This is a genomic window from Dyadobacter psychrotolerans, assembly GCF_004349265.1.
Classification (GTDB): Bacteria; Bacteroidota; Bacteroidia; order Cytophagales; family Spirosomataceae; genus Dyadobacter; species Dyadobacter psychrotolerans.
In genome coordinates this window covers 115,344-346,029 of record NZ_SMFL01000002.1, presented here as the reverse complement: position 1 = coordinate 346,029, position 230,686 = coordinate 115,344, and the positions used below count along the sequence as shown (strand labels likewise).

The 230,686-nt window shown below is 43.1% G+C and carries 177 protein-coding genes, 1 pseudogene and 1 riboswitch (2 of these 179 only partly in view); of the genes and pseudogenes, 82 read left to right on the top strand and 96 right to left on the bottom strand.

Translation table 11 applies throughout. The features are described from left to right. From E0F88_RS05305 to E0F88_RS05285, 5 genes are all read left to right on the top strand, one after another. A protein-coding gene (locus E0F88_RS05305; RefSeq protein WP_131957118.1) for a phosphoketolase family protein crosses the window boundary here: on the top strand, positions 1–2,035 show its 3' portion. Its footprint begins 371 nt before the window's first position; 2,035 of the gene's 2,406 nt are visible here — the last part of the coding sequence; the start codon falls outside the window, past its left edge; it ends in the stop codon at positions 2,033–2,035. Between the two features lie 9 nt (positions 2,036–2,044). After that, the gene (locus E0F88_RS05300; protein ID WP_131957116.1) at positions 2,045–2,878 is read left to right on the top strand and encodes a universal stress protein; all 834 of its coding nucleotides are present in this window, start codon (positions 2,045–2,047) and stop codon (positions 2,876–2,878) included. A 153-nt stretch (positions 2,879–3,031) separates the two neighbouring features. Continuing rightward, complete coding sequence (locus tag E0F88_RS05295; RefSeq protein WP_220466235.1) at positions 3,032–3,361, top strand: hypothetical protein; 330 nt, start codon at positions 3,032–3,034, stop codon at positions 3,359–3,361. 694 nt (positions 3,362–4,055) lie between these two features. Further along, positions 4,056–4,280 (top strand): hypothetical protein, encoded by a 225-nt coding sequence (locus E0F88_RS34220; protein ID WP_229213683.1) that lies wholly within the window; start codon positions 4,056–4,058, stop codon positions 4,278–4,280. A gap of 394 nt (positions 4,281–4,674) precedes the next feature. Beyond that, a complete protein-coding gene (locus E0F88_RS05285; protein ID WP_131957114.1) occupies positions 4,675–5,040 on the top strand; it encodes a cupin domain-containing protein in 366 nt (121 codons plus the stop codon). A gap of 334 nt (positions 5,041–5,374) precedes the next feature. Here E0F88_RS05285 and E0F88_RS05280 read toward each other — a convergent pair whose 3' ends face one another. After that, entirely contained in the window at positions 5,375–5,827 is a 453-nt protein-coding gene (locus E0F88_RS05280; RefSeq protein ID WP_131957112.1) for a hypothetical protein, read from the bottom strand. A 515-nt stretch (positions 5,828–6,342) separates the two neighbouring features. Between E0F88_RS05280 and E0F88_RS05275 the strand changes: the two genes are divergently transcribed. From E0F88_RS05275 to E0F88_RS05255, 5 genes are all read left to right on the top strand, one after another. Continuing rightward, a complete protein-coding gene (locus tag E0F88_RS05275) occupies positions 6,343–6,648 on the top strand; it encodes a type 1 glutamine amidotransferase family protein (RefSeq protein WP_131957110.1) in 306 nt (101 codons plus the stop codon). Positions 6,649–6,710: 62 nt separating this feature from the next. Then, a complete protein-coding gene (locus E0F88_RS05270; RefSeq protein ID WP_131957108.1) occupies positions 6,711–7,109 on the top strand; it encodes a cupin domain-containing protein in 399 nt (132 codons plus the stop codon). 113 nt (positions 7,110–7,222) lie between these two features. Continuing rightward, positions 7,223–7,900, top strand: coding sequence for an ATP-binding protein (locus E0F88_RS05265; protein ID WP_131957107.1), 678 nt, complete (start codon positions 7,223–7,225; stop codon positions 7,898–7,900). Positions 7,901–7,975: 75 nt separating this feature from the next. Then, entirely contained in the window at positions 7,976–9,358 is a 1,383-nt protein-coding gene (locus E0F88_RS05260) for an NAD-dependent succinate-semialdehyde dehydrogenase (protein ID WP_131957105.1), read from the top strand. 125 nt (positions 9,359–9,483) lie between these two features. Next, positions 9,484–10,227 (top strand): YoaK family protein, encoded by a 744-nt coding sequence (locus E0F88_RS05255; protein WP_131957103.1) that lies wholly within the window; start codon positions 9,484–9,486, stop codon positions 10,225–10,227. Positions 10,228–10,335: 108 nt separating this feature from the next. Here the strand turns inward: E0F88_RS05255 and E0F88_RS05250 are convergent, their stop codons facing one another. Next, positions 10,336–10,914: a porin family protein gene (locus tag E0F88_RS05250; protein ID WP_131957101.1), complete on the bottom strand. Its 579-nt coding sequence runs from the start codon at positions 10,912–10,914 to the stop codon at positions 10,336–10,338. Positions 10,915–11,162: 248 nt separating this feature from the next. On the opposite strand from E0F88_RS05250, the gene E0F88_RS05245 reads away from it, so the two are divergent. The 5 genes from E0F88_RS05245 to E0F88_RS05225 all read left to right on the top strand — a co-directional run bounded on the left by E0F88_RS05245 (position 11,163) and on the right by E0F88_RS05225 (position 13,812). After that, the gene (locus E0F88_RS05245; RefSeq protein ID WP_131957099.1) at positions 11,163–11,723 is read left to right on the top strand and encodes a helix-turn-helix domain-containing protein; all 561 of its coding nucleotides are present in this window, start codon (positions 11,163–11,165) and stop codon (positions 11,721–11,723) included. 107 nt (positions 11,724–11,830) lie between these two features. Further along, positions 11,831–12,112, top strand: a complete 282-nt coding sequence (locus E0F88_RS05240) for a hypothetical protein (protein ID WP_131957098.1) — start codon at positions 11,831–11,833, stop codon at positions 12,110–12,112. Positions 12,113–12,223: 111 nt separating this feature from the next. Beyond that, entirely contained in the window at positions 12,224–12,514 is a 291-nt protein-coding gene (locus E0F88_RS05235) for a BON domain-containing protein (protein ID WP_131957096.1), read from the top strand. A gap of 287 nt (positions 12,515–12,801) precedes the next feature. Next, the gene (locus tag E0F88_RS05230; protein ID WP_131957094.1) at positions 12,802–13,362 is read left to right on the top strand and encodes a helix-turn-helix domain-containing protein; all 561 of its coding nucleotides are present in this window, start codon (positions 12,802–12,804) and stop codon (positions 13,360–13,362) included. Positions 13,363–13,533: 171 nt separating this feature from the next. Beyond that, the gene (locus tag E0F88_RS05225; protein WP_131957092.1) at positions 13,534–13,812 is read left to right on the top strand and encodes a YtxH domain-containing protein; all 279 of its coding nucleotides are present in this window, start codon (positions 13,534–13,536) and stop codon (positions 13,810–13,812) included. Positions 13,813–14,348: 536 nt separating this feature from the next. On the opposite strand, the pseudogene E0F88_RS34215 reads toward E0F88_RS05225, so the two are convergent. From E0F88_RS34215 to E0F88_RS05210, 3 genes and pseudogenes are all read right to left on the bottom strand, one after another. Beyond that, a pseudogene (locus E0F88_RS34215) lies at positions 14,349–14,471 on the bottom strand (amidohydrolase family protein); the annotation flags it as partial. Between the two features lie 25 nt (positions 14,472–14,496). Continuing rightward, positions 14,497–14,964: a DUF6265 family protein gene (locus E0F88_RS05215; protein ID WP_131957090.1), complete on the bottom strand. Its 468-nt coding sequence runs from the start codon at positions 14,962–14,964 to the stop codon at positions 14,497–14,499. Between the two features lie 65 nt (positions 14,965–15,029). Continuing rightward, positions 15,030–15,845, bottom strand: a complete 816-nt coding sequence (locus E0F88_RS05210; protein WP_131957088.1) for a helix-turn-helix domain-containing protein — start codon at positions 15,843–15,845, stop codon at positions 15,030–15,032. Between the two features lie 131 nt (positions 15,846–15,976). On the opposite strand from E0F88_RS05210, the gene E0F88_RS05205 reads away from it, so the two are divergent. The 4 genes from E0F88_RS05205 (at position 15,977) to E0F88_RS05190 (ending at position 19,376) form a co-directional block, all read left to right on the top strand. Then, a complete protein-coding gene (locus E0F88_RS05205) occupies positions 15,977–17,206 on the top strand; it encodes an exo-beta-N-acetylmuramidase NamZ family protein (RefSeq protein ID WP_131957087.1) in 1,230 nt (409 codons plus the stop codon). A 59-nt stretch (positions 17,207–17,265) separates the two neighbouring features. Continuing rightward, positions 17,266–17,544: a hypothetical protein gene (locus tag E0F88_RS05200; RefSeq protein ID WP_131957085.1), complete on the top strand. Its 279-nt coding sequence runs from the start codon at positions 17,266–17,268 to the stop codon at positions 17,542–17,544. 76 nt (positions 17,545–17,620) lie between these two features. After that, positions 17,621–18,475, top strand: coding sequence for an AraC family transcriptional regulator (locus E0F88_RS05195; RefSeq protein ID WP_131957083.1), 855 nt, complete (start codon positions 17,621–17,623; stop codon positions 18,473–18,475). A 70-nt stretch (positions 18,476–18,545) separates the two neighbouring features. After that, the gene (locus E0F88_RS05190; protein ID WP_131957081.1) at positions 18,546–19,376 is read left to right on the top strand and encodes an NAD-dependent epimerase/dehydratase family protein; all 831 of its coding nucleotides are present in this window, start codon (positions 18,546–18,548) and stop codon (positions 19,374–19,376) included. A gap of 64 nt (positions 19,377–19,440) precedes the next feature. On the opposite strand, the gene E0F88_RS05185 is transcribed toward E0F88_RS05190, so the two are convergent. The 5 genes from E0F88_RS05185 to E0F88_RS05165 all read right to left on the bottom strand — a co-directional run bounded on the left by E0F88_RS05185 (position 19,441) and on the right by E0F88_RS05165 (position 25,636). Next, entirely contained in the window at positions 19,441–20,340 is a 900-nt protein-coding gene (locus E0F88_RS05185; protein WP_229213682.1) for a helix-turn-helix domain-containing protein, read from the bottom strand. Positions 20,341–20,385: 45 nt separating this feature from the next. After that, positions 20,386–21,126 (bottom strand): SDR family oxidoreductase, encoded by a 741-nt coding sequence (locus E0F88_RS05180; protein ID WP_131957080.1) that lies wholly within the window; start codon positions 21,124–21,126, stop codon positions 20,386–20,388. Positions 21,127–21,590: 464 nt separating this feature from the next. Continuing rightward, entirely contained in the window at positions 21,591–22,727 is a 1,137-nt protein-coding gene (locus tag E0F88_RS05175; protein ID WP_131957079.1) for a PepSY-associated TM helix domain-containing protein, read from the bottom strand. Between the two features lie 28 nt (positions 22,728–22,755). Further along, on the bottom strand, positions 22,756–25,119 hold the full coding sequence (locus E0F88_RS05170; protein ID WP_131957649.1) for a TonB-dependent receptor: 2,364 nt from the start codon (positions 25,117–25,119) through the stop codon (positions 22,756–22,758). A gap of 130 nt (positions 25,120–25,249) precedes the next feature. Continuing rightward, the gene (locus E0F88_RS05165) at positions 25,250–25,636 is read right to left on the bottom strand and encodes a hypothetical protein (protein ID WP_131957077.1); all 387 of its coding nucleotides are present in this window, start codon (positions 25,634–25,636) and stop codon (positions 25,250–25,252) included. A gap of 251 nt (positions 25,637–25,887) precedes the next feature. On the opposite strand from E0F88_RS05165, the gene E0F88_RS05160 reads away from it, so the two are divergent. Further along, positions 25,888–26,691 (top strand): DUF4198 domain-containing protein, encoded by an 804-nt coding sequence (locus E0F88_RS05160; protein ID WP_131957075.1) that lies wholly within the window; start codon positions 25,888–25,890, stop codon positions 26,689–26,691. A gap of 272 nt (positions 26,692–26,963) precedes the next feature. Here the strand turns inward: E0F88_RS05160 and E0F88_RS05155 are convergent, their stop codons facing one another. Next, positions 26,964–27,473, bottom strand: coding sequence for a DUF892 family protein (locus tag E0F88_RS05155; RefSeq protein WP_131957073.1), 510 nt, complete (start codon positions 27,471–27,473; stop codon positions 26,964–26,966). A gap of 11 nt (positions 27,474–27,484) precedes the next feature. After that, the gene (locus tag E0F88_RS05150) at positions 27,485–27,847 is read right to left on the bottom strand and encodes a response regulator (RefSeq protein ID WP_131957071.1); all 363 of its coding nucleotides are present in this window, start codon (positions 27,845–27,847) and stop codon (positions 27,485–27,487) included. Positions 27,848–28,610: 763 nt separating this feature from the next. Here E0F88_RS05150 and E0F88_RS05145 point away from each other — a divergent pair. Next, a complete protein-coding gene (locus E0F88_RS05145) occupies positions 28,611–30,998 on the top strand; it encodes a TonB-dependent receptor (protein WP_131957069.1) in 2,388 nt (795 codons plus the stop codon). Between the two features lies 1 nt (position 30,999). Beyond that, positions 31,000–32,271 carry a PepSY-associated TM helix domain-containing protein gene (locus E0F88_RS05140; RefSeq protein WP_131957067.1) on the top strand — a complete coding sequence of 424 codons (1,272 nt, stop codon included), beginning with the start codon at positions 31,000–31,002 and terminating at the stop codon, positions 32,269–32,271. Between the two features lie 157 nt (positions 32,272–32,428). On the opposite strand, the gene E0F88_RS05135 is transcribed toward E0F88_RS05140, so the two are convergent. Together E0F88_RS05135 and E0F88_RS05130 are read right to left on the bottom strand one after the other, a co-directional pair. Then, positions 32,429–33,484 (bottom strand): serine hydrolase domain-containing protein, encoded by a 1,056-nt coding sequence (locus E0F88_RS05135; RefSeq protein WP_131957065.1) that lies wholly within the window; start codon positions 33,482–33,484, stop codon positions 32,429–32,431. A 93-nt stretch (positions 33,485–33,577) separates the two neighbouring features. After that, positions 33,578–33,973: a DUF4890 domain-containing protein gene (locus tag E0F88_RS05130; protein ID WP_131957063.1), complete on the bottom strand. Its 396-nt coding sequence runs from the start codon at positions 33,971–33,973 to the stop codon at positions 33,578–33,580. 194 nt (positions 33,974–34,167) lie between these two features. Here E0F88_RS05130 and E0F88_RS05125 point away from each other — a divergent pair, with 194 nt between their 5' ends. After that, positions 34,168–35,274, top strand: a complete 1,107-nt coding sequence (locus tag E0F88_RS05125; protein WP_131957061.1) for a sensor histidine kinase — start codon at positions 34,168–34,170, stop codon at positions 35,272–35,274. Beyond that, entirely contained in the window at positions 35,264–36,010 is a 747-nt protein-coding gene (locus E0F88_RS05120; RefSeq protein WP_131957059.1) for a LytR/AlgR family response regulator transcription factor, read from the top strand. The genes E0F88_RS05125 and E0F88_RS05120 overlap by 11 nt, the downstream gene beginning before the upstream one ends. Positions 36,011–36,065: 55 nt before the next feature. Here the strand turns inward: E0F88_RS05120 and E0F88_RS05115 are convergent, their stop codons facing one another. The 6 genes from E0F88_RS05115 to E0F88_RS05090 form a co-directional block, all read right to left on the bottom strand. Beyond that, the gene (locus E0F88_RS05115) at positions 36,066–37,538 is read right to left on the bottom strand and encodes a BNR-4 repeat-containing protein (protein WP_131957057.1); all 1,473 of its coding nucleotides are present in this window, start codon (positions 37,536–37,538) and stop codon (positions 36,066–36,068) included. A 108-nt stretch (positions 37,539–37,646) separates the two neighbouring features. Then, the gene (locus tag E0F88_RS05110; RefSeq protein ID WP_131957055.1) at positions 37,647–39,104 is read right to left on the bottom strand and encodes a RagB/SusD family nutrient uptake outer membrane protein; all 1,458 of its coding nucleotides are present in this window, start codon (positions 39,102–39,104) and stop codon (positions 37,647–37,649) included. A gap of 11 nt (positions 39,105–39,115) precedes the next feature. Continuing rightward, entirely contained in the window at positions 39,116–42,583 is a 3,468-nt protein-coding gene (locus tag E0F88_RS05105; RefSeq protein ID WP_131957052.1) for a TonB-dependent receptor, read from the bottom strand. 41 nt (positions 42,584–42,624) lie between these two features. Further along, positions 42,625–43,800, bottom strand: a complete 1,176-nt coding sequence (locus tag E0F88_RS05100; RefSeq protein WP_131957050.1) for a FecR family protein — start codon at positions 43,798–43,800, stop codon at positions 42,625–42,627. 74 nt (positions 43,801–43,874) lie between these two features. Further along, positions 43,875–44,453: an RNA polymerase sigma factor gene (locus E0F88_RS05095; RefSeq protein WP_220466234.1), complete on the bottom strand. Its 579-nt coding sequence runs from the start codon at positions 44,451–44,453 to the stop codon at positions 43,875–43,877. 306 nt (positions 44,454–44,759) lie between these two features. Beyond that, positions 44,760–45,089, bottom strand: coding sequence for an alanine:cation symporter family protein (locus tag E0F88_RS05090; protein ID WP_310589681.1), 330 nt, complete (start codon positions 45,087–45,089; stop codon positions 44,760–44,762). Positions 45,090–45,297: 208 nt separating this feature from the next. On the opposite strand from E0F88_RS05090, the gene E0F88_RS05085 reads away from it, so the two are divergent. Together E0F88_RS05085 and E0F88_RS05080 are read left to right on the top strand one after the other, a co-directional pair. Beyond that, positions 45,298–46,986, top strand: a complete 1,689-nt coding sequence (locus E0F88_RS05085) for a sigma factor-like helix-turn-helix DNA-binding protein (protein ID WP_165939998.1) — start codon at positions 45,298–45,300, stop codon at positions 46,984–46,986. A gap of 153 nt (positions 46,987–47,139) precedes the next feature. Continuing rightward, the gene (locus tag E0F88_RS05080; RefSeq protein WP_165939997.1) at positions 47,140–52,125 is read left to right on the top strand and encodes a choice-of-anchor Q domain-containing protein; all 4,986 of its coding nucleotides are present in this window, start codon (positions 47,140–47,142) and stop codon (positions 52,123–52,125) included. A 665-nt stretch (positions 52,126–52,790) separates the two neighbouring features. Here the strand turns inward: E0F88_RS05080 and E0F88_RS05075 are convergent. The 10 genes from E0F88_RS05075 to E0F88_RS05030 all read right to left on the bottom strand — a co-directional run bounded on the left by E0F88_RS05075 (position 52,791) and on the right by E0F88_RS05030 (position 62,152). Continuing rightward, positions 52,791–53,486: a MarR family winged helix-turn-helix transcriptional regulator gene (locus E0F88_RS05075; RefSeq protein ID WP_131957044.1), complete on the bottom strand. Its 696-nt coding sequence runs from the start codon at positions 53,484–53,486 to the stop codon at positions 52,791–52,793. A 37-nt stretch (positions 53,487–53,523) separates the two neighbouring features. Continuing rightward, positions 53,524–54,591: an oxygenase MpaB family protein gene (locus E0F88_RS05070; protein ID WP_131957042.1), complete on the bottom strand. Its 1,068-nt coding sequence runs from the start codon at positions 54,589–54,591 to the stop codon at positions 53,524–53,526. A 3-nt stretch (positions 54,592–54,594) separates the two neighbouring features. Then, entirely contained in the window at positions 54,595–55,845 is a 1,251-nt protein-coding gene (locus E0F88_RS05065; protein ID WP_131957040.1) for an NAD(P)/FAD-dependent oxidoreductase, read from the bottom strand. 55 nt (positions 55,846–55,900) lie between these two features. Further along, a complete protein-coding gene (locus E0F88_RS05060) occupies positions 55,901–56,617 on the bottom strand; it encodes an SDR family NAD(P)-dependent oxidoreductase (RefSeq protein WP_131957038.1) in 717 nt (238 codons plus the stop codon). Then, positions 56,617–57,297, bottom strand: coding sequence for a GTP cyclohydrolase I FolE (gene folE / locus E0F88_RS05055; RefSeq protein WP_131957036.1), 681 nt, complete (start codon positions 57,295–57,297; stop codon positions 56,617–56,619). Before folE ends, E0F88_RS05060 begins: the two co-directional genes overlap by 1 nt. Positions 57,298–57,387: 90 nt before the next feature. Continuing rightward, complete coding sequence (locus tag E0F88_RS05050) at positions 57,388–58,224, bottom strand: phytoene/squalene synthase family protein (RefSeq protein WP_131957035.1); 837 nt, start codon at positions 58,222–58,224, stop codon at positions 57,388–57,390. 345 nt (positions 58,225–58,569) lie between these two features. Beyond that, positions 58,570–59,283 (bottom strand): hypothetical protein, encoded by a 714-nt coding sequence (locus E0F88_RS05045; protein WP_131957034.1) that lies wholly within the window; start codon positions 59,281–59,283, stop codon positions 58,570–58,572. Between the two features lie 28 nt (positions 59,284–59,311). Further along, positions 59,312–60,076, bottom strand: coding sequence for a LytR/AlgR family response regulator transcription factor (locus E0F88_RS05040; RefSeq protein ID WP_131957032.1), 765 nt, complete (start codon positions 60,074–60,076; stop codon positions 59,312–59,314). 28 nt (positions 60,077–60,104) lie between these two features. Then, a complete protein-coding gene (locus E0F88_RS05035) occupies positions 60,105–61,151 on the bottom strand; it encodes a sensor histidine kinase (protein WP_131957030.1) in 1,047 nt (348 codons plus the stop codon). Between the two features lie 80 nt (positions 61,152–61,231). Next, positions 61,232–62,152 carry a fasciclin domain-containing protein gene (locus tag E0F88_RS05030; protein ID WP_229213681.1) on the bottom strand — a complete coding sequence of 307 codons (921 nt, stop codon included), beginning with the start codon at positions 62,150–62,152 and terminating at the stop codon, positions 61,232–61,234. A gap of 469 nt (positions 62,153–62,621) precedes the next feature. On the opposite strand from E0F88_RS05030, the gene E0F88_RS05025 reads away from it, so the two are divergent. Further along, positions 62,622–63,368 (top strand): DUF3291 domain-containing protein, encoded by a 747-nt coding sequence (locus tag E0F88_RS05025; RefSeq protein ID WP_131957026.1) that lies wholly within the window; start codon positions 62,622–62,624, stop codon positions 63,366–63,368. Here the strand turns inward: E0F88_RS05025 and E0F88_RS05020 are convergent, their stop codons facing one another. Together E0F88_RS05020 and crtD are read right to left on the bottom strand one after the other, a co-directional pair. Further along, positions 63,369–64,022, bottom strand: a complete 654-nt coding sequence (locus E0F88_RS05020; protein ID WP_131957024.1) for a carotenoid biosynthesis protein — start codon at positions 64,020–64,022, stop codon at positions 63,369–63,371. Further along, positions 64,019–65,488 (bottom strand): 1-hydroxycarotenoid 3,4-desaturase CrtD, encoded by a 1,470-nt coding sequence (crtD, locus tag E0F88_RS05015; protein WP_131957022.1) that lies wholly within the window; start codon positions 65,486–65,488, stop codon positions 64,019–64,021. Before crtD ends, E0F88_RS05020 begins: the two co-directional genes overlap by 4 nt. Before the next feature lie 502 nt (positions 65,489–65,990). Between crtD and E0F88_RS05010 the strand changes: the two genes are divergently transcribed. Both E0F88_RS05010 and E0F88_RS05005 read left to right on the top strand, forming a co-directional pair. Continuing rightward, positions 65,991–67,136, top strand: coding sequence for a helix-turn-helix domain-containing protein (locus tag E0F88_RS05010; protein ID WP_220466233.1), 1,146 nt, complete (start codon positions 65,991–65,993; stop codon positions 67,134–67,136). 75 nt (positions 67,137–67,211) lie between these two features. Next, positions 67,212–68,864: a serine hydrolase domain-containing protein gene (locus E0F88_RS05005; protein ID WP_131957019.1), complete on the top strand. Its 1,653-nt coding sequence runs from the start codon at positions 67,212–67,214 to the stop codon at positions 68,862–68,864. A 363-nt stretch (positions 68,865–69,227) separates the two neighbouring features. Here E0F88_RS05005 and mnmE read toward each other — a convergent pair whose 3' ends face one another. Further along, a complete protein-coding gene (gene mnmE, locus E0F88_RS05000; RefSeq protein WP_131957017.1) occupies positions 69,228–70,595 on the bottom strand; it encodes a tRNA uridine-5-carboxymethylaminomethyl(34) synthesis GTPase MnmE in 1,368 nt (455 codons plus the stop codon). 233 nt (positions 70,596–70,828) lie between these two features. On the opposite strand from mnmE, the gene E0F88_RS04995 reads away from it, so the two are divergent. From E0F88_RS04995 to msrB, 9 genes are all read left to right on the top strand, one after another. After that, entirely contained in the window at positions 70,829–71,530 is a 702-nt protein-coding gene (locus E0F88_RS04995) for a hypothetical protein (protein WP_131957016.1), read from the top strand. A 154-nt stretch (positions 71,531–71,684) separates the two neighbouring features. Further along, entirely contained in the window at positions 71,685–72,743 is a 1,059-nt protein-coding gene (locus E0F88_RS04990) for an acyltransferase family protein (RefSeq protein WP_131957015.1), read from the top strand. After that, a complete protein-coding gene (locus E0F88_RS04985) occupies positions 72,740–73,723 on the top strand; it encodes an SGNH/GDSL hydrolase family protein (RefSeq protein WP_131957014.1) in 984 nt (327 codons plus the stop codon). Before E0F88_RS04990 ends, E0F88_RS04985 begins: the two co-directional genes overlap by 4 nt. A gap of 168 nt (positions 73,724–73,891) precedes the next feature. Further along, a complete protein-coding gene (locus E0F88_RS04980) occupies positions 73,892–74,473 on the top strand; it encodes a 7-carboxy-7-deazaguanine synthase QueE (protein WP_131957646.1) in 582 nt (193 codons plus the stop codon). Beyond that, positions 74,428–76,374: an OmpA family protein gene (locus tag E0F88_RS04975; RefSeq protein ID WP_229213680.1), complete on the top strand. Its 1,947-nt coding sequence runs from the start codon at positions 74,428–74,430 to the stop codon at positions 76,372–76,374. The genes E0F88_RS04980 and E0F88_RS04975 overlap by 46 nt, the downstream gene beginning before the upstream one ends. Positions 76,375–76,546: 172 nt before the next feature. Then, entirely contained in the window at positions 76,547–77,509 is a 963-nt protein-coding gene (trxB, locus tag E0F88_RS04970; RefSeq protein WP_131957013.1) for a thioredoxin-disulfide reductase, read from the top strand. 86 nt (positions 77,510–77,595) lie between these two features. Continuing rightward, complete coding sequence (locus tag E0F88_RS04965) at positions 77,596–78,669, top strand: peptidoglycan DD-metalloendopeptidase family protein (protein WP_165939996.1); 1,074 nt, start codon at positions 77,596–77,598, stop codon at positions 78,667–78,669. Between the two features lie 7 nt (positions 78,670–78,676). Beyond that, complete coding sequence (gene bshB1 / locus E0F88_RS04960; RefSeq protein ID WP_131957012.1) at positions 78,677–79,408, top strand: bacillithiol biosynthesis deacetylase BshB1; 732 nt, start codon at positions 78,677–78,679, stop codon at positions 79,406–79,408. Between the two features lie 101 nt (positions 79,409–79,509). Beyond that, positions 79,510–80,076, top strand: coding sequence for a peptide-methionine (R)-S-oxide reductase MsrB (gene msrB / locus E0F88_RS04955; RefSeq protein WP_131957011.1), 567 nt, complete (start codon positions 79,510–79,512; stop codon positions 80,074–80,076). A gap of 109 nt (positions 80,077–80,185) precedes the next feature. On the opposite strand, the gene E0F88_RS04950 is transcribed toward msrB, so the two are convergent. The 3 genes from E0F88_RS04950 to E0F88_RS04940 are packed head-to-tail and all read right to left on the bottom strand — an operon-like array spanning position 80,186 to position 82,204. After that, the gene (locus E0F88_RS04950) at positions 80,186–80,881 is read right to left on the bottom strand and encodes a DUF3575 domain-containing protein (protein ID WP_131957010.1); all 696 of its coding nucleotides are present in this window, start codon (positions 80,879–80,881) and stop codon (positions 80,186–80,188) included. Beyond that, positions 80,878–81,645: an LVIVD repeat-containing protein gene (locus E0F88_RS04945; RefSeq protein WP_131957009.1), complete on the bottom strand. Its 768-nt coding sequence runs from the start codon at positions 81,643–81,645 to the stop codon at positions 80,878–80,880. The genes E0F88_RS04950 and E0F88_RS04945 overlap by 4 nt, the downstream gene beginning before the upstream one ends. Before the next feature lie 22 nt (positions 81,646–81,667). Next, positions 81,668–82,204 (bottom strand): LVIVD repeat-containing protein, encoded by a 537-nt coding sequence (locus E0F88_RS04940; RefSeq protein ID WP_229213679.1) that lies wholly within the window; start codon positions 82,202–82,204, stop codon positions 81,668–81,670. A 184-nt stretch (positions 82,205–82,388) separates the two neighbouring features. Between E0F88_RS04940 and E0F88_RS04935 the strand changes: the two genes are divergently transcribed. Then, positions 82,389–83,363 carry a c-type cytochrome gene (locus E0F88_RS04935; RefSeq protein ID WP_131957008.1) on the top strand — a complete coding sequence of 325 codons (975 nt, stop codon included), beginning with the start codon at positions 82,389–82,391 and terminating at the stop codon, positions 83,361–83,363. An 8-nt stretch (positions 83,364–83,371) separates the two neighbouring features. Here E0F88_RS04935 and E0F88_RS04930 read toward each other — a convergent pair whose 3' ends face one another. From E0F88_RS04930 to E0F88_RS04905, 6 genes are all read right to left on the bottom strand, one after another. Next, the gene (locus tag E0F88_RS04930; protein WP_374756308.1) at positions 83,372–84,088 is read right to left on the bottom strand and encodes a pseudouridine synthase; all 717 of its coding nucleotides are present in this window, start codon (positions 84,086–84,088) and stop codon (positions 83,372–83,374) included. Further along, positions 84,082–84,813 (bottom strand): class I SAM-dependent methyltransferase, encoded by a 732-nt coding sequence (locus E0F88_RS04925; protein ID WP_131957007.1) that lies wholly within the window; start codon positions 84,811–84,813, stop codon positions 84,082–84,084. The genes E0F88_RS04930 and E0F88_RS04925 overlap by 7 nt, the downstream gene beginning before the upstream one ends. A 50-nt stretch (positions 84,814–84,863) precedes the next feature. Then, positions 84,864–85,601, bottom strand: a complete 738-nt coding sequence (locus E0F88_RS04920) for a DUF1361 domain-containing protein (RefSeq protein ID WP_229213678.1) — start codon at positions 85,599–85,601, stop codon at positions 84,864–84,866. A gap of 160 nt (positions 85,602–85,761) precedes the next feature. Further along, positions 85,762–86,994 carry a DEAD/DEAH box helicase gene (locus tag E0F88_RS04915; RefSeq protein WP_310589680.1) on the bottom strand — a complete coding sequence of 411 codons (1,233 nt, stop codon included), beginning with the start codon at positions 86,992–86,994 and terminating at the stop codon, positions 85,762–85,764. Between the two features lie 299 nt (positions 86,995–87,293). Further along, positions 87,294–87,656, bottom strand: coding sequence for a DUF779 domain-containing protein (locus E0F88_RS04910; protein ID WP_131957006.1), 363 nt, complete (start codon positions 87,654–87,656; stop codon positions 87,294–87,296). A gap of 235 nt (positions 87,657–87,891) precedes the next feature. Further along, positions 87,892–89,445: an aldehyde dehydrogenase family protein gene (locus E0F88_RS04905; RefSeq protein WP_181956078.1), complete on the bottom strand. Its 1,554-nt coding sequence runs from the start codon at positions 89,443–89,445 to the stop codon at positions 87,892–87,894. Between the two features lie 201 nt (positions 89,446–89,646). On the opposite strand from E0F88_RS04905, the gene E0F88_RS04900 reads away from it, so the two are divergent. Next, positions 89,647–90,588 carry an AraC family transcriptional regulator gene (locus E0F88_RS04900; RefSeq protein ID WP_131957005.1) on the top strand — a complete coding sequence of 314 codons (942 nt, stop codon included), beginning with the start codon at positions 89,647–89,649 and terminating at the stop codon, positions 90,586–90,588. Between the two features lie 7 nt (positions 90,589–90,595). Here E0F88_RS04900 and E0F88_RS04895 read toward each other — a convergent pair whose 3' ends face one another. The 4 genes from E0F88_RS04895 to E0F88_RS04880 form a co-directional block, all read right to left on the bottom strand. Then, the gene (locus E0F88_RS04895; protein ID WP_131957004.1) at positions 90,596–92,317 is read right to left on the bottom strand and encodes a serine/threonine-protein kinase; all 1,722 of its coding nucleotides are present in this window, start codon (positions 92,315–92,317) and stop codon (positions 90,596–90,598) included. A gap of 45 nt (positions 92,318–92,362) precedes the next feature. Continuing rightward, positions 92,363–93,211 (bottom strand): Stp1/IreP family PP2C-type Ser/Thr phosphatase, encoded by an 849-nt coding sequence (locus tag E0F88_RS04890; protein WP_165939995.1) that lies wholly within the window; start codon positions 93,209–93,211, stop codon positions 92,363–92,365. Positions 93,212–93,273: 62 nt separating this feature from the next. Further along, positions 93,274–94,977 carry a trypsin-like peptidase domain-containing protein gene (locus E0F88_RS04885; RefSeq protein ID WP_131957002.1) on the bottom strand — a complete coding sequence of 568 codons (1,704 nt, stop codon included), beginning with the start codon at positions 94,975–94,977 and terminating at the stop codon, positions 93,274–93,276. Between the two features lie 41 nt (positions 94,978–95,018). Then, positions 95,019–97,160 carry a LamG-like jellyroll fold domain-containing protein gene (locus E0F88_RS04880; RefSeq protein ID WP_131957001.1) on the bottom strand — a complete coding sequence of 714 codons (2,142 nt, stop codon included), beginning with the start codon at positions 97,158–97,160 and terminating at the stop codon, positions 95,019–95,021. A gap of 240 nt (positions 97,161–97,400) precedes the next feature. Here E0F88_RS04880 and E0F88_RS04875 point away from each other — a divergent pair, with 240 nt between their 5' ends. Continuing rightward, entirely contained in the window at positions 97,401–99,485 is a 2,085-nt protein-coding gene (locus E0F88_RS04875) for a tetratricopeptide repeat-containing sensor histidine kinase (protein ID WP_131957000.1), read from the top strand. A gap of 5 nt (positions 99,486–99,490) precedes the next feature. Here the strand turns inward: E0F88_RS04875 and E0F88_RS04870 are convergent, their stop codons facing one another. From E0F88_RS04870 to E0F88_RS04855, 4 genes are all read right to left on the bottom strand, one after another. Beyond that, the gene (locus E0F88_RS04870; protein ID WP_131956999.1) at positions 99,491–100,135 is read right to left on the bottom strand and encodes a response regulator; all 645 of its coding nucleotides are present in this window, start codon (positions 100,133–100,135) and stop codon (positions 99,491–99,493) included. 45 nt (positions 100,136–100,180) lie between these two features. Further along, positions 100,181–100,600 carry an SRPBCC family protein gene (locus tag E0F88_RS04865; RefSeq protein ID WP_131956998.1) on the bottom strand — a complete coding sequence of 140 codons (420 nt, stop codon included), beginning with the start codon at positions 100,598–100,600 and terminating at the stop codon, positions 100,181–100,183. An 89-nt stretch (positions 100,601–100,689) separates the two neighbouring features. After that, on the bottom strand, positions 100,690–100,875 hold the full coding sequence (locus E0F88_RS04860; protein ID WP_229213677.1) for a hypothetical protein: 186 nt from the start codon (positions 100,873–100,875) through the stop codon (positions 100,690–100,692). 327 nt (positions 100,876–101,202) lie between these two features. Continuing rightward, positions 101,203–103,359 carry a TIM-barrel domain-containing protein gene (locus E0F88_RS04855; protein WP_131956996.1) on the bottom strand — a complete coding sequence of 719 codons (2,157 nt, stop codon included), beginning with the start codon at positions 103,357–103,359 and terminating at the stop codon, positions 101,203–101,205. A gap of 312 nt (positions 103,360–103,671) precedes the next feature. Here E0F88_RS04855 and E0F88_RS04850 point away from each other — a divergent pair, with 312 nt between their 5' ends. The 5 genes from E0F88_RS04850 to E0F88_RS04830 all read left to right on the top strand — a co-directional run bounded on the left by E0F88_RS04850 (position 103,672) and on the right by E0F88_RS04830 (position 111,216). After that, complete coding sequence (locus tag E0F88_RS04850; RefSeq protein ID WP_131956995.1) at positions 103,672–104,283, top strand: RNA polymerase sigma factor; 612 nt, start codon at positions 103,672–103,674, stop codon at positions 104,281–104,283. Between the two features lie 140 nt (positions 104,284–104,423). Continuing rightward, positions 104,424–105,488: a FecR family protein gene (locus tag E0F88_RS04845; RefSeq protein ID WP_131956994.1), complete on the top strand. Its 1,065-nt coding sequence runs from the start codon at positions 104,424–104,426 to the stop codon at positions 105,486–105,488. 208 nt (positions 105,489–105,696) lie between these two features. Then, positions 105,697–109,212 carry a SusC/RagA family TonB-linked outer membrane protein gene (locus E0F88_RS04840; RefSeq protein ID WP_165939994.1) on the top strand — a complete coding sequence of 1,172 codons (3,516 nt, stop codon included), beginning with the start codon at positions 105,697–105,699 and terminating at the stop codon, positions 109,210–109,212. Between the two features lie 12 nt (positions 109,213–109,224). After that, on the top strand, positions 109,225–110,685 hold the full coding sequence (locus E0F88_RS04835; protein ID WP_131956992.1) for a RagB/SusD family nutrient uptake outer membrane protein: 1,461 nt from the start codon (positions 109,225–109,227) through the stop codon (positions 110,683–110,685). An 18-nt stretch (positions 110,686–110,703) separates the two neighbouring features. Next, entirely contained in the window at positions 110,704–111,216 is a 513-nt protein-coding gene (locus E0F88_RS04830) for a hypothetical protein (protein WP_131956991.1), read from the top strand. A gap of 71 nt (positions 111,217–111,287) precedes the next feature. Here the strand turns inward: E0F88_RS04830 and E0F88_RS04825 are convergent, their stop codons facing one another. From E0F88_RS04825 to porV, 3 genes are all read right to left on the bottom strand, one after another. Further along, positions 111,288–112,862: a M81 family metallopeptidase gene (locus E0F88_RS04825; RefSeq protein ID WP_131956990.1), complete on the bottom strand. Its 1,575-nt coding sequence runs from the start codon at positions 112,860–112,862 to the stop codon at positions 111,288–111,290. Positions 112,863–112,996: 134 nt separating this feature from the next. After that, positions 112,997–115,768, bottom strand: coding sequence for an MGH1-like glycoside hydrolase domain-containing protein (locus tag E0F88_RS04820; RefSeq protein ID WP_131956989.1), 2,772 nt, complete (start codon positions 115,766–115,768; stop codon positions 112,997–112,999). Between the two features lie 200 nt (positions 115,769–115,968). Then, the gene (gene porV, locus E0F88_RS04815; protein WP_131956988.1) at positions 115,969–117,069 is read right to left on the bottom strand and encodes a type IX secretion system outer membrane channel protein PorV; all 1,101 of its coding nucleotides are present in this window, start codon (positions 117,067–117,069) and stop codon (positions 115,969–115,971) included. A 315-nt stretch (positions 117,070–117,384) separates the two neighbouring features. Between porV and E0F88_RS04810 the strand changes: the two genes are divergently transcribed. The 9 genes from E0F88_RS04810 to E0F88_RS04770 all read left to right on the top strand — a co-directional run bounded on the left by E0F88_RS04810 (position 117,385) and on the right by E0F88_RS04770 (position 128,250). Next, positions 117,385–118,386 carry a bestrophin family protein gene (locus E0F88_RS04810; protein WP_131956987.1) on the top strand — a complete coding sequence of 334 codons (1,002 nt, stop codon included), beginning with the start codon at positions 117,385–117,387 and terminating at the stop codon, positions 118,384–118,386. A 198-nt stretch (positions 118,387–118,584) separates the two neighbouring features. After that, complete coding sequence (locus tag E0F88_RS04805) at positions 118,585–119,166, top strand: RNA polymerase sigma-70 factor (protein ID WP_131956986.1); 582 nt, start codon at positions 118,585–118,587, stop codon at positions 119,164–119,166. Positions 119,167–119,245: 79 nt separating this feature from the next. Next, positions 119,246–120,241: a FecR family protein gene (locus E0F88_RS04800; protein WP_131956985.1), complete on the top strand. Its 996-nt coding sequence runs from the start codon at positions 119,246–119,248 to the stop codon at positions 120,239–120,241. Positions 120,242–120,418: 177 nt separating this feature from the next. Beyond that, positions 120,419–123,847 carry a TonB-dependent receptor gene (locus E0F88_RS04795; protein WP_131956984.1) on the top strand — a complete coding sequence of 1,143 codons (3,429 nt, stop codon included), beginning with the start codon at positions 120,419–120,421 and terminating at the stop codon, positions 123,845–123,847. A gap of 8 nt (positions 123,848–123,855) precedes the next feature. Continuing rightward, positions 123,856–125,505, top strand: a complete 1,650-nt coding sequence (locus E0F88_RS04790; RefSeq protein WP_131956983.1) for a RagB/SusD family nutrient uptake outer membrane protein — start codon at positions 123,856–123,858, stop codon at positions 125,503–125,505. A gap of 15 nt (positions 125,506–125,520) precedes the next feature. Beyond that, positions 125,521–126,345: an endonuclease/exonuclease/phosphatase family protein gene (locus E0F88_RS04785; RefSeq protein ID WP_229213676.1), complete on the top strand. Its 825-nt coding sequence runs from the start codon at positions 125,521–125,523 to the stop codon at positions 126,343–126,345. Positions 126,346–126,520: 175 nt separating this feature from the next. Further along, positions 126,521–127,285, top strand: a complete 765-nt coding sequence (locus tag E0F88_RS04780; RefSeq protein ID WP_131956982.1) for a methyltransferase domain-containing protein — start codon at positions 126,521–126,523, stop codon at positions 127,283–127,285. 63 nt (positions 127,286–127,348) lie between these two features. Continuing rightward, positions 127,349–127,768, top strand: a complete 420-nt coding sequence (locus E0F88_RS04775; protein WP_131956981.1) for a DUF1801 domain-containing protein — start codon at positions 127,349–127,351, stop codon at positions 127,766–127,768. 29 nt (positions 127,769–127,797) lie between these two features. After that, positions 127,798–128,250, top strand: a complete 453-nt coding sequence (locus tag E0F88_RS04770; RefSeq protein ID WP_131956980.1) for a GNAT family N-acetyltransferase — start codon at positions 127,798–127,800, stop codon at positions 128,248–128,250. 71 nt (positions 128,251–128,321) lie between these two features. Here the strand turns inward: E0F88_RS04770 and E0F88_RS04765 are convergent, their stop codons facing one another. The 3 genes from E0F88_RS04765 to E0F88_RS04755 all read right to left on the bottom strand — a co-directional run bounded on the left by E0F88_RS04765 (position 128,322) and on the right by E0F88_RS04755 (position 135,121). After that, positions 128,322–129,848: a right-handed parallel beta-helix repeat-containing protein gene (locus E0F88_RS04765; RefSeq protein ID WP_131956979.1), complete on the bottom strand. Its 1,527-nt coding sequence runs from the start codon at positions 129,846–129,848 to the stop codon at positions 128,322–128,324. A gap of 93 nt (positions 129,849–129,941) precedes the next feature. After that, entirely contained in the window at positions 129,942–131,741 is a 1,800-nt protein-coding gene (locus E0F88_RS04760) for a RagB/SusD family nutrient uptake outer membrane protein (protein WP_131956978.1), read from the bottom strand. A 20-nt stretch (positions 131,742–131,761) separates the two neighbouring features. Continuing rightward, positions 131,762–135,121, bottom strand: coding sequence for a SusC/RagA family TonB-linked outer membrane protein (locus tag E0F88_RS04755; RefSeq protein ID WP_131956977.1), 3,360 nt, complete (start codon positions 135,119–135,121; stop codon positions 131,762–131,764). Between the two features lie 197 nt (positions 135,122–135,318). Between E0F88_RS04755 and E0F88_RS04750 the strand changes: the two genes are divergently transcribed. Further along, positions 135,319–139,437 (top strand): hybrid sensor histidine kinase/response regulator transcription factor, encoded by a 4,119-nt coding sequence (locus tag E0F88_RS04750; RefSeq protein ID WP_131956976.1) that lies wholly within the window; start codon positions 135,319–135,321, stop codon positions 139,435–139,437. A 39-nt stretch (positions 139,438–139,476) separates the two neighbouring features. Here the strand turns inward: E0F88_RS04750 and E0F88_RS04745 are convergent, their stop codons facing one another. From E0F88_RS04745 to cobA, 8 genes are all read right to left on the bottom strand, one after another. After that, positions 139,477–140,499: a pectinesterase family protein gene (locus tag E0F88_RS04745; RefSeq protein ID WP_131956975.1), complete on the bottom strand. Its 1,023-nt coding sequence runs from the start codon at positions 140,497–140,499 to the stop codon at positions 139,477–139,479. 8 nt (positions 140,500–140,507) lie between these two features. Beyond that, positions 140,508–142,649 carry a TrbJ/VirB5 family protein gene (locus E0F88_RS04740; protein ID WP_131956974.1) on the bottom strand — a complete coding sequence of 714 codons (2,142 nt, stop codon included), beginning with the start codon at positions 142,647–142,649 and terminating at the stop codon, positions 140,508–140,510. A 201-nt stretch (positions 142,650–142,850) separates the two neighbouring features. Beyond that, positions 142,851–143,327 carry a nitrate reductase associated protein gene (locus E0F88_RS04735; RefSeq protein WP_131956973.1) on the bottom strand — a complete coding sequence of 159 codons (477 nt, stop codon included), beginning with the start codon at positions 143,325–143,327 and terminating at the stop codon, positions 142,851–142,853. A 4-nt stretch (positions 143,328–143,331) separates the two neighbouring features. After that, positions 143,332–144,795, bottom strand: a complete 1,464-nt coding sequence (locus E0F88_RS04730) for a rubredoxin (protein ID WP_131956972.1) — start codon at positions 144,793–144,795, stop codon at positions 143,332–143,334. Between the two features lie 51 nt (positions 144,796–144,846). Then, positions 144,847–148,500: a nitrate reductase gene (locus E0F88_RS04725; protein WP_131956971.1), complete on the bottom strand. Its 3,654-nt coding sequence runs from the start codon at positions 148,498–148,500 to the stop codon at positions 144,847–144,849. A 58-nt stretch (positions 148,501–148,558) separates the two neighbouring features. Then, positions 148,559–149,869 (bottom strand): MFS transporter, encoded by a 1,311-nt coding sequence (locus E0F88_RS04720; protein WP_131956970.1) that lies wholly within the window; start codon positions 149,867–149,869, stop codon positions 148,559–148,561. Between the two features lie 126 nt (positions 149,870–149,995). Then, entirely contained in the window at positions 149,996–151,312 is a 1,317-nt protein-coding gene (locus tag E0F88_RS04715; RefSeq protein ID WP_131956969.1) for an alginate export family protein, read from the bottom strand. 97 nt (positions 151,313–151,409) lie between these two features. After that, on the bottom strand, positions 151,410–152,171 hold the full coding sequence (gene cobA / locus E0F88_RS04710) for a uroporphyrinogen-III C-methyltransferase (protein WP_131956968.1): 762 nt from the start codon (positions 152,169–152,171) through the stop codon (positions 151,410–151,412). Positions 152,172–152,437: 266 nt separating this feature from the next. Between cobA and nirB the strand changes: the two genes are divergently transcribed. The 4 genes from nirB to E0F88_RS04690 all read left to right on the top strand — a co-directional run bounded on the left by nirB (position 152,438) and on the right by E0F88_RS04690 (position 157,525). Continuing rightward, on the top strand, positions 152,438–154,969 hold the full coding sequence (gene nirB / locus E0F88_RS04705) for a nitrite reductase large subunit NirB (protein WP_131956967.1): 2,532 nt from the start codon (positions 152,438–152,440) through the stop codon (positions 154,967–154,969). A 95-nt stretch (positions 154,970–155,064) separates the two neighbouring features. Next, positions 155,065–155,418: a nitrite reductase small subunit NirD gene (nirD, locus tag E0F88_RS04700; RefSeq protein ID WP_131956966.1), complete on the top strand. Its 354-nt coding sequence runs from the start codon at positions 155,065–155,067 to the stop codon at positions 155,416–155,418. Position 155,419: 1 nt separating this feature from the next. Beyond that, the gene (locus tag E0F88_RS04695) at positions 155,420–156,850 is read left to right on the top strand and encodes an ATP-binding protein (protein WP_131956965.1); all 1,431 of its coding nucleotides are present in this window, start codon (positions 155,420–155,422) and stop codon (positions 156,848–156,850) included. Between the two features lie 12 nt (positions 156,851–156,862). Continuing rightward, entirely contained in the window at positions 156,863–157,525 is a 663-nt protein-coding gene (locus tag E0F88_RS04690; protein WP_131956964.1) for a response regulator transcription factor, read from the top strand. Between the two features lie 42 nt (positions 157,526–157,567). On the opposite strand, the gene E0F88_RS04685 is transcribed toward E0F88_RS04690, so the two are convergent. The 5 genes from E0F88_RS04685 to E0F88_RS04665 all read right to left on the bottom strand — a co-directional run bounded on the left by E0F88_RS04685 (position 157,568) and on the right by E0F88_RS04665 (position 161,828). Next, positions 157,568–158,821 carry a sensor histidine kinase gene (locus E0F88_RS04685; RefSeq protein ID WP_131956963.1) on the bottom strand — a complete coding sequence of 418 codons (1,254 nt, stop codon included), beginning with the start codon at positions 158,819–158,821 and terminating at the stop codon, positions 157,568–157,570. Positions 158,822–158,968: 147 nt separating this feature from the next. Next, a complete protein-coding gene (locus E0F88_RS04680) occupies positions 158,969–159,997 on the bottom strand; it encodes an LLM class flavin-dependent oxidoreductase (protein WP_131956962.1) in 1,029 nt (342 codons plus the stop codon). Between the two features lie 209 nt (positions 159,998–160,206). Further along, positions 160,207–160,467 (bottom strand): DUF3072 domain-containing protein, encoded by a 261-nt coding sequence (locus E0F88_RS04675; RefSeq protein ID WP_131956961.1) that lies wholly within the window; start codon positions 160,465–160,467, stop codon positions 160,207–160,209. 59 nt (positions 160,468–160,526) lie between these two features. Beyond that, on the bottom strand, positions 160,527–160,733 hold the full coding sequence (locus E0F88_RS04670) for a hypothetical protein (RefSeq protein WP_131956960.1): 207 nt from the start codon (positions 160,731–160,733) through the stop codon (positions 160,527–160,529). 513 nt (positions 160,734–161,246) lie between these two features. Further along, entirely contained in the window at positions 161,247–161,828 is a 582-nt protein-coding gene (locus E0F88_RS04665; protein WP_131956959.1) for a Crp/Fnr family transcriptional regulator, read from the bottom strand. A 194-nt stretch (positions 161,829–162,022) separates the two neighbouring features. On the opposite strand from E0F88_RS04665, the gene E0F88_RS04660 reads away from it, so the two are divergent. Then, on the top strand, positions 162,023–163,090 hold the full coding sequence (locus E0F88_RS04660) for an SDR family oxidoreductase (RefSeq protein ID WP_131956958.1): 1,068 nt from the start codon (positions 162,023–162,025) through the stop codon (positions 163,088–163,090). A 64-nt stretch (positions 163,091–163,154) separates the two neighbouring features. On the opposite strand, the gene E0F88_RS04655 is transcribed toward E0F88_RS04660, so the two are convergent. The 3 genes from E0F88_RS04655 to E0F88_RS04645 form a co-directional block, all read right to left on the bottom strand. Beyond that, the gene (locus E0F88_RS04655; RefSeq protein ID WP_131956957.1) at positions 163,155–164,306 is read right to left on the bottom strand and encodes a PepSY-associated TM helix domain-containing protein; all 1,152 of its coding nucleotides are present in this window, start codon (positions 164,304–164,306) and stop codon (positions 163,155–163,157) included. After that, positions 164,303–166,696: a TonB-dependent receptor gene (locus E0F88_RS04650; RefSeq protein WP_131956956.1), complete on the bottom strand. Its 2,394-nt coding sequence runs from the start codon at positions 166,694–166,696 to the stop codon at positions 164,303–164,305. Before E0F88_RS04650 ends, E0F88_RS04655 begins: the two co-directional genes overlap by 4 nt. A 169-nt stretch (positions 166,697–166,865) precedes the next feature. Then, positions 166,866–167,096, bottom strand: a riboswitch (cobalamin riboswitch). 74 nt (positions 167,097–167,170) lie between these two features. Next, positions 167,171–168,076, bottom strand: coding sequence for a DNA-processing protein DprA (locus E0F88_RS04645; protein WP_131956955.1), 906 nt, complete (start codon positions 168,074–168,076; stop codon positions 167,171–167,173). 136 nt (positions 168,077–168,212) lie between these two features. Here E0F88_RS04645 and E0F88_RS04640 point away from each other — a divergent pair, with 136 nt between their 5' ends. The 3 genes from E0F88_RS04640 (at position 168,213) to E0F88_RS04630 (ending at position 170,304) form a co-directional block, all read left to right on the top strand. Further along, a complete protein-coding gene (locus E0F88_RS04640) occupies positions 168,213–169,055 on the top strand; it encodes an N-acetylmuramoyl-L-alanine amidase (RefSeq protein WP_131956954.1) in 843 nt (280 codons plus the stop codon). 67 nt (positions 169,056–169,122) lie between these two features. Further along, on the top strand, positions 169,123–169,365 hold the full coding sequence (locus E0F88_RS04635) for a hypothetical protein (protein ID WP_131956953.1): 243 nt from the start codon (positions 169,123–169,125) through the stop codon (positions 169,363–169,365). 189 nt (positions 169,366–169,554) lie between these two features. Continuing rightward, entirely contained in the window at positions 169,555–170,304 is a 750-nt protein-coding gene (locus E0F88_RS04630) for a carboxypeptidase-like regulatory domain-containing protein (RefSeq protein ID WP_131956952.1), read from the top strand. A gap of 130 nt (positions 170,305–170,434) precedes the next feature. Here the strand turns inward: E0F88_RS04630 and E0F88_RS04625 are convergent, their stop codons facing one another. From E0F88_RS04625 to E0F88_RS04610, 4 genes are all read right to left on the bottom strand, one after another. Further along, complete coding sequence (locus E0F88_RS04625; protein ID WP_131956951.1) at positions 170,435–171,319, bottom strand: glycoside hydrolase; 885 nt, start codon at positions 171,317–171,319, stop codon at positions 170,435–170,437. Between the two features lie 102 nt (positions 171,320–171,421). After that, positions 171,422–173,695: a S9 family peptidase gene (locus tag E0F88_RS04620; RefSeq protein WP_131956950.1), complete on the bottom strand. Its 2,274-nt coding sequence runs from the start codon at positions 173,693–173,695 to the stop codon at positions 171,422–171,424. Positions 173,696–173,830: 135 nt separating this feature from the next. Further along, entirely contained in the window at positions 173,831–175,273 is a 1,443-nt protein-coding gene (locus E0F88_RS04615; RefSeq protein ID WP_131956949.1) for a RagB/SusD family nutrient uptake outer membrane protein, read from the bottom strand. A gap of 34 nt (positions 175,274–175,307) precedes the next feature. Next, positions 175,308–178,436, bottom strand: coding sequence for a SusC/RagA family TonB-linked outer membrane protein (locus tag E0F88_RS04610; protein ID WP_131956948.1), 3,129 nt, complete (start codon positions 178,434–178,436; stop codon positions 175,308–175,310). A gap of 911 nt (positions 178,437–179,347) precedes the next feature. On the opposite strand from E0F88_RS04610, the gene E0F88_RS04605 reads away from it, so the two are divergent. Both E0F88_RS04605 and E0F88_RS04600 read left to right on the top strand, forming a co-directional pair. Next, positions 179,348–181,099 (top strand): ABC transporter ATP-binding protein, encoded by a 1,752-nt coding sequence (locus E0F88_RS04605; protein ID WP_131956947.1) that lies wholly within the window; start codon positions 179,348–179,350, stop codon positions 181,097–181,099. A 290-nt stretch (positions 181,100–181,389) separates the two neighbouring features. Further along, a complete protein-coding gene (locus E0F88_RS04600; protein WP_131956946.1) occupies positions 181,390–182,469 on the top strand; it encodes a fatty acid desaturase in 1,080 nt (359 codons plus the stop codon). A gap of 37 nt (positions 182,470–182,506) precedes the next feature. On the opposite strand, the gene E0F88_RS04595 is transcribed toward E0F88_RS04600, so the two are convergent. Next, entirely contained in the window at positions 182,507–184,225 is a 1,719-nt protein-coding gene (locus E0F88_RS04595) for a GMC oxidoreductase (RefSeq protein ID WP_131956945.1), read from the bottom strand. Positions 184,226–184,236: 11 nt separating this feature from the next. Further along, positions 184,237–184,758, bottom strand: a complete 522-nt coding sequence (locus E0F88_RS04590) for a gluconate 2-dehydrogenase subunit 3 family protein (protein WP_131956944.1) — start codon at positions 184,756–184,758, stop codon at positions 184,237–184,239. Positions 184,759–185,669: 911 nt separating this feature from the next. Between E0F88_RS04590 and E0F88_RS04585 the strand changes: the two genes are divergently transcribed. Both E0F88_RS04585 and E0F88_RS04580 read left to right on the top strand, forming a co-directional pair. Next, positions 185,670–186,632 carry a sugar phosphate isomerase/epimerase family protein gene (locus tag E0F88_RS04585; protein ID WP_131956943.1) on the top strand — a complete coding sequence of 321 codons (963 nt, stop codon included), beginning with the start codon at positions 185,670–185,672 and terminating at the stop codon, positions 186,630–186,632. 76 nt (positions 186,633–186,708) lie between these two features. After that, positions 186,709–187,668 carry a sugar phosphate isomerase/epimerase family protein gene (locus tag E0F88_RS04580; RefSeq protein WP_131956942.1) on the top strand — a complete coding sequence of 320 codons (960 nt, stop codon included), beginning with the start codon at positions 186,709–186,711 and terminating at the stop codon, positions 187,666–187,668. 53 nt (positions 187,669–187,721) lie between these two features. Here the strand turns inward: E0F88_RS04580 and E0F88_RS04575 are convergent, their stop codons facing one another. From E0F88_RS04575 to E0F88_RS04525, 11 genes are all read right to left on the bottom strand, one after another. Continuing rightward, a complete protein-coding gene (locus tag E0F88_RS04575) occupies positions 187,722–188,285 on the bottom strand; it encodes an RNA polymerase sigma factor (protein WP_131956941.1) in 564 nt (187 codons plus the stop codon). Positions 188,286–188,366: 81 nt separating this feature from the next. Next, positions 188,367–190,853: a hypothetical protein gene (locus E0F88_RS04570; protein WP_374756307.1), complete on the bottom strand. Its 2,487-nt coding sequence runs from the start codon at positions 190,851–190,853 to the stop codon at positions 188,367–188,369. An 80-nt stretch (positions 190,854–190,933) separates the two neighbouring features. Continuing rightward, entirely contained in the window at positions 190,934–192,616 is a 1,683-nt protein-coding gene (locus tag E0F88_RS04565) for a RagB/SusD family nutrient uptake outer membrane protein (RefSeq protein ID WP_131956940.1), read from the bottom strand. Between the two features lie 12 nt (positions 192,617–192,628). Then, the gene (locus E0F88_RS04560; protein WP_131956939.1) at positions 192,629–196,063 is read right to left on the bottom strand and encodes a TonB-dependent receptor; all 3,435 of its coding nucleotides are present in this window, start codon (positions 196,061–196,063) and stop codon (positions 192,629–192,631) included. A gap of 291 nt (positions 196,064–196,354) precedes the next feature. Further along, a complete protein-coding gene (locus E0F88_RS04555) occupies positions 196,355–197,482 on the bottom strand; it encodes a FecR family protein (protein ID WP_131956938.1) in 1,128 nt (375 codons plus the stop codon). A gap of 114 nt (positions 197,483–197,596) precedes the next feature. Then, positions 197,597–198,205, bottom strand: coding sequence for an RNA polymerase sigma factor (locus E0F88_RS04550; protein WP_131956937.1), 609 nt, complete (start codon positions 198,203–198,205; stop codon positions 197,597–197,599). 255 nt (positions 198,206–198,460) lie between these two features. After that, positions 198,461–199,633, bottom strand: coding sequence for a lycopene cyclase family protein (locus E0F88_RS04545; RefSeq protein ID WP_131956936.1), 1,173 nt, complete (start codon positions 199,631–199,633; stop codon positions 198,461–198,463). 54 nt (positions 199,634–199,687) lie between these two features. Next, complete coding sequence (locus E0F88_RS04540) at positions 199,688–200,251, bottom strand: restriction endonuclease subunit S domain-containing protein (protein WP_131956935.1); 564 nt, start codon at positions 200,249–200,251, stop codon at positions 199,688–199,690. A gap of 180 nt (positions 200,252–200,431) precedes the next feature. Next, entirely contained in the window at positions 200,432–201,184 is a 753-nt protein-coding gene (locus E0F88_RS04535; protein ID WP_131956934.1) for a LytR/AlgR family response regulator transcription factor, read from the bottom strand. After that, on the bottom strand, positions 201,181–202,347 hold the full coding sequence (locus E0F88_RS04530) for a sensor histidine kinase (protein WP_131956933.1): 1,167 nt from the start codon (positions 202,345–202,347) through the stop codon (positions 201,181–201,183). Before E0F88_RS04530 ends, E0F88_RS04535 begins: the two co-directional genes overlap by 4 nt. 240 nt (positions 202,348–202,587) lie before the next feature. Further along, positions 202,588–203,484, bottom strand: coding sequence for a helix-turn-helix domain-containing protein (locus E0F88_RS04525; protein ID WP_131956932.1), 897 nt, complete (start codon positions 203,482–203,484; stop codon positions 202,588–202,590). Positions 203,485–203,740: 256 nt separating this feature from the next. On the opposite strand from E0F88_RS04525, the gene E0F88_RS04520 reads away from it, so the two are divergent. Next, the gene (locus E0F88_RS04520; RefSeq protein ID WP_131956931.1) at positions 203,741–204,154 is read left to right on the top strand and encodes a (R)-mandelonitrile lyase; all 414 of its coding nucleotides are present in this window, start codon (positions 203,741–203,743) and stop codon (positions 204,152–204,154) included. A 75-nt stretch (positions 204,155–204,229) separates the two neighbouring features. Continuing rightward, positions 204,230–205,231, top strand: a complete 1,002-nt coding sequence (locus E0F88_RS04515) for a carboxymuconolactone decarboxylase family protein (RefSeq protein ID WP_165939993.1) — start codon at positions 204,230–204,232, stop codon at positions 205,229–205,231. Positions 205,232–205,522: 291 nt separating this feature from the next. Here the strand turns inward: E0F88_RS04515 and E0F88_RS04505 are convergent, their stop codons facing one another. After that, positions 205,523–205,918: a DoxX family protein gene (locus E0F88_RS04505; protein ID WP_131956929.1), complete on the bottom strand. Its 396-nt coding sequence runs from the start codon at positions 205,916–205,918 to the stop codon at positions 205,523–205,525. A 717-nt stretch (positions 205,919–206,635) separates the two neighbouring features. Here E0F88_RS04505 and E0F88_RS04500 point away from each other — a divergent pair. The 6 genes from E0F88_RS04500 to E0F88_RS04475 all read left to right on the top strand — a co-directional run bounded on the left by E0F88_RS04500 (position 206,636) and on the right by E0F88_RS04475 (position 217,793). Next, positions 206,636–209,782 (top strand): SusC/RagA family TonB-linked outer membrane protein, encoded by a 3,147-nt coding sequence (locus tag E0F88_RS04500; RefSeq protein WP_220466232.1) that lies wholly within the window; start codon positions 206,636–206,638, stop codon positions 209,780–209,782. An 11-nt stretch (positions 209,783–209,793) separates the two neighbouring features. Beyond that, positions 209,794–211,581 (top strand): RagB/SusD family nutrient uptake outer membrane protein, encoded by a 1,788-nt coding sequence (locus E0F88_RS04495; RefSeq protein ID WP_131956928.1) that lies wholly within the window; start codon positions 209,794–209,796, stop codon positions 211,579–211,581. A gap of 442 nt (positions 211,582–212,023) precedes the next feature. Continuing rightward, positions 212,024–212,410, top strand: a complete 387-nt coding sequence (locus E0F88_RS04490; RefSeq protein WP_131956927.1) for a response regulator — start codon at positions 212,024–212,026, stop codon at positions 212,408–212,410. Between the two features lie 280 nt (positions 212,411–212,690). Further along, positions 212,691–215,513, top strand: a complete 2,823-nt coding sequence (locus E0F88_RS04485; RefSeq protein WP_131956926.1) for a PAS domain-containing sensor histidine kinase — start codon at positions 212,691–212,693, stop codon at positions 215,511–215,513. 2 nt (positions 215,514–215,515) lie between these two features. Then, the gene (locus E0F88_RS04480; protein WP_131956925.1) at positions 215,516–217,327 is read left to right on the top strand and encodes a GAF domain-containing sensor histidine kinase; all 1,812 of its coding nucleotides are present in this window, start codon (positions 215,516–215,518) and stop codon (positions 217,325–217,327) included. 31 nt (positions 217,328–217,358) lie between these two features. Beyond that, the gene (locus tag E0F88_RS04475) at positions 217,359–217,793 is read left to right on the top strand and encodes a hypothetical protein (RefSeq protein WP_131956924.1); all 435 of its coding nucleotides are present in this window, start codon (positions 217,359–217,361) and stop codon (positions 217,791–217,793) included. Positions 217,794–217,993: 200 nt separating this feature from the next. Here E0F88_RS04475 and E0F88_RS04470 read toward each other — a convergent pair whose 3' ends face one another. Continuing rightward, positions 217,994–218,725, bottom strand: a complete 732-nt coding sequence (locus E0F88_RS04470) for an RtcB family protein (protein WP_220466231.1) — start codon at positions 218,723–218,725, stop codon at positions 217,994–217,996. Positions 218,726–218,813: 88 nt separating this feature from the next. Between E0F88_RS04470 and E0F88_RS04465 the strand changes: the two genes are divergently transcribed. Both E0F88_RS04465 and E0F88_RS04460 read left to right on the top strand, forming a co-directional pair. Continuing rightward, the gene (locus E0F88_RS04465; RefSeq protein WP_229213675.1) at positions 218,814–219,980 is read left to right on the top strand and encodes an alpha/beta hydrolase; all 1,167 of its coding nucleotides are present in this window, start codon (positions 218,814–218,816) and stop codon (positions 219,978–219,980) included. Positions 219,981–220,299: 319 nt separating this feature from the next. Next, a complete protein-coding gene (locus E0F88_RS04460) occupies positions 220,300–221,697 on the top strand; it encodes an alkaline phosphatase (RefSeq protein ID WP_131956923.1) in 1,398 nt (465 codons plus the stop codon). Positions 221,698–221,882: 185 nt separating this feature from the next. Here E0F88_RS04460 and E0F88_RS04455 read toward each other — a convergent pair whose 3' ends face one another. The 3 genes from E0F88_RS04455 to E0F88_RS33595 form a co-directional block, all read right to left on the bottom strand. Beyond that, on the bottom strand, positions 221,883–222,608 hold the full coding sequence (locus E0F88_RS04455; RefSeq protein WP_131956922.1) for an esterase family protein: 726 nt from the start codon (positions 222,606–222,608) through the stop codon (positions 221,883–221,885). Positions 222,609–222,619: 11 nt separating this feature from the next. Next, the gene (locus tag E0F88_RS04450) at positions 222,620–223,243 is read right to left on the bottom strand and encodes a GDSL-type esterase/lipase family protein (protein WP_131956921.1); all 624 of its coding nucleotides are present in this window, start codon (positions 223,241–223,243) and stop codon (positions 222,620–222,622) included. A gap of 63 nt (positions 223,244–223,306) precedes the next feature. Then, on the bottom strand, positions 223,307–223,456 hold the full coding sequence (locus tag E0F88_RS33595; protein ID WP_165939992.1) for a hypothetical protein: 150 nt from the start codon (positions 223,454–223,456) through the stop codon (positions 223,307–223,309). Positions 223,457–223,472: 16 nt separating this feature from the next. On the opposite strand from E0F88_RS33595, the gene E0F88_RS04445 reads away from it, so the two are divergent. Then, positions 223,473–224,372: a histone deacetylase family protein gene (locus E0F88_RS04445; RefSeq protein WP_131956920.1), complete on the top strand. Its 900-nt coding sequence runs from the start codon at positions 223,473–223,475 to the stop codon at positions 224,370–224,372. A 29-nt stretch (positions 224,373–224,401) separates the two neighbouring features. Here E0F88_RS04445 and E0F88_RS04440 read toward each other — a convergent pair whose 3' ends face one another. Together E0F88_RS04440 and E0F88_RS04435 are read right to left on the bottom strand one after the other, a co-directional pair. Then, a complete protein-coding gene (locus tag E0F88_RS04440; protein WP_131956919.1) occupies positions 224,402–225,214 on the bottom strand; it encodes an MYG1 family protein in 813 nt (270 codons plus the stop codon). Between the two features lie 76 nt (positions 225,215–225,290). After that, complete coding sequence (locus E0F88_RS04435; RefSeq protein WP_131956918.1) at positions 225,291–226,004, bottom strand: TVP38/TMEM64 family protein; 714 nt, start codon at positions 226,002–226,004, stop codon at positions 225,291–225,293. A gap of 534 nt (positions 226,005–226,538) precedes the next feature. On the opposite strand from E0F88_RS04435, the gene E0F88_RS04430 reads away from it, so the two are divergent. The 3 genes from E0F88_RS04430 to E0F88_RS04420 form a co-directional block, all read left to right on the top strand. Then, entirely contained in the window at positions 226,539–226,952 is a 414-nt protein-coding gene (locus tag E0F88_RS04430) for a hypothetical protein (protein ID WP_131956917.1), read from the top strand. 136 nt (positions 226,953–227,088) lie between these two features. Further along, a complete protein-coding gene (locus tag E0F88_RS04425; RefSeq protein WP_131956916.1) occupies positions 227,089–228,171 on the top strand; it encodes an efflux RND transporter periplasmic adaptor subunit in 1,083 nt (360 codons plus the stop codon). A 170-nt stretch (positions 228,172–228,341) separates the two neighbouring features. Then, on the top strand, positions 228,342–230,686 hold the 5' portion of the coding sequence (locus E0F88_RS04420; protein ID WP_131956915.1) for an efflux RND transporter permease subunit. It continues 862 nt past the right edge of the window; only the first 2,345 of its 3,207 coding nucleotides appear in the window; its start codon is at positions 228,342–228,344; its stop codon lies beyond the right edge, outside the window.

Here is a 230,686-nt window from a genome sequence, read left to right as displayed (position 1 = left end):
ACTTTTCAAACAGTTCTCCTTCCCAGGCGGCATCCCAAGTCACGTAGCGCCGGAAACACCTGGTTCTATCAACGAAGGTGGTGAACTTGGTTATTCGCTGGTACATGCTTTTGGAGCTGTTTTTGACAATCCGTATCTGATTGCAGCGTGTGTGGTCGGCGACGGAGAAGCAGAAACCGGGGCACTGGCTACAAGCTGGCATTCCAACAAATTCCTGAATCCTGTTCACGATGGTGCTGTACTTCCGATTCTTCATTTGAACGGATATAAAATTGCCAATCCTACTATTCTGGCGAGAATTCCCAAAGAAGAACTGGAACAGCTTTTCCGTGGGCATGGCTACAACCCCTATTTTGTCGAAGGTGATGACCCCGATACCATGCATGAATTACTGGCCGCGACACTAGACATTGTTGTGGAAGAAATAAGGGCTATACAAAGTGATGCGCGGGTTTATGGTTTCAAAAAACGTCCTATCTGGCCCATGATCATTTTCCGGACACCAAAAGGCTGGACGGGGCCAAAAGTTGTAGACGGTCTTCAAATTGAAGGAACATGGCGTGCGCACCAGGTGCCATTGGCGGAACTAGCCACCAAACCTGAGCATGTGCAAATGCTTGAAACCTGGATGAAAAGCTACAAACCCGAACTGCTTTTTGACGAAAATGGAAAACTGATACCTGAACTCGCGGAACTGGCACCGAAAGAAAACAGGCGGATGGGCGCAAATCCAAGTGCCAACGGCGGATCGCTACTTATAAACTTGAAGATGCCCGATTTTAAAGATCATGCAGTAGCAGTTCCAACTCCCGGAAATATCACGGCTGAAGCGACATCTGTCATGGGTGAATTTCTGAAAGATGTGATGAAAGCAAACTGGCATGAACGTAATTTCAGGATATTTGGTCCTGATGAAACAGCTTCCAACCGCCTTTCTCATTTGTTTGATATTACCGGTCGCACCTCTACTGCGGAGATTTTTGAGGGTGACAACCATCTTTCACCTGATGGCCGGGTGATGGAAGTATTGAGTGAACATCTTTGTCAGGGCTGGCTGGAAGGATATTTATTGACGGGCAGACATGGATTATTCTCCTGTTATGAAGCCTTTATTCATATTGTGGATTCGATGTTCAACCAGCATGCCAAATGGCTGAAAGTTTCAAGAAAACTGCCCTGGCGCAAACCGATTGCCTCGCTGAATTATTTGCTTACCTCACATGTATGGAGGCAGGATCATAATGGTAACAGCCACCAGGATCCGGGATTTCTGGATGTTGTGGCCAACAAAACAGCGGAAATTGTACGTATTTATCTGCCGCCGGATGCCAATACGCTGCTCTCCGTAACGGATCATTGTTTGAGAAGCCGGGACTATATCAACGTAATTGTTGCCGGCAAACAGCCTGAAATGCAGTGGCTGGATATGGATGCTGCGATCAAACATTGCACGGCCGGACTGGGTATCTGGAAATGGGCAAGTAATGATGAAGGTTTTGAACCCGATGTGGTGATGGCCTGCGCCGGAGATGTGCCCACACTGGAAACAATTGCTGCCGTTCAGATTCTCAGGGAACAATTACCAGAACTGAAAGTACGGGTAATTAATGTAGTGGATTTGATGACACTCCAGCCTGAAAGCGAACATCCTCATGGCTTAAATGACAAAGATTTCGACATACTTTTCACCAAAGACAAACCCATTATTTTTGCCTTTCATGGATATCCGCTGCTGATCCACCGTCTCACTTACCGCCGGACAAATCACAAAAACCTGCACGTACGAGGATACAAAGGAGAAGGCACAACCACGACACCGTTTGATATGGTGGTGCTCAATGACCTGGACAGGTTCCATTTGGTGAGTGATGTGATTGACCGTCTGCCTGGCCTGGGCGCCAAAGGCGCTTATACCAAACAATATCTGCGTGATAAATTGCTCGATCACAAAGCTTACATTGAAAGTCACGGTGAAGACATGCCCGAAATTTTGAACTGGAAATGGAATCTAAGCCCGTCAACAAATCTTGTGTAAAATACAATCATGAAAAAAATACTCGTTACTACCGATTTTTCCGCAGACTCAAAAGCAGGCCTTCGGTTTGCCATTCAATTGGCTTCACAAAGTAATTTTGCGCTCACTTTTTTCCATTCCTACAACATTATGTCGCCCACAACCTGGACGGCAGCCCGGATAAAAGACTATGAAAAATCAGAAGCTGCAAAGGTTCGGCAGAAGCTGGATCTGTTTGTTGGAAAAGTGTATCAGGAGCTTGGAATTAAACCGGAACACGACAAATGTGTGATTAAGAGTTCGTTTTTTGCGCAAAGTAATATCATGGAATATGCTACTGACCATCATTTTGATTTTATATGCATCAGCACCCGAGGAGCAGGCAAACTACAAAGACTACTTGGCACCAACACAGCCAACCTGATCAACAATTCAGAAATACCCGTCATCGCTGTGCCTTATACTTATAAGTCCAAAAAGATCACAAGTATTTTGTATGCTTCCGATCTTGCAAATCTGGATAAAGAACTGGAAACCGTAGCCGCATTTGCCGCCCCTATCAATGCCGAAGTACAACTGCTTCACTTCACCACTTTTCTGGAAACTCATATTGATCCTGAAAAGATTGAACAGGCAACAAAAAAGTCAGATCACCTGCACATGAAGCTGGACATCAAGTTTTTTGAACCTGCCGAAAGTCTGGTTTCGCATATCGAAGCAGCCGTCGCCCGTACGAAGCCTTCTATGCTGGTGATGTTTACAGAGCATCACAGGAGTCTGTTTGAGAAAATATTTTTATCGAGTAAATCTGCAGAGTTTTCTTATCATCCAGTCGTGCCTTTGTTGGTTTTTAATAAGATTTAGAATAAGTATTAGTACAAAAATGGCATTTGGAGAATTCTGGTTGGGTTCTTCATTTTTTGTCTGGCCTACCACACAAGTAATTTTTGTAAAAAAAATTCCAGTGAATTTGGCAACTATTATCTAATTAGATAACTTAATAGGAAACTAAACAGTATGAAAAGTAACGAATTAACTGAAATTTGGATTGATGACAAAAGGACCTCTTTAAAAGAATTCATAACTGGTCACTCTGAAAATCAATCCCATGAGCAAAAGTTAAGAACTGAATTGTTGGCCATACAATACAGAATTGAAGACTATATTGAATCTAAAAGTATATCTGACAGACTAAGGGTTTTGGACTTTGTCAAATTATACCTTAAAACGTTTAACGTAACCCAAAAGAAGCTAGCTAATTTGTTTGAAATGAAGGATAGTTATCTTCATAAGTATCTGGTTGGAGAAAGAAAACTAAATGCAAGCATCGTATTGAAGTTGAGTTAATTCTCAAATTTAGATCCGGAATATTGGTTAAGGATTGAAGTCAAAAATGAGTTGATTGAAATTAACAAAGAGAAAGAAAGAAGTAACGATTATCGAAAATATGATTATCGTAATTTGCTGGTAAGAGTTGAGGTATGAATAGGATTTTAGGACATTAAACTGGGAGCTATGGTTCAGAAACTGCGTAATAAACAAGTTGCAGGGTTGACATCAGCCATCTGGACATAATTTTGATTTTATAAAATGAATATAAATTCAACTAATTTACTATGAACAAATTCCTTTACAAACTACTACTGGGCTTGATGGTTTAAGAATGCGCAACGGTTTAGACACGGCGGCGTACATGAGGGCTTTGCTGCTATACTGGCAGACGAATAAATCTTATATCTTGTTTTATATCAGCAACTTATTTATCATGCGAAATTTTATTCAGCTCAAATTTTCACCTTCATCATCAGCAGTTCTATTGCCCTTTAGTATTGAGACTGGACGAATATAAATTCTAGCACAGTAGCAAGCCCAAAAATGGTTATAAGCAAAATTAAAACCACTCCAAAAACCCAACACCCATGCCCACCCATTTCAAAAACCTAATCCAAAAAGCCTATCCCGCTTTTAATTCAAAAGACATTGATACGGCACTTCCGACGTTTCATGAAAACGTGGAGTAAAGGCTTTTGAAGGTGGTTATGTGAGCGGGCATGATGAAATAAGGGCGTATTGGACAAGGCAATGGACGGAAATAAACCCTACCGTTGAACCGGTCGCGTTTGATCAGAGACCAGACGGAACATTTGAAGTAACTGTCCACCAGATTGTCAAGGACTTGCAGGGAAATCTGATCTTTGATGGAGAAGTAGAACACATCTACACGGTAGAGAACGACTTGTTACGAAAAATGGATATTGAAATTTGAAAGACATTATTCAGCAAATACCCTAATCATCTCACGGTCTTATATCAGACTGTTGATAAACCCTCAAAATCAAAAATCCCCCCGTTAAAATCTCCCAACGTCATGCTGCCAGAAAATCAGCTCGTTTTCAAATGGCACCTGGATGTTTTCACGGAACGAGTTTATCTGCACCTTGTACCAGCTGCACCGGATGCGGAATTCAAACTGTTTACAACTACATGGTTCAAACAAATTAGTGGTGCGTATCAACTTTCAATGATGCATTCATACAATTACAAGCAAAAATAATGTCACCTTTATGCAAATACGGAACGTGTAAATTGTTCATTCTGAATTTGCGGACAAACAATGGATCATACAGCGGTTATATCATATTCCAATTTAAAGTCAACTCATGAATAGCAAAGATAAAAGTGAACAAGCGCGTGGTTCAGAAATGGAGAAAGAAATGGCTCACTTTATTGTTGAAATCATCGAGTACATGCCTCATGCCGTAGTAAGCAGGACAATTATAAAAAAGACAACAGGAAACATCACAGTTTCTTCTTTTGCCGCAGGTGAAGAATTGGCCCAGAAGTATTCTGCTTTTGATACATATATTCAAATCATTGACGGGAAAGCGGATATCACCATCGATGGAAAAATCCACAAGCTTAAACTTGGCGAAGGGATCATTATCCCTGCTCACCAATCAAATTCCTTTTCTGCCGAAGAGCAGTTCAAAATGATTTCAACGGTAATCAAAAGTGGATATGAATGACAAAGAACAGAACACTCGGGCTTACACAGCACATGCTATAATGGTCAATGGGAAGTGCTTATCGCTATGGATGAAAGCAAGCGCGACTTGTAACAAACGATTTGCCTTATTGGGTATCGTCCAGACTCCTGGGGTGGGTAGTGTTTTGGATTGGAGAAGGTATTCCAACTGATGCTCATATTGAAGCAGGATTATCCATGGCCATGGAGTAATTGGCCCAGCAAGCCAATCCGAAAAGCAGAAGAAAAAACAACGGTGAGAACTTAGGAAACTTAATGCAGAGCTGGGCTTTGAAATAAGGTTCCATTGGTCGTGACGTACAGACCATTTGATGTTATCTATTTTTATACAAATCCCTCACCTGCGGCAGCAGCGCCACCAAAAGCATCACAATTGCATAAAACATATAAAAGGTATGCAGCCAGTGCACGGCATGTAAGAACACCATTTCAAGCTGGATCCAGATGATCAGCGCAAAGGCCTGATAGATGCAAAAACTCCATGACCATATCATATCCTGAAAGATATTGAAACGTTCTGCAAGTGGACTTTCGACTTTTCCTGACAACGCAAAGATCAATAGCATAGGAAAGATACCCAGCACGATAAATAACAGGATACCTGGTATCAAAAAATCATGAAACGGAGAAGCAGCCAGGATCGACAATGGCATACCAATCAATTTGCCGGTTGGGGAAATGATCAGTACGCCTCCGCCGAACATAGCGCCCAAGCTAAGAAAACCCAGGAGAGAAATGAGCAAATTTTGTTTATTGGATAATTTCATTGTACTGATTTTAAAAGTCAGGGAGATGATCATTATTAAATATTTTTTCAATTTCAGGATTTCCGTAACTGTTTTTTTACGGTGATAACAGAAGTCCACTTCCAGTAAAAGTCGCAGATATCAAAAGAAAAAGTGTTGTATGTTAATGCCTGATTCTTACATAGTTTACTGATTAGCACTTCCGGCCAGAAAACTTAAAGAAACCATCAAAAGAAAGCAGTGATTTATGCAATTCTTTCCATACCAGATATAATACTCCCGGCTTTTAAATATCAAACCTTTGCAAAGTATCATCCCAATCTTTTCGCACGCGGTTCGAGATCAAAAAAGATAACAAACATTTTAAAAATACAACCAATGAAAATACTGATCGTATTGACATCCCATAGTGAACTGGGCATTACCAGCATGGACCTTTGTGGGATTAAGCGGTTGACAAAAACTCAATCCAGCTGATCGAAGATTTTTACAATCATCAAAAACCTATTGCTTTTGTATGTCACGGTCCTGCTGCCTTGATAAATGTTAAAACGTCCGTTGGCCTGCCGCTGGTACAAGGAAAAAACCTCACAGGCTTTTCTAATACCGAAGAAATAGCAGTTAACCTTGCAGACATTGTTCCGTTTTCATTGGAAACCGAGCTAAAGAGACTGGGTGCAAATTACAGTAATGGTGCAGATTGGGGCGTGCATACCGTGCAGGATGGTCTGCTGATTACCGGGCAAAATCCAGCGTCATCGCAGGCGACGGCCCAAATGCTTTTGTCAGCAATGACGATGTCAAACGCGCTGAAAAATCAGGAACTTGAACTTGGGGAATAATAAATTTTTCAAACCAGATCAAATCCCTGATTAAAAATTCAAATCTAAAACTAAATATCCAAATGAAAGGATTTCATAGTAATATCGAAAAGGACACACAGGAAAATAACAATTTCAGAAAAGTCCTGTATACCGGCGAACACCTCCAATTGGTGTTAATGAGTTTGAAAGCAGGTGAAAACATCGGAGCTGAAATTCATAAAAAAAATGATCAGTTTTTCCGGTTTGAAAGTGGTACGGGCAAATGCGTTATTGACGAACATGCATATGAGGTGAAAGGGGGTGACGTGGTGCTGGTACCTGCGGGGGCAAAGCACAATATTATAAATACCGACAGCTCTGCTGAATTAAAAATGTACACGATTTACGGCCCGCCTAATCATCATGATAAAATCGTCAAAGCCACGAAGGAAGAGGCGGAATCAAACGAAGAAAAATTTGATGGTAAAACGAGCGAATAACCATTCGCTTTCAAATCTGTGATTCATGTAACAATTCCCTCTTCGCGTATAAACTTACCCGTTGGAATACATACACCTTTGCTGACAGGATCTTGCCTAAATAATCTCAACTCATGAATCCATTCAATCCATTATTCGACGTACCTGTGGCTTGTGATTTCACGGCCACACTGGCACATGAAATTCGTAATCCACTGGCAACAATTGATTTGTCGCTGACACTGATGCTTGCAGATCATCAGGATGAGGAGCTGAAAATGTATGTCGATATCATCAAACGCAGCTCGGAAAGGATCAACGAGCTGGTTAATGAAATGGTCAAAAATCGCAGTTTGGATGAAACGCAGATGGCAAACCAGTCTCTTCACCACCTGCTGGATGAAGTTGTTGAAATGGCTAAAGACAGAATTCTGCTGAATAACATCATGGTGTGTAAAGAATATGATCCAACAGACTGTATTGTTGCTTTAAACCGCCCGAAAATGAAAATTGCCCTGACCAATATTATCGTAAATGCGATTGAGGCAATGGATTCGCAGTATCGGGAGTTGAAAGTGGTCACGATGTCCATTGCCGATAAATACGTCGTACAGATCGAGGACAACGGCTGCGGTATAAGCGAAAAAAATCTTAAAAACATTTTTAACGCCAATTTCACAAGCCGGCCCGGCGGCATGGGGATTGGGTTGGCGGCTACTTACGATATTCTCGAATCAAATCATGTAACGGTACATGTGGAATCACAGCTGGGTTCAGGAACGCATTTCTTCCTGTTATTTGACAAAAACTGATACTAAAACATTTGCTCCTCCTCCCCGAATTCATCAGCAAGCTAAATCAATATAAATTTTAACAAACCACCAATTATGGCCATTCAAACAGTTGACCCAAATACAAACGAGCTCCTTAAATCATTCGAAGAAATGAGTGTTTTTCAGGTAGATGAAGCCATTTCAGGAGCTGTTTCTGCTTTTGCAACATGGAAACAAACCAACTACGAACAGCGTGCCGGTCTACTCCACACAGTAGCCAAGCTGATGCGGGACCAAAAACAATACCTGGCCAGGTTGATTACCATGGAAATGGGCAAACTTATTTCACAGGCTGAAGGCGAGATCAATCTAAGTGCCGATATTCTGGATTACTATGCTGATAATGGTGCAAGGTTCCTGGCCGACAAACCGCTTGCGCCTGAGTTTGGAAAAGCATTTATCCGTTACAGCCCCATTGGTGTTTTACTGGGTGTTGAACCCTGGAATTTCCCATTTTATCAGGTTGCCCGGTTTGCAGCTCCTAATATCATGGTTGGCAATACCGTACTTGTAAAACACGCTTCCATCGTTCCACAATGCGCAATGGCCATCGAAGTTCTGTTTAAAGAAGCCGGTGCGCCAAAAGGTATTTATACCAACTTGTTGATTTCCGGTAAACGTGCATCCATGCTCGTATCGGACAAACGTATCAAGGGTGTTTCACTCACAGGAAGCGAAGCAGCAGGTGCCAGTTTGGCATCAGAAGCCGGAAAAAACCTAAAAAAATCGGTTCTTGAATTAGGAGGAAGTGATGCCTTTATCATTTTGGAAGATGCAGACATTGACAAAGCGGTTGAATGGGCGGTTGTCGGACGGATCAATAACAACGGCGAATGCTGTGTGGCTGCCAAACGGTTTATTGCGATCGAGTCTGTTGCAGATGAGTTCATCACAAAATTCAAAGATAAAATGGCTAATCTGATTGTGGGCGATCCGATGGATGCTGCCACGCAATTGGGACCATTAAGCAGTGAAGAAGCCGCTGTTGCGCTGGCAGACCAGGTGCAAAGATCTGTGGATGCGGGAGCAACGGTTTTACTGGGTGGCAAACGTCCGAGCAGACCTGGTGCTTTTATGGCACCAACGATTCTGACGGATCTGCACCCGGGAATTCCGGCTTATTACGAAGAATTATTCGGCCCGGTTGCTTCATTTTACCGTGTAAAAGATGATCAGGCTGCTATTGATCTGGCTAATGATTCTCCCTTCGGGTTAGGAGGCTCTGTTTTTACCCAGAATATTGAAAGGGGCAAATTGATTGCTGATCAGATTGATACAGGGATGGTCTTTATCAACCACCCGACATGGACCCAGGCAGATCTGCCTTTTGGAGGAACAAAAGGTTCTGGTTATGGCCGTGAATTATCTGAATTGGGAATTGACGAATTTGTCAATAAGAAACTCATTCGGGTTTGTGAGCTGAACGATCCCTTTTAAATTTTACATAGATTTAAAGCTTTGGTATCCGGTTACGAAATTTCTGCTGATGACGCTTCTGAAGAAATACTTGAAAAACTAAATATAAGGAAATAATAAATTTTCCCCGACGCAATCTAAAAACCATGTTTAGTCATTCCGGTACACATCGTACGCCAAATCATAATTTAAAACTGGCTACCCTGCTCGGTCTAACGGCAGGGCTTGTTAATGCAGAAGGTTTTTTAGGGTTTTCTGTCCTTACTACCAACATTACCGGTCATGCAGCATTACTGGCTGAAGGAATTGCCCAGCAAAATTGGGAGAATGCAAAGGTAATTGCTTTATGGATGTTGTTATTTCTTACTGGTGCTTTCACATCCGGCTTATTTTTATCTCTTTTTGCCGCAAACCAACGTTACTCGTATTCCGTTCCGATTGTCATCGAGATCATCATACTTGGCTTTTCAGCAATTTATGGATACAGGTACAATGGATCAACATTTTCCAAAATAGCTCTTCCTGGCAGTTTACTTTTTGCAATGGGTCTGCAGAATGCATTGGTTACGCTCGTTTCCGGATCCGTTGTCAGAACAACACACTTGACAGGCATTTTTACAGATCTGGGTATTGAACTGGCACAACTGTTAAAGACCAGCGTGAAAGATCGCACGGTTCTTCTCTTAAAAATAAAACTTAAATTATTTATCATCAGCTCATTCCTTTCCGGAGCAATCACCGGAGCTTATCTTTTCAAGCGTATCGGATTCAGATCATTTTACATTCCTATCATTATTTTAGCCCTTGTATTGCTGTATGATGTTTTTAGGCTTGATGTAAAACGTTATTACCGGATAAATTCAAGGACTTTTAAACCAGAAAAGACATAAAATAAGGCAGGTCAATAAACCTAATGGATTACCAGGATTTCACCCAATAAGAGAAGGGAGAAATTGGAATAAACCCAATCACGCCCAACTCAATCAACGCAGTATTACCTATTTTTTAATAATCGGAATAACCCAAAACACACTTGCCTGAATCACACTGTTTTTAAAATCGGGACTTATATCTCTTCCGGAGAAGTCCCCTACCTTCGACAGTCCAGCCATATAACGAAGCCCTACCCCAATGCCAGCATCGGATTGGTATCCCAGCCCTGCACCCGCTGAAAGATCCAAGCCCTTCGCAAAATTATTGATTGTCTGGTCCGGAATACTTTCAGTGAGTCTGAAACCAGCCTGCGGACCGCCCTCAATGTAAAATCCATTTGCTATCCTAAATTTCAGCATGACCGGAATATTCAGGTAATTGATTTTAAAATCTTTCTTGCTTCCTGCATTTTCAACCTTGGCTCCCTGAGTAGAAAAAAGTACTTCGGGTTGAATAGAGAAAATCTCTCCAAAACCAAAATTCAGTAGCCCGCCCAAATGATAACCCACTTTTGCATCTGAATTAATATTTCCACCCGAGTAATTGCTGACGTTAACACCCGCTTTCGGGCCAAAACTGAATGACTGCGCAAAAGCAATTGTGCTGAATGCGAATAGTAGAACTGTAATTGATAATTTTTTCATTGTGTTGTTTGAGATAATTAAAATTAATTTTGGCTTTACTGACTGTAAGCCCCGAAAACGATATATTACTACTGCTAAATAATGGTACGAGGCATGATTGTAGTAACTAATATCTTACTTTTACAAAGCTTGCAGAATTAAGTATGTTAAGTATTACACATCAATTCTCATTAGTTGCATTAATCACAGATTAGCGAAATTGACTGTCGCATATCCTGACTAATGAAAATTACCTTTCTACATCCTGTATGATACTGTACATTAAATATATGGTCAGCCTGCGCTGCAAAATGCTGGTGAAAGAAGAGTTAACCAAACTAGGACTTCATTATGTGATCGTCGATTTGGGTACGGTTGAAATTCTTGAAGACATCACGCGGGAGCAACACGATGAACTAAAAAAAAACCTGCTCCGCTCAGGACTTGAACTGCTCGATGATAAGAAGGGGATATTGATCGAAAAAATAAAAGCCGTAATCATAGAGATGGTACACTATGCAGAGGAACTGCCAGTAACCAATTATTCAGATTACATCAGCGAAAAACTGGGTTATGACTACACCTATCTATCCAATACTTTTTCGGAAGTAAAAGGAATAAATATTCAACAATTCATCATACTTCATAAAATTGAAAAGGTGAAGGAATTATTATTATATGAAGAACTCAATCTGACTGAAATTGCTTTCAGACTCCACTACAGCAGCGTATCGCACCTGTCAAACCAGTTCAAAAAAATTACCGGGTTGTCTCCTTCCTATTTTAGAAAACTAAAAATACAACGCACTGAAAACCTGGAAAATATGTAAGATGTGTAACTTATTCAGACCGTTATGTAAGATTTTGCGTGGACTTTCAATGCACCTTTGCGTAACAGGATTCACGATCAATGAAATCCGTTTTAATATTAGACGTCATGAAACCAGAAAAACAACAACGCGTTACAGAAATCATTCAGGCACTTAACGTAAACCTGAAAATTGATGAGAATAATAAAGACACATCAAAGGAGGAAAATGTAATCCGTAAAGCAGCGAAGAAGCTTTATAAGGATTTTTTACACATTGCACAAAAGAAATTATCCAGGGAAAACAAACTATTTGCCAACGAAGTAAAAAAACAGCTTAAAGAGGCCAGACAAGCCGAAAGAACGCTTGCCGTTTCCAATCTGCTTAAAAACAACCTTGAAATAGCCTGATTTGCAGTTCTCCGGACTATTTTAATCGCGCATTTTTTCCCCGAAGTAACATCCTGAAAAAGAAAGTCTGATTCATCTTCATGCAACTCATTCCTTCAAAAATTTTCAATTATGACCAATACCACAGCAGTCCAAAAATCCTGCGAGCCAGATTATGACTCTGAGGCTACCAAACTCGAAACAGATAAAAATCTTGAGAGAAAAGTTATAAATGCGTTACAGGCTAACGTATTTATAAATTGTGAAAAGATCCGGGTGCGCGTTGCGGGCCGTCTTGTATTTTTAGAAGGAACAGTAAATTTATTGAAGGAGCGAATATCGGCTCAAAAATGCATCAGAGATATTTTCGGTATCAGGGCGGTTATCAACTACCTCACCTACCACAACGAATACACCCAGTAGAAAACGCTATTCCGCAGTTCGATTTAACATAATCTACTATCAGTCAGACATTAAAAGAGGAGGTAATCATCATTACCTCCTCTTTTTGCGGTAACTAAGCTCACTTAAACTTCGAAGGATCATTAATTCTTAATATTCTGTAATGTAATAACGATCAGTACCGATTGTGATGATAGTCACCTATTTAAGTCAAACATAACCCTACCTTTCGAATAAGTTCAAAATTGGGGAATGGATCAGCCATCTTTGTAAAATCTCATTGTAACTACAAACCAAACTTAGCCTATATGGTACTCTACATTAAGAATATGGTCAGTTTACGTTGCAAAATCAGGGTTAGGGAAGAATTGGCAAAACTGGGTCTAGATGTCTGTAAAGTCGACCTGGGCGTTGTTCAATTGCTGAAAAAAATAACGATCTCACAACGTAAATGCCTCAGAGAAAATTTGCTCAGTTCGGGACTAGAATTACTGGAGGACAAACGAAGCATTTTGATTGAGAAAATTAAAAACGTTATTATCGAACTCGTACATTATACCGATGATCTCCCAAAAACCAATTATTCCGACTATATCAGCAGAAAAGTGGGTTATGATTATACTTACCTATCCAACCTTTTTTCTGAGGAAAAAGGGATAGACATCCAACATTTTATAATCAATCATAAAATTGAAAGGGTTAAGGAGCTGCTGCAGTACAAAGAGCTAAATCTGACAGAGATTTCTTATAAACTACATTACAGCAGCGTCTCTCACCTTTCAAACCAATTTAAGAAAGTCACAGGCCTATCCCCGTCGATTTATATGCATCAAAGTCAAAAAAGATGGAACAATCTTGAAAACATGTAAAAAGTGTAACTTCTCATATTTTATATGTAACAAATAGTACTATTAATTTTTGCAATTTTAAAGTACCGCTCGGGTTACGTCAAACAGATTTAAATCCAAGTCATGCTAATACGTATATACCAAAACGTCATTTGGCATATTTTATCTTTTAAAAATCTACATTAGCAAATTATGAAAATTGGAAACATATTGTGCAGCATGGTCCTATCTGGCTCAGCAGGTATTATTATCGGAATATTGCTCGCTCCTGATAAAGGTTCACAAACAAGACAAAAAATCAAACGCAAGGCAGAAGATTTGCTGGAAGAAAAAATCATCCGTTACAACCGTATTGTTTGTGAGATAAAAACAAAAATTGATGCGATTTTAGACGAAGTTTTTATTGCAGTACCCGATGAAAATATTCGCAATTGGGCAGATTCAGATCAGAAAAATGAAATTATTGTTTAAATAATCCATTCCTGATATACACCATCAATCATGTTCTAAAACAATTCCAGCCAAAATTAAGCTGAAATAAGGCAGTGGCTCAAAAAGCTTCAACCGCTGGACCTGAAGCAATTATGGCCAGAGTGAAAAAATGAATTCCAATAGATTGAGAAATATGAGATGGCTCCCAAAAACGGGCACACTTTTTTGCACAAGCCAAAGCTTGCAAAAGAGTATGCCTTTCCAGCTACACAGACATAGCAACCAACCGTACAGATAAACGACGAAAGACAGAAGGGCAGTTTGTAACACATGTTTGGCGTCATGGGGGTTGCGTTCTTACATTCAAGCTAAATTTTCAAATTGGGCTTTAGCGCTGCGTTGACTGTTTGTTCTAAACCGTGGCCTATGCCTTAAAAAGCACCATTGCCAAACACCACAAAAGACAACCGTAAAAAACTAAAATTGCGCACCATCGTGTAACATCTATGCTATCAGAGGAAACAAAGCCGTCCGGGCACCATAGTTTAACTGAGTGTTGGCTAAATGTATTTAAATTAATCAGGAAACAACGACCTGTTTAAACCCGGAAGTAATGTAAGGGCATTTTTGTAATAAACCTTTTTTAGTATTTGGTCGCTTAGTCCCATACCGTACATGTTCCAGTGTGCATGGTATTTCGGTCAACTAACATAGATCCTGCCCTTACTCCTCGCGCAAGAACATATAATCAACACTCTTACCATCACCTGAAATCACCGCTTTTACATGATTACCGCTCCGGCTATATGTTATTTTTTTAGGAAAGTCATGCTTTGGGTTTTCACAGGTAAAGCCATTATCCGTAATTGCAGTCAGCTTGAAGTAGACAGGCTTTGGCTCACCAGTCACCGATACTACATAAAAAATATCATTTCCTTTCACAATCAATTCCAGTTTCTCGGTAAAAATAACCTCTTTTCCTTTGAGGGTAACTCCTTTGCCGCTCAGTTTCAAATCTGACACTTTATTCCAGGCCTCATAACCCGATTGGCCTGCACTTGAATTGGTCCGGATCCATTTTCCGGTCAGCCATTCCAGTTTTCTAAATTTTTGCTTGTTACTTTCCTGTGCATTGCTGACATCCATTACCAGTAGCAGGGAGATAATCAGAAGTAGTTTATTTGTGCTCATTTTGTTTTTTCAGCAAAAATAGACGCATTCCCTCTTCTTGTATTGTATAAAACCGACACGGTACGCTATTTGTTCAAAAAGAAATTGGCCATGTTTTTCTCCCCGAAAAAGTAGGCTGAAGGGTCTTCACCTGTGAAAGCCTTGAAATTATGGATGAAATGCGATTGATCATAAAACCCAGACTGGTAAACGATTTCCGCCCAACTGTTTTCTTTCGATTTAATCAATTGAAATATGTAGTTAAACCGGATAATCCTCGCGTAGTATTTTGGCGATAGGCCTATATATTTTTTAAACAGACGCTCCAGTTGACGTTCGCCAATCCCAGATACTGCTACCATGTCTGATACAGTCACCAGTCCGTTGGAATTAAATATCAGATTCAATGGTCCTTCTAAGGGATTTTCCGGCGCAGTCTCAATAAGCTTCACAAAATATTCGTCCAGGATTTTCTTTACGAATTGCTCTTGCCTGTTGCACCCAAGTTTGACACAGTCGTCTAATATTTTCTTTAACTTTCCAAGTTCAGGATTTTGCAGCGAGTCCAGATCTATAATTTTATCCAGATACTGATCCATACTAAAACCAAATAACTGGGTTAATGCTGCGGGTTTCAGTTTAATCGCGATGGAACCGGTACGGCCGGTATTCCGGAGATAAAAGAAGGTTTTGAGTTGTCCGGCCATTAAATTCGGAGATTGCAATGTCCAGTCTCCATTAATTTTGGATTTGTAAACGTCTGCGTAATTGAAAATGATTTCCGTAAAGCCATCCGGAATGATCTTCTCAACCTGAGGCACTGAATCCTGACTGTACATCATCCAGTAGCATTCAATAAATCCTTCCAGATCGGTATGTGGCATAATTCTGGTAAATTCCATGTTACCTGTTTTGAAATAGTAAGATAGATAATTAAATGATGCCTTAGCCAAATTTGCTAATTTAGCCCTTCTGACCGGACGACCTCTTGCACAGCGTCAATGGCAACAAAAAAATATTTAAGATATTAGAAATGATAAGATATATTTTCATATTTTTTTTAACACTCATTGCGATCAGCAGCGTTGAATGTAATGCACAAATTGCTTCGCCAAACAAAGTTGTATCCCATAAGCCCGTAATCATAACCGGTGCTGACCAAACGGAGAAATACTTACCTTATCTGAAAGGAAAACGAATTGGCCTTGTTGCCAATCAGAGCTCGATTATTGGTACGGTAAGCAGCGTAGACAGTTTATCTAGCCTTGGAATTAATATTGTAAAGGTGTTTGGACCGGAGCATGGTTTCAGAGGCAATGCCAGTAACGGGGCTGTGGTGAACAATGAGACAGATGCTAAAACAGGTATTCCAATCATCTCTTTGTACGGCAAAAACCAGAAACCAACAAAAGAGCAGCTGGCAGATATCGACCTTATTGTCTTTGACATTCAGGATGTAGGCTGCCGCTATTATACCAACATCAATACGCTTGAATATGTGATGGAAGCCTGTGCAGAAAACGGCAAACAACTGCTTATTCTTGACAGACCCAATCCTAATGCCTATGTCGTAGACGGGCCTGTAATGACAGATGATAAATTTAAATCTGCCATCGGGATCCATTATACGCCTATGACCCACGGCATGACAATCGGTGAATTTGCGCAATACCTTAATGGAGAAGGGTATTTAAAAAACCCTTGCAAAATAAAGATTATTAAAGTTGCCAATTATAACCATGATATGCCATACGTCTTGCCGGTAAATCCTTCCCCGAATTTAAACACACAGCAGGCAGTAATGCTTTTCCCTAGCTTATGTATGTTTGAAGGAACGGCTATCAATGAAGGACGAGGGACTTATACGCCATTTACCATACTGGGGGCACCCGCATTGAAAGGAAAATATGCATTCTCCTACAAACCGGTAAGTATTCCCGGAATGAGCGAACGGCCCAATCACAAAGACTCTGTTTGTTATGGCCTGGATCTAAGCACTTATGCTATTGATAGGCTTGTTAAGAGCCGGCAAATTAGTCTGTCCTGGTTGATTGAATTATACAATGCCTACCCGGACAAGGCGAACTTTTTTACGCCCGGAAGAGCAGATCAGGATATATCAGCGTTCGATCTGCGCATTGGTACTGATCAATTAAGAAAACAGATCATCGCAGGCGTATCGGAAGCGGATATCAGAAAAAGTTGGGAACCCGGGTTGCAGAAGTTTAAGGCAATACGGATGAAATATCTGCTGTATCCTTGATGAGTAAATTGTTACCCGAGAATATTGATGATTAATCTCCAAATTATTCCGACCGTGTTATGAATATTGAAAAGTTATTCACCTGGATCACGCCTCTTATGCTGGGAGCACTACTGGGCTTGTACGAAATTCTGCACGGACTGTTTTTCGTGCTCTATGGAACTCCGGACCAAAAGAGGGATTATCCGCTCGAAATTGTTCTCGGGCTGCCTATTACGGCGGTATGCCTGGGAGGCCACTTTCTGATTCGACGGATCTCACATTCGAATACGCGCACTATCTGGATCACTGAATCCATACTGGTTGGCTTGCTCATATACGGTTTTTATCGTTCGTAAGAATCAGAAACCAAATCAGCGTATTCATCCATTCATCGCGTTAACAACAACGTCGACTACTTTATCATCTTGAAGCATGCGAAGCAAGAATTTGTTCCCGGAAAAGTTCAGCCAGAATAATCAACTGCCGATAAGGATTGTCACCCCGGGGTTCGGACATTTATCCCCGGAAACGGCTGCGAAATCCGGATTCACAAGCCGGTTACAATATTATTTTTTCCTTTTTGTTTTAGATGGCCGCAGCCACCATATTGTGGATCTGGATACAATTGAAATTGGAAAGCATGAATTGCTTTTTGCATTACCCCATCAAATTCAGGAATATCCGGCGACCGCACATGGCTCGGATTATTTCAAGCTGGGCTTTGATGAAGAATGCTTGTCAAGATTACCCCGGCAATTTCCTTTTCTGCTCAACCCGCTTAACCAGCAGAAGATCCGCTTTTTACCGACGGCGGCTCTCAGAGTTAAGGCCATTTTTGAAATCCTCCTGGGCTTACTGAGCATGGCCGATACCGATCCTGATTTAATCCTTGCCCATCTGAATAGCCTTTTGACAGAGATTAACACCGCTTATTTTGCAGCTGACAGAAAGCCTTCGGATCAAAGAACTGAAAAGTTTATCGGATTCAAGGTATTTGTTGAAAACAACCTCACAGATCACCCGACTATCAGAAACATTGCAGAAGAACTCGCGGTAAGTACAGACAGTTTATATCAGATTGTCAAACATTTCTCAGGACTTTCGCCAAAAGAATTTATAACCAACCGGTTGATACTGGAAGCCCGTAGGCGCTTGCATTACAATGAACGGACTTCGGTAAAAGAGCTGGCTTTCGATCTGGGATTTAATGACCCGGATTATTTTTCCCGCTTGTTCAAGAAGGTGACGGGGAAAACCGTTGCCGGTTTTTTTCAGGATTTGTCCTGAGTTGAGCGGCTTTCATCCAGCTCTGACGCCAAGAATCTTCCGAGCTTTGTTCATCAAAAAAATGTTAAATATGAGCAGAGAATCAAAGACAATCTTAGTAACAGGTGTGACCGGGCTTGTTGGCGCCCGCCTTGTACCGCGCCTTGTTGACGCAGGCTTTTACTGCCACGCATTGGTGCGCGGCGGAAAAGATGCTCCGGCCGGGGCCACAGCCGTAGAAGCTGATCTGCTGGACGAAGCGTCACTGGCAGCGGCGGTTAAGGGTGTTTCGGCAATCGTCCATCTTGCAGCGATTTTCCGCACGCAGGACGTTGATTTGATCTGGAAAAATAATCTTGAAGGTACCCGTAAGCTGATCAATGCAGCAAAAGCGCATGCACCTGGTGCCCGTTTCATTTTGGCAAGCACTACGCATGTCTACAATAAGAACAACCCCCATCCTGGCCGGGAGAATGACGATGTTGATCCGCAACACGCGTATCCCGCCAGTAAAGTTGCGGCTGAAAAGGAGCTGCGTGAATCCGGTATTAACTGGTCTATCCTGCGATTTCCCTTTGTGTATGGAGATGGGGACAAACATCTGGAAACATTGCCAGAACATTTAATTGCAGCCAAATGGCATCCCGCAATGAGAATGAGCACCATTCACCATCGTGACATAGCCACCGCAGTAAACATGGCACTGGCAGGAACCATGGATGGCCGCATCGTGAATATTTCGGACGAGGCACCGACTTCGCTTTATGAGTTGTCAGGGCTTGCCGGCGTTACGATGGAATCATCATCCGAGCCGCTCACAGATCCCTGGTATCTACATTCCGACAGCTCACTTGCACGTAGCCTGGGCTTTCAGCCAGCAGTCAGAACGGTCTATCAGGCGGTGCACGATAAGTTGCTATAAGACTGGCTTACTTCTCCGTTATCAGTGGCTGGCGCGATAGCCGAAAGAATGACTGTTTTGATATTTAATGTCTTTGCCGGAAAGCTGCAGGAGACAAGCCGGTTTTTTGTTTAAAAAGCTTATTGAACGATTGCGGATGTTCAAAACCTAATTGGTAAGCCACTTCCGCAGTTGTCAGCGAATGACTGGTCAACAATTCTTTTGCCTTCTCCAAAAGCCGAAGATGAATGTGCTCCTGCGTAGTTTTGCCCGTCAAAGATTTGAGCATATCTGATAAATAGCGCTGGGAAACTTTTAAATATGCTGCTATTTCCCCGGTCGTGGGTAATCCGCTGTTGAGCGCTTGCTGGTTTGCAAAACGATCTTTGAGATACAGATTCATCAGATCAATTAAATCGTGATGCAGTACATTACGAGTTAAAAACTGGCGGTTGTAAAAACGGTTGCAGTGATTCAGCAGCAACTCGATCTGCGACACCAGTACATCCTGACTAAATTGGTCAATATTGTTTTCCAGTTCAGTCCGAATAGATTCAAACAACGCCGAAATTACTTCCTTTTCCTTTTCTGAAAGAAACAAAGCCTCCGAAACGGAATATGAAAAGAATCCATACTGGTGAATGCTCTTGCCTAGCGGATACTGAAACAACAGATCCGGATGAAAATACAAGGCATAACCCTCGTGTTCTTTCAAATCTGCCGATAATTCGACCAACTGGTTTGGTGCGACAAAAGCAATGCCTCCCTCCCGAAAATCATAAGAGCCTGGCCCGTATTTTGCCCGCCCGCTAAACTTTGATTTGAAGGCTATTTTATAAAAATGCAACAGGTATCGGCTTCCCGCGTCGCTGACGTCTGGTTTGGTCTGGTCATAATGCACCAAGGCAACAAGCGGGTGCAGCGGCTTCGGTAAATGAAGCCGCTGCATCAATGCTGAGATATTGTCAAAAATGATTGGTTGCATGGTATGATAGACTTACAGATATTATAAAAATTAATGCGCAACGCCTCAATCCTGGACTGTCGGACGGATGATAATGTCACCTACATCCACATTGTCAGGCTGCCCAATCGCATAAGCAACGGCATCGGCAATGGCTTTGGCAGGGATTGCAATTTCGTCCGCTTTGTTCTGAATAGCAGTTCGCATGCTTTCATTTTTGATATTACTGATAAATTCCGTGGCTACAAAACCCGGCGAAATGCCTGTTACGCGCCAGCGTCCTGCGGATTCTTGCCGGAGTGCCTCGCTAATTGTCCGCACCGCATTTTTTGTAGCGGCATATACACCCATTGTTGGCACAATGCTGATGCCAGCCGTTGAAATAATATTAATAATGTGCCCTGAACCCTGCGATTTAAATATCGGCAATGCTGCTGCAATACCATAAAGTACACCTTTTACATTGACATCGATCATCTGCTCCCAGCCCTCCACATCGAGTTCTTCCATGCGTTGCAGCTGGCTAACACCCGCATTGTTAACCATTACATCCAGCCTCCCAAAAGCAGTAATTGCCAGATTTGCAAGCCTTTGCACATCCTCCCTGCGCTTCACATCCATTTCCAGCCAGACCACCTGACCACCTGCGCTTTTAATGCGTGTTGCCACAGATTCGAGCCGGTCTGCCCGCCGAGCGCCCAGCACGACTTTTGCGCCATAGTCCGAAAGCAACTCGGCCATAGCCTCACCCATTCCACTGCTTGCACCGGTAATAACCACTACTTTGCCTTCAATTCCATTTTTCATACTAGATCAAAATTTGGTTGATACAAAGCTCCGAACGAACCAGCAGTGAAGTGTAGTCTTACTGGTCGATTGTGTAGTTATAATCGTTGCACAGGTCTGATCATTACCTCTTTTTGAACACGACGAGAAGATGTCAATCGGTTCATTCGCTTTGCGGATGCGGAGTAGTCGCATCTGAAAGGTACTATCAATAGGGAGGACCTGCTCTTTGTATGGAACATTGAATTCAACAAACCGACTTTTGATTACAGGTTGTTTAGAGGCGGCGAGCTTCCTTTGCATGATAATCTGATACACCACTCGAAGTCTCTCAGCAACTCTTTTGAATTTACCTCAAAATTTAAAGCATTATCTTAAATTTTCAAGATCAATGCTTAAATATGGATCATCGAGAAATCATGGCCTATTTTTTGTTGCTATTTACTGATCTGAATATTCCTGATTCGGCAAATGTCTTCATCCTTTTAATTAACAACCCTTCTCTCTGGCTCAGAACTTGTATTCTTCCGCCAGCGCCGCCACCACAACAGAAAGCCTGTAACAGTTAACAACCCGGGTGTAAGTCCTATGATAACATAAAGAATCTTGACTGCAAGTCCGCCAAAGTTACCTACATGTAAAGTGAAAAAAGTCGCCTCAATCCGTTCGCCCAAAGGTTTTTCGCGCAGGCGGGTGATTTTTAGAACTTCCCCGCTTTGCTGGTCCAGCCGCACCGAATTGCCGCTGCCCCATAATTTCAACTGCCCTTTTTCATAACCTCTGACCTCGAACTTGCGCTCTGGCTGTGTTGGCAGGTAAACATAGGTAGGCTCCAGATCCGGCATGGCGAGCAGCGCCTGCTGATACATCCGGTCCGGCGAAACGGAAATGTGCGTATTAGGTTTGGTCGGTACCAGCTCATTCTGCCAGGTTTTTGGTTTAAATGCAAACATATTCATCCAGAAACCGGTGAAGAAGATCACCGCGTTCAAAAGCATAGACCACACACCAACGATCCGGTGCAGATCGGAGCTTATTGTACGCCAGTTTTTCCGGTTGATCTTTACCCGAAAGGTCAGCACTTTCCAAAGCATTTTCCGGTATACCACCGCCCCGGTAAGCAGCGAGAGCAGCATCGTGATCCCAAAAATGGCCGTCAATGCAGCCCCTGGCATACCCAGCTGGAAACTGAAATGAAACTGAAAAAGCCATTCGATAAAGCTCGGCGTAAAATGGCTCGCCGGCCCCTCTCTGAGAACTGCGAAGGTATATGGATCAAAAGAAATCAACCCCAGATCGTAGGTCATCAGACGCGCGTCATTAAAATAGATCCGGAAATTATAAGCTTCATCCGGCCCGGCATCCGGATTGACCCAGGCAATACCGTCCAGGTTCGGATACCGGCTGGTGATCCTGTCATAGCAATTCCGCAGGACCTGATCGGGAACCTTGGTCTGTGCATGTGAAACGTGGAGTAAATCCCGGTTGAAGAAATGATCCAGCTCCGTTCTGAAAACCAGGACGGAGCCGCTTAATCCAAGCAGGATCAAAAATATACCCGTAAACAAGCCAAGCCAGCTATGCAGCTTAAAAAGCTTTCGGCTGAGTGATGATTTTTTCATCTATATTCTGATCATTAACAAATATGAATTACCAGAGATGATAGCTAACCCCTACCCTTACATTCAGCGGATCGCCCAATCCGGCCAGTGTCACGCCCGACCGGCTTCCGGTGAAATAGTGTTTATTGGTCAGGTTATACGCGTTGAGCTGAACCTGAAACCTGTTCCGCTGGTAAGAAAGCGCCGCATCCAGAACCGTGTACGACGGAAAGACAAAATTCTGGTTGGTCAGAAGACCCACCTGGTCGCTCACATAACGCACGCCTGCTGCCAGACCAAACCCTTTAAGCGCTCCTGAAAGCGCGTACTTGCCCCACAAATTGATCTGATGTTTCGGCGCATTGGCAAAACGGTCGCCTTTTTTTCCATAATTGCTCGTGCTTACAAGTACATGTCCATTAAAAGCATATCCCGCGATCAGGCTGAGCCCATTGAGATTGCCCGTTACCGAGAACTCACCTCCACGGCTACGCGTACCGTCGATCGCTGCCTGCCGGTGAGAATTTTCCTCTGTGGGTGCTGCTGTGAGAATGTTGGCATAGTTGATCTGATACAATGATACTGTGGCCGACAACCGGCTGCTGAAAAGATCCGCTTTCGAGCCCACTTCGTACTGGGTCGCCTGCCGGGTTGGGAAAGGTCCGCCAGCCAGCACATTATTGGAAGTCTGAGGATTGAATGATTTCAGATACGTGCCATAAATGGACAAATTCTTCACAGGCAAATACACCAGTCCGATCCTGGGAATCCATCCCGAAGCCTGCAGCTCGTCACCCTGTTTGTTGTCGCGGTCAGATAATGGCGTTTCCTTTCCGTTGTAACTGTCATAACGCAGCGATAGCAGCACTTTTAATTTACCAACACTTACCTGGTCCTGAATGTAGCCGCCGATCAGGTTGGTAATGCGTTTGTTATCATCGGATTCGTCTGCCGGGACGGAAGCGTCAGGAACACTGCCCGCATAATTCGGATTCAATATAGAAATGCGGGTGGAAGATTTGTATTGGTAGTCGTTCTGTGTCCATCCGTAACGGTTGTAATCTGTACCCACAATAATCTGGTGGCCAACCCGGCCTGTTTTTGTGCTGTAAGTGGCAAATGCAGTTGTCTGCAGACTGAACCTGTCGGTCAGCCAATCCTGATATCCCCGGCTGATACTGTCATTGCGAATCCTTCCCACCGGTATGTGATCTGTGAAATCCAGCTTGTTACGCACTGCCCGCTCCACGACCGTGAATTTCAGGTTGTCACTGATCTTATGATCGAAAGTTAATGTAGCGGATGCATTGTGTGTTTTGCCATAATCCGTCGGACTTTGGATCGTCAGGTTGTTTGCATAATGCTTAAAATCAAAACTGCCATCAGGCCGCGTATAAATAAAACTTCCGTTGTCATACTGCTGAACCGCCTTTTGATAGGCGTAATTCAGTTCCAGGCTTAAGGAAGTTCTCCTGCTGAAAAGGTAAGTCAAAGACGGAGCGAGGAACACGTTTTGCTTGTTCTGATAATCCCGGAAACTCTCTGAGCGGTCGTAACCGGCAATGGCCCGGTACAAAAGCTTTTTCTGACCATCAGCCGGCCCGGTGAAATCCACCGATGCGCGCCCAAAACCCCAGCTACCCAAAGAAAAATCCACGCTGGCCCATTTTTCAGATAAAGGCTTTTTCGTAACAAAATTGACCACCCCACCCGGAGAACCTTCACTAAATAAAGCGCCCGAAGGACCACGCAGAAGCTCAACCGATTCAATATTGTAAAGCAATGGCTGCTGGCTCCACAGGAACAGGTTTCCCCGTATTCCATTGTAAAGCAAAAAACTGGCATCATTGGGCGAATAAGCCGTGAAGCCGCGTATTTGAAAATTACCGTTTCCGTTGTTTGCCTTCATGCCCGTGAAAGAACCTGCAATCTCATTTAAAGTGAATGCCTGGCGGTCGCGCAGAACCTGAGATGACATCACCTGCACAGATTGAGGCGTGGAAAGCAGCGGTGTATTGGTGCGGGTGGATGCATTGGAATTCAGTACCTGGTAGCGATTTTTAGCCGTACTTACCACAACCTCCTCCAACTCCTGCCTGCTTTCTGAAAGCTGCAGGTCAAGAAAAGGGTTTTTCCCTTTCGAAATTCGAATACTTTGGCTGTAAGCAGTATAACCCACATTCGAAACCGATAAAATGTAAGATCCGGGCGTGATACCTGTCAGGCTGAACTGACCTTTGGAATCCGTAATGGTTCCCAGACTGGTGTTCTGTAAAGTGATGGATGCGCCTGTAATGGCCTGCTGATCCGCATTGACAATACGGCCACTGAGCGCTCCGGTTCCAGATTGAGCTTGGGAATTAAAACAGCTATTTAAAATAAAAAATAACAGAAACAGATATTTGATTTTCATTTGAACGATAAAATGGTAACTGACCCTACTCATATTTGAAAGGGTGTGATTTAATGTCTTAATCCAAAAAGGTATGGTGTCCGTAAAAAAACGGATGCTTCACGGGGCTACGGTCTGCCTGTCAGAAACGTTAAGCCAACTGTAAACAAGGGGGTGGAACGAGAATGGAAAGCGGCGCCAGGTAGGTCCCCAGCCGGTAAGAGAAGGTTTGCTGCTTATTTTGTGAAAAATTGACTGTTAAAAAAGCAAAAGAAGTATCAGGAGAAGTAAAAAGCTGAAGTGAAGGTATGTTTTGAATCTGTTCACTGGTATTTTGATCCTCTTTTTCCTGCTGTTCTTTCAGCATCTTGGCCAGATAGCAACGGCCGTTGCACTCCAGCTGCGGTTTATCCCGGTTTTTGCAAAGTATCCGGGTTATATACTCCTTGTTGATCTGGTAATATGCGATGGTACCCCACTGACTAAAAGTCGGCAGGATTGTAGTAATAAGCCATATGTAGATTATAACTGTACGCATCAGATCTTTGGCAAATATAACCATGGATTATCTTGCGCTGCACATTTGCGTGTGAAAGTTTCAGATTTTAATGGTACAATCTTTTCATTATGGCATTTTTCCAAAGCATTCTACCATGTCCATTGACCATTATTTAATTATTGTTTCTAAGTTTACTTTTACAATCTATAAAGGATGACCTGGACGGATAAATTCGTCCGGCAACCATTCTGAAAACATCATTTTGCAATTCAACGTACCCAATAACCTGTATGAAAATCAAGCGCTTACTTTCTCTTATCAGTCTGTCACTTTTGTGTACACTGACATTTGCCCATGAATTCTGGCTTGAACCAATCAAATTCTGGCTTAAAAAAAATGAAAAAGTCCGCATCGAACTCATGGTTGGGGAAGACTATCAGGGTACGAACTCCAATGGGCACAAATACCAGGTTCTGAAATTAGACCACTATGCAAACTCAAAGAAACAGGACATCCGAAACAAGGTTTCGGGAGACAGCCTCAGCAGCATCGACATCGCGTTCGCCCGTGAAGGCAACCACCTGATCGCTTTCAGCAACACCAGCAAATTTATAGAGCTTGAAGCCGGGCAGTTCAATGAATACCTTCGTACGGAAGGGCTCGATAATGTCATCAAAGTTCGGCAGCAAAGCAATGATACTTTAAAATCAGGAAGAGAATTATACCAGCGCTGCGTAAAAACGTTGATTCAGGTAGGTTCTGAAAAGGATGATACCTATGCCATCAATACCGGAATGCAACTGGAAATTATACCTGCTCAAAATCCTTATGCACAAAAATCAAAAGGGCCCCTCGCCTTTAAAATTCTTTTCGGCAACACCCCGTTACCCAATGCGCTTGTGCTCGCCTGGCACATGGTGGAGGGCAAAACCACGCATGAGATGCTCAGAAGTGATAAAAATGGAAATGTTGCCTTCCCTGTCGAACAGACAGGCAAATGGATGATCAGCACCGTACACATGATCCCAAACAGAAATGTTAAAAAAGCTGATTGGCAAAGCTATTGGGGTAGTTATACTTTTGGGTTCTATTGAGAAGTCCGGATTATTTATTCCTACTAAGTATTCGAGAATTAGTCACTACAATTTTTGTAAAATCGAAGATCCTTGCTCTAACCTATGAGTTGTTATTCAGGCTTTTGGGTAACGACCAATATCAAACACTATATAGATAGTCAATATTACCAAAATCTGGGCTATGAATAGAAAAAAATTTACTCTGAGCAGATAATTCATGCAAAAATATTTGATTTGAGTCAGCATAGCCTATACAACCTCATGGGTATTCAAATATTAATAACCAGTTTTCAGACCGTTGAAATATACTTAGCACTAATCAGCAAGAGCAAGGTTCGGTCCGCTTTTGCTTCCTCATAATTTTCTTTTATCAATTGTTTAATACGGTCATTTTTCAATTTTACCGACGCCATTTCCAGTATTTGAAATGAAGCCATTTCTATACTTTCAATATTATGCAGATAGAAAAGAATTGACATATCCCTTAACTCAGGATTTCCACCATAGTGATTGATATCTTTAAATGAATCTTCAACCAAACCTTTTAAACCGCTTGAATCACTTTCTAAAAATTCCGCCGGCAAAATTTCATAAATTTCATCCATCCTTTCAATCTGATTTTTCACCCCTTCAACAGTGTCCAGCATAGCCTGACGAAGATCTGAAAAGTGCGCCTGATCCATGATTTGTGGCAATTCCGATATCAGAAGGGTCTTGGCTGCATAAACCTTATTGAGGTGGTGAATGAAAAATTTATCAAGGTCGCTTTTCTCAACATTTATTAAATCTTGGGTATTCATACGTCTCCGTTTTAAGAAAGAAATTTATTTACCTGAAATAACAGGTTGATTATATTGTAAGGTTTGGCCAGATACGTATCCGCATTGCAGCTTCTGGCAATATCTGCGATATTGTATTCTCCTGAACATAAAATCACAGGTAACCTTGCCGTCTCAGGATTAGATTTTAGTTCTGTACAAATTTGCGATCCGGAGCGGGAAGACCCTTTAAGTCGCACATCTAATAAAATCAGATCGGGGTGTAAAACATGGATGTAATCATCTCCAAGATCAAATTGAGAAAAAATAACATCGTGTCCGCTGTCCCGAAACACAATTTTCAACAATTCTATTATGTCCGAATCATCTTCAATAATAAGTAATTTTTTCTTCATTAATCAGTATTTGGGTTCACAGAAGACTCTATTAATCTTATGCCACCAATTTAAGAGAATACAAATGCCAATTAACTACCAAAAATAGTGCAACAAATAAGTCCAAAAGTTACAATTTTATCTAGTTCCAGCTTTTATGCTCGAAAAAAAAGGCTTCGGATATATATATCTGAAATGAAATTATTCATTATAGCAGGCGGATTTCAAAGTTTTAGAACCGCAATTCAGGAAAACAATAACAACTTCGAAAAGTATAAGAAGTATGCCTCGGAATACCACTTGATGGAAAGAAATTTGATAGTATTGTTTTAGAAATTAGCGCTTGATATAATTGTCGCTTCCCTAAAAACTACCTGACCTACAACATCCAGAGCACGGTTAATTTGAGTTTCTTGCCTTAAAAAGTCAAATGCCTCATCCACTGCCAGAGCAAGTACCTGCGCAATATTTTTGTTATTATACCCAACCTCCAGCGTTGCATCGTCGTAACGACTTCTGTTGCAGATTGGGCATGGTATTAATCCGGATATGCCTGTTTCATCATTTGTCTGCCTTTACGACTAACTAATAAACCTGAGTTGATAACCCAATGCGATCATTTTGCTGGAAATTTTAACCAAAGATTTCATCTCTTGCGGCTATGCTTCCAGGCCCGGTTACGTTTATTTAAATTAAATATAAACAACAGCATCCATTTTGATACTTTGTTACTACATTTGCTATTACTACTCAGTCTAAATAATCTTTACTCTTCGTTAGCAATATGCTTAAACTTTACAAAACCCTGTTGCTGTGCTTCATTACTGCCCTTTCCTATGCCCAGGAAGCCCAGATTCGCGGTACAATCAGTGAAAAGGAGAACAATGCAGTGGTTAGCTATATCCCTGTTCAGCTTTTTGAAAACGACAAATTTATCAAAGGCGTTGTATCCGGACAAAATGGCGATTATAATTTTGACAAACTTTCCAAAGGTACCTATACGATTAAGGTGAGTGGTGTTGGTTATGAACTTTTCCAGACCGAAAAAATCTCCATTGTCTCTAAAAACCAGCATGCAGAGCTCAATATGACACTTTTACCAATGGTGTCACAATTATCGGAAGTGATCGTGAAAGGAGATATTGGTGTAACAAAAATTGAACCCGGAAAAATTGTTTACAAAGCATCGGACCTGCCGGTTGCAAAGGGCTCTTCCGTTGGCGACATGCTCAGATTAATGCCATCCGTAGCGATGGGTGGCCCTCCCGGGGTTCCCCGCGATATTCGCTACCGGGGTCTTGAGAAATCCTATACGCTGGTTTTGATCGACGGGAAAAACGCTGGTATGACCGGAAACAACAGGGAAGTCGTATTGAACCAAATACCGGTTTCGGCCATCGAGCGGATTGAAATTATTGCCAGCCCGGGTGCTCAGTATGATGGAGATGGGATGAATGGCGTGGTTAATATCATTCTCAAAAAAAATGCCCGCTACGGAACCCATGGCCAGATTATGGCAGGTATTAATAGTCTGGGCGGCTACAATGCCTCCGTTCAAGCTTCTCACAAAGTTAAATCAGCAGAGTTTTATGGCGCTTATGACCGGAATCTGGTAGCCCTTACAGACGGAAATTCCATGACCGAAACCAATAAGGTGACCCTCCTGAAAAACGGTGAAGTGTCAGGATATCAGGATATTTTTTCAAAAGAAAGCAGAAAAATAACAAGCGACAACATTAAATTAGGAACGCGCTGGAATCTTTGGAAGGGTGCCGACCTGCGTGCAGAATACGTAAGGGGCTGGCAGAAAGAAGAGAAAATAAAAACGCAGGACACCAGAGTACTTAAAGCGGACCAGTCATTCGGAAGCCGTACGCTGCGAACAGAAGATCAGACTGAGGATTGGAGTTTTAATGAATATATCGTTCAGTTTTCCCAGAAACTGTCAGCGAACGGAAAGCTCAGCCTTTCTTATAATCACGTAGACGGCCATTACCCAAAACCCAAATACCAGACCGACCAGAAGCTCAATGCAGCCGGAGCCCCCCTGGACAGTAAACCTGCCCTGACCAACACCTTTGAAAATAATTACGACCGGAATGATTTTATCCAGGCAGATTATTCGCTGAGAAGCAATCATATTTTTACCTTTAACTCAGGCTTAAAATACAGTGGACGAAATCGTGAAAACATTCAGATCGTTGATAAATTCGACTACAACAAAAACCAGTTTGTAACAAGCCAGAGCCCGACGAATAACTTTTCAAGCTCTGAAAAAATCCTGGCGGGATATACACAAGCTGTGATGACCAGAGGCAGGCTTCGCAGCGAAATAGGCATACGTGGTGAGTATACCCATTTCTACAACGAAACCATTGAGCCGGGTTATTCCACAAAAGGCAATTACTTTATTCCCCTGCCAAGCGCTTCATTTATCTACAACCTGGATACGACGCAGTTCCTGAAATTTTCGGTTGACAGAAAAATAAGACGCGCCAGTTTCAAAGATCTCAGCCCGTTCGTCGACAGCTCGGATGTTGCTAAAATAAAAACCGGAAATCCATTGCTTCGCCCGGAAAAAGCCTGGGGTTTTGAGCTTGGTTATATGAAAACTTCTTCCAAATGGAATATAGGCGTCAACCTATTCCGTCGTCAGATTTCCGGCCTGATTCAAAAAGTCCTTTATGACGTCTCGGACGGAGTGGTGCTTGAAAAACCGGATAATTTCAATTCTGCTTACATCCAGGGCGTTGAGCTCATTGGTGCAGCGCAACCTTTGCCTTTCTGGAGCATCAATGGAAGTTATTCCCGTTTCGGTTCCAAACTGAAAAATGAGGATCAGGGCGGCGGAGATGCGATCAAAGACCAGTTTAACTGGTGTGCAAAAATGATCTCAGATTTTACACTTGGGAAAAATACGTTTTTCCAGGTAGCCTGGAACGGGATCGGGCCCAAAGTCTCCAGTCAGAAAGAGGAACAAACACTGGCTTACTGGGATGCAAGTATTTCCCAATATCTGGTAAAGAAAAAAATGATGCTCAGCGTTCGTTTGATGGATATTTTTAATACCAATAACAAACAGACCATTGAGTACACAACCGCTCAGACAAGCGCAAAAGTACAGGATATCCCAGGCAGACAAGTATTTATCAACCTTTCTTACAGTTTCTGAAATGGCAAAATCTTCCTTCAAAAGTTTAGCTGGCTTTCTTCATCTCTGGCTTGGACTAGCCTCCGGCATTGTGGTTATTGTGGTTAGCATAACCGGCTGCATTTTTGTTTTTGAAGAAGAAATAAGAAATATTACCCAGAAAGAATATCGGTTTGTTCAACCGGAATCCCGCGCCAAAATAACCACCGCAGACGCCATTTCGATTCTGAACAAACAATTTCCCGGAAAGCAGATTGAACAGCTGAGGTTGTTTTCCCAACCAGACCGTGCAATGATCGCCCGACTTACTGACATTGAAAAAGTTAACTCGAAAAGTCCGGAAAAGAAGAAGAAAACGGAGACAGAGGGAGATGAAGAAAATGAAAAAGCAAGGATAATCGTTTCCCTCAATCCATATTCCGGACAGATTCTCGGCCCCTGGAACATGGAGAGCGATTTTCTGCATATGGTTGAAAAAATACATAAAACCCTGTTGCTGGGTGACATTGGGAAATGGATTATTAAAGTCAACATCGTTTTATTTCTGACGATGCTTTTAACCGGACTGGTGCTCTGGTTTCCCCGTAAAAAGAACCAGGTCAAAAATGCTTTTAAGATGAAATTTGATGCCAAATGGCAGCGTATCAATTATGATTTCCATAACATTCTTGGTTTCTATTTCGTAATCCCACTTTTGCTTATCACGCTGACGGGTATCTGGTGGGCTGTGAAACCATCACAAAAACTTGTTTATGCAGTTTTGGGTGAAGGAAAAAAAGCAGAGTCAAAAAAAGTCGTTTCCATTCGTCCAACCAATCTGCCGGCCGCGAAATTCAGTCCCGCAGAAGCTTTTGAAACCGTTTCAGGCCGTAACTCGGGCTGGAATGAGGCACATATCAATTTTGCAAAAAACCAGAAAGATCCGATCAGAGTCAATCTGCGTTATCCTTACCAGATCGTTAGAAAACAGAATACTTTCGAATTTGACCAGTATTCAGGCAAATTGTTAAAATCGGAATACTTTAAAGATTACAGCGCTGCGGATAAAGTCAAACACGCAAACCGGACGCTGCATACCGGCCAGGCATTTGGTTTGTTTGGTAAAATAATAATGTTTTTTGCCAGCCTTTTTTCTGCCACCCTCCCGGTTTCTGGGTTTCTGATCTGGTATCAGAAGAAAGGCAAAAAAAGCAACAAAAAGCAACCGATTCGAATTCCGGCAACTGAACCAATTGCAAAAACCGGTCAGAATCGCAAACCAGTCATGCAGCCAAGGAGTGTGCAACAGGTTTAGTATCAGATACCTGAACACCGGATTTTCAACATACCAATGCTTCCGTTTATTACTCACCCTCCCGGGCCAACATTAAAAATAGCACCGAGGAAGCGTTTGACGGTATTTTGAAGCAATTGCAGAGACTGGATGTAATCCGCTTATTCAGTCCTGCCCTTCAACGCTTCTCCACAATATCCCTGATCAGCTTTCTTATTTCAAGACTGGTCTGAGTACTTTTTCGGGGCGTGGTTTGGGTAAATATTATTCCCGCTATCTTATTTTTGGAATCCTGCCAGGCATGTGCTCCGAAAAGCCCAGGACTACTGCTTTCCCATACAATTCCGCCTGCATCCACTACGTCCAGCCAATTGCCTATGCCGTATCGTATGGTGTTGTCGGGATACGGCGAAAAGGGGTTGGTTGGATAAGGTGTACCTTTTATCACTGCGTTACGTGTCTGATCGGAAAGCATTACGGAAACCGCTTCTTCGCTCAAAACGCGCTTTTTTCCTGAAAGGCCTTTGCTGACAATCATTTCCAGAAATTTCAGATAATCCGCCGCGGAAGTATTTGCTCCCCCGGCAATGATCGGATTGGATACAGAGCCATATCTCACCGTGATTCCACAGGGCCTTCCAATTTTCTCGTTGAACAAAACCTGCCACGATTTACCTGATACCAGTTCGGCAACGCGTCCGGCAATGTGTATTCCTGAGCTTCCGTAGCTGAAAGCGGATCCGGGAGCGTAAACCAGCGGAACATATCGGGCAATAGAATCAACGGCCTCAGCCAAGGTGATATTCCTTTGATATTCAAAACCTTGCTGAGAATCTCCATCAAAACCGGCAGTGTGTGAAAATAGCTGACGAATGGTGATGCTGCCTTTCCGATTGGCGGTAAATATAGGCAGAAATTTACCAACCGTGTCGTCCAGGGAAATTTTCTTATCATCTACCAGGCTCATCACCACCGCCGCTGAAAGCCACTTCGAGGCAGAGGCCGTCGGTCTAGTGGCCGTGGTGTCGAGCCCTGCCGATTTGTGATAAATGAGCTTTCCGTTTTGCGAAACCAACACCACGACCTGGTTGTTGTAATTCGCCAGATTCTTGTCAATGAATTGGTCAACAGTCGTAAAATCATATGGCAAATTCTTGCCATCAGGCCTTACGTTTTGTTTACTGCATGCCAGCGAAAACCAGGCTGCAAGAAAGGAAACAAGTATTTTTGTCATTTTTATAAGTTTAGGTTTTTTTGATATTTTCAAAACAGGCAAAATGATTCCGCCCCGACTGCGCTTCACTCCGTGGATCTCGTATGGCTGGATTTAGTTTTTCAGTGATTCTCCTGCTTTTCGTCTAGCCCTCAACTCGTCCTTCATTTCCTGCTGTTGTTGCTGAAACTGTGCGAATTGCTCCTTCGTAAGTATACTTTTCAGCTCTGCTTCCTTTTCGATGCTGATCGACCGGAATGCCTTAAACCGGGACATTTTACTTCCTGTTCCCTGGATCACCGGATCCATTTTTTGCGCATACTTCAGGTTGATCCGGCTCACCTTTTCTTTTTGTGCTGAATCCAGTTTCAGGGATGTAGCCATGCGGAGCGTTAGTAATTCGGCCCGCTGTTCCGCTGGCATCTGCTTTATTCCGCTTTGTGCAAATGCGCTGGTTGCCGCCAGCATTAAACAAAAAATACCAGTAATTGTTGTCTTTACTTTTTTCATGGTTGATAAACTCAATTGATTTTGAACTTGTTATCTGACGATCCAAAACAACAAACAAGTTCACCAGCCAAAAAACATTTTCTTCCGATCAACCGGTTTACCAAACGAATGCATTGTTTTTGCCGGTAAATGAATTTTGAAACTGCTCCGATCCGTCTGCCGGTAAAAGCAACGCATTCAACGGAGTAAACCTGATGTTCGCAGGGAAACTTTCTGACTTTGATACTTTTCGTTTACCATTGCAAAATAATCGCCCCGTGATGATCGATTTTTCAAAAATAAAACAGCAAGCGCTCAACCCTTATCTGCTTTGGATGGGTTACTGGTTGTTGTGGCTCCTGATGTTATCCAGCTTCCAGCAGTTCGACAAGGCTGTCTGGGGAGCAACCGTCAATGTTGGTATCCAATCGGCAGTTGCTTATATCAACATCCGTTTTCTGATCCCCGATTTTTTTGAAAAAAGGAAGTACACCGCATACGTAATCATAGCCTTGCTGATACTCTTCGTTTTCACAAAGGCTCATCTTTCCCTTATAGAACCATACCTTCAGACCAGCTCATGGGGACGAAAAATACGTTTTCCCCGGGCATTCCAGTTTGGCAGGATCTATCTCTTTTTGATCCTCGTGCTGATCGTCAGCGCAGCCTATAAATTTGCCGTGGACCGCTTTCAGGCCCTGCAACGACAGTCTGAACTGGCAAAAAAGCAGCTGGAAACCGAGCTGGAAACACTCCGGAACCAGATCAACCCACATTTTTTATTCAATACCCTCAACAACATATACACGCTGGCATACCTGAGAGAGGACAACGCGGCGCCCATGATCTTGAAGCTGTCGGCGCTTTTGCGGTACATGTTACATGAATGTCAGAATGAAAAAGTGCCTTTGGAAAAAGAAGTGTCATTTTTGGAAAACATCATTGAAATGCAGAAATTAAAGTCGGACAATTTTGCAAAACGAATAAACCTTGAAACAGCCGGCATACGACCCGATCACCTGATCGCTCCGCTGCTGCTGCTTGGCTTTGTAGAAAACAGTTTTAAACATTCGGATCTGGATTTGAATGCAGAGGGTTTTATCGATATCAAACTTACTGTCGACGGTGCGGGAATTTTTCATTTTATTTGTACAAATACAAAACAGAAAAATTATAAGGTTGTTCAGCAGCAGGGCGGAATCGGGCTTGCCAATACGCGAAAACGACTTCACCTGATTTATGGAAACCAGTTTGATCTGAAAATAACCGACACGCCTGATAACTACCAGATATCTCTAAACCTGCCTGTCCATGAAAATTAGCTGTCTGGTTGTCGATGATGAGCAGCTCGCAAGGCGGTTGCTTTGCGATTACATCGCCAAAATTCCGACACTGACTTTGGTTGGTTCCTGTGCAAATGCCCTGGAGGCACAGGTTGTTTTACAAAGCCAGCAGGTTGATCTGATGTTTCTGGACATACAAATGCCGGAACTGACCGGGATTGCTTTCCTACAGTCGCTTACACATAAGCCGGTCACCATCTTCACAACGGCCTACACCGAGTATGCCATCAAAGGCTTTGAGCTGGCTGTGCTGGATTATCTCGTAAAGCCCATTTCATTCGAAAGATTTTTTCAGGCGGCAAACCGCGCTATTGGGCACATCAGCAATTTCCAAGGCAGTCACAAAAACGATGGATTACCAGATCAGCCGATTGCCGCCGGTCCAGCCGCTGATGAGGACTTCATTTTTGTTAAGTCGGATTTCAGAATCCATAAGCTTCATTTCAGCGATATCGATTACATCGAAGCCTATGGCGAATACATTTTAATTTTCGCAGGAAAAGACAAAATCATGACATTGGTGCCCCTAGGCAAAATGGAGGCGCGGTTGCCAGCCCGACTATTCATCCGCGTTCACCGCTCCTACATTGTCAATTTTTCAAAAATTGAGTCCATTCAGGGAAACACGATATATCTTAAAGGGAAGGAAATACCTATCAGCAAAAGTTACCGGGAAGTTTTCATGAACCTGGTGAACAGGAATCAGCTGTATTGATGACGCCGGATTTGTTTCTGAATGATGTGGAACTATTTGAGGATTAAGGATTTTATTACCGGTTGACTATTCCCTTTACCCTTGCCGGTTTCTCAAAATCCCCCTTCATCACTTTCGGAAGCATAAAAACATTTCCCTTTTTGTCGCAGAAATATAGTCTGGATTCCGATTTTTTCCTGCCGTCTCCATCTGCCCAGAAAGCAAAAAAATCATCGTGAACATGAACCGGTTTCCGGGCATAGGAATGATTGTAAATACTGTTGAAAGTCAGCTGTTTTGATTGCCAGGTTTCCCCCTCGTCTTTGCTTGTCAACAGAACCATTTCACCTCCTGTGTTATATTTCTGCGGCCCGGCCACAGTCGGGCCGACGATCCGCCAGACTCCTTTTTTATCAATATCAAGAGAACCCATATCATAGTTATTGTCCGAGGTAGTAACGGGCTTAATCACCCACGCGTTTCCGTCGTATCGGGCCGTAAGCCATTCCCGGGGCCCTTCCTCCGGTCCTGCCTGATATCCCTTGCTGGTAATAAAAAGTATCACCGGGCGACCGGCATTGTCATAGGCCAGGTCATTGATATAAACATTTAGACCCTTTGACTGGTACTCCCGAACCAGTGCTTTGTTGGTGATCTGATTCAATGGTAATGTAATTGTATCACCACCCGCAGCCTGCCACGTTTTTCCGAAATCCCTTGTTTCAATGTAATACAAATTGGTACGGTAATTCAGCCCGTTTTCTCCCTCTTTAATTGGGTGAAAATTAAATGCGCTGCCGATTTTTTTATCCTGGAAACTGCCGCTGGTCTGATAGTGGCCTTCTTCAATGATCGCCAGATCCTGCCATTCTGAATACTGTACACCATTTTTACTCGTAAAAAAACTGATTGTTCTTCTCGGTTTTTTGGGCTGACCGGGGATCACATTACGGTCATAATGCGTAAATAAATTCAAAAAACCTCTTCCAGGCTGATACCAGCTTTGAAAATAGGAAAAATTATCCAGCGGTACTGTTTTATCTCCTGTCTTATGCGTTGCCATGATCTGTTCAAATGCGCTGATATCGTAAGGTTTCAGACTTTTGTGAATGTAAGAGGGCGTATTGGTTCCGTGTGCAGTGGAAAAGATCCAGATATAACCTGCACCATCAATATTCATGACCGGATTGTCGTGCGCATTATCTGTTTTTTTGTCAAGGACGATGGTCGGCCTTGGCACTTTTCCTGTTTTGTGATCGAAATACGAAACCATGTGCAGGAGCGTTTTCCCGGCCTCGTCGGTACCGCCGTGACAAAAAAAGGTTTTATTCACTTCCTTTGCATAAACAGAAAACGGGTAATGATTGGCTGGATAAGTTCCTAAACCTCCGCTGTATTTGTAAACATATTCGTCATTTGAAGGCTGGTTGCTGTACCAGATTCCCCGGTAGCCGTTATCCGGTTTGTTCAGCGTGAGAGGTTGCTGGGCATGGATTGAGACCGCTGCCAAAAGCGATATTACAAAAATGCAAAGACGGATGTTTTTCATATAAATCAGTAAAAATACCGGATCGTTGCCAGCGCTTAGCTAGTCAACTATCCGGTAGGTTTTTTTGTAATCGATGTTTGAAAAAAATAAACAAACTCGTATTTGTCACTAATTATAACCAGGGTTTTGTACCATGACCGATGGATTGATTTCGATCTGACTATCGGGGATTGGAAAAAGTACATGATGCGACTGCATACCCAGCGAGGACAAAACAGTAACGGCTCTCCCGGTACGAACCAGGTCAAACCACCGGTGCCCTTCAAAGGCCAGTTCCACGCGTCTTTCCTGCTCAATGGCGAGTCTGAATGCAGCCTGCGTTGGAACTGCCAGCAATGGGTTTGCATTATTACTAGTCTTATTGGCCAGGCCGGCTCTGTTTCTTATCCTGTTCAGGTAAGTAAACGCCGGCCCTTCCGCAACGAAACCGATTTCATTCAGTGCCTCGGCATACATGAGCAGCACATCGGCATATCGGAGTACGATCCAGTTGTTATCGCTGTCCAGGTTTGCTGCGGGTGTACCCAGGTATTTGGCTACATAATTGTGAGAAACCGTAGTCCCGTTCAGTACATAACTCGTCCGCATCGAAACATTTTTACGCACGTCCGCAGCCTCATAAGCCTTACTGATATCGTCCGTCGGGATATTTTGTCCCAGTGGATTACCGATACCTGACACAACGGTTCCCGATCCGATAGGCGCAAACTGGTTTGTATATGGACTACCTTCACCGGTGGATCCCTTTTTGAACTGTACTTCAAAAATAGACTCCGCATTGTTTTCATTGGCAATACCAAACACACCTGCATAGGTAGGAAGCAACTGATATTCATTCATATCAATCAGCTCCTTTAACTTTGCCGATGCCGACTGCCAGTCCTTCTGTGTTAGATATACTTTACCCAGCAGAGCCATTGCAGCTCCTTTGGTTGCTCTTCCGATGTCGGTTCCTGTATATTTATTTGGTAAAGATTGTTCAGCATCTTTCAAATCCTGAATAATGTTTTGATATACCAGCTCAGAAGACTCCCTCTTGTAACTGTAACCTTCGGAAGGATTATTGATGATCTGTAAAACCAAAGGAACATCGCCGAATGTCCTAACCAGATTGAAGTACATCAACGCCCTCAGAAATTTAGCTTCTCCGGTATATCTCGCTTTCAGCGTTTCGTCCATGCTGACTGCACCGATCTTTTCGATGACAATATTGGCCGACTGTATGCCCTGATAATGTCCACTCCACGTTGTGCTGCTGATCGTATTGAAAGCGTTGTTCTTAAACTCGTCCACTTCCTGAAGGTTTGCACCGGCATTTGGGTTGGGTATCCAGGTATTATCTGAGCGAAGATCGCCGATGATGTGCATGGAAGAATAGTATAGACCTCCATACTGCAATGCTCCGTAAGTAGCGGTGAGGGCATTTTTCATATCTTCCCCTGTTTGGTAAAAATTATTACCGTTCAACTGGGAAATAGGTGCCAATTCCAGAAAGCTCTGATCGCAGCCAGTGAGGGAAGCCAGAAGTACGGCTCCGGAAATCCATATTTTTTTAAAATTGTTCATGATTAATTTAATTAGAGGCCCAAGTTTAATCCCAGCATAAATGTGCGTGCAAGCGGATAACCTCCCGCGTCCACACCCGGCACCAGCGTGCTGCCACCCTGTACGCTCACTTCCGGATTATAGCCCTCGTATTTTGTAAACGTGAATGCATTCTGCACGCTGAAACTGATTCGCGCGTTGGCTATTTTAGCCTTCGTGATCCGTGCTACCGGAATATTATATCCCAATGTGATGTTGCGAACTCTCAGATAAGAGCCGTCTTCTATAAATGCAGAGGTCACGTTGTTAACCAGGTTGCTGCCTGGCAGTGCTCCGAAATTTCTATCGACCTGTGGAGATTTGCCATTTCCAGGTTCCTGCTCCGAACGCCAGCCAGTTGAGGCACTTTTCAACACATTATACGAACCTGCATAGTTGCCATAATATCTTCTCGCCATGTTCAACACTTCAAATCCCTGAACACCTTGTAGTGAGAATGAAAAATCCAGACTTTTGTATGAAAACGTATTCGTCATTCCATAGGTAAAATCAGGAAAAGGGCTGCCCAGCTTCGTCCGGTCTGTACTGGTGATTTTTCCATCGCCGTCGACATCCGCAAATTTAAGATGACCCGGTTTTGATTCTCCCGCAATGCTTGGCGTTGTTGCAACTTCATCAGCATTCTGATATACACCCACAACCTGATATCCATAAAAACTTCCCTGTTCTGCCCCTACCTCGGTGATGTGTGTAGGTGCATTGGCAGAAGTGGTCTGGCGGGAAATAATAGGCGACCCGTCCGGTCCCAATCTCAGAACCTGTACTTTGTTAGTAGAAATATTAAAGTCGGTAGTCCATTTAAACCGGTTCACCAGATTCCGGCTCAATAAAGTAAACTCCAATCCCTTATTACGAATTTTACCGATGTTCTGAAGAGCCGTCGCATATCCTGTTAAGGTTGGAACTGGCACGTTGAGCAACAGGTCTGAGGTATTTTTGATATAATAATCCAAAGACATAGAAATGCGGTTTTTAAGCAAACCAATTTCCAGACCGACATCAAGCTGATTGTTCTTTTCCCATCCGAGCATACTGTTGGGAATATTTGTCAACCTTGTGCCGTTGATGATCGAACCGCCACTGCCGCCAAAAATATAGTTCTCAATTCCTGTAAGTCCGATGTGCCCGTAGTTGCTTATGAAATTATTCCCTGTGAGTCCATAACTGGTACGCAACCGCAGTTCACTCAGCCAACCGGCATTTTTAAGAAAGTTCTCCTCAGAAATTCTCCATCCCAGGGAAACCGAAGGAAAAAAGCCCCATTTATTATCCGCCCCGAAACGCGACGAGCCGTCTCTCCTGAACGTTGCAGTGAACAGATATTTGTCTGCATAACTATAATTCAATCTGGCAAGATAAGATATCAGTGCCCATTCTTCCTGCGTGGTAATGGCACTCGTGATGAGTCCGGCCGCATTCATCGTTTTGATCTGGTCATTAGCAAAATTCGTCCCGGCAGTGCTGCTAAAATCGAGATATTCCTTTTGCGCAGTGTACCCTACCAGCGCATTTACAGCATGTTTCAGGAATTTTTTGTTATAACTCAGCGTATACTCTGCCAGCCAGTTTTTTGTCTCGGAGGTTACGGCTGTTGCCGTCGGGACTTTTGCAGCGTTAACACTATTCGGATTAACAATAGAAGGGCTGAATATATTTTCCCGGAAATTCCTGAAATCTGTTCCAACCAATGTTTTAAAAGTCAGACCGTCCAGAATATTGATTTCAGCAAAGGCTGTTCCCAGTAAACGCAGCGTTCCCTGTTTGTAATAAGATTCTCTTGCCAGTTTCACAGGGTTGTCCACTTCGCTGGTACCTATCCCCAATCCTGTTATTTTGGTATAATTTCCTTCGCTGTCATACGGAGTCAGGAATGGAGCGGCGGTCAGCGCGGATTGCACAATACCACCTGCCTGCCAGTTACCTTCTGCATTGACCAGATTATTAAAAGTATAAGAAGGCGTCAGGTTTGCGCCCACCTTCACTCTTTTGTGTACGTCCGATTCTACATTGATACGGAATGAATATCTTTTCAGATCAGAATTGATGATTACTCCTTCCTGTGACAAATAACCGCCTGAAATGAAATATTTTGTTTTGTCGTTACCACCCGAAAAATTGAGCTGATAGTTCCGCATCGATGCCGACCGGTAAATTTGCTTTTGCCAATCAGTTCCTTCACCCAGTGAAGCCGGGTCTTTGATCATATCCGGCAACAGATACATCACATTATTTGTCCTGGCCGAGTTAGGATCCGAGGCGCTTCTGCCCGGCCCGGAGTTAACCCAGGCATTGTTTCGGGATTCGTTGAGATAATTTGCATATTCAGAGGCATTCAGCACATCCAGATATCTTTCTACTTTCTGAATTCCCGTGTTGACGGTCAGATCAATTTTCGACGTTCCGCTTTTTCCGGATTTGGTAGTGATGATCACAACACCGTTAGAACCTCTTGAACCGTAAATAGCCGTTGCGGAAGCATCTTTCAAAACCTGTATATTCTCAATATCAGCCGGGTTAATGGTATTCAGCGGATTATTGGTTTGATTAAAATCGTTGGTTACAGGAAAACCGTCGACCACGTATAACGGATCATTACCAGCACTCAGCGAACCCGCTCCACGGATACGAACGGATGAACCTCCCCCTGGTGCGCCCGTCGATTGACTCACCTGGACACCGGCCATCTGACCCGCCATGGCATTATCGACCGTAAAAACCGCCTGATCTTTTATTTTCTCAGCAGTCATGGAACTGATAGCTCCCGTAACGTCTTTTCTTTCCTGCGTACCATAACCGATTACAACGACCGCATTAAGGCTCTGACTATCCTCCATCATTATGATACGAAGCGGTGCGCCGGATGAAACACGAATTTCCTGTGTAGCAAAGCCTGTATAACTGATCATCAAAACGGCACCATCATTTAAATCGGTCAATGAAAACATTCCAGAGCCATCTGAGATTACTGCCTGATCAGAACCTTTCACCCGGATTGCTGCGCCGGGCAGCGGATTGCCATTCTGATCGACAACACTTCCGGTGGTTTCCTTCCGGACAGGTTTTGCTGCAGGCAGCTGCTGACTCTTGTTAACAATAATGGTTTTATTATCTATCGTAAACCCGAACGGCTGACCTCGAAAACTCTCTCTCAGGGCATCTTCCAGACTGACTTTTTTCAGATTCAAGGTAACTGGTCGCGCGTCCTTAATTTCATTGTATTTGTAAAAGAAAAAATGCCCGCTTTGTTTACCGATCGAGATAAGCACTTTCTCCAAAGGCATATTTTCGGCTTTAAGCGTAATACTTTGAGAGAATCCTTTTGCACTCAGACTGAAAAAACAGGCCAGACAAAGGAGAAATGTCAGCTTCGCAGCATAAAGCTGCCGCGGATATACTGCTCTGTTTTTTTTGAGATTAGGGCGATAAATGTTTAGCCACATATTAAGAAAGAAATGGTTTAGGAATATTATTGTTGGAATTTCTAATTGGAAATAATAATTTTTCGTCCTTTGATCTGAACGTCGATGTTGCTTAACTGAAATATTCTCAACACCTTGTTGACGTCCTCATCGCGTTTGATCTCTCCGGCAAATAAGTCCGTACTTAATTTCCCCCTGTACTCAGCTTCGACATCGTACCATCTGCATATCTGGCGCATGACGGTCTGGATATCAGCCTTGTCAAATTTAAAATAGCCGTTTTTCCAGGCTACTGATTGCTCGGTATCAACCGTCTCTAAGATAATATCCGGACTATTTTTATCGACGGTTGCCTGTTGCCCCGGTTTCATAATCCGGCTTCCACCCCGCCCTGTAAGTTTTGAAATACTTACTTTTCCTTCGATCAACGTAGTTTTCGAGGACAATTCATCACGGTAAGTGTTAACGTTAAACCTTGTACCGAGCACCTCAATCAACTGATTTTCAGACTTCACTTTAAATGGTTTTAACAGATCCGGAGCGACTTCAAAGTAAACCTCCCCAGTAATCTCCACCATTCGTTCAGTGTTTCCGAACGCGGAAGGGAATTTGATAGATGAGGCCGCATTGAGCCAAACTTTCGATCCGTCAGCCAGAATCAGCTGATACTGACCACCTTTTGGCGTACTAACTGTATTCAGAACAGGATTTTCCGTCAAAGTTTCTTTCATTTCATAGACCAGCTGCCCGTCTTTCAACTTACGAACTGATACACCCGACTGCTGGCTCACGACACCGTCTTTCTGATTATTAAGCACAATTACTTCGCCATTTTCCAGGGTAAGCAGTGCCTGATTAGTCCCAGGAACAATTTTCCGCTCCTTCTTTTGAGCAAATTCCTGAGAATCAACCCTTTTAGTATTGGAACGACTATAAAAGAAATATCCCAGAGAACTGACTGCGATCAACATCGCTGCCGCGAGCCATCTCACATAAGAATTTACCGCATACCCTTTTGCTTCAATTGATTGGATATTATCAGCTTGAAATATCCGTTTATCAATCTCTTCCTTAATGCTATCTTTCAAACTCTGTTTTGCATCGGCATCGAGCTTGTCCAGAACATCTTCTCCCAGATCAAAAAGCCTGTAGTATGCGAAAAGAAAACTTTCCTCCTCTTTCGTCGCTATTCCCTGGTTATATTTTTCCAGAATAATCAAAATATCTTCTTTATTCATCAGTGATCGCACAAGGCTTTTTTTATCTTATTTATGATAAGACCGGTAAAGAATAAAAAATCCCATGAGAACTTTTAAAAGTTACTTAGCAAGAGATACATAAATAACCCAAACGAATGCCTAAGCTGTGCAATACTTCTATGGAGCTGATTCTGAACAGTTTTACGCGTAATGTTCAGTTTTTCTGCAATTTCAAGCGTACAAAGATCCTCGTGATACCGCATCCTGAAAATCTCCTGCTGAGACGGCGTAAGCGTTCTGATCAATGCTTCAAACCTGACCATAAATTCCTTTCTAAGCAGAAATGCATCAGCCTTGTCACTTGCTGCACTAAGTTGTTCGAGCAGTGTGGTTACCGGTGTATATCTTTGCTCCTTTTCAAGGTATTTGAATACGTTATTTCTTACGGAAGTATACAAATAGGTCTGTAAATGATCAATCTTGAGATCCTCCCGCCGCTGCCATAGCTGCAAAAATATGTCCTGAATGATGTCCTTCGCGTAATCTTCATCGTTCAGTCTTTTGTATGCCGCGTTGTAAAGTTTCTCCCAATATTTTTCATAAATGGCGTCAAAAGCAATGCTGCTACCATTCTTCATCTTTTGAAGAAGGAGATGATCCTCAGCTTTTTGACTACCTTCCATACTGATCATTATCGTGCGATAAATCTTCTAACGGTACTGATTATACTATATAAATTCTTTTTAGTTCTTTATTCTATTCTCATCCTAAGTTAAAGACCGCCAGGATGAAAAAAGTCCCATAAAAATCTGATTTTTTTTTACGTTTTTCAAACATTCTGCATCAGGTAATTTCCAAACGAATGTTAACCGTAAAATGCAAAGCCGCTGATAGGTGCCAAAATTGAGACATAATGGAAATTAACAATGTCGTTTCTCTGTCAAAATACAGCGGGAAAACGACACGACGGATTTAACGGAAAGTTTCTGAAACAGCGATCAAAATACGATGCTCTTGTTCCTCCCTTCCTTATTTGTATAACCGAGTTCATTCGCTTTAAATACCGGATTTTTACTCTGCTTTTTCTGATCACTGTAATCTTTCAGAGCGGCTAATACAGGTTTTCTTAATAATAATATTGCAATGATATTCAGCCAGGCCATAATGCCAACGCCAATATCGCCGATCGTCCAGGCCAGTGCGGCCGTTTTGATAGATCCGTAAAAAGTTGCAGCCATAATCGGCGCACGCAGCCCCCACGAAATCCATTTATTTTCTCCTTGGGTTACCGTGCTCACTTTTCGCCTCCTGCCATTAAAAGCTGGCAATTGTCTCTTGTCAAAGGCTCTTCTTTCAATTTAACCGTCTGCATAAAACTTCAAACTACTTAATTTTCATATAGTTATATGCCCCTTCATTCCTGATTATGTTTATAACGTTTTCGCATCGAGCATTCCAGATAATACGCCAAAATTAAAATCTGGGCCGAAAAAATGTACTTTTTTGTAACTTGGTGGTGTTAACATGATCATTACTTTGAAAAACCTCAGCTTCCTCGTTTTAGTGCTGTTATTTTCGCAGGTATCCGCTGCTGCGCAATATGACAGCTTGGTTCATAAACCGTATGCGGACAGGATCGAGGGCTATTTTCATTTATATTTGGAACTCATCGATCTGAAGGACTCCGCTGCCATTGCCAGTCGGGCAGAAAAAATAAAAAACTTTGCAAGAGAAAAACAAGATCCGGATCTTGAAATGGAAATGGATCTTTTTCTGGTTTACCATGATGCATTCTTCAAGAACCTTCCGGAATCCCGCGCCATAGCAGCGATCAAAAATCTGATTTTGCAATCGGAAAAGGAAAACATCTGGCACGTCAACATCAGGGCGGTGCGGGTGCTGGCGTTGTATTACTGGGAGCATCAGCGCTATGAACTGGCATTTGAACAGTATATGGTGTTGGATAAAAAGCTGAGTGCCCACAACGTATACGACTTTCCGGAATTGGTCAGAGACCTGCTGAAAATAGGTGAAGCATACTATTATTTCCATGACTATCCACAAGCCAAAAGCTATTTCCAACGGATAATCCGTTTGCCTGAAACAGATTTTAACACCATGTTCATGAATTCAGCCAGAAATACGCTGGGGCTGTGTTATCAGAAAGAAAAAGACTACATGCGTTCTGATCATTATTTTAACGAAATCCTGAAAACGAACTTTGCTGTGCCAAAAAAGATCTGGAGGCGGATCGCGGTAGGTAATCTTGGTGCAAACTGTTATTACCGGCAGCAGTACGACAAGGCAGTACCCATGCTGGAAGATGATTTCCAGGGAGCAACCAGGGAGAGTGACTTCGGGCCCGCAGCGGGAGCGGCGATTTTACTGGCGGACATTTTCCTGATAAAAGGAAATGCTGAAAGATCTTGGACCTACATAGGACATGCTCGCAGCAATATTGAAAAAGCGGGGCAAAGGGAACGGCTGCAATTTCTTTATCCCATCATAAGCAAATGGTATGGTTATAAAAACCAGACTCAATTGTCAAAAATTTACCTGGACTCGACCGTTTCTGCGATCAATCAATATCATTATCAGTTCAGCGCAACAAAAGTGCTTCGTGCCCAGCAGAAAATCAGTTTCCAGCAGGAGGAATTGCGACGGGCTGAAATCGTATTGGAAAATCAAAAAAAGGCCAATGAAAGAGTCCTGATGCTGATTTTCTTTTCTGCCTTTGTGATCATTTTCATTCTCGGTTACCTGATCCACAAAAAACGTCAACAGGCTAAGGATCTGAAAATCCAGGTTGCCATGCAGGAACTGGAGGTCGCTACCCAAAACTTAAAACAGTTCACTGAGAGTATTTCTGAAAAGAATCACCTGATTGAACAGTTGCAAAGCCGCTGGTCCGACGAGGAAAAAAACGAGCTGGTAAATCAGTTGCAGCAAAGCACCATTCTGACAGAGGAAGATTGGTCCGCGTTCCAGAAAATGTTCGACAAGGTTTATCCCGGCTTCATTTTCCGTGCCAAAAAAGTTTATCCGGATCTTTCCATTGCTGAATTGCGCTACTTTCTGTTGTCAAAACTGAATTTGTCTTACAAGGAAATGTCAGCAATGCTTGGTGTTTCGCCCAATACTGTTCAGGTGCTCCGCCACAGAATCCGTAAAAAACTTCAGTTTTCAAATAACGAAGTGATGGAAGAAGTAATTAACCAGATTTAGGTCGGCGCTGACCGGGTGTATTTAATTGGTTAATATGCAGTAACTTATATAATGGTTTAGAGATGTAAGATTTTTGTAAGATGGCAGTTTTATTGCTTTCTACATTCCCGGTTTATGTTTGATGCTTTGGTTCTAAAAAGCATTAAACTCAACATGAAGAAAACTTCTATCGCAACCCTTCTTAACTTTTTTCTACTAGGCATTTTACTGTTTCGTGTCAGTGCGGTTAGTTTCGCAGCCGGCTACCCGACGAAAAAGTTGACTGGTAAGGCCTCGGCGGTTTTGTTTCCGGGACCGGATGTCAATGGTGTTTTGTATGTCAAAAAAGGTAGTGCTGGTACGGGTGAGTCCTGGGGAAACGCCCTTGGCGAACTGGCCGATGCGCTCAAAATGGCAAAGAACGATTTGTCCATCAAACAGATCTGGATAGCCAAAGGGAAATACAAACCGCTCTATTCTCCCGAAGACGGACAGAATTTTGCTGATTCGACACAAATTCTGCACGGGGGTAAAAATCATCGCTGGCGTAGTTTCCTGTTGGTGAAAGATGTCAAATTATATGGTGGTTTTGATCCGGATAACGGCATAACCGATTTGAGCCATAACAGGCTGTTGCCAACCCGAACGTTGAACGTAACGCAGGGACAAGGAACTGTTCTCAGCGGCGATTTTAGTAATAACGATCTTGTGACGGGCTCGGGCGCCAGCCTTTCATTCAGTAATAACGGCGAAAATGCTGCACAGGTGATCGTCGCAGCAGGCGACCTGGGTGATGCGCTCATGGATGGGGTTTCGATCACCGGAGGAATGTCGGAGTCTGGGACCTATCTCGCCAATGGTGTAAGCATAAACCGGGAAAACGGCGGCGGGCTGCATCTTGCTTCATCTGCCTTGACGCTTCGTCATGTCAGTCTGTATGTGAACGGAGCTGGTACAGGCGGCGGAATCTATGCAGTTGGTTCGTCGCTGACTATCCAGAATGCCCTGATGAAGCTCAACTGGGCCAGTTACTCGGGAGCAGCCATGACAATCGAAAGTTCATCCGCCTTGGTTTCCCAGGCAATCTGCACCGGTAACCGAACCGGCCAGTACGGGGCGGTTATGTCCGCTAAAACGAATAGTTCAATTGCATTCAATCTTTCTACCTTCGATAACAATGCAGCAAGCAGTGGCGGGTCGGTGGCCTTTTCCGCAGGCAATTCTACCATCGGTATAATCAACAGCATTGCATGGTCAAACGGCTCAGCTGCATTGGCCAAAGAGAACAACGCCAGCACTTTTACAGTGGCCTATTGTATTATCCAGGGTGGTTTCGCAGGTGGTACCGGCATCATGGATAATGACCCGCTATTTGTCAGCGCCGCCACGGGAAACTTCCGTTTAAAGCCAGGCAGTCCGGCAATCGGGACTGGAAAGAATGACCTGGTCCCTTCTGATATTACCACCGATCTGGACGGAGATTCACGTATCTACGGAGCTGGCAATGTGGATCTTGGAGCTTATGAATACCGCCTAACCGCTGATCAGCTTCCAACGGAATCAGGTGTGTTGTTTGTTAAAAAAGGCTCAACCGGTACAGGGAGCTCGTGGTTGGACCCTTTGGGAGAGCTCGCGGATGCCTTGAAAATCGCCAAAAACGACCCAGCTGTCAGGCAGATATGGATAAGCAAGGGTGTTTATAAGCCATTGTATTCGCCGGTGGACGGTGCAAATTTTGCAGATTCGGCGACTTTAGGCATCAATCACACGAGCAGGAGTTTCCTGTTAGTCAAGGATGTGAAAATCTACGGGGATTTTGATCCCGACAACGGTATTGTCAGACTATCACAACAGCGGGCACTTCCAACGGGTATTCCGGTTAACGCGCCCGGTGAGGGCACGATATTAAGTGGCGATTTTAGTAATAATGACGTCATTACGGGATCGGGGGCTTCACTAAATTTCTCTAACTACGGCGAGAACGCAAACCAGGTTGTCGTATCTGCCGGGGATGTGGGCACAGCCTTGCTGGATGGGATAGTCATACGAGGAGGTTCGGCCGGCAGTAATACGCAGTATGTGGCAAATGGCAAGACTATTACCCGGCAAAGCGGTGGCGGATTATTCGCCGTTGAATCAGCACCAACCCTCAATAACCTTCGGTTTTATGCAAATTCTGCCGGATCTGGCGGGGCGTTTTTTGTGAAAGACGCAGCTGCATTAGCGGTTTCAAATTGTATTTTTTCCTTAAACTGGTCGTCTTCTAACGGAGCAGCATTTTATACAAGCGCGTCCTCACTTGCCATTTCCAATACTGTTTTTTCCGGAAACCGGGTAGCCGGGCAGGGAGCTGCAATTTACGGGACGGGCTCTTCCTGTAACATTGCGCAAACTACTTTTACGGGTAATGATGGCGGCGGAACGATATTAATCGCGGCATCATCGTCACTTACAATGGCCAACAGCATCATCTGGGACAACCAATCCTCCATTGCTTTATTAGGCGGCAGTACTGCGTCAGTGAGTTACTCCGTTGTGCAATTTGGCCAGGCCGGTACCGGCAACCTGGATATCGATCCGCTCTTTGAAAACGCCTCAGCCGGTGATTACCGTTTAAAATCAGCCAGTCAGGCCGTTAATTCCGGTGCAAACAGCCTGTTGCCAGCCGGATTGATGCAGGACCTGGCCGGAGAGCCCCGTATTTACCGGGTCGGTCGGGTTGATATGGGTGCCTATGAGTTGCAGGAAAGTGTGTTTGAAAAAGGAACGGGGGACATTCTTTATGTAAAAAAGGGAAGTGGCGGCAGTGGAAGTTCATGGGATGATGCGCTGTCCGAACTGGCCGATGCGCTTATGGCGGCGCAGAAATTGGGAGATGTGAAGGAAATCCGGGTAGCGAAAGGTACTTACAAACCCATGTTTTCTCCTGACGATGCCCTGAACTTTGCAGATTCTGCTGCCCTGGTAAAACTGAACAGGAGTCACATTGGACGGAGTTTTCGGCTGCTTTCAGGTGTAAAACTATATGGCGGTTTTGACCCCGACAACGGCATCACTGACCTGACCCATGACCGTATTATGCCCAACCTGAAATTGGCCGACCTTGGTAATGAAATAAAAGGAACGATTCTGAGCGGCGATTTTAATAACGATGACATCGTAACCGGAAGCGGCGAAACACTCGGTTTTGTCAACTACGACGATAATGCCGCGAGTGTCACCATAGCCACAGACCTGCCTGCCACTTCTGTACTGGATGGATTTACAGTGCGCGGCGGGCGGGGGCGTAACCCTGGTAACGGGCTCGGAGGGGGGATGTATTCCAATTCCTCGAAAATGACAATCAATAACGTGTGTTTTTATGGCAATACTGCCGATCAAGGTGGGGCAGTTTATATGGAGGATTCATACAACAATTTTACCGACGTAGCTTTTTATAAAAACGATTCAGAATATGGCGGTGCCCTGTTACAATACACCGAAAGCACTTCGGTCCGCTTTAACATGAGCCGCATCACGGTTGCAGAGAATAAAGGTGGCGAAGCGTTTGGTGTTGTCGGCATTCACGGTCCGGTCACCATCTCTGAAAGTACTTTTTATGAAAATGCGGCCGGAAAGTTTACGCTTTTGCTGGCAGGCTTTGGAAATACGATTGTTCAGAATTCTCTCTTTTACCAGAATCCAGGCGGAGGAATAAAACTGGACAACTATAATTCGATCGGCTGGCCCAATGACATGCGGATCATCAACACAACAATAGTCGACAACGGAGGCTATGGTTTCTGGTGCGAAAATAGTAACCAGGCGCGCGTGATCAACACGATCAGCCAGAATAATACATTCGGAAATACAAACGAATGGGGTAATGTTACGGTCATCAATTCCATTATGCAAAGCATGTTCGGCGTCACCGGGGACGGAACAAACAGCAGAGACATTGATCCGGTTTTTGTAGATCGTGCTGCAGGCGATTACCGCCTACTACCATGTAGTCCGGCCATCAATTCAGGCAGCAACACCTGGGTGACAATCGCGAATGTAGTAGATCTGGCTGGCAATACCCGTAAATACGGAGATGGTGTTGTAGACATAGGTGCCTACGAATATCAGGGCGACGCCTTGACCGGTGTTGATTTACTGGCCGAAAATGGAAATGAGGCGTCTGTCATAGTAAGCGGGTCAACTAAACTGATAGCAAGTTCATCGGCGTGCCGGGTGCTGGCGACCGTTCAGCCAGGCGGAACCCAGCCTGTATCGGGTATTATAAACGGCAAGGTTTGGGTCGATGCAGTTGCGAACAGCACATATGTGAGGCGGCATTATCAGATCAAACCCGATCAAAATGCCGCAGCGGCGACTGCGAGGGTTACCCTGTATTTTACCCAGGCAGATTTTGACAATTTTAATTTATCCAATTCCGCCAAACTTCCCCAAAACCCTGATGATTTGGAAGGTATTGGTCATTTGATCATTGAAAAAAGAAACGGAGAAAGTAGCGATGGCAGCGGTCTTCCCAATACTTATTCCGGAACGGCTCAAAACATTACCGAAGCAGAGGTCAAATGGAAAGACGACACCCAACTTTGGGAGGTGAGTTTCGATGTAACCGGTTTCAGCGGTTTCTTTGTTAAAACCGTTTCATCACCGCTGCCTGTGCGATGGATATCTTTCGAAGGCAAAATAAATGACCAGAATCAGGCACTTTTAAGCTGGAAAGCGGATGAAACGAATGCAGATCGTTATGAAATACAAAGAAGTAGCGATGCGAAAACCTTCCGTCCATTCGTTGAAATAAAGGCAAAAGGCAACGGCGTGAGTGCATATACAGTGACAGATCCGATACAAGTTTACGGCCAAACGTATTACCGGATTCGCCAGATTGACACAGATGGAAAATACAGTTTCAGCAGAATGATCTCGGTCGCCGGGCCTGAAAATTCAGGCATTTTAGTATATCCTAATCCTTTTTTAGACCTGCTCAATGTAAAAGTGGACAAACACAATATTGGCTCTACCATGTCCCTGATTAATAGCTCGGGCAACAAACTAAAAGAAATAGAGCTTAGAAGCGAAACTACCCAAATTTGGCTAGACGGACTGAAATCTGGTCTTTACCTGATACAGTTAAATGATGACACTGTGAAAGTAATAAAGAAGTAGCAACTATTCAGAAGTTGGACAAAGTCAGTGCCCTTTCACCGGAGCATCCGGCTTGAATTATGACAGTTAGCGCATCCCGCGAGTAACTTTTAAAAACAGGGAATTTAGTGAGCCCATCTCAGGCAAAGCTATACCGCTGATCATGCAAGCTGTTCCGCAACAATCTTTTGTTGTTGGAATAGCTTGTTGTTTATCCATGAAGAGCGTAGCAATACTGCGATTGGTTAGTCTTTATTGTGTTTCAAATTCTAATTGCGTTTCCAATAATAATTTAAAATGAACAAGTTTTCACTCGAATATCCGGATAATAACATGATTTTTGATCAGGACATTTTCGAAGCTAAGCGGATTGTTGCACATTTTCATTTCGCCTGATACGTATGAATGATTTCGAGTCATCTGACGTGGTTCCGTTTTGGTTTACACTTTCGCGGGTTAGTTAAATTTTAAAAATCGAGCAAACCCTCTGATAACAATTCGGGTATCTTTTTAAGAGTTTATAAAGATCAGAAGATATATATCCATTGAAGAATGTGAGACGGGAAGCCTGCTATACGTTCATACGGGAATTATTGGTGCAATATCGCTGAGATTATTGTCTAAAAAACGCTCACATCCACATTAAGTTGCGTCTTAAATTTTTAGTCAATAATAGAAATTTCGGCTTAATGCCGGGCGGCGAGCAAATCATTTTCAACAAACGATTTCAGGTCCTCTTTGCTCATGATGGTTTTCTTTTCATGATGTTCCAGATGAAAATTTTCCAGTTTTTGCAGTAAATATTGAAGCGTAAATTTTTCGGAAATTGTCAGTTTTCCCGTGATCATTTTACCCACGTTACTCATATCTTTAAACACTTCGTAGAGTAATATCTTTCCCTCATCCGTTATCGCGATCAGTTTGCTTCTTTTATCTTTTTCATCATCCCATTGGGTCACAAGTCCGGTTGCAATGAGCCGCCTGATCACTTCCATACCTGATGTTTTTTCCTGCAAATTAAAACTTATCAGTTCGCTTTTAGAAAGATGGTCATGGGTCAGTAATATAGAAAGTGCCGTAAAATCCTCTGCGGTCAGCAGCGGCGTGCCATCCAGCGCTTTTTTAATGTAAGATTTTGCATAGCGGCTCATGTGTACAAATAACCTTCCAATGTTGTTGTCAAGCTGGAAGGCTGTTTCCTGCGCACCATTCTCATATTTGCCAAATCTTGCTTCGCCTGGCACAATGTGCTCCTTGGATTCACTGGTGGTATGCAGCAGAAATCCGGCAAAGTCTTGAATAGACACTTCATGCCCCGGGCTCTCTTCTTCCAGTTGTTCTACAAGCGAGATTAATTGATGAATGAGCTGGTATGATTTCATGCCAAATTAAATGATAACGGCTAATAATGAGCCAAAGTTACATGCTTTCCATGATTTCCAGGCTTTGCTTTTTGAACGTTGTATACGCATTTTGGAATTTTTGATCAACGTTCCGTTGCGGGATAAAACTTTTAAAGAGATTAAATGTCCTGATCAGCGTTAGTTTATAAAGCGGCAGTTTGACTTTTTTAATAGCGAGCAAGTCTGAAATTTCAGTACCCAACAAATGACGCATCAAACCCAGAATATCATTATCCGTGGCTTTGCTTTTATTGACAGCCAGTATGTGTGCAATCAGGGATTCGGTGAGCTCTTTACCATGCGGTGAGGCGCAGAATTGGCGTCGTTTGATCGTGGCATCGAGTTCGTCGCCCATTTTTTGGTTCTCCGAAATTAGATCCTCATCTAATCCAGTCAAATAACCAATGACCGCCCAGGTATGCAGGAAAGCCTCCTGGTCTGATTCGCTTGTATTAAACCCCAGCAACCGCAGACCGCGTAACACAATAAGGGAAAAAGAAAGGTTCGTGCCAGCCATATCCTCCTGATTGATCGGAACACCCCAGGCGTCATCCCATTTTCTGCTTTGATAAGTATAATAACGAACCGCGGCATGCATAATTCGTACCTTTAAGATTTGGTGATAAGCATTTCCATTTGGCACAAAAGCATCCGGCGCCATCACGTCCCAGACAAATATGGCTGTATCATACAAGCGCTTCGTAGTTTGTTTTCTGATCAGTTCGGATATGTACAAAACCATGGTTCCCTGAGCAGCCGTGTAACAATATGGCAGCGACAGCAGCCCGAGCAGGCTCATGATCATTTCCGAATAACGGGTAAAAAAAGCAGATCCCTCTTCCATCAATTTTGGATCCGCCCATGCCGGTAATTTTTGTGCTTCGTCGATGAATGTAAATCCAGGGAAAATTGCACTTAGTGATTCAGTAGCTTGCTCACCGTTCGCCGAGTTCATCCACTTTTGCAGCTGGATTTTCTTTACGGGATCGGCAAAAACAACTCTTATGAAGTCATCTGCCGGTTTATCTCCCAGTAATCTTTTTCTATCTAAAACTTCGTCACTGTAAATTTTGTGATCAGCCATAAGTTAAAACGTTGTGCTAATTATTGCCTCGGCCGCCAGTCTTCCACTTTTCATCGCAGCATTGATCGAACCATTCATTAAATAATCACCACACACAAAGCAGTTCGGATATAACTTTTTGATCTGAGGGTTCGGCTCATTTGTAACCTGATCGTCATTAGGCAAGGCGTAAGGAATGTGATAAGTTTTAAGATGTTTCCAGTCAATTGCCTCCGGAAACCAAGTCTGCATTTCACGAACCGCCTTTGTCTGGAGTTCAGAACTGTTATAATTAGAATAATCTCCAATTAATGAAAGGGAAATCAACGAATCTCCATTTTTTGAATATGCAGGTGAAATCTGATTCATTACAGCAATGTTGTTCACCAACTTTCCGGGCAGCGTATTTAAGGCAATCAATGGTCTTGCAAAAGGTTTTTCAGGTGCGGTGAAATACATATTCGTGACAGAATGATATGACTTTACCAACTGCTGAAATGGTTTCGGCAAATTCAGCTGATCGGTCGCAATCAGAACGGTGTCAGCCTGGTATGCAGAACCAGACAGAGCCTTAACCTTGCTCTCATCAATTTCAATTACTTTTTCATTAAAAATTAATTCCTGAACTGACAAGTCATGGGCTAATTGTAACGGGATCATCCCCATTCCTTTTGCAGGAACCGCAGCATCACCTTCACTGAACATCTTGAAAACAAATTCAAACATACGGCTTGACGTGCTCAGTTTGTCTTCAAGAAAAATACCCGACATGAAAGGTTTAAAGAACTGATTCATCATCCGGGCACTAAATCCGGTATTTTCCAGATATGCCAGCGTAGTGGTTTGCTCTTCCGAAAAAATCTCGTCAATACCTTTTCCGGCAAGCTTTATTTTCAGTCCAAGCATCCGCATTTTATCACTAAGGGTACCTGCGTGAGAGCGCAAAGTACTGATCAAAGTACCTGGTTGTCTTAACGGATCTCCGATCCGGGTGCTGCCGTTTTCGTTCAATATTAAAGCACCCGGATCAAATTTGCGCAGATCAAGAGCATCGTAATCCAGAAATCTTTTTGTTTCAGGATAGGCAGTTAATAATACCTGAAAGCCGCGATCAAGCAAAAAACCATCTACCTCATCTGTACGCACTCTGCCACCGACCTGATCCGACGCTTCCAATATCTTCACTGATTTACCAGCTGCTTTCAACACTTTGGCAGCCGTCAAACCCGCCAGCCCCGCGCCGATAATGATCACATCCGTTTTATTATCACTCATGAAGGGAAAAGTTTAGCTCTATATGGATATTCCTGAATTTTTGACACTTATGATATTAGGCTGTTTTCAGTTTACCCATACCTCCATCAATTCCAATGACCTGTCCGGTAACCCAGCCACTATTTTCAGAAAGCAGAAATGCTATCGCCTGGCTGATATCTTCCGGCTGACCGTATTTTGCCAAAGGATGTCTTTTGGCAGATGCTTCTCGCTTTTCCGGCGTGCTCAGCAAATTTTGGGCCATGGGCGTATCGGTCAAAGATGGAGAAACCACATTTACGCGTATTTGCTGCGTGGCCAGTTCAGCGGCCAGCGCCAATGCGAGACCTTCTACCCCACCTTTTGCCGCTGAAATACTGGCATGATAAGGCAAACCGATTTTAGCTGCCACAGAACTGATCAGAACGATTGAAGCACCACCTGCATTTTTCAACTGTTTGAGTGATTGCTGGATAATTTGTACAGCACCTAAAACATTGAGGCGATAATCATTTAAAAAGTCATCCGTTGAAAGCCTGTTAAATGGTTTCAGATTGATACTGCCGACTGAATAAACCAAACCGTGCAATAGTTCAGGCAAAAATTCGACGATCGAGCCAAATTCACTCGTTACGTCAGCCTGGTAGTGTTTGACACCCTCATGCAGATCAACATTTTCGGACCGTGAAATGACATAAACAACCGCATCGTTTTCGTGTAAAAATTTAACAAGGGACAAACCAATACCTGAACTTCCTCCGACTACGAGTATATTCTTTCCTTTAAAATTCATTATCCAATATATTTTAGAAATTCGTTTTTGGTTTCAATGTTTAAAAATTGCCCGCAATATTCAGCAGTAAGCGTGGTACTGCCGGAATCTTTCACACCCCTGCTCGACACACAGTGATGATATGCGTCGATGACTACGGCCACGTCCTCAGTGCCGAGCGCCTCTTTCATTAAATTGGCAATTTGAATGGTAAGCCTTTCCTGAACCTGAGGTCTTTGGGAGCAATATTGCACAATCCTGTTCAGTTTTGACAAACCGATTACCTGCCCGTTACTGATGTATGCCACATGCGCTTTCCCCACGATCGGCACGAAATGATGTTCACAATTGCTGAACACGGCAATGTTTCTTTCGACAAGCATTTGATTGTAGTGATAGGCATTCTTAAAGAGCGTAGGCTCTGGTTTATTTGCGGGATTAAGTCCGCTGAAAATTTCCTTTACATACATTTTAGCCACCCGCTTAGGCGTGTCTTGCAAACTGTCATCGTCCAGATCCAGGCCGAGAACCTGCATAATACCTGCAAAATGTTTGGCGATCCGTTCCATTTTGGTATCATCGTCAAGCTCAAATGCGTCGGCCTTCATCGGCGTGTCAAAAGACGAACTGTGATGTCCATCCTCATATTCGAGCACATTTTTATCATTCATTGGTTCAAATATGATTTTGTTATTTAACATGAAGTTATTTGTAATTTAAGTAAAACTGTCTTGCTGCATGCGGTGTTTCTTTTCCTATTTAATCTGGCCATAGATCTACCCGGATAACCTTCACATTACATTCAATTTATACCTGATCAGCGAATCAAACATCAGCCAGAATTTTTGACCATTGGAAACTCTTATCCGTTCCGACATGACCTGATCAGCCGGGACCCTTATGATTTTGAGCAGCAACTGCCGGTAATAAACGTAAGCCAGATACACGCCTTTTCTGGATGAAAGCGGAAGTTGCCTGATACCATTTAAAGCCTCATCAAATTCGTTGACAATTTCCTGTTCGATGGTTCTCTTATTTTCGTCAGAAAATGAAGATAAATTGATGTCAGGAAAATAACTCCGGTTCAACTGCTGGTAATCTGCCTGCAGATCCCTCAGAAAATTAACCTTTTGAAATGCGGAACCCAACTTCATCGCAGGAACTTTCAACCGGTCAAATTCCTGTTGATCGCCATTTGTGAATACATGCAGGCACATGAGACCGACCACCTGCGCAGATCCCATGATGTACTCGTTATACTTGTCATGCGTATAAGATTGCTCATCCAGATCCATTTCCATACTTTTCAGAAATTGACGGATCAGATCATGATCGATATTAAATTGATTGACCACCTCCTGAAATGAATTGATGACAGGGTTGGTACTGATGCCGCGCTCTATCGCTTTAAAACAGTCAGCGGAAAACTCGGCAAGCAATACTGATTTAGGGTAATCGTGAAAACTGTCGACGATCTCGTCTGCCAACCTAACAAAGCCATAAATGGCATGAATGTGGTCACGTAACTCTTTTTTGAAAAAAAATATCCCCAGCGAAAAACTGGTACTATAAAGCCGTGTTGTTTCTCTGCTGCATGTCGCGGACAGCGTATCAAATTTTGCTTTCATTATTTAAGTTTGATGTATCGGACGATGGTTTTGGCCTGTCTGCCGATAACTGATTGCAGCAAACGCATTTGGCACTGTCTTTCGCAATCCTTTCACAGAAGCATCTTTTAGGTAACGGCATTTTTCCTGATCATCGGTTCATCACCCAAAAGTAATACAATATTATACTATTTATTAAAAATTAGTACATATTTATACTTAATCAAAATAATACGATGACGTCGGACCGCATGATAAGATCAGCACGGCATTGGCCGGCAGACGCCAACCCAACATTCATTAAACTCCTGAAATACGATACTTTGCTTCAAATACCGCTCAATTTCCAGCGGCTGGTCAAATAAATCAGAAGGAAAAACCAGCCCTTAAAGTCAGACGGTTAAAGTCCTCTTTCTTTTCAATCCCCGACTGCTGAACAGAAGATCGCTGAAATCGGTATCCTGCCGAGATTGTAAATCCGGTATTGTTGCTGAACAAAATTTTCAACCCAATCCCGGCTGCCATCGTCGGTCCGCCACCGAAACGAACGCTGTCGACATCGTTGGAAGTGGCATTAAACCCATGTCCCCCTTCAATAAAATAGAAAGGCAGCTTGTCTCCGGTTCGTGTTAAATCACCGCGTATACTCACAACGGCCGGGACGAAAGTTTGCACGGCATAAAGATCGGCACCGAGCCCAAATCCGGTATAAAACCACTGGTTGAATTTATAACCATTTGTTGTTTGAAAAGAAAACGCAGAAGTTGTTACGCCATTTGATGCCCGGTTGCTCATCGCCAGCGGCCCAAGCTCCGTATAATGCACAAAGCCTTTCTGTTTGTAACGAATATTGGGATTAACATACTTTTCGTTTTCAATTTTTTCAACTTCATCTGTCAGAAAAGTAAGTATGCTTTTGTCAAATATTTCCAGTCTGACAGCAGGCTGCTCTTCCAGCAGCGTACCTTTCATGATTGAGCCATTTTTTAGAAAAACCCGCACATATCGATTTTTTTGCCCGAAGGTGCAGGCGGTAAAGTACAGGATAAATAGCAATGTCAGTGTTAGAGAATTTTTCATGTTGTGGTGGTATTAATGCAATGGCTAATCAGTTGTCCAACCAGATTTTAAACTCCGGACTTCTTTCCCTGCTCACGTATGTATTTTGTTCAAAAGGTGGTTTCAAAAATACCTGAAGGCGACTGGATAAGAGCGTCTTGACCTTTTGAATGGATTGTATCCTGGCGATAATTTTTCTGTTTATCCTGAAAAAAAGGTGTGGATCCAGCAGCTCTTCGAGGCTTTCCAGATTATAGTCTACCAAATACTTACGCCCTTCGGACGTCATCAGATAAACCACTTTATCATCAGCATAGAAATAGGCTACCTCATCAATATTTTTGTAAAGTATGGTATCCGCGTATTTAACCAAAAAACGATGTTTGTATTTTTTACTGAAAGACAGCATATTTTCCTCAATCCGTCTGATATCTGCCAAAGAAATTCCACCGCGGCTTTCATTCAAATTCCGGTATTTGATGAGCGCATTTTGAAGCTCCGTTTTATCCAGTGGTTTCAACAGGTAATCAATGCTGTTCAATTTAAAAGCCTGCAAGGCATACTGATCATAGGCAGTGGTAAAAATAACCGGACTTTTCAAGGGAAGCCGCTCGAAAAGGCGGAAACAAAGTCCGTCCGATAAATGAATATCCAGCAACAGCAAATCCGGTTCCGGGTTTTTACCAAACCAGGATACCGCCTCGTCAATGGATTCCAGCGTATCGATTACTTCAATGTCCGGATCAAATTCCCGCAGGAGCTGCGATGCTCGTTTGGCAGAGAGCGCCTCATCTTCCAGTATAAGAACTTTCATGGTTTAGGTTTCAAATTTTAATAAAAAGTCATGGCTTAAAAAAGGATGCATGGGTCGGCCTGATCAGTGGTATCGTAACACTGAACTGCTCGGTAGTCTGTTTTACATCAAGCCCATGTTGTCCAAGAAACTCATATCGTTGCGTGATGTTATTTAGTCCAAGCCCTGTTGATTCCTGATCATCAGCCTGTTTTAACTGAAGATTATTTCTAACCGTTATCGTTTCGTTATCCAGACAGAGAATCTCCACATGAAGAGGTCTGTTTTTACCGATCACATTGTGTTTGACAGCATTTTCTACCAGCATTTGCAAAGAAACAGGCACGATAAAAGCCGACTGACAATCGGTATTAACATTGATCGTAAATACCAAACCGGACTCGAAACGGGTTTTAAGCAGATAAAGGTAAGATTCAATAAAATTCAATTCCTCCTTCAATTCAATGATTTCCTTTTCCGGGCTTTTCAGAACGTAACGGTAAACCCTTGAAAATTGCCGCACAAATTCGACCGAGGCATTTGCGTCCATGGGTATCAAAGCACTCAGCACGCTCAGGTTATTAAACAGAAAATGCGGGTTTACCTGATTTTTCAGCGCCTGCAATTGCGCCTGGCTGCTGATTCTTTTATAATTTTCTACTTCCTGATTACTTTTTTCAAGTTGCTGGTGATATAGAAATATTACATTGATTGTGTTCAAGAAGAGATTGACCCTAAAACTGAACATCAAAAGCAGTTTCAAAGGAAGAATCCAGTCCATCCAGTTGTGGGAGATTGTATAAAAGGAAGTGATTCCTCCCAGAAGCATCGTTGCAAAAAATACCGCCAAAATACTAGCTCCGAAACTATAACTAATCCTTTTCCAGAACGACTTAATTTCCATCGTGGAAAGAAAGTTGTCGAGCAAACGATTTCCTTCCCAGATTGCGATTGTCAAAACCAGAAAAAGCAGAAAGATAACCAGCTTGGGTGTAACAATTGGATAATGCTCAAATGACTCGACCAGCAAGGTATTCAGAAATGAATATCCTCCCAGCAGAATCATGAACAAAAACCGGTACCTGATCGAGAACATATTAACGTATAGTAACTATAAAAAAACATTGGTAAACTACCTAAAATCAGATCGTTTACCAATGTTATGACGCAGTTTAGTTATGGCATCAGTACTTTGTCTATGACGTGCACAACGCCATTGGTAGCCAAAATATTAGCAGACGTGATATTAGAAGCACCGCTTGTCTTACCTACCACTTTCGCTCCGCCAGTCAGATTGAATGTGAGCTTGCCAGCTGTGTTGGCCGTAGCTACTTCCCCTGAAACGTTTGGCAGATCTGTGGAGAACACACGGCCCGGAACAACGTGATAAAGTAACACATTTGTTAAAAGTGTTTTGTTGGCCGGATCAAGTAAAGTTGCTTTTGGTGTTGTTTTATACAACTCAGTGAATGCTGCATTCGTTGGCGCAAAAACCGTCAACCCGTTGGCAGAAGCCGTAGAAAGTGCCGTTGCCACCGCTGGGTCAGCCGCCAGGACAAGTGACACAAGTTCCGAAAAATTAGTATTCGCCTGGGCCACCTGCACCAGGGATTGTGTTGGCGGTACAATGACGTTGTCTATCACGTGTATTACCCCATTTGATGCATCCACATCTGTGACGATAACTTTAATGTTACCGTTAATAAAAACGCCATCCGCATTTTTTGACAAATAAATGTCGTTGTTGGCGTTAACTGTTTTAACTGTTCCGCTTTTGACGTCCGCTGCCTTCACTTCACCGCTCACGACATGCGATGTCAAAATAGGTGTCAATGCGTTTTTGGTCAAACCATCCAAACTTGTAATACCCGCTTTTGTAAACGCCGCATTATTAGGTGCGAATACTGTGAAGGGGCCAGTTCCCTGTAACGTTGTGACCAGCTCCGCTTTGGCCACTGCAGCAACCAGCGTTGAGAACTGCGCATCTCCGGAGGCGACGGCTACAATATTCCCAACTGGTGGCGTCTGCGGCATATCATCATCGTCGTCTTTACATGAAACAATGGTTGCTGCCAAAGCAGCTATAAGTAAACACATGCTCAGTCTGTTTAATCTGCTCAATGGTTTCATAGTAAAAAAGGTAAAGATTGTGGAATAATTTATTTAGTTACTATGACTAACCTACCTGGCCGTTTTTTCATTGTCGCATTGGAACCCAGTGTAACTATATGAGGAGTGAAAGTATATTTTCAGGGAGTGAACTGACAAAATGAACGGACGAGCCCATTATCAACCGTTTAATATTTCAATTCCATCAACCAATTATTTCACGACTAAACAAAAGACTATTTTATAGGAACAATTGATGCAACAGGAAAGCTTTCCTTATTTACCCCTGCTATCCAATTAATTATTTTCAAGGAAATGTTGTCAGCAGAAAAGTCAGGACCGTATATATGGTATTTTTTGATTTCATAAAATTCTCTCGGTACATTCGTATGGCCAAATATTTTCTGTCTTAATGCAAATGGAATCGATTTCTTGATTGGTTACTTTATCATTTCTAATGAGTTCCACCACTACGCTTACTTTATTTCGGTTTCATGATTCACGGTCTAAAATGTGGGCTTTCGGGCAAATGCAGTTTGCACATGCGTATATAAGCAAAACGCCCGGGTTGCAATTTTACAAACTCATGGGCAGCGGTCGCGAGCCGGGTTTCAGCCCATTGCCCGACTGGGGTGTATATGCCATATTGGGTATTTGGGACAACGAGCAATACGCTGATCATTTTTTTGACAATGCTGAAATTTTTAAGCGATACCAGGCGCACAGCAGCGAACAGTGGACTATCTACATGAAACCTAAACAAGCCAGGGGTCTTTGGTCGGGCCGTAATCCATTTACCCCCTCAACAGATTTGGATGATGACAACCCGCTTATTGCAGTAATTACGCGGGCAACCATTAAGGCGGGTAAACTGATAAAGTTTTGGGACTATGTACCTACATCCCAGCGGCCCATTGTCCAAGGTTGTAAAGGGCTGATTTATACCAAAGGAATTGGCGAAGCACCGCTGCTTCAGATGGCCACTTTCAGTTTATGGGAAAATATAGATGCGCTGAAAAACTTTGCCTACAATAGCCCTGAACATCAGGAGGCCATCCGGAAAACGCGAAAAATAGATTGGTACAAAGAAGAGTTATTTGCGCGTTTTCAGCCTTACCGCTCAGTAGGAACCTGGGGTGGTGAAAATGTTTTGGCTCCCTATTTAAGACCGCCCGCTTCTGCCCCTATTACGGCATTTTCGTAGCTATTTGTTGATCAAATAGAAGAATACGAAAAATAGAACTTGAGTTGCAAAGTGATGTAACGGTAGCGGATACTTTGCCTGAGGTACGTAATTTTTTACAAGCACCTGCAATACGAATGCGACTACAAACCAGTCTATGTAGTTGCGTAACGGTGCATAACCTGCATTCCAATGCCAGTAATCGAATACCGAAGCCACAGGTTCGATAAAAAAATCGAGCGCAACCATTAGCGCAGCTCCGCAAACAGGTGCTATCCATGGGTTACTTACAAAACGCTTTGCGATAGTGGCTGTTATAAAAGTAAGTACCACCCAGTTGATGCCAATCAGCAAGGGAACATTAGCCAATTTAGGACCCAAATTTTCACCGTACCAATAGTCTCCGAAAAGCAATCCGGTGTTTACTCCAATCATTTCGACGCCCATTCCGGTGATGTAAACAAGTGACCAGATTAACATGCCTGGCCAAACATTTTTAAGCGGAAAATTCCAGTACAAAAGTGCCAGGCCAAGCAGGAGGTTTAATGGTGTTTTTGGCAAAAACCAAGCGCCATAACCCAGCCATATGCCTGTCATGCCTGAAATGGTTACCAGCCATATTGCAAATATTGAAGTGTTGCTTTTTACAACCGAAAATGATAGTTCATTATTCATAGAGCTGAAATGATGAGCTTTGAAGTAATCTTTGCAGAATGCATGCACAAAGGAATACCGCCACCTGGATGAACGGATCCACCGCAAAAATAAAGTTGTTTTATTTTGTTTGAAAAATTGGGGTGTCTAAGGAAGGCCGCAAGTTTAGAATTGCTTGCCGCACCATACAGTGCACCGCGGTAACTGCTTGTTCGTTTTTCAATAAGCGGGGGCGTTAGCACATCTTCTGCCATGATGAGCTCCGCAATGTCGGTGCCGAGCAGGCGGTTTAATTTGCTGATGATATTTTGGCGCGCCTGTGCCATCAATGCCTCCCAATTTTGACCATAATCGCCCGGGGCATTAATCATCACAAACCAATTTTCGCATCCCGGAGGTGCGTCACCCGGAGTTTCTTTACTGCTGATGTTGATGTAAACCGTAGGATCATTAAAAAGAGTTTTATGTTCGAACAAATGCGCAAATTCCTGCTGATAATCGCTGCTGAAAAATATGTTGTGCAAGTCCAATTGAGTAAACGTGCCGCGAATGCCCCAATAAAATATTACTGCAGAACTTGATCGTTCCTGCCTAAGCGTGCGCTCAGGGTGCGGTTGTGATGCCAACAGTTTTTTGTAGGTAGAAAATATGTCCATGTTTGAGACGACGCAATCTGCAAAATGCTGGTTGCTTGTCGTTTTAACTCCAACTGCCTTATTCTTCACAACCAGTATTTGTTCTATTTTTTGACTAAAATGAAATCGGATGCCTTGTCGAAGTGCCAGCTGATACAGACTGGTAGTGATACTGTGCATACCACCATTCGGATAATAAGCGCCCAGGTAAAGTTCAAGATGTGGAATCATACTCATGATACCCGGTGTGAGATACGGTGATGAGCCGTTATAAGTAGCATAGCGGTTAAATAACTGAACCAGATGCGGCTCACCAATGGCTGCTTCATTAAGCGCATCCAGACTAATGCCCAAATTCATTTCCGATAGGTGAGCCATGGCCCTAAGTGTGTCCAGGGAGAAATAAGTACCCATTTTATGCAATGATTTCTCAATGAATAATGAAGCGGTAAGCTCATATTTCTTCTGGCCGTTTTTCAAATAAGACAATATCGTTGTGGCTTCAATACCAAATTTGGCTGCAGCCTCTTTAGCAAAAACTTCGCGATCGGCATCAACAGTAAACCGCATGCCATCTTCCCAAAAATAGTTGCACACCGAATTCAAGCGGTGATACTGAAAAAAATCAGCTGGTTGTTCACCAAACAGTTCGAAAAGCTCAGTAATAAGTTGTGGCATGGTGAAGAGCGAAGGTCCGGCATCAAAACGGTAGCCGTTTATTTCGAAAGCATGTAGCTTGCCACCGGGATATTCATTGCTCTCAAATACATCCACTTCGACGCCAGCAGCCCGCAAATGCAGTGCAGTAGCAATGCCGGCTATACCTGAACCAATAATAATTGCTGATGGCATTTCAAAGATGTATTTTTATAAATAGTTTTTTATTTGTTTGAAGTAGATAAAAGTACGAAAGAATTGGGTTTAGTTTATAACCATGCGCTTTAGAAACCAAGCCTCATTTTTTTAAATCAGGCAAACAAACGTTGGTTATAAGAAAAATTGAAGGACTTAAATGACGAAGTTGCAACGATATACTGTTTTTAATTGTGACGTTGTTTATAATAGCTATACTGTGAGTAAAATGATTTTAATGGTTTGAGTATGGCGATTATGAGTGGAAAGTGCGTTAACACGGCGTAGAATCCATGTTTGGGTGGAAGACGCTTGTTGTAGATTTTTACAGTTTAGTTTACAGTCTCAAAAAATTCGAGAAAGATTAACAGCAGGAAAAAATTTCATGGCTATAAAACAACAGCTTTTTTTGTATAGTACTATTGTTCGCTTTCGAAGTTGTTAATTGTATCCCATTACAATCATATACACGATGTATTTCAGCTTTGACTTCAAAAGCTCAATGCTTTTGATCTTTGTTTTGCATGCTGCTGTCTTTTCAATGTTGCTTTTAAGTAAAGCAATTCAAAATGAGCATAAGCCGAGTTATTGGCTGAGCGCCTTTATTTTTTTTTCAGGTCTGTATATTTCACCATTTATGCTAGGCTATGCAGGCTGGTATAGCAGGCAGCCATACCGTGATATCCTGTTTTATTTTCCATTTCAGCAACTTTTCCTTCTGCCACCAGTCCTTTACATTTATGTAAAAACATTACTCGATGAATCCTTTACTTTTAACCCTAGACACTTTTTACACTTTCTACCCTGGTTTGGTTACTTCGTGTACTCACTTATCGTTTTCGTAACAGATAAAGCTGTTTTGGATTACGCCTATTTTTATGCCGACGGTATGGATAAAGACTTCTCATCATGGTACCAAATCACCGGATTTATCTCCTTGGCGACCTACTCAATACTTTGTCTAAGATCCTATTTTACTTATAAAGAGCTAAGTCTCCAAACAGTTAGTTTTGCTGATGCAATCATGTTTGGCTGGATTAAACGCTTTCTGATTGCTCTATTGATGATACTAATACTTCGGGGACTTTTTTTCATCCTAAACCCCGAGTGGGATCAGTTTGGAAAGAAATTCTGGTATTATCTCTCTTTTTCGATATTAGTGTACTACATTTCAATAAGCGGTTATGTGAATGCTATTCAATCTATTTTCACATTGAAGACAGCTTCTGTGCTGGCAGTCAGCAGTCCGATCAATGAGCAGGAGGAATCACAATTGCTGAAAACAGCATCTTTTATTGATATCGATATTGAACCTTGGAAAAATAAACTTGAAGCATTGATGATTAACGAGAAGATTTATGAAAACCCAACTCTTACCCTGGTCGATGTGGCCCAACAAATGGAAACTAGTCCTAAACGTGTGTCCCAAATAATAAATCAAGGCTATGAGATGAACTTTAATGACTTTGTGAATCTTTACAGAACTCTGGCAGTAATCGAACAAATAAAATCAGGTAACCACAGTTTACTGACACTTCTTGCAATAGCATTTGAATGCGGGTTCAACTCAAAATCGACATTCAACCGCGCCTTCAAAAAACATACGAAGTTGACTCCAAAAGAATATTTAAGTCAAAATTATTACTAAAAGGTATCAAATCAGGATTTGAAGCGATTTGAAATAGATGTTAACGGTACTTCGTGCCTCAACAATCCTCTTACCATGCGCTTTCCTGTTCTAGCCATTTGTTTTCTGGCCTCAGCGATCCACTTTGCATTTAGTCAGCCGTATTCCTACATTGATTCTGTTAAATACAGGCAGCTTGATTCTATTGCTTCACAGGATGTACCGGCTCATGCGCCCGGAATAGCCACTGGGATTGTCAGGAACGGCCAGATCGTGTACAGTAAGTACTTCGGCTACGCCAATCTTTCAGACAGCGTACAGATAAATGAGCATTCCCGATTTAATATTGCATCAAATGCAAAGCAGTTTACTGCTTTGGCAATTTTGTTGCTGGTCAAACAACAAAAGATTAGTTTAGACGATGACATCAGAAAATTTCTTCCTGACTTATATACAGGAATAAAACACAAAATTTTAATTAAGCATCTCCTGAATCACAGCAGTGGAATCAGAGACATTTATGACTTATGGTCAGTTCAGGGCATTGTTTGGTGGAAAACAATATTGAATAACCAAGACGCCTTACAACTTTTGCAAAAACAGAAGGAACTGAACTTCAAACCAGGTACAACCTATTTATACAGCAATTCGAACTATATCTTGCTTGCTCAGATTATAGAAAAGGTAACCGGAGAATCATTTGTTAATTACACTAAAAATCTATTCACAAAGCTTGATATGCCCCATACTGCTTTCGTGGACAATCATAAAAAGATTGACGCACCAATAGCAAAGCCATATTTCAACTTTAATCAGTGGGTAAATTATGACTGGCTTTGCGACATACATGGCGATGGTAACTTATTTACTACGCTGACTGATCAGTTGCAGTGGGAAAAAATCATTCAACTTGGGCACCATGACTCCATACCCACAGGTTTAATTAAGAAGAGTCAGCAGCTAACAGGAAATTCAGAGATCAAAGAGTACGGCTACGGTTTGGAATTTGGGGCATATAAGGGAATTCAATACCGGTTTCATGAAGGTGCAACTGGAGCCTGGAAGGCAACGCTACTCCGTTTCCCCAAAGACAGTTTGTCAGTGATAACCTTAACAAATAGCGGAAAAACAATCCCAGCCACGCAAACAAGACAGATGGCGGATATTCTACTGAATCTTTCAGCACAGACACCCCTAGTTTATTCGTGGCCTAATCGTAACGGGACATTTGCATCAGCGTCGGATATAGTAGGAATCTATACAGATAATAAGGATTTCAGCTTTCAATTCGAACAAAGAGATTCAATTTTTTATCTAAAAAGATTTGGGAGAAATGAAATTCAGTTAGTGCGGGAGTCAGATAATGTTTTTCACCAAACCAATGATCCCACATTCAAAATGGAATTTATTAAGGACAAAAAAAGTAAACTTCAGGTTACGGCGTATCACCCGTCCCACGCACCGTATACATTGGATAAGGTTGACTATGACTGGGAAAATTTTGATTTCAGGCGAATGAGTGGTAAGTTTCAAAATGATGAGACAAAGCAATTTTTGTTGATTGAATACCTGTCTGGTCAAACATTTAATATTAAGTTAGGTGATAATGAAACAAATGGAATATTAATCACCCCGACAAAACTCTTATCCGATGGATTTCAATTAGCAATTCAAAACAATATCGACTTGAACACAGTTTATTTTAACATGAATAGAGTCAAGAATCTCAGGTTTGATAGGATTAAATAATATCATTCTTATTTCAAATATGTAAGGAACTAGATAAAAGAAATATGAACTAAACGGTCAACGCTTTTCAGGACAAGACAAGTTCTCTTCATCGTAAATTCATTGCCACAAAATCCACATCTACGTTTAACAGCAAAGTTGCTACTCATAAATACAAATAAGTTTAAATAAGTTAATTTAAGTAGTGTTGACATACGATATATAATATGCTATATCATTTGAACTAGCCTTCTTGAGGGACAAATAGGGGACAAAAAATAAACAAAACTTAGTAAAAATTCCAAAAGAAAACGGTTGAAAATTTTGACTAATATTCTAATTTTCAACCGTTTATATGTATTTACTTGCAGCCGTTTTGTGCGTCTACTTTCCGATACAGAACTTCGAAAAAATATTATCCAGCAAATCATCAGTAACAATCGTCCCCGTAATCTCGCCCAAATGGTGAAGCGACAGCCGGATGTCCTGGGCGAGGAAATCTCCGGTGATTCCGCTGTCGAGACCATTAATTACTTCGTTTAATGCATCTTGGGTTTTAAGCAGATGTTCGTAATGACGCAGGTTGGTTACGACGGTATCCGTTGCAGATTGTCCGTATACACGATTTACCAAAACATTGGTTAGCACTTGTAAACCTTCCTGAGTTTGGGCAGAAATTCCAACGATTTCCGGATTTTCAGATCTCAATCTTTCGAACGTTTCAGTTTCGATATCAATTTTATTAAACACCCAAATAATGTCTTTGTCAGAAGCGATTTCTGTTGCCAGCTGTCTGTTTTCCAAAAAGGTTTGTTCGCTGTCAAACAGAAAGATAACCATATCGGCTTTGTCCATTGCGCTACGTGAACGTTCGATTCCTATGGATTCCACCAGATCCGTCGTTTCCCTGATTCCTGCTGTATCGATAAAGCGGAATTTAAGTCCTTCCAGCACCATTGTATCTTCTATCACGTCACGGGTTGTGCCTGCCACGCTGGTTACTATCGCTTTTTCTTCGTTCAAAAGTGCGTTCAGCAAAGTTGATTTTCCAACGTTCGGCGAGCCGATGATTGCCACAGGAACACCATCCTTTAACGCATTGCCAAAATCAAAGGATTCAATCAGGGGTGCTATTGTGTGTCTGAGATTCATGATCAGTCGCCTCAGGTCATCGCGCTCTGCAAATTCCACATCTTCTTCGCCGAAATCCAGTTCAAGTTCAATCAACGAAGCAAAATGGATCAATTCAGTACGTAGCGAAGCCAGTTTTTTAGAAAAACCTCCTCGTAATTGGTTCAACGCCGTTTTGTGGCTGGCTTCCGAATCAGCAGCGATCAGATCGGCCACAGCTTCGGCCTGCACCAGGTCAAATTGTCCATTCAAAAATGCACGCTGGGTAAATTCTCCCGGTCGCGCTATCCTGGCTCCTTTTTTAATCAGGAGTTTAAGTATTTGTCTTATAATGTAGTCGGAACCGTGGCAGGAGATCTCGGCTGAATCTTCTTTCGTAAAGGATTTGGGAGACTTAAACACCGTTACCAGCACTTCATCAATAATGCCTTCGTTCGATTGAATCAAACCGAAGTGGGCAGTATGACTTTCGGCCTGTTCTAAATTTTTACCTTTAAATATAGAGTTCACAATGGAAACAGCGTGAAGTCCGGAGACACGTATAACCGCAATGGCTCCCACGCCCGACGGAGTTGCCAGGGCACAAATCGCTTCCTGATGGTGGATGGAGGTACTATTCATTTCGCAAATATTGCATTCTATATTTTATTACTTAAACGTAAAAACGCTTTAAATCTAAACCCTTTTAATCTGTATAAGATTCGTTTGAAATATTTAATAAAGAATTCTACATTTTTCAAATCCTATTTTTCGACCAGATAATTGTATTTTTATAGGACGGTTTAATCACCTCCGTAGTTCCAGAACAATTGAAAGTGTGCGACTATCTGTGACAACTAAATTAGCCTAACAAGATGAAATCCATTTTATTACTTACGCTGGGTCTGCTTTTGGCCGTCAGCACGTATGCCCAGACAAAAAAAATGTATCATGTTCCCAACGAAAGCGACATCCGGAAATCGATCCCGATGAAGGACAGATACCAGTTTGAAAACTTTAAGAAGGGTACCGTCCATTTCAGAAACGGAACAAAGTCACAGGCACAGCTTAATTACAGCTTCTTTCACTCTGAAATTCAATTCATTGACCCTCGCAAGGATACGTTGCTTTTAGCCGACAACTCGTTTGTTATACAGATAACTATTGACACACTGGTATATTACTACCTGCGAAAAGAGGGACATATACAGCAAATCGGTGGTTTTGATAAAATAAGACTTGGCAGAAAACAGAATCTGGTCGTCATGGGCACCGAGTACACATCGGGTTACGAGGGAAAATCTTCAACTTCTGCTATCTCCTCCTACTCTACTTATCTTGATAAAGGCGGTCAAATGCAAAAACTAAATCCTGCCACCAACATCATGATGCGAAGAGGAAACATCTATTTCTGGATGGACCAAAACGATCGTTTTTCTTTTGCCACAAAGGCAAATCTGTACAAACTATTTCCCAAACATAAACGGGAACTGAGCAGCTATTTTAAAGAAAACGAGATCAGTTTTACAGACGAGAATGATATGATTAAACTTCTTGATTTTTGTAAATCTTTGTAGAAAGCTTTAAAAAAGTTATCGACCTGGATTTACCAAACAATCGTGACCAAACTGACACTCTGACGTTCTTTTCTGCTTAATATTACGTAAGCATAAATTCTCTATTTTCGTAAATCGAATTCAGGCTTTGTTGTTACTACCCTACCTCCATGATATGCACCATAATAATAATTTTCATTTTTTACGCCTTATGGCGGCCATTCTCGTCATATACGGCCATTCCTATCCGTTGCTGGGCCTCGGCCATCTCGATTATATCCAGGAGTTGACCGGAGGACTGTTTCCATCAGCGCAAATAGGTGTCTGTATTTTTTTTGCTATCAGCGGATACCTTATCGCAAAAAGCCTTAAATCCAGTACGCCTGTTAAGTTTGTACAAAAACGTTTGTTACGTATATATCCCGGCCTAATTGCTGCTGTTCTTTTCACAATGTTTGTGATTGGGCCAATTGCGACGACGGCTTCTTTGTCTGAATATTTTTCATCGGTGGAAACGTATTTTTACATCCGAGTACTGAAACTCTTTCCCAATTATCCCGATTCGCTGCCATACGTTTTTAAAAATCTCCCCGTTGGTTTGGTCAATGGCTCCCTGTGGACGCTTGCGTATGAAATTACATGCTACGGAGCGCTGCTGTTGAGTTATATTATTTTTGGCAATCGTATAAAATTTGCTCTGCTCACCGTTTTTCTGTTGCTGTGGTCAACCTATTTGTTTTGGTATGATTTTTTAACCCGCCATCCCAACCAGCTGCGTATTATACATCTGAGCCTGCTTGATCTTTTGAATTTTGGTTTGTACTTCCTTGTAGGAAACCTGATTTACTTTTTTCAGCATTTGATAAAATACCAGTGGTACTGGCTGTCGGGCTTAATTCTTATTTTCGTATCTGCTTACGTGCTGTCAGCTTTTTACGGACTGATACCACTGGCAGGTATTGCCTGGACAAGATACCTCCTTTTACCTTATGCACTATTTTATTTCGGTCTGAAAACGGGTATTCTGAACAGTGTTGGCAAAATTGGTGATTTGTCTTACGGACTATACATTTATGCTTTTCCTGTTCAACAGCTTATAGTCACATTTTATGGAATGAAGATTTCGGCAACGCAAATGTTCCTATCTTCGCTGATATTTTTACTACCAATTGCCTGGCTTTCGTGGAATTATATCGAAAGTCCTTTTTTGAAGTTAAAAAGTAAAGTAAAATGACTTTTTTGTTGAAACACAGCATTTTTAAAATCTTATTCTTCTTTGTTCCAACAGCTTTTTTGCTTACAGGTTGTTCTGAAACGTCGCAGCCTGTAGCACCAGTAATGCCGGATTCCTGCCAGATCTTTACTGTAAAAGGAAACTTTTATATTGCCTGTGAAAGCATAAAAAGTCTTCCGGCTCCTGTATTTTCTGCTGCCTCCGGTACATTTTCTTACAGTACAAAAATTTCTGTGGTAACCGATTCCATCCCCGTCGGGACCATTGTGGAAATAAGCAGGGACAACGGTAAGACATGGAATGAAACCAACGAAATTACACTAACTGATTCCGGCGAGGTATGGGCCCGAAACCGCTTTTATCAGCTTATTTCTCCGGTAAACAAAGGAAGGTTTAGCATTTACTATCAGCGCGTCCTTGTAGTTGGCAACAGCATTACAGCTCATGGAAGAGCTCCCGACGTAGGCTGGAACGGCGACTGGGGAATGGCCGCCAGTGCTGCCGACAGTGACTACCTGCATCTAATTACCAGAAAATTGCAAAGTAAATATTCGAAGGTGGACATCAGAGTTTTAAACGGAGTAGGTTTTGAGAATAACTACTGGAATTACGATTTTAAACAGGTTACCCCATATACCGAATTTAAACCCGATCTGATCATCATGAGGATTTCTGAAAATGTCAATGCTGATTACTTATATATGTTTGAAAGCAGATACGATCAGCTTATAACTACACTTACATCCGGTTCCGCTCCAAAAGTGATATGCACCACAAGTTTTTTCCCGAACAAGGAGGACGTGAGCAGGCTTGTCAAAAATGTAGCCTCTAATAAGGGATATCAGGTCGTTGATCTGGAACCACTTACGAAAGACAAGACCTACGCTGCATATAACTTTTTCGCGGACAAAGGCGTAGGGTCGCATCCGTCCGACAAAGGAATGCAGGCCATCGCCGATCTGATAAGCAAAGCTTTCTGACCTTTTTAATTAAACCAACAGACTCTTACGTTTAAATGTCAATTTTTTTGACTTTTGCAAATTATTTCTATTCCGAAGATGTTAGCCTTTCTCAATCCATAATTACCAGTTAAATATTATATTTTGCTTATCGAAACATTACCTATCGTTACCAGCCAGCTACCGCTAATGGAAGCTTTCTACACTTTGCAGGGAGAGGGCCAGCATAGTGGGAAAGCTGCCTACTTTATCCGTCTGGGCGGATGCGAAGTAGGCTGCCACTGGTGCGATGTGAAAGAATCCTGGGATGCCGATATCCATCCTAAAACTTCAATTGAAAACATTGTGCAGGGTGCGCTGCAATATGCGGGCCGCCTGGCAGTGATCACTGGCGGTGAACCTTTGATGTACAATTTAGACGAACTGACAGGCAGTCTTCATCAGGCAGGATTTCAGACGAATATAGAAACCTCCGGCGTTTATCCGTTCAGCGGCAATTGGGACTGGGTTTGTTTCTCTCCTAAAAAATTCAAAACACCTCATCCGGACATCTATGAACATGCCAACGAACTAAAATCCATCATTTACAATAAAAGTGATTTTGAATTCGCAGAACAGCACGCTGCCTTGGTGAACGAAAAATGTACGTTGCTTTTACAGCCTGAATGGAGTAAGCATGAACAAATGCTGCCTTTGATAATTGATTATATCAAAGACAATCCGAAATGGAAAATGTCGTTACAGACACACAAGTACATGAATATTCCCTGATGCGCCATTGTTTGCTGACATTTCTGATCTGGAGTTTTTTTCTGATATCAAACAGTTACGGGCAGAATCCCCCGATGTCCAAAAAGGCGAAGGAGCTTTTTGATAAAGCACAAAAAGCCTGGCAGGATCGTCAGCTGAACGAGGCAGTTATACTTTATGAAAAAGTACTTCAGACTGAACCAAAAAATGCAGAAAGCCACCTTCGGCTGGCTCAGATTTACGATCTGCTGAGACGGCCTGAGTTAAGCAAATACCACTATAAAAATCTGATTGCCATTCAGCCGCAGGCAGCCCAGTCGGCGAGTGCTTACCAATGGCTTGGTAAGTTTTATTCTCAGTCGGAAAAATATGACTCAGCGCTGGTTTACTATCAAAAATCCTTTGAACTGTTTCCGGCCAAATCAAATCTTTCGCGACTTGCTGAAAAGTCGGTTATCGCCACAAAGTTTGCTCAGAATGCAATCAAAAACCCGCTTCCAATCAAAAAGCGGTCACTGGGTGACACCATCAATTTCCTGGATGCACAATATTTCCCGGTACTTACCGCGGATGGCGAAACATTGATTTTCACCGGACTGACAGATAAAAAGGAGGAAAATATTTACATCACACACCGGCAAAACAAAGGTTGGGATGTACCCGAAGAAATATCACAGGCAATTAACACATCCAATAACGAAGGCACCTGCAGTGTTTCAGCCGACGGCCGGACGCTGGTATTTACGGCATGCAACCGCCAGGACGGATATGGAAGCTGCGATCTTTACATTACAAAAAAGGAAGGAAAAGACTGGAGCGCGCCGGTTAACATGGGTGAAGGTATCAACAGCCGGGAATGGGATTCGCAGCCGTCCCTTTCCGCAGATGGACATAAGCTATATTTTGCCTCCGACCGCAAGGGAGGACAGGGGAAACGCGATATCTGGGTTTCTCAGTTAAACGATAAAGGCGTTTGGGTCGAGCCGAAAAATCTGGGGCCGGTCATTAATACCGGTGACGATGAGAATGCTCCTTTTATTCATGCCAACGGACGAACTTTATTTTATGCGTCAAATGGGTTACCGGGAATGGGTGGTCTGGATATTTTCATGGCCCAACGTATCGACACGGTCTGGTCGGAGCCCAAAAATCTGGGCTATCCGATCAATACATTTTCCGAGCAGGTTGGCCTTTTTATCGCTTCGGACGGGAAAATTGCTTATTATTCGGATGACAAATCCGATACCGGCCGCAGCCGTTCTTTATTATACAGCTTTGATTTACCGGATGAGCTGCAAAAAATGATCGTACCTGCGCGTTATGCAAAAGGTAAAATCGTCGACAAAAAAACGGGTGCTCCCCTCTCTTCAGACATCGACCTTTTTGATTTAAAAACACAGCAGAAAGTTGGCGAATTTAATTCTGATAAAACAACAGGAAGTTTTCTGGCAGTGTTAAACAAGGGCAGCGAATATGCCTTTTATGTATCAAAAGACGGATATTTGTTTAAAAGCCTTTCATTTTCTGTTTCGGATTCGGCTTCTTCTGTTGATCTGCAGATTCCTCTTGAACCGATTGAAAAAAATAAAGCAGAGGTGCTTAATAACATCTTTTTCAAAACAGGTGAATATACCCTGGATGAAAAATCAAAGGTGGAACTGGACAAAATGGTTGATTTTTTACGCCGGAATAAAACGATCAAAATTGAAATATCAGGACATACCGATGATGTGGGGTCAGATAAGGAGAATCTGGAACTCTCCAAAAGAAGAGCACAGTCGGTGAAAGAATACATTCAGAAAAACGAAATTGCTCCTGAAAGGCTTATTTCCATTGGCTTTGGCGAGACAAAACCCGTGGCTGCCAACGACTCCGAAGCCAACCGCCAGAGGAACCGGCGCATCGAGTGGAAGATAGAATGAGCAAATTTGCATAAGGAGGCGATTTTTCGCACTTTTGTTGCCCGGTCTGTGTTGTATTTTACGAGTATCAGGCTGTTCGAATGAATATCTGAAAGCCAAAAGCTGATAGTTAAAAGCCAAAAGCTAAAAATTATTTTACCTTATTACTAAATAACATTTAGTTACTATTAACATGACATCTGAAAAAGTATCCTGCCTTATTATAGGCTCCGGCCCTGCCGGTTATACTGCCGCTATATATGCTTCCAGAGCCGGATTAAATCCGGTTCTTTACCAGGGTGGACAGCCTGGAGGTCAATTGACTATTACTACCGAAGTTGACAATTACCCAGGTTATCCTGATGGAATTACAGGACCGGAAATGATGATCAACTTTGAAAAACAGGCTAAACGCTTTGGTACAGACATTCGTTACGGCCTGGCTACAGAAGTGGATTTTACCAGTTATCCCCATAAAGTGATTATCGATGGTAAAAAAGAGATCATTGCAGATTCTGTAATTGTTTCAACCGGAGCTTCTGCCAAATGGCTTGGAATTGATGGAGAAGAACGTTTAAACGGCCGTGGCGTATCTGCTTGTGCGGTTTGTGACGGATTTTTCTTCCGCGGACAGGATGTTGTCATTGTAGGTGCCGGTGATACTGCTGCTGAAGAAGCCAGTTATCTTGCTAAACTTTGCCGCAAAGTGTATCTGCTTGTACGTCGTGACGAAATGCGCGCTTCAAAAATCATGCAGAAACGCGTCGAAATGCTTCCGAATATTGAAATACTTTGGAATACCGAAACTGTTAAATTAAACGGTGAAGAAGATCTGGAAAGTGTTGTTGTAAAAAACAATAAAACCGGAGAAGAAACCGTATTGGATGTATCAGGATTTTTTGTTGCAATCGGTCACAAACCAAACACAGATATTTTTAAAGGTTATCTGCATATGGATGAAACCGGGTATATCCAAACAATCAAGGGCAGCTCCTGCACCAATATCAAAGGTGTGTTTGCATGTGGTGATGCGCAGGACAATGTATACCGCCAGGCTGTAACGGCTGCCGGTACAGGTTGTATGGCTGCTTTGGATGCTGAGCGTTTCCTGATGGAGCACGAGGTTGAAGTAATTATGGAAGAAGCCTCAGCATAAAAAAAGACTTTTAAATAAATAGCCCATTAAATTTAAATCAGGCTACCCTGTTTATTCAGCGGTAGCCTGATATAGTATTTGTATCTATGAAAGGAAAGCTTGTTGTAAGTTTGCTAATGATGGTGTGTTTGATCTCCTGGAACACGCAAGCACAAGAGCGAGGAAAGTTCAAAAGAAATCCAAAAATAAATCAGTCAAAAAATACCAACGAGGGACCAACAAAAGCCGGAACGCCTCAGGTTGAAGATGAATACCAGGTTGAGACCTCAGGTTTGAAATTTCAAAATCAGTTTGAACCTGTAAAACCACTCAATCCCGTTGTTAGTGAAGATACCACCACACTGGATGAAGGTGAAACAGAGGTGATTCAGGTTGTAGATTCTGTGGAAGTGGCCGACGAATGGGTTAAAGCTGCTGACTATTATGTGATCTGGGATGCGCGGGCAATCAATCCTTATGGACTTAGTCCGGCTGAATTTGACGAACCTGTCGACTTAAAATTATATGACCCGACAGCCAACAGGATGTGGAGCAACCCTTTGGATGTAATCCGGACAACCTCAAATTTCTCCTATCGCTGGGGACGCTGGCATAACGGAACTGACCTTGACTTGGACACCGGTGACAGTGTGAAATCAACTTATGACGGTATGGTCAGGATCGTAGCTTATGATGGCAGTGGATTTGGTAAATTTGTTTTGGTACGTCATTACAACGGTCTTGAAACCTTATACGGTCATATGTCCAAACAGCTTGTTGAATCAGGACAGCTGGTAAAAGCGGGCGAAGTACTTGGCCTGGGCGGAAACACCGGCAGAAGTACCGGTTCACATCTTCACTATGAAAACCGCTATGAAGGAAACCCTTTTGATTCAAGAAATATTTTTGACTGGGATGGCAAACAGATCCGTTCTGATCACTTTTTGCTGACAAGCGCTGTCTGGAACCACCTTCGTGGAAAATCTACAAAAAGCGAATTTGAAGCCGGTGATGCTGTTCCTGTAGCACAGTCCCGTTCGCTTCTTCACAAAGTACGTTCAGGTGATACGCTTTCATCCATTGCCAGTAAATATGGCGTTTCCATCAATGCTATTGCTAAAAAAAACCGTATCTCTACCAGATCGACTTTAAGACTGGGCCAGAAGCTGCGTATCAAATAATAATATTATGAAATTAGATATCCTTGCCATTACAGCTCATCCGGACGATGTTGAACTATGCTGCGCCGGTACGCTTTTAGCACAAATGGCATTGGGAAAGAAAGTCGGTATTGTTGATCTGACGAGAGGTGAACTTGGTACCCGGGGTACGCCCCAAGGCAGAATACAGGAAGCTTTAAATGCTGCCGGAGTTCTGAATATCGATATCAGGGAAAACGTAGGTATAGCCGATGGTTTTTTCAAAAATGACGAGCAGCATCAAAAACTTATCATTCCTTATATCCGAAAATACCAGCCTGACATTGTGATCACAAATGCCATTCATGACCGTCATCCCGACCATGGACGTGGTGCTCAGCTGGTGGTTGACAGCTGCTTTTATTCCGGCCTGAGAATGATTGAAACCTTTGATCAGGATGGTAATCCTCAGCAGGCATGGCGTCCAAAAAATGTGTTTCATTCCATACAGGACCGTTATATTCAGCCCGACTTTATTGTAGACATCTCCGATGTTCATGATCAGAAGATCCGGGCGGTCAGGGCTTTTAAAAGTCAGTTTTTCGATCCTGAATATAATGCCTCATCCGGTGAGCCGCAAAGTTACATTTCGTCTCCTGAATTTTTGAACTTTATCATTGCCCGTGCTCAGGAAATGGGTCATGCCATAGGCGTGCAGTACGGTGAAGGTTTTACCTCCTACAAAAAATTGGGAGTAAAAGATATTTCTGCATTCATTTAGCATTTTTCGCTGTTTTGGTTGTTTAAAAGAAAAGGCTGATGGTTTCAACTTTTGAGCCTCATTTATCGTATATAAAAGCAGACAGGAAAACAACAAACATTATGAAAAGGAAAATAGCTTTATTGTTCTGCATGCTTTCAGCGGTATTTCTGCTGAACTGTTACGGACAATCGTCAACAAAAACAGAAAACGCCAAAAAGAGTCCGGAATATTCTCGCACCGATACTTCCAAAGTCAATGTTTCCAACAAAGACTGGCAAAAAATCCTTTCTCCGGAAGTTTACAACGTAGCTAGATTAAAAGGAACGGAAAGACCTTTTACAAGCGAGTACGAGCATTCGAAAGAAATAGGAACATTTTACTGTGCTGTTTGTGGAAATGCACTTTTTAAAAGTGATGCCAAATATGAAAGCGGCTGCGGATGGCCAAGTTTCTTTGAACCGATCAGTAAAAAATCAATTGTTGAAGCAAAAGACAACAGTTTGGGCATGAGCCGTATTGAGGTAATGTGCGGCCGCTGCAAATCACATTTAGGTCACGTTTTTGACGACGGCCCGCCACCGACCGGTCTGCGTTATTGTATAAACGGTGTCGTACTCGATTTCGAAAAAGCGAAGACTGCTGAGAAGAAATATAATTCTAAGAAAAAGGCGAATTCAGGAAGTTAAATAATGAATTTGTCTGTCAAAAATCCCGCTTGCGAACGACACTCGCAGCGGGATTTTTTATTTTTCCGACCATACCATTCTTCTTTTTTCCTGCTCCTCCGATCGAATATTAGTTTTCCTTATTTATTTTTCCCAGCATAATTCCAATATGAAAACCAACTGCCACGCTTGGAAGTAAAATCGAAGAGCCGGGTGTGTTATTACTAAAAATCCCGAAGTCATCACCAAAATCCGCTCTGTCGACATTTGGTGTTAAAATACGAAGCTGTCTGTTGCGAAGACCGAATCCTGTAAAAAGATCGATTGTAGTCCGGTTGGAAAAATAAAACTGCCATCCTGCTTTGACATGCATCCCGTTAGCCAGGCGAGCAAGTTTTACATTTTTGTTTTCAAAATAATTGCATCCTCCAGTTCCGCAATCGACTCCAACCCATTGCGTCTGTTGTGTAACGACACGTTTATACAGATACTCCCCGGCAAGATAGGCAGCAAAGCGGTTCTTCTGATAAAAGTAATATCGGATCTGTGTTCTTGATTTCCAGGTCGTTTTATCGGGACGCTCGTTGCGGTCTATGTACCACAAGTTAAAGTTTGCATGCCCATAACCAAAATCCTGCTGAACAGTCCACCTGGTATTGATGGGTATTTCTATGCCTGCCTGAAATGTATTGTCAATATCAAACATAGCCAGCGGAGCAAATTTAACAATTACATTATTTGCATTTTGCCGGACATAAGTCTGTGCCAGACCCGGTAGAGAAAAGTACAAACTGATCAGGACAAAACTAAACCCAAAAACCTTCATAAAACTGGTATTTTACTTAGCAGCTCCATATTATTTTGATCGTCAAATTGATATTGAAACAACCCCTTTGCCCCGGTAATGATCAGTTGATTATTTCTTACAATGACGTCGTAGGAAGGTAAATCTTTAAAATACTGTTTTCCAAAAGGTAATTTAGGGTTGGTGATGTCCATTATTCTAAAACCTTTTTCGCCTTCGCAAACAAATAACATGTTGTTGGATACCCCAAGGCCATAGGGTGAATCCATCACCTGAGAATTTACCAAAACAGGTTCAGAAGGTTTACTTATATCAATCACATCAAGCGAGCTCGGGGTAGCACCGGGCCGGCACAAACTCGACGCGCGTAAGGTGACATAGGCATAGTTTCCCTGAACCACAACCGGGTCGCAAGATTGTACATGCGAATACTTGGTAAGTAAAACAGGATTTTCGGGTTTGCTGTTATTGTAGATATACATACCGTCATTGGCGCCGATAAATAAATGATTTTGGTAAGGAAAAATAGTCTCAATACCAATCTCCATGTTTTTACTTTCAGTTTTAACCGGGCTGGCTCCGTCGCTGATGTTGTAAACCTCCAGACTTTTTTTAGAAACAATATATAGCGTATTTCCTGTGATAGCAAAGCGGGCCATTGATCCGCCCTGACCGGATTGTGGACTGATTGCTGAATCCGAAGATTTCATATCACAGCCAAAGAGCAGAATGACTACGCCGGCGAGGGCAAGACAGATAAAGAAAACTGGTGCTAACTTTTTCATATAATGAAGCTGTAAAACGGGTTTATCTAAAACAGTTTGGTTGTTTATCAAGCGTCACCTTTTCCCATTTAATCACCACACCCTTTTTCTCATCAGCACACTCAAAAAAAATGTTTTGGTATGGCGGGAAATAACTCACAGGAATCGCATTGGTTATACGTTTAATCAATTTCGGAACCCTGGGATCAGAAATGTCAAATACAAGAAGATCTGTGGCATTATCCGCATAAAGCCAGTTTCCTTTGGCAGCAATGTCATAATTGGACAAAATGGAGATAAAGGAAAGATTGACCGGTTTTTTTGGATCCTTGTTGTCAATAATATGCACTCCCCGCCCCCTGTCGTTGATAAACAAATAATTATCTGACACATAGATTTTTCCGGGATCGGTTAGTGAAACCGGAGCAGTCACACTGACCTTGGTCAATTCGTCCGCTGTGGCATAAATTGGCCTGTAAGCGGTTCCGTCGAAATCGTTCCCGTTAAAAGGCTCACTGTCTGATAAAACGCAGGAGCTCATCAATACAGACGATAGAAAAACATATAAAATTTGTCTCATAATATAGCCATTTCAACTCTGACACAAAGTTGGTCCATTTGGTTGTAGAATTACATTGATATTTTTTTCTTACAAGTATAAACACTTATCATCTAATTTAAAATCATTCCATATTACTATGCGGTAATGTAATTAAAATACAGCGTCATACTTTTGCTGGTAAGTTAAACTACCTCAACTCTTTATGGAAAAACTTCTCAAAATTGCAGGAATCCTTCTGCTCATCATTGTTATTATTGCTGCAGCTTGCGGCTTTTATGTAAAGACCATGCTGCCGGATGTGGGACCCGCCCAAAATTTTAGTCTCGACAGATCAGACAAACGAATTCAGAGAGGAAAGTATCTTGCTAATCATGTAGCCGTTTGTATGGACTGCCACAGCACGCGATCACAAGAGCTTTTTGCGGGACCATTGGTCGCAGGAAATTTTGGTGGTGGGGGCGAAAAATTCAATAAAGACATGGGATTCCCCGGCAACTTTTACTCCCGAAACATCACACCGTACGCCTTGGGAAGCTGGACTGACGGTGAAATATTCCGGGCCATCACAACCGGGGTTAGTAAAGACGGACATGCGCTGTTCCCGGTAATGCCGTATCATGCTTATGGCAAACTTGACCAGGAAGATCTTTACAGCATCATTGCTTATGTGAGAACATTACCAGCGGTTAAAAACGACGTTCCTGCCTCCGAAGCAGACTTCCCGGTTAGTCTGCTGATCAATACAATGCCTGTTAGTGCATCGCTATCGGTGCGGCCCAAAGACACTGATATTCTGGCAAGAGGCGGATATCTTGTCACCGCAGCAGCCTGCGTCGAATGCCATAGCAAAATGGAGAAAGGTGCCAAAGTTCCGGGAACTGAGTTTGGCGGCGGTATGGAGTTTGGATTGCCTGGCGGAACTGTGCGCTCTGCCAATATTACTCCGGACAAAACAACGGGCATTGGAAACTGGTCGGAAGCAGATTTTGTAAAACGCTTTAAACTGTACGCAGATTCCGCCTACGTCCCGCACAAAGTTGGCCCTAATGATATGAACACGCCAATGCCCTGGACGATGTATGCGGGTATGGAAGAAGACGATTTAAAAGCAATTTTTGCTTATCTAAAATCCCTTAAACCGATCAGTCATCAGGTCACAAAGTTTTCCCAAAACTGATGCAGTATTTAAGGAATTGGCCGGAAACCCAACGTTTGAATCATCCGGCTGAATTCCGGTTGAAAGCCCGCTTTAATCTTAATTTTCAGATCGCTAAGCGGATGAACAAAACTTAGCTCTGAGGCATGAAGCAACATGGTACTCATGTCCAGCTTGTTGGTGAAATATTTGTTTTGTTTGTTACAGCCATGTGGCCTGTCGCCAATGATGGGGTGAAAAATATGCGCCATGTGTTTTCGCAGCTGGTGCATTCTTCCTGTCGTTGGCGTCAGTTCAACAAACGAGTAACGTGATGTTTCATGTTTACCAATCGCGAAGGGAACCTCATTTTTTTGGAGGGTTACAAAAGAGGTAAAAGCATCCTGCAAAACCCCGTCATCTCTTTTCAATGCATAATCAATCTCCATTTTATCAGGTGTGTAACCACGCACAATGGCATGATAACGCTTAGAAACCAAGCCATTCATAAACTGCTGCTGCATGAGGCTATTGAGCTCCTCATTTAAGGCAAACAAAAGAATACCTGAAGTCTTGCGGTCTAAACGGTGCACGGGATAAACTTTCATACCCAGCTGATCTCTCAGCAGCTGCACAGCGAACAGATTTGTGTCTGCCGCAATGGCCGACTTGTGTACCAGAAGTCCGTGAGGCTTATTTATGGCAATCAGGCCGGAGTCCTGGTAAAGGATTTCCAAATGCGGATGGATGGCTGTCAAGATTAAAATATGGAGATTTCCTGATTACTCTTGCTGGTTAAGACGGCATAAGAATTGGGTTTAATTCCAAGCAAATAAGGAAACATCCGCAGGATAAAGTGTTTGATTTTGGTAAGATAAAACCCCATTTTATAGTTTTTGAAAGTGGGTAAAAGAACTTCGTCCGGGTAGAGATAAGAAATGTCCTTTTTAACCTCAAAATTTTCTGACTTTAACAGAAAACGAAAAAGTGATGGCGTGTAGATGTTGATATGACCGTAACCCAGAAAATGTTTGAGTTTTTTATCAACATAAAAAGAAAAATCGATCGGTACTTCAAAAATCTGGTGTTTCGAAACCCGTTTGATTTCTCTTAACAAAATCCTTTCATGCTCCACATGCTCCAATACATGTGAACAGATCACCAGGTCAAAATGATCGTCGGCGTAGGGAATTCGGTATCCGTCAAAGAGCAAGATATCTTTCAGGTTCGCTATATTTTTTGATTTGATCAGCTCAATACCGCTTTCAGAAATTTCGACACAGTTAAGATCCGTACTGAAATTCCACTTTGAAAGCCAGTTTAAAATACTTCCCTCTCCTGCGCCGACTTCAAGTACGTTTTTGAAGTTTATATGTTTGGCAAGTGCTACAATATTCTCTGCTTTGTATTTAGCGCCCGTATTGCGCCATTGCACCGAATCTGCGTCATATTGAGCCGAATAAGATTCTTTGATATTTTCAGAAAGCTGCATAAAGCGTCAGGACGAAACGGTTTGTTTTTTGCAAAATAAAACAATTATCTTCAATTCTGTCTGCTGCTGCCTTTGGTATAACGAACCCGGAAGCGGATAATCGCCCATAAAACCAAATACAGTATTCCCAAAAGTATTCCAATTTCGAGACTAAACACCAGTGCAGTCCTGTCGGTGATACTATTCCAAAGCTGCATAGGAATCTGTTCAGGAGCATTAAGAATGTCCCAGCTGTTCATTCTTTTTACCCTTCCCAAATAAACGCCAAAACCGGCAAGCGGCAAGCTAGCCAGAAAAAGATAGGTACTTACACTTCTTGAAAATACCTGCCTCCAGGCCTGATGAATCCAATAAAGCGAAACCAGCCCGTTGAAAAGACTGACCTCTGCATAAAAAAACAGCATGATCGTGTCATGCCAGGTTAAATCTCTTTCATAATTGACTGTCAAATGTGCCAGATCCGTAACCATGTAAGGGGCGTTTGGAAAAAAGGCAAGCCAGATCAAACTTAGCAGAATCAAGGTAAACGGAATGTAGCCGAACCTTTTGGTAAGGTTGTTCGCAAAGAATGCTGTGATAAGCGGAATCCAGCTCAAAAACAAATTCCAGTCCATTGAAAAATCAACCGGAGCATTAAAAAATATGCGGATCAGGTGAAATAATACAGCAACGAAACTGAGCAAAACAAGCAGCAGCAGCGAAAATAAACCCTCCATCGAAACAATCGGAGGATTAGATACGGTAAACTTATAATTCTTGATCCAATCTATAAAACGATCTATAAACATCAGTTGAAATTTTTCAGCACGCAACAAATCATCAGGCAAATGAAATGGAAAAATGGCATACAACGTTTATTTCCCGCTTATCTTTAAAATAAACATGGCTTTCGTTATACTTTTTTCCAGATCCTGTCTTGCAGCAACTGACAAACGACTGAGAGGGGACTTAAGCCTTTACAGGACTTTTTTGATCATTTTTGGGTTTACGTCTTTTCTTAGAAGGGCCGCCTTCGCCAGGTTTAGCACCGGGCTTGCCGCCACCGCCTTTTCTTTTAGGTCCATTGGATGGCCTGAATTTACGGGGCTCAAATAAGGGTGCTTCACCCAGGCCAAGCTCTGCGGTAACAGAGCGTTTTTCTACTTCTTTTTCAAACAGGCGCTCAATTTTTAATACATATTTCTGATCCTGCTCACTGATAAAAGTGATGGCAATGCCTTTTGACTCGGCACGTGCTGTACGTCCAATCCTGTGCACATAATCTTCCGGATCACGGGGTACGTCGTAGTTCACCACATGACTTAGATTGTCGATATCTATTCCGCGTGACAACACATCGGTGGCTACCAGAATAGGAAATTTTCTGTTTTTAAAATCCCTGAGCACAATTTCACGATCCGCCTGTTCAGAGTCTGACGAAATTCCGTTTGCTCCCAGGCCCAGTTTCCGAAGTGCCCTTACGATCGGCTCAACGGTCGACTTGCGGGAAGTAAACAGTACCATGCTGATATTTTCAACACCGCTTAAAAGGTGTGTCAGTAAAGGCAGTTTTTGTTCGTCTTTGGCAAGATAAAATTGCTGATCGATTCTTTCTGCAGGTCTTGAAACAGCAAGTCTGACTTCCTCGGGTTCGTGCAGGATACGTTTAGCAAGTTCCCCGATTTTAGAAGGCATGGTTGCCGAGAACATCAGCGTTTGCCTTTTAGCCGGAAGAAAACTCATAATCTTTAAAATATCACTTAAAAAGCCCATGTCCAGCATTCGGTCAGCTTCATCAAGCACCAAATGTTTGATACCGCTGAAATTTACATAACCAAGCTGCAAATGTGCTATTAGTCTTCCCGGAGTGGCGATGATAATATCCGCTCCCTGTGTAAGTGCTTTTTTCTGCTGGTCCCATTCAGGGCCTTTATTACCGCCATAAACAGCAATACTCGTTGCGCCCACAAAATAGCCAAGTCCCTGAATCTGCTGATCGATCTGAACAGCAAGCTCACGGGTGGGCACCAAAATAAGCGCTGCGGTATTTTTGTTTGATTCATGCGCGACCTTATCCAAAATCGGGATCAGGTATGCAGCTGTTTTACCAGTACCTGTCTGCGCACAGGCCAGCAGGTCTTTACCTTTAAGAATATGTGGAATGGCTTGTTCCTGAATTGGAGTAGCCAATTGGTAATTCATAGAATCCACAGCGTTTAGCACGTCTTCGTGGAGATCAAATTCGTTGAAATTCAAAATTCAGCTTTTTAAAATCAAATGAAAAATAGCTTTCCGTTTGATTGTGTTGATAAGTATAAAGAGCTGACTTTTAAATTTCCCAGTCAGCAAACCGCTTGATTTATATCAAAAGTAAGCAATTTTCCCGAAAATAGGAAGCGCGTATAGGCAACACCTACAAGGCTTTCTAAACAAAATGTGCGGTTACCTGACACCCGATAACCGCACGTATACAATTCATGGGCAAAAGTTACAAAACTCTCCTATTGAACTTCAACCAGATCTTCTGCTTCCGTAGGCGTATACAACCTGGACTTTGTAATAAAACGAACACCCATTGGTATTTCCAGAGAAAAGGAAGAGCCCCTGCCCTCTGTAACGTCAATTGTTAGCTGGGTATGCTGCCAGTATTCAAACTGATCACGGCTCATGTAAAATTCGCATCCGGCTATTTCACCCAAAAGCACATCGCTGTCACCGGTGCGAAATTCACCCTTTTCAAAACACATGGGTTGTGAACCATCGCAGCATCCTCCGCTTTGGTGAAACATCAGTTCGCCGTATTGGGCTTTGAGCTGATCAACTACGGCAACAGCCTTATCGGTTATCAAAACTCGTTGTGTCATGACCATAAAGTTTAGGAAAGTTCAGGTCCGCAATGCAGCCTGAAATAAAGTCAATTTGTGGATAAAGTGAATTCAAAGGTCAATCCGGTGTAGCAATCCGGTTAACGAAACGACCAATTCCCTTACCTCTCAGACAGAAATAGTTAAAATTCTGTATCAGGACTGCCGCATGATAGCGTGTGCCTTTATCAGAGGTAAGGGATTAGCAACTGGCCGCAATTACAACGCTAAGTTATCAAAAGAAACCGAGCTTATTCTTATCATAAGAGATTAACATATTTTTTGTCTGACGATAATATCCCAGCATCATTTTATGATTTTCGCGGCCAAACCCGGATTTTTTATATCCGCCAAAAGGCGCGTGAGCAGGATAAGCATGATAATTATTTACCCAAACCCGGCCCGCCTGGATAGCGCGGGGAACCTGATATATCTCATGTGCATCTCTCGTCCAGACACCCGCGCCTAAGCCATAGAGCGTATCATTGGCAATACTGATGGCTTCCTCGGTTGTTTTAAAAGTGGTTACACACACAACCGGGCCGAAGATTTCTTCCTGAAAAATCCGCATTTTATTGTGGCCTTTAAAGATGGTTGGCTGAATATAGTATCCCCCGGAAATACCATTTTCAAATTTTTGTGCATCGCCTCCTGCAAGCAATTCCGCTCCTTCTTCTTTTCCAATTTTCAGGTAAGAAAGGATTTTTTCGTACTGGTCATTGGATGCCTGAGCGCCCATCATGGTTGTGCTGTCAAGCGGATGACCCATTTTTATTGCTTTCGTACGCTCAATCACACGGCTCATGAATTTGTCATAGATACTTTCATGTACCAAAATCCTGGAAGGACAGGTACAAACCTCACCCTGATTCAAAGCAAAAAGAACCGCACCTTCAATAGCCTTATCAAAAAATGCATCGTCTTCGTCAGCAACTGATGGGAAAAATATATTTGGCGATTTTCCGCCCAATTCCATCGTTACCGGGATCAGGTTGTCGGATGCATACTGCATGATCAAACGTCCTGTTGTCGTTTCACCGGTGAAAGCAACTTTGGCAACTCTCGGCGAAGATGCCAATGGTTTTCCTGCTTCAACACCAAAACCACTTACAATATTCAGCACGCCCGCAGGAAGAATATGCCCGATCAGTTCCATCAGAACCATAATCGAAGTTGGTGTTTGTTCGGCAGGTTTCACCACCACACAACAGCCTGCTGCAAGTGCCGGCGCAATTTTCCAGGTAGCCATTAGTAGCGGGAAGTTCCAGGGAATGATCTGAGCAACTACACCCAGCGGCTCATGTATATTGATACACACTGTATTTTCATCATGCTCCGAAACGCTTCCTTCTTCTGCACGGATAACACCGGCAAAATAGCGGAAGTGGTCAACGCAAAGGGGCAAATCGGCAGCCCGGGTTTCACGTATGGCCTTCCCGTTATCAATTGTTTCTACAATTGCCAGATAATCCAGATTGTCTTCGATAACCTGCGCAATTTTTAAAAGCAAATTACTTCTGGATGCTGCCGATGTTTTACTCCATGTCGGAAAAGCTTCATGTGCTGCGTCAAGCGCTTTTTCGATATCTTCCTTTGTTGACCTTGCTGCCTGCGTAAATACCTGCCCGTCTATTGGCGAGATATTGTCAAAATATTGTCCTTTAACCGGCTCGACAAATTGCCCGCCGATAAAATTTCCATACCGTTCCTTGAAGGACGGCTTTTTAGCCAGATTTTCATTTACATAAGCTTTGGTTTCAGCTTTTGGGTTTTCGGTGATCGTATCCATAATGTAAAAATTATTTTTTTTAATGAATTACTGATACAAATCTACCGCACCAGCCCGTTAAAGAATGGCACGATCGTTCCATATTGTAGCATAATTATCTCATTTAATTAAAAAATAATTATATTTAAGTTTAACATCAGATTGTAGCTTAGTTATTGTTTTCTTGCCTTTTCTTAATTGTTTACGTTTGATACTTCACTCATGCCAACAGGTCATAAATTAAACCAGATTGCACTTTCTGCTGAGAAATCACTAAAAACACTTGTTGAAAACAGGCGGGCATTTACCCTTCAGAACTGTGAGCTTAATCTTTTCGAAACCCTTGAAGCATCCGCGCTGGTCCCGCTGACTTTCTCAGATTTTGTTGTGACGAGTATGCTCCGTGGAAAAAAAGTGATGCATCTTTTTGACCAGCCGGGATTTGATTACATGCCGGGAGAAACGGTTCTTGTTCCAGCGAATGTGACGATGAAAATCGACTTTCCCGATGCAACAAAAGGCAATCCTACGCAATGTATTGCCCTGGCACTCGACCAGACCAAAATTCAACAGATTATCGACCGGCTTAACGAGCAATATCCCCGGGAAGGAAAAGGCCAATACTGGAAATTACAGCACAATCAATATCATTTTTTGAATAACCTTGAACTGGCACAAAGCATGAATAAGCTCATTCAGATCTGTTCAGGGTCGTCGTTGGGAAAGGATATCCTGGCTGATCTTACCTTACAGGAGCTTATTGTGCATATCATTCAAACACAAAATCTTCAATTATTAACCGACAGCAATACTGGGCATGATCAGGATAACCCGCTTGCTTACGTGATCAATTACATCCGGGCTAACATCAGTGAGAAAATCCAGGTGGAAGAGCTTAGTGAAAAGGCATGTATGAGCAGGACCTCATTTTACAGGGCGTTTAAGCGGGAGTTTAATCTGAGTCCGCTGGATTTTATTCTAAAAGAGAAAATAAAAAAGGCAAAACATTTGCTTTCAGAGTCTAAAAACAGCATTTCGGATGTATGTTATCAGCTGGGATTTTCGGATTTGAATTATTTTGGCAGACAGTTTAAAAAGGCAGAAGGCATTTCACCAAGCCAGTATCGCTCGGTAAGCGGCGGGCACGAAGAATTACATAGATGATATCGTATTAGTATTGGGCAAGTTCAATACTGGTTCTTTCAATTTTTATTTTTTTAAATACAAAACCTTCTTTCAGCTCTATGGCATGAAAAGCGGTATCACTCCATTTCAGATCAATATTAAGCCAGCTTCCATTAATTGCCTGCACTGCCAGAAGTCTGAACCATAGACCAGCTCTTTTACTTTCGGATTTACTGATGACCTTTTCGACAATGCCTTTTAGCTGTGCGCCTGATTGTACAACTGTAATACCATCAACAATGAGCGGGGCAACAACTTCCAGATAAAAAGTTTGTCCCTGCCGGCTATTTTCAGTTGAAAGAGCGGTAACAAATCTGGCGTTCAGCGTGGCGCCTTTTAACTGCACTGAAACCATTTTTGCCGGTTTTACAGTTTCCCTGACCGGTTCCGGTTTTGATTTTTCCACATCCCTTATTTCACTTACAACAACACTTTCCGCAACCTGTTTCTTTTTCCTGGCAGGAGGAACATACTGCTGCTCAGGAATTTCTTCCAGCTCAATTTTAACTGCCGGGCGTTTAACCGTAACATCGGGATAAGCGGCTAACGCATCACTTTTCCCCGAATCCAAAACACCGGATTCTTTAATCTGCGGTACAGGCTTTTCGGCTATTACTGCTAAACTGTCAAAATTCTGACGCTGTTGTGAACTCCCGGATGGAGGACTCATCAGCCCGTAACTGATCACCGCGGTGGCGATCAGCAAAGCAAAACCTAAGATGGCGCCTTCGATTGTAAAAAGATTATCGCTGAACCAGTCAAAATAAAACGGCCGCATGGTCGGCACGCCCGATGGCACAAGCCTGGTAGGTGGCTCCATAGGTCTTGATGCTGGATGATGTGAGACGCTTGTGCCACCGTCCAGGGCGGAAAGCATGTGCATATCAATATTACCGGGAAGCACAATCGAGACCAGCGCAAAGCGAAGCTCGGAGGCAGTCTGGAATCTTTTTTCAGGCTTTTTTTCCAAAAGCTTAAAGATGATTTCTTCAATTTTTGCCGGCAGGTTAGTCGTCCGGTTTTTAAGCGGCAAAGGTTTTTGTAACAAAATCTGTGTGATCAGTGCAGACTCGGTAGCAGATTGAAATGGCATATGCCCTGATAAAAGTTCATACAGCAACACGCCCACAGCATAAAGATCTGACTGCACGGAAGGAGCAGCACCGCCAAGCAGTTCGGGAGCCATGTATTCCAGCGTGCCCACCACGCGGTCCATTCTCGTGATACGTTCGCTGCCGACCAGCCTGGCAATACCAAAATCCATGAGTTTGATGTTGCCGGCCGCGGTCAGCATCACATTAGCGGCTTTAATGTCCCGATGCAAAATGTTTCGCTGGTGCGCATTCAGCAGACCATCGATGGTCTGAATGACAATTTTCACAGCGGTTTGAAAAGGAAGGCTTCCGTTTCTTTTCAGAACCTGCTCCAATGTCATACCATCCACAAACTCCATCACAATCAGATTAAACTGATAATCCTGAAAGAAATTATAAAGTGTTGCGACGTTGGGATGGTTGAGCTGTGCGGAAAGTACCGCCTCATTCTCAAACCGCTCCATAAAGATTTTGTTACGTACAAGATGCGCATGCAGCATCTTCACAGCTACAGGTCTGCGCAAAGAAAGATCGGTGGCTTTATAAACAGTGCCCATCCCTCCTTCTCCCAAAAGCTGTTCAATACGGTAATTTTGAATGGTACGGCCAAGCATTTCGATAACGTTTAAGATTGTATATTTTGCAAAAGGGTTTGTCTTTCAACCAATCTGACGGGTGATGTTCAGGCTTTGAAAGGTTTCGGACGGTACGTATTCGGCAAGAATGACGGAGATATTGTCATGACCGCCCCGCTGTTTGGCACAATCCACAAGCTGGGCAGCAGCATCACTGATCTGGTTTTGAAGCAAAATAGTGCCGATTTCCTGCGCAGAAAGATAATCGTAGAGCCCGTCACTGCACAGAAGAATTCTGTCTTCCGCCTCAAAATGCTCTGTGATTTCAGTTATATCAACCTCAACAATACTTTGTGTGCCGAGCGCTTTTGTAAGCACATTTCTTTCGGGATGTATCAGTGCCTCAGCAGCGGTTATCATACCTTGCTCTAGCAAACCGTTCACATAAGTATGATCGCCGGAAAGCTGCAAAAGCTGTCCGTTTTTGAAAATATACGCGCGGCTGTCACCAACATGAGCCAGATACAGCTTGTGATCGCAGACAGCAAGTGCAGTGCAGGTAGTTCCCATTCCTTTCTGCTGTTTGTTTTTATTCGCCGACTGGTTTATCTGCCGGTTCGCTTTTTGAAAAGCAAAAAACAAACGCTCTGAAACCTGCTCGTTTCGCTGGTAATAAACTTTTGAAACAATGTCCACAGCCATTTGGGAGGCCACTTCTCCAGCCGCATGGCCCCCCATTCCATCCGCAATGATGGCTAAATATCCCTTTTTCATTCTCTCACCCGCCGATGCAGGACGAAAGAAAAGTGCAGTATCTTCATTGTTCGTCCTCACGCAGCCCACATCTGATATTACAACCGCCCGAAGATCCTTATCTGCCTGTGGTGACTCAATTTTTTGTGATGTAACCGAAAACCATTTGCTCCAGAACATAGAACTGCCCATTTATTTTAGACTAAAAACATCATTTCAATTACATTATTCATAAGTAGTGCTTAATCCGTTCTTCTGACACTGAGCAACTCCAAACCGTATTTGATCGGAATGGCGAATGAGATAATCCCCTGGTTGGCGTTACCTCCGCCTGCATAAAATATTCCAATGACATTTCCCTTATCATCAAACAAAGGCCCGCCGCTGTTGCCGCCGCCTGTTGCGTTCAGATCGAGCTGATAGCTGTCCCCAAAGCCTGATTCCTTGGATGAAAATTCTGAAGAACTCTTTACAACCTGCTGAATATGACCCGGCGAGGTAACCGGAGAAGCGATACTAAATACTTCCGGATTTGGTTTAAACGGATCATTGGATTTCCGAACAACCTGCTGCTGAGGAGCGCCGCCCGGATAGCCCATAACAACAATTCCCTGCCCGGATTTGATATTGCTATAATTATCATTCATCGTTACCGGATCCAGATCGTTCATATCTACTTTGATCAGCGACACATCATGACTTTGGGAAGTGGTAACCAAATGTGCCTCATATGGCTGAGATGAGTTAGCAAAAACCACTTTGAGATATTTATTTCGGCCTTCCACCTGTGCAGAGCGCCCGTTTACCATCGTCGTTTCCGATGGAACCCAGCCGAATACATCCTGCTCGGAAACCGTTGGCACTTTGCCGGTAACAGGTTCACCACCTTTGAGCCCCTGCACCAGATAACCGGGAAAGCTATCCCATGAGAAACCGCTGTAACGCGTTTTCCAGGCTGCACCAACGTGGCGGTTGGTCAGAATTTTCCCATCAGCAGCGGCTACAAAACCGGATCCTGTTCCCGTCGAACCCACCGGAAGGCCAGCCTTGGATCTTCTTTTAGATACCAGATAAGGTTCAATGCCAGATTGCGTTTGCAAGAACAGAGGGTGAAATACGCCGTTCGCATCCGGCCGGTATTCATGCATCAGCTCCTCATTTTCTGAAACTTCATACAATTCCCATGAAATATAAATTTTAACTACTTTGTCCAGATTGGCAGAGGCGATCTGATCATAAGCAACATTCCGGCCAGACTTTGCTGCCAGCAAAACCGAATCGAGCTGCGCCTGGGTGTAATTTTTATTTAATGCCAAAATACTGTCTGCCCTTTTTTGTCCTGCCAACGATACCGAGCTGAGATCTTCCTTATTCTTGCTCCACACCACAAACCCAACTGCTGAAAAAAGGATAACCGCGGCAGCCAGACTGGCCCAGAAAGTCCGGTGTGATTTTCGCCTTTCATGGGTGATCACGCGCTCGAAAGTTTCTTTTCCGATCCCGGTTTTCTCCGGTGCGGCTAGGTTTGGCTGTTCGGTGACCATCTCAGTTGTCGGTTTTAAAACCTCGATCAGACGTGTTTTTGCAAGATTGGCCTCTGGGCGCGGATCGAGATCAAAAATAAAGGTCGGGCCATTGCTGCCAAGCTGAATTTCGTCACCTGCAAAAACGGAAACAGAACCAATGATACGGACTTTGTTTACAAAAATCCCGTTTCGGCTGTTGTTGTCTATAATTGTAAAACTTAAAAAATCCGAATGATCACGGACAATTTTACCATGCTCCCGACTGACAACAGCGTCTATTTCGGCATCAAATTTAATGTCGCTTTCCTGTGAGCGGCCAAAAGTCAGTTTGCTTTGATCTGCAAAATCGAAAGATTCAATCTGGTTGGCTTTGCTGCCGGATAAATGGCGGATCAGATAATTTTTTACAGTGTTTTTCATGATAAGTTTTTCAGAAAAATGAAGAAAATAATATTGGTGGTCTAGCGGGCAATAAGCACTTTGAATGATTTTTTACTGCCATCTTTCATGTTGAGCAGCACCGGGTAAATACCCGGCGGAAAACTGCTTACATCTAAACCGGCAGGCGTTACGCTCCATTCTTTCAGAAGTTTCCCGGCGGGAGAAAAAACCTCCGCCTTACTGGCTGTCAGTACCAATTCAGTTTTAACAAACAGTCTATCCGATACCGGATTAGGATATGTATAAAGTGAGTTAGCAAGGGTAGTCCGATCCAAAACCACGCTTTCAATTCTGCTGTAAGCATAGGTTTTATCAAGATCAATTTGTTTAAGACGATAATAAATCCGGTTTTCATTTGGTAAAAAAGATGAGAGATTATCCGTAAACTGATACTGCTGCACCGTATTACTGTGACCCGCTGCCTTCACAAATCCGGCAGTATTCCAGTTTTTACCATCCTGGCTTCTTTGCACGTGAAAGCCACTTGCATTCAGTTCTGAACTTGTAGACCAGCTAAGCTGCACCGTTTCAGATTCCTGTTTTGCCTTGAAAGAGATAAGACTTACCGGAAGAGCCGAAGGGCTGCTGCTGGCAGTGAATTCGGAAAACTCTGTTGTTTGGCAAAGGATCGCATATACGCCTTCTGAAATAACCTGAGCCGGAGAACCGTTTCCGAGCTTCCGCCAGACACCATTGTGGAAATTAGCAATGTATACCTGCGACCTGTCGAAGTTTTCTCCTTCATTTTCCTGATTCCATTGGAAGATCACTTCATACGGAGTTACCGGACCGTCATTAAGGTAAGTTTGCGCAGTCAATTCCCATGGAACGTTTAGCGCCGCAGCAGGATCGGAAATTTGTGGAGAGGCTTCCGTATGAATCTTGGATGTAGAGTAAAAGGTGTAATTTGAATTTAACTTTCTGATCTTTAAGGGAAGATAGAAATCTTCGTTACCTATTGGCAGGGTGGTATAGCCCGAGCCACCTCCTTCCTGCAGGAAGTAATTCCCATATCCCGAAGCTTGTCCATCGTCGGTGATGATGTATGATCTGGCAGATGCGCCGAAGGTTTTCAGGCTTGTTGAAAGTGTATAACCATTGGTTCGAATTTTCCCGTTTTTAAAAACAATAGAGATTACATCGGCATTGGACTGCATCGTTACTTCAAACGGTTCCTCATCTTCCAGCCCCGTGCCGATGGTTACCACTTCCTGGTATGAAGGAACTCCCTCGCCTCCCCAGGTTGCAGGATTATTCCAGCTCCCGGATTGAACAGCAACGAAAGTGTGGTCCGGACCAAAAACAGGATAATCAGCATAAGTACTTTGGGTCATTCTTCCGGTGAGCGCATTGTTGCTATTCGTAGTCGGACTGCCTGCGCCCCTGGATTTATTTGGTACAATCCTGTCCAGTCCAGTGCCAGGTTGTGTTCCGGGAAAGTTATAATCGTAATAAGCAAAAAGCCCGTTTGTGTAAATATCAGCCTCTTCATTCATCGTCGTTAGAATTCCGCTTCTTAGTTTTGGAATATTCCAAAAACGCAATTCATCCATTCTGAAAAACCGGTTATCTCCGCCAATCTTAACAGGTTGGGTATTTTTTCTTACCATATTGGGATCAGGAGCAGGCCTGCTGCCGGATTTTTCTCCGTTGATATAAATCGCCATTTCACCACGTTGGGTGTCGATATCCGGATCATAGCCTTCGACTTCAACCGACTGATTACTCACCAGGGCCACATGAAACCATTCATTGTATTGGGTAACAGGTGCCCAGACGGTAAAAAAATCCTGTTGCTGGTCAGTTATATGAATTTGAAATTGAACTAACGTTGTTGAACTAGTACAGTCCGCATCGCCGCAGGTGTAAACCGTGCCAACTGAAATGGCACCATCGGGCTGATGTATCCAGTTTTTACCCGTGGCAAATTCCGCCGGACCGACCTTTACCCAGAACTCGATCGAGAAGTTACCCGACAGCATATAGGACCAGCTGGTATTATAATCATCAATACTGATTGGCTCCACGCCTGTGTAAAAACTGGCGGAATTGCCAAAGACCTGCGGATCGTAGTTTGGTGTTACCTGAGCACTGGCAGTCAGATTCAGAAGAAAGCACAACGGAAGTACCCATATCGATATTCGTAAAGCATTTTTTTTCATAACAGTTGTTTTAAAGGTAGAGGCCAAAGGCCAATTGGAACATTACAAAAGTCCTCTAAAAGCAACCCTGATAAAATCGATGAACACCTATAAAAAGCCTATATGAAAACATACATTTTACCGCACCTTTAATACCCCGATGCTTATTTTTTCATTTATTTACAACATAAATGAAAATTGACTGCCAGGTTCTTAGCTATTTTAAGCTGATCCTTTTTTCTTATTTTTACCAATCATCACATGGATGAAAGCCCGACTCTAACCATTGAAATAAAATCCGTTTTGAAAACATTTCTGCTTGTTATACTTGTTGGGTGTTGCCTTGGAGCGACAGCGCAAAAGATCGATTCGCTGCAGTTAGAATTAAAAAAGTCCGCAGCAGATACAAACAGGGTTAATATCTTCTACGAGCTTGGATATGCAAATTGGCTCGGCGGCAACGATTCACTTGCAATTGTTTGTTGTTCGCAGTCAGTCCGACTGGCTAAAAAACTTAATTTTTTCAAAGGAGAAGCAAAAGGCCGGCTGATGCTGGTGCGTATTGAGGTTGACCGGCTGGTGGATCAAAAATCTGCTTTTGCCCAGTTGGATACGGTTATGCAAATTGCCGTCAAAAATAAGGACCACCATATAGAAGGCCAGCTTTATATTCGTAAAGCGCAGCTTCTGGAAACCAATTTAACACGCAAAGCAGAAGTGATGCCTTTGTATAATAAGGCACTGGCTATATTTGAGGCTCTTGGTGATAAATCCTGGCAGGGAACGGTCTACAACGAGCTGGGTCAAAAAATGGCTATAAGCGGCCAATACAGTAAAGCAATTGAGTTTTTGCTGCGTGCACGAAAAATGCAGGAAGAATCCGGCAATATCACCGCACTTCGCTCCACCATCCCTAATCTGGGTGTAGCCTACGCCGCACTGGGTTTGTATAAAGAAGCACTGGCTGCTTATGATGATGCAGCCAGGATTGCCCAAAACCGAAATGACAAGGTGCTGGAAGCTTTTCTTTTAAACCAACGGGCAGAAATCCTGGAAAAACAAAGTAAATACAAAGCGGCACTGGAGATTCTTAAAAAAGCAGCTGCCATTCACGAAGCTTCCGGCGCCTCTTACTGGCTTCCGAAGACTTATTCAAGAATGGGACGCGTTTACACCCAAATGAAAGACTTTGATAAAGCTTTAAAATACACCGAGTTGGGTGACAAACTTTTTCAGGATGTAGTCGATTCGGACGATTTTCTCGACCATGTCGTTCAGGTTAATTATGGAAGAATTTATCTGGCAAAAAAACAGTATAGCCAGGTGATCGCACGCGCATCGAAAGGACTGGAATACGCCATGGAATCAGATCCGGTATTGATACAGGAATCGGCAGAATATAACCGCCAGCTGGCAGAGGCTTACCAGGCAACCGGAGACAATAAAAAAGCACTGGTTTATTTCCGGGCGTTTAAAAATGACTCCGATTCACTGCTCAACAAGGAGTCGCTGCAAAAGGCAACTGCCATGGCAATGAATTATGAATTTGATAAAAAAGACCAGTTGAGTAAGCTGAGCATACAAAAACTGCAAAATGAAAAACTGATACAGTCCCGTAACTTTTTGATTGGCCTGTCTGTACTTGCGGTCTGTATAGCGGGAATCATACTTTGGTCCAACAGAAAACTCAGAGGTAAAAATCAGCAGCTGGTGGCTAAAAACAGAGAAATTGAGCTCGCACTTTACAAAGGACAAAATCTGGAAAGAAAGCGGGTTGCCTCCGAGCTGCACGATAATCTGAACACCAAACTGGCGGCGCTTCGCTGGCGCATGGAAGCACTTAACACTTCTTCATACAGCGAAGCAGACCTGAAAATTCATAACGGTTCTATTCAAATGCTTGAAGATATCTATGCCGACGTTCGCCTGATTTCTCACAACATGCTGCCCGCCGAACTGGAAACGCATGGACTGGTGGCAGCCCTATTAAAACTGACAGAAAAATTAAATACCAACCCTAAAACGCAATTTACGCTTGTCATAGACCAGATGCAGCAGCGGGCCGATCCTAAAATTGAATTTGAACTTTACAACGTCGTTTTGGAGCTGGTCAACAACATCATCAAGCATGCCAAAGCAAGTAAGGTTTGGCTAAGCCTTTCTCAAAATGAAGGTATGCTGCTGCTAACAGTTAGTGACAATGGAGTTGGTTTTACCGCCCAATCACAGACAAACGGCATTGGTCTTCGCAACATCAGCGCACGCATCGATGCGTTACATGGAGACTGGAAAGTTGAAAGTACTCCCGATAGCGGAACAAAAGTTGTTGCCCGTGTACCAGTGTAGTAAAGTCAGATCAGTTTATACCTGATGGCGTATTTGGTGATACCAATCGAGTTTTTCACGTTCAGCTTACGAAGAATGTTGTGCCGGTGTGTTTCTACGGTTCCAAAACTGATAAAAAGCTTTTCCGCAATTTCGGAGGTAGAAAATTCCTGAGCTATAAGTTTAATAATTTCAAGTTCCCGCGAAGTAACGGCAACAGGTTCGGATGGTAATACTTCAGTTGACAAAGATCCGTCATTAGGATTTAACAGTTCTTTCATAACTGCCTCACTGAAATATTTGGTTCCGGATGCAACCGTCATTAAAGCAGTTTCCAGTTCGGCACGGCTTGCCTTTTTCATTACATAACCGGTTATGCCTGCCTGAAAAGCCTGACGGATCGTTTCGGCGTCTTCTGAAACAGTCAGCATCAGTATTTTTAATTTTGGATATAGCGGCCTGAGCTGTAATGTAAGATCAATACCTGTCAGATAGGGCATTGTGAAATCAGTGATCAGAATATCTACCGGATAGACTTCCAGAAAATCAGCAACGCTCCTGCTTTCATTAAGCTTTCCGACTATTTCCACCTGAGGAATGGTAGAGATTAAGAGGGAAAGGCTGTCTAATATAATCTGGTGATCATCAACGATCAATACACGTACAGGCATTTGAAAGGGGCTTCGGGTTTACACTCAAAAATACGCCCGAAAGGATCACACTTCCAATAAAATTTTTAAGCCATGTAAAATAGGATTTTCTTCTCCGTGGGGATCTTCCTGCACAGCGCCTGGCCGGTCGTCCTGCTGAATAATTTCCAGCTTAACGGCTCCGTGTGAATCCGACAGGATATAATTCATTACAAAGTAATTTTCCGCTTTATCTTCCAGTCCGGGCCTGGGTGCAAATAAGCTGTATTTGATCAGCTCAAAAGGTACCATTTCCAGCACAATGCCCCATTGTTCAAAAACCTGGCCCTCCCACTCTGTCCGAAACCGGATCTCACTGCCTGGCTGCCAGTCCGTTGTCAGCACACTGCCATACTGCCACTTTTTTACAAGTTCCGGATCTGTTAAAGCTGCCCAAACTCTTTCAATCGGCGCATTAATGTTTATGGTAGAAATATTCGTGGCCATATTACAAGACGGTTTTACAAAATAGTCTGGCATGATGCAATTACATCATTCTTTCACAAAAGTAAAACCTGTTGATGTACAGAGTGTAATCATAACAAAACATCTTTATCCCAACTTTCCACCTCGATCTTTTCAATATCGAGCCACATTCTGGTCCAGACCTTGTCGGCCATGGTCATCATTCCCTGTATCGCTCCAAAAATAACACATGCCGGAAGGATCATCGGAAGGAAAACGAACCATTTTAATGCCATTGCCATGTTTAATTTTCTCATAACGTTGTCTATGATTTAGCGCATTTCTCAATAGGAGCCAGAATAATCACTGCTTATTACAATTTAAATTAATAATATTTAATTAGTTCTAGCAAGAAATTAGAAATGTTTCTACAAAATAAATCTAAATTATTACTAGACCGTTGGCAAGCGGAATTAGTTAAGAGGGCATTTTACGGCTGAATTGAATCTTTAAAGCCTTATCGAAAGAAAGTGTGGAAATCGCTAACAATATACGTAAAAACATATTTAAATGTGTCAAACAGAAAATTAAAAACGATATAATTTTAAAATAATCAAAATTAATTCGCAAATACATGTCTCGTATTACTTCGTCATCCATTGCCAGGTAATGGAATTATATCGAATTTGTTTTGTTGATGGAACTGGTACATTTCCTACTAAATCTCTATTTATATCTCTTTTGACTTCCAGTTTGGTAAAGCTGTAAATCCCTTTTTCATATTCGAAGCTTTCGCCATCGTCGTCATACAAATTCCAGCTGTTTTCCAGTGTACCATAATGCCGAACCGTTAAAGGCAGCACCTGATCTTTCAAGGGCGAATGCAAGATGACTGGCACCATAGGAATTATGCCTCCATCTTTAACGAATAGCGGAATTCTGTCAAGTGCCGCTTTTTGATCTATTTCGATTGTCTCTGCCTCACCGACCAGGTTGCCTGTGTAGAAATCATACCACTTACCTCTTGGCAGTACGACCTTACGTGTCCGCTCCCCTGCAAACAAAGGCGCAACCAGCAGGTAATCACCGATCATATATTGGTCTTTTATATCCTGACGAACAGCCTGAGCATAAGGATTATCCGTAGAATTAAGTTTTCCTTCCACCATTTTATCCTCAAACGAAAAGCCCTCAACCAGATTCATGGCACGAACTGGTGGTTTGCCTTCAAAATGATATTGGGCAAAAGTGGTATACAAATAGGGAAGCAGCTGCATCCGAAGCTGCATAACCTCTTTAACCTGATCGGCAACATCGGGGAAAGTCCAGGGTTTGGTGCCATCCGCCCAGGCATTTAGCATCGCCATCGGAGAGAAACAAACTGTCTGCATGCGTCTGAGCCACTCTTCCGAAGTCTTCGACGAACGAGCCTCCGGGGTCCACAGTACTCCAATAAAACTGCTGTTGACCAATGCAGTAATAAAATCTTTATGATTGTAATAATCGTTATAAATCACATAAGGCAGAGCCGACGCACCGGCATTGGAAGCACGAACGAGCCCATAGGTTCTTATATTTTTTTCTCTAAACCATTCAGATGACATTTTTTGAAATTGCAGTCCGTAAGTTTGACGAACCTGCTCGGCAGTAAAACCGGAAGGAAATTTAGCCACATCAGGCCACAGCCAGTTATCGTAACCATCCGTTTCATCGACTTTATAACCGGAAACGCCAAGATCGATATGCTGTTTGGTAAACAGACCTTTACATAGGTTTTGCGCTGGCTTAGTATTAAAATCCGGCACCACTCCTACCCAAACCGTATGCGAAGCCGTGTAAGGAAGAATGTTTTTGTAGATGGGTGAATGCGAAGACACATAAGGATTGATCCATAAATTCGCCCTTATGTTTTTTGTTTTTAACTGATCCAAGAATGCTTTTGGCTTCGGATAACGGGTCGAGTCCCAGACAAAACTGTTGGGGTAAGCATAAGACTGCCACCCCGGTTCAAGACCGACGAAACTCAGCGGATAACCATTTGCTTCAAAATCCGCCACTTCTTTTAAAACCTGCTGATCAGTAAAAAGTGTGGGCGTACGGTGCGTGAAACCCAGTCCCCATTTCGGCGGAAGCGTTCCTCCTCCGCAATATAGATTGTAACGCTGCACGACCTCCATCGCATTTTTTCCTGCAAATACATATACCTCTGTTCCAGCAGCAGGCACCAGAATTTCAACTGCATCCGAATATGGTGACGGATCCCAGTTTTTCTGAGTATTCCTGTTCATTTCCAGAGGTGGATTTTCAGAATCCCTTCGTGAGGCCGTACCTGCATAAACAGTTATATATCGCGCGGAGTTGATCAGTATCCCATAACCTTTGCCAGACACATAAAAGGGCACCGGCGCGTGGGTGCGGCCATCATCCTTTCCATTGTAGTGATCCACATGAAGCGTCTTGATACTGCCGCGCTGCTGAACGGATTTAAAATTAAGTCCCAACCCGAAAAGCTGCTCCTGTTTAACCAAGGGAAAACGAAGATAAACTTTGCCATCGGTAAGCTCATTTTTGCTGCCGGTCAGATGTTTTGGAAACGCGGGAGCACCCAGTTTTTCCAAAGCCTGCTGCATCGGTTTAATTTGGGCCACGCCAAGCAGCGAAATCTGTTCCGGTTTTCCAACAATTGCCTTCCAGACACCCGGCGCAACCCGTTTCCACTGAAAATTAGCGTTTTGGGCATTTAAATTATAATTGAAAACAAATGAAGACAAAAAGAAAAGTAAATGTGTTTTAAAACGCATTGGTTTTTATGGGTTTAGGTCTGAGATATTTTATTGACTTTCCTGATTTAAATTCACTTCTGGGATTTGAACTAACTATCATCTAAAAACGGAGCTTTTATTTTTTTACTTATCGCACAGACTTTTCTAATGGAAGCACGCCTCGTGCTTCGGCAAAAAGATTTTAAGTATATAACAAAAAAGATTTTCTTTTGTAATTGTCAAATTTGCCGTCTTGAATGAAATATCTATTTTATACCGATTAATAATAAAAAGATGATTTAATTAGAAAAAATCGCGAATTTTTAACCTTTAAACTCCACAGTGACTTCTGTGACATTATTACAACTGCCGGCTATGCGATTGGATGAACAACATTTTTGGAGTGAAATGTGCCAGGGCAACACAGCCGCCTTCGAGAAACTGTATAGCTATTTTGCTACTGACCTTTTTCGATATGGCTACAGGATTTCGACAGATCATGACTTGGTACAAGATAGTATTCAGGACCTGTTTTTAAATCTTTGGAACAAACGTACTGTCCTGAAAGAAGTTGATTCGCCCAGATTTTATCTTTACCGGTCTCTAAGAAACAAACTGATACGTTCCTTTGAAAGTAACCGCTTCGTTTTCAGCAATGATGGTGAGCTTTCCGATCAGCAAATGCCCTATGTTGCTGATATTGAGAGCTGCTGGATCTCAGATGAAGACCACCGCGTACAACTCGAAAAACTGCATTGCGCTTTAAAAAAACTCCCGATACGTCAGCAGGAAGCCATTCAGCTCCGTTATTATCATGATTTTTCGGCGGAGCAAATTGCACAGATCATGAATATCAATCAACAATCGGTGAGAAATCTGCAAAACCGAGCCATGCAGCAGCTGCGCTCAGAGCTCCCCTTCTTTCCCGTCTCTCTTTTATCTGTTGCGATTCTGATTCCCTGATCTACTCCTTTTATTAAGGACGTGAAGGTTAACCCAAAATGGTGGCAAAATAAAAATCGAACAATTTTAATATTTTTTGTGATTTTACTGAGTATGTTTTTAAAAGTTCCGTATCTGTTGATTAGAGCATATCAACTTCAATGGATCGCTACGCAAATTACAGCCTACAGGATTTTTTACAGGATGAGTCATTTATACGGTGGGTAAAATATCCTGATCCGGAAAGTGACCAGTATTGGCAGTTTGTAAAAGATCAACACTTTAGCAATTCAGATCTAATCGATAAGGCCGCCGCGATGATTAAAGCGCTCGCAGGCTTTTATCCTCAGGTTCCTGACTGTGAAATTCAAAAAGGGCATCAGGCCATTCTGGAACGTCTTGAAAAATCAACCGTCTTTCCTTTAAAAAGGCTAATCAACTACACCGGAATTGCAGCTTCATTTTTAATCCTGTCTGCTATCAGCCTCTGGTTTTTTAAGCCCAGTGTGAAACTGCCTTTTTCCCAAACAGTTATTTCAGACGGATTTGATTCCAAAACACTTTCAAACGAAACGCAGGAACCCAAACTTATCACACTTTCGGATGGCAGCACCATTATTTTATCTCATGGAAGCGAGATTAGCTACGAAATGGAGAACAGCGCGCGCAGAGAAGTTTATTTAAGCGGAGAAGCCACTTTTTCGGTTGTTAAAAATGCGGAGCGGCCTTTTTATGTATATACCAACGGGCTGACTACCAAAGTACTAGGAACACGTTTTAAGGTCTCAGCTTACAAACACACTGACAATGTAAAAGTGGAAGTAAGCGCGGGCCGGGTACGCGTTTACAGCTCCTCCACGGAGGGCGACCATGCCGAAAAACAAGGCATTGTCCTAACGCCAAATCAAAAAGCAGTTTACACAAAAAAAGACTTTCAAATTACCCGGACTGTTGTTCCGAAACCAGTCGTTCTGGTCTCGGCAACACAGCTGAAATCTTACATTTATACGGATACTCCCCTGTCCCAGATCTTTGAGGGACTTGAACAAATTTATGGTATCAAGGTCATCTATGATAAGGAGAAATTTAAAGACTGTAAACTAAACATGGTGCTTTCTGATGAGTCGCTGTTTGAAAAGCTCGAACTGATCGGCAAGGTTGTAGAAGGCAGATATAACCTGATTGACGGCCAGGTGGTATTCATTGGCGATGGCTGCAGTGAATAATAATCAACAAAACCCGACTCTATGAAAAAAGACAATTTTTAAAACACCTGCAAAAAAAGAGCCGGACGTGCAGCAACACGACCAGCTCCTAATTCATGGGCTAACCGGCAGCAACCGGTTTTGCTCACTGCTTTTGTATTTCCCAACACAAAACCTGTTTAAATAAATGAACAAAAAACTACTAAATCAAGCCTTTCTGTACCATCTTATGAAAAGGTCACTATTACAGCTAAGCTTAGCGGTGATATGTTCGGGCGTTTGTTTTGCACATGCGATGAATGCCCAGAGTGTGTTGAATCGTTCGGTGAAAATCCGCATTGTCGATAAGTCTTTCGATAAAGCCCTTGCAGCCATTGAGAAAAAGGCAAACGTCAAATTTGCCTTCCGTTCTACGCTGACCAAACCAGAAAATAATTTTACGGTCGAATCTCAGGGAGAGCCTCTTTCAGGAATTCTCGACCGCTTTCTTACACCTCTGAAAATCAGCTACGAAGTATCCGGAGAACACATTGTGCTTCGAAAAAAAAATCTGTCGCAAACTCAGACCTCAGCTGCTGAAATTGCAGAAAGGGATCTTGCCGGGACCATTGTGGATGAAAAAGGAGAAGTGCTGCCTGGCGTGAGTGTTATTGTAAAGGGAACACAGCGCGGCACGATTAGCGATGCAAACGGAAAATATGCCATTTCTCTTCCCGAGGGGTCGGTTTCTCTGGTGTTTTCCTTCGTCGGGTATCTGAATCAGGAAGTTGCCGTTTCCAATCAGACAGTGTTGGACGTTACCCTGAAAGGTGATACAAAAGCACTTGAAGAAGTGATCGTGGTCGGTTATGGAACCCAGAAAAAGAGGGACGTCTCCACAGCGATTTCATCGGTATCCAGCAAAGAATTGAAAGACAAACCAGTAGCTAACTTTGCAACGGCGATGGTAGGAAAAATGGCCGGTGTTAAGATTTCAAACAGCAACACAGCTCCCGGCGGTGGAACGACCATACGTATACGCGGAGTGAGCTCTATTAATGCTACTAATAATCCTTTGATTGTAATCGACGGCTTTCCGCTTAAAGATGGATTTAATAAAGATGAAAACCCGCTTAACGGAATTAACGTAGCGGATATCGAATCTATTGAGGTACTTAAAGACGCTTCGTCGAGTGCCATTTACGGAACCCAGGCTGCCAACGGTGTTATTTTGATTACTACTAAAAAGGGCAAAAAAGGCAAACCGACGCTTAGTATCAACGCCAGTCGTGGATTTGACCAGATGATTAACAAAGTCGATGTGCTGCATGGTGATGCCTTTTTGCAATATCTGGATGACGCGCGGGCAAATGCCTACATTATCGAAGACCCGAATTTTGGTACAAATAACCTGGACGCACCGCAATGGAAATGGACGGATTCTCCGGCATTAAGAATTGAAAACTGGAAAAAGTATTCCAGCAATGCGGCAGGTATGGCAGCACCGGGCAATCTTTTTGCGCGCTGGATTACCGTTAGTGATACTATTTACAAAATGCCTTACGACACCGACTGGCAGGATCTGATCACCCGTACAGGCAGTGTTTATGACGTACAGCTATCCGCTTCCGGTGGCAGTGACAATGTGAATTACATGATTTCCGGAGGTTACTACAACCAGAAAGGGATTGTTTTAAATTCTGATTATAACCGCGTTTCCTTCCGGGCTAATATTGACCTTAAACTGACAAACCGTATCAGGGCAGGACTTTTGCTTGCTCCTACTTTGGAAAACTCAAACGTGCTTCCTAACATCGAAGGCGGAACAAATAACAATCCGTTTTACAATGCGGTGGCAATGCCTCCAATCTGGAATGCAACTGATGCCAGCGGCGAACCGGTTTTTTATGGCAACACACTTTTAGACCCTTGGGACTGGAATTTTGCATTTTTTGTCAATCCGCTTCATTTGTTTAAAAAGAAAGACAGTCGCAGAAACTTTAAAAACCTGTCGACAATTTATACAGAAATTGACATCGTTAAAGGCCTGAAATTCAGATCAGAATTCCATACCGAGTATCGCTATCGCGAACGGGATTATTTTAACCCGAGCTCAGTTCCTACTGCTTCTGCGACTTTTTCAAGATCACAGGGAATCAACGAAACCAACAACCGTTTGTACTGGAACTCTCAGAACTTTTTGACCTACCAAAAAGAATTTGGCAAACATTCGGTTAGTGCCGTGGCAGGATATTCCGTTGAAGAGTCTAATTACCGGGATTCCTATATGGTGAAATATGATTATCCGACGGATCTGATGCCTACCTTAAATCAGGCCATCACGATTTTGAATGCGCAGACCGATGCGAGAACGAACCGGTCCAGCGATGCCATGATCGGAAGTTTCGGAAGGGTGATGTACAATTTTGCAGGAAAGTATTATCTGACAGGGAGTATCCGTCGTGACGGTTCTTCCAAGTTTGGCCAGGAAAAAAAGTGGGGCGTATTCCCATCGGTATCAGCGGCATGGCGTATCTCTGACGAGCCTTTCTTCAAACCGCTGCAACGCTATATCAACGACATGAAAATACGTGGCGGATATGGAATTATTGGCAACTCCGGCATAAACAATTATCTGGCTTTAAGCACACTGAACTCCTCTTCCTATGTTCTCGGAGCCGGTTCAGCTGTGTCACCATCCTACACAGAGGGTAAGATCGCAAATCCGGAACTGGGATGGGAAGAAACCTCGGACATCGGTGCGGGTATCGATGCCGAATTGCTCAATAACCGCATCAGCCTGACCGTTGACTATTTCCACCGGCATACACGAAATATGTTGTTCAGTATGCCGCTTCCCGTAATTACCGGTTTCGCCAACTACATGGCTAATATCGGAGCCATGCGCAACCGCGGCTTTGAATATTCTATCACGACCCGCAATCTGGTAGGTACCTTGAAATGGACGACCAATGCAAACCTTTCCTATTACCGTAACCGGGTTTTGGACATTGGAAAAGACAAACGTCCGCTGCTTAACAACGATGGATATACAACGGAAGGAAGGCCCATTGCCGGTATTTGGGGAGCAAGTTTCCTTGGACCATATAAGGACTGGGAAGATGTAAAAACATCACCGATTGTGAATGCTAACAATCCCGACTGGCGCTACCGGTCAAGCCCCGGAACTGCAAAACTTGCTGACGTAAACGGAGACGGGATTATTGATGCCAGCGACAATACCATTGTCGGTTCAGCCATTCCTGATTTTACCTGGGGAATGACCAACAACTTTGAATACAAGGGAATTGATTTGACAGTACAGATCAACGGAACGCAGGGTGGTGATATTTCCATGAGACAAATGGAAGGAATTTACGGAAGAGGAACGGGGCAGAACAACACAACAGTTGACTATTACAACAACTACTGGACCCCAACCAACACCGATGCCAAGTACACAGCGCCAAGCCGTAAGTCTTATGATGGTACCAACATGAGCGGCTCGCTGCTATATAAAGGTACTTTTGTAAACATTCAGAATATTGCTTTGGGATATACACTGCCTCAGCCGATTGTGGCCCGACTGAAAATGTCGCGGGTGAGATTGTACACTACGGTCATCAATGCCTGGTTTATCACCAAGTTTCCCGGATACAATCCTGAAGCAAATGCACAGGGTGACAACGCATTATCCCAGGGAATTAACCGTGATTCCTACCCAATGTCCAGATCCATTTCTTTTGGTGCCAATTTATCGTTCTAAACAGATAATAACATGAAGTTTACATTTTCAATTCTTTTTGCCTGTATCCTTTTGGTTTCCTGTTCAAAGGATTTTCTGGATCGCCAGCCGGAAGACACGCTTTCGCCGGGTAGTTTTTACAGAAACCCTGCCGAAATTAAATCCGGGCTCGTTGGCTGTTACAAAGTGCTGCAAAGCATTTATAATCAAACCGATATGCCGCTTATTATCGAACTGATGTCCGACGACGGCAAGGATCGTTTTCGCACCGGTTCATGGCAGACATTTAAAAAGACTAATGCCGACTCCCAATCCGGAATATGGACCAACAATTTTAAGATGGTTGCTAATTGCAATACCATAATCGGGATTATTGATACCTACACAGCTAAAAATGCGGAGGAAGAAAAAACCGTAAAAGCTTACCGGGCAGAAGCAAGTTTTCTTCGGGCGCTTGCTTATTTTAATCTGGTTCGTATTTATGGTGCAGTTCCACTGGTACCTGAAACTTTCACAAATCTTTCGTCCGCATTTGGGATCGGAAGAGCGCCAGTCAATGAAGTGTACGCCAAACTGATTATTCCTGATCTGGAATATGCTGCTGCGAATTGTTTCAAAAAGGCGGATCTGAAAGGAGAAGAAGCCCGGGCGTCGAAAGGTGCTGCGCTTACGATGCTTGGAAAGGTTTATCTCACACTGAATAACCCTACAAAAGCCGCTGAAACGCTTAAAAAACTGATCGTTGATAATGAAGCGGGTGCCTATTCTCTTCTGCCAAATTACAAAGATGTGTTTGCTTCAAACTCAAAATTCCATGCAGAATCAGTTTTTGAAGTCAATTTTAACATTGCTGCCGGTCAGCCAAGTTACTGGTTCAGATGGGTTAACAATGATGTGGGATTGATCTGGGGGGTGGCTGGTGCCTCAAACCTTTTAGTCGAGCACAATCTGATGCGTGAATTTGTGAGTACAGGAGAAACGGTGCGATACAAAACCGCGATTGATTCGGGTTACATCGCATCAAGCACCATTCCAATTCAAGCCTGGGTGATCAAACATTCTCCTGCTCCGGCGCAGCTAAAACCATTTAATAACACCGGAACAGACAACAACTATATCATCACCAGATATGCTGACGCGCTTTTAATGTATGCAGAAGCATTAATGGTACTTGGCAAGAAGGATGAGGCATTAGTATATGTAAATCAGGTTCGCACTCGCGCCAAGGTTCCTGCAATTACTGCCGCACAGCTCAACATCGATGCGATTTTGCATGAGCGCAGAATGGAGCTTGCCTACGAAGGTCACCGCTACTTCGACCTGGTACGCACTGGTAAAGCGATTGATGTTTTAACCAAAGTGTTGCTGACAAAAGTTGATTATGATACCAACATTGCCATTTCCGCACCAATTCCGGAAGAACAACTCATTCTGCCAATCCCTGTTGGAGAAATCGAAAAAGATCAGACTTTACCGCAAAACCCTGGTTATTAACAAAAACTGCAAGAAAACATGAAATTTACCATATATAAAATCGCATTCGCAATCCTGGCCGCCAACGTATTGTCATCCTGTCTCAAAGAGGATATTGTAGGAATCCCATCGATTGCAGGTGTAAAGTATTATATCGCCAATGCGCAGGGAAAGGATTCGCTCGTGACTCAGCCCATTAAAGGAAAGGCAGTTAAAATTGTAGTTGATACCGATGCAGATATGTGCTCTGTATGGCCTGGCGGAACGAGAGTGATCATGAAAAAGAAAAAAAGTACAGATGGCGTCACCTTCGCAGACTCGATCGACATGTTCAATCATCCCGTACTGGTCAACAGCGATTTATACACTGACTACGGTCTGATCGGTGCCAAAGGTTTAAAAACCACGCTTTCCAACGAAGGCTGGTATTGCACCTACACGTATCCGCAATCCGGATCTTTTGATTTGGTTGTACTCGTAACCAATCACGGCTACAACGATGGTGACTTTAAACAGTCTGTTGTGGAACTTGGAAAAGTTCAGGTGAAATAAAAATATTAGGTTATTAAAACGCCGAGATCAACGGATATTTTCTGTTGGTTTCGGCGTTTTTTATATCCCCCTCAAATTTTATCCGCTGCTGGTACCCATTTCACTTTTAAATCCGGATCTGCCATGTTTTTGTCGAGGGGAAACATTGGGCGTTTGATGCGTTTATATCCCAGCCGTTCCAGATTCTGGTCTACACCACCGGGCGTGAGCGCAAGTATCCAGTCAGCACGCATGGCGTAAAGCTCAGGTTCCAGGTAACCGATTTTTACAACCACGATATCCGATTTTCTCGGATTCAGCCCAAGTCTGGTAAAGTCAGCCTCTTTATGATAGGGTTTTCTTTTTTTAGTTACAATCACATGCACACTTCCTACTTTAATAACAACTTCCGTTTCCGCATTTCTGTCACCATGCTCAATGGCTTCTACAACACCGTTCAATTGTATCGGCGGGGCAAAACGTGCATCAACTGCGGCGCCAACGTATGCTTCAATCGTTTGACCAACTCCTACTGCAACAGCCTTGTCCACAAGTTCGGGACCAGGGATAGAAGCGTAAATAAGCGACGGCCCGTTCTCAGATTTAAACTCTGCACATGCAAGAATTTCTTTTAAGGTCCAGGTTACGTCGCCCGCACCACCCGCTGTTGGGTTGTCACCCGAGTCGCTGATAAAGTATGGATGCTTCTGGCTTTTAATTGCCTTGTCCAGACTTTCCGCCAAAGTTCCGGTGGGTGCTACAAATGCAAAATCAGAACGTGCCTTCCAGAAACTCGCCGCCAGTTTTTCTGCGGTGGCGCCAACTTTCTGTTTGTCGTCACCAGTGACCATCACAACGGCATGATTTCGTGGTTCATCAGCCCAGGCATAACCCACCCACATCGCCGCATCAATAATTCCTGGCTGCACCGAAGCAGGTGCAACAGCTGCATAAATGGTTTTCGCTGGTTCAATTCTGGTGCTGGTTTTTTCACCGGGCAAAAGTACCGGCACTTCTATATAAGCCTTGTACGCAGGTTTTCCTTTTCCGCTTTCCAGTCTGGCCAACAGGTTGTCAACCGCGCGTTTTTTAGTCTGCATCGCGTCTTCGTGCGGAGCCATGCGGTAGCAGGTGATTAAATCGGTATTTTCAGCGAGCCGCCATGAGACATTGCCATGAAGATCCATCGAGGTGGAGATAAGCGTTTTTTTGCCAATAACCTCCCGGACGCGCACGATGAAATCACCCTCCGGATCATCCAGCCCAACCACGCTCATCGCTCCGTGAATGTCAAAAAACAATCCATCATAAGGAAGGTTCTTCCGGAGCAGATCAAGACTTTGTTTTACAAGTGACTCATAGGCTTCACGTGTCACAGTCCCGCCAGGAAGCGAGCGGCCCATCAGTGCTGGAAACCATTGTGCCCGTTTTCTGTTCAACGAATCAGAGGAAAAAAACGGATAATTCCCAAAAATTTCATCTCCGTATTTAGCTTTGAATGCCTCTTCATGAGTAAGCGCAGGTGAGAATGTGCTGGACTCAATCGCCAGTCCTGTGATCGCGATCCTGGGAAGCGGTTTTGTATTACCGGTTTTCTTTTGCGCGAGACAAAATGTCTGAACCGAAAGCAGCAACACAGAAATAATCAGGGAAAATGACAGTTTCATATATGGATTTTGACAAAAATTACTTCATTTTGATTACCATTAAAAGTACATAAAGTTTGTCAGCCTTGTAAATCCATCTGTAAACTTTTCACCTTACCAGAATTGATTTACTTCCGAGCTAAAACTTAAGCTGTTTATTTAAAAGATTTAACCTCAAGCAAGCCAGGTTCATTGGTAGCGGGCAATTCGATTTGCAGTAAACCTTTATTCAGAACCGAAAATTTCACGTTTTTACTTCCAAAAACAACCTGATAAGTTTTAGCAGGATTCATACAGACAAGAAGTGTCCGAACATGTGCCTTCGTGGCACCGTCAAATGATAACTTGGCTTTGAAGGCTGTGTAGTCCTTAACGAAAGATTGTTCTTCAATCACCGTCTCAAAACCCGCAGTTACCGTTCCCACTTTATAATAGGAAGAAAACCAGGCAAGAACTGGTGCTGATAACCCTGAGAACTGGTGCCAGCCCGCTCCCCTGCCCGACTTAACAAGGAAGTGCTCAAAGGTGTAATACGAAGCATCCGTTTCGGTTTTCCAGACATCCAGCGCTTTTTTGGCCAGTTTATAGGCAAGCTCCGGTTTTCCGATATCCAATAACGCTTTCCACATGAACCATTGGTGCGGCATCCAAACCGAGCCGTTCCAGTAACCATCCGTTTTGTAATACGGCGCCGACTGGTCAACAGCGGAAATTCCCGTTGTTGTCCACAAATGCTGCGGTGAGAATAATTTGTCAACCAAAACATTTTGCTGTTCCACCGTGCAAATACCCGCAAGCAGCGGAGAAACGCCATCAAGGCCCATATTAAAGTTCACATTGCCCGGTTCGTAATTAAAAAACGAAACTGCATTGCCCTCTTTATCATGCTTAACATAACTGAAGTAACCACTTTTTTTATCCCACGAATACTTTTGCAAAGCGGTCGTGAACCGGGCTATGTCTTGGTCATATTCTTTAACATCTGAATCCAGTCCAAGCTTCAACGCCATAATTCGGAGGATTTTCGCTACTCTGATCGCGTGTGCCGTATTGGAAACCGGTGAAGTTGTGTCTTCCAGTTTTTGCGCATGCACGCCTACCTGCGGCGGATAATCATCCCATCCGGCAGAATTGTAAAAATAATCCCAGGTTTTGAGCAAACCTGACTTTAACGAACCAATCGTAGAACTGCCGAATTTACCCGCCGTAAAAAGATAGAGCTGTCTTAATCTTGGGTAAAAATAGGCCAGCAGCTCTTTGGACTGTGTTTTGTTCCAAAGATCAAAAAAGGCATAAACCTGAACCGGCAGCGGTGAACCATGATGGATAAATGCAGATTGACTCCCGGGCGGTGTAGTGTAAGCGTTGATAACTTCCGCAGCCAGGCGCTCATTTACCGTGTTCATACCCAACGCTATAAAGCCTGAATCCCAGGTATAAAGACTGTTCCACCATTTGCCGGGTGTGAAATTTCTGATGTAGCTGTTTTGTGTATAAACCGGATAAACCACATTGGACAAAAGCGCGGCCTGCATCATTTTCTGACTAAAAAGGTATTTTTTCCCTTCTGCAATAATTGAATTATCCGGATTTTCAACCGGCGCTTTGGACTCCAATGAATCTTCTTTGGACAGATCATATTTTGCCAGCAGTTCTTTTACCTGATCATAGTTTCCATTGCAAATAACCGCGTAAGAGGTCACTTCACTATGAGGCAGCACTTCAATCGGGCGAATGAAAACGTTAGAATAACTACCTTCCCTGTCGCCGGTGAAAACCTTTTCCACATGGTTGTGAACCAGATTTTTAAAGAAAATATCCAGTTCGCTGTTTCGGAATTCCCGAACCTCCGAAAATCTGTTATCCCATCCTATTCCGTAGTAAGAATTTATATCACCATACTTTAATATCAGATTTTTTGAAGACAAATTCTCTTCCGCCTTTGGACTGAAAGCTTTTACCTGAGATTCTATTTTGAAGGGTTCCTTTTGCGATTGACCGGAGACTACAAACCCATTGATCTCAGCTGACGCTGATCCTTCCGCCACCATCGTAAGCAGCACGACTCCCGGAGTCTTTGCAGAAAAAGGAATTTCGAACTTTTCAGGACTGCCTGTTCCTTTCAGTTCAATTACATTTTGAACCAAACCTGACAGGCGAAATGAAGCAACAGCTCCCTTTTTTACTTTGTATAAAAGACTTAATTTACCTTTTAGCTGTTCCCCTGAAACATTAATACCGTAAGAAACGCTGTCGCCTGCCGTTTCTCCAAAGCCCTTACCCACCCCGCGACCATCAATTAAATCACTTTGCCGCACTTCCCCGCGGAGCCATCCATCGTAGACCAGATTGTCACGGGCTGTTTTTTTAGCAAATGTTAACGACTGATAAGACATGGCGTTATACCACTTCGCATCTGAAGCGACACTGATTTTTTTTGCTGCGGCGTTTTCAGGATATTCGATGAAAGCCATCAGGTTCATTGCCAGATTTTGCGGCAGGTCCGTGTTATTGACGCTACGCATTTTTACAAGCACCGTCGAAGAATCGCGGACGGTATAAGTTACATCCACAAACACTTTGTCCTTCCATTCCAACTCATACCGATAGGTGAATTGGTGCAGGTCCCGGCTGAATTCCCATGGGAAATACCCGGATTCAAATCGTACATTGGGTATTAAAACTTTGTTTCGGTAATAAGCAGGCATGACAGAAAAGTCAAACCGCATGCCACTGGTTATATCGGGTATGTGGGAAACGCCCGCATATTTCTTCGAATACGGTCCCCAGGGCGAAAGGCTTACATCGTGAGAATTATGTAATTTGGTGAAATCTATATTTTTAGAAGAGGTGTTAATTTGCTGGGTAAATCCGGCCGAAGCGAAAAGAAAGCAAAAAAGAAAAACTAAAAAACGTTGGTGTAACATTATGATGATATCAAGGTCGAAGATGCTACTGATTTTACAGGACCTAAAAGTCTGTATATTGGTGACTGTTCATTATTGTGTTTACCCTGATAAATCATTTTTAATCAGTCAGAATCTCGAAACACATACAGATAAAACGACAAACCTGCATCAGTGGTTGTGATGCAGGTTTGTTTATCATACCAGTTAAGTCTACCGGACTAGTTTTTGGCAAGGTCCATTGAGATGGTGATACGCTTCGTGCCTTTGAAAGGACTGTCTTTTTTAAGAGGTATGTCATAGGAAGCGTCGGCAGAATAATGTTTCAGGAAACGTACCCCTGCACCGGCTGTAAAAAATTTCCGGTCACCTTTATTTTTATTTTCTCCAAAATATCCTCCGCGCAGCGCAAATCTTGATTTATACAAATACTCAGCGCCGACTGAAATCGTTACCTCCTGAAGTTCCTCACTCAAACCTCCGGGGGCATCCGAAAAAGATTTGTAGATACTGGTTAGAAACGGCTGGCTGTTAACATTAACAGGGTTTGGAGAATAAGGAACCAACAACTTGCTTGCGTCCAACACGAAACTAATCCGGTTGCGATCGTTTGGAGCAAAAGACAATCCTCCTCCCAATTTGAAAGTAGTTGGCAGATAACCATCTCCAAAAGCAGATCCGTAACTGATTTTATCACCAAAATTGGATAACACAGCACCAACGGTATAGCCTAAACTTCTGCCATTGGTTTCGCTAAAAACTTCTTTTTTATAAAAAGCACTAATGTCTGCCGCAACGGTTTTACCGGTTTTATAAACTCCAGGTGTAATGTAGCCATAGCCAGCCAGTTCTGATGAAATATATTTCAAAGTTATTCCCATTGAAAAGTTCCTGCCTAATTGCCTGGCATAACCGGCGCTCACAGAAAAATCGGAACGCGGAGAGCCACTCATCACCAAATCTCCATCATTAAAATAGCCGAACGAAGCTGTAATTGCCTGACCTTTCGGAAGCTTGTAATACGCACTCGCATATCCAAGCCACATGTCGTCTACAAGGTTTGACAGCCATGGTACATACGAAACCGAGGCTCCGAAATCCTGTTCAATAAAAGCAAGCTTGGAAACATTCCAGTAAGAAGCATTTGCATCCGGCGTTGAAGCTACACCTGTTGCACCCATACCGGCACTTCTGGCGTCCGGCACATAGGTTAAAAATGGCACTGAACTTTGTGGAATCCGAATTGTTGGAACTGTTTGAGCCTGCGCACATGAGCCTGAGACAAGCGCTAAAAGACAAGCATTAATAAATGTTGTTTTCATGTTGAGATATTGTAGAGAGGTGATTTCAAATGACCCGTCGGGCAAAGCAAATAACCAGGTTATTTAAAAGCGGAACGTGCGGATTTCCGTTTTTTGTATAGAATTTTACAGAAATAATTTACTTACCGTATACTTATTTTCGCTAGTCAAAAAATACGAAATATCAATTTAAAAATGTTAGATTTCGCCTGTGAGGGCAGGCTGGTATTTATTGTGGAGCAAAACCACTATTGCCACTTAACCAATTTGATTGAATCCATTTTATTATCATTTTGCAGCTTCGTTCTCATCATTTGAAGAAAATAATACAAGCGGATGCACATAGGAAGTCATTACAATCTTAAAACATTTATTCTCTGGACACGCAGAACCATTTACTGGCTGGTGCTTTGGGCAATCATCCCTACCACACTTTTTAAGCTGGCCGGATTTACCTGGCTGGCAATTCCCTGGGTGCCAATAGCCCTAATCGGTACGGCAACATCGTTTATTGCCGGATTTAAAAATACACAAACTTATAACCGCCTTTGGGAGGCAAGACAAATCTGGGGAGGAATTGTCAACAGCAGCCGTACATTTGGCATCATGGTTACGAGCTACATCCGCACCGGTGACGGTCAGCAAAAATCCATTCACCGGGAAATCATCTATCGCCACATTGCCTGGCTTACTGCCCTGCGTTTTCAACTGCGTGAATCCAAAAATTGGGAAAACATCAAAACCAAAAGCTACAACATTGAATTTCGGAAACTTTACTCGGTGGAAGAATGGGAAAAGCAGCTGCCGGATGAGCTTAAACCATTTTTATCTGAGACGGACCGAAATTATGTTTTATCAACCAAAAACAGGGCAACCCAAATTATTGCTCTTCAATCGGATCAGTTAAGATCACTAGCTGACCGGGGATCTCTGGACCCTTTATATTACGTAGAGCTGGAAAATGTCCTGAAAGAGTTTTACGACCATCAGGGAAAAAGTGAACGCATCAAAAACTTCCCTTATCCACGTCAGTTTGCCAGCATCAATCTGTTTTTCGTCCGTTTACTGGTCATTTTGCTACCTTTCGGCATGCTCAATGAATTTGCAAAACTTGGTGAATTTGGTATCTGGCTAAATATCCCTTTCAGCGTTGTTGTTTCCTGGGTTTTCACTTCACTGGAGCAGGTTGGAGAAAGTACCGAAAATCCTTTCGAAGGCGGCCCCAACGACGTTCCGGTTACTTCGATGAGCCGTACCATTGAAATTGATTTAAGAGAAATGCTTGGGGAAAAACTTTTGCCTCCGCCGGTTCCTGCCAATAACGAAATTTTGATGTAACCCTAACGTCACCAGTCACATCGTACCGAAATCACCACGAATGAAAACAATAGTAAAACTTAAAAATATGTTAACTTAGTATCTGGCTAATAAGCTGATTATTTTTGCTTGCTTTGCGAACAGGCAAGTCTTTCGCTTTTCATCCGGTAAAATAACTTATTTCTTACGGATGACAATGTTTGTTTTCAGTATCACTTTATGAATCAGCAAACCATCGAAAATACGGATCAACAGGCTCTCAATTCGCTTCAAAACAGCAATTGGAAAGCATTTGAGGATATTTATGATGCTTACTGGTCAAAATTATACCTTTCTGCCTATAGCATTCTTCGCGACAAACAAGCTAGTGAAGATATTGTACAGGACATTTTTGTGCAGCTTTGGACAAAACGAAACTCGGTACAAATTGACTCGCTCGCGGCTTATCTGCATACGAGCGTTCGCTATCAGGTATTTAAAGTTGTGAAGGCAGGTAAAGTAAAACTGGTCCTTCCCGATGAAATAACTTCTTCCGTCATTCTTACAGATGCAGAAGACGCGCTTTTTTCTGAGGATCTTGATAGAATTCTTGACCAGCATATCAGGCGTTTACCTGACAAATGCAGGCAGGTTTTTATCCTGAGCAGAAAACAGCATCTTTCCATAACCGAGATTTCGGAAAAACTTGGCATTTCTTCAAAGACCGTTGAGAATCATCTCACAAACGCACTTGGCCGTTTGCGGACAGGCCTGGGCGATCTGCTTTTTTGGGCATGCATCATGCTGCCAACGTACTGGTAAGGCCTTTTTCAAAAAAAACTAATTTTTTTTCGCCGCACTTGGGTGTTCTACATCGGTTTTGACACATACAGTCATAACTATGAAAAAGACCGAATTTTTAACCCTTTCTGAAAAGTATCTCGAAGGCACGCTCAGCGCCGAAGAGCAGCTTCGTTTTCTTAATGCCTGTGCACGCCTGGAAAAGGAAATCAGTCAGTGGGATAACTACACCATGGACGATCAGCAGCAGGTAAAAGAGCGGCTGTTAGACAATATTATTTCTGAAATTCAACATAGCGAAACAGCCATAACACCGCTGAGACGACATATATTCCGCTGGCGTTTAGCAGCTGCGGCAGCTGTTTTGGCAGGATGTTTTTTCGCACTTTACAGTTTTCGTATACAGCTCTTAAACGATTTTTTTCCTGTTAAATCCATGCAGGCTTCCGCCGCAAAAGGAAAACTTTTGAAAACCAATCTTCCGGATGGAACTGTTGTATGGCTCAATTCTGAAAGTAAACTGATTTATCCCGAAGAATTCCGTGACAGCATCCGAGTGGTCACCCTATCAGGCGAGGCCTATTTTGAAGTTGCTCATGATGTAACAAAGCCATTTATCATTCATTCCAACAGTTTGGCCACCCGTGTGCTGGGAACCCGGTTTGTAATAAAATCATACGCCGGCGACAAACTTAGCAGTATCTCGGTTTTAAGTGGAAAAGTATCGGTGCGCGAAGACAAAAACCCCAACTCAAAACCGGTTTTATTGCTGGCCAATCAGCAGGTTACTTCTAACCAAAACTCCGGGTTTTCACAGGTAAAAAGCGATGTGGATACTTTAAGCATGATGGCCTGGACAAGCGGAAAACTTACTTATCGGAAAAGTCATTTGTCTGAGGTGCTTGATGATTTGAGAAGAAGATTTGACATTGAAATTACCGCGCAGCCGCATCTGATGGAGTGCCTTATTTATGCCGATGTCTTACCGGAAGACACGCCCCGGTTTGTGCTTGACCAACTGGCTGTGTCGCTGGGAGGAAAAGTAAAACAAATTTCTGAAACCGAATTTTCCCTAACCGGGAAAGGCTGTAAATAACAGGTTTAATTGTTCACTCATTCAAATAACCCATGACCTAAACAAAATAAAAATTCCCTCTCACAGCCGGGCTGCAAGCAGGGAATCCATGTCAAAAGATGTTGAAAATGTAGATGCCAGGGCCTTCGAAAACACGGGCGTTTTACAGATTTGCTTAACCTTTAACTTATCAAAATTATGGAAAAATCTCTTTACAGGGGTAAACTATTTCATTGTACACTAACAATAATGAAATACAGTGCTATTTTATCAGTTCTAATCGGCTTCTGCTGCTCTCTTGGGTTTGCAAAAAATACTTACAGCCAGATTCTCGACAGGCCGATTACCCTTAAAACCGGCAAAAAGCCGCTTCCAGAGGTTCTCGAACAACTTTCCAAAGCTGCCAATACACGTTTTGTTCTGGCCAGTGAAAGTGAATCTTTGAAAAAGGCAAACATCAATGTGCGCAATGAGAAACTGGGAACGGTGCTTGACGCACTTCTGAAACCATACTCGCTGACCTACACGACAGTCGGCTCAACGATTGTTCTTAAAGCCGCACCTAAACCAAAACCTGTTGTCATTATTCCTAAACCCGCTGAAACCGTAGTAGTCGTTCCTGAGGAACCACAGATCGCACAGCTTACCGGCAAAATCGTTGAAAAAAACGGTCAGCCTTTGCCAGGTGCTTCTGTGGTTGTGAAGGGCACCGACCGCGGAACGGTTTCGGATCAAAACGGAAGCTTTTCGCTTAACGTTAACAATGGTGAAGTTTTGGTGGTCTCTTTCATTGGTTTTTTAAAGAAAGAAATCAGCTATAAAGGAGAAAATTCTTTAACGATTCAGCTTTTGGAGGATGTTGCCGGGCTTGAAGAACTAGTGGTAGTGGGTTACGGAACGCAAAAGAAAATTAATGTTACCGGAGCGGTAGCATCGATTGAAGCCAAAGATCTCGACAGCCGGCCGGTTAAAAACATGAGCTCTGCGTTACAGGGGCTAATGGCAGGGGTAACGGTTGTAAACTCCACTGCGCTGCCCGGACAAAACGGAAGCTCGATCCGGATCAGAGGTGTGGGTACATTGGGTGATTCCAATCCGTTGGTAGTTGTCGATGGTATTCCCGGAGGAGACCTGAACCTGCTGAATCCTGCTGATATTGAAAGCATTTCTGTTTTGAAAGATGCTGCTTCTTCCTCGATTTACGGGGTGCGCGGAGCCAACGGGGTCATTGTGGTTACGACAAAAAAAGGAAAAGAAGACTCGCAGCCAACTATTTCCTATAACGGTTATATCGGCATGCAGACACCGACGGCGCTTCCAAAGTTTGTCGGTTCTCCCGAGTACATGCAGCTTTTAAATGAATCACAGGTTAATGTTGGACGCAACCCGACTTATTCGGAAGCGGACATTGAGATTGCACGTAACGGCTCGGATCCCAATTATTTTGCCAACACTAACTGGATTGATGAAATCTATAAAAAAAGCGCCCCGCAGCAAAACCACAACCTGAGCATAAACGGAGGCGCCAAAAATCTGAACTACTACGTTTCTTACGGATACCTGAAAGAAGGTGGTTTGATTACGGGAGACAATTACAACGCCCAGCGGCACAATGTCCGTCTCCGGCTGAACACAACGCTGCTTGACCGTCTGCACCTGGATGCCAATCTGGGGTACATCGACAGAGGATTTTCCGGTTCTGCGGAAAGTGTTGAATCGGCAGCGGGACCCTTGTATGCTGCGCATCAGATTTTGCCACTTGTTCCGGTTCGGTTTACAACCGGCGGTTGGGGTTATATCGGAGGCCAGCGAAATCCGGTTGCTGTAACCACTGACGGGGGAACAAACCGGTTTAATTCACAGGAAGTTACCGCAAATTTAAGTGCTACTTTAAAAATATTTGAAGGACTGAATTTAAGAGGCCAGTACGGACTGATCAGATCCAATTCTTACCGTTCTATTTTCAGCAAAACGATCAATTATTACAGTCCTGTTGACGGATCTCTGATTTACCAGACCAATCCTCAGAACAAGATCGATGTTCGTGATTATACCAATTTGTATCAGACCATGCTGGGCTTTCTGGAATATGACAAACTGTTTGCAGAAAAACACAGTGTGAAGGGAATGCTGGCTGTTTCACAGGAAGAAAACGTTTCCAATTATGTTTATTCAACCCGCACAAACCTTGCTTCACAGGATGTGGAATCAATCAATTTGGGAACTGAAAATCAGTTAAATGGCGGTGATGCGACCCAAACCGCACTGCGCTCATTTTTCGGAAGGTTTAACTATGGATTTAACGAAAAATATCTGGCTGAATTCAATTTCCGTTATGATGGTTCCTCCCGTTTCGCTCCTGACTTGCGCTGGAATTGGTTTACATCAGCGTCTGCCGGATGGGTTTTTTCTGAGGAAAAGTTTTTCAGTCCTCTTCGCCGTGTAATCGAATCCGGTAAAATTCGTGTTTCTTACGGAACGCAGGGGAATGACAAAGTTGGACAAAACTTTCCATACCTGTCCACATTGGGCCCGGTCAACAATACTTTCCCTATAGGCAATGCGCTCACCATAGGTTACCGCCAGTCGAATATCCCGAATGCGCTTTTGACCTGGGAGTCTGTTGTAAAACAAAATGCAGGCATAGACCTTGTCTTGCTTAAAGGCCGAATGGGCATTACAGTTGACTATTACAAACAGAACACCAATAATATTTTGCTGAATGTTCCGCTGCCTGATGTATTGGGTGTAGGCACGAACTACCCTCCCCAGAACGCTGGTAAAGTAGAAAATAAGGGTTGGGAATTTGCTGTTTCGTGGCGCGATCAGATCAGTGATTTTAAGTACGGAGCTAACTTTAACATTTCAGATGTAAAAAACAAAGTAACCGGTTTGGGTGGTATGCCGCCAACTTACGGAGATCGTATCCGTATCGTCGGCCAACCGATCGATGCTTTTTACGGACTCGTTGCTGACCGTCTTGCACAGGACTCTGATTTCGACTACAATGCCGAGACCAAAAAGTACACTCCTAAATTTCCGGCGTACGCAGGCGATCCGGTAGCACCTGGGGATATTATTTACAAAGACCTTAACGGCGATAACCAAATAACACTTGACGGTGACCGTAAAGTAATTGGCAGCGCTATCCCGCGTTTCAATTATGGTTTCCGTGGTGAGGTTGGCTGGAAGGGCGTTGATTTTAGTTTCTTTCTGCAGGGTGTAGGTAAAGCAGACGGTTACATCCAGGGTGCTGCACGTCACGCGCTGATCAACGAGGGATCGTTACCACAGGAAGTTCACCGCGACCGCTGGACTCCTGAAAACACAGATGCGAGTTATCCGAGATTAACGTATCAGCAAAGTTACAACCAGCGTTTGTCGACCTACTGGCTTGAAAATGCAGCTTACCTGCGTTTAAAAAATGTTCAGCTTGGTTACACGCTTCCTGAAAAACTAACAAGCAAAGCAAGGGTGAGCCGCATGCGGATTTATGTTTCGGCTGACAATCTGCTTACAAAGTCCAACTTCTTCTACGGTTACGATCCCGAATCGCCGGTTACCAGCGGAGGGTTTTATCCTCAGGTAAAAACATTTGTGGCAGGGGTTAGTGTAAACTTCAAATAAGCAAGATCATGAAAAAGAATATCATATTTGTACTTTCAATACTGGCTTTCGTCGCAGCAGGATGTGACAATAACTATCTGGACCGGTTGCCTCTTGATCAGATTGCAGATCAGACCTTCTGGAATACAGAGGAACAGCTTATACTGGCAACAAACGGATGTTACGGGAATATCAAAGCTAAGAATACCGTCGACATGGAAAACATGGGCGACAATACTTTATGGCCTTCCACCACGGACTTCCAACTTATCGGAAGCGGAAATTTTGGCGTTGATTTGGGTATGATCAACACGGAATGGAGAAGTTTGTATCAGGGCATAAGGCAGTGTAACACTTTTCTCGAAAACTATCAAAAGGCAGTTGTTCCCGTGGAAGCAAGAAAGGAAATCCTTGCTGCAGAAGTGAAGGTAATCCGGGCATATATGTACAGCTACCTGGTGATGTTCTGGGGAGATGTGCCTCTGATTACCAAGTCGGTCGACATTGATGAACTTTACGGTCCGCGTAACAGCACAGCGGAAATTGTTGATTTTATCATGAAGGACCTGGATGAAGCGGCGGCCGTACTTCCAAAAGAAATTGCCACTGGTAAAGATTTGGGAAGATTGAGAAAAGGTGCTGCACTGGGTCTCAAAGCAAGGGTTGCTCTTTATTTTGAGAAATATGATGTGGCAGAAAAAGCAGCAAAAGATCTGATGGACCTGAAAGTTTATACCCTTTTCTCTAACGGAAATCCGGCGACGAGTTACAATGCTTTTTTCACATACGCAGGAAAATTATCCAGAGGGGCCAACAAGGAAACCATCATTGCCAGAACGCATCTGGAAGATCTGAACATGCATAATCTGAGCCGGGAAATACAGGTTCCGGATCAGAATGCAAGATGGAACCCGACCAAATCATTGGTGGATTCTTATCTCTGTAAAGATGGACTTCCTATTGAAAAGTCTCCGCTTTATAAAGAAACGAGTTATCAGGATGTGTTTACCAACCGTGACCCGCGCATGACCCAAACCGTACTGGCGCCTAACAGTGTATGGGGAGGCCGTTATGATGGAAATCCCGCTAACACAAATCCGGCCATTTACACAGCTCCGAAATTCCGCTCCGACAGAAGAGGTTCTGTAACGGTTACAGGTTATTATTTTACCAAATATGTTGAGCCTTCCACTGTTGCACAAGTGAGCCGGGATGCCAATGATATTCATGTTCTTCGTTATGGAGAAATATTACTTACCTACGCAGAAGCGCGCCACGAACAGGGAAAGCTAACCCAGGCTGATCTTGACATTTCCATCAACTTACTTCGTGACCGCGTTGGCATGAAACGAATGGTGCTTACCGAACTGGCGGCAAACGCGATGAATGTCAGGGATGAAATCCGCCGGGAACGTCGTGTTGAGCTGGCACTGGAAGGACAGCGTTATTTTGATATCAAAAGATGGAAACTTGGAGCAGTACTTGCACAGGATGTGAAGGGGATGAAAAAGGAATGGGCCACGATTCCCGCCGATGTAGCCACAATTCGTACCGATGCGCAAGGGTACATTGTAGCATTTACAGGAAGAAATTTCTCCGAAAAAAATTATCTTTGGCCAGTCCCGTTTGTACAGAAAGAACGTAATCCGGCTTTGGGACAAAACCCGGGCTGGGAATAAAACTTTAATGAATTAATGATGATGAATAAACTATTTTATTTGTGTTTTGTACTGATCAGTTTCGCAGCCTGCGGGAAAGATTCTGATGAAAATGCCGTGGTTGAACCACCTGTTAAGGAGAAGGCAAATTTGAAAGTGATGACCTATAACATCCATCACTGTAACCCACCTTCTGCCGGGACAAAAATTGATGTGGAAGCCATCGCAGCCGTGATTAATAAGGAAAAACCGGATTTTGTGGCGCTTCAGGAAGTAGACGTGAACACCGACAGGTCCGGCAAAGGTCTCAATCAGGCGCAGCAGCTGGCGAAACTGACGGGAATGAAATTCTATTTTTCCAAGGCAATCGATCATCAGGGCGGGGACTATGGTGTAGCGGTTCTCTCACGTTTTGCGATCATCGATTCGGCAAGATTTATTCTTCCCATCGACAATGCAATAGGTGGAGAAGTTCGCACCATTGCGGCAGTGACTGCGGAAATATCAAAAGGTAAAAAGGTAATTTTTGCCAGTACACATTTGGATCTGAAAGCACCAAACCGGCTCACGCAGGCGGAACTGATCGTCAAACATTTTGGAGACGCATCCTATCCGATGATTCTGGGTGGAGACTTTAATGACAAGCCTGACGGACCTGCGATTGCTTACCTGGATCAGCATTTTACAAGAAGCTGCAAGCAAAACTGTCTACCAACAATCCCGGTGGAAAACCCAAACCGTACGATTGATTTCGTTATGTTCAAACCGCAATCGGCAATTACCGCCATTTCGACCAGAGTGATCGACGAAAAGTACGCTTCTGATCACCTTCCGGTTGTAGTGGAATTAAAGGTAAAATAAAGATAAAATACATTTTAAAAGTAACGTACTTTTAATTAGAATTGAGCGCCGTCTAAGAGACTTACTCTTTGACGGCGTTTTGCTTTTCAATAATGTTGTTTTTACAAATGCTAAATATTTAGCTAATTGCTTTTCGTGCGCTAAATGTGTTCGGAATATTAAAAAAAAACAAGTTATGGCCTGGAATCCTGATACCTACAATAGATTCAAATCAGAACGGTTTACCCCTTTTTATGATTTGCTGGCTCTGGCAAAATCCAAACCTGAAATGGAAGTAATTGATCTGGGATGCGGTACCGGAGAACTTACCAGAAAACTTGCAGACGCGCTACCTGGCGCACGGGTAACGGGCATCGATTCCTCGGAGCAAATGCTCAGTCAGTCGCAAGATTTTGTTAGTAAGCAGGTTATATTCAAACAACTGTCTATTGAACGGTTTTTAGAATCCGACAAAAAATGGGATCTTGTCTTTTCAAATGCGGCTATTCAGTGGGTGGACGATCATGAAACGGTTTTTCCAAAAATCATTTCCAGTCTTAAAGAAAACGGACAGCTGCTGATTCAAATGCCCGATCAGCACCATAATGTATCGAACCGGTTACTCGACGAGCTGGCTGAAAAGGAGCCTTTCCGCGAAGTTTTGAAAGGATGGAAAAGGGTTTCACCTGTTTTGGACATCGACCGATATTCACAGATTCTTTTTGAAAACGGCAGTAAAAGTATGACTGTTTTTGAAAAGATTTACCCCTTGGTACTTTCGGATGCCGATGCACTTTTTGACTGGGTATCCGGAACTGCTCTTATTCCTTATTCCGAAAGACTTGAAAGTAAAATCAAGCAGGATTTCATTGATTTGTATAGAAAATTTCTTCAAAATAAATTTGCTAAATCACCGGTTTTTTACCCGTTTAGGCGTATTATTCTGGAAGCAAATTTTTAAAAGTTAGTGTCTGGTATTTGCTGTACGCTTATTGATAACCAACTTTACCTAAGCTCTGAAACCATGGCAAAAAACAAAACAACCGAAACAGAAAACAGTGTAACAAAGTACCTGTCTTCAATAACAGAAGAGAAACGTCGTTTGGACTGCACGGCGCTTGTCGATTTATTTTCATCGGAAAGCGGTTATGAACCTAAAATGTGGGGCGCAGCCATTGTGGGCTTCGGAAGCTATCATTACAAATATGCAAGCGGTCATGAAGGTGACGCACCGATGGCAGGTCTTTCTTCAAGGGCAAACGCAATAACGCTTTACCTGGACTTTGAAGGCGAAGAAAAAGAACAGTATTTACAAAAACTGGGAAAACACAAAACCGGAAAGAGTTGTATTTATATTAAAAAACTTGAAGATGTAAACCAGGAAATTTTGGGAGAGATGGTGAAAAAATCCTTGACTTATGTGAGAGCAAAATATGCTGATTGAGCATAATTCACTTAAATAACAAAAATACTATGATTGAGCTGATCAGAACAGATTCGCAAAACCGGGACTTTAAAAATTTGGTAAAATGCCTTGATGAATACCTGTCAGTGACAGACGGATCGGATCATTCTTTTTATTCCCAATATAACAAAATAGATAAGATTAAATATGTAATTGTTGCTGTTGAGGACAGCCAGGCCGTCGGCTGCGGAGCAATCAAGGAATTTGATACCGACACGATGGAAGTTAAACGAATGTTTACAAATTCTGAAAGCAGAGGAAAAGGTTTAGCAACAACAGTTTTGACTGAACTTGAAAAATGGGCAGCGGAACTGTCTTATAAAAAGTGTGTCCTGGAAACCGGGATTCGGCAGCTTCAGGCAATTGCTCTTTACAAAAAGAACGGATACCGGATCATCCCAAATTATGGCCAGTATATTGGTGTTGCCGATAGTGTTTGTTTTGAGAAGGTTTTGAAATAACTAGCTGGATAATTAATTTACATCAAAGGGCCTCTGCGGGAAACTATTTCTCGCAGAGGCCTTCTAATTATTCACTTTCCCGTCATCTCACTATAAATCGTTTGCGGAAAACCGCTGTTTTCTGTCCGGCATTTTTCAGGAAGAAACTTCCAGGGGAAGGACGATACCTGCGGAAACTGAGCGTTCCTGGATGCCCCTGTTTCTACTTTGTCAACCAGATTCACCAGATTATCCTTACCTGCAATGTTGCCTGTGAGCTGATTTCCGGAAAACATAACTGGTTTGTACTGTTTGGGTGATTTAAGAAAAACGCCGGTTGTATTTCCTGCAAACACAAAACTGTTGTCATTGAAAACAACATTTTTAGGAATACCAACCTCAATATCGGCCAACTCGATGGCCATTTCCTGCTGTGTGTCATTGTAAAATATATTTCCGGTCACTGAGGTGCTGTCTGTTACGCCGGCAAAATTGAAAAGACGTTTGCGTTTCAGGCCGTCATTAACACTCAGGTTGTAACGGATCACGTTATTTTGTGTAACGATATTGTCTTTGTTAATCGCATCGGAAATCACCAGCATAAAACCTCCGTCGTTATCGTGACTGTAATTATACTGGATAACCGTGTTCTTACAATTGCCATCAATATCAAAAGACTGACCGTCGTTGGACCAGTCATTATTTTGGGTAAAAGCGACTTCGTTATATTGAATTACCGTGTTGTCGCTGCTGTGCGGCCATATTCCTACTGCGTTATCTTTTGCGCGCATGCGATTGTAAAACAACTTGTTGTGTTCTACCAAAGCGCCGTCAAAAGCTTTAATTACAATTCCGTCCCCGCCAATATCACGTAGTTCGCAGTTGCGGATCACCAGATTTTTATTTGGAAACCAGTTGGTACGAATGCCAAAAGTTCCGTTGCCGCGAATGCCGTTTCGGTCAACAAGTTCAAGCAGGCAATCTTCGATCACCAGATTTTCAATGTTACTTTGTTTCGGTCCGGCACATTCCCAAAAAATGCCATTTCCTTCTTTGGATCCTTTTTTATTATCGCCGTTCACATCATGAATATAAAGTCCGGCCAGATTAATATTTGAAATTGTACCAAAATCCTCTGAAAAAACACGTACGCCAGTCGGGCCGGTTTTCTGCTCTTTTACTTTTTCATCTTTGTTTGTAAGAGCCAAATCCCGAACGACAATGTAACTTTGATTTCGTATCAAAACTGCGTCCCTGGTGTTCCCATTTGCCTGGATTAATGGTTTTTCCCCTTTTCCATAAGAAGCAAAAACAATTGATTTACCTGCTCCACCCGAAGAAGCCGGAACAAGCTGCCCCTGCCAGACTCCTCCCCTGCTGAACAACACGGAATCTCCCGGAGCAAAAGAAGTTTTATTGACTTTTTCAAGTGATTTCCATGGCTTTTTGGAACTGCGGCCATTGAAGTTATCATCACCTTTTTTGCTGTCTACATAATAGTTGGCTGCTCTTGATGTTTTCTTCTGACCGTTTACATCAGCACAAAACAATACCGCGGTTAGTAGTGCCAGCGTGCAGGCATAAAAGTTAAAACCTGTTAATGTATTTATGTTTATCATTTTAAGTAGTTCTTCTAAATGACCAACAAACCAACAACGTCCTGATTTGAGTGCTGTTGGTTTGTTGAAAACTATTTTATGCCTTCTGATTCATTAATTCTGCCAGCCCGGGTTTTGTAAAAGATTGCTGTTTCTTTCAATCTCGACCTGCGGAACAGGCCATTTGTAGAGGTAATCTCCCTGCCAGATGTAAGGTGTCACAACGGTGCCCCAGATTTGTTTCACACCATTTCCTGTGTAAAAAACAGATTCTTTTAATGATTGCCAGCGCAGCTCATCGAAGTAATCAATTCCCTCGTTGACGAACTCCACACGACGTTCGTTACGGATGCGCTGGCGAAGATCTGCCTGTCCGGTAACGGTTGTGGCAGCAGACGAATTAAGCAAGGCGATACCTGCCCGTGCTCTCACTTCATTGACCAGCGCGGTTGCCTCTGTGGTCGATCCAAGTTCATTGAGCGCCTCGGCCCACATCAGCAGTACGTCTGCATAACGGATAAGCGGGAAATCAATAGGTCCGTAAGCACGGTTGACAATTTCAACACCGGCAGCACCTTCATAGACAAACTTTCTGTGCAGATAGTAAAACAAATTACCTGTATCGGTGCGAAGATCCGGAATGACAGTATTGCTGGTAGTCCTATATGGCCAGCGTGAAATTGTTGGCGTAATACCGTTGTAATCAGAATAAGGTGTGATTACATTGGCCTTCAGACGTAAATCGCGGTTTTCGTAAGCTTGAAGAACACGCTGTTCATTACCCGTTGGCAGATACAGGGACATGTCCAGTCCTTTCGCGGTCATCGCGGTAATTTCAGCTGCAGTCAGGTTGTTTCTTAAAAAATAGACTTCTCTTTTGTTAACAGGCATCGCGCTGTATCCAGGAATGATTTTATCCCAGTTAAACTTGCTACCGTCTTTATTTTCATACAATTCAACTACATCCGGAGAGATCAGGAAGATGTTCCAGCAGGAACCTGCCGATGAGCGGTTACCGCAGAAAAACTGCGTTGTTGACCCATAACCGCTTTGGTCCATATGCTGGATCGAAAAGATCATTTCGTCGCTCTGCTCATTGGCCAGCTTAAACAATAACCGGTAGCTATCTGCTCCTGCATCGGTGAACAGCTTGTAACCCGCCGTTTTCACGTTTTGAAAATCAGTTACAGCCAGCTGCCATTGTTTGGTATACATGTATGCTTTTCCGCGCAAAGCATAAGCAGCACCCTTGGTAACATGGCCAAAATTGGTATTACCTTTTGCATACTTTAAAGGAAGAGCCGGCTCATTGATCGCATCGGTAAGATCGGCGATAACCTGTTCCCACACTTTTTCTTCTGTTTCTCTGCCTTTGGTAAGTTCATCCAGACTAACCGGTTCAAGATAAACCGGCACGCCTTTGAAAAGCTGATTCAGACGAAAGTAATAATAGGCTCTCAGAAACTTGGCTTCCGCGGTGTAACGTGCCTTTTTTTCAGCAGATGAAGGCGATTTCAAAGCAATATTTTTGATGGCATCATTTGCCCTGTGAATTCCCTCGTAAAGCTCCGACCAAACGCTGCTTGCCGTCCCGTTACTGACTGTTACCGTTCCGGTCAGAAATGCATCAGCGCCACGCGGCTGACCACTCATGCCCAGCCTGTCGTAATGATACAGCTCCCGGTTGGAAGCATCGCCCGTGTTTATTCCCAGGCGCAATCCATGGTACACCCCGGTCATTCCGAGGTTGGTCAGGTTGTCGGTCGTCCACATGTTACCCGACGCCACCGATCCGTAGGGTTCTGTATCCAGCAAATCCGGATCGCAGCTTGTGAGCAGTGCCAGGGCAAGAACCGGAAATCGTAATTTGCCCAGGCCTGATTTTACTTTTGATAATGTTATATTCAATTTCATGATTTACAGTTTTTTGCAGCTTAAAATGTCACGTTAACACCCAGTGAGTATTGCTTCATAGTCGGATAGCCGACACCAGAACCGATCTCCGGATCCAGACCAGGATATTTGGTTAAAATCAACAGGTTTTCCCCCGACAGGAATATTCTTGCTCGGCTCATTTTTGCCTTTTTAACCCAAACATCAGGTATTGAATAGCCCAGCTGAAGATTTTTCAGTTTCACATAAGAAGCGTCATAAAGCCAGAAGGTATTTGAGGTGTTGTTAATCGCATCGCCATTGTATTTCAGCCTCGGAAAAGTCCCGGAGATATTATTGCCAGGATCAGATGGATTGACGTCATTGTAATAATAATGATCATCGGCAACACGAACAGAAACGCCGTTTCCGTCACGTACGATCGAGTTGTTATAGCCTTCTGCATTGTAGTAATACTGCATTCCGGTTGATCCCGCCCAAAGCATCGACAGGTCAAATCCTTTCCAGGAACCGTTAAGCGTCAGACCAAAAATGTAGCGGGGGGTGGAAGTAGTACCGGTAAATTTCCTGTCATAGGAGTTACCATAAATTCCGTCTCCGTTTAAATCTGCAAAGATAAAATCACCGTAGTAAAGCTGCGATTTACCCACCCCGTTTACAGGAGAAAAAGAATAACCGGCTGCTTTCATTGCATTTACCCATGCCAGATCTTCCGGTGTACGGATCATACCATCTTTCGGACCGCTGTTGATATTTACATCTCCGCCTGCGGCAAAACTTCCGTCTCCTTTGTAGCGTTCACGCAGGTAGAATTCATTGATAGCATAACCTTCCAGAATCTGGTTATCGCCGCCGGTTGACACTTCGCCCAGGTTGCTTGTGTAGGTGCGGGTACCGTTGGCGTTTTCAACCCACTGCTCACGTAATTTCCCTTTATAGGTCATTACTTTGTTGATGTTGTAGGCAAAATTTCCACTTACCGAGTAGTTAAATTCTCCGATTTTATCTCTCCATCCCAGCGAAAGTTCAAGCCCGCGGTTGCGTACTGCGGCTGTGTTTTGCGTAGGTGCAGAAACAGTTCCAGCTGTAATTGGAATTGGAGGAGTTGTCAGAATGCCGTCAGTATATTTCTGATACCATTCGAGTTCGATATTAGCGCGGTTATTGAATGCGTTTGCGTCAACGCCGACGTTTGTAACCGTAGTTGTTTCCCATTTCAAAAGCGGGTTGGCAATTTTTCCCTGAACAAGACCGGATGAAACCGCTCCGTTGAAAGAATACCCTACTTTGCCATAAGTTGCCTGGTAATCATAATCTCCCGAGGCGTTGTTACCAAGCTTACCCCAGGATGCACGCAGTTTCAAATTCGTTAAAGGCGTTCCCAGATCTCTGAAAAAGCGTTCTTCAGAAATTCTCCATCCTGCTGAAAACGATGGGAAAGTACCCCAGCGGGTTTGAGGTGAAAACCGTGAAGATCCATCGTAACGAACATTGGCTTCGAAAAGATATTTAGAACGAAAGGCATAATTCACACGTCCAAACCAGGAGCGCATCGAACGGTCATATTCCTGGCCTGAAATGCTGCTCAGGTCTGTTGCCGAACCAAGCGTGGTAATCGTCCAGTCGATCAGACCCATCTTGGAAGCACCAAGGTCATAATAATTGTAATAATACTGGTTGTAACCTGCCAGCGCACCAATGTCATGATCCTTTCCCAATATCGTGTTGTAACGCAGCACGTTATCAAAGGTTACCTGATAATTTTTGTTAAAGGAATAACTTGTACTCATCGTTGTCGGATCGTTGGTCTGGCTGATATCATCCGCGATATTATTGGCAAAATTCCATCTCAGCAAGGGAATTGCATGTGAGTTATATTCTGCAAACCGCATCTGATAATTCAGTTTGGTCTCAAATTTCAATCCTTTCAAAATATCAAAATTGGCAAAAAGCGTCGTGTTAAATCTGGATTCTCTATCGTCTCCACCGGTTGAGTTCAGGTAGGTCAGGATGTTGTTCGCTGTCTGGATCTCATCTGTCGCCGAAGGCTGTCCGTATCTTCCGTCATAATACGGATAAACACCCGGCACGGTCTGGCGGAGGAAGTTAAATGCGTTACCGGTATTTCCCAGATCCTTTGACTGTGTTTGAGCAAAAGTTTGGGTACCAATCGTGATAAATTTGGCTAACGTAGCCTGCACATTTGCACGAAGCTGATATCTTTTAAGACCCGTGTTCTGCATCACACCGGGATTGTCCAGATAGCCCAGTGAAATATTGAAAAGTGCTTTATCGCTTCCGCCGTTGACTGACAGGTTGTGATTTTGAACCATATTATTTTCAAAAATAACATCGCCCCAGTTGGTATTTGGGTAGGCCAGCCAGTTGGGTGCCCCGTTTGCATTTAAACCGTTTGGATTTGCCTTTGCATCTTCCCAGGTCTGAATGGTTTGTGCCGAATAAATAGGTGTAGCACGGCCTATGTTCGCGGCGCCTTCGTTAAACAAACGCATGTGAAGCGGATAATCAGAAACGAATTCCGGCAAAGCGCTGGGACTGGCTGTCGAGAATAAACCGCTGTAAGAAACAGTCGTTCTGTTTTTGGATCCTTTTTTGGTTGTGATTAAAATAACACCGTTGGCCGCCTGTGATCCGTAAATTGCCGATGAAGCGGCATCTTTCAGGATTGAAATATTTTCTACGTCGTTAGGGTTTACCGCATCCATTACCCCGATAATTCCGTCAATTAAAACAAGCGGGCTATTATCGTTCAAAGTACCTGTACCTCTGATACGGATCGTAGCCCCATCATCTCCCGGTTTTCCTGAGCCCTGACGCACGTAAACGCCCTGACCCAAACCCGCCAGAGAAGAAGAAAGGTTGGTTACCGGCCGGCTTTCAATACTTTTTGAATCGATCGTGGCAACAGATCCTGTCAGGTTCACCTTTTTCTGCTCACCATAACCCACCACAACCAGTTCGTTAAGTGTGCTTGTGGAAGCGGTTAGATTGACAGAAAAATTTGTCTGCGATCCGATTTCTACTTCTTTTGGATCGTATCCAACAAAGCTAAAAACCAGAATTTTGTCAGTCACATCTGCAACAGAAAGTTTAAATTTTCCGTCAACATCTGTAACTGTTCCCTGTTGAGTGCCTTTTAGAACGACACTTACTCCGGGTAGGCTCTCGCCTTTCTCGTCGGTAACTTTACCCGTAATGTCGGCTACGGTTCGCAGCATTCGTGCGCCGGCAGTAGCAGGATTTAAAATACTAGTGAAAATAACAATAACTAACATGGCCCCAAGGCTGGCTTTTGTCCATGCTGCCATCCGGTTACGGAAAGATCCGCGGGGAGGCAACAGCCAGACTTTGTTTTTAAGGGAACTGGTAGAATACTCCATAAGGTTAAAAGGTTTGTACGGTTATAATGTTTTGCCTTACTGTAAAATCGGCCAACAAAATTGATGACAAACCCCTGAATCCTGGGGAGAAAATTCTGTTTGATTAGGGGGACAATTCGGTCAAAATATTGTTATTTTCGCATAAAAAGCACTTTTTCGTTTTTTTACAATAATCAGCTGAGAGCTGCTAAACCATCATGAACCAAAAGCCGATTTTATCTTTCTTTTTGAAGAATCCCGGGCGGTTTGTGATCGTGCTCTTAGCTGCCTTTTTTTCTTTCGGGATTGCGGCTGGTCAAAATATGGTTTTTAATCACCTGGATTCAGAAGATGGTTTGTCCCAAAATTCGGTACTGACCATCGCACAGGATTACAGAGGTTTCATGTGGTTTGGTACAGGTTACGGACTGAATAAATATGACACACGCGGTTTTAAAATTTATAAACATAACCCGGCGGATTCCACCAGTATATCCAACGACTACATTCTCTCATCACTGTCCGACTCAAAGAAAACTTTGTGGTTTGGTACCAGCGGCGGGCTGAATAAATACAATCCGGAAACGGATTCTTTTACACAGATCCTGGCGGGAGATATTTCTAAAAAGACACTTAGTAACCAAACGGTTAACTGTATCTACGAAGACCGAAGTGGGCGCTTATGGGTAGGAACCTCTAACGGACTCAACCTGCTCACCGACAGAAAACAAAATTTATTTAAATCCTATTTTCATTCGGGTTCCCAACCCAGTTTGCCAGGAAATGATGTACGTGCAGTTTTCGAGGATTCAAACGGAAACTTATGGGTAGGTACAACCAGCGGTTTATCAAAGATGACTTTCCAGAATGATCGTGTTCTTTTTGAATCCTTTGTCAATAACAAAAAAAAGTCAAACAGCCTGAGTGACAATTTTGTAACTTCTGTAACGGAGGATTTACAAAAAAACATCTGGATTGGCACAAAGCTGGGTGGATTAAATTTGTACCAAAACAGCTCTAAAAGTTTTATCCGGTTCGGGCATACCAACCAGGCGTCGAGTCTGATTCACAATAACATCAGAAGGCTGATGACGGATAAATCCGGAAAAATCTGGATAGGCACACTGGAAGGTTTGAGTATTTTCGACCCGGTCAACAGGACATTTCAAAGTTACCAGCACAATCCCGAAAAAAGAAGCAGTCTGAGCCAGAATTCGCTTTATTCTATTTTTCAGGATGCAAGCCAATCGGTTTGGCTGGGAACTTACTTCGACGGCGTGAATATCGTTTATTCTCATTCCACACCCTTTAACGTTATCCAAAACGGAACTTCAAAATACAGCCTGAGTCATAATGTGGTCAGTGCAATTACCGCTGACGAAAAAAACAACTTATGGGTTGGTACGGAGGGCGGTGGGATAAACTTTTTGAATGAGGCAACCGGCACGGTGTCAAAATTAAGAAGCACTGAAAATTCATCTTCCGGGCTAAGTTCAAATCTAATAAAGTCTCTGGTAAAAAGCAGGGATGGAAAGCTGTGGATCGGCATGCACCTTGGAGGACTTAACAGTTATGATCCGCAAACCGGGATTTACAAAGCGTTTCATCACGACCCCACCGATCCGCGTTCGATAAGCTCGGATAACGTCAACGCCATTTTGGAAGACAAACAGGGAAGACTCTGGGTAGGAACTGATCAGAAAGGAATCAATATTTTAAACCGGACAACCGGAACCTTCGATCATTACAGCGTCCAAACCAGGCCGCCCTTTCAGCTTAGCGGCAATTTTGTCAGAACACTCTTCGAGGATTCCAAGGGCAATATCTGGGTTGGTACCGGTGAAGGCCTTAACCTGATTGAAAAGGGTTTAAAAAAAATAAGCTGGATAAGATCAAAATATCCATTGAACCATCCGTTCCCGGTCATCATTAATTGCATCAGTGAAGATACCAGCGGCGTTATCTGGGTTGGGTCCTACAACGGCGGACTGACCGGCTTTGATCCGAATAAGAAAAGCTTTAAAACCTACACCCAAAAAGACGGACTGCCAAATGACAATGTACTGGGCATACTCAGCGATGGTCAGGGAAATTTGTGGGTTAGTACCGACAACGGTTTATGCCGGTTTGATGTAAAAAACCAAAATTTCAAGAATTATAATACCACAGACGGCCTTTCCGGTAACGAATTTCGGATGAACGCGGCTTACAGAAGTAACTCCGGTGAAATGTTTTTTGGCGGAGTAAACGGGATGGTGCATTTTTTTCCTGACAATATTGAGATCAATGAATTTGCTGCGCCTGTCGTCTTTACTTCCCTGAAACTCTTCAACAAACCCGTTGGCATCGGAGCAGAAGATGAGCTGCTTGCAAAAGACATCGGCATGACTGATGAAATAAAACTTTCGCATAGTCAGAACATTTTCACACTGGATTTCGCCCTTCTCAATTACATCAAACCAGGAAAAAACAGCTATGCATACAAGCTGGAAGGGTTTGAAAAGGACTGGAATTATGTCAATACGTCCTCGGCGACCTACACCAATCTTCCGGCAGGAAAGTATACTTTTTTGGTGAAAGGTGCTAACAACGATGGTTTGTGGAGCAAAGTACCTGCAAGATTAATCATTGAAGTTCTACCACCGTTTTGGAAAACCTGGTGGGCTTACTGTCTGTATGCCATCACCTTTACGGGTATTCTGTGGTTCGTTGTCCGCTACTTTTATCTGACTGCGCTCTTCAAAAGAGAACATGAACTCCAGCAGGTTAAGCTGGATTTTTTCACCAACGTTTCACATGAAATCAGAACGCACCTTACCCTGATTCAAGGCCCGGTAGAACGTCTGATTGCCACAGAAACAGAAAATACACTACTGCAATCACAGCTTACGCAGGTCAGAAAAAATGCAGAAAGACTGCTTAGACTGGTGAGTGAATTAATGGATTTTCGAAAAGCAGAAACCAATCATCTTCAACTGCAAATCACCAGAAACGACTTGGTCCCGTTCCTGAGGGAAGTTTTTTCCGCTTTCAGTCTGCCATCCCAGTACCGCAGCATCACTTCGGTCTTTGAAAGTAATGCAGATGTAATAGAGCTGTATTTTGATCAGGAACAACTTGAAAAGGTGATTTTTAATCTGCTTAGCAATGCTTACAAGTTTACCCAGGATGGCGGCAGCGTTACGATGATCACAGAGGACAAACCGCAGTCCGTTGAAATCAGAATTGTTGATAACGGCAAGGGTATAGCGCCCCAGTATTTAAGTAAACTGTTTGAAAATTTCTTTCAGGTTTATGATTATGGAAAACAAAACACGGGTTACGGCATAGGTCTGGCTTTATCGAAAAGCATTGTTGAGCTTCATAAAGGAAAACTTACAGTCGAAAGCCGGCAGCAGCAAAACAATAAGGCAGGAAGAACCTGTTTTACCATTATCTTACAAAAAGGAAGCAAACATTTCGACGCTTCACAACTCCGCTCGGAAGCTGCAGGGTCAGTGTATCTCGAACCGCTTTTTGAGCAGATGCATAAAGAAGTTTCCGTTTTTCCGGTGGATGAGCAAAAACCAACGATCCTGCTTGTGGAGGACAATTCCGAAGTCCGCGAATTTGTCGTTGATTCTTTAAGCAGCCAGTATCAAATCATTGAAGCTGAAAATGGAAAAACAGGATGGGACTACGCAGCTGAACTCATTCCGGATTTGATCGTCAGTGATGTTATGATGGCTGAGATGGATGGTTTGACACTTTGCACCAAACTCAAGACTGATCAGAGAACAAGTCATATTCCTGTCATTCTGCTCACGGCAAAAGCCTCTCTGAATCATCAGCTTAGCGGGTTAAAAACCGGCGCGGATGCCTATATCTCCAAGCCATTTAGTATTCAGGTGTTGGAAGTAAAACTAAGAAACCTGCTTGCCTCGCGGCGGCTTATGCGGGAAAAATACAGCCGTCAGGTTACTTTACAGCCAAGAAACCTGCCAATTGATACCGTCGATGAACAATTTTTAAACAGGATCGTGCAGATCACAGAGGAGCTGATGGACAATCCTGAATTTGGTGTGGTGATGCTTGCTGAAAAGGTGAATATGAGCCAGTCGGTGTTATACAAAAAGCTGAAAGCGATCACAGATATGTCGGTCAACGACTTTCTAAAATCGATCCGGCTAAAAAAGGCTGCTCAGCTTCTCGAACAAAACAAAATGACGGTCTATGAAGTAGCTTATGCTGTAGGTTATGACGACCGAAAATATTTCAGCAAAGAGTTCAAAAAACAATTTGGTAAAACACCGAGTGAATATGCAGCAAAGGATCAGGGCGTGAGCCCGGAAGGCTGAAATTTAAACAATTAGGTCAAATTTCAGCCGTCCAAAAACCTATTGTCCGGATATTACCTGCAAAGGTACCCAGCCATCAGGTCCTCCCAGGATGTTTTTGACCGTATATTTTTTCACTTCCTGATCTTTAAGCTGTTTTGACCAGCGAATTCTTTTTGAAACATCTGCCCCCGGGCCGGAATTTTTATATTCCGCATAAAGTGCGGTTTTATCCTTATCGGGAAACATCGAATCCCCAACCCAGGGATCCCAGCCCTGAGGCAAAATATGGGCTCCCAGTTCGCTGTTGACAAAAACAGTTTTTGCATATGGCCGCCAGGGTCTGCCCAGATAAACCTTTGTGGCCGAAGCCTCCGCGATTAATTTGCAATTAAAAAACACAAAACCAAATTCATGCCCTTTTCTGGTAGCCGCTGCGGTAATGTAGGAATCCGTCAGGCTTTTAACGGTACAGTTTTGAAAAACAACTGTTGCTTCACCAAAAATAAAATCGACCGTGCCCTCCACGTAGCAATTTTCATAGTACTGCCGGCTGCCCTCTGTCGCCAGATAAAGTGTATCCTGATTTCCCAGGAAACGGCAATTTTTGAAAGCTGCACGATCTGCTTCCACATGAAGCGCAACGGCCTGCCCTACCCTGCCGGCAGTGTTTTCAATGGTCAGGTTTTCAGCAATAAAATCATTGCCCTGTACCAGAACCGTAAAAGATGTATAGGTTGAAAATTTGCTGTTACCAAAACTGTCATGGCCGCCTTCTACATCTTTACCCGAAAAATCGCTGTGACGAATAATGGTGTTGGCAGGATCCTCCCCGATCAGCGAAATTGCCGTTTTCCAGGTTGGGATGATCAATTTCTCTTTGTAAATCCCTTTTTTGATAAAAATTGTAACGCGCTTCTGACCCAAATCCCGAACAGAATTAACCGCTTCCTGAATGGTTTTATAATCGCCGCTGCCATCCTGGGCAACGGTTAATTTTGTTGGTAAAACTTTACTTTGTGCCGTGGCCTTTACTGCAATAAAACAGCTCACCAGAAGCACGAGCATCCGAAATTCTTTCATGTTTATATTCAAGGTTGTTTTTTTAATCCTTCCCATTTCACATTCCATTTCCCGTTTTTAGGAAAACCCGGGTTTTGTGTTTTAATATCATCTGAACCTGCGCACATCAATGCTACCGCTGCCAGAATTCCTCCATTTCCGGGCAGATAAATTGTCAGTCGTTTATCCTGATAGTTGTGTCCATTCGGCAGGTAAGTGTTGGTTGTGATGTTTTTGAAAAGTGCATCTACCGCATCTTCCGGTTGGCCAAGGCGTGTAGCCGTCATGGCGATCAGCGGAAAATCCCAGCCCCATGTTCTCTCCCAGTGCCACACTTTTTCTATTTTATCATACGTTTTTTGCATAATGGCTTTATCGACATAACCATTGGCAGGTAAAGTACTCAGCGCTGCAAGTACAGCCGGGTGATCAATGGTAAACTTACTTTCAGGTGAATAAGAATCCTCAACACTCTGTGCTGCACTGTACAACCCATCTTTTTGAGAAAGCGGAGCAATTTTATCAATCACATCCTGCCAGTTTTTATCCGGCTGCATACCCAATCGGGAACGCCATTGCTGCGCGACCTGCAAAGCCCATTTCCAATAAGCAAGCTCGTATGGAGAGTTAAAGGTTTCGACCGGATTATAACATTCCTGCGCAGGAATGATGCCTTTTCCTAAGTTATAAAACTTCGTTGCCGGATCGTAGTAAGCAAAGGAGGCCATAAACTCTGCGCTTCCGAATATGAGCTTTTGGTATTTTTGTAAAACAGCTTTGGAAGGATTATTTCTGTAAATCAACTCAGCAAGATAAATCGCATGCGGCTGCTGCCAGATCAGAAAAGAACCAACTGATGAAGGAGATTCAACACCCGGATGATCCGTCATTTTTTGCCATCTGACTCCCTTGAATCCCTGCCGCCTGGCAATATCCGCAGCACCGTCATAAGCATCAAAATACCACTGCATACTTTTTTCGAGCAGATCGGTACGGTTCCAAAGCGCGTAGTGCGCCCCGTGCCACCAATACATTTCCATGTGCGGTTTTCCGTACCAGCTGTTGTAGGTCAGCCCGGTTTCCTGGGGTGGAAAATTGCCAGCACATTGAACACGTGTCAGGTACTGTGATAGGATAACTCTTCTTTCAAGTTCATTTGCGCGCTTGTCGGTACTTCCCGAAAAATCAACAGCCGCTCCCGACAACCAAAACTTTTTCCAGCCATCTTCGCTGCTTTTTTTAACCGCAGGAAAACCCATTTGCATTCCCCCTGAAAGATTGGAAGCGAAAGAAACTGACATTTGAAAATTCTCTGATACAGCGGGCAGCAGGGTAAAGTAATGAGCCTCCACTTTGGAAACAACAGCTTTGCCATTGAACTGCGCCTTAACAAAATATTTATCATCGTCCAGCTTGCGGCTAAAAAGCGCAGAATTTGCGGTTGGCTGACTCAGATCAGTTTGGTGAGAAGAAGCATTTTTATAATTTGTGCCCATGTCCGCAAATGCATTGGTAGGATACGGAAATCTGAATCTGATTTTAATCCGCTTCTCTTTCAACAGCGGGGAACTGATGTTTACCGCAATAAGATCCTGAACGGCGTCGCCTATCGTAATTACACTTACCGGCTGACCTTCTACCTTAAAATTGCTTGTGATCTCACCCGTCCAAAGATTCAAAACCTGTTTAATATTTACTATATCCTGCGGTTTGGCAATACTTCCGTCTTTTTTAATAATTTCCAAACCAATGTTACCCAGTTGTAACCGGGCAGGATTTTCGCGAAAATATTCAACTGCTTTTTTGTTGCGTTCAGGTTCCTTGAATTGAACTGAATAAAGTCCGGCCTTTTTATCGTTGAAATCATACGGTCTGAGAGTCTCTGAAAATTTTAGCCCATCCGGATTTGGGAAGGTGTGCCAACCCCATTCAGACTGCGTGCCCAGCGGAACTCCTTTTGTATAATATTCCGGAAAAGATTGTAGTCCGGTTGCATCGACGGTGAAGGCGAATTTTCCGTTACCAACTGTCAGTGATGACAGCGTATCCATTGTGTTTACAACAACATTATGCCTGCTGACCAGCGACTTGCGGTCAATTTTTTGTGCAAAAGAAATACTTGCTGATAGAAGTAAAACGGCGTTTAAAACCAGTTTAGGAAACTTGTTCATCAATTTATATGCTCTGTTAAAATTCCAAACACTTTCTCCGGATCGTTCATTTTAGTCTTGGTAAATTAACTGCACGACTGCGTTAAATTTTATCAAAGCAGAAATGGTTACCTGTCGAAAATCAATGGTAAGAACAAAACGGAGTATGTATACCTATAAAACTGAACAAATTTTAAATTGATTTATAACAAAACGAAGCAATCACTTTCCTGAAATTTTAAACTCAGCAAGCGCAACAGAGAAATTCTTCCCTTCATGACCCGACCGGCTCAGTTTAACTAACGCAAATCTCTGAAGTGTGTTCAGGCTGATCCATTGTTTCAATGTAAGCGGCGAACAATTCCATTCAAATGCCTTTTGCTGAACTTCCTGCGGAACCTGATTCAAAAAATTCCAACTGTCATTCACTTCGGCTAAAAGACTGGCGTTGTATCTGAACTGATCAAAAACAAGCTGTTTGACAAACCTTCCATAATCTTTGATTTCACTTTCTTTGTAGCAAGCCAGATAAGCCAGCTTTTGTTTTTGCTCTACACTAAATTTTGCCCACTCGTGCAGTTTGAGTTTCACGCCGCAGCTATCCAATTTATAACGGACAATCATTGGAACACATTTAAGCGTATCCACAAAATCACTTTCAAACGCAAAGAAAAAAGGACTCACCTGAACGGTTTTCATATAACTAATAAGCTTGATTTTCAACTAAACTAATCTCCAGCAACTGACTTTTAGGCGTTTCACAAACCGGGCAGCTATATGTTTCGGGTAAGCCTCCAAAAGAAGTTCCCGGTGCAATATTAGCCATCTGATCCCCGTATGCAGCATCGTAAACAGTGAAACAATTAGGACATTGGTGAACGACGGTTAAATCAGTTAAGATAATTTGCGGTTCAATATTTGTCACGGGCAACATTTCGGAGGTTTCTTTGATTCGCTTACGGCTAAATCTGCGGCACAGGCGTTCGACCTGGCCAGCGAGCTGGAACCTGAATAATCCTTTTTCAAACAAAATATGATTTCGGCTGTTGGGATTAAAGTTCTCTGCGTAATAAATATCATATACGCTTAGAACAGAAAGCTGAAAAATACTTAGCACCGCTCGTTTTTTAATTAGAACCGAACCAAAAACCTCGGATTTTGGCCTGGTTTGAATGCCAAAACACAGCCCGAAAGTGCGCGTGTCGTTTTTATCAAAATAGCTTACCAGTTCTTTTTTCAGATTACTCCCGTCATCTGAATTTTCCTCGGTTTGCCAGGCAAGCTCATTGGCAGCATGCCGAACATTGATATTGTGTTTGCCAAGAATACTGCTCCACGCGGATCTGTAAGCATCTTCTATACCTTTAATGATCAGCGATTTCCAGGGAGTTGTGCAAATCTCACCGATCCGGTTTTTTAAACATAGGCTACAAACATCAAGAAGAAATTCGACAGAAAACAACTCGTCGCGCCTGTAAAGGCCAAGCCAGGTTCTGGATTCGTAGCGGTTAAAACCTTCATAATAAGGAAGAGAAAAGTAAGGCAGATCAACCTCGTCATTTGCCTGCATTCCTAAATAACCAGCCGTATTTTTAATTCTGTGATATAAATCATCTTCATTAAATGCGGGCCCTGAAAGAAGATATTCTTCCAGATTTTTAGAAACCTGCCCGATTGCATTGGTATAAATCAGTTCTCTCCATTGATACAGCACATTTGTTTGTTTTGGCCTGATATACAAATACCAAAAATGGGGTTCAGGAGAAGATATAAAATTTAAGTTTCCTGTAAAAAAAGGTGTAAAACTCTGATTGGAATCCGAGATATTCACTTTCAGTTCAGGAGAAAAATCAAAGCTGTCAAGAACGGTATGATACTCACTTGCACCAAGCCACTGACCGGTTCGGAAAACTTCCTCCCCGCAATAAGAGCTGATGATGTTCGGATATCGGTCACTGTTAATTTGATAGAAAACACCAAGCTCTTTGAGATCCTTTTCCAAAAATCGCATCTGTTCGTAATGAACAGTCAGCAGCAGCTGTTGGCGCGAACCAAATCGTACATTTCTAACCTTTGCATCCAGACAGGCAGTGAGGATATCCCGCAGCCTCCCGGGCGATGCGATACCTCCGGGTAAATTTATCTTGATGTTATAGTAGTCGCGCATGGTCTTTATCGGTATACCAAATCTAAAAATCCGTGTTTATAAAGTTTAACATTAAACTACAAGTAGTTCCTGCTGCATCTTTTCGAGAATTGATCTCACTTCGGGACGGCATGAACCGCAGCCTGTTCCGGCACCTGTCTTCTGACAAAGCTGTTTGAAATCCGTACAGCCATTTTTAATAGCAGTTTCCAGATTCCCTTTGCCGACGTTGTTGCACGAACAGACCAGTTTTCCTACCAAAGCCTCAGCTTTCTGACTGGCTCTAAGCAGTTGAAGGCGCTTCTCGGAGAGTTCGATACCATTGGCGATCAGATCACGGAATTCGGCAAATTCATTTTTATCTCCGATCAGAATACAGCCTACCAGCTTGTCGCGGTGCACGATACATTTTTTATAATACCTTTTTGACTTATCAATAAAAACAATCTCTTCGTAACTAATATCATTGCCCGGAACCTCAGTCATTCCGATGCTGCACAAATGGAGGCCTTCCATTTTCAGAATATTCATTGAAGTACTTCCGCGGTATGGCTGGGAAATATCTCCCGCGATAAACCGCGCCGCCGCTTCTGACTGCTGTTCGGCTGCCAGTGTTATCCCCCACATCTGACCACGCCATTCGGCTATCTCGCCGGCAGTGAAAATATCCGGATCGGATGTCTGCAGATAGTCATTCACCACAACGCCTCTTTTACAATCCACACCAGCTTGTGTAGCCAATTCGAGGGAAGGGACGGTCCCGATGGCCATCACCACTAGCTGGCAATCAAGCCTGCGACCGGATTTTAGTCGGACACCATCTACTGTTGCCAACCCGGAAAAAGTAGACACTTCGTCGTTAAAGAATATCTCGACACCTCGCTCGGTCAGATCCTGATACAATAATTCACTCGCAAGCGGGTCGAGCTGGCGCTCCATAAGCCGTCCGCTTCTTTGGATCACAGTAACTTTTACTTTGATTTCCCGAAACGAAGCAGCCAGTTCCAGACCAAGAATACCCCCTCCGACAATGACAGCATGTGACTTTGGTTGCTTTAAAAACGGCAAAACGGAATCTGCATCCAGCCGGCTTCGCATGTTGAAAATCCCCGCAAGTTCCGGCACACCTTTTGGCATAAACGCCCGGCTTCCCATCCCGAGAATCAACTTGTCATAGGTATGTTCCTGTCCATTGCTGTCGATAACCGTTTTGTTTTTACGATCTATATGCACAATGCCGGTACCTTTATGAACGATGATGTTGTTTTCCGAAAACTGATCTTCGCGCAGTTTTACAAGCTTTTCCCACGATTGCGATCCGCTGATGTAATCAGGAAGAAGAACGCGGTTGTAAAAGGGATAAATTTCTTTTGAGAAAACATGAATTTCATCCTGCTGATTAAGCGCCCGATAGCTATTGATAAAACCAAGACCGGCCGAACCTGCTCCTATCACAATTATCTTTTCAAAAGGTTTTTGATAAACAGACACCTGTACAGCGGAGAATTTAAAATCAGGCTCTTTCGATTTTGGATCGACCAATGCACTGGTCAGATTGTTTGCTCTTCCCATGCTGCTCCCCAGAATCTTGCCCCAATGCATGGGCAGAAAGCACAAACCCGGCTTGACATCTTCTGAGATCTGCGCCTTTACCCGAACTTCCCCATGTCTGGTACGAACAACCACAAGCTGTCCTTCCGAAATAAGGCGAACTTTTGCGTCCTTTGGATTAATCTGCAAAAATGGCTGCGGTGTGTGCTGGTTTAATTTGGCCACACGTCCGGTTTTAGTCATCGTATGCCATTGATCACGAACCCGGCCGGTTGTTAAAACCAATGGAAAATCCGGATCGGTCGGCTCCGAACCGTTCTGATCATTTACCGCAAAAATTTGTGCTCTTTTGTTTGGTGTGTAGAATTGATGGTCGGTGAATAACCGTTTGGTTCCGTGATTCCCGGCATTGTCCGGGTTTACCGGGGGGGTGCCCCGGGCTGAGAGATGAAGGTCTTTCAGACCATTGTGAGAATGTTCTATTCTCTCTGCCCTGTTCTCATCGCCCATTGCCCTTCCCCCTATACCATCTGCCACACGCTTCCTACCAGGAAACGGCCATTGGATACTTCTTTTTTCTTTTAGCAGGTCGTAGCTCACACCCGTAATATCAATGCTGGTTGATTTGGTTGTTTTTACATATTCGTCGTAAACTTCGGATGTACTGTTGTAATTAAATGATTTACCAAAACCCATTTTTTCAGCAAACCGCCAGATAATCTCTGCATCCGGTAACGCCTCGCCGGGTGCTTTCTGTGCCTTTGGCAAATAGGTGATGCGCCTTTCAGCGTTGGTCATCGTACCTTCTTTTTCAAGCCAGGCAGCCGCAGGCAGCACCACATCTGCAAACGCGACTGTGTCCGCTTTATCAGAAACATCCTGAACGACAACAAAACGCGCATTTTTCAATGCTTTTTCCGCCGTATTCACATCAGGCATACTCACAAGCGGATTCGTGTTTATAATCCAGATGGCTTTTAATCTGTCATCTGCGAGGGCATCAAACATTTCGGTTGCCGTAAAACCTGGCTTATGTGCAATCTTAACCGGGCTGTCCCAGAATTGTTCCATCTGCTCGCGATGAGCCGGATTGGTCACCTCGCGATGTGCCGGAAGGATGTTAGCCAGTCCACCCGTTTCACGCCCGCCCATCGCATTCGGCTGACCGGTAAGAGAAAATGGCCCGTTGCCGGGTTTGCCAATCCGGCCGGTGATCAAATGCAGATTGATCAGCGACAGATTTTTATTAACACCTACGACCGATTGGTTTAGTCCCATCGTCCAAAGTGACAAATAACCTTTTGACGCGCCGATCCAGTGTGCTGCGGTTAAAATATCATCCTGGCTAACCCCGCAAATCTCAGCAGCTTCACGAATACTTCTTTCAAAAACCTTTTCCCGAAAACTTTCAAAGCCGTCGGTATGGTTCATTATAAATTCTTCATTTATGTAACTGTGTTCAATCAAAAGCCGGCCAATGGCGTTGTTGAGCACAATGTCTGTTCCGGGATCGATTGCCAGGTGAAGATCTGATGACCGGGCTGTATCTGTCCGGCGGGGATCAACACAAATAATTTTCACATCGGGATTGGCAGCCTTATGAGCCTGAATTCGCTGCCACAGGACCGGATGGCACCAGGCTGCGTTTGCCCCGGTCACAAAAAAGACATCGGCCTCTTCAATATCATCGTAACATACAGGAACACTATCTTCTCCCAACGCCATTTTATATGCCACCACCGCAGAGCTCATGCAAAGCCTGGAATTGGTATCGATATTATTGGACCCGATAAAACCTTTGATCAGTTTGTTGACAAGATAATACTCCTCAGTCAGACACTGTCCGGAAACATAAAAAGCAACAGAATCAGGTCCGAATTTTTTAATCAGTGCTTTAAAAACAGCAGCTGTGCGCTCGAGCGCATCATCCCAGCTCACACGCTGCATGGGCATCGAGCGGTTCAGCCGCATTTGCGGATAAAGAAGCCTGTCTGACTGATCCATCACCGTGTAATGCAGATTCATTCCTTTGGAACAAAGCAGCCCCTTGCTGGACGGATGTTCTTTGTCACCTTCCAGACTCAGCTGCCCATTACTTTCCTGATGAACCAGCACGCCACAACCCACCCCGCAGTAACAGCAGGTTGATTTAATGGTGTCGTATGATGTTTCCATAGGTAATTAGTTACAGCAGTGATTATCAGTTTTACACAAACGCTTCGGCAACAGGTTTTCAGATTTCAGCTGCCTCCAAAACATTTGCCTCGCCGATGTGCTGTCGTGTTTTATCAAAATTGACCAAAGCAACAATTGCCGCAACACAGGCAATGGCTACTCCGATATAAACAAAAGCCTGCGAATAAGATATCGAGCTGGATTTAAAGAGGAACCCGGCCAGTACCGCCCCGACGTTACCCCCGGCACCAACGATCCCGCTAACTGAACCAATCGCTTTTTGATTTACAAAAGGCACAATAGCATAAGTTACGCCGTTAGCCATTTTCAGAAACATAGCAAAAGCGAGCATGGTAATGACTGCCACCACAATGGTACTGCTTTGCGCAAAAACAGCGATCCCGATTCCTTCAAGTGCAAGCAGCAGCGCCAGAAGTTTACCCTTACCAATCATACCAAATTTGCGTCCTACTTTGTCTGCAACAATACCACCGACCGCTCTGGCAAATAAATTCATAAAACCGAAAGTACCGGCAAGAATGCCAGCGACTGCCAGTGACGTATCAAAGTTTTCAAAAAAGTAAAGCGCAGCAATGTTGTCGAAGGTTATCTCAATTCCAAAACACGCTCCGTAAGCCAGAAATAATGCCCAGGTGCGTGGATCTTTCGCAGCGATGCCAAGCGAACCTTTGGTTTGTACGGCAGTCTTGTTTGTCATAGCCAGGTCGTCAAAATTACCAGCCGGAGTATCCTTTGTAAAACGATAGTACAAAAACGAAAAAAGTAACAACATAACCCCTGGTACGATCATCGCAAGCCGCCATGCAGATTCCGGCAGATAACCCGCGGCAATAAAACCTGCAAAGATCAGCGGCATGACCATGTTCGTAATTCCGCCACCCAGGTTTCCCCATCCACCGGCGACCGCATTGGCGGTACCTACAATTTTTTTATCAAACATTACCGATGTGTGATACTGCGTGATCACAAATGACGCTCCGATTACGCCAATAGCCAGCCGGAAAAGCAAAAAACCTTCATAACTATGGACCAGGCCAACAGTCATTACCGGCACTGAACATACAGCCATAAGCGCAGAATAGGTTTTTCTTGGTCCCCAGCTGTCGCATAGTTTACCTATTACGATCCGGGCAACAACCGTAGCTGCAACCGAAGCGATGATAATATTTCCAATCTGTGATTTGGTTAGTCCAAGGTCCGTTTTGACAATGGTCATCAACGGAGCAAGACCAAACCAGCCGAAAAAACAAAGAAAAAATGCCATCCAGGTGAGATGGAAGGTGCGCATCTGTACACCTTTAAAACTAAAAATATTTAACTTTTCAAGCGGTTTACCGGTCGTTTCCATAGTTTATGAATAGAAAAAAGAGTGAAAGAATATCTGGCTATTTTATTTTTGGCACAAAGCTTCTTTCAAGACAATTGTCTTGTTTTGGTGATTTGTGAAGCTGTAAAGCAAATTTTATAAAAGACTTTATTTCAAAAATTCAGGTTTTATATTAATCATCAGATAGGCCCAGCTGGATATTTTTTGCGGATCTTTGACTGCCTTGACCTGCGCCAAACTATTGGTTGAAACATAGGAACAGTACCCGGCCTGAAAGCTGATTGTCTTTGTTAAATTATAGGATGTAATCAGATCCAGTTCACTTCCCAGATTACCAGATTGTTTTTCTCCTTCTGTATTTCTAAGTTCGGTAGCGCTTGAAAACCTGTGCAGGTCGGCCTGAAGGGAAAGTTTTCCGGAAAGTTTTGTTGTGGTAGTGACAAAAAGATCAGACAAACCACCTTTTCCGAATCCGTTAGCAGCATAAAAATAATCCATTTGCCCCCAAAACTTGTGCGGTGTACCGTAAAGCGGATCGAAGCTGTGGTTGTTACGGGAGCCCGCCGCGGTGCCGGAGGTATAGTCAAAGCCGGGGCCGACTGTAAAAAACCGGCTTGCTTCATAAAGGCCTTTAACCGAGTACATGTAAGCGCTCAGATCCGAACCGTCCTTATCTTTACCCGTCTGTAAATAACCGCTTGCAGTAACATTCCAGTTTTTACCGACTTTTGTCTGCAGATAGGGTCCGATCGTTATTCTGTTCCAGGTTCCTTTTCGGCTGGCCTTCAATGCACCTGCCCCTACTGTATATTTTTGAAAATCATCTTTAAACAATAGAAAAGATACGTTTCCCTGTTTGATTTTCTTTGCCAGGTAAACAAATTGCATGGACTTGTACATGGTTCCGATCCCATTGGTACCGGCAGCATAACCCACCGGGACGCCGTCATACAATGTCCCCGTTTTTAATTCACGGTTTTGATTATACGCAGCACCGGCATGGGCGGTAAAACCGGCGTAACTGTACTTGATAAGTGCCGCATCATGCCGCCTCGCCTGTTGCAGCCAGTCCAGATTGCCCAGTAGACGACTATCATCATAAACAAGCTCCTGTCTTCCTATTTTAAGAGAGAAGTCTTTTCCTTTTTTCGTTTTATTGGTATCCAAAAGGCTGATTTCACCCCAGGCTTCATGCAGCATCAGCCCATTTAGTGAAGCATTTGTAGGTCGGTTACTGGTAGATGCATCCTGTCCCCAAACTCTTACATCCTGCAATGAAATGTAAAAGTTACTCCGGTAGGCCTTGTATCCGGCAGTCAGCCGGGTTCTCTGCGAAGTAAAAAAAGCCGGTTTTTCACCTTCCTGCAGTGGCGAGCCCTGCCCTTGTATGAATTCGGTCCTGGTACGTAACTGGCCCGAAACACTGAGCTGCGCATTGGACTTAAACTGATTTAAGACGCTCATACAGCCGAAGCAGATTAAAAAAATGTAGAAGTTCGCTTTCATTTAATTGTAGGTTAAAAAATTAAAAAGCAGTATTGTGCCTGTCAGGCATTAAAAATCACAGAAGCTCCGGCTGCAGACTGTAAACATATTCCAGTGCATAAGCAGGATGCAGTGCTACAACCTCTCCCAAAATAATAATGGCAGGAGAACCAATGTTGTTTTCCCTCACCAGATGCGGTATTTCCCAAACCTGGCCCATTACACTTTTTTCGTCTGGCCTTGTACCATTTTGTATTACGGCCATCGGAAGATGTGCTCTGCCGAAGCGCTTGTATAAATCACATATTTCGTTCAGCTTGCCGAGTCCCATTAAAACAACTACTGTGGCTTTAGATTGGGCTGCAAGCCGAAGATCTTCCGAAAGCTCACCGTGGCGTGTCGTAGCTGTGATTACCCAGAAGCTTTCACTCACACCTCTTCTTGTGACCGGAATCTCCATGGACTCAGCCACAGCTATGCAGCTTGAAACACCAGGCACGATCTCAACGGTCAGATGATGGTTTCGGGCGTACTCCATTTCTTCATGGCCCCGGCCAAAAACAAAAGCATCACCACCTTTCAGTCTCACGACGTGGCCACGTTTACGGGCTAGCCTGACGATCAGACCATTTATTTCGTCCTGAGAAAAGGATGCATCACCTGCCTTTTTCCCTACATACATCTTCAAAGCATTTTCCGGTGCATAGTTCAACAGGTCAGCATTGGCCAGTTCATCATACAGAACTACATCTGCGGCCTGAAGTGCTTTAATTCCTTTAAGGGTGATAAGATCAGCACTACCGGGGCCTGCGCCAATCAATGTGAGTTTTGCTTCCATTTCTTATATGAATATTGTAAATGTACCATACATAGTAAAACATAACTATATTTAATTGGCGGTTCAAAATTATGATCATTATTTGTAAAAACAAGAGATAAGCCAAAATTTATATTTAAATTTTAATCATATGACAAATAAAAAATTAGGAAATACTAAAAACACGATTTAATTTTGATTCAACAATTACAACAGTATACCTTTAAAATATAAAAATAATACCATAAAATAAATCTGTCATCATAAATATATAGTAAATTATAACTATGAGAGAACAAAATACTACTAATATTATAGTCATTGGCAATGGTATGGTCGGCTACAAATTCTGTGAGAAGTTACTTTCAAAACAGAAAAATGATTTGGTTTTTAGTATTACCGTGTTTGGTGAGGAACCACGCCCCGCCTATGACAGGGTACATCTCAGTGAATTTTTCGCTGGCAAAACGGGTGATGATCTTACCATGGCATCGATGGACTGGTATAGTAAAAACGGAATCAGATTGTTCCTTTCCGATCCTGTGGTTGACATTAACCGGCAGGAAAAGCTGGTAAGATCTCACCATGGACATATAGTTCATTATGACTATTTAATTATGGCGACCGGCTCCGGCGCATTTGTTCCTTCAATTCCGGGAGTGGAAAAGGACGGCGTATTTGTTTACCGGACAATCGAAGACCTTGAACTGATTCAGTCTTATGCCAGAAAGGCAAAAAACGGAGCGGTTTTAGGCGGCGGTTTGTTAGGCCTGGAAGCAGCCAAGGCTTTGCTGGACCTGGGCTTACAGCAGGCCCATGTCGTCGAATTCGCCCCCCGGCTCATGCCCAGACAAATTGATGATGCGGGCTCAAAAATGCTGCAAAACCAGCTGGAAGGCCTTGGTCTAAACATCCATCTCTTGAAAAGTACACAGGAAATTAAAGGTGGAGATACCATTGAAGGCATGCAGTTTGCGGACGGCTCTTTTTTGGAGGTGGACATGCTGGTAATCTCAGCAGGTATTCGCCCGCGTGACGAACTTGCAAAAATCGCCGGACTGGAAACTCATCCGCGGGGCGGCATCGTGGTTGACAACATGCTAACGACATCCGATCCAAACATATTTGCCATCGGAGAATGTGCACTTGCCCATCACATGATCTACGGCCTGATCGCACCAGGTTATGAAATGGCAGAAGTTGTCGCCACCTACCTGACCGGCGGAACAAAGGAATTTCTTCCTTTCGACATGTCTACGAAATTAAAGCTGATAGGAACCGACGTAGCCAGCTTTGGTGATCCTTTTATAGAGGAACCAGCCTGTAAAACCATCCGCTACGAAAATAAAGCGAAAGGAGTATACAAAAGAATAAATGTTTCCATAGATGGGAAAGAGCTGCTGGGAGGAATTCTGGTGGGTGATGCAGAGCAATACAACATGCTGCTACAAACCTGCAAAAGCAAAACGATTCTGCCGCCAGACAGCGAAGACCTGATCCTGGGATCACGGGGAGGCGAGGAAGCATCAGCAGCAACATCCGTGGGGGGGGTCATGAGCCTTCCGGACGATGCGCTGATATGCTCCTGTGAGGCTGTCACAAAGGGCATGATCTGCCAGGAAGTATCTGAAAATGGCCATACCACCATTGATGCAATTAAAAAATGCTGTAAAGCCGGAACCGGCTGTGGAGGCTGTCTTCCTATGGTGAAAGACATCATTCAGGGCGTGTTAAAGCAAAACGGCGTTTATGTAAAAAATATAATCTGTGAGCATTTTGATTATTCACGGCAGGAACTTCTGGATCTGGTGAAAATCAATGGGATCAGAACCTACAACGGGGTTTTGAACCATTTTGGTCATGGCGATGGCTGTGAGGTTTGTAAACCTTTGGTTGGCTCCCTTCTGGCCAGTCTCTGGAACGAAAATATCCTGCAGAAAGACCGTGCGCCTATCCAGGATTCAAATGACCGCTATCTGGCAAATATTCAAAAAGGAGGAACCTACTCGGTTGTTCCAAGGATACCCGGCGGAGAAATTACACCTGAAAAACTGATCGTGATCGGCCAGGTCGCTCAGCGCTACGGCCTTTACACAAAAATTACCGGTGGTCAGCGAATAGATCTTTTTGGCGCGCACTTAAATGACCTTCCTGCAATATGGGAACAGCTTATCGCAGTTGGTTTTGAAAGCGGACATGCGTATGGCAAATCACTAAGGACCGTAAAAAGCTGCGTAGGTTCTACCTGGTGCCGGTTTGGGGTTCAGGATTCGGTATCATTTGCCATTGAGGTGGAAGACCGCTACAAAGGTCTGCGATCTCCACACAAATTAAAATCAGCAGTATCCGGCTGCGTTCGTGAGTGCGCGGAGGCACAAAGCAAGGATTTTGGAATTATCGCCACCGAAAAAGGCTGGAATCTATATGTCTGCGGAAATGGAGGCTCCAAACCTCAGCACGCCCAGCTTATTGCTACGGATGTCGACAAGGAAACCTGCATTAGGCTAATTGACAGATTTTTAATGTTTTACATCAAAACAGCAGATCCATTAACCCGCACCGCTACCTGGTTAAATAAGATGGAAGGCGGAATCAATTACCTCAAGGCGGTTGTAGTAGACGACGTACTGGGTATCGGCGAAGAACTGGAAAAAAACATGCAGGCGCTGATTGAGGTGTACAAATGCGAGTGGAAAGAAGTGGTCGAAAGCCCTGAACTGCGCAAACGGTTTTCTCATTTTGTCAATGCACCGATCAAAGATCCGAATATAGAATTTGAGACGATGCGTGATCAGAAAAAAGCAAAAGAGTGGGTTTAAGGGGCATGGGGATCTGATTTGGGCCCCGGGCTTAGGGAGTGGTGTATTCGTTTGGGAAATATTAACAATTAATCCGGGCTTTGCCCTTTAAGTTTATGGAACCAGTTAAAAATACAAAAGACAGAATCGTTTGGCATAAGGCGTGTCATGTAGAAGATATTCCCGAAGACGGTGGAGGCTGTGCGCTGATTGAAGGAAAACAAATCGCTATCTTTAACTTTGCCAGAAGAGGCGAATGGTTTGCAACCGACAACCAGTGCCCGCACAGACAACAAATGGCTGTGGCACGCGGCATGATCGGCAGCCAGGACGGAGAACCCAAAGTAGCCTGTCCGTTTCATAAAAAAACATTTTCATTACAAACCGGGCAATGTCTCAATGACGATGCTTACCGGATTAATACCTTCCCGGTAATGGTCAGGGAAAACCAGGTTTATGTAGGATTATAGCATGACAGAAAAAGTTGAAAAACGTGTCGCCGGAAGTCTTACCCGCTTTTATGTGGTAGCGCTGTTCATTGTTGCCATGCTGACGCTGGGCGGATTGTATCTGATCCGAAAAACGATCATGAGCCTGAACTATGACGGACGCGTTGTGAATGTAGCAGGCAGGCAGCGGATGCTGAGCCAGCGGCTTGCCAAACTTGCTATCCTTAAAACCGGTAAAATCGCTTACAGGGATTCAGCTGATTTTGACTCACTGCTGACAGTCTGGAAGGAAAGCAACCAGCAGCTTGCAACCAGAAAGCTCATGGTTGGAAGTGATATAGTGACCTGGAAAAGCGGCCCGCTTGATGAAATGTTTGCCAGACTAGAACCGGTTTTTAACACAATTTATCAGGGATTAAATAAGATAAACGATGATAATCTGTCACTTTCTGAAAAAAAACAGGCACTTGATATTGTTTTGCAAAATGAGCCTGTATTTCTGAATATCATGAATGACATCGTTTTTCAGTTTGACAAGGAAAGTTTTGCACGTCTTAAAAACCTGGAACGGATAGAGTGGATTCTGGATATCATGACGATCCTGGTACTTTTTGCAGAAGGTCTCCTTATTTTCCGCCCCGTAGTCAACACAACCCGGCGGGCAGTAAGGCTATTGACTGAATCCGAAGACGCTCTATTAAAAGCTAACCGTGACCTGGAAAGATCCAATAGCGAGTTGATCCGTGTTCAGAAAGATATTTTAAGGATTGAGGAAGAAAAATATCAATTGCAGCTCGCAGAAGACCGGATAAGGGCTTCTGCTTTAATTGAGGGACAAGAAGAAGAGAGAAGACGTTTTGCACGTGAACTTCACGATGGGATCGGGCAAATGCTGACGGGACTAAAACTCCACGCAGAAAAATTGGGACAGACCCAGTTTACCGACGAAAAGCAGCGGGAACGTTTTAATCAACTGGTCAGACTGATACAGGATACAATTCAGACAACGAGACAAATTTCTTACAATCTGATGCCGTCTGTGTTAAGCGATTTCGGAATAAGTGCAGCACTAAATCTGCTTTGTCAGCAAACTTCGCAGGCTTCCGGTTTGAAGATAAATTTTCAGGGAATTGAAAAACGGATTGCTTTGAGTCAGGCGATAGAAATCGGACTTTACCGGATTGCACAGGAAGCGCTGAACAATGTAGTAAAGCATGCCGGAGCTGAAAATGTAAATATTAGGTTAGAGCAAAATAAAAATTCCATCATTTTACAGATTGAAGATGACGGCAAAGGCTTTTTAATTCGTAATTTGAAAAATAAAGAAGGTTCCTTTCTTACGCAGAACGGCATTGACAATATCAGGACCAGAACGCAGCTGCTTGACGGCAGCATGGAAATACTTTCAGAACCTGATCACGGAACCACACTCGAAGTAAAAATTTTTGTATAAAAAAAACCAATAATGCCCATACGTTTATTGATCGTTGACGACCACTCGGTGGTAAGACAAGGCATCATTTCCCTTCTCGAAGACGAAGAAGACATCATCATTGCCGGTGAAGCCTCAGATGGGGACCAGGTTGCTGAAATGATTGAAAAAGTGGATCCTGACCTGGTTTTACTTGATTTAACTATGCCAAATATGTCCGGTATCGAGGTTCTGAAACACATCTTGCCTCAATATCCGAAGGTGAACACGCTCGTATTCAGCATGCATAACAATACGGATTATATTCTGTCGTCTGCGCAAAACGGAGCGAGTGGTTATCTGCTAAAAGATACAGGACGTGAAGAGATTCTCAGTGCGATCAGAAGCATTTACCGCGGTGAGCTTTATTTCCACCCTGCCGCCTCATCGGTGATTATAAAAAATCTATTTAAGCAAATAAATAGAATTCCTGAACCGAAACCAGAAGCAACTGACTCAGAAGCAGGCACAGTTTGGAAAGCTATTTCACCAAGAGAACAACAGATTTTAAAGTGCCTGACAGAAGGGATGAGCAGTAAGGAAATCGCAGACAAATTTGAGATCAGTGTGAATACCGTTGCGAATCAAAGGGCAAGTATTATGAGAAAGCTAAATGTGAAAAATACAGCAGAACTGATCAGTTTGACTTTAAAATAGTATTACTTTTAAATTAGCTATCTTAATTTTTCAAATCCTGGGTCAAGCGGTTTTGCGATTAACCGGCAGGATTAACGAAAACGACGTTCCCTCTCCGGGATCTGACTGTGCAGAAATATTACCATTGTGATTACGAATAATCTTACGACAGTAAGCCAGCCCGATACCAGCACCTTCGAGAATCTGGTCAGAGGGCAGTTTTGAGAAGATGTCAAATATTTTTTCCAGCTGGGCCTTTTCAATTCCCACACCATTATCTTCTACCCTAATTTCGGTAAATTTCAGGTCAAAATCAGGTGGCAACAAATGATCAATCTGCTGTTTTTCTGGTTGATGTGCACTTATTTTGATCGTTAACGGAGTTTCGTTCTTTGAAAACCGTATCGCATTACTCACCAAATGATAAAAAAGCTGCTCCATTTGAAGACGAACAGCGAAAATTGTTGGTAGTATTTCAGCATTTAGAACAGTTCCCTTTTCTTTGAGCTTAGCATCCAGTTGCTTTATCACATCTGAAACAATATCATTGAGATCCACAGATTCAAAATTTGTCTCATTGTTTAATTCAGAAAAATCTGACAGATCCTGAATCATCATCGAAAACCGCTGAGCACTGGAATTGATTTTTTCAGCTGCTGCTTTAATTCTTGATGGATCGTTTTTTTCAGCCGCACCAATAAGCATACTGCTGAACACCCTTATCTTTCGAAGCGGCTCCTGCAGATTATGGTTTGAAATATACTGATACTGACGGTTTTCATCTTTGGAGTCCGTCAGTTGCCTGCTAAGCTCTTTAACGGCAAAATGACTACGCTCCATTAAATCAATACTTTGCAAGTGAAACGATATCAGTTCGGCAAACAAATTGAACATGCCGATTGTTTCTGTGTTGTTTAATGAAGCAGGTTTTGGATCAATTGCGCAAAGGGTTCCAAAAAACTCACCTGTTTTCAAAACGATCGGAACGGAGATATAACTTTGAAACCCATACATCAACGGCGTGTGGTGATTATAATATTCAGGACTTTCTGCGACATGATCAATCACAACAGGCCGCCCATAATCCCTGATCTGGTCACAAATAGTGGTTTTTATCTCCAGTTCCCCTCCATCCTTTAAACCAAAATCGATTTCATCACGCACACTGCAGGCAATCCAACGATCCTCAGTCACCCTGGCAATTGCAGCAAAACCCATCCCGGTTGTACGACAAATCACTTCAAGCATTGTCGAGATTATCGGGATCAGCTTAATTTTTTCAATATCTGCGGCTAAACTCTGATCGGAATATTTCATCTTTTGTGCATGTTCAGGAAATTAACGACTAACAGGTATCAATTCCAGCATTTTAATATGTCTCTGAAATGCAGCCATGTTGTGATGCAATCAAAAATCGCGCCGAGGCAATTTAAAAATACTAAAATTTATTTAAGGCACGCCCGATCAGACCCGCGCAGCATTAATTTCCTGCAAAATTTGAGAAAACAATCTGTATGATTCAACCCGGGCCGTATGATCAAAAATATGTGAAGTAGCCATCACTTCATCCACCTGCGTCTGGTCAAGAAATGTACTGATTTTCTGTTTCAGTTTCTCCTTACCACCAATAAACGAGTACGAGAGCATCTGATTCACGGCATATTCTTCCTGCATAGACCAGATATTTTCCATACTTTCCACAGGGGGTTGTAACAGTTTTCGACTTCCGGTAACCACGCCCATAAAAAATTGAAGAACAGACGTAGAAAGATAAGCGGCTTTGTCATCCGTATCAGCAGCTACCACGTTAACACAAGCCATCACATAAGGTTTATCTAAATATTGGGAAGGCCTGAAATTTTTACGATAAAGCTTTATTGCTTCCTTAAAATAGGTTGGTGCAAAATGACTGGCAAATGCGTAAGGAAGTCCCATTGCAGCAGCCAGGTGTGCACTGTCGGGACTTGATCCAAGTACCCAGATTGGGACATCCAAACCTTCACCAGGAATAGCCCGAACTTTGCTGCCACTATTGTCTTCTGAAAAAAACTGCTGAAGCTTTTGAATATCTTCCGGAAAATTATGCGCGGCATTAAAATTCTCACCGCGGATTGCTCTGGCTGTTACCTGATCTGTTCCCGGAGCACGTCCTAGTCCCAGATCAATTCGTCCCGGATAAAGTGATGCCAGCGTTCCGAATTGCTCTGCTACCACCAGCGGTGAATGATTGGGAAGCATGATCCCGCCGGAGCCGACTCGAATCGTTGAGGTTCCGCCGGCAATGTGGCCTATCAAGATCGCTGTGGCCGAACTTGCCACACTGATCATGTTGTGATGCTCTGCAAACCAGTAACGTGTATACCCAAATCTTTCTGCCTGCCTGGCCAGATCCAGACTTGTAACAAATGTGTCTGCGGGTGTTTTTCCTTCAATCACTGTGGCCAGATCCAAAACGGAATAAACCACGTTTTTTTTTATATTATCGGTACTCATTTGTTCAAATGTTCAGATTCAATGCAGACTTCCCGATCACAAAAAGCGGGGGCTATTACTGCATTGATTTTTAACGCAGGCAGTGTTAAACAGGTTCAGCGTAGCTAAACATTTTAGAATATTGTGTTTGGCCAAAACATAAATAACAAAAAACGGCAACCCGAAACTAATAATCGTTTCGGGTTGCCGTTACAGAATTTTTCTAATATTTAACTTTCCAGTCCGCGGCCGGTCTTGTGCTGTAGCTCATCAATACGCTTGGAAGCATTTGCCTTACTGAGTGTTTCATCAAACTCCTCCCCTGCTTCATCGGAGAGCGTTTTAAGATACGACTTCTGCGCGCCGGTCATCGGTTCATCTCCTGTTGTCCATTCATCAGGATCTTTAACCGTGTTAGACCCTTTTATTTGCTGATTATCGCCGGAAGTATTACCATCTTCCTGATACGATTCTTCTTTTTGATCGATCATTATATGTGTATTTATTTTGATCTGGTCAATAAAAAAACTGAGCCAGTAAAATCAGGTTATTACAAATAATTTCCCATTGCCACTCCCATTCTACCAATTGAAAGATTGTACATGAACCGTACCGCAACCTTCCTGTCCTGCTTCCTTTCTTTCGGACTTGCAGTAATTCCAATTGTAAGCAAGTCGTTCACTTTTAAAAAATTATATTGAAATGGCCGTTCGGATTCACGAAAAGGATATCCCTCATTTAAGCCTTTTGTGAGCATAAATTTTTATCATAAATCGCTTCCAAGTCGCTCATTAAAGAATCCTGAACTCCCGGAAGTTCATGGAAAACAAAGACGTACGAATGAAGTGATCTGGGAAACAACACTTCCTTAGGCTGATATTCATTGAAGAAATCGCCGGGATAAGAATGGTAGTCCGGGAGCACCTCCATACCTTCGGCATATATCTTATAATAGTACCCAGGAGGTTTGTAGCCTAAATTGTGTGTTGAAAAGGCCTCCTGAACAGTAGAAGGAAACTTCTATTTTTCTTTGGCAAAAATAAATAATACCGGCTCATTTTCAGTTGAGTTATATTGAATAAATGAAAAAAGAGCAATAAGAAAAATTAAGTTAATTTGCTTCATAAATTCCATAGTAGATATTTTGAACACCAGTTTTAATAGTGTAAAAGCCAGCAAAAGTTATATCTAACGTTGGAAAAACATTATTCACTTCACTTTACAAAACATCATCCTGCAACCTCAAACAAATTCGATACAACAAACCAGGCTACTTCCGCACAGCCAGATTTTTCTTAATACGGCTCAGCGTTTCGGGTGCAATTCCCAGATAAGAGGCGATCAGATTTTGCGGAATGCGTTCGATAATCTTCGGGTTTGATTCAGCTAGCTGCACGTATTTTTCCTCAGCACTGTGTGTGATCGAGCTTATCAACCGGCGCTCCTTGGTAACCAGACTGTTCTGATAAAGTATACGAAAATATCTGTCCATGATCGGGACAGTCAGTGTTAATGCCTCGTAATCCGCACGTGAGATCATCAGCAATTCCGAATCTTCAATAGCATCCAGATTTAGCACAGCTGGCTCTCCAGTTAAAAAGCTGTTCAGATCAGACAGCCACCAGCCTTCCCAGCCAAAAACACTCATGTGCTCGTCGCCCTTGTCATCTACATTGTAAGAACGTAAAAGTCCTTTTGCTACAAAAGCCATTTGTTTACAAACATCGCCCTCCTGTAACAGATACTGCCGCTTTCTTAATTTTTTCGAGACAAAAAAAGTTTTAATTTTTTCTTTATCGTCGTCGTTAAGCGAGACTTTTTCCTGAATGTGGCTAAAAAGGATATCAAACATGAGCGAATTATTCTTTCGAATAGTAAAGGTAAATTTTTCAAAGGAATAACATTCCATGCAACCGAGAACACTTGATGCAGATCAAGTGCATTAGTTGACCCAGGTCAAGGGCAGGCAATTTTTGACTGAATACCTTTGTATCGAAATCGAAAGCAAACTTTTGAACCAAGATTTTCTAAATAATAAAAATAAATATGTCAAATATCGCATTGGTAGTAGGTGCCACCGGAATCACCGGAAGCAATCTCGCCGAAAAACTTATCGCAAAAGGATGGAATACGTATGGACTTTCGCGTAATCCTAATTCAGAAATATCTGGCTTAAAATCTATTTCCGCTGACCTGCTTAATTTGGAAGATCTTTCAGTAAAACTCCGGGATATTGAGCCAACCCATGTATTCTTTACCAGCTGGATGCGCAATGATACAGAGGCGGAAAATATTCGCGTCAACAGCGCCATGGTTCGTAACTTACTAAACGCACTTTCGTCTAAAAAATCGGTTCAGCATGTTGCACTGGTAACAGGGTTGAAACATTACCTGGGACCTTTTGAAGCATATGCAAAAGCTGGAACTTTACCCGAAACGCCTGTTCGTGAAGAGCATCCGAGACTGGACGTCGAAAACTTCTATTATGCTCAGGAAGACGAAGTTTATGCAGCAGCGGATCATGATGGTTTTACCTGGAGCATTCACAGGCCACATTCGGTGATTGGCAAGGCAGTGGGTAACATGATGAACATGGGCACCACGTTAGCGGTTTATGCGACGATTTGTAAAGAAACAGGCAGGCCATTTCATTTCCCGGGTTCGGCTGCACAGTGGAACGGCTTATCAGATGTGACAGACGCGCAGTTACTGGCCGAGCACATGATCTGGGCAGCCACCACGAAAGCTGCACACAATGAGGCATTTAACGTTGCCAATGGAGATGTGTTCCGCTGGAACTGGCTTTGGAAGCAGATTGCTGCATCGTTTGATGTTGAGCACACTGGCTTTGATGGTGTTATTCATTCACTCGAAAAAGAGATGGAAGGCGATGCACCGATCTGGAAGGAAATTGCTGCAAAATACAACCTGAAAGAATCTGATATAAATCGCCTTGCTTCTGCCTGGCACACCGACCTGGACCTGGGCCGCCCACTGGAAGTAATGACTGATATGTCAAAAAGCCGTAAAATTGGATTTACAGGTTATCAGGATACCCGCGATTCTTTTTTCAATTTATTTGAAAAGCTGAGGTCAGAAAATCTGATTCCTTAAAAAAATTGACAGTTAGAGAGTGTAATAACCTGCCTCTTTAACTGTCAGCTTTTTTATAGAAACTTCAACCCTTCACTTTTATTTTTTTCAAAATCACCCGGTTATACCAGATCCCAAACCCACTAAAATAAAGCACACCGGGAGCCAGCCCGAGAAACAGCCAGACGACCCGTGTAAAGTGTCCGCCGAAAGTGCCAAAATGCAGCGGGAACATGCTTTCAGTGAGTTTTACACCGGCCGGTAAGTCGTCCCAGAACCGTACCCTAATTACCTTGCCGGTATACCGGTGCAGATAAACAAAGGTATCTCCTATCCTGCCCAGGTCGCCTTTTGAAAGTTTCCGCATTGAAAAATTCTCCTGTGGTTTTTGCGGAAAACGAAGCAATGAATTTTCTGCATCAGGTGCTGCCTTACCGGCATTTTGGTATACCAGCTCATAGGAAGCATCAGCAACTGTAGAATCGGTTTCGGCAAGTTTTGGACTGGGAATGGTGTGCGCTGTTCCGGTGATCCAGGCTGAGATGGAATTGTATTGCTCCTTGAATGGAAAGTAGGCACCTGTAACCGCTACCAAAACCAGCAGTAAGGCACTATACAGACCGAGCAATTTGTGCAGATCATAGTTTTTGCCTTTCCAGGAAGCATTTTTATTGTAGGTAAAACCTTTTTTTATCCTGCCCGCTCCGGGCCACCAGATCAACAGTCCGGAAAGACAGATTACTGCAAAAAGAAGTCCGAAGATTCCGTTCACGATCCGGCCATTCTTCCCGCCCAATAAATCGGCATGCAGATCATATATCCACTGAAAAAAGCTGTTTGAAAAATCTTCCTGTCCCAGAATTTTCCCACGATACTGATCCACATAAATCTGTACACGGCCTCCGCCGGCAGGCACACACCGAAAATTCCAGGCCGCCGTTTTGCCACCATACATAGCCACACTTTGCAGGTTATCGCCCGGGTGATATGCCTGCACGAGTGCGTAAAGTGTGTCAAGAGAAACCGTGTTTTCTAGTGGAACAACCCCGGAGATTTCAGAAATCATGGCTTTTTCAATTTCAGGCTTGTAGACAATCAAACTGCCTGTAAAACTGACAACTGTGATAATCAATCCCAATATCAGTCCGGCATACAAATGGAACAAAAACAACCACCGGCGCAACATTGTGCGGCGGGGCTGTTTCCACAATAAAGTAAGCGGTTTTAACCAGCTCATAGAATGACAGATAAGGCAAGGTTGATCGTTCTGGGTGTACCCGGACGAATTAAAAAGCGGCTGTTGGCACCTTCATAGTATTTTTCGTTCAGCAGATTTTTGCCATTCAGCGCAATACGGTATGCTTTATGCTGATAAAAAAGTGAGGCTTCGAAACGTTTGTAGCCAGGCAAAGCGAATGTATTGGCAAGATCACCCAGGCGTTTGTCAACATAAAAATAACCACCGCCAAAGCCAAACCCTTTTAGTGCAGCAGATTGGATCGTGTAGGTCGCCCAGAAAGAGGCTGTATGATAAGGGACATTGGCAAGTCGGGTATCCACAGGATAACGCGTATCATTGATTTCACTTACCCGGGCATCGGTATATGCATAGGAAGCAATCGTGCGAAGACCTCGGATGGGCTCACCGGCGATGTCAATTTCGATACCTTTACTTTGCTGCTGCCCGATCTGGATTTGAAAACCGGTATGATCCGGATCCGGAGTGGGCATATTATTTCTTGACAAACGGTACAGAGCAGCGGAAGCTGAAAGCCTGTTCCCAAACAGCTGCGTTTTGATTCCTGCTTCAAGCTGATCTGATTCAATCGGTTTGAAAAGCGCACCATCAAAGGTACTGCCGCTCTCCGGCACAAAAGACTGGCTGTAACTTCCGTACAGCGAAATGGCTTCAATTGGCTGCACGACTAACCCTACACGCGGAGTGAAAGCCCTATCCTTCAACACGGTAGGTTTCGAAGTGATGTTATTAAAATTATCGCTGTTTAGCCAATCCATCCGAAAGCCGGCAAGAAGGTGGATCCGGTCAAAGAACGAAATCTGATCCTGGGCGTAAAGTGCGGCAATACGCAGGTCTTCTGTCAAATCGGTACTGGCGGTCATGACCAGATTTTCATCCAGTCTTTGTTTGTAAACAGGTGTAAGCATATTGGTGGAAGTATAATCCACTCCCTTTACAAACCTTTTGTTGTCATACCAGCTTCGCTCTGCACCTGCAAGAAGCGTTTGTGTTATAAAACCTGTTTTGATTTTACCGGCAACTTCTGCATTTACAAAAGTGAATTTCATATCTGAATCCCAGTCAGCGATTCGGCGGCCTAAGGTTACGTTGTCTTTGGCAAGTGATTTAAGTTCGGTATAAAGCCGGTTCTCATGCAGATCGTGACGTCTCAGCGAACTCCGCACCTGCCAGTTAGAATTGAAACGGTGCTGAAAAGTATAACCAAAATTGGTGTCCTTATATTTGCCATAAGCAAAAGGTTCAGACAAAAATAGCGAACGGCTCACATCAGCCGGGCGATCTCCAACTGCAACCACGCCGGGATCAAAGGTTTGTCTGTTTTTGTAAAATTCCCCTTCAAGTGTAATGGTTGCTTTACTCGAAATATCGTAAGTAAGTACCGGCGCAATATGCAGTGCATTACTTTTTACCTGATCACGAAAACTGCCTGCATCTTCATACTGCGCATTCAAACGGTAACGAAGCGAACCGGATTTATTTACCGGACCGGTAAAATCGGTTTGCGCCTGGTAAAATCCATAACTGCCAACGCGAATCATCGCTCCGTAACGGGCAACACTCAGCGCAGGTTTCGTAACAATATTGACGACTCCTCCCGGCTCAACTGCACCATAAAGCACAGAAGCCGGCCCTTTTAAAAATTCAACGCGCTCCATGTTTCCTACCGGAGGCAACCCGAATTTGGGAAAGCGAATGCCATTTCTGAAATAATTTCTGGAATTGGTAAGAGAAAAACCTCTAGCAACAAAAATATCATAAAGATTGAAACCATCTGTCCGGCTGGTAACTCCGCTGACATTACGCAGGGCCTCGTTTAGCCTCGTTACCTGCTGGTCTTCCAAAAGCTGGCGGCTCACTACCTGCACCGAAACCGGCAGCTGATGTGCAGAGACATCCATACGGCTGCCTGCTGAAACATATTCCGATTGGTAACTGATTGCCGATGAGCCGGTGATATCAACCTGAGGAAGTCCGAGAGACTGTTCCCGAAGTGTTATTTTAAGTTCTTCATTGCCTGCTCCATTAATTTTCAACTCACGCTCTGCAGGTACAAATCCAAGATAACTGATCAACAATACGTAATCGCCTTTTCCTATGCTGTTTATCTGAAATAATCCGCCTGAACCCGTTTGACCTGCTATTGATGTGCCTCGAAGTCTGACGGATGCTCCTGCAAGGACACCTCCAGATTCATCCGAAACGATTACATTTACCGCGGCTGTCTGCGCACATAAAGTCTGTGAAACGAAGAAAAAGGTTATGAAGAAAAACTTTGTTTTCGCTAAAAAATCGGTTTTAAAAAAAAATGAAAACCTGATTTTCAGAACATCCAGACGGTTCTGACTAATTGAATAAATTTGAAGCATACTTTTAACCTGGGTTAGATGAGTTAAAAGTTCCGGTTTTACCAGATGCTTACGAAAAAACAGACAGGAAAAGAACAGAACAAGTATCCGGTTCGGACACGACGATCCATGTACTCAAAAGAATACACAAAAACTACCCAGGGCCTGACTTGCTTTTTACGCGAAAGCATCATCAACTAAGAAAAAGGCAGGTATCCTGACTTGTAACTTTTATTCTAATGAAAAAATTTTGCCTAATTAATAATTGAAGTAGTGCGACTTATTCGCCAATTCTATCATTCAATCATTCAAAATTCCAACATTGAAATAACCGCTACTTACAGTTGCGCGACAGTCCGTGATTTACACACGGTTCCCTATTGCTCACGATCAAACGTGAACCTTTTCCAGTGGAGAAGTAAAACAAAGAACTTGATTAAGGCTGCAAAAGTAGGTTATTATTTATCAGGAAAACGAAATCGGTTTTTATTTTAATCAAAATGGCGAAGCGGAAATTTTCGATTTAAGTAAATCAATATCTTTCGAATCGGTTAAAGCCACTGCCAACGAATTTTGGATTAGATGCTGATTACCTTGCGTTTTCCCGGTTGAATTATCCTGCCGAACGTGATCAGATGCTGCAAGTATTCTGTTGTAATTTCGTGCGTATTTTACTGTGTGCATCGTCCCTCCTTTAATCCCTGTCTCAACAACGATAACAGCCTCGGATAAACCAGCCTGAATACGATCCCGCTCTACAAAGTACCTGGGTTTGGCCTTTTGACCAAAAAGATATTCAGAAAGCAGTAGTCCGGATTGGTCTAAAATTTTCTCTGCCAGCAATCTGTTTTCCTGAACCGCGATCTGATCTATTCCAAAAGCCAAAACGGCTACCGTATAACCTGATTCATTCAAACATCCCAAATGCGCCGCGGTATCACAGCCAGGTGCCAGACCACTGACCACGTTAAATCCGGATTTGCCAAAGGACTCACCAAGCGCAAAAGCAATTTCCCGGCCCTGCTCGCCCGGCTTTCTTGTTCCGATGATCGCTACCGGTTTTTTAAAATTGATATCGTCATAATTTCCTTTCGCACTCAACATCAGCGGCGGATCGTCCGTGGTTCTCAAAAGTTTCGGATATTGCCCGTCAAAATAGCTGATCAGTTTTATTCCTGCCGTCATTGATTTTTCATAAACCTCTTCTGCCCGGCAGAAGGCGGTTTCAAAGTCAGATTTATTTAATGTGTTTGATAAAAGGTCGGATTGCTCAATGAATTCCACAAGTTCAGCTTCCGTAACAATCTGATCTGCAATCATGTTCAGTAACGCAAATGATGTTTTCCGGCTGATAGAAGGAAGACAGATAACTTTTAAAATAATCGCTTTATTTATTTCCATTGATATGCGGACGCTGACTTGATTATACTGCAAAAGAGAAAATGAATTTTAATTTTTGAGCGGGAAAGAATTGTGCCTTGTGATACATTTGATTTAAATTTGAAATTACTAAGCTACACCCCTATCACTCTTCTTTATGCGCTTTTTGTTATTTATCAGAAAAGGTCTGCCACTTTGCCTGCTGTTACTCATCAGTTTGACAACGTTTCACTGCAAGACTCCAAAATATGCAAAAACGGATAAAGTCTATAAAAACCTGGCGAAAGATTTTGCTAAAACAATACAGGCAGCTCCGCCGCAAAGCCAAACCATAGATTCTCTTTCCGCCGACCAGCAATATTGGGTGGGAACTGTAAACATGGGAATAAGAAGACCCAACTTTGTGATCATTCATCATACCGCGCAGGATTCTACCGCTCAGACATTAAAAACATTTACCATCACTAAAACCCAGGTAAGCGCACATTATGTGATTGGGCGGGACGGAAAGGTATATCAGATGGTCAACGATTATCTCAGGGCGCAGCATGCCGGCGAGTCGAAATGGGGAAACAGCACTGATCTTAATTCTTCCTCAATTGGCATAGAACTGGATAATAATGGTTTTGAGCCTTTCTCAGACATACAAATTGAAAACCTGTGTGCGCTGCTTGAAACACTGAAAAGAAAATATAAAATACCAACAGCCAATTTCATTGGTCACGCGGATATTGCTCCTACCCGCAAGCCGGATCCAAGCAATTTTCCGTGGCAGATTCTTGCGCAAAAGGGATATGGTTTATGGTATGACCCCATCATGGAAACACCTCCGATGGAGCTTGACTCTGCTTCCGCGCTGAGGATAATCGGCTATGACATCAGGAAAATGGATGCGGCTATTATTGCTTTCAAACGACACTTTATCCAAAACGACATCACGCCTGTGCTGACCGTGTGGGATAAAACAGTTCTTAATAATTTGTACAAAAAATATCTCTAATCAGCTTCGTTTAGCGTACTTTCGCTATTACGCAGAACAGAACAACCTGTTCCGGCGCTACTCAGCAATGGAAGATTCATTTTTACTTGACGTTAACTACAAAGGAGAAATACGCGAATTCGAAGGGCAGCTGGTTTTACAAGGTTATCTGCACAAAATCCAGATCGATGTCGATGGACTGATCATTACTTTCGAACCTGATGAGGAACGAAATTACCGGGCAGTCGCAGATCCGAATGAAGGCGTAAAAGTAGATAAAGAGTTAATACCTGCTATTGCTCAAAGGCTGGAATCGCTGCTAAAAAAGTAGGTAATCAAATAATTATAACTCCCATTACATCATTGTCAGATCCTTCCCCAGATTAATAAAATCTTTAAAATGTTTTATTTAACTTAATTTATGTTAAATAAAATACAGAATACCAGCAGAAATTTAATCGTCTGCTATAATTGCTTAGCTTCGAAACTTCGCTTGTAGTGACTACCTTGTTTCTGATTTATGAGAAAGATCCTGCCGCTTTTAATATTGCTGAGTTCATCAAATCTTCTGGCCCAATCTATAAGAAACGGATCGGTGACAGATAAGGTTACGCATGCTGCGATAGGCTCTGCCTATGTGCAGAATCATTCCCAGAAGCGAACGGTTGTAAGCTCATTAGCCGGCCTCTTTCAAATTAATGCATCGACGGGCGATACCCTGGTCATTTCATGTGTAGGTTATAAAACCCGGCAATTTATTGTTCCTGAAAGTGGCTATTCATTAGTCATTGAGTTGGTACAGGAGATAAAAACACTGGAAGAAGTCCTCGTCATCGGATGGAGCGAAAGCCGTTTTAAACGCGAATTTCTTCAGGCAGAAGTCCCGCCAAAAGTCATTGTGCCCATTGCACTCCCTCCTATGGGAATACAGATGGGAAACGTCGGCCGTATGGGACACGATTATGCGACACTGGCTCCGAAAATGACGCTTAAAGGACCGATTTCTATGGTTTACGACAGATTTAGCCGTGAAGCAAAAAACAGACGCAGTGTACAAAAGCAGAAGGTTGTAGAAGACAGGCGGGCTCAATACCGCATGCGAATGGACACGACATGGATTTCACGGGTGACGGATTTGAAAGGAGTCCGGTTAGATTCATTTATGAAATTTTGCCGGTTAGAAGAAAAGTTTGTTTTATCTGCCGACGAATATGAGCTTACAGTTGCAATCCGTGGATGTCTGAAGGATTTCCTTGCAATGAACGAATAGCCCAAATATCAACGATTGGTCTTAAAATTATTAAACAAAAAAAGACGAAGAGAAAATAACTTCCCCTCCGTCTTATTTACCAAATCTTTCAACGCTTACATCATAGCACCCCTGCTTTCTTGTTCCTGATTCAGTTATAAAGAGTCCCATAAACGTCAGCGGGAATTCGCTCCGACCTATAAACTTTTTCCAACAGACCGTAAAGTACCGGATCATAGTTTTTCAGATCATTCGGACCTTTCAGCACATGCTGATTCCCATCATCAAAGGGGAAATTAGAACCAAACCACCACTGACTTCCTTCGGCCCAATACTCCTCTTTGGTATTGATGGCATACTGTCCTTTGTACATCCCACTGGCTCTGGCTGCCTCGTAAGCCTTACCAATTTCTGCATAAAACTCCGGGTCAACTGTGCGAATAGCACCCATGATATTGTGGCTGAATTCGTGGACAAGAATATTTTCACCATAATAACGCGTTGATGGATATCCCAGAAGATTTTCCTCCGCACAAGAGGTAAGCGTACCTCCCATTCCGCGTGCCCTGCCGTTCCAGTAGGTTCTGTCATCCATACTGCCGATTCCGCCTGGTTTGTCATATTTATCGCGTTCACCGGGTGTAAGTCTGCGGTCATCGCGTGCCGGTTTTTTCCAGTTTCTTCGTTCCGGCAAATCCATCTCTCCTTCCGCAAAAGCAATAATCAGTACCCTTGCTCCCTTTTGCACCAGGCTTTCCCTGATATCGGTTCTTTTTGCCAGCATGTAATTGACAATATCGCGTGCTACCAGCAAGGCGTCGTCAGGTGTTTTGTCCGATGACAAAATCGGGATTCCCTGCGCATCACAGTATTTCCGGTAAAAACTCGTATCTGCTTTCAGAGATTCAGGAGGAGCTGAGATGGTGTAATCTGCATAACTCTGTATCAGAGCATCGTTTCTTACCACCTGACCGTACAAACAGCCACTGGCAAGCAGCGAAATGCAAAGCGGGTTTAAGATATTTTTGATAGACATCTGTTGTGGGCTTTAGTGTAACTTTATTTCTGATATTCAAACGACTATCATGTCTGATCGGGCTGTGGGCTACCTGTTGCAGACATGATAGTTGTTTTAAAGTTAAAAAACAGGCTTTTGACCTTCCCATGTCGGCGGGTTAACACCAAGAAGATTTTTAACAAAGAAGTCGCGGCGTTTATGTTCCCCGTATTCTCCTCCCGAAGAGTGCCCAAGTCCCGGAACAACAATCAGTTCATGTTCTTTTTTTGCTTTGATCAGGGCATTAACAACCTGGAAAGTCGAAGCAGGATCCACGTTGTCATCAAGCTCTCCAACGATGAGCATCAGTTTTCCCTGTAATCTGTAAGCATTGTCTACGTTTGAAGATGCTGCATACTGCGGCCCGATCGGATAACCCATCCACTGCTCGTTCCACCACATTTTGTCCATGCGGTTGTCGTGACATCCGCAGGAAGATACGGCGACCTTGTAGAATTCAGGATGGAACAGAACTGCACCGGCCGAACTTTGACCACCTGCCGAAGTTCCGTAAACACCCACTTTTTCCAGGTCCATATAAGGATATTTCTGTGCTGCTGTTTTCATCCAGGCAATCCGGTCGGGAAAACCTGCGTCTTTCAGGTTCTGATAACATACATCGTGAAATGCCTTTGAGCGGTTGGAGGTACCCATGCCGTCTATCTGCACAACGATAAAGCCCAGTTCAGCCAGCTGCATAAGCCGTGAAGGATCGGAGCTGAATGTTTTAGGAACAAACGAGCTTTGAGGACCTGCATAGATCTGTTCGATAACCGGGTATTTTTTCGCCGGATCAAAATTCATTGGTCTTACGATAATTCCCCAGATATCTGTTTGTCCGTCACGTCCTTTTGCCTGAAAAACCTCAGGCTGACGCCACCCTGCTGCAAGCAGTTCAGAAATGTCCGCTTTTTCAATTTCAGAAATTACTTTGCCCTCGGCATTTCTCACTACGGTTACCGGCGGACTGTCAATTCTTGAATACGTATCGACAAACACAGAATAGTCATTTGAAAAAGTCGCCTGATGGTTTCCGTTCTCCGTTGTCAGCGCTTTAAAACCGGTTCCGTCAAAATTCACCGAGTAATACTGAATAAAATAAGGATCCTGACCGTTTTCCTTACCACTTCCAGCCAGAATGATTTTCTTTTTTGCCTCGTCAACGTGAACAACGTTTCTAACCAGCCAGTTGCCTTTTGTAATCTGATTTTTAACTTTCCCGGTTTGTCCGTCATACAAATACAAATGATTCCAGCCGTCTCTTTCCGACGCCCAGATAATTTCCTTTCCGTCGGCTACATCGCTGCGGTAACGTTTTCCGCTGTAATCGATAAAGGTTTTACTTTCTTCCTTAATAATTACGCTTGACTGGCCTGTTGCAGCATCCATTGAAATCACCTCATATAGCTGATGTCCGCGCTGATTGTATTCAAAAGTAAAAGCCCGGCTGTCCTTTCTCCATGCCATTTGGTTGATACCGTATTGTTCGGGAATCATCGTTGCCGGAACAGGAAATGCTTTTTGCTGCTCAACAACAAATAACACGGGTTGATTTTGCGGCAAAGCGTCACCCGGTTTCAGATAGTTTCGTGTCTGCAAAACGGGCTGAAGCTGGTCCTCCGGAGAAGACTGCAATAGGTAAAGCGTGCGATCCTTATTGGGACGTGTTTTATTCGAAACAAGCTTTTTTGAATCAGGAGACCACATGATTCTTGCTGAATAATATTCACCCGGAGAACCGTCAAAACTTAATTGTTTTTCCTCCTTTTCCCTTCCCTCTTGATATACGTAGACGTTGTAATTTTTGATATAAGCATTCCATTTACCATCTGGTGACTTTGTTTTTTGTCCGGCTGTCTCACTTTCACCTCTACCCCAATACCTGCGAAGACCTGCCGCAGCATCAAACTTCCCCTTGTCAAACAGTGTGGCTGAGCCTAAATGAAAGTTCCAGCGTTTTTCAAAGGCTACAAATTTAAGCGAATCTCCGTTTTTGGAAAGTTCAAAATCTGAAAATGGTAAACTATCTGCTTTCACCGTTTTACCGGCTTTTTCAGCAAGCTGCGTTGCCAGTTTCTGCTGATCGAAGGCAGACTGCTTTTTTACTGCGGAAGCAGAAACATCGGCAGAGACAAACGTTTTACCCTGTTTGGTTTGAGCCCAGTAAATAAACTTACTGTTTCCTTCCGCCCAAACGACTTTACCCGGATTGTTATAAATCTTATTTCCAATCTTTAAAGGAAGGTCGTTTGCCCTTTTGTAGTCTTCGGCCGTGCCCTGTGCAAGCAGTGAACCGTGCAAGCCCAGACACGCCAGCAGGGCGCATCCAAAATTTTTAGTGGTTAAAAGTTTCATTTCTTAAGGTTAAGGATGATGGTTAAAAGATCATAGCAGCACCAGGAAAATAAGCCCTGATGCTGCCATTGTTAATTTTTCTTATTTGTAAGTCCTCATTTTTATTTAAAAATCAGGTTCAGGAAAAATCCTGCATTAAGGCTGATAAATACCTTCGTAAGGATTTTGATCCGCAGTAACCAGACTTTTATTACTGTTGAACTCAGTCGTCGGAAGCTGCAAGATGAATCTCCACGAACGGGCCGGAAGTGAAACAATAGCCGGGTGATCTCCTGAACGGGTAAATCCTTTTCCGGTTCTGATCATATCAAACCAGGCCATTCCCTCCGAATAAAGCTCTTTTCTTCTTTCAAGCAAAATCTGTTCGATATAGGCATTTCCACTCGCAACTGAGCGGGTGGCTTTACGTGCATCCTGCAATTGCCAAAGCACTTCTTTTGATTCGGTTTCTTTACCAGACCTGGCCAGTGCTTCTGCTTCTATCAGGTACATTTCTGCTGAACGCATCATGACAACATCACCATAGAAATCGTCCTGAGCTTCGCGGAACTTGTTTGAAGTCCAAAGGCCATGGTCTGTTCTGAACCAGAACTGGTTTCTTACATCGTCTTTTTCAAACAGATCTTTAAATTTATCATTTACATAAAGAAAATCAAAAGTCCATCTTGTTCCTCTTGTCTGGTTAGCCCAAAGCGTGAAAGGCGATCCGTTTCCAAAATTCTGGGTAGAAGACTGGTGAACGCCCCACATCCATTCTCCAAGTGCCCAGTCGTTAAAACCGGACTGGAATTGAGTCTGATTCATCAAAGGAAAACCAACTTTCGCAGCTTTTGCAACCGCGGCTGCATTGGTCCAATCTTCCATCGTCAGATACACTTCTGCAAGTATTCCCTGCGCAACAGATTTATTAACCTGGCTTTTATAGGCTCTGCTGTAGGGTCCAAGTATGTCAATGGCTGCCTTCAAATCAGTGACGATATTGGCATAAACAACAGATACTTTTTCGCGTGGTTTACCTTCCGTCGTTCCTCCAACCGAATAGTACGGAACACCCGGCATATCCTTGGCGATCGCATAAGTTTGCTGGTAGGCACGAATCAAATTGAAATAAGACCACCCCCTGATTGCCATTGCCTGTCCTCTGATCGCATCTTTCTGAGCCGCGTTTCCTTCTGCTTTGTCAATGTTGTCCAGAATGATGTTGACGTTATTGATGATCGTGTAATAATACGACCACAATTGGCCCGTCAGGGCACCATCTGCACGGCTAACATTACTATTATGAGCATAATAAATCTGCATTTGCCCCATCGAGTTGCGGACAATCAGATCCTGACCCATGATGTCAAATCCGTTGTTGAATTGAAGAACTGATCCGTATTCGATGTCTGTGCTTCTAAGACGCATGTAATTGTAAACACCGTTGATGGCGTTCTGAGCACCGCCAACCGTTCTGAACAATAGTTCATCTGAAATGGAAGTGGAAGGTCCGGTTTCCAGGAAATCGCTCTCACAACCAGCTGAGAAAACTGCCAGCATGGCTGCTAATGAGCATGTAAAAATCTTTTTAAACTTCATGTCTTTAATATTTTATTTGCTTTGATATCGTGATTTACAAAGTAGCCTGGATTCCAAATGACCAGCTCTTTCTGATTGAACCTGCGCCGTCGCCGTTTGTTCCGTTAGCAACCGTACCGTTCAAACCGGTTTCAGGGTCACTTCCTCTTTTAGCAGCTGCTCCCCATGTGAAAAGGTTGGTTCCCTGTGCAAAGAATTTGATGTTTCCAACACGCATTTTATCTGTAATTGTTTTTGGAAGAGAATATCCAAGAGACACATTACGCAGTCTTAAAAAGCTGTTGTCAAAAAGATACTGAGATGAACCAGATCCTACGTTAGTCTGGGTAAATTCTGAGATACGAGGGATTTTAGTGTCGGTATTCTCAGGCGTCCAGCGATCCAAAATGTCCGTAGCCATGTTAAAACCTCTTCTGTACCTTACACCTTCTGCGTAGTCAGCGTCATAGATTTTTCCGCCAATGCTGTAATACATCATCACCGAAAGGTCAAATCCTTTGAAAGTGAATGAGTTTGTCAGCGCTCCGAAAAGATCCGGAAGTGAGCTTCCCTGGAAACGTTTCTGATCGTTATTGTTTACATCTGCATAAACCTCGGTAACTTCTCTTCCGCCATCTGCATTGTATTTGTACCAGGTATTGTTACCCGTTGTAGGGCTTACACCAGCCCAGTCTACCAGGAAGAATTCGTAACGTGATTTGCCTTCAACCATTTTGAAACGACCGTCGATGATCTCGTTTTGAGGAAGACGGGTAATTTCGTTTTTGTAACGTGAAGCATTCAGGTCGATGTTCCAGGTAAAGTTTTTGTTCTTGAAAACATAAGTTCCCAATTCCAGTTCAAGACCAGAGTTTCTTACATCACCAATGTTTTCCGAGATGCTGCTCAAACCAACAGATGGTGCCAGCGGTCTTGCGAAAATAAGGTCTTTCGATGTACGGTTAAACCAGTCAACCGATCCGTGCAGACGACGGCCAAATAATTGGAAATCAACACCAATATCCGTCTGAACATTACTTTCCCAAACCAGATTTGGTGTTGGCAATTTTGAAAGCAATACACCCGGATCGTTGTAATCATTTCTTCCTGTTGCGTAAAGTCCCTGGTAAGCATAATATCCGGCCGCCACCTGGTCATTACCAACCACACCGTGGCTGCCTCTTAATTTCAGGTTATCGATCCATGAAACATCATGAAGAAAACGCTCCCCTGACATAATCCACGCTCCGCCCAAAGACCAGAAGTTACCCCAACGGTTGTCAACTGAGAACCGTGAAGATCCGTCTTTCCGGAAACTACCAGACAGGTAATATTTTTCATTGTAATTGTATTCTACGCGGGACAGATAACTCATCAGCCGGTAGTTGTCTTCAGATGAACTTGAAGCTGACATTTCAGCTGCAGCACCTAATTCATACAAACCACCAAGCGCAAATCTTTGTTTGGAAGCACTCAGATAGTTATAACGTGCACGGTACATTTCCTGTCCTACCAAAACATTTACATTGTGAAGACCAAAATCTTTATCAAAAGTCAACAGGTTATTGAAAGTAAATGAAAACCTTCTGTTGGCAGATCTTGAAGACCAGCCGCCGGTTGCAGCCGTTGAAGTCAGCGTAGCGGACTGATAGTTATGACCCGAGGTCATCTGATAATCTGTACTCAAACCACTTCTGAATTTCAGGAACGGCAGAATCTGTGCTTCAACAAAGTTTCTGGTTGACATGTTATCAACCTGGTTGTAGTCGAAGTTCCAGTCATAAGGATTTTTGTAATCGCTCACAAAACCAGGGTTCCAGCCTCTCCATTCAGTACGGGTTCTGTCACCGTAGTCCGGCATCAGGTTTCCGTAGGGATCACGTACGTAAGCATTATTGGTATAATCCCATTCGTAAACAGGATAAAGCGTTGGCATTACCCGCGTAAAACGCGCCTGTACATTTGGATTTTGCTGGTTGGAGTGGGTATAGGAAAGGTTTGTGCCAAGACTCAACCATTTGCTCACCTGCGAAGTAACATTAGCCCGACCTGAAAAACGGCCAAATTCCTGCACTTTAAAGCTTCCTTTGTCATTCAGGTACGATCCTGATATAAAGTAGGATGTCTTGTTATTTTCACCAACAGCACCGCTGATATCAAGGCTGTATTCCTGTCTCAAACGAGGAGAGAAATACTCTCCCAGCCAGTCACCTTCAAAAAGCTGGACTGCATCCGGTTTCAGTTTTCCATCCAAACCGATCGGTGTTGGCGTGTTGTATACATTTTTATTTTTGTCCTGAAAATATTCCAAAACAACGTTATCCGTTGCGTACTGCGCTGCAATTTCGGGCGAAATGCCCCGGTCAAGTCTTCCGTTTCTTAATGCTTCCCAGGAAACTTCCAGAAGCTGCTGCGGAGAAAGTCTGTCGGGATAAGAAACAGCCATGTCGGAATAACCGAAATTACTGCGGATATTGATAGAAGGCTTGCCGCTGGCTCCTTTTTTGGTTGTGATTACAAGTACACCATTTGCCGCGCGTGAACCGTAAAGTGTTGTTGCAGCCGCATCTTTAAGTACCGTCATCGACTCGATATCATTTGGATTGATCGAGTTCAAATTTCCGTCATAAGGCATACCATCCAGGATATAAAGCGGGTTGTTACCACCACCTACCGAACTTAGTCCGCGGATAACAATTGTTGCATCACTTCCCGGAGCACCATTGGTATTAAGCACCTGAACACCAGGACTTGCACCCTGCAAAGACTGTGAAATGTTCGTTGGCTGCGTTGACATAATACGTTCAGCGCTTACGACCGTTGCAGAACCTGTAAAGGCTTTTTTGTCAGAAGTTCCGTAGGCCGCGTTGATTACTACCTCCTGTAATGCGGTTGCATCTTCGGTTAAAAAAATCTCGTATTGGTTTCTGCTGTCTGTCTGCACAGTTTGCTTTAAGTAACCAATAAAAGAGACAGCCAGCACACTTTTGTCGGCGATTTGAACTGTGAAACTTCCGTCCGAGTTTGTCTGGGTACCGGTGTTTGTTCCCTCTACCCTTATGGTAGCACCCGGAACAGGCAAATTGTCTTTTTTGCCGATAACCTTACCGGAAACGGTTCGGTTTTGCGCCCAGGAAATCTGGGCCAGCATCAAAAAGGCTAGTAGATAAACATACTTTTTCATAAATGGTTATTTAAGGAGCAACATTTTAACTTAACTGGATATGTAAAAAAAAGGGTATTCAAAACAGGATCATCCCCGAAATCGAAAGATGTTCGGGGTAAAAATCAATGACTTGCGCACGGGCAGTCAAACATTTAATTAACACACACTACGATGCTCTTACAATTTCCCCAGCCAAAACAAAGACTGCAGAAACCCTGAACATGCACCACACCACAGAAACGGTATAAATAACTTTAATTCATTTTTACTGGCTATCAAAACACACCACTACACCAAGTTATGCATAGAAATTCTGCCCGGAGTTTAAACCAGAAAAGTTACCCATAAATAATAACGGTTTGTATTATACGTTAACCATAACAGGATATTTGTATTCTCATACGTGTGACACTGTAAATAGCAATTGACTATTTGGCAAAAGATTAATTATAGAATAAAAAAAATTGCTAAAATGACTAAATTCTTAATTGCCATAGTGACCTTTTCAGTTTTGCATGTACAATATTAGGCACATCGTAATTTGAATTATTGACGGATTTTAACTGAAACCCCGGCGATTTTAACAAGTATTGATAATTATTCTGTTGTTTACAAAAATCAAAACTGCATATATTGGTATTTTGCAATTAATTCCGAATAAAATATTGCCAAAATTGATTGCAGCCAGACATAACAGCGATACATTGTAAAATTCAACCTTCGTCAACTGTTCCAAATATTTCTTAACGCTTTAATTCAACTGACATTCTCCTGGCTTTTTTATCGTCAAACAACCCGTTTAACCAGAGAGAAGAGTCCAACCTTTCCTGCTGGCATAAAAATTAGATCTCTTGTTGCGTTTTCATTTCAACCCACAATTCTTTAAAAGTCAATTCCGCAAATTTGGATTGAAATACTAAAAACCTTACATGAGTACACTTTGGAAATACCTCCGGCCGCAGCGAAAACTAATTGCCATATCTCTTTTTTTAGCGGCAGCAGCACAATTGCTAACCCTTCTGGATCCGCTGATCTTCGGACGTATTGTTGATGATTATGCCGGCAACCCAAAGAATCTGACGGAGAAAGAACTAATCAACAGCGTTTTGTACTGGCTGTTGATTGCAGCCGGAATCGCGGTAGTTTCTAAACTTTGTAAATCCTGCCAGGAATACCTTACCCGCAAGGCGGTTGCTCATTTTGGGATGAACATTTTCAATGATGGCCTGAAACAAACACTCAGACTTTCTTTTCAGGAATTTGAAGAGAACAGAAGCGGTACAACCTTGTCTGTTTTGCAAAAAGTAAAAACCGATACGGAGCGTTTTGTCAATTCTTTTATCAACATCCTCTTTTCTTCACTCATCAGCGTTGGTTTCCTTCTTTGGTACAGTATAAATAAAAACTGGATGCTCATACCCGTTTTTCTGGTCGGTGTGCTTGTTCTGGGATCGCTTACCGGACTTTTATCAAAAAAGATTAAGAGCATTCAGCGCAGTATCAACAAACAAACCAATGCACAGGCCGGAATCATCACCGAAAGTCTGCGCAATATTGAGCTGGTAAAAAGTCTGGGCTTAACTTTTTCTGAAATCAGAAGATTAAACAAACAGACACGGGAAATTTTTGAGCTGGAAATGTTCAAAGCGAGAAAGGTAAGCATACTCACTTTTCTACAGGGCGTAACGCTCAACGTTTTAAAGCAGTCGATCCTTTTCATATTACTTTGGCTGATTTTCAGGAAAGTGCTTACGACCGGTGAACTGATTGCCATGCAGTTTATCTCCACGGCTATCTTTGGACCTTTGCAGGATTTGGGAAACCTGATTTTGCAATACAGAGAAGTTGATGCATCTGTAAAGATATTTGATCAGCTCATGCAGAAACCCGTTGAGCAGCGGCCCGAAAATTCTGTCGAGGTTGGCCCGTTGGTGAGTTTGCAATTCGACAATGTGATATTCCGGCACAAAACGGCCGGCTACAACGCCATCGATAAAATATCTTTCAGCGTTAAATCCGGGCAGACTATTGCTTTTGTAGGACCATCTGGTTCGGGGAAATCTACTTTGGTTAAATTACTCATAGGGCTTTACTTACCTGTGGAGGGAAATATTTATTTTAACCAGGAGAATTCCTCAACGATCCGTTACAATCCATTAAGACGGCAAATCGGGTTTGTAACCCAGGATACACAGCTTTTTGCGGGTACTATTCGGGATAATCTTTTGTATGCCAATCCGTCCGCAATTGACCTTGATATAACCCAGGCCTTGCAGAAAGCGTCAGCAACAGCATTGATTGCCAAAGCAGAAAAAGGTGTACAAACCGTGCTCGGTGAAAACGGGATGAAACTTTCAGGTGGTGAAAAACAGCGGATTTCTATTGCCAGAGCTTTACTGAGAAAACCGCGACTACTTATTTTTGACGAAGCAACCTCGGCACTTGACTCGCTGACGGAAGAAGATATTACTGCAACAATCAAAGATGTTTCTTCAAACGGCGAGCAAATGACGATCCTGATCGCACACCGGTTGTCGACGATTATGCATGCCGACGTCATTTATGTGCTTGAAAAAGGAAAGATTGTGGAGACGGGATCGCATGAGGATTTACTGGGTCAAAAAGGACTGTACTTTGCGATGTGGAGACAGCAGATTGGTGAAAGGCGTATTCACGTTTAATATAATATCCTCCGTTTACTAGTATGGAAAAATAAATATTATCGTATATCTATCGAACTTATTTTATATTTACCCAACAATTATTGATTTTCAGCGTTTTGTACTGGAATGACTTCACGATACTGCTAAGGTTAAACTCTGTTTACTCACTTGGTCCTTCAAACAAGTTTGACCCAAAATTCAATTCACTTTAAATTCTGCTTTTTGAGAACGTTCAACCTGATTACTAGACTGAACGATTTCTGACGGCGCATGCAAAGAATCCCGGCTATTCCATCTAACTAAATAATATGGCATTTATTGATATTGTACTCCAGCCGCCTTCGTACGGATGGAAAAACGCAGAAGGTGAACTGATTAAACCCAAACCGGGACAGATCATAAGCGAGTTTTTTTCAAGACTAAATATTTTCGCAGACAAGCGTAACTGGCTGCCTTTTATGAGCTGGATGAAGGTGCTTTGCATGGTGCCTTTTTTGTATTTATTTATATTTGAATATTTCACTTTGTGGACACTGCTGGCTGCTTTTCTGTACAGTATGATCATCATGGGAACACATGGTACGATCTGGCATCACAGATATTGCACTCACGGAGCCTATAAGTTTAGTAACGGATTTTGGCGGTTTTTCACTCAGAATCTGACTGTCAGCATGATACCGGAAGAGATTTATGTAATCTCCCATCACGTACATCACGCCAAGTCCGACCAGCCGGGTGATCCTTATAATGCCCAGGCCGGCTTCCTTTACTGCTTCCTGGCCGATGTCAACCACCAGCCGATTGCCAAGGATCTTAGTGAAAAGGATTACAACCGCGTTAAGCTGTTAATGAGACATACAGGTGTTACAGCCAACACGTATGCACAATATCAAAAATGGGGATCTTATATAAATCCTGGAAATGCGTTGCTTTCGTGGGTGCTCAACTGGGGTTTTTGGTATGCGATGTTTTACCTGATGGGCGGCCACGCATTGGCATGCTGTTTATTTGGTGCTGCGGGATTTTGGGCGGTTGGCGTTCGTACTTTTAATTATGAGGGACATGGAAAAGGAGAAAACGTTCAGCGGGAAGGCATAGATTTTAGCACCAAGGATAACTCAGTCAATCAGTTATGGCCAGGTATTGTGGCTGGTGAATGGCACAACAATCACCATTTATTCCCAAAAAGTGCCCGCAGCGGATTTAAGCCTCATCAGGTTGATCTGGCCTGGTACTATATCAAATTTATGAACAGCATTGGTGCGGTTAGTTCCTATAAAGATTTTAAAAAGCAATTTTACCTGCAATACCATTTGCCCTACCTGCAGGCAAAAACCAAATCTGAAAAACCCTCAGTTACTGTTCCAGCGTCTACCGTGCTGCAATAAGCTATGTAACGATCCAGATTTGGATCGTTACAAATTTTCACAAATTCCCTTTCTTCATTTCCCGTACCGCATAATCCGCGGCTCTTGCGGTGAAAGCCATAAAAGTCAATGACGGATTTTGGGTTGAGGTTGAGGTCATGCAGGCACCATCGGTTACAAACACATTCTTGCAGCCATGCATCTGATTCCATTTGTTAAGAACCGATGTTTTTTCATCCTTGCCCATTCTGACTCCACCCATTTCATGAATATCCAGTCCGGGCGCCTTGCCAACCAGATCATTCACCACTATATTTTTAAAACCCGCTTTTGAAAGCATTTCCGACATCTGCACCCCGAAATCCTTGATCATCTTTTCATCGTTATCGTCATATTCGACAGATACTTTAAGCAAAGGAATCCCCCAGGCATCCTTCAAATTGGCATCCAGGCTCACAAAATTGGTTTCCTTCGGGATCGTCTCTCCCATCATGCCTGTATTGACACGCCAGTTACCATACTTTTTATTGGCCAGACTGTCTTTTAATGATTCTCCGATCAAAGTCTCATCGTTATAGGTTACCCGGCTTGAAATAAAACCCGCAGCATAACCACGGAGAAAATTTGTCTCCTGTTTAAAAACATTTCGAAACCTCGGAATGTAGCACATATTAGGCCGAACTCCTGCCGTTGTAGTATCCTTAAATCCTTCATGCTCTGCAACAATATTGGTCCGGAAATTATGAAAAGCAACATATTTCCCAACCAAACCACTGTCATTTCCGATACCGTTCTCAAACCGGCTGGATTTCGAATTTAACAAAATCAGGTTGGTATTCAGCGTTGAACCATTTACAAATATGACTTTGGCAAAATATTCAACCATCTCTTTTGTATGCGCATCGATCACTCTCACGCCGGTTGCCTTTTGCTTTGCATCATCGTAAATAATCGAATGAACGACAGAATCGGGCCGTAATGTCAAATTTCCTGTTTTCTCAGCCCAGGGTAATGTTGAACTGTTACTGCTGAAATAACCGCCATACGGGCAGCCTCTCCTGCAAAGATTTCTATGCTGGCACTGCGCCCTCCCCTGCTCGACGTGTATCGGTTTTGGAACTGTTAAATGTGCGCACCTGCCGATCACCATCGGACGGGTATTTTTATAATTTATGGCAAGCTGTTTTTTGAAATGGTCTTCAATGCAAGACATTTCATGAGGCGGAAGGAATTCACCGTCGGGAAGCTGAGCCAAACCATCTTTGTTCCCCGAAATCCCGACAAATTTTTCCACATGCGAATACCATGGAGCCATATCCTTGTAACGTACCGGCCAGTCCACGGCGTAACCATCCCGTGCAGGACCATCAAAATCATATTCCGACCACCGCTGGGTTCCTCTTCCCCAGGTCAGCGACTTGCCTCCAACCTGATAGCCGCGGATCCAGTCAAATGGTTTATCCTGGATATAGGGATGCTCATCATCTTTGACAAAAAACTGAGCCGAATCTTCTGCAAAAGCAAAACAGCGCGAAGCAATCGGATTGGCTTCTTTCACTGCATTGGGAAGCTGACCTAAATGATCGAACTCCCAGGGATTTTTGAAAGCGGTTGGGTAATCGGTGATGTGATTCACGGCACGTCCGCGTTCCAGTACCAGCGTTTTTAAACCGCCTTCGGTTAATTCTTTCGCTGCCCAGCCGCCGCTTATTCCGGAGCCGACAACGATTGCGTCAAAAGTGCGATCCTTAATCGAGTTTATATTTAAAAATGCCATATCGCTGATAACTATGATTTGCTGACCGGCACACAGCCGTTAAAAAAGCCCGGGTTCATATTATAATGCTGAATATTTGTCATCACGTACTCGGAATTCTGATATCCGACAATGGTCAGCGCTTTGATGATTTTTATAAAGTCAAGCTGCATTTGCTCTTTTGATTCCTGCATATTTTTCAGAACCAGTTCACGTTCACTTTTGCTGCCTGAAATGAAATTTTTGTTATGAAGACCTAACGCAACCTGATCAACAAGCGCCAGTCCTTTGCTAAAAAGATTCTGATCATTTTGCACATAACAATCCCTGATCATGCGCATAGCGAAATGATCCAGTTTGAGTGATTTGGCACCCGGCGTAGCAGTTTCAGGAATAAAGGTCTCCATGATCTCAGCAATAAGCTTCTGATCGTCGGCACGGGGAAAAATTCCTTTTATTGAACCGGCAGATTGTAAACTCTTACTCCACGTCACGTCCGCAGCCAGAACGCCTGCAGTAAGCAAAAGGTTTTTTAACAGATCACGGCGTTTCATTTTCTTTAATTTATTTTGACAGAGGAAATCTCTTATTGATGGAAGAACTTTGTCCCGGGTCCCTGTATGAATAAAGAGTGAAACAGTGTTTATTACCCCAGGCAAATTGAAAAATATTTATTGTTTTTTTATTTGACGAATTTTGAAATGATTTTTAATACAAAGTGGTCGTTTCAGAAATCGTTAACGCAATTCCACGATACGTTCCGATGGAACCTAATTGTCGTTGTTTATTCTTCTTCTACCGACGAGATGTTCCTAACGGAACATGAAAATCGAAATCAACAAATCTCATTAACTATCCAGATTACAAAAACATGCTCTTAATCTTAAAAACTAATTGTCGGCAAAGCCGTCTCCTGTTTATATTAATCATTTTCAACGAGGCTAATCCATGGCTCCATAGGAACTTCCTTGCTTTCAGGAAACTCCTATGGAGTTAAGTTTGAGTTTAAACAGGGCATTTTCTATAAACAGGGGGCTCCAAAGAGCCATTTTCAGAAAGTGCCAAACGTGTCACATAAATCTATTCCTTAGAGCTTCTCAAATTTCCTCAATAAATCTTTGTTTTATTTTAATGTAACCGGGTGTTATGTTTGGTATCGAGCCCAGGTCGCCGGGCGCTCAACGTAAGGCTTTCAACAATTTTATATCAAATTAAACAGGCTCTACATTCAACATAAAAACAAAATCTCCAATATAATTCCAGGAATGGCTTCATTTTCCATAGGAACATTTCCCCGGTAGCAAAAACAGAATGAAACCGAAATTGATCCTTCCGTAGGCACGACTTGTGATTTGCACTTCACAAATAATTCTTTCCAATTTATCTGGGGTAATTATGTCAAATCTGCTCTTTGTATAGTTAGTGACAAAAACCAGAAAACCGAATCGTAAAAATCCGAAACTACATGTCAGACGCTGATATACAACATCAAAATTCCAGAAGAAACTGGCTAAAAAAATCTTCGCTTCTTGGCTCTGCCCTGTTAACCGGACACCCTGCACTGACTGAAACAAAGGCAAAAAAAGTAGTACGGCGTTTACCAATCAGCGTTTCATCCTTTTGTTACTGGCATTTCAAGGAAGTAAAATACCCGATTGAAAAAGTAATCGAAGATGCAGGCCGATTAGGATTTGACGGCGTGGAAATACTGCATAAACAGATGACCGACGAATCGGTTTCCTATCAAAATAAGTTGAAGAGAATGGCTTTTGATAACGGCTTGGCACTCCCGTTACTTTCGATCCATCAAAGCTTTGTCAATCCTGACGATGAAAAGAGAAAAGCAGATGTGGAGCATACCAAAAGATGTATCGATATGGCTGTTCAAATGGGCATCCCGTGCGTGCGGATGAACACCGGAAGCTGGGGTACGGCTGTGAGAAATACCGAATATTTTAAGACCGGGGCCGAAACACCGATAAAGGGTTATACCAATGAAGATGCAATTAAATGGTGTATTGATGAAATGCATGAATGCCTGAAATATGCTGAGAAAGCGGGGGTTGTACTTGCCATTGAAAACCACTGGGGACTTTCTTCTGATATCGATATTCTGATCAGAATTTACAAAGAGCTTTCAGGATCACCATCGATGGGTATGAATGTCGACACCGGTAATTTCGTGGGTGAACCTTACGCGCAGCTTGAAAAACTGGCTCCTTACGCAACGATCGTTCAGGCGAAAACTTATTATGGCGGCGGAGAAAATTATGACAAAGATCTCGACTATACCCGGATCGGGAAGATCCTGCAAAAAGCCAATTACAACGGATATATTTCTTTGGAAATGGAAGGAAAAGAAGATGCTAAGACGGCAGTCCCAAAAAGTCTGGAGGTGTTAAGAAAGGCGTTCACATTTATGGCTTAAAAACAATTTGTGCCCTTGATTGAATACCATAGACATACTTTTATCTTACAAACGACTATAAACTAAACACTTAAAAATGGAAGACTTACGTACTAATTCAAGAAGAGATTGGCTTAAAAAGACTGCTTTGGCAGGTTCGGCTTTCATGATGAGTGAACCTATAATAGCCGCCGTTAAACCCGTTGCGAAAACGATCGTCAGGCGGTTACCGATAAGCGTTTCAACATACAGTTACTGGCATTTTAAACCAACCATATTTCCAATTGAAAAAGTAATTGAACAGGCTGCCAGGCTTGGTTTTGACGGAGTTGAGATATTACACAAACAAATGGCAAATGAAACGGTAGCCTATCAGAACAAACTGAAACGGCTTGCTTTTAATAACGGACTTGCCATGCCATTGCTTTCCATTCATCAAAGTTTTGTTCAGCCGGATGCAGCAAAAAGGAAAGCCGATGTTGAACATACAAAACGCTGCATTGATATTGCTACGCAAATGGGGATTCCCTGTGTTCGCATGAATACGGGAAGCTGGGGAACAAATAAGGGAGATGCAGAGTATTACAGAACCGGTTTTGAGCCGCCGCTTAAAGGTTTCACGGATGAAGATGCGATCAAATGGTGTATAGACGAATTGCAGGAATGTCTGAGATATGCCGAGAAAGCAGGAGTTACCCTGGCACTGGAAAACCATTGGGGACTCTCTTCCAACATCGATTACCTGCTTCGGATTTATAAAGCTTTACAAGCATCTCCTGCCATGGGAATGAATGTGGACACGGGAAATTTTGTAGGAGAACCTTACGCACAGCTTGAAAGACTCGCCCCTTATGCCTCGATCGTTCAGGCGAAAACTTACTACGGTGGCGGAGAAGTTTATGACAAAGATCTTGACTATCCGCGAATCGCGAAGATTCTTCAAAAAGCAAATTTTAATGGTTACGTCTCTTTGGAAATGGAAGGAAAAGGTGATCCGAATACTGCTGTTCCAAAAAGTCTTGAAGTATTAAGAGAAGCTTTTACTTATACGGTATGAAATAAAAATGCATCCTTACCGGTTTCGGCAAGGATGCACAAAATATTTCTCTTTTATAAAACGCTAGTCTCAAAAAGCTGAAACGATTTTTGAAGCGTAGCAATTGCCCTATAGATTAATTTATAAACTGCATGTGCCGTAATTCCCATCAGAAGTGATATTTTATCAACATCGAGTTCTTTAAAATATCTTAAATGAATAACCTGGCTTTGCCTTCGAGATAGCGATTTTAAAGCGACATCAAGTGTTTCCTGGTTTCTTTTAAAACTTTCGGTACAAATCCATTTCTGTTCTGCAGACTCTTCCTGATTAAAATCATCGGTATAAAAAGACTTCTGGATCCGGTTTAATTCCTTCAAAATTTCTCTTCTCAAACACCGGAACAAATAAAACCTGATTGAATCCGTATCACTTAGTTTTTGTCTGAATTTCCAAAGCGATACAAACAGATTCTGGATAGCGTCTCTGACAATTTCCCGATCAGATTGCAAATGAAATCCGTATTCAAAAAGTACAGGAAAGTATCGGGAGTAAAGAGATGAAAATGCGTTACTGTCGCCTTGCTTTAAACCGTTCCATAAAAACAAGTCGTTATCGGAGGATTGATTTATCACCATATTTTTTTCGACGGTTTGTTTATTCCAACCAAAAGTTTATCACTGAATGACCGGATTTTCGGCCATTCAGTGATCTTTATCCTATTCGTAAATAAGCCATGAAGTTGCCTTGCAATCCTGATCCGCTGAGAAACGTATCCAGCGGGACTGGAAGGAATCAGGAAAAGTATAATCAACTGTTTTACCAGCCGGAACCACAATTTCCTTATAAGTCATCCAGGGCCCGTGACCGACCGGTTCAACCTGCACTTTAAATGTTACTGGCTGTTTGCTGTCATGAGAAAGTTTTAGTTTTCTCTTGTCATAAAAACCAATCAGATACGCATCAGAAGGAATATCTTTTTTCACCGATGCATCTTTCCATGGACCACCCTGCCCTGTTGGTTTACCCAGTTTCCAAAGATCGTCGATCGTTCCTGCCCACACACTTGCCCTACCGTCTGCTGACTTGATAATATGTTCACCCGCTTTCGCATCATTGTTCAAACCTGTCATAACCAGCAAACCTCTGTAAGATGCAAAATCGTAAACACTCAGCTGATGCGAAGAAACCGGTCTGATCTTGGCAAAACCGTCTGCATTTTCAGCAGGCAATTCGTAAAATGTTCCGTGTACATTCATCAAGTCACGCTCTGTTGCCACTTCACGCACAACCCTAAGCAAATTGCTATTGGTTTTTTGGGTAAATGCTGCGCTTCCTAACGGCAAACGCCATCTTCTGTCCAGATCATCCACGATTACAACCGATGACTCGTCAATCGTTACTACATTTTTGGGAAGCACAAACTTTTCGCGGATGAAAGAAGCTGTTTTTGCATCTTCCTTTTTTTCCAGTTTCATATCGGCATTCAGCTCGTAATAACCACTTTCTTCAAATTTGCCTTTTGACACTTTTCCTGCCAGCAAACCCATGGCGCGTCTGTTGTCTCCCAGACCGTACATCAATCCGGCCGAATAATCTGTACCGCTTAGAGTGGCCAGTCCGTTAAACATCGGGTCAACAGATTTGGTAAACCTGTCCGTATCCGTATAAGAAAAATGAACCGTTGCTTTGGTAGAATTATTACCCGTAACACGAATCCACTCACCCTTTTCAGCCGCATCGAAAACGATATAAACTGCTTTGCCAGGCTCCGCAATAATTGTTTTAACAGAGCTCCATTGATTTTTTCCTTCTTTATCAACTTCAAAATTGAAAGTAACGGGTGCATTTCCCTCGTTGAGAATCCATGCCATACGGTGTTTCCAGCCTGCGAATAAAAAAGGCTCGGATGCCTTCGCTTTTTCTATATTTTCAGAAATCCAAACTGCACCTTCCGCCGTATTTGGTCCAAGCTGATCGGGTTTTTGAAGAGACGTAAACCAAAGATTGGAATTCGATTGACCAGGACCTTCGATAGCTCCTTTTGCTTTCCGCTTGTTCAAAAACTCCTTTTGAGCTGAATCATCACCACCGAAAACAAGCTGATCCTGCCATCTTGTAAAATCACCAACGACTTTCAGATAGGCCGATCCCGGACGGATTCCTGCACTGTTTGTTGAATTAAAAGTCCCCGGGAAATGCCAGAACATACCATGCATTGTCATCAAATAATCTGGTTTGGCAGCAGTTCCCACATCTCTGATTCGCGGCCATTCCGTGTTCCATCCATGTGCACCGTCGTAGGTGTGACTTGCCTTTGGTAGTCTGTAAAACGACCATTTACCATGATCCCGGCTACCCAGCAGCACGGATTTATGATCCCAGCCCGTGGCCCAGATCGGATCGGTGTCAGGATTTTTATTTCCATAGATTCCACCCGGACCGGTCACCTCTACAAACTGATTTCTCCGAACGACTTTCCAGCTTTTGCCATCCCATTCGGACAACGAACCCGCTTCGATATCAAAGTCTGTCAATGCCTTTGGTCCGGATTCCCCGTTGTTGGAAAAAACCATCACGCCCTGTCCTGAATACAACCCCTTTCCATGAGCCCCCGGTAACAGTTCTCCCGGAGGATTCGGCGATGCACTGGCCTTGTTTCTTTTGTTAATCACATTGCCGTCTTCATACAGAATGGTCGGTTTCAAAGTTTTTACATCCACATCGTAAAAGCCCTCTTCCATGGTTCCGTAATAGATTTTATTAGCCGGATCTGTCAAATGCCGTGCGTTTCCGGTGTGCCGTCCCGGCATTATTTCCCAGGGAATCACACGTACTTTTCCTTTGTCATCAATCGCATAAGGTCCGATAAAAAGCTGCTTGCTTTCGGTATGGATCATCCGGTTAGCAGGCGTTCCACCAATACTTTCCGGGCGTACGATTTGTTTGCGATCCGGTGTAATCTCATAGAGTTTATCCGAAGAGCCAAAAGGCAAATGGGGCGCATAAGTAATCACCCAAAGTCTGTTTGCCCACGGAACAACCGCTCCCGTACCACATTCACCTTCATTGTTGTACATCGCGAGCTTTGGGTAAACGCCGCTGATAAATGGCTGCTTCTCCGTCTGCGCAAATAAGGGACTGATTGTTGCGGCACTCATTGCCAACGCTAAAACTGCGGACTTTATATTCCGTTCCTTTCTCATACTATTTTATTCGCTATTCTTATAAACATTGAAAAATCTGTCTGAACATGGTTTTGCCATGAAACGCTATATCAATCAGATCAGTAATTTGGATTTTGCTTTAAGCCGCTGGTCAGTACTTCCGAGGTTGGGATCGGCCAGATGTACTGGCGCGCATCAAACTTGCGGATTGCAATTTGTTTAATGAGACCTGCCGTAAACATAGGTGTAAAATCAGCTACACCATCATCATCAACTGGCGGTGTGGAAGGGAAAAACCAAAGACCCGGTTTTACCACTTTCGTGCGCAGATCCGCAGGATCCAAAAGACCGTAATTGACTTTATTCAAAACTTTCTCCGCAAGTTTCCAGCGAATGATATCCATATAGCGTACACCTTCGAGGGCAAATTCCATCCGGCGTTCAATACGAAGGGCTTTGCGAAGTTCGCTTTGTGTCATCGTTTTCACCGCAGGATAAGTGGCTGCAGTAAGGGCAGCTCCATAAGCTCTTGCACGAACCGTGTTGATGGCGTCAAGTACAGTCTGGTCAATTTCATTAAGTTCAATTTTTGCTTCTGCATACATCAAAAGCACGTCCGCATAACGAATAATGATTTTATCAGGCTCGATCGTCCATGAATTTAGCAGCCAGTCACTGTCAATTCCTTTTTTGAATACAAGTCCGTTAAACGAAGCAAACTGAGCTACCGAACGTGTGTCTTTGTTTTCAACATACTTATTGTCAGCCACTTTGAAAACAGTAAGGGAATCAGGATGCGGCTGGTAGGTATATCCCAAAAAGTTAGTCTGGAACTCCACGATTGTTGCCTTACATCTTGGATCTCGGTTTAAGAAAGGTTTACGCGGATTGAAAAGCGGTGACTCGTCAATCGGCAGCCCATCCGTGCAAAGAAACGAGCAGAATAAATCCCACGAAGGATCTTTGGCGCCAAATCCGCCGGGGTTGCGTGTTACATAGTCCTGAATTCCTCCCTGAACAACTTTTAATGTAATGGAACGTGGAAGACCAAAAACTGTTTCAACCGAATTCTTAGTTTTGGCAATAAACAGATTGTCAAAATTGCTGTGCAGGCTGTATGCTTTTAAATCCATACATGCTTTTGCTGCGGTTTTTGCCGTTGCCCAGTCTCCCATCTGAAGTGCGATTCTTGCCTTCATCGCGTAGGCCGCTCCTGATGAAGCTCTTTTTAACTCCGAAGCGGTGAAAGTTGTTTTTAAAGTAGCGGCTGCAAAATCAAAGTCCGCATAAATTTTAGGCAGCACCGTTGTACGGTCTTCCTGTTTTAAAGTCAGCGCTTCTTCAATATCCAGACTTTTCTCCGTGTAGACAATGTTTCCGTAGTGAGAAAGTAATCTTGAATACTGACAGGCACGAACAAATTTTGCCTCTGCAATGTACCGGTCCATTTGCTGCTGAGAAAGCACCGACGATGCACGTCCAACGCTGGTAATTACCGTATTAGCCCTGGCAATAGCCTTGTAGGTATTTGTCCACCAGCTGATCACAAAATCGGTTTGACCGTTTAAAGTCGATCCGGTTACAGGCGACAGGCCGTCACGGAAAATGAAATCATCTGTCCATTCGTCGCTGTCCTTCATCCAGAAAGCGTCTTTGTACAAGCCATTGAGCGACATTTCAATTTCTTCCGCGGTAGAGTTCCAGGTTTCGCTGGAACCGTCTGAGAGCGGATTTAAATCCAGTGAGCCGCAGGAAGCAAGAAAAATCGTGCAGATAGAGGTAATAAATATTTTAAATCTCATGATCGTTCAGTTTTAGAATTTAACAGATGCGCCAAAAACAAAGGAAGTCGTGATTGGATAAGCCAAAGCATTTTGCTCAGGATCCCAGCCTTTTGGAAAACGGTCCAGAGAAAAAAGATCCGTTACTGTTCCGTACAAGCGCACACCTGAAATATGAATTTTATCAGTAAGTGTTTTTGGAACATTATAACCCAGACTGATATTTTTCAAACGTAAATAACCTCCGTTAATCATCCAATAGTCAGACATCACGTAATTGTTTGTTGCTGAGGTATTTGAGTAGCGCGGATATTGAGCCGCAAGGTTTTGCTCGGCAGTATTGTAATTGCTCCAGCTTTTACCATCGATAATGGTTTGAAAATTCCCGAAGTTCTGGCGGTAAGGCTGAAGAATGTCCGGACCTAACCTGGAATTCTGTTTGGCCACACCCTGAACTACAAAAGAGAAATCCCAATTTCCATAGCCCAACTGAAAATTAGCTCCGAACATAAGTCTCGGCAGTGAACCGCCTAACAAAACACGGTCGTACTCAGGAGAAATTTTGCCATCCGGTACGCCATTTGGTCCGCTGATGTCTTTGTACCGGATATCACCCGGTTTCATATTGGCATTTAGTTTTGCAGAGTTGGCAACTTCGTCTGCGGTTTGGTAAAGGCCTTCTGAAACATATCCGTACCATTCGTTAAACTCACTTCCCTGGAATTTGACCTGATCAGCTAAAAACTGAGTGCCGCCCAGGTTTCCCATTTTAGATTTAAAATCTGAAAGGTTAAATGATGCTGAATAGCGGAAAGCACCTGCTTTATCGTTCCAGCCCAGCTGCGCTTCCCAGCCATTGGTAAACATTTTACCTGTGTTTTGATTAGGGTTTTCAAAACCAATGTAATCCGGTATTTCCAGCGGAAGCAACATATCTTTGGTTGTTTTACGGTAATAATCTCCGGTAAAACGAAGCCTGTCGCGGAAGAAATTCATGTCAACACCTATGTCATATGACTGCGTGGTTTCCCAGGAAATATCACGGATTGCATACTGTGCCTGCTCGGCAGACTGAGCCGAAACAACATTATTACCCTGATAAAATAAAGCACTGGTTTCAAAATTCAGGAGTGCCTGGTAGGGATAGTAGCTGTCCGCAATACGCTCATTACCAAGTGACCCCCATGAAGCACGCACTTTAAACAGAGAAAGCCAGGAAGCGGTTGATTCCATAAATTTTTCGTCTGAAACCGTCCATCCCGCCGACACAGAAGGAAAAGCACCCCACCTGTAATCACTTGCAAAACGTGAAGAAGCATCATAACGGATATTGGCCTGTAACAGATATTTTCCTTTGAAATTATACATTACGCGCCCAAAGTAAGACCGGTAAGCACTTTCAAATGCACTGCCGCTGTTATCGCGAAACTCTAATGGCCCAAGGTTTAGATAAGGATAAGATGTAAGCTGATATTGCCCTCTCGAAGCGCCCAGCAATTCGTCCGATGCTTTATAAAACTCATAACCTCCCAGAATACTCACACTGTGGTTGCCAAATTCTTTAGAATAGTTAGCCAAAAACTGCGTGGTATAACGATAATTGTCATTGCGTGCTTCCTGAAGTTTGGTTTCTGTTGCACCTTCTATGTAACCAGAAATCGATCCCGGGTTGTTGTAAGACGTGTAAGGTACTTTTTTGGTAAATATTTTCCCCTTGTCAAAATTCAGAAACGGAGATACAACGCCCGAGAGTTTCAAGCCGTCAACGGGTGTAAAATCAAGGCTCATTTTTCCACCGATTTGATTTGACCAAAGGTTGTTAAAACCGCCGTTTTTAATCAAGGCATAAATATTTGCTCCGTCTTTACCTGCTCCAACGCGCCCGTCAGACCATTCAGCAGCAAAAATCGCCGGCATCATTCCCATCCTCACAATAGGATAAGTCATCGCGTTGGGTGTTCTTACATCCGATACTGGCTGGGTTGAAAAAGCCCGACGGAAATTCATATCAACAGTAGCCGAGAGATACTTGTTTATCGTAATATCATTGTTAACCCTAGCCGTTATACGTTCGTACGACCGCCCGTCATAAAGTCCGTCTGACTTGTCATAACCAAACGATACGCGGGAACGAAGTGTCTTGCCGGCTCCTGAAATGCTCAGGATATGGCTGCGCCTCGGAGCTGAATTGTTCAGGATCATTTTCCTCCAGTCCGTGTCGGGATACTGGTCCGGATTTTCCTGATGAAGCTGCGGATAATTGTCGATGAGATCTTTGGCAAAGGCAGGATACTGGTTTGCTCCGTTGCCATTGTCATTCCATCTTAGTTCATTAGTCAGCTGCATGTAACGCTGCGCACCCACATAAGTAGGAAGCCGTGTGGCTTTCTCGATACCATACTCAAAAGTATAATCCAGATTCAGCTGACCATCTTTAGCACGCTTGGTCGTCACCAAAATGACCCCTGCTGCCGCACGTGAGCCATAAATAGAAGCCGAAGCAGCATCTTTCAAAACAGAAATATTATCTACATCATTGGGATTAATAGAATTAATATCATCAACAGGAACACCGTCCAAAATGATCAACGGGTTGGCGCCCGCATCGTTGATCGTTGTCACTCCCCTTACGCGAATGGAAGCCGTAGCGCCCGGTGCACTGTTGCTTCTTGTCACCATCACACCCGGCATGGAGCCTTGTAATGCCTGTGAAATTTGGGTTGTCTTACGGTTTGCGATCATATCGCCCTGTACGGTCGACACTGCTCCGGTCAGATCTTTTTTCTTAACTGTTCCGTAGCCTACCACCACAACTTCTTTCAGAGAGCGATCCTCCGGAGTCATTTTAATGGACAGTGCAGTTTGGTTACCAATGATTTCTTCCTGGGTTTTGTAACCGACAAAACTAAAAACCAATACCGTCTGACCTAAGGCGCCTTCTGGAATATCCAGTTGGAAGTCTCCTTCTGCGTTCGTGTTCGTACCCGTTTGTGTCCCTTTGATCACTACGCTCACACCTGGTAAAACCAGTCCGACTTCGTCAAGAACCTTGCCGGAAATATTCTTTTTAGGCGCGCTGGCAGACGGTGTCTGTTCCGGAAGAGTAATTAACCTTTTAAGGATTATGATCTTGCCAGACACTTCATATTGCAGACCAAGCGGCGTCAGGATATCGTCCAGCGCTTCCGAAAGAGGTTTGTTCTGTACAGTGACAGTCACCTTTCTGGTTGATTTGATCAGTTTTGAACTAAAAACAAACCGCACATCCGCCTGCTTTTCCATTTGGTTAAGCACTTTTTTCACCTCGCTTCCGGTTGCCGACACCGAAACTTTCTGACTTAACAACGACTGGGCGCTGCCATCATGCGCGTAAGCGGCCCCAAACAAAATCAGGGCAAAGAAGAGTTGGGTAGCTGTTATTCGCATAGTCCAAAGTAATACCTGTCGGTACTTTAAAGGTTTCTTCATAAATTTGATTGTTTTGAAATAATGAAAAAAATGGCAAAACACACCCTGTCTCCTTTTGCAAGGAAATGACGCCAATCATACAGGGTTTTAATTCAGGGCCGGAAGTGTTCCACCATTTCCGGCCCTTTTCTTAGGGTTACTCTTTTACTTAATTAACGGTTTAGGAATAGTCCCATGGTTGTGGCCACGGTCGATATCAATTCCCTGGGGAATCTCCCCAGGCTGAGATGTAGGCCTTTCAGGCCCAATTCTTAATTCTTAATTCTTAATTTCTCCTTCCTCCATTCTCCCCTAATTCCTACAACCCTTACTATGAACAATCACCTGTCCGTCCAGAATCTCGTAGGTTGATTCTACGGCTGAGCAAATAATTGACAGTTTTTCATGTAATGTCTGATTGTCGAGCGTTGCCGTCAGCGGACATTCTTTTAATAAATCCTCATCAAAAAGTATATCAATTCCATAAGCCTTGCCAATCGAAAGGAAAGCTTCACTGGCCGGGGTATCTTCAAATTCAAAATGAGGTATCTGCGCTTTTGGCAAAATAATTTGCGGCTTCTCAACCAGCGTTTTCACCATCCGCATCTGATCGCGCTCAAATATAATTTTCTGATTCGGCGACAATACGATTCCGCTCAACTCCCGTGACCGGATCTTGGATCTTAGGTTCGGATCTGATTTGGCAAATACAGACACCCTCCCTGTTTTCACCTCAACGGTAACCTGCCGGGAAGAATCAAATGCTTTGATCGTAAAACTTGTACCAAGCACTTTGGTAATCAGTTCATTGGAATAAACAAAAAACGGCTGCTGCGGATCTTTGGAAATTTCGAAAAACGCCTCGCCATGCAGAGAAACTTCGCGCTTCGCTCCCGAAAACTTTTCAGGATAACTAATCCGGCTTTTGGGTGCAAGCGTTATCCGGCTGCTGTCTTCAAGCCATACCTCCATTGGCTGTGAACTATCGTTGACTCTTTCAATCAAACCCTTTTCAACCTTACCTGATAACAGCGAAGCAATTTTCGATTCAGAATTTTGAAAACTTCCGTCATAAAATTTCAACCATAACCCGGCGGCCACGATAAGCAACACCGATGCTGCAAACTGAAACCAGGATCGTTGATAAAATCTGTTTTGTGCAACATCCGTCAATATCGTTTCACGCTCATAAGGCTGATTGATACTGCCGACCGTCTTACTAATTATCCGTTCTATTTCCCTTGACGAAATCTCCGTATCCTGTACCTTTAATGCCAACACAGTTTGTCTTGCCGTATAAACCAGATCAGAAATTTCAGGATTTTGTAAAAGCCAGTCATTCCAAACCTGATCGCTTTCCCTGGTCGGTGTTAGCACCCACTGCCTGAAAAAGCTGTCCCAGACAAAATCCTCTGACTTAAAATTTTTATATTGGTCCATAAAAAATTGTGTGTCTATTTAAGGATAGACCAAAACAGATCGGGGATACCAATAAAATTTAAAGTATTTTAAAAAAAATCGAAAAACGATTGAAGCAGCCAGGATACCCAGGCGCTAAATGAACAGATGGATGGTCAACAAAATCAGAAATTCGGCCTTCCAGTATGTGCGAAGCTGCTTAATTGCGATTTGCAGTAAATTTGAAACCGTCTGCGGAGAAACTTCCATCACCTCGGAAATCTGGTTGCGATCCAAATCCTGGAAAAACTTAAGATATACAACTTCCTTCTGACGACGGGGAAGTTCACTAAGCATCTTTCTGACTTTCTCGGTCAGCATAAAAGCCGACTCACTTTCAATGTAGTGCTCTTCTACGGAAAACTCGATTTCAAAAACTCCTTCATCTTCCGGAGAGGCATTATCAAATAACCGTGATCTGGTAGTTGTACTGCGATGCATCAGCCTGCGCAAAGAAGCCATCAGATACGATTTCACCACAATATCCGAGCTTAAATTTTCCCGTTTTTCCCAAAGAATCAAAAACAGATCCTGAATCGAATCTTTTACAAATTCCTTGTCTTTGGAAAACTTACTGCCATACTGAAAAAGTGAGCGAAAATGGGTGGACATCAATTTCTCAAAAGCCTCCGGCTGGCCAGCAAGGAACCGCTGCCAAACCAGTTTTTCGTCAGACGATCCCGGATACGGGTAGGAGAAGTCCATGAGGTTTTGCCGTTATAATTTTCAAATAAACACAAACAACAGCCAAATCACAATGTTTACAAAAAATTAAATTGCTCCAAGCAGAATTGTAGATGATCCTCCAAAAGTGCAAAAAGCAGTTTTAACAACAAATTTGGCATAAAAAACAAAAACACTGGCAAGGTTTCTGGGAAAGGAAGAATTTGAAAAATATTTTTTAAGTCAATTCTAAAATCGCGAATGATTTCCTGATTTCCATCAACCTGTTTGATTTAATTATCTGCCGAGAATTTTCTGATGAATTACCTGAATAAAAGGACCAATAAAATGTTTTGCTTTAAGACTGCGCATCACGGTCAGATCCTGGATGATGCTACTTTCCGAATCGAGAAAAGCAAAAACACTTTCAGCCTTCACATTTTTAAAAAGATCGGAAAATATTTCTTCGCCGTTATAGACGTTCTCATCAAGAACTTTTAGAATGGTTGCATCAAGTAATTTGTGTTTTGTGCTGATTGTTTCATCCTTAAAATACGGATGGCCATCATTTTTGAAAGAATCCAGAATTTTTGAAATGGTCTTTTGCGTATTTGTAAACGTATAACCCGATGAGCCCCGGGTATCCCCTCCTGCCACACCGATATTTATTACGTTCTCAGCCCTTCTTTCAAAGTTGTAATCGGTCATAGGAATGATGCCAAACTCACTTTCGAGGATTTCGTATTCATTAATTTCAAGCACCTCAGTGAGATACTCCTTAATTTTTAAATCATATTCTTCTGGCTCTAACAGCGACTTGGAAAAGATGGTATATTCCAGGAAAATCTCATTTTTATCCAGAGGCAGGACGTAAAAAAAAGTGGCTCCCTGCTGCTGCGATGTTCGAAAATCCATCAGGTACATCTCACCCGGATCGGCTTTGAACTGAGTGGTACGAATTCTTAAACCTTTGAAATGCTGTAAAAAATATTGGTTATGTGATTTCAGCTCCGGTTTTTTGTAAACTGAATTAAAAATATAACGCGCTGTATAGTTTCCGCTGGTCGTTTTTACGATACCGAATTTTTCTCCTCCATCGATGGAAATAATTTCTTCGTGTAAAAAACTGATATTTTTAAACTGACAGATAAAATTGAGAACATGTTCATAGAAGTCTATACTTCTGATCATGTTGTAAAGGTAGGCACCGTTTTGTAGTTTGAGGTGCAAACCGCTATTGGTGAAATATGATATTTTTTCCCATCGGCGAAAAATTACCTGCTCAAAATCAGACACTTCGGCTTCCTGTTGCCAGAAGCACCAGGTCCGGTCATTTTTTTCTTTGCGGCTTTTGTCAATGATCAGGATGGTCTCATTCTTCCAGATTCCTTCTTTTAACGCCCGGTAAACCAGACTTAGACCAGCCATTCCGCTTCCGCTGAGAATAATATCGTAATTTTTATTTTGCATCGACCAGTTAAGTCATTTGCAATAAATGTATGTGATTATTCTGTGTTTTATAAATTAATAATCCTGAAATGACCCGCGACCCATTTTGGTCAGGACAGCTTGCTGTTGTTCGTCGGCAATCAGCGGCACCTTCAAATCTTTTAAGGATGATACATTTATTGCTAACAAATTAGCATTTCCTTTTGCAAGGCGGTGGAGATATCCGGTTTGTCTGTAAACATCCAGAAGCAATGCAAGAAACGTGCTGTCATAATCATCCGCAGGTCTGATGCGAAGATATCTCGAGGTGTGAATTACCGTTTTTGCAGAATCGAACAGCACCGTTTTGCCAAGTCCTTTTTCACTGTTTCGGTGTGAAAAGACAATATCACCCGTTCTGAATTTATATTTCATGATTTCCCGTTCGGTAATTCTCATGAATTTATCTTCACCAAACACAAGCTCCTTCCCGGCAAAATGTTCAATAACCGTAACAGAACTCATCTCATCTGATGCATAATCTGAAACCTGATAAGCACAGCCCGTTACAATGGTAGCCACATTTTCGAGTTCCGTCATCGTAAAGTCTTTTGCGATACGATTTAAAGTCTGATAAAACGATGCTGCGAAATTTTCCATAAGTTGCGAATCGACCACGATTTTCCTTCAAAAAATACGGGCTGCCGGTTCAACAGCCACAGCCTGAAATTGCCGTATTTGAAAATGAAAGAAAAAACAAAAAAGCTGAATGACGCTTTTTTAAAGTCGACAAGCCGTTTTTTGATATCGAATGGTTTCCACGCTTCGACTGATTATGGCTTATTTGCCCAGCCAGTCCTTAAATTCGGTCACACGGTCGATGCTGACAAACACCTCGTAACCCGGTTCCGGGATCAGCTCCAGTTTGAGTTTTCCAGCAGAATAAGTAACGATTGACGAGATGGCGGAAAGGCAAACCAAAATACTTCGGTTTACCCGGAAAAACTTATTTGGATCAGTGAGCTGCACCAGCCGGTCTAGGCTGTAATCCACGGTAAACCTCCGTTGGTCATTGGTTACCAGAAATGCTGCCTTTTGTTCGTAGGAAAAATAGGCTACCTGCTCAACAGGAATGCTCAGCAGCTTCACCCCCCAGCTTACCAAAAACCGCTCTTTGATACTAATCTGAGGCGTTTCCTGAACTAATGACTTGCTGACAGATTCCGTCGGAGAAACAATTCTTTTGTATTTATCCAGCGCCTCACAAAGCTGTTGGTAATCAATCGGTTTTAAAAGATAGTCGATACTAAAACTTTTAAAGGCTTTTAAACTATACTCACTGTAAGCGGTTGTAAAAATGACAGGAATGCTGCTGTCAATGTTTTCAAGTATCTTAAAACCGTCATCGTCTTCGAGGTGAACATCCAGAAAAAGCAAATCAGGTAAATGATTATTTGTCTGACTGAAATATTCAAGTGTCTTTTTGACAGACGCGAACTGACCTAAAATTTCAATAGATGCATCATAGCGATGAATCAGATTTACAAGTCGCTTCGCAGTTTGATTTTCGTCTTCTATAATCAGCACATTCATGACAGCAGAGGTATTTTTACCACAAAATCTGATTCCGTTTTTTCGATAATTACCGGGGAAGCAGACAAAAGTTGGTAGCGTTTGATAATATTGTCTAAGCCGATTGCCGGAGAATTGCCGGTTTTGGACCTAAGGCGAATGGGATTGCTAACGATCAGAAACGTAAGTTCAGCACAGATTGTCACAGTCAACGGATCCTGTTCGGACATCTGATTGTGCTTGACGGCATTTTCGATCAGCAACTGAAGAGTCAAAGGAGCAATTGAATACTGGTATTTATAACTTTCAGGAATGTGAATTATGACGTTTAGTTTTTCTTCAAACCTCGCTTTTAACAAGTAGACATAAGTATCCAGAAAATCTAGTTCTGCACCGAGTTTAACGGTTTCTGCGCCGCTTTGATCGAGAATGTAACGGTAGGATTTTGAAAGCCGCCCAACAAAAAGAATCGATCTGGCCGCATCGGTCTCAATGAGTGAAGTCAGGATACTCAGACTGTTGAAAAGAAAATGAGGACTCAGCTGGTTTTTAAGTACGATCAGTTGAGCGTGCATGTGTTCGGTTTCCAGCCGCTCTGCATCCACCCTGATCTGCGCCATACTTTCGAGCATCCGTCTGTTGGAAACCAGATAAAACGTAGCCAGCATTGCCATGATTGTTAGGGCGGTGTTTGATTTACTTCTTTGACTACGACTTCGTTCAGAAATTAGCCTGATTACTTTTTCTGTATCGCCATTAACTTTCCGAAACTGACCAACCGATTGAGGATACATTCTGTTTGCAAAAAGATCGACGTTGAAGTGCCTGCTGTAAAACGACGCCATATTCAGCCACAGAAAAACAAATGCAGTATTAAACGCAACTGCCAATACAACGCCTGTAATAAAGGTTATCAGTTGCGTTACAGGCTTTATTTTGATTTTTTGATTGATTCGGTTTGAAAGAATCTGAATGTAGTCGATTATACTAATCCAGAGGCGAAAAAACACAACGTTGACCAGCCATTCTACGAGCCACAAAGGAAGTTTGCTGGTAAAAATTGCCCAGGTAAACTCAGGATTACTGACATAGATTCTAATGGGCAGATAGATCAAGACAATGCCCAGAGCGAGCAACCATTTCGATTTTCCTCCTGTCAATAAGCGCTGCCGGGTGTACTTCATGGGCCAATTCTGAAAGATCCGTTCAAAAATAAACTTAATTTTCCGGTTCTTACAAATCAGCAAAAACAGCTTCCCCTGCAACACTAAATCCGATAGCTGGAGAAAGCTGAAATTAAAACCATTTTGTTCACAAAAGCATATCCCTCAAAACCTGGTGAGTTTTCCTGGATCTCCTTGTAGCAATAGAAACTACTTTGCCACCCCAAAGGTCGATTCCATCGGATAGCCGCGCCTAAATCATTAGTTCAAACTCCTGTATTCATTCGGAGTCACGCCGGTTTTCTGCTTAAAAAGCCGGGTGAAATGCTGCTGGTATTTAAATCCAAGTTGAAAAGCAATTTCCCCAAATGAAGCATTGGCCCCGAATATTTTCATCTTGGCTTCCTCAATTAATCTGGATTGAATAAAATCCAGCGCCGTGTTTCCCGTTTCCTTTTTAATAAGATCGCCAAAATAGTTAGGAGATAAGTGGAGCATTTCCGCGCAGTAGGCTACACTTGGCAACCCCAAAGTTTGGGCTTTTCCTGATTTAAAATAGTCATTCAGCAAATCTTCAAAGCGTACCAAAATGTCTTTGTTTGCATTACTGCGGGTGATAAACTGCCGGTCATAAAACCGCATGCAATAATTGAGAAATAATTCGATGTTGGAAACAATGAGCGTCTTACTGTGCTTGTCGATATTTTGATCGATCTCGGCTCTGATCTTTTCAAAACAATCCACAATCGTTTCTCTTTCTTTTTTTGATAAATGCAACGCTTCATTGACTTCATAGGAAAAAAACGAGTAATCCTTAATGATTTTTCCAAGGTGCGTTCCTGCAATCAAATCGGGATGGAAAACTAGCGCGTAACCAGAGGGTTTCATTGATTTGCCCTTGCTGTCAATGCCATATACCTGTCCAGGAGATACAAAGACCAAAGTTCCATCTTCATAATCATAAGGCTTGCAGCCATACATCATATTACCGCATTTGATGTTTTTCAGAAATACGGCATAAACGGCCATATATCGCCTGAAATGCTGTATGGTTGGTATTTCATTAAAATTGACCACACTCACCAAAGGATGCAGCGTATCAGCACCCACCCAAGTATTATACTGCTTAACGGTATCAATTCTTTCTACCTGTTCCATATTTCCATCTGATTACAAAGCAAATATAATGATTCACAATCGCCTGAATCGGCTCTATGTAGCAGATCAGTAAAAGTGGTAAATAAACCAGTAATCTGTATAAAAATTCGCCATAAAAGATGGCCGACCTTTGTCATACCAAAAGAAAGAAAAAAAGTATAACATGAAACTAATCTTTAAATCAAGCCTTTACTTGCTGATAATCGCAGCATTAATTCCGTTCACAGTATATAGTCAAACTAAAGCTTCAACAAAAATGACAGATAATCAAAGCACAGCTCTTTTTCCAAAAGGAGACAAGCTGACAAACGGATACTTCACCGGGGACGCCTACTTGAAACCTCTTCTGGCACGTGACAAAAATAATGATTTTGCAATGGGTAGCGTAAGTTTTGAGCTGGGCGCCAGAACAAACTGGCACACGCATCCGAAAGGACAGGTTCTGATCGTAACGGAAGGGGCCGGGTTCTATCAGGAAAAAGGAAAACCGGCACAACCTATCAAAAAAGGGGATGTAGTCAACATTCCTGAGAATACGGAGCACTGGCATGGAGCGGCTCAGGCCACAAAAATGACCCATATCGCGATCACGAATTTTGAGGGCGGTACGAATGTGATCTGGCTGAAACCAGTATCTGATGAAGACTATAATGAGGTTAATAAACAATAAACACGCCAATCAATGAGCCGGGCCAAACCATTTTCATATGTGCTGCTTTTTTTGCTCATGTTAGCTTCAACTGTCATGAAAGCACAAACCGCAAAAGATCAGAAACAAGAGCTAAACCTTAAACAGCAAAGCATCATATCCATTTCCGCCCTGACTTCCAGCGGTGATCTGGAAAATCTGTCAAAGCAGCTGAACGCCGGACTGGATGCAGGCTTAACTGTGGAAGAAATCAAGGAAATCCTGGTGCAGCTATATGCATATTGTGGATTTCCAAGAAGTCTGAACGGGATTGCTACGCTTATGGCTGTCACAGAGAAAAGAAAGGCAAGCGGCCTTAACGAAAAGCAGGAAAAACCTGAAGTTTCAAAAAAATCTGTGAAGGATAAGTATGAGCAGGGCAGGACGGTTTTGGAAGAATTAACCAAAACACCGCAGTTGAAGCCGGCACCGGGATTTGGAGAATTTGCGCCAAGAATCGATGCATTTTTGAAAGAACATTTGTTTGCTGATATTTTTGAAAGCGAGGTGCTAACCTTTCAACAGCGGGAACTTGTGACCATTTCGGCTCTTGCCGCAATGCCCGGCGTAACATCACAATTGCAGTCTCATGTAAAGATGGGAATCAATACCGGTATCACAGAAAATCAGCTCATGGAAATAGCGGACCTGATTGAAAAATTTGTGAGCAGAACCCAGGCAAATTCATTACGGCAAGTCCTCGCAAAACCAGCGGTTCCCGTTATTGAAAACGGTATGATGGTTCGTATTTCAGAAATCGAAATTCTGCCCAAATACCTGTTTGATTATAATGCCATTCTTAAAGAAGAAGCGGCGGCTTCTATCAAAAAGGAACCGGGGGTAATTGCCATTTTTCCCATGAGCGGTAAAGAGCAGCCAACCCAGATCAGGATCATAGAAATCTATACCGATAACGCGGCTTATCAGTCACATCTAAAAACCTCTCACTTTCAGCATTATAAAACGGCAACGCTTAAAATGGTCAAGTCTTTAAAGCTTGTGGATATGAATGCCCTCGACTCAGAGACCATGTTGGAAATCTTTAAAAAATTAAAATAAAAGAAAAATCATTGGAACCACAATTGACCAGTCGACGATCGTATTTCCACCGTTTTACACCAACTTCGGAAGATCAATCCGTCTGGGTAAAAATGTACTTAGAAATTTGAAGGCGTTTACGTCTGACAATTTCGCAAAATATCTTGCGTCAAACATACAAGCCGTTAAGCTTCAATACATTAATTGTTAGGAATTTTATCGATTGATAAAAAATAAAATCAGGCTGAAGACAGTTTAATAACTTTTCAGCCTGACTGGTAATGAAGACTAATTCTGCGCCGATATTGAATATTAATTGCCTTTTTTGCTGGTACTTTTCAAAGCCCACCAAACCAGAACCGGCTGAAAAAACAGTCTTCCGAACCGTTTTTTATCAGAATCCAGCCCGAATGCATCCCTGTGATTAACAAGCTGGGATAAATTACCAGGAAACACTGCTGTGAAGAAGGCGGCGGCTATTTTCCCGACCGTATCACGTTGTTTTTTAGGGGTAAAAACCACTGCACTGCCCATCGCAATTTCAACGAAACCGGAGTAGACAACAGTGTCGTCCTTTTTTAGAGGAACAAAATCCGGCACCTGAGCCTGAAATTCTTTTCTCGCGAAAGTAAGGTGACTGATACCTGCAAAGATCAAACCTGCACCTAAAATTATTCTTGCGGTTGTTTTAATATCTTCCTCTTTCATGGATTTGAGTTTATTAATACTGTTTAAAAAAACTATTCCTCTCCAAAAACCCATCCATTAAAAACAGCCTGAAATTCCTGAATGCTGATAATACCTGCCGAAAATCCGGATTAACACTTTGTAACCAACTGTTACTTTTTAAGCACAAAATGCCTTTGATTGTCATTTAGACACATTTTGTGATTTATTGTAAATTTTTCTATCTGATTATTTGTATAATCTAATTAATTCTTAGTATCTCTGTAAAATATTTTAATAATGTCTAGTTTCCCTGCCGTAGTTTAACGCATGCGCAGTCTATTTTTTGATAGTTAACCTAACAAATCATGAAATCAAATTCTACCCTTTGCCTTTGTATTAAGACTCAGCAAAGTTGTCTCACGGTCTTAGAACTTCATCTAAAATTGTTTCAGAAATCAGATTCCTCTGTTTGAAACTGGTAAAATATTTAAGCACAGACCAAACAATTGCTCAGCGAACGGATAGCGGCCTGAGTATCTAATCTCCTCACTTCAGTAAAATCTTTGATCCGGCTGCTGCAGCTGCCGGTAGGTTGTTGTATTTTTTTCATTAAACATCTGCTGCCTATGATAAATCAATAGTGCTATATGCACGACTGACGACTTCAAGCGCGACCGGCTGAACTGGCCAGCCTGCGCAGCCTACCCCTCTATATAAATTTTGGCTTTTGTAAACTACCGTTTAAATAAATGATTTATGAGAAAATTCATTTACACAGGAAAGCTATATGCTGTTAATTATGAGCGTATTGCCTTGGTTATTATGCCGCTACTGCTTTTTTTAAGTATTTCGACAAATGCTCTGTCTGCCAAGCACACTGCTGAGATTGCCTTAAAAGGAAAAGTATCGGAAGAAAACGGATCGCCATTACCAGGCGTGAGTATTCTGATAAAGGGAAGCAATACCGGAACAACCACTGATTCAGACGGCTCGTATACGATTACCGTTCCTGACGCAAACGCTGTTTTGGTATTCAGTTATGTTGGTTTTGTAAAACAGGAAGTAATTGTCGGATCGCGTAACGTAATTGACGTAAAACTTTTGACCGATGCCCAGGCACTGACAGAAATCGTTGTTGTAGGTTATGGTGAGCAAAAGAAAGAAACCTTAACCGGCTCGGTAACAACAGTAAAAGGAACAGATATTGTCAAGTCACCGGCGGTAAATGTCAGTAACAGTCTTGCAGGAAGGCTGCCCGGCGTTACCCTGGTGTCGAGAAGTGGTGAGCCGGGCCAGGACGGTTCTACAATTCGTATCCGTGGCGTTAACACGCTGGGTAACAATGATGCACTGGTAGTGGTCGACGGGATTCCCGGCCGCTCGCTGGACAGGATTGACCCAAACAGCATTGAAACAATTTCGGTCCTCAAGGATGCATCGGCAGCTATTTATGGTGCGCAGGCAGCGAACGGTGTTATTTTGATTACTACCAAAAGAGGAAAAACCGGCAAGCCGACTATTACTTTCAACGCAAACCAGGGTTTCAGCCAGCCAACGATCCTTCCCGAGATGACCAATGCGGCTGAATATGCTCAAGCGCTTAATGAAGTTGATCTTTACCGTAACCGCTCGCCGCGCTACACCGCTGAGGACATTGCTAAATTTGCGGACGGATCTGATTTATGGAAGTATCCCAATACGGACTGGTTCGAATCCATCTACAAAAAATGGTCGGGTCAGCATTTTTACAATGCGACAGTTTCGGGAGGAAGTGAAGCAGTTCGCTATTTTGTTTCCCTTGGAACAAAAACACAGGACGGGTATTATAAAAACAGCGCAACCAAATACACCCAGCACGATTTCCGTACGAATTTGGATGCAACAATTACTAAAAATATCAACCTGCGTTTTGATGTTTCGGGCCGTATGGAAGATAAAAACTATCCAACCCGCTCCGCCGGAGATATTTTGTGGATGGTCATGAGAGGAAAACCCAACATGCCTGCCTATTGGCCAAACGGAGCTACCGGACCCGATATTGAATACGGGAATAACCCGGTGGTGGTCAGCACCAACCAAACAGGCTACGACCGGGACAAATGGTATGTGCTCAACAGTACCATTCAGCTTAATGTAAAAATTCCATGGATACAGGGACTTTCGCTGACCGGAAACACAGGTATTGACAAAGGTTTTAATTTCCGTAAACGGTTCCAGACACCATGGTATCTGAATTCCTGGGACGGAACAAGCCGGGATGCCAACGGACAACCAATATTGGTAAGAGGAAAAAAGGGTGTCGGTGACCCGAACCTGAATGAGTATATGGAAGACAAACAGGATATTTTGCTGAATGGTTATTTAAACTACGAAAAAGCATTTGGCACCAATCACATGGTCAAATTTTTGGTAGGTACCGAAAAGCGTTCCGGAAACGGCGACAAGTTCTCAGCCTATCGCCGCTACTTTGTGTCCAACTCACTCGATCAGCTCAATGCGGGTGGTGATGCAGAAAAAGACAACACCGGTACGGCTTATCAGAGTGCAAGGATGAATTATTTTGGCCGGGTCAATTACGGTTTCAAAGAAAAATATCTGGTAGAATTTGTGTGGCGGGTGGATGGATCCTACATTTTCCCCGAAGCAAAACGTTTTGGTTTTTTCCCTGGTGTTTCAGCCGGATGGAGAGTTTCGGAAGAAGAGTTCTGGAAAAACAATCTTGGATTTATTAACCAGTTTAAACTGCGTGCTTCCTGGGGACAAACCGGTAATGACCGCATTGAAGAATGGCAGTATCTGGGAACCTACGGATTTCAGACCCAGAATATGGTTTATGGCGTAACAACAGAAAGTAAAACCCTGGGAGAAACACGGATCCCGAATCCAAATGTTACTTGGGAAGTTGCGAACCAGGCCGACATTGGCTTTGACGCAAGTCTTTTGAACGACCGGCTGAACATCACCTTTGATGTATTTGACTATCGCCGTTCAAAATTGCTTTGGAAAAGAAATGCTTCCGTCCCCTCTTCCACCGGACTGACTCTGCCCAGCGAGAACATAGGAAAGACTTCCAATAAAGGATTTGATTTTAATGTTTCCTACCGCGGACAAGGTGGTGATCTGAAATACACATTCTTTGTAAACGGCGGGTATGCGATCAACAAGGTTAATTTTATTGACGAATCACCCGGAAGACCTGATTATCAGCTCATAACCGGTCATCCGCTGCCAACCAAACCAGCCGACCAAAATCAGCCTTTTGATCCTGACCGGGATTTGTACTATGAATCGATCGGCATTTTCAAAGACCAGTCAGCAGTCGACAATTATCCACACTGGGGCGGTGCCCGCCCGGGTGATGTGATATTCAGAGATGTAAACGAAGATGGGAAAATTGACGCCAACGACCGCGTTCGTAATTACAAAACCGACGTACCGCGTTTTCAGGGTGGACTTGGTACCAATCTACAGTTTAAAGGATTTGATTTATCAATCCTGTTCCAGGCTGCAACCGGGGCATTGAGATACCTTTCTCTGGAAAGCGGTGATTTTGGAAATTACTGGAAAGAAGACTTTGACGGAAGATGGACACCCGATAACATCAATGCAAGCAAACCACGCGCAAGCAACCGAAGCGACGAATACTGGCGGTCACAGAGAAACACTTACCTGTTGCATAATACCAACTATGTAAGACTTAAAAATCTCGAATTCGGCTATACGATACCATCGGGCCTAGCTACCCGCCTGGGACTTCAGAACTTACGTTTTTATGTGAATGGTAACAATCTTGCCACTTATTGCCCTGGCCTGAAAGGTTTTGATCCGGAGGATAATAATACGGGAGGAATCAATTATCCGCTGGCCAGAGTTGTCAATGGCGGTCTTTCGCTGACATTTTAACTGATATCAAGATGAAAAAAATAATCGTTTTGCTAACCGTTGTACTGCTGCTTTGGAATAACACTTCCTGCCAGCAGGATTTTCTCAACAAGCAACCTCAGGACCAGTTTTCAGATGATGCTGTCTGGAATGATGCAGCTTTAATCCAGACATTTATTAACAATACCTACCGCGGACTGGGGCATGGGTTTAACAATGTGATGTTTTCGACATACAGTGACGAGTCGATGGCTGTTTGGGGACCGGTTGTGAATGTTACAAAAGGACTGATCAATTCCAGCGACATCAACGACTGGGCTTATGACAGAGCTGCCTATTATGTCTGGGACAACGTTTATAAGAACATTCGCGCCTGCAATTTGTTTTTTTCCAAAATAGAAACGGCAACCACGCTCGATGATGCAACAAAAAAAATGTACATGGGCGAAGAGCATTTCGTCCGTGCCTATCTGTATCACAATCTGGTTTCTGTTTATGGCGGTGTGCCCATTATCACACAGGCGTATGCGCTGAACGAAGATTATGCGGTACCCAGAAATACTTATGAAGAATGCATCAAATTTATTGCCGATGAATGTGACAAAGCGGCTGCCCTGCTTCCTTTAACACAGTCTGCCGGCAATCTGGGAAGAGCCACCAAAGGCGCAGCGCTTGCACTCAAAGCCCGCACACTGCTTTATGCGGCAAGTGACCTTTATGCAAACCCAACCTGGGCAGCCGGTTATGCAAACACTGAACTGATCGGATACAAAGGCGGTGAGAGAACGGCAAGATGGAAGGCGGCAAAAGATGCTGCCAAGGCTGTGATGGATTTAGGTGTTTACAGTTTAAATGCGCCAAATCCTGCAACCATTGCCGATGCGTCCAAAAACAGAGCGGATATGTTCGTTTCCAAACAATCATCGGAGGACATTCATGTACGTTTCTTTTTAGCCAAGCTGGATAATGACGGCGCGTGGCCGGGCCGATCAAATGGCCCTAATGGCTACCACAACTGGGGCGGAAACACGCCGCTCGGTCAGCTGGTCGACGATTATGAGATGAAGGATGGCACCAAATTTTCCTGGACTAACCCTGCCCATGCCGCCGATCCGTACGTTGGAAGGGATTCGCGGTTGTACGCTGATATACTTTTCGAAGGGGCACAATGGCGTCAGCGACCTGCCGATGTTATCGATAAAGACCCTAAAGGAATTATTCAGGTAGGTTACTGGGAAAAATGGAACGCAGCCACGTCAAAAATGGAGGTGGTGGCCGGGCTGGATACCCGAAAAGGACCTATTGAAGACTGGAATGGCACCTACTCTGGTTACTACCTTAAAAAGTTTATGGATCCGGCCGTCGATGCACAGTTCTTCCGTTCTGAGGTACCGTGGCGGTTTATCCGGTATACCGAAATTCTGCTGAATTATGCCGAGGCGTGCATCAACCTGGGAGAAGATGTGGAAGCAAAAAAATATCTTAACATGATTCGTAAACGTGCTGCCATGCCGGATATAACCGAAACCGGAGCGGCGTTAATGAAACGTTATCAAAATGAACGCCGGGTAGAAATGGCCTATGAAGAGCAGCGCTTCTTTGATGTCAGACGCTGGATGATCGCTCCTCAGGTATATTCCAATGGCCGTGGCGTGGAAGCAACTTATAAACTGAAAGATGATAAAACCACGTCTGCGAAGCCTACATACAAAATCATTGAAGTACAGCAGCGTGCCTGGGTGGACCGGAATTATTTTCTGCCAATCAAACTGGATGAAATCAACAAAAACAAAAAGCTCATTCAGAATCCGGGGTATTGATATTTAGTATTAGAAATAAATTAGATCATCAGGATCGTCAGCGATATGTAAACTGACTTCGTTTACTTTACAGAAGTGATTGGCCACCTTACCCGGTTGGCCGTAGAGTAGAGTTTTGCATTAAGGGCATTGGGTATATCCGGTGCCCTTATTATAATAACAAGATAATTAAGTTACTGTGCTTTTTACATATCCTGAATCATAACCGCAATTTACTAAAGTCAAAATTTAACTTTTAACAGGACCTACATCAGCCGTTAAGGTCAGGATTTATTGGATTATACGAAAGTTAGCGCTGACCACACGTCAGACAGTAAAATTAACCGACAGGAAAGATTACAAAATTCCGGCAAGTAATTACCTTTACGGCTTTATTTTAAATAACGCAGAATAATCCTGATACTTTGACCAGGTATTTTAGTTCGGTCACACAATTTCCTCTATGAATAGCAGCACAATTTATTTAGCAGACGACGATCCTGATGACCGCTTCCTGATTAAAGAAGCCATTAATGAAATTTATAAACAGATTACTTTTATTGAAGCTGCTAACGGACTTGAATTACTCAGTAGCATCGAATCGCTGACTGATCCGTCACAGGCTTTGATTTTACTGGATATGAATATGCCTATGATGAATGGGCTTGAAGCAATCACAGCCATTAGAAAAAATCCCAGATTTTCCTCAGTACAGGCAATTATGGTTTCGACTTCCTCCGATCCGTCGCTTGCCGAACGTGCCCTTCAAGCAGGCATAAACAGCTTTTTCACTAAACCGGACACTTTTGAAGGTTTTGTAAATTTAGCTAAAAACCTAAAAACCATTTAGTTATACAAAGAATAAGGTTTAAATTTCTTCAATGGCAGTACCTATAAAATGAATTAGAGCCAACAATCATCTTTATAGGTACACTTTTTTTCTGATCAAAACCGGAATAGTTATCTCAGTTAAGCCACATACCAAATTGGTGGTCGCAATGTTGTTTGGCTCAGGCCTTTTGTAAAGCTGCTGGCAAATTTATCGCTGAGACTGACTATATCCAATCAGGTTCATTACTCTAATCACCGCATTTACTGCGCAGGGTCAATATTAAAAAGACAATAAATTAATGGCTGGCAATAATTCTTCCGGGCGTAGTGCCATCAAAGAGAGCCTGAATAAAGAACTTGCTTTGAAAGCGGCCCGTTTGGGTACCTGGGAGCTTCATACAGCAACGAATACATTAAATCTGGATGATTGCTGCCGCGAACTATTAGGCCTGCCTGACTCAGATTTTGTTTCTTTTGAAGATGCAATTAGCCGTATTCATCCGCACGAGGCACCCGTTATAAAAGAAGCGATCCAAAATGCTTTGGATCCAATAGGGTCCGGAATATTTGAACATTCTTTCCGTTTAACACAATCTGATAAAGAGCCAATCCGGTGGGTTCGTTTTACAGGTCAGGCTTATTTTGACAAAAATGGGCAAACAGAGCTTTTCACGGGCATTGTCCAGGATGTTACCGACCAGGTTTTACTGATTAAAAAGCTTCAGGAAAACGAAGCAAAACTTGCATCGTTAATAGAGCAAGCCCCAGTTGCCACCTGCCTTTTTGAAGGTAAAGACATGAAGATCGGCCTTGCCAACAATCTGATGCTTGATATTTGGGGTAAGGGTTCCGGAGCAATCGGAACACCGCTTTCACAGGCAATTCCCGAATTGTCTGACCAGCCGTTTCCGGATTTGCTTAGGCAGGTCTATGAGACATGCGAAACCTACGAAGGCAAGGGTGAAGCTGCGGTTCTGGAAAGGAATGGTATTTTAGGAACTTATTATTTTGATTTTAGCTATAAACCGATTCGTAATGCCACCGGAGATGTTTACGCGGTCATGGACATGGCCGTAGACGTTACCGAGCAGGTACTTGCACGCAGGGCACTCGAAGAAAGTGAGGACAGGCTGCGTTCGGTGATCGCTACGGCACCGGCAGCAATCGGGCTTTTTGTAGGCCGTGATCTGGTTGTCGATATGCCAAACCAGGCATTTATTGACATTGTTGGAAAAGGCGGTGACATTGTCGGAAAGCCGCTTCGTGAAGTAATGCCAGAACTTGAAAATCAGGCTTTCTTACAGATTTTGGACGATGTGTTCACATCGGGAAAAATGTATCAGAGCTTCGGCATACAGGTTGATATTGTGCAACAGGGTGTGATGACCAATAATTTCTATAACATTACGTACTCCCCTCTTTTTGATGCAGATGGAAAAGTTTATGCCATTCTGGATATAGCCATTGATGTAACAGAAAAGATCCATGAGCAGCAAAAGATTGAAAAGAGCCGTATGGAGCTGCTCGCTTTATTTGAACAATCGCCGGTTGCCATTGCCATGATACGTAAAGAAGATCTGGCCTTTACAATGGCCAATCCTTTTTATGGCGATCTGGTAGGACGACCCGCAGAAAAAATCATTGGCAAACCGCTGCTGGAAGCGCTGCCTGAACTCGATGGCCAGGGATTTGACGGGCTTTTAAGAAATGTTATTGACACCGGCATTCCTTTTATTTCTCAAGAACAGCCCGTCGAACTTCTCCGAAATAATGAGCTTGAAACGATTTATGTAGACCTCATTTATCAGGCTCAAAAGGAGCTTGACGGATCCGTAAGCGGCATCTTGGTTATTGCCACGGATGTTACACAGCAGGTATTGGCAAGAAAATCCATTCAGGAGGCGGAAGCTGCACTGCGCGGAGCTGTGGAGCTGGCAGATTTAGGAACCTGGGAAATAGATCTTGAAACAAAAATCCTTACCTATTCAGAAAAATTGAAAACCTGGTTTGGTATTGGGCCGGATGAAATTATCACTGTTGACAGAGCTTATGTACCTGTAAGAATTTCTGATCGCGAACTGATAAAGACTTCAATAACTCATGCCATCACACCGGGAACGGATGGCATGTACGATGTTGAATATACCCTCGAAGCGGCCCAAACCGGGAAGGAACGTATCGTTAGGGCACAGGGAAAAGCATTTTATAACCAGCACGGAAAAGCTTATAAATTAATTGGAAGTGCACAGGATGTCACAGAAATCCGGAAAAGACAACTTGCACTGGAACAAAAAGTACAGGAAAGAACCGAAGAACTTGCCACTGCAAATGAAGAAATGGCAGCGATAAATGAGGAATATTATGCTATTAATGAAGAGCTTTCCGAATCTAACAGTCTGCTGATCAAGTCAAACGAAAACCTGCAGAAGTTTGCTTACATCGCTTCACACGATCTGCAGGAACCCTTAAGGAAAATTCAGGCCTTTTCAGACCTGATTATGCGCCGTCATGCCGAAGCTTTAGGAGATGGTATTGACCATTTGCAGAGAATACAGCTGGCAGGAAAACGAATGTCAAATCTGATCAAAGACCTGCTTTCTTTTTCACGCATTTCAGTCCAGCAGGATAACGACATTCCGGTTTCCCTTACCTGGGTTCTCAAAACGGTATTGACGGATCTTGACCTGGCTATTGAGGAATCCGGTGCCGAGGTAACCTCCGATCCGCTCCCTATGATTCGTGGCGAAGAATCCCAGCTTGGCCAGTTGTTTCAGAACCTGATCAGCAATGCCATAAAATTCCGGCGTAAAGATCTTGCCAGCAAAATACATATTTCTGCCAAAATGCTGACCGCCATTGAATTGCCTGGAAAAGTTCTTCCAACAAGGGTTACGTCAAATTACCATTGTATTGAAGTTACAGACAACGGTGTAGGCTTTAGCGAGCAGTATGCGGAAAGGATTTTCGAAGTTTTTCAAAGGCTCCACGCGAATGAAAAATATGAAGGAACAGGCATAGGTCTGGCCATCTGTGAACGCGTTGCGGCTAATCATGGCGGTGCAATTTCGGCAAGCAGCCAGCCCGGAAAGGGAGCAACTTTCAGCATCTATTTTCCGGCCTGATTATGGAAAACCCAAAAATATTGCCCGGAGAAGAAAACAGAATAGCTGCCTTAAACAGTTATAACATACTTGATACACTGCCTCAGCAGGAGTACGACGATTTAACAAAACTGGCTTCGGAAATCTGCCAGACGCCAATTTCGCTGATCAGTTTACTTGATGACACAAGACAATGGTTTAAATCACACCACGGACTCGACGTCAGCGAAACACCGCGTGAATATGCCTTTTGCAACCATGCAATAATTAATCCGGACGAAATTATGATCGTCAATGATTCACGACAGGACACCCGGTTTCTGGATAACCCTCTCGTTACAGGCGATCCTTATGTGATATTTTACGCGGGAGTTCCTTTGGTGGATTCAAATGGATTTGCGCTCGGCTCACTTTGTGTGATCGACCATGCACCAAAAAAACTTACAGCGGGACAGCTTTCTGCCTTACAGACTCTTGCCAATCAGGTGGTTAAACTTTTGGAACTAAGAAGGACCAACAGCGAACTAAAATCCGCAAAGCGTCAGCTGGAAGAACGCAATGCGCTGCTTGACAAGGTAATAGACAAACAGACAGAGAATGAAGTAATTATTAAAAAATCTCAGGACGAACTTCTCGAAACGAATCAACATCTTGAAATGGCTTTGCTGGCTGGTAATCTGGGATCTTATGCCCTTCATTTACAAACCGGTATCATCAGTTCTACAAACCTTTTTAAGGCCAATTACGGTTTGCCCTCGAAAGCACTTTTAAACTTTTCTGAACTGGTGGAATGTATTTTACCGGATGAGCGTCAGAAAATGCTTGATTTGGTTGAAAATGCAGTGCTTACAAAGGGAGTCTATCAGGCAGAATACCGGGTAAAATGGCCGGATGGACACATTGCCTGGATTTCAACATCCGGAAAATGCGTTTATGACGAGGAGGGTAATCCCGTAAAAATGGTGGGAACAACACGCAATATTTCCAAGCAAAAAGCTTTGGAAGAAAATATGGAAAAACTGGTTTCCGAACGTACTGACCAGCTTTTGGAAGCGAACCGCTCTTTACTTGAACTAAACCAAAAAGTGTTTGCAAGTAATGAAATATTGAAGAAATCGAATGCCAGTCTTGAACAGTTTGCTTTCGTGGCATCACACGATTTGCAGGAACCGTTAAGAAAAATCCAGTCCTTTGGCGATCTGCTCCATAAACGGCATGCGGAAAATCTGGGTGCCGGTACGGAATATCTGAACAGGATGCAATCCGCCGCCGGAAGAATGTCCTCACTGATACGTGATCTGCTCGCTTTTTCACGTATAACAGTCCGGGATGAGACTCCTGCAAAAGTATCGTTGAGCTGGGTAGTAAAAACGGTACTTGACGATCTTGAATTGGCGGTACAGGAAAGCGGTGCTATAATCATTACAGAACCATTGCCAATGATTTATGGTGATCAGAGCCAGCTAGGTCAGGTATTTCAAAACCTGATCAGCAATGCCATCAAATTCAGGATTGCAGGCAACATTCCTCAAATCCGGATTAGCCACAAAGAAGTTGCACAATCAAATCTGCCTTCTACCGTAAATCCTGTTGGCAAAACAGACAGTTACCACTGTATTGAAATAGCAGATAACGGAACCGGTTTTAATCCGCAGCATGCCGGCAGAATCTTCGAGGTGTTTCAACGGCTTCACGGTCAAAATGAATTCCCGGGTACAGGAATAGGCCTGGCAATCTGCGAAAGGGTTATTGCCAATCACGGAGGTGCGATCACTGCAACAAGCCAGCCGGATCAGGGTGCAGTTTTCGGCATTTATCTTCCGATGCAATCATAAACTGTTTAAAATAAAACCTCAACCTCTGTACATGTTTTCAACACCGGATTTTGCCAGATTACAACCAACATCTGACAGTTTAAATATAATCCTGAAGAACACAAACTTTCCTGATAACATACTCGACGAGGCTGCAAAGATCAATCTGGAAATAAAATATTATTCCGGTCTGACTTTACTGTTCCTCAAATTTTCACAGCCTTATCATGATTTTTTTGAGATTTTAACGTATCAGGGCTTTCGGGGATCACAAATGGATTGGCTTGACAAAAACCCGGTTATTATCAAACTGGTCATGTCTGATACTGTCATAACTGATAAACTAACCACAAGAGAATTTGAACTCGACACGGATGAAAGTATAGTTTTAAGAACAAATTTAATCGCTCAAAAATCACTCACCCAGGAACAGATTAAATACGCCGAAGAATACATCTACTCTAATTTAGATAAATTTTTGAAGTAGTTAAATGGATCTGAATTGTGATAATACAAAGTTAAAATCCAAAGCAGCACGAAATTGCTTTTTATAGTATTTAACAATTACCAACCCTTTTCGTTTAAAGTTAATATCGACTACGCAGTATTCCAGCATAGTCGATATGGAATCTTTAATTTTGTTTCTATGTGTATGAACTGCCAATGTAAAACTTTGAACTCAAAACCTTAATCCTCCGCTTTTTCTTTCGGATCTGCCATTCGTACTATTCTTGGCTGAAAGCTGGCAAGCACTTCAACCAGATCAGCCTGAGCGGCCATCACTGCATGAATATCTTTGTAAACCATTGGTGCTTCATCCAGTCCGGAACCAATCAGTGTAATCTTTTTATCAATAAGATTTTGCGCAACATCTTCCTTGTTAATCATTTTGAAAGCAGCGCTTCTGCTCATTATTCTGCCGGCACCATGTGAAGCCGAATTAAGGGAAGTAGATTCCCCTTTTCCGCGAACAACAAAGCCAGGTGTACTCATTGATCCCGGAATAATTCCCAAAACTCCTTTACCGGCCGGTGTTGCGCCTTTTCTATGCACCATTACATCGGTTCCATCCGCCAGTTTTTCTTTCCAGGCAAAATTATGGTGGTTTTCAATTCGCATGACTGGATTTAAATTCAAAGACCTGGCGATTTTATTATGTATTTCATGATGATTGGCAGAAGCATAATCGCCAGCCAGATTCATCGCCAACCAGTATTCCTGCCCTTCTTCGGTATTCATATCCAGCCAGGCCAGGTTTTTCGCTTCTTTCGGCAACTGCGTTTTCTGCATGGCAATACCGGAATAAGTATTAGCAATAGTTCCGCCAAAACCTCTTGAACCTGAGTGAGATAATAAAGCAAGATAACTTCCTGCCGGAACATTTTCCAGTGCATTTTCAGAAACGAAAGTCAACTTCATTGTTCGCTATTGATTATAAAATCCACCCGAAACGAAATCCATAGTTTAATATCTTTCGTAGGTATGCACAACTTCAAACCATAAAAAAATGAATATGCATTTTAAACAATCAACAAATGAAACCCGTAATAGCGTCCAGCGCAGCTCGATAGCCGCGTTATTTCTTATGTCGGCAATGTTTTTCTCCTGCGGAGGATCTTCCGAGAAAACAACTGATACCGACTCTCTGGCTGTGGCAGAAGATACTACGGAAGCTTTAAAAACCATCAAACCGGACAGCGCAGCGCCGGCATGGGCTCCTGATATTAAGGATGAAATGTTGGCGGTTATCGAAAAACTGGCAAGCTACAAGGATACACCAATCGCAAAACTTACCGCTCAGCAGGCAAGAAAAAACCATACACCTAATGACGCAGTAATGGCTCTTGTAGCAGAAAATAACATTCCTATGCCTGCTTCTATGGTCGACACCTCCGGCAAAGAAATTCCGGTAAAAGGCGGTAACATTCATGCCCGGATCTACACACCTAAAACAGGCAATGCTCCTTTTCCTGTTATTGTTTACTACCATGGAGGCGGTTTTGTAATTGCAGATCTTGATGTGTACGACGCTTCTGCCAAAGGGCTGGCTGAGCAGACAGGTGCAGTAGTTGTATCAGTTGCTTACAGGCTGGCTCCGGAACATAAATTCCCGACTGCTCACAATGACGCTTTTGCCGCATACGAGTGGACTTTGAAAAATGCTGTAGCGATAAAAGGCGACCCTAAAATGATTGCTGTTGCCGGAGAAAGTGCCGGAGGAAACCTGGCGGCAAACGTAAGCATTATGGCAAGGGATAAGGGAGTACAACTTCCGGTTCATCAGCTTCTGGTTTACCCGGTTGCGGGTTCGGACATGAACACAGAGTCATATCAGAAAAACGCAGCTGCTAAACCGCTTGACAAACCGATGATGGCGTGGTTTGTAAAAAATTATCTTAATAACATGGGAGAAGCCAAAGATCCAAGGATCAACCTGGTTGCAGCAAATCTGAAAGGACTTCCGCCGACAACGATCGTTACCGCTGAAATCGACCCGCTTCTTAGTGACGGCCGTATGCTTGCAGAAAAACTAAAAGCAGCAGATGTAAAAGTGGACTCCAAAAATTATGATGGTGTGACCCATGAATTTTTCGGAATGGCAATCATAATCCCGCAGGCCAAGGATGCACAGGCCTATGGTTCTGATGCTTTGAAGGCTGCGTTTAAAAAGTAGTTAATTCAGGATTATTTAATATTTTAAAAGTTTTAAAGGGCTGATAGTTTCGACTGTCTGCCCTTTTTTCATTCCCGAGACTGCTGAAAACTTAATAACGGATGGGTAAACAGAACACATTTTCCATGGCTGGATATTGTTAAATAGTAACGCTGCCAATGATCGCGCGATCAAAAGCTTAACACAATCATAAAACACAATTCAGTATCCTCAACCGGGCAATGACGTTTTTTGCAGATTATAAACATTTTGAAATTCTTAGGTCGGAATCAATTCAAAATTCACAATCAATCTGCATTATAGCATTACCCGGTTCAATATGAAAAGAAGAGATTTTTTTACCAGCGGCTCACTTGCGCTGCTTGGCACATCGCTGATCAACCCGCTTTCCGTAACTGCAAACAACCTTCAATCCCGTAAGGAGAAAACTGCCAAAAATATCATTTTTATGGTTAGTGATGGCATGAGTACCGGCACATTAAACATGGCCAGCTTACTATCGCAGCGCAGAAACGGACGCCAAAGCAACTGGATTAAACTTTACCGGGAAAATATGGGAAGGCGTGCTCTGATGGATACGTCTTCATCCAATGCGCTGGTGACAGATTCAGCAGCCGGAAGTTCGGCCTGGGGCGGAGGCGTGAAAGTGCCAAACGGTTCTTTGAACGTCAATGCCGACGGAAGTTTTAATAAACCCATTTTACAAAAATTTAAACAGGCAGGTAAATCGGTTGGCTGTGTGACAACTGTTTCCATTACACATGCGACTCCGGCGGGCTTTTGTGTAAATAACAAATCCCGGGGCGATGAATATGAAATCGCAGGACAATATCTGGATTTGAAGTTTGACGTGATGATGGGCGGCGGAAGTAAATTTTTCAGCAAAGAAACCCGGAAAGACAAAGTTGATTTACTCGAAAAATATAATACAGCAGGCTACACGCTCGTAGCTAACCGTGACGAGATGAATGCACTAAGCGCCAGAACGGACAAACCGGTGCTCGGACTTTACGCTCAAAATGGCCTTCCTTACACGCTTGACTCGATGCACGACGAGGCGCTGCAAAAAAGTGTCCCAACACTTGCCGAAATGACGCAAAAGACCATCGAGATTTTATCCCGGAACAGCAAAGGATTTGTCATGCAGGTTGAAGGCGGCAAAGTAGACTGGGCAGCACATGCAAATGATTCGGCCGGATTATTATATGACCAGATCGCCTTTGACGATGCGATAAAAGTTGCATTGGAATTTGCTGCAAACGATAAGGAAACCCTTGTAATCATGACAACTGACCATGGAAACGGCAACCCGGGCTTGTTTGGCAGCGATAAGGATTTCGACAGAATTCAACATTTTAAACACACCAATGACTGGATACTAAACGGAATAACGAACAAGTTTACGACCGCCCAGGTAATCGAACGCATCGAAGCTGCTCAGGGTTATGCAATCAAAGCAGCTGAGGCTCAGACACTGTTGAGCGCTTACACCAAAATGGATGGCGACGGCCTTTATAATCCATACAAACTTCCTTTTCAGCAGCTGGCGCAGATTCAGTCGTCCTATATTTCTGTCAATTGGGCGAGTATGGGACATTCAGGTGATTTTGTTGAACTGGCTGCTTTCGGGCCGGGAAGCGAACTTCTGATGCCATTTGTAAAAAACACCGATCTGCATGAGCTCATGCTTCAGGCAAGCGGCGTAAAAAGCGTCTAACAATAAATGCAAGTCTTGTCTCACACAGTTTTATCCTGTTTATCAGGTAAAGCCGTGTGAGACATATTTGTGCCGTTCTATTTATTTTTTCTCTGCCACCGATTCAATCTGTTTTCTTCGCACAGGCAATAAATTTACCTTGTGAGAGCATAACCTATACGAATATACGCAACATTTTTTAATTGTTATAGATAGAGTTTCACCATCTCCCGCCAGTACCGCGGCTTGTGTGCCTCCTCCTCCCATACATGAAACTGGTGCCCCACACCTATCTGATTTAGCGAATAGCTTAACTTTTCATTGTCAGGTAAAAATGAATCTTCACGGCCCACTACCATTGTGATATCCATCTTTCCCAGTTGATTCAAAAGTTTTTTATCTGTAATCCGGGGGACAAAATGGTTAGGCATGTTGTAGTAGATATTTTCATCAAAATACCCGTTAAACAGATCTGCAAAGAATTCGAGGGATTTTGTCAGATCGTAACGTGCACTCATGCCAACAACTTTGTTAAAAATGTTCGGATGTTTTAAAGCAATGTTTACGGCATGGTAACCGCCCAGACTGCATCCCGCAGCAGCCAGGGATCTGTGTTTGTTCTGTCTTTTTACCAAAGGAACCACTTCATTCAGAATATAACTTTCGTACTGCATATGTCTGACTATCTTCCGATCTGCGGAAGCATTGGAATAAAAGCTTTCCTGGTCTACACTGTCAACACAGTAGACCTGAATTTCGCCCGCACTGATCTTTTGCTGCATCGCGTCAACAACTTTCCAGTTTTCCAAATCATAAAAATGGGCAGAACGCGTCGGAAAAAATATGACCGGCAAACCTCTCTCACCAAAAACAAGCAATTCCATTTCCCTGTTTAAAACGGGACTAAACCATTTGTGATAAGCTCTGTGCATAACAACAAGATTTACATCAGGTTTTGCAAGCCGGAATTCGTCTGACTTGCGTCTAAATATTCATTTATGAAATTGGCCCATAAAACATAGCCCGCTGCGCTAAGATGAAGTCCATCAGCTTCGAACAAACTCTTAACCGGCGTGCCCTTTACGTTTAGCATGGATGGAAAAATATCTATGAAATGCTGCGAGGCATCCTTTTCAGTCTCATTTCTGATCAGCCGGTTAGCCGTTTTGATTTTACCAATAATCTCCCAACGGTGCAGGCTCGGCTTGATACTGACATAAAAAATTGGAATATCACCAAAGGCATTTCGAATTTGGAGTACCAGTAGCCTGTAAAACAGACACACTTCCTCAGGGTTACGCCCGTCGCCCAGATCGTTATCACCTGCATAAAGAACTATCGATTTCGCAGATTTGACAGGTGCTACAATCCGGTCGAAAAACCAGGAGCAAGCTGCCAGCGTGGAGCCGCCAAAACCCAGATTCACCGGGTTTTTATCCTTAAAATCTTCATTCAAACCAGCCCACAAAGTAAAACTGGAACTACCGTAAAATAAAGTCTGTGGCTCATTTGCGAGTTTACTCTGCTGATTTTCAACCCTGACTACTTCATCTTCATACCAGTACATACCTCTGCTCGTTTATCCAGGAATTTCCTGCTGCCAAAGTACATAAGGCATATTAGCTGGCTGTTAAGTCAGTGTGATCAAAACAATAAGAAGTGCCTGCTTCGTATTCAGACCGGATTCAACCTTTTCATAATTCGCCTCCCGCCTAACCTTTTGGATCGAATTTTGCATTACCTTATCTAAAAGCAGAACTAAATTTGTATTCTGCTCCATTACATTTTCAGTTTAGATGTTCCCGATCGCTTACAATCCCATATACAAATTTCCTGTCCCGGAAGGCCACCGTTTTCCCATGGACAAATATGAACTGCTTCCTTTACAGTTACTGAGGGAAGGAATTGCTGAGCAGTCTGATTTCTTTTGTCCAAAACCCATTGAAATGCAATTTGTATATGCCGCACACGACCAGGAATATGCGGACCGGTTTGTTCAGGGAAAACTCAGCCGTCAGGAAATGCGCCGGATTGGTTTCGAACAAATTCCCCTGCTTGCAGAGCGCGAACTGATCATCACCAACGGAACACTGCTGGGAGCAATAGAGGCTTTTCAAACGGGAATTGCCTTTAACATTGCAGGAGGTACGCACCATGCCAGCCGTGATCACGGTGAAGGTTTTTGTATGATCAACGATCACGCTGTCGCGGCACAATACCTGATCGATCACAATAAGGCAAAACAGGTACTGATCATCGACCTGGATGTTCATCAGGGTAATGGCACCGCCGATATTTTCTCCAATGAACCGCGTGTATTCACTTTTTCTGTTCATGGTAAAAACAATTACCCGTTCAGAAAGGAAAAAAGTGACCTGGATGTGGGACTTGAAGACAAAACCAATGATAGAACTTACCTTAAAACCCTGGCAGAGGTCCTTCCCGGCCTGATTGAACAATTAAAACCTGATTTTATCTTTTACCAGGCCGGAGTGGATATCCTTTATACAGACAAAATCGGACGGATGTCATGTACCTTAGAAGGCTGCCGGAAGCGTGACGAAATGGTTTTGCAGACCGCAGCAGAACAGGGAATACCCATCCAATGCAGTATGGGAGGCGGCTATTCCCCTCAGCTTAAATCTATTCTTGAAGCACATGCAAATACGTTTCGTGTCGCCGCTCAGATTTTTTAGAAGATGGAACGCTGACTGCTTGAACATAATCATTTTGGACCTGCGATCTCATCCAGGTTTGAGGCAAAATTTATAAGTGTTTCTTTATCCTTGATAACCGCCATAAAGCCTGAAATATGTCTAAAAACAAAGGTTTCAAGACCGGCTATGTCTTGCGGAATGACGGCAATATTCGTATCAACCGTTTGGATCTGCCAGCCATTGGCGTGTGGTAACACAGCAAACACATGCTCCTTTTTTTCTTTCCAAACCGTCGAAAACTCATCGAACACAGCCACGTTATTTGGCAGTATTGTGCGATGCTGATATGCCGCTTCTGATTTAGCCTTTTTTGAGGAAGAATACAGCTCATTGACAATCATTTCCTGCGCAAAAGTAACTGCTTTGCCAAACTGTTCGTACTGCATTTCAGGATCCGTTATCTCTCTGTTGAAACCACCCAAAATTCCCGAGACATTTTTGAATCCTCTGGGAAGTGTTGCCCAAAGATCAAATATATTGTCACGGTTTGTGTCCATGGCATCAATCGCAGCAATGAACCTTCCGAAATAAATCTGTGCATCGACAGGACATATCTCTTCTTTAAAATGCTCGTAAACCAGTCCTGCGGCCGAAAGTAGGCTGCGGTCCTGGTGATGGTCAAAGTTAAGCATAGAAGGATCATAAACTCCACCCACATCCAAAACCAACGAATTGTTTTCAGCAAGCGCAGATTCCAGAATTTTCGGGTCGCGGGTCCGGATTAGCTCAAATTGATAACCGGCATGACGGAGAAGGGCAACAGCCATGACATCGTCGGCGTGAAAAGCGGTGTCATGGGTAATAACTCTGTAAAAAGACATGTCGTTCAGTTAATATTCAGGCAAATTTAACCCGATGAGAGGGCATATTATAATTTTGGACAAAAAAGAGCGGTATTCACTGTCCATTTATTTCCGCCTGACGCTTTTTTCTATCCAGAAATATATAAACTCCAAGGACAATCAGAGAAATACCTGCAATTAAAAGTAATCCTCTTTCTATCTTTCCGCTTTTACCAAAGATTGCGATCAGTATGATAACCGGCAATACGCCGCTCATGGTGGCAATGATGAATTTTTTGTATTGCATTTCCAAAATACCTGCGACAAAGCCCAGAGCATCACTGGCAAGCGACGACAAACGCGCAATAGCGATTGCTTTGGCGCCATAACGTTTAACAAACACCGATATTTTCTTTTGAGCCTTTTCTGATACAAATCGGTCAATTGCTCCGGGGCCAAGTTTTCGGCCGATCATAAAACCCAGTGACGAAGAAGCAAAGACACCTGTCAGGCAGATCAAGGATCCCCAGATGGGCCCGTAACATATGATCGCGATGATAAATAACAGCAGGTTGGGTATTATCAGGAGAAACATTTGGGCGGTCATCGCTAAAATCAGAACGATTGGTCCCAGGGCGCCAAACCGTTTTACCCAGATTTTTATCCTTGCCGGATCCTCGCTGGTGATCACGCCAAACGCCTCGTTAATTCCGCCTTTAAAAGCCGGAAAAATGAAATAACTGGCTACCAAGCCACCCAGAAGGGCTAATGAAATCCACAAGAGGCTATTGTTGCCTTTACTTTTCTGATATTTTTCAGCGTAATCCATTTTATATTCGGGAATTATTGGAAGGATAATATTAGAAAAGTCTTAAAATTCCGTACCCGATTTCATTTTTCTTCTCTCAAATTTGGTATAAGCGGATTAAGCCTAAAAAAAAAGCACCGGGTCCTGATTACGCCAATTTAAAGCTGTGCCCTACCCTTTTTAAAAACTAACACACCTTCAAGGCCTCCTGATACGATGTTTTTAATATCAATAAGGCAGGTCAAAAAAGGCCCTAAAACGATTTTAATTCCTTTTTAACACGCTTTTAACGTGTTATTAAGGAACGTATGCTGTTTTTGTATTGAAATAACCTCCGGTCACTTCTATGAAAAATGAAATTTTGATATTACCACTGGTAAAAATTATCCGGTCATCCGGAACTTTCACATTAATGCAGACTCAAATTTGGCCTGTCGCCACACTGACACGAAAGTCTTTTCCATTGAAGCTATAACCGAATAATACTAATGAGCACCAAAATTACAATTGTTTAAAGACACAATTTTACTCAACCTGCTTAAAAATCGCCCCTAAATGATCCATGAATTAAGAACATATTTATTCAAGCTTTGCCTTATCCTCCTGGGCGGATATGGATTTTGTTTTGCCAGTCCTGCTGAACAAACCAGGCTTGTTTCCTTAACACAATTCAACCATTCAGTCTATTCTAATTCCTGTTTCAACGCTGAAACAGGTAATCCAAGGTTTGCAGATCTATGCTCCAGCCAGGAAAAAAGTATTAAGATTTCCACCGAAAAAGATGAAGAAGAAGGTGGTGAACTTTCTTTGTCGAGAACGTATACAGCTGCCAGAATCGATTTCGCTGCGGTTTATACAAGAGCATCGCAAATATTTTACACACTTCTAAAAATACGACTGAGCTTTTGCAATCACTGGTTTTATAACTCTTCGTGCAGGTATATCATTCTCAGGGTTATAAGGCTTTGATACAGTAACCTGCTCAAAACGTTGCGATTAATATTCGAACATCGACAGTTAAATAAATCAGAAAATAAGTTGCCGCGAAATGCAGACAAATAAAAGAATTACAAAACACCATTTTTTAATAATCAACTAAATCATCATGAATAAAATTCTCATGGTCATTAGCTTGTGTGCAACTTTGTTTGTTACAAGCTGTGAATCAAAAAAGGAAGAAAAAGAAGAAGAAGTGGAATACCTGGTTACCAGCCCTTTGCAAAAAGACACACTAGTCACAAAGGAGTATGTAGCGCAAATTCATGCCATCAGCCACATTGAGCTACGGGCTTTGGAAAAAGGTTATTTACAGAAGATTTATGTAGACGAAGGTCAGTCTGTAAAACAAGGACAACTGATGTTTCAGATTATGCCAATGATTTACGAGGCTGAAACACAAAAAGCTCAGGCTGAGGCTAATTTTGCTGAAATTGAGTACAAAAACACGAAATCGCTTGCTGACAGCAATGTGGTGTCCAAAAACGAACTTGCTTTGGGTAAAGCTAAACTGGACAAAGCAAAAGCAGAACTGGGATTAGCCAAGGCGCACCTGAGTTTTACACAGATCAGAGCACCGTTTAACGGAATTATGGATCATTTCCAGGGACGACTGGGAAGTCTTGTTAACGAGGGCGATTTGCTAACCACGCTCTCGGACAACAGCAAAATGTGGGTTTATTACAATGTACCGGAAGCTGAATATCTCGATTATAAAATGCAGATCATCAAGGACGGCGCGTTGAAAGTAGAATTACAAATGGCTAACAATAAGCTTTTTGACTATCCCGGTCTGGTTGAAACCATTGAGGCTGACTTCAATAATGAAACGGGAAACATCGCATTCAGGGCTACATTCCCTAATCCAAAAGGACTTTTACGTCACGGAGAAACGGGTAACATCCTGGTAAAGCTTCCGCTTAAAAATGCTTTGATCATTCCACAGAAAGCAACCTTTGAAGTACTGGAAAAGAAATATGTGTATGTGTTGGATAAAAACAACGTGATCCGGTCAAGGGAGATAACCATTGAAGCAGAGCTGCCAAATATTTTTGTCGTAAAATCAGGTCTGACCAAGGATGACAAAATACTTCTTGAAGGTTTACGGCAGGTGAAAGAAAACGAAAAAATACATTCCAAATTCCTGAAGCCTGACTCTGTCATCTCAAATTTAAATCTGTATGCCGAGTAATGATAGTCAGTCGATAATGTCCGCTGGCTGCGTTACACTCGAACAAAAAATGCTCATTGACTATAGTCAACTCCGCTTTTTTGTTCTTCGCAAGCCTTGTCAGCGAACATTCTAAACAGACTCTCAGCTAGAAGAATGACATTAATCAGGCATCATAAAAATTAACACAAATGTTCAATCAATTCATAAGAAGACCTGTATTTGCTATCGTGATTTCGATCATGATAGTCTTTGTAGGTATCCTGGCGATTGAGAAATTACCCATTTCCCAGTTTCCCGATATCGCTCCGACGACAGTTAACATATTTATTGCTTACCCGGGTGCAAGTGCCGATGTACTGGTAAAATCTACCCTGATTACCCTGGAACAGGCCATTAATGGTGTGCAGGATATGCGCTATATTGCTACTGATGCAACAAGTGCGGGTGAAGCTACGCTCAGGATTATTTTCGAGCCCGGGACGGACCCCAACGTGGCTGTAATCCGGGTTAAAACCAGGGTGGATCAGGTTATGCCGCTTTTACCTGAACTTGTTCAGCGGGAAGGGGTTATTATCTCTCCGGTTCAGCCAAGTATGCTTATGTACGTCAACCTCTATTCCAAGGATAAGAGCATTGATGAAAAATTCCTTTTTAACTACGCAACGGTTAAAATGATCCCTGAAATACAGCGTACCCCCGGTATTGCAAGAGCGCAGATTCTGGGTAGCCGCAGGTATGCGATGCGTCTTTGGTTAAATCCGGAACGTATGCGGGCCTATAACATCTCCACGGAGGAAGTAATGAAGGCTGTGGGAGAACAAAGTATTGTCGGACGGCCAGGCCGGATCGGTCAAAGCTCCGGTATTGCTGCGCAGTCCCTGGAATATGTGCTTACCTACAAAGGACGATATGACAAACCGGAGGAGTATGAAAATATCATTGTCCGGGCAAATTCGAACGGGGAAAGTATTCACTTACGGGATATTGCCAAAGTTGAGTTAGGTAGTGAATTCTTCGATATTTACTCCAATCTGGATGGTCATCCGTCAGCAGCGATCGTGTTGCGCCAAAACTATGGCAGTAACGCCAGTGATGTTATTGAGGATGTAAAAAAGAAGCTGGATGTGATGAAAGAATCATTTCCTCCCGGTGTGGATTACAAAATCAGTTATGACGTTTCCCAGTTTTTGGATGCGTCTATTGAGCAGGTTATTGATACGCTGCGGGATGCATTTATCCTTGTAGCCCTGGTTGTGTTTATATTCCTTGGCGACTGGCGTTCAACTTTAATTCCGATCCTTGCGGTTCCGGTATCGTTGATTGGGGCATTCTTTGTGATACAGGGTTTCGGCCTTTCCATCAACTTGATTACACTTTTTGCACTTGTACTCGCCATTGGTATTGTGGTCGATGATGCGATTGTCGTCGTCGAGGCCGTCCATGCCAAATTTGAGGAAGAGCCGGGTATTTCGCCCTTCAACGCAGTAAAAAAAGTACTTGGTGAAATCAGCGGAGCAATTATCGCGATTACAGCTGTTATGGTGTCGGTATTTCTTCCGATTTCATTTATGTCGGGTCCTGTCGGAACATTCTACCGCCAGTTCTCGATTACGATGGCTAGCTCGATTGTGATTTCGGCCCTTATCGCCCTGACGCTTACACCCGTACTGTGTGCCATGCTGTTACAGAATCATCACGGACATGAGCGGAAGAAAAATATTCTTACCAAAGTACTCGACAGTTTCAACCGCGGTTTTGATAAAATTACAGGAAGATACGTAAGCCTTCTGAAAAGAATTGTCAGTCGGAGAATTGTTACCTGGGGAGTGTTACTGGCGTTCTGTGCAGGAATCGTTTATGTGAACAAAATTTTGCCGGCAGGATTTATTCCTAACGAAGATCAGAGTACGATTTACGCCATTATCCAGACACCTCCGGGATCGACACTTGAAAAAACCAATGAAGTGTCACAACGTCTTCAAAAGATCTGCGAAGAAGTTCATGGAATAGAATCCGTATCATCTTTGGCTGGTTATGAAATTATGACAGAAGGCCGGGGTTCTAACGCAGGTACCTGCCTGATCAACCTGAAACCATGGCATGACCGTGATAAAAATGTGAAGGAAATCATGGAAGAACTGGAAGCCAAGACAAGAGGACTTGGTGCCGTGGTTGAATTCTTTGAACCACCAGCGATTCCTGGATTTGGTACTTCCGGCGGTTTCTCCATGCGTTTGCTGGATAAAACTTCTGATACCGATTACGCAGAGTTTGACAAGATCAACAAGAAGTTCATGGAAGATCTGGCAAAACGTCCGGAGCTTACCGGTTTGTTTACCTTCTTCGCTGCGAACTATCCGCAGTATGAATTGCAGATTGACAATCAGCTGGCTATGCAAAAAGGCGTCTCGATCGGAAAAGCGATGGACAACCTGAACATTATGATCGGTAGTACTTACGAACAAGGATTTACCAGATTCAACCAGTTCTTTAAAGTGTACGTGCAGTCCGATCCAAGTTTCAGAAGATTGCC

Bases quoted from the DNA above. Each gene is read 5' to 3' on its own strand.
- E0F88_RS05225 (WP_131957092.1), top strand. From the start codon at position 13,534: ATGAAAATTGGAAACATATTGTGCAGCATGGTCCTATCTGGCTCAGCA.
- E0F88_RS04950 (WP_131957010.1), bottom strand. From the start codon at position 80,881: ATGAAGGTTTTTGGGTTTAGTTTTGTCCTGATCAGTTTGTACTTTTCT.
- E0F88_RS04805 (WP_131956986.1), top strand. From the start codon at position 118,585: ATGAATCAGCAAACCATCGAAAATACGGATCAACAGGCTCTCAATTCG.
- E0F88_RS04730 (WP_131956972.1), bottom strand. From the start codon at position 144,795: ATGCGCGACTACTATAACATCAAGATAAATTTACCCGGAGGTATCGCA.
- E0F88_RS04890 (WP_165939995.1), bottom strand. From the start codon at position 93,211: ATGTTCTGGAGCAAATGGTTTTCGGTTACATCACAAAAAATTGAGTCA.
- E0F88_RS05250 (WP_131957101.1), bottom strand. From the start codon at position 10,914: ATGAAAAAATTATCAATTACAGTTCTACTATTCGCATTCAGCACAATT.
- E0F88_RS04915 (WP_310589680.1), bottom strand. From the start codon at position 86,994: ATGAATTACCAATTGGCTACTCCAATTCAGGAACAAGCCATTCCACAT.
- E0F88_RS04770 (WP_131956980.1), top strand. From the start codon at position 127,798: ATGATTGAGCTGATCAGAACAGATTCGCAAAACCGGGACTTTAAAAAT.
- porV (WP_131956988.1), bottom strand. From the start codon at position 117,069: ATGAAAACAACATTTATTAATGCTTGTCTTTTAGCGCTTGTCTCAGGC.
- E0F88_RS04725 (WP_131956971.1), bottom strand. From the start codon at position 148,500: ATGGAAACATCATACGACACCATTAAATCAACCTGCTGTTACTGCGGG.
- E0F88_RS04840 (WP_165939994.1), top strand. From the start codon at position 105,697: ATGAAAAGGTCACTATTACAGCTAAGCTTAGCGGTGATATGTTCGGGC.
- E0F88_RS05270 (WP_131957108.1), top strand. From the start codon at position 6,711: ATGAAAGGATTTCATAGTAATATCGAAAAGGACACACAGGAAAATAAC.
- crtD (WP_131957022.1), bottom strand. From the start codon at position 65,488: ATGCCATCAGCAATTATTATTGGTTCAGGTATAGCCGGCATTGCTACT.
- E0F88_RS04605 (WP_131956947.1), top strand. From the start codon at position 179,348: ATGAGTACACTTTGGAAATACCTCCGGCCGCAGCGAAAACTAATTGCC.
- E0F88_RS05195 (WP_131957083.1), top strand. From the start codon at position 17,621: ATGCGAAGCAAGAATTTGTTCCCGGAAAAGTTCAGCCAGAATAATCAA.
- E0F88_RS04575 (WP_131956941.1), bottom strand. From the start codon at position 188,285: ATGGTGATAAATCAATCCTCCGATAACGACTTGTTTTTATGGAACGGT.
- E0F88_RS04685 (WP_131956963.1), bottom strand. From the start codon at position 158,821: ATGAAATATTCCGATCAGAGTTTAGCCGCAGATATTGAAAAAATTAAG.
- E0F88_RS04935 (WP_131957008.1), top strand. From the start codon at position 82,389: ATGGAAAAACTTCTCAAAATTGCAGGAATCCTTCTGCTCATCATTGTT.
- E0F88_RS04445 (WP_131956920.1), top strand. From the start codon at position 223,473: ATGTTCCCGATCGCTTACAATCCCATATACAAATTTCCTGTCCCGGAA.
- cobA (WP_131956968.1), bottom strand. From the start codon at position 152,171: ATGGAAGCAAAACTCACATTGATTGGCGCAGGCCCCGGTAGTGCTGAT.
- E0F88_RS04465 (WP_229213675.1), top strand. From the start codon at position 218,814: ATGAATATGCATTTTAAACAATCAACAAATGAAACCCGTAATAGCGTC.
- E0F88_RS33595 (WP_165939992.1), bottom strand. From the start codon at position 223,456: ATGGAGCAGAATACAAATTTAGTTCTGCTTTTAGATAAGGTAATGCAA.
- E0F88_RS04545 (WP_131956936.1), bottom strand. From the start codon at position 199,633: ATGCAAAATAAAAATTACGATATTATTCTCAGCGGAAGCGGAATGGCT.
- E0F88_RS04820 (WP_131956989.1), bottom strand. From the start codon at position 115,768: ATGTTACACCAACGTTTTTTAGTTTTTCTTTTTTGCTTTCTTTTCGCT.
- E0F88_RS04720 (WP_131956970.1), bottom strand. From the start codon at position 149,869: ATGGAAACGACCGGTAAACCGCTTGAAAAGTTAAATATTTTTAGTTTT.
- E0F88_RS05180 (WP_131957080.1), bottom strand. From the start codon at position 21,126: ATGAAAAATGGAATTGAAGGCAAAGTAGTGGTTATTACCGGTGCAAGC.
- E0F88_RS04660 (WP_131956958.1), top strand. From the start codon at position 162,023: ATGTCAAATATCGCATTGGTAGTAGGTGCCACCGGAATCACCGGAAGC.
- E0F88_RS04765 (WP_131956979.1), bottom strand. From the start codon at position 129,848: ATGATAAACATAAATACATTAACAGGTTTTAACTTTTATGCCTGCACG.
- E0F88_RS05150 (WP_131957071.1), bottom strand. From the start codon at position 27,847: ATGAAGAAAAAATTACTTATTATTGAAGATGATTCGGACATAATAGAA.
- msrB (WP_131957011.1), top strand. From the start codon at position 79,510: ATGAAAAGGAAAATAGCTTTATTGTTCTGCATGCTTTCAGCGGTATTT.
- E0F88_RS04470 (WP_220466231.1), bottom strand. From the start codon at position 218,725: ATGAAGTTGACTTTCGTTTCTGAAAATGCACTGGAAAATGTTCCGGCA.
- E0F88_RS05280 (WP_131957112.1), bottom strand. From the start codon at position 5,827: ATGAAATTATCCAATAAACAAAATTTGCTCATTTCTCTCCTGGGTTTT.
- E0F88_RS05020 (WP_131957024.1), bottom strand. From the start codon at position 64,022: ATGAATAATGAACTATCATTTTCGGTTGTAAAAAGCAACACTTCAATA.
- E0F88_RS05070 (WP_131957042.1), bottom strand. From the start codon at position 54,591: ATGGCTGATCACAAAATTTACAGTGACGAAGTTTTAGATAGAAAAAGA.
- E0F88_RS04875 (WP_131957000.1), top strand. From the start codon at position 97,401: ATGGATGAAAGCCCGACTCTAACCATTGAAATAAAATCCGTTTTGAAA.
- E0F88_RS05255 (WP_131957103.1), top strand. From the start codon at position 9,484: ATGTTTAGTCATTCCGGTACACATCGTACGCCAAATCATAATTTAAAA.
- E0F88_RS04615 (WP_131956949.1), bottom strand. From the start codon at position 175,273: ATGAAGTTTAAAAAGATTTTTACATGCTCATTAGCAGCCATGCTGGCA.
- E0F88_RS04455 (WP_131956922.1), bottom strand. From the start codon at position 222,608: ATGCACAGAGCTTATCACAAATGGTTTAGTCCCGTTTTAAACAGGGAA.
- E0F88_RS04555 (WP_131956938.1), bottom strand. From the start codon at position 197,482: ATGGACCAATATAAAAATTTTAAGTCAGAGGATTTTGTCTGGGACAGC.
- mnmE (WP_131957017.1), bottom strand. From the start codon at position 70,595: ATGAATAGTACCTCCATCCACCATCAGGAAGCGATTTGTGCCCTGGCA.
- E0F88_RS05115 (WP_131957057.1), bottom strand. From the start codon at position 37,538: ATGAAAAACATCCGTCTTTGCATTTTTGTAATATCGCTTTTGGCAGCG.
- E0F88_RS04740 (WP_131956974.1), bottom strand. From the start codon at position 142,649: ATGAACAAGTTTCCTAAACTGGTTTTAAACGCCGTTTTACTTCTATCA.
- E0F88_RS04540 (WP_131956935.1), bottom strand. From the start codon at position 200,251: ATGGAAAATTTCGCAGCATCGTTTTATCAGACTTTAAATCGTATCGCA.
- E0F88_RS04990 (WP_131957015.1), top strand. From the start codon at position 71,685: ATGCACCATAATAATAATTTTCATTTTTTACGCCTTATGGCGGCCATT.
- E0F88_RS05285 (WP_131957114.1), top strand. From the start codon at position 4,675: ATGAATAGCAAAGATAAAAGTGAACAAGCGCGTGGTTCAGAAATGGAG.
- E0F88_RS05205 (WP_131957087.1), top strand. From the start codon at position 15,977: ATGATAAGATATATTTTCATATTTTTTTTAACACTCATTGCGATCAGC.
- E0F88_RS04785 (WP_229213676.1), top strand. From the start codon at position 125,521: ATGATGATGAATAAACTATTTTATTTGTGTTTTGTACTGATCAGTTTC.
- E0F88_RS04590 (WP_131956944.1), bottom strand. From the start codon at position 184,758: ATGAAACGCCGTGATCTGTTAAAAAACCTTTTGCTTACTGCAGGCGTT.
- E0F88_RS05065 (WP_131957040.1), bottom strand. From the start codon at position 55,845: ATGAGTGATAATAAAACGGATGTGATCATTATCGGCGCGGGGCTGGCG.
- E0F88_RS04570 (WP_374756307.1), bottom strand. From the start codon at position 190,853: ATGAGAAAGGAACGGAATATAAAGTCCGCAGTTTTAGCGTTGGCAATG.
- E0F88_RS04595 (WP_131956945.1), bottom strand. From the start codon at position 184,225: ATGGCATTTTTAAATATAAACTCGATTAAGGATCGCACTTTTGACGCA.
- E0F88_RS04830 (WP_131956991.1), top strand. From the start codon at position 110,704: ATGAAATTTACCATATATAAAATCGCATTCGCAATCCTGGCCGCCAAC.
- E0F88_RS04460 (WP_131956923.1), top strand. From the start codon at position 220,300: ATGAAAAGAAGAGATTTTTTTACCAGCGGCTCACTTGCGCTGCTTGGC.
- E0F88_RS05125 (WP_131957061.1), top strand. From the start codon at position 34,168: ATGTTCGCAGGGAAACTTTCTGACTTTGATACTTTTCGTTTACCATTG.
- E0F88_RS04515 (WP_165939993.1), top strand. From the start codon at position 204,230: ATGAAAGCACAAACCGCAAAAGATCAGAAACAAGAGCTAAACCTTAAA.
- E0F88_RS05095 (WP_220466234.1), bottom strand. From the start codon at position 44,453: ATGATCAGTATGGAAGGTAGTCAAAAAGCTGAGGATCATCTCCTTCTT.
- E0F88_RS04795 (WP_131956984.1), top strand. From the start codon at position 120,419: ATGGAAAAATCTCTTTACAGGGGTAAACTATTTCATTGTACACTAACA.
- E0F88_RS04755 (WP_131956977.1), bottom strand. From the start codon at position 135,121: ATGGAGTATTCTACCAGTTCCCTTAAAAACAAAGTCTGGCTGTTGCCT.
- E0F88_RS05300 (WP_131957116.1), top strand. From the start codon at position 2,045: ATGAAAAAAATACTCGTTACTACCGATTTTTCCGCAGACTCAAAAGCA.
- E0F88_RS04665 (WP_131956959.1), bottom strand. From the start codon at position 161,828: ATGTTTGATATCCTTTTTAGCCACATTCAGGAAAAAGTCTCGCTTAAC.
- E0F88_RS04745 (WP_131956975.1), bottom strand. From the start codon at position 140,499: ATGAAAGAATTTCGGATGCTCGTGCTTCTGGTGAGCTGTTTTATTGCA.
- E0F88_RS05200 (WP_131957085.1), top strand. From the start codon at position 17,266: ATGAATATTGAAAAGTTATTCACCTGGATCACGCCTCTTATGCTGGGA.
- E0F88_RS04645 (WP_131956955.1), bottom strand. From the start codon at position 168,076: ATGGAAATAAATAAAGCGATTATTTTAAAAGTTATCTGTCTTCCTTCT.
- E0F88_RS04580 (WP_131956942.1), top strand. From the start codon at position 186,709: ATGGAAGACTTACGTACTAATTCAAGAAGAGATTGGCTTAAAAAGACT.
- E0F88_RS04485 (WP_131956926.1), top strand. From the start codon at position 212,691: ATGGCTGGCAATAATTCTTCCGGGCGTAGTGCCATCAAAGAGAGCCTG.
- E0F88_RS04910 (WP_131957006.1), bottom strand. From the start codon at position 87,656: ATGACACAACGAGTTTTGATAACCGATAAGGCTGTTGCCGTAGTTGAT.
- E0F88_RS04810 (WP_131956987.1), top strand. From the start codon at position 117,385: ATGCACATAGGAAGTCATTACAATCTTAAAACATTTATTCTCTGGACA.
- E0F88_RS04905 (WP_181956078.1), bottom strand. From the start codon at position 89,445: ATGGATACGATCACCGAAAACCCAAAAGCTGAAACCAAAGCTTATGTA.
- E0F88_RS04560 (WP_131956939.1), bottom strand. From the start codon at position 196,063: ATGAAGAAACCTTTAAAGTACCGACAGGTATTACTTTGGACTATGCGA.
- E0F88_RS05215 (WP_131957090.1), bottom strand. From the start codon at position 14,964: ATGAGCACAAATAAACTACTTCTGATTATCTCCCTGCTACTGGTAATG.
- E0F88_RS05030 (WP_229213681.1), bottom strand. From the start codon at position 62,152: ATGTGTTTACTTATAGCTGCTTTGGCAGCAACCATTGTTTCATGTAAA.
- E0F88_RS04440 (WP_131956919.1), bottom strand. From the start codon at position 225,214: ATGTCTTTTTACAGAGTTATTACCCATGACACCGCTTTTCACGCCGAC.
- E0F88_RS04690 (WP_131956964.1), top strand. From the start codon at position 156,863: ATGCCCATACGTTTATTGATCGTTGACGACCACTCGGTGGTAAGACAA.
- E0F88_RS04865 (WP_131956998.1), bottom strand. From the start codon at position 100,600: ATGGCCACGAATATTTCTACCATAAACATTAATGCGCCGATTGAAAGA.
- E0F88_RS04675 (WP_131956961.1), bottom strand. From the start codon at position 160,467: ATGATCGATCAAAAAGAAGAATCGTATCAGGAAGATGGTAATACTTCC.
- E0F88_RS04635 (WP_131956953.1), top strand. From the start codon at position 169,123: ATGGAAGATTCATTTTTACTTGACGTTAACTACAAAGGAGAAATACGC.
- E0F88_RS04565 (WP_131956940.1), bottom strand. From the start codon at position 192,616: ATGAGATTTAAAATATTTATTACCTCTATCTGCACGATTTTTCTTGCT.
- E0F88_RS04480 (WP_131956925.1), top strand. From the start codon at position 215,516: ATGGAAAACCCAAAAATATTGCCCGGAGAAGAAAACAGAATAGCTGCC.
- E0F88_RS04855 (WP_131956996.1), bottom strand. From the start codon at position 103,359: ATGCGTTTTAAAACACATTTACTTTTCTTTTTGTCTTCATTTGTTTTC.
- E0F88_RS04475 (WP_131956924.1), top strand. From the start codon at position 217,359: ATGTTTTCAACACCGGATTTTGCCAGATTACAACCAACATCTGACAGT.
- E0F88_RS04940 (WP_229213679.1), bottom strand. From the start codon at position 82,204: ATGAGACAAATTTTATATGTTTTTCTATCGTCTGTATTGATGAGCTCC.
- E0F88_RS04625 (WP_131956951.1), bottom strand. From the start codon at position 171,319: ATGTCTATCAAAAATATCTTAAACCCGCTTTGCATTTCGCTGCTTGCC.
- E0F88_RS04880 (WP_131957001.1), bottom strand. From the start codon at position 97,160: ATGAAAAAAAATGCTTTACGAATATCGATATGGGTACTTCCGTTGTGC.
- trxB (WP_131957013.1), top strand. From the start codon at position 76,547: ATGACATCTGAAAAAGTATCCTGCCTTATTATAGGCTCCGGCCCTGCC.
- E0F88_RS04655 (WP_131956957.1), bottom strand. From the start codon at position 164,306: ATGAGCTGGTTAAAACCGCTTACTTTATTGTGGAAACAGCCCCGCCGC.
- E0F88_RS04920 (WP_229213678.1), bottom strand. From the start codon at position 85,601: ATGTTTATAGATCGTTTTATAGATTGGATCAAGAATTATAAGTTTACC.
- E0F88_RS05005 (WP_131957019.1), top strand. From the start codon at position 67,212: ATGCGCTTTCCTGTTCTAGCCATTTGTTTTCTGGCCTCAGCGATCCAC.
- E0F88_RS04925 (WP_131957007.1), bottom strand. From the start codon at position 84,813: ATGCAGCTTTCTGAAAATATCAAAGAATCTTATTCGGCTCAATATGAC.
- E0F88_RS04975 (WP_229213680.1), top strand. From the start codon at position 74,428: ATGGAAAATGTCGTTACAGACACACAAGTACATGAATATTCCCTGATG.
- E0F88_RS05135 (WP_131957065.1), bottom strand. From the start codon at position 33,484: ATGACAAAAATACTTGTTTCCTTTCTTGCAGCCTGGTTTTCGCTGGCA.
- E0F88_RS04735 (WP_131956973.1), bottom strand. From the start codon at position 143,327: ATGAAAACCGTTCAGGTGAGTCCTTTTTTCTTTGCGTTTGAAAGTGAT.
- E0F88_RS05140 (WP_131957067.1), top strand. From the start codon at position 31,000: ATGGCAAAATCTTCCTTCAAAAGTTTAGCTGGCTTTCTTCATCTCTGG.
- E0F88_RS04505 (WP_131956929.1), bottom strand. From the start codon at position 205,918: ATGAAAGAGGAAGATATTAAAACAACCGCAAGAATAATTTTAGGTGCA.
- E0F88_RS05240 (WP_131957098.1), top strand. From the start codon at position 11,831: ATGAAACCAGAAAAACAACAACGCGTTACAGAAATCATTCAGGCACTT.
- E0F88_RS05245 (WP_131957099.1), top strand. From the start codon at position 11,163: ATGATACTGTACATTAAATATATGGTCAGCCTGCGCTGCAAAATGCTG.
- E0F88_RS05160 (WP_131957075.1), top strand. From the start codon at position 25,888: ATGAAAATCAAGCGCTTACTTTCTCTTATCAGTCTGTCACTTTTGTGT.
- E0F88_RS04965 (WP_165939996.1), top strand. From the start codon at position 77,596: ATGAAAGGAAAGCTTGTTGTAAGTTTGCTAATGATGGTGTGTTTGATC.
- E0F88_RS05035 (WP_131957030.1), bottom strand. From the start codon at position 61,151: ATGTTCTCGATCAGGTACCGGTTTTTGTTCATGATTCTGCTGGGAGGA.
- E0F88_RS04945 (WP_131957009.1), bottom strand. From the start codon at position 81,645: ATGAAAAAGTTAGCACCAGTTTTCTTTATCTGTCTTGCCCTCGCCGGC.
- E0F88_RS05010 (WP_220466233.1), top strand. From the start codon at position 65,991: ATGCTTTTGATCTTTGTTTTGCATGCTGCTGTCTTTTCAATGTTGCTT.
- E0F88_RS05170 (WP_131957649.1), bottom strand. From the start codon at position 25,119: ATGAAAATCAAATATCTGTTTCTGTTATTTTTTATTTTAAATAGCTGT.
- E0F88_RS05120 (WP_131957059.1), top strand. From the start codon at position 35,264: ATGAAAATTAGCTGTCTGGTTGTCGATGATGAGCAGCTCGCAAGGCGG.
- E0F88_RS04750 (WP_131956976.1), top strand. From the start codon at position 135,319: ATGAACCAAAAGCCGATTTTATCTTTCTTTTTGAAGAATCCCGGGCGG.
- E0F88_RS04435 (WP_131956918.1), bottom strand. From the start codon at position 226,004: ATGGATTACGCTGAAAAATATCAGAAAAGTAAAGGCAACAATAGCCTC.
- E0F88_RS05260 (WP_131957105.1), top strand. From the start codon at position 7,976: ATGGCCATTCAAACAGTTGACCCAAATACAAACGAGCTCCTTAAATCA.
- nirD (WP_131956966.1), top strand. From the start codon at position 155,065: ATGGAACCAGTTAAAAATACAAAAGACAGAATCGTTTGGCATAAGGCG.
- E0F88_RS05025 (WP_131957026.1), top strand. From the start codon at position 62,622: ATGAGTTCCACCACTACGCTTACTTTATTTCGGTTTCATGATTCACGG.
- E0F88_RS04775 (WP_131956981.1), top strand. From the start codon at position 127,349: ATGGCAAAAAACAAAACAACCGAAACAGAAAACAGTGTAACAAAGTAC.
- E0F88_RS04620 (WP_131956950.1), bottom strand. From the start codon at position 173,695: ATGAAACTTTTAACCACTAAAAATTTTGGATGCGCCCTGCTGGCGTGT.
- E0F88_RS04670 (WP_131956960.1), bottom strand. From the start codon at position 160,733: ATGCTCACAAAAGGCTTAAATGAGGGATATCCTTTTCGTGAATCCGAA.
- E0F88_RS04825 (WP_131956990.1), bottom strand. From the start codon at position 112,862: ATGAAACTGTCATTTTCCCTGATTATTTCTGTGTTGCTGCTTTCGGTT.
- E0F88_RS04530 (WP_131956933.1), bottom strand. From the start codon at position 202,347: ATGAAGTACACCCGGCAGCGCTTATTGACAGGAGGAAAATCGAAATGG.
- E0F88_RS04640 (WP_131956954.1), top strand. From the start codon at position 168,213: ATGCGCTTTTTGTTATTTATCAGAAAAGGTCTGCCACTTTGCCTGCTG.
- E0F88_RS05265 (WP_131957107.1), top strand. From the start codon at position 7,223: ATGAATCCATTCAATCCATTATTCGACGTACCTGTGGCTTGTGATTTC.
- E0F88_RS04610 (WP_131956948.1), bottom strand. From the start codon at position 178,436: ATGAAAAAGTATGTTTATCTACTAGCCTTTTTGATGCTGGCCCAGATT.
- bshB1 (WP_131957012.1), top strand. From the start codon at position 78,677: ATGAAATTAGATATCCTTGCCATTACAGCTCATCCGGACGATGTTGAA.
- E0F88_RS05230 (WP_131957094.1), top strand. From the start codon at position 12,802: ATGGTACTCTACATTAAGAATATGGTCAGTTTACGTTGCAAAATCAGG.
- E0F88_RS04790 (WP_131956983.1), top strand. From the start codon at position 123,856: ATGAAAAAGAATATCATATTTGTACTTTCAATACTGGCTTTCGTCGCA.
- E0F88_RS04550 (WP_131956937.1), bottom strand. From the start codon at position 198,205: ATGGACTTCTCCTACCCGTATCCGGGATCGTCTGACGAAAAACTGGTT.
- E0F88_RS04500 (WP_220466232.1), top strand. From the start codon at position 206,636: ATGAGAAAATTCATTTACACAGGAAAGCTATATGCTGTTAATTATGAG.
- E0F88_RS04980 (WP_131957646.1), top strand. From the start codon at position 73,892: ATGGAAGCTTTCTACACTTTGCAGGGAGAGGGCCAGCATAGTGGGAAA.
- E0F88_RS04680 (WP_131956962.1), bottom strand. From the start codon at position 159,997: ATGAGTACCGATAATATAAAAAAAAACGTGGTTTATTCCGTTTTGGAT.
- E0F88_RS05075 (WP_131957044.1), bottom strand. From the start codon at position 53,486: ATGAAATCATACCAGCTCATTCATCAATTAATCTCGCTTGTAGAACAA.
- E0F88_RS05175 (WP_131957079.1), bottom strand. From the start codon at position 22,727: ATGAAAAAATCATCACTCAGCCGAAAGCTTTTTAAGCTGCATAGCTGG.
- E0F88_RS04650 (WP_131956956.1), bottom strand. From the start codon at position 166,696: ATGCTTCAAATTTATTCAATTAGTCAGAACCGTCTGGATGTTCTGAAA.
- E0F88_RS04520 (WP_131956931.1), top strand. From the start codon at position 203,741: ATGACAGATAATCAAAGCACAGCTCTTTTTCCAAAAGGAGACAAGCTG.
- E0F88_RS04985 (WP_131957014.1), top strand. From the start codon at position 72,740: ATGACTTTTTTGTTGAAACACAGCATTTTTAAAATCTTATTCTTCTTT.
- E0F88_RS04870 (WP_131956999.1), bottom strand. From the start codon at position 100,135: ATGCCTGTACGTGTATTGATCGTTGATGATCACCAGATTATATTAGAC.
- E0F88_RS05185 (WP_229213682.1), bottom strand. From the start codon at position 20,340: ATGCAACCAATCATTTTTGACAATATCTCAGCATTGATGCAGCGGCTT.
- E0F88_RS05190 (WP_131957081.1), top strand. From the start codon at position 18,546: ATGAGCAGAGAATCAAAGACAATCTTAGTAACAGGTGTGACCGGGCTT.
- E0F88_RS04525 (WP_131956932.1), bottom strand. From the start codon at position 203,484: ATGGAACAGGTAGAAAGAATTGATACCGTTAAGCAGTATAATACTTGG.
- E0F88_RS05045 (WP_131957034.1), bottom strand. From the start codon at position 59,283: ATGAAAAATTCTCTAACACTGACATTGCTATTTATCCTGTACTTTACC.
- E0F88_RS04430 (WP_131956917.1), top strand. From the start codon at position 226,539: ATGATCCATGAATTAAGAACATATTTATTCAAGCTTTGCCTTATCCTC.
- E0F88_RS04760 (WP_131956978.1), bottom strand. From the start codon at position 131,741: ATGAAATTGAATATAACATTATCAAAAGTAAAATCAGGCCTGGGCAAA.
- E0F88_RS04585 (WP_131956943.1), top strand. From the start codon at position 185,670: ATGTCAGACGCTGATATACAACATCAAAATTCCAGAAGAAACTGGCTA.
- E0F88_RS04425 (WP_131956916.1), top strand. From the start codon at position 227,089: ATGAATAAAATTCTCATGGTCATTAGCTTGTGTGCAACTTTGTTTGTT.
- E0F88_RS04860 (WP_229213677.1), bottom strand. From the start codon at position 100,875: ATGAGAAAATTAAACATGGCAATGGCATTAAAATGGTTCGTTTTCCTT.
- nirB (WP_131956967.1), top strand. From the start codon at position 152,438: ATGAGAGAACAAAATACTACTAATATTATAGTCATTGGCAATGGTATG.
- E0F88_RS05145 (WP_131957069.1), top strand. From the start codon at position 28,611: ATGCTTAAACTTTACAAAACCCTGTTGCTGTGCTTCATTACTGCCCTT.
- E0F88_RS04780 (WP_131956982.1), top strand. From the start codon at position 126,521: ATGGCCTGGAATCCTGATACCTACAATAGATTCAAATCAGAACGGTTT.
- E0F88_RS05040 (WP_131957032.1), bottom strand. From the start codon at position 60,076: ATGAAAGTTCTTATACTGGAAGATGAGGCGCTCTCTGCCAAACGAGCA.
- E0F88_RS05155 (WP_131957073.1), bottom strand. From the start codon at position 27,473: ATGAATACCCAAGATTTAATAAATGTTGAGAAAAGCGACCTTGATAAA.
- E0F88_RS04490 (WP_131956927.1), top strand. From the start codon at position 212,024: ATGAATAGCAGCACAATTTATTTAGCAGACGACGATCCTGATGACCGC.
- E0F88_RS05235 (WP_131957096.1), top strand. From the start codon at position 12,224: ATGACCAATACCACAGCAGTCCAAAAATCCTGCGAGCCAGATTATGAC.
- E0F88_RS04715 (WP_131956969.1), bottom strand. From the start codon at position 151,312: ATGAGCGTCTTAAATCAGTTTAAGTCCAATGCGCAGCTCAGTGTTTCG.
- E0F88_RS04835 (WP_131956992.1), top strand. From the start codon at position 109,225: ATGAAGTTTACATTTTCAATTCTTTTTGCCTGTATCCTTTTGGTTTCC.
- E0F88_RS04800 (WP_131956985.1), top strand. From the start codon at position 119,246: ATGAAAAAGACCGAATTTTTAACCCTTTCTGAAAAGTATCTCGAAGGC.
- E0F88_RS04900 (WP_131957005.1), top strand. From the start codon at position 89,647: ATGCCAACAGGTCATAAATTAAACCAGATTGCACTTTCTGCTGAGAAA.
- E0F88_RS05100 (WP_131957050.1), bottom strand. From the start codon at position 43,800: ATGAATAAAGAAGATATTTTGATTATTCTGGAAAAATATAACCAGGGA.
- E0F88_RS04630 (WP_131956952.1), top strand. From the start codon at position 169,555: ATGAGAAAGATCCTGCCGCTTTTAATATTGCTGAGTTCATCAAATCTT.
- folE (WP_131957036.1), bottom strand. From the start codon at position 57,297: ATGTTAAATAACAAAATCATATTTGAACCAATGAATGATAAAAATGTG.
- E0F88_RS04895 (WP_131957004.1), bottom strand. From the start codon at position 92,317: ATGCTTGGCCGTACCATTCAAAATTACCGTATTGAACAGCTTTTGGGA.
- E0F88_RS04885 (WP_131957002.1), bottom strand. From the start codon at position 94,977: ATGAAAAACACTGTAAAAAATTATCTGATCCGCCATTTATCCGGCAGC.
- E0F88_RS05110 (WP_131957055.1), bottom strand. From the start codon at position 39,104: ATGAACAATTTTAAAAAAATATGGATTTCCGGAGCCGTACTTCTGGCT.
- E0F88_RS04495 (WP_131956928.1), top strand. From the start codon at position 209,794: ATGAAAAAAATAATCGTTTTGCTAACCGTTGTACTGCTGCTTTGGAAT.
- E0F88_RS05295 (WP_220466235.1), top strand. From the start codon at position 3,032: ATGAAAAGTAACGAATTAACTGAAATTTGGATTGATGACAAAAGGACC.
- E0F88_RS05165 (WP_131957077.1), bottom strand. From the start codon at position 25,636: ATGCGTACAGTTATAATCTACATATGGCTTATTACTACAATCCTGCCG.
- E0F88_RS04535 (WP_131956934.1), bottom strand. From the start codon at position 201,184: ATGAATGTGCTGATTATAGAAGACGAAAATCAAACTGCGAAGCGACTT.
- E0F88_RS04695 (WP_131956965.1), top strand. From the start codon at position 155,420: ATGACAGAAAAAGTTGAAAAACGTGTCGCCGGAAGTCTTACCCGCTTT.
- E0F88_RS05105 (WP_131957052.1), bottom strand. From the start codon at position 42,583: ATGTGGCTAAACATTTATCGCCCTAATCTCAAAAAAAACAGAGCAGTA.
- E0F88_RS05080 (WP_165939997.1), top strand. From the start codon at position 47,140: ATGAAGAAAACTTCTATCGCAACCCTTCTTAACTTTTTTCTACTAGGC.
- E0F88_RS05130 (WP_131957063.1), bottom strand. From the start codon at position 33,973: ATGAAAAAAGTAAAGACAACAATTACTGGTATTTTTTGTTTAATGCTG.
- E0F88_RS04845 (WP_131956994.1), top strand. From the start codon at position 104,424: ATGGATCGCTACGCAAATTACAGCCTACAGGATTTTTTACAGGATGAG.
- E0F88_RS05050 (WP_131957035.1), bottom strand. From the start codon at position 58,224: ATGAAAGCAAAATTTGATACGCTGTCCGCGACATGCAGCAGAGAAACA.
- E0F88_RS04450 (WP_131956921.1), bottom strand. From the start codon at position 223,243: ATGTACTGGTATGAAGATGAAGTAGTCAGGGTTGAAAATCAGCAGAGT.
- E0F88_RS05060 (WP_131957038.1), bottom strand. From the start codon at position 56,617: ATGAATTTTAAAGGAAAGAATATACTCGTAGTCGGAGGAAGTTCAGGT.
- E0F88_RS04995 (WP_131957016.1), top strand. From the start codon at position 70,829: ATGAAATCCATTTTATTACTTACGCTGGGTCTGCTTTTGGCCGTCAGC.
- E0F88_RS04600 (WP_131956946.1), top strand. From the start codon at position 181,390: ATGGCATTTATTGATATTGTACTCCAGCCGCCTTCGTACGGATGGAAA.
- E0F88_RS05210 (WP_131957088.1), bottom strand. From the start codon at position 15,845: ATGGAATTTACCAGAATTATGCCACATACCGATCTGGAAGGATTTATT.